This is a genomic window from Barnesiella sp. An22, from assembly GCF_963931395.1.
GTDB classification, from domain to species: Bacteria; Bacteroidota; Bacteroidia; order Bacteroidales; family Barnesiellaceae; genus Barnesiella; species Barnesiella merdigallinarum.
Genome location: NZ_OZ007014.1, coordinates 3,126,780 through 3,357,465, shown reverse-complemented (window position 1 = coordinate 3,357,465; position 230,686 = coordinate 3,126,780). Strand labels below are relative to the sequence as shown.

At 54.3% G+C, this 230,686-nt stretch carries 196 protein-coding genes, 6 tRNA genes and 1 pseudogene (2 of these 203 only partly in view); 83 read left to right on the top strand and 120 right to left on the bottom strand.

The window, feature by feature from the left end; all coding sequences use genetic code 11:
• Nucleotides 1-1,742, bottom strand: partial view of a BamA/TamA family outer membrane protein gene (locus ABGT88_RS14015; protein ID WP_346702730.1) — the 5' portion only. Its footprint begins 574 nt before the window's first position; 1,742 of the gene's 2,316 nt are visible here — the first part of the coding sequence; the start codon lies at nucleotides 1,740-1,742; its stop codon lies off the left edge, out of view.
• Entirely contained in the window at nucleotides 1,739-6,469 is a 4,731-nt protein-coding gene (locus ABGT88_RS14010) for a translocation/assembly module TamB domain-containing protein (RefSeq protein ID WP_346702728.1), read from the bottom strand. Before ABGT88_RS14010 ends, ABGT88_RS14015 begins: the two co-directional genes overlap by 4 nt.
• Nucleotides 6,470-6,601: 132 nt before the next feature.
• Between ABGT88_RS14010 and ABGT88_RS14005 the strand changes: the two genes are divergently transcribed.
• The gene (locus ABGT88_RS14005) at nucleotides 6,602-7,066 is read left to right on the top strand and encodes a PepSY-like domain-containing protein (RefSeq protein ID WP_258326780.1); all 465 of its coding nucleotides are present in this window, start codon (nucleotides 6,602-6,604) and stop codon (nucleotides 7,064-7,066) included.
• Nucleotides 7,067-7,069: 3 nt separating this feature from the next.
• Here ABGT88_RS14005 and ABGT88_RS14000 read toward each other — a convergent pair whose 3' ends face one another.
• Nucleotides 7,070-8,353, bottom strand: a complete 1,284-nt coding sequence (locus ABGT88_RS14000) for a DUF5103 domain-containing protein (protein ID WP_346702725.1) — start codon at nucleotides 8,351-8,353, stop codon at nucleotides 7,070-7,072.
• A 157-nt stretch (nucleotides 8,354-8,510) separates the two neighbouring features.
• On the opposite strand from ABGT88_RS14000, the gene ABGT88_RS13995 reads away from it, so the two are divergent.
• Nucleotides 8,511-9,713 (top strand): aminopeptidase C, encoded by a 1,203-nt coding sequence (locus tag ABGT88_RS13995; protein WP_087409091.1) that lies wholly within the window; start codon nucleotides 8,511-8,513, stop codon nucleotides 9,711-9,713.
• A 4-nt stretch (nucleotides 9,714-9,717) separates the two neighbouring features.
• The gene (locus ABGT88_RS13990; protein WP_346702723.1) at nucleotides 9,718-10,452 is read left to right on the top strand and encodes a hypothetical protein; all 735 of its coding nucleotides are present in this window, start codon (nucleotides 9,718-9,720) and stop codon (nucleotides 10,450-10,452) included.
• On the opposite strand, the gene ABGT88_RS13985 is transcribed toward ABGT88_RS13990, so the two are convergent.
• From ABGT88_RS13985 to ung, 3 genes are read right to left on the bottom strand one after another with little or no spacing between them, the layout of a single operon-like run.
• On the bottom strand, nucleotides 10,443-11,495 hold the full coding sequence (locus ABGT88_RS13985) for an acyltransferase family protein (RefSeq protein ID WP_346702721.1): 1,053 nt from the start codon (nucleotides 11,493-11,495) through the stop codon (nucleotides 10,443-10,445). The two genes, ABGT88_RS13990 and ABGT88_RS13985, sit on opposite strands and share 10 nt — an antisense overlap.
• A gap of 7 nt (nucleotides 11,496-11,502) precedes the next feature.
• A complete protein-coding gene (locus ABGT88_RS13980; protein WP_087409088.1) occupies nucleotides 11,503-11,979 on the bottom strand; it encodes a C-GCAxxG-C-C family protein in 477 nt (158 codons plus the stop codon).
• A 15-nt stretch (nucleotides 11,980-11,994) separates the two neighbouring features.
• A complete protein-coding gene (ung, locus tag ABGT88_RS13975) occupies nucleotides 11,995-12,657 on the bottom strand; it encodes a uracil-DNA glycosylase (RefSeq protein ID WP_087409087.1) in 663 nt (220 codons plus the stop codon).
• A 125-nt stretch (nucleotides 12,658-12,782) separates the two neighbouring features.
• Between ung and ABGT88_RS13970 the strand changes: the two genes are divergently transcribed.
• The 5 genes from ABGT88_RS13970 to trxA (ABGT88_RS13950) all read left to right on the top strand — a co-directional run bounded on the left by ABGT88_RS13970 (nucleotide 12,783) and on the right by trxA (ABGT88_RS13950) (nucleotide 19,265).
• Nucleotides 12,783-12,854: transfer RNA gene (locus ABGT88_RS13970), tRNA-Arg, on the top strand.
• A gap of 98 nt (nucleotides 12,855-12,952) precedes the next feature.
• The gene (locus ABGT88_RS13965; RefSeq protein ID WP_346702718.1) at nucleotides 12,953-13,609 is read left to right on the top strand and encodes an HAD family hydrolase; all 657 of its coding nucleotides are present in this window, start codon (nucleotides 12,953-12,955) and stop codon (nucleotides 13,607-13,609) included.
• Nucleotides 13,610-13,612: 3 nt separating this feature from the next.
• Nucleotides 13,613-14,785, top strand: a complete 1,173-nt coding sequence (locus tag ABGT88_RS13960; RefSeq protein WP_346702716.1) for a Xaa-Pro peptidase family protein — start codon at nucleotides 13,613-13,615, stop codon at nucleotides 14,783-14,785.
• Between the two features lie 205 nt (nucleotides 14,786-14,990).
• On the top strand, nucleotides 14,991-18,872 hold the full coding sequence (gene dnaE, locus ABGT88_RS13955) for a DNA polymerase III subunit alpha (protein WP_258326773.1): 3,882 nt from the start codon (nucleotides 14,991-14,993) through the stop codon (nucleotides 18,870-18,872).
• A gap of 78 nt (nucleotides 18,873-18,950) precedes the next feature.
• The gene (gene trxA, locus ABGT88_RS13950; protein ID WP_087409083.1) at nucleotides 18,951-19,265 is read left to right on the top strand and encodes a thioredoxin; all 315 of its coding nucleotides are present in this window, start codon (nucleotides 18,951-18,953) and stop codon (nucleotides 19,263-19,265) included.
• A 261-nt stretch (nucleotides 19,266-19,526) separates the two neighbouring features.
• Here trxA (ABGT88_RS13950) and ABGT88_RS13945 read toward each other — a convergent pair whose 3' ends face one another.
• Complete coding sequence (locus ABGT88_RS13945; RefSeq protein WP_087409082.1) at nucleotides 19,527-19,811, bottom strand: transcriptional regulator; 285 nt, start codon at nucleotides 19,809-19,811, stop codon at nucleotides 19,527-19,529.
• Complete coding sequence (locus tag ABGT88_RS13940; protein WP_289540076.1) at nucleotides 19,811-20,422, bottom strand: hypothetical protein; 612 nt, start codon at nucleotides 20,420-20,422, stop codon at nucleotides 19,811-19,813. The genes ABGT88_RS13945 and ABGT88_RS13940 overlap by 1 nt, the downstream gene beginning before the upstream one ends.
• Nucleotides 20,423-22,443: 2,021 nt before the next feature.
• On the opposite strand from ABGT88_RS13940, the gene ABGT88_RS13935 reads away from it, so the two are divergent.
• The gene (locus tag ABGT88_RS13935) at nucleotides 22,444-23,796 is read left to right on the top strand and encodes a DUF5036 family protein (RefSeq protein ID WP_346702713.1); all 1,353 of its coding nucleotides are present in this window, start codon (nucleotides 22,444-22,446) and stop codon (nucleotides 23,794-23,796) included.
• A 77-nt stretch (nucleotides 23,797-23,873) separates the two neighbouring features.
• Here the strand turns inward: ABGT88_RS13935 and ABGT88_RS13930 are convergent, their stop codons facing one another.
• From ABGT88_RS13930 to rbr, 9 genes are all read right to left on the bottom strand, one after another.
• Nucleotides 23,874-25,208 carry an NADP-specific glutamate dehydrogenase gene (locus ABGT88_RS13930; RefSeq protein WP_087423116.1) on the bottom strand — a complete coding sequence of 445 codons (1,335 nt, stop codon included), beginning with the start codon at nucleotides 25,206-25,208 and terminating at the stop codon, nucleotides 23,874-23,876.
• Between the two features lie 283 nt (nucleotides 25,209-25,491).
• Nucleotides 25,492-26,937: a CCA tRNA nucleotidyltransferase gene (locus ABGT88_RS13925; RefSeq protein WP_087409077.1), complete on the bottom strand. Its 1,446-nt coding sequence runs from the start codon at nucleotides 26,935-26,937 to the stop codon at nucleotides 25,492-25,494.
• 66 nt (nucleotides 26,938-27,003) lie between these two features.
• Entirely contained in the window at nucleotides 27,004-29,814 is a 2,811-nt protein-coding gene (locus tag ABGT88_RS13920) for a putative LPS assembly protein LptD (RefSeq protein WP_346702711.1), read from the bottom strand.
• Nucleotides 29,815-29,929: 115 nt separating this feature from the next.
• Nucleotides 29,930-30,466 carry an HD domain-containing protein gene (locus tag ABGT88_RS13915; protein ID WP_346702709.1) on the bottom strand — a complete coding sequence of 179 codons (537 nt, stop codon included), beginning with the start codon at nucleotides 30,464-30,466 and terminating at the stop codon, nucleotides 29,930-29,932.
• Between the two features lie 75 nt (nucleotides 30,467-30,541).
• Nucleotides 30,542-31,621, bottom strand: coding sequence for a branched-chain amino acid aminotransferase (locus tag ABGT88_RS13910; RefSeq protein ID WP_289540159.1), 1,080 nt, complete (start codon nucleotides 31,619-31,621; stop codon nucleotides 30,542-30,544).
• 129 nt (nucleotides 31,622-31,750) lie between these two features.
• Nucleotides 31,751-32,086, bottom strand: a complete 336-nt coding sequence (locus ABGT88_RS13905) for a T9SS type A sorting domain-containing protein (RefSeq protein ID WP_087409074.1) — start codon at nucleotides 32,084-32,086, stop codon at nucleotides 31,751-31,753.
• Nucleotides 32,087-32,168: 82 nt separating this feature from the next.
• Entirely contained in the window at nucleotides 32,169-32,480 is a 312-nt protein-coding gene (locus ABGT88_RS13900) for a DUF4491 family protein (protein WP_087409073.1), read from the bottom strand.
• 147 nt (nucleotides 32,481-32,627) lie between these two features.
• On the bottom strand, nucleotides 32,628-33,278 hold the full coding sequence (locus ABGT88_RS13895; RefSeq protein ID WP_298662894.1) for a flavin reductase: 651 nt from the start codon (nucleotides 33,276-33,278) through the stop codon (nucleotides 32,628-32,630).
• Between the two features lie 81 nt (nucleotides 33,279-33,359).
• Entirely contained in the window at nucleotides 33,360-33,935 is a 576-nt protein-coding gene (rbr, locus tag ABGT88_RS13890; RefSeq protein WP_087409072.1) for a rubrerythrin, read from the bottom strand.
• Nucleotides 33,936-34,341: 406 nt separating this feature from the next.
• Between rbr and ABGT88_RS13885 the strand changes: the two genes are divergently transcribed.
• Nucleotides 34,342-34,755, top strand: coding sequence for a chromosome partitioning protein ParB (locus ABGT88_RS13885; protein WP_346702705.1), 414 nt, complete (start codon nucleotides 34,342-34,344; stop codon nucleotides 34,753-34,755).
• A gap of 28 nt (nucleotides 34,756-34,783) precedes the next feature.
• Here ABGT88_RS13885 and ABGT88_RS13880 read toward each other — a convergent pair whose 3' ends face one another.
• The 5 genes from ABGT88_RS13880 to ABGT88_RS13860 form a co-directional block, all read right to left on the bottom strand.
• Nucleotides 34,784-35,638: an MBL fold metallo-hydrolase gene (locus tag ABGT88_RS13880; RefSeq protein WP_346702703.1), complete on the bottom strand. Its 855-nt coding sequence runs from the start codon at nucleotides 35,636-35,638 to the stop codon at nucleotides 34,784-34,786.
• A gap of 215 nt (nucleotides 35,639-35,853) precedes the next feature.
• Nucleotides 35,854-36,888: a UDP-glucose 4-epimerase GalE gene (gene galE, locus ABGT88_RS13875; protein ID WP_087409070.1), complete on the bottom strand. Its 1,035-nt coding sequence runs from the start codon at nucleotides 36,886-36,888 to the stop codon at nucleotides 35,854-35,856.
• Between the two features lie 210 nt (nucleotides 36,889-37,098).
• Nucleotides 37,099-38,631, bottom strand: a complete 1,533-nt coding sequence (locus tag ABGT88_RS13870; RefSeq protein WP_346702700.1) for an MBOAT family protein — start codon at nucleotides 38,629-38,631, stop codon at nucleotides 37,099-37,101.
• Entirely contained in the window at nucleotides 38,606-39,871 is a 1,266-nt protein-coding gene (locus tag ABGT88_RS13865) for a GDSL-type esterase/lipase family protein (protein WP_346702698.1), read from the bottom strand. Before ABGT88_RS13865 ends, ABGT88_RS13870 begins: the two co-directional genes overlap by 26 nt.
• On the bottom strand, nucleotides 39,868-41,355 hold the full coding sequence (locus tag ABGT88_RS13860) for a hypothetical protein (RefSeq protein ID WP_346702696.1): 1,488 nt from the start codon (nucleotides 41,353-41,355) through the stop codon (nucleotides 39,868-39,870). The genes ABGT88_RS13865 and ABGT88_RS13860 overlap by 4 nt, the downstream gene beginning before the upstream one ends.
• 130 nt (nucleotides 41,356-41,485) lie before the next feature.
• Between ABGT88_RS13860 and cls the strand changes: the two genes are divergently transcribed.
• Nucleotides 41,486-42,928 carry a cardiolipin synthase gene (cls, locus tag ABGT88_RS13855; RefSeq protein WP_087409069.1) on the top strand — a complete coding sequence of 481 codons (1,443 nt, stop codon included), beginning with the start codon at nucleotides 41,486-41,488 and terminating at the stop codon, nucleotides 42,926-42,928.
• Here the strand turns inward: cls and ABGT88_RS13850 are convergent.
• Nucleotides 42,923-44,347 (bottom strand): AAA family ATPase, encoded by a 1,425-nt coding sequence (locus ABGT88_RS13850; RefSeq protein ID WP_346702694.1) that lies wholly within the window; start codon nucleotides 44,345-44,347, stop codon nucleotides 42,923-42,925. The genes cls and ABGT88_RS13850 overlap by 6 nt on opposite strands.
• 164 nt (nucleotides 44,348-44,511) lie before the next feature.
• Here ABGT88_RS13850 and ABGT88_RS13845 point away from each other — a divergent pair, with 164 nt between their 5' ends.
• Nucleotides 44,512-45,324, top strand: a complete 813-nt coding sequence (locus tag ABGT88_RS13845; RefSeq protein WP_300132095.1) for a DUF3822 family protein — start codon at nucleotides 44,512-44,514, stop codon at nucleotides 45,322-45,324.
• Between the two features lie 9 nt (nucleotides 45,325-45,333).
• Here ABGT88_RS13845 and ABGT88_RS13840 read toward each other — a convergent pair whose 3' ends face one another.
• Nucleotides 45,334-46,398, bottom strand: coding sequence for an AraC family transcriptional regulator (locus tag ABGT88_RS13840; RefSeq protein ID WP_346702691.1), 1,065 nt, complete (start codon nucleotides 46,396-46,398; stop codon nucleotides 45,334-45,336).
• 228 nt (nucleotides 46,399-46,626) lie between these two features.
• On the opposite strand from ABGT88_RS13840, the gene ABGT88_RS13835 reads away from it, so the two are divergent.
• Nucleotides 46,627-47,202, top strand: a complete 576-nt coding sequence (locus tag ABGT88_RS13835) for an RsmD family RNA methyltransferase (protein ID WP_087409127.1) — start codon at nucleotides 46,627-46,629, stop codon at nucleotides 47,200-47,202.
• 125 nt (nucleotides 47,203-47,327) lie between these two features.
• Here ABGT88_RS13835 and ABGT88_RS13830 read toward each other — a convergent pair whose 3' ends face one another.
• The 15 genes from ABGT88_RS13830 to dinB form a co-directional block, all read right to left on the bottom strand.
• Nucleotides 47,328-48,293 carry a metallophosphoesterase gene (locus tag ABGT88_RS13830; protein WP_241147845.1) on the bottom strand — a complete coding sequence of 322 codons (966 nt, stop codon included), beginning with the start codon at nucleotides 48,291-48,293 and terminating at the stop codon, nucleotides 47,328-47,330.
• A gap of 67 nt (nucleotides 48,294-48,360) precedes the next feature.
• Nucleotides 48,361-51,174 (bottom strand): TonB-dependent receptor, encoded by a 2,814-nt coding sequence (locus ABGT88_RS13825; protein WP_346702689.1) that lies wholly within the window; start codon nucleotides 51,172-51,174, stop codon nucleotides 48,361-48,363.
• A 254-nt stretch (nucleotides 51,175-51,428) separates the two neighbouring features.
• Nucleotides 51,429-51,776, bottom strand: a complete 348-nt coding sequence (locus ABGT88_RS13820; RefSeq protein ID WP_087409063.1) for a MarR family winged helix-turn-helix transcriptional regulator — start codon at nucleotides 51,774-51,776, stop codon at nucleotides 51,429-51,431.
• Nucleotides 51,777-51,780: 4 nt separating this feature from the next.
• On the bottom strand, nucleotides 51,781-51,966 hold the full coding sequence (locus tag ABGT88_RS13815; RefSeq protein WP_087409062.1) for a 4Fe-4S binding protein: 186 nt from the start codon (nucleotides 51,964-51,966) through the stop codon (nucleotides 51,781-51,783).
• A 203-nt stretch (nucleotides 51,967-52,169) separates the two neighbouring features.
• A complete protein-coding gene (locus tag ABGT88_RS13810) occupies nucleotides 52,170-53,258 on the bottom strand; it encodes a T9SS-dependent choice-of-anchor J family protein (protein WP_346702686.1) in 1,089 nt (362 codons plus the stop codon).
• 20 nt (nucleotides 53,259-53,278) lie between these two features.
• Nucleotides 53,279-53,749 carry a thioredoxin gene (trxA, locus tag ABGT88_RS13805; RefSeq protein ID WP_346702684.1) on the bottom strand — a complete coding sequence of 157 codons (471 nt, stop codon included), beginning with the start codon at nucleotides 53,747-53,749 and terminating at the stop codon, nucleotides 53,279-53,281.
• Nucleotides 53,742-53,948, bottom strand: coding sequence for a DUF6132 family protein (locus ABGT88_RS13800; protein WP_162611679.1), 207 nt, complete (start codon nucleotides 53,946-53,948; stop codon nucleotides 53,742-53,744). The genes trxA (ABGT88_RS13805) and ABGT88_RS13800 overlap by 8 nt, the downstream gene beginning before the upstream one ends.
• Before the next feature lie 254 nt (nucleotides 53,949-54,202).
• A complete protein-coding gene (locus ABGT88_RS13795) occupies nucleotides 54,203-55,384 on the bottom strand; it encodes a TolC family protein (RefSeq protein ID WP_346702682.1) in 1,182 nt (393 codons plus the stop codon).
• On the bottom strand, nucleotides 55,381-58,467 hold the full coding sequence (locus ABGT88_RS13790; protein ID WP_346702680.1) for an efflux RND transporter permease subunit: 3,087 nt from the start codon (nucleotides 58,465-58,467) through the stop codon (nucleotides 55,381-55,383). Before ABGT88_RS13790 ends, ABGT88_RS13795 begins: the two co-directional genes overlap by 4 nt.
• Nucleotides 58,468-58,479: 12 nt before the next feature.
• Complete coding sequence (locus tag ABGT88_RS13785) at nucleotides 58,480-59,670, bottom strand: efflux RND transporter periplasmic adaptor subunit (RefSeq protein ID WP_300132116.1); 1,191 nt, start codon at nucleotides 59,668-59,670, stop codon at nucleotides 58,480-58,482.
• A gap of 125 nt (nucleotides 59,671-59,795) precedes the next feature.
• Nucleotides 59,796-60,200: a DUF6769 family protein gene (locus ABGT88_RS13780; RefSeq protein ID WP_087409056.1), complete on the bottom strand. Its 405-nt coding sequence runs from the start codon at nucleotides 60,198-60,200 to the stop codon at nucleotides 59,796-59,798.
• 94 nt (nucleotides 60,201-60,294) lie between these two features.
• Nucleotides 60,295-60,735, bottom strand: a complete 441-nt coding sequence (locus ABGT88_RS13775; protein WP_087409055.1) for an RNA-binding S4 domain-containing protein — start codon at nucleotides 60,733-60,735, stop codon at nucleotides 60,295-60,297.
• Between the two features lie 5 nt (nucleotides 60,736-60,740).
• Nucleotides 60,741-61,304, bottom strand: coding sequence for an aminoacyl-tRNA hydrolase (gene pth / locus ABGT88_RS13770; protein ID WP_087409054.1), 564 nt, complete (start codon nucleotides 61,302-61,304; stop codon nucleotides 60,741-60,743).
• 21 nt (nucleotides 61,305-61,325) lie between these two features.
• Nucleotides 61,326-61,976 carry a 50S ribosomal protein L25 gene (locus tag ABGT88_RS13765; RefSeq protein WP_087409053.1) on the bottom strand — a complete coding sequence of 217 codons (651 nt, stop codon included), beginning with the start codon at nucleotides 61,974-61,976 and terminating at the stop codon, nucleotides 61,326-61,328.
• A 222-nt stretch (nucleotides 61,977-62,198) separates the two neighbouring features.
• Nucleotides 62,199-63,260 (bottom strand): DNA polymerase IV, encoded by a 1,062-nt coding sequence (gene dinB / locus ABGT88_RS13760; RefSeq protein WP_346702677.1) that lies wholly within the window; start codon nucleotides 63,258-63,260, stop codon nucleotides 62,199-62,201.
• 584 nt (nucleotides 63,261-63,844) lie between these two features.
• On the opposite strand from dinB, the gene ABGT88_RS13755 reads away from it, so the two are divergent.
• The 4 genes from ABGT88_RS13755 (at nucleotide 63,845) to ABGT88_RS13740 (ending at nucleotide 67,825) form a co-directional block, all read left to right on the top strand.
• On the top strand, nucleotides 63,845-64,153 hold the full coding sequence (locus ABGT88_RS13755; RefSeq protein ID WP_087409051.1) for a cell division protein ZapA: 309 nt from the start codon (nucleotides 63,845-63,847) through the stop codon (nucleotides 64,151-64,153).
• A 96-nt stretch (nucleotides 64,154-64,249) separates the two neighbouring features.
• A complete protein-coding gene (gene rny / locus ABGT88_RS13750; protein WP_087409050.1) occupies nucleotides 64,250-65,791 on the top strand; it encodes a ribonuclease Y in 1,542 nt (513 codons plus the stop codon).
• 124 nt (nucleotides 65,792-65,915) lie between these two features.
• A complete protein-coding gene (gene ricT, locus ABGT88_RS13745) occupies nucleotides 65,916-67,340 on the top strand; it encodes a regulatory iron-sulfur-containing complex subunit RicT (protein WP_258326750.1) in 1,425 nt (474 codons plus the stop codon).
• 14 nt (nucleotides 67,341-67,354) lie between these two features.
• Nucleotides 67,355-67,825: a gliding motility lipoprotein GldH gene (locus ABGT88_RS13740; protein ID WP_087409048.1), complete on the top strand. Its 471-nt coding sequence runs from the start codon at nucleotides 67,355-67,357 to the stop codon at nucleotides 67,823-67,825.
• Nucleotides 67,826-68,033: 208 nt separating this feature from the next.
• On the opposite strand, the gene ABGT88_RS13735 is transcribed toward ABGT88_RS13740, so the two are convergent.
• Both ABGT88_RS13735 and ABGT88_RS13730 read right to left on the bottom strand, forming a co-directional pair.
• On the bottom strand, nucleotides 68,034-70,283 hold the full coding sequence (locus ABGT88_RS13735; RefSeq protein ID WP_346702673.1) for an inorganic phosphate transporter: 2,250 nt from the start codon (nucleotides 70,281-70,283) through the stop codon (nucleotides 68,034-68,036).
• A gap of 294 nt (nucleotides 70,284-70,577) precedes the next feature.
• Complete coding sequence (locus ABGT88_RS13730; protein WP_346702671.1) at nucleotides 70,578-72,719, bottom strand: alpha amylase C-terminal domain-containing protein; 2,142 nt, start codon at nucleotides 72,717-72,719, stop codon at nucleotides 70,578-70,580.
• Nucleotides 72,720-72,888: 169 nt separating this feature from the next.
• Between ABGT88_RS13730 and ABGT88_RS13725 the strand changes: the two genes are divergently transcribed.
• The 3 genes from ABGT88_RS13725 to ABGT88_RS13715 all read left to right on the top strand — a co-directional run bounded on the left by ABGT88_RS13725 (nucleotide 72,889) and on the right by ABGT88_RS13715 (nucleotide 74,658).
• The gene (locus ABGT88_RS13725) at nucleotides 72,889-73,062 is read left to right on the top strand and encodes a hypothetical protein (protein ID WP_289540019.1); all 174 of its coding nucleotides are present in this window, start codon (nucleotides 72,889-72,891) and stop codon (nucleotides 73,060-73,062) included.
• A gap of 215 nt (nucleotides 73,063-73,277) precedes the next feature.
• Complete coding sequence (locus ABGT88_RS13720) at nucleotides 73,278-74,084, top strand: thiol protease/hemagglutinin PrtT (protein WP_346702669.1); 807 nt, start codon at nucleotides 73,278-73,280, stop codon at nucleotides 74,082-74,084.
• Nucleotides 74,085-74,091: 7 nt separating this feature from the next.
• Nucleotides 74,092-74,658 (top strand): hypothetical protein, encoded by a 567-nt coding sequence (locus ABGT88_RS13715; RefSeq protein ID WP_346702667.1) that lies wholly within the window; start codon nucleotides 74,092-74,094, stop codon nucleotides 74,656-74,658.
• A 102-nt stretch (nucleotides 74,659-74,760) separates the two neighbouring features.
• On the opposite strand, the gene ABGT88_RS13710 is transcribed toward ABGT88_RS13715, so the two are convergent.
• Entirely contained in the window at nucleotides 74,761-76,182 is a 1,422-nt protein-coding gene (locus tag ABGT88_RS13710; RefSeq protein WP_346702891.1) for a methyltransferase RsmF C-terminal domain-like protein, read from the bottom strand.
• 81 nt (nucleotides 76,183-76,263) lie between these two features.
• On the opposite strand from ABGT88_RS13710, the gene ABGT88_RS13705 reads away from it, so the two are divergent.
• The 4 genes from ABGT88_RS13705 (at nucleotide 76,264) to ABGT88_RS13690 (ending at nucleotide 79,887) form a co-directional block, all read left to right on the top strand.
• Nucleotides 76,264-76,971 carry an SAM-dependent methyltransferase gene (locus tag ABGT88_RS13705; RefSeq protein ID WP_346702665.1) on the top strand — a complete coding sequence of 236 codons (708 nt, stop codon included), beginning with the start codon at nucleotides 76,264-76,266 and terminating at the stop codon, nucleotides 76,969-76,971.
• Between the two features lie 121 nt (nucleotides 76,972-77,092).
• Entirely contained in the window at nucleotides 77,093-77,914 is an 822-nt protein-coding gene (locus ABGT88_RS13700) for an MBL fold metallo-hydrolase (RefSeq protein ID WP_087409043.1), read from the top strand.
• Between the two features lie 106 nt (nucleotides 77,915-78,020).
• Nucleotides 78,021-78,093, top strand: a tRNA-Lys gene (locus ABGT88_RS13695).
• Between the two features lie 252 nt (nucleotides 78,094-78,345).
• The gene (locus ABGT88_RS13690; RefSeq protein WP_346702663.1) at nucleotides 78,346-79,887 is read left to right on the top strand and encodes a hypothetical protein; all 1,542 of its coding nucleotides are present in this window, start codon (nucleotides 78,346-78,348) and stop codon (nucleotides 79,885-79,887) included.
• Nucleotides 79,888-79,946: 59 nt separating this feature from the next.
• Here ABGT88_RS13690 and ABGT88_RS13685 read toward each other — a convergent pair.
• Together ABGT88_RS13685 and ABGT88_RS13680 are read right to left on the bottom strand one after the other, a co-directional pair.
• Nucleotides 79,947-80,024: transfer RNA gene (locus tag ABGT88_RS13685), tRNA-Val, on the bottom strand.
• A gap of 84 nt (nucleotides 80,025-80,108) precedes the next feature.
• Nucleotides 80,109-80,186 (bottom strand) — tRNA-Val (locus ABGT88_RS13680).
• Nucleotides 80,187-80,316: 130 nt separating this feature from the next.
• Between ABGT88_RS13680 and purB the strand changes: the two genes are divergently transcribed.
• From purB to asnS, 3 genes are all read left to right on the top strand, one after another.
• Nucleotides 80,317-81,660, top strand: coding sequence for an adenylosuccinate lyase (purB, locus tag ABGT88_RS13675; protein WP_087409228.1), 1,344 nt, complete (start codon nucleotides 80,317-80,319; stop codon nucleotides 81,658-81,660).
• A 338-nt stretch (nucleotides 81,661-81,998) separates the two neighbouring features.
• A complete protein-coding gene (locus tag ABGT88_RS13670; RefSeq protein WP_346702661.1) occupies nucleotides 81,999-83,273 on the top strand; it encodes a pseudouridine synthase in 1,275 nt (424 codons plus the stop codon).
• An 83-nt stretch (nucleotides 83,274-83,356) separates the two neighbouring features.
• Nucleotides 83,357-84,754 carry an asparagine--tRNA ligase gene (asnS, locus tag ABGT88_RS13665; RefSeq protein WP_087409230.1) on the top strand — a complete coding sequence of 466 codons (1,398 nt, stop codon included), beginning with the start codon at nucleotides 83,357-83,359 and terminating at the stop codon, nucleotides 84,752-84,754.
• Between the two features lie 198 nt (nucleotides 84,755-84,952).
• Here the strand turns inward: asnS and ABGT88_RS13660 are convergent, their stop codons facing one another.
• The 5 genes from ABGT88_RS13660 to ABGT88_RS13640 form a co-directional block, all read right to left on the bottom strand.
• Nucleotides 84,953-85,669, bottom strand: a complete 717-nt coding sequence (locus ABGT88_RS13660; protein ID WP_258326740.1) for a hypothetical protein — start codon at nucleotides 85,667-85,669, stop codon at nucleotides 84,953-84,955.
• Between the two features lie 125 nt (nucleotides 85,670-85,794).
• Nucleotides 85,795-86,796, bottom strand: coding sequence for a hypothetical protein (locus ABGT88_RS13655; protein WP_346702658.1), 1,002 nt, complete (start codon nucleotides 86,794-86,796; stop codon nucleotides 85,795-85,797).
• 297 nt (nucleotides 86,797-87,093) lie between these two features.
• Nucleotides 87,094-87,411, bottom strand: coding sequence for a helix-turn-helix transcriptional regulator (locus ABGT88_RS13650; protein ID WP_258326737.1), 318 nt, complete (start codon nucleotides 87,409-87,411; stop codon nucleotides 87,094-87,096).
• Between the two features lie 320 nt (nucleotides 87,412-87,731).
• Complete coding sequence (locus ABGT88_RS13645; protein ID WP_346702656.1) at nucleotides 87,732-88,364, bottom strand: DUF3256 family protein; 633 nt, start codon at nucleotides 88,362-88,364, stop codon at nucleotides 87,732-87,734.
• A gap of 127 nt (nucleotides 88,365-88,491) precedes the next feature.
• Entirely contained in the window at nucleotides 88,492-89,394 is a 903-nt protein-coding gene (locus ABGT88_RS13640; RefSeq protein ID WP_289540001.1) for a DMT family transporter, read from the bottom strand.
• Nucleotides 89,395-89,608: 214 nt separating this feature from the next.
• On the opposite strand from ABGT88_RS13640, the gene lgt reads away from it, so the two are divergent.
• Nucleotides 89,609-90,472, top strand: coding sequence for a prolipoprotein diacylglyceryl transferase (lgt, locus tag ABGT88_RS13635; protein ID WP_087409233.1), 864 nt, complete (start codon nucleotides 89,609-89,611; stop codon nucleotides 90,470-90,472).
• Nucleotides 90,473-90,475: 3 nt separating this feature from the next.
• Here lgt and ABGT88_RS13630 read toward each other — a convergent pair whose 3' ends face one another.
• From ABGT88_RS13630 to speA, 3 genes are all read right to left on the bottom strand, one after another.
• Nucleotides 90,476-90,916 carry an N-acetyltransferase gene (locus ABGT88_RS13630; RefSeq protein ID WP_300131325.1) on the bottom strand — a complete coding sequence of 147 codons (441 nt, stop codon included), beginning with the start codon at nucleotides 90,914-90,916 and terminating at the stop codon, nucleotides 90,476-90,478.
• Nucleotides 90,917-90,927: 11 nt separating this feature from the next.
• Nucleotides 90,928-91,683 (bottom strand): tRNA pseudouridine(38-40) synthase TruA, encoded by a 756-nt coding sequence (truA, locus tag ABGT88_RS13625; protein ID WP_087409235.1) that lies wholly within the window; start codon nucleotides 91,681-91,683, stop codon nucleotides 90,928-90,930.
• 114 nt (nucleotides 91,684-91,797) lie between these two features.
• Nucleotides 91,798-93,696, bottom strand: coding sequence for a biosynthetic arginine decarboxylase (gene speA / locus ABGT88_RS13620; RefSeq protein ID WP_087409236.1), 1,899 nt, complete (start codon nucleotides 93,694-93,696; stop codon nucleotides 91,798-91,800).
• 405 nt (nucleotides 93,697-94,101) lie between these two features.
• Between speA and ABGT88_RS13615 the strand changes: the two genes are divergently transcribed.
• The 9 genes from ABGT88_RS13615 (at nucleotide 94,102) to ABGT88_RS13575 (ending at nucleotide 108,674) form a co-directional block, all read left to right on the top strand.
• Nucleotides 94,102-94,713: an RNA polymerase sigma-70 factor gene (locus tag ABGT88_RS13615; RefSeq protein ID WP_298662772.1), complete on the top strand. Its 612-nt coding sequence runs from the start codon at nucleotides 94,102-94,104 to the stop codon at nucleotides 94,711-94,713.
• Nucleotides 94,714-94,715: 2 nt separating this feature from the next.
• Complete coding sequence (locus ABGT88_RS13610) at nucleotides 94,716-95,723, top strand: FecR family protein (protein ID WP_087409238.1); 1,008 nt, start codon at nucleotides 94,716-94,718, stop codon at nucleotides 95,721-95,723.
• Between the two features lie 267 nt (nucleotides 95,724-95,990).
• Nucleotides 95,991-99,164, top strand: a complete 3,174-nt coding sequence (locus ABGT88_RS13605) for a TonB-dependent receptor (RefSeq protein ID WP_346702889.1) — start codon at nucleotides 95,991-95,993, stop codon at nucleotides 99,162-99,164.
• 13 nt (nucleotides 99,165-99,177) lie between these two features.
• Complete coding sequence (locus ABGT88_RS13600) at nucleotides 99,178-100,659, top strand: RagB/SusD family nutrient uptake outer membrane protein (RefSeq protein ID WP_087409240.1); 1,482 nt, start codon at nucleotides 99,178-99,180, stop codon at nucleotides 100,657-100,659.
• Between the two features lie 33 nt (nucleotides 100,660-100,692).
• On the top strand, nucleotides 100,693-102,060 hold the full coding sequence (locus ABGT88_RS13595) for a DUF5016 domain-containing protein (RefSeq protein ID WP_087409241.1): 1,368 nt from the start codon (nucleotides 100,693-100,695) through the stop codon (nucleotides 102,058-102,060).
• A gap of 151 nt (nucleotides 102,061-102,211) precedes the next feature.
• Nucleotides 102,212-104,698, top strand: coding sequence for a family 20 glycosylhydrolase (locus ABGT88_RS13590; protein ID WP_346702651.1), 2,487 nt, complete (start codon nucleotides 102,212-102,214; stop codon nucleotides 104,696-104,698).
• A gap of 13 nt (nucleotides 104,699-104,711) precedes the next feature.
• Nucleotides 104,712-106,331: a beta-N-acetylhexosaminidase gene (locus ABGT88_RS13585; RefSeq protein ID WP_346702649.1), complete on the top strand. Its 1,620-nt coding sequence runs from the start codon at nucleotides 104,712-104,714 to the stop codon at nucleotides 106,329-106,331.
• Between the two features lie 27 nt (nucleotides 106,332-106,358).
• On the top strand, nucleotides 106,359-107,513 hold the full coding sequence (locus tag ABGT88_RS13580) for an acyltransferase family protein (protein WP_258326731.1): 1,155 nt from the start codon (nucleotides 106,359-106,361) through the stop codon (nucleotides 107,511-107,513).
• 162 nt (nucleotides 107,514-107,675) lie between these two features.
• Nucleotides 107,676-108,674, top strand: a complete 999-nt coding sequence (locus ABGT88_RS13575) for a class II fructose-bisphosphate aldolase (RefSeq protein ID WP_346702646.1) — start codon at nucleotides 107,676-107,678, stop codon at nucleotides 108,672-108,674.
• A gap of 576 nt (nucleotides 108,675-109,250) precedes the next feature.
• Here ABGT88_RS13575 and ABGT88_RS13570 read toward each other — a convergent pair.
• The 4 genes from ABGT88_RS13570 to ABGT88_RS13555 are packed head-to-tail and all read right to left on the bottom strand — an operon-like array spanning nucleotide 109,251 to nucleotide 112,925.
• Entirely contained in the window at nucleotides 109,251-110,120 is an 870-nt protein-coding gene (locus ABGT88_RS13570; RefSeq protein WP_087409246.1) for an SDR family NAD(P)-dependent oxidoreductase, read from the bottom strand.
• A complete protein-coding gene (locus ABGT88_RS13565; RefSeq protein ID WP_258326727.1) occupies nucleotides 110,113-110,910 on the bottom strand; it encodes an SDR family oxidoreductase in 798 nt (265 codons plus the stop codon). The genes ABGT88_RS13570 and ABGT88_RS13565 overlap by 8 nt, the downstream gene beginning before the upstream one ends.
• The gene (locus ABGT88_RS13560) at nucleotides 110,897-112,147 is read right to left on the bottom strand and encodes an NADH:flavin oxidoreductase (RefSeq protein ID WP_298662785.1); all 1,251 of its coding nucleotides are present in this window, start codon (nucleotides 112,145-112,147) and stop codon (nucleotides 110,897-110,899) included. The genes ABGT88_RS13565 and ABGT88_RS13560 overlap by 14 nt, the downstream gene beginning before the upstream one ends.
• A 4-nt stretch (nucleotides 112,148-112,151) precedes the next feature.
• Complete coding sequence (locus ABGT88_RS13555; RefSeq protein WP_346702643.1) at nucleotides 112,152-112,925, bottom strand: DUF1295 domain-containing protein; 774 nt, start codon at nucleotides 112,923-112,925, stop codon at nucleotides 112,152-112,154.
• A 359-nt stretch (nucleotides 112,926-113,284) separates the two neighbouring features.
• Here ABGT88_RS13555 and ABGT88_RS13550 point away from each other — a divergent pair, with 359 nt between their 5' ends.
• A complete protein-coding gene (locus tag ABGT88_RS13550) occupies nucleotides 113,285-114,247 on the top strand; it encodes a PCMD domain-containing protein (RefSeq protein ID WP_346702641.1) in 963 nt (320 codons plus the stop codon).
• 68 nt (nucleotides 114,248-114,315) lie between these two features.
• Here the strand turns inward: ABGT88_RS13550 and ABGT88_RS13545 are convergent, their stop codons facing one another.
• The 4 genes from ABGT88_RS13545 to ABGT88_RS13530 are packed head-to-tail and all read right to left on the bottom strand — an operon-like array spanning nucleotide 114,316 to nucleotide 116,977.
• A complete protein-coding gene (locus ABGT88_RS13545) occupies nucleotides 114,316-115,068 on the bottom strand; it encodes a hypothetical protein (protein WP_087409250.1) in 753 nt (250 codons plus the stop codon).
• Between the two features lie 40 nt (nucleotides 115,069-115,108).
• Nucleotides 115,109-115,525, bottom strand: a complete 417-nt coding sequence (locus ABGT88_RS13540; protein WP_087409251.1) for a biopolymer transporter ExbD — start codon at nucleotides 115,523-115,525, stop codon at nucleotides 115,109-115,111.
• An 18-nt stretch (nucleotides 115,526-115,543) separates the two neighbouring features.
• Nucleotides 115,544-116,245, bottom strand: coding sequence for a MotA/TolQ/ExbB proton channel family protein (locus ABGT88_RS13535; RefSeq protein ID WP_087409252.1), 702 nt, complete (start codon nucleotides 116,243-116,245; stop codon nucleotides 115,544-115,546).
• An 18-nt stretch (nucleotides 116,246-116,263) separates the two neighbouring features.
• Entirely contained in the window at nucleotides 116,264-116,977 is a 714-nt protein-coding gene (locus ABGT88_RS13530) for a pyridoxine 5'-phosphate synthase (protein ID WP_087409253.1), read from the bottom strand.
• A gap of 154 nt (nucleotides 116,978-117,131) precedes the next feature.
• On the opposite strand from ABGT88_RS13530, the gene ABGT88_RS13525 reads away from it, so the two are divergent.
• Both ABGT88_RS13525 and ABGT88_RS13520 read left to right on the top strand, forming a co-directional pair.
• Nucleotides 117,132-117,788 (top strand): CBS domain-containing protein, encoded by a 657-nt coding sequence (locus ABGT88_RS13525; protein WP_087409254.1) that lies wholly within the window; start codon nucleotides 117,132-117,134, stop codon nucleotides 117,786-117,788.
• An 8-nt stretch (nucleotides 117,789-117,796) separates the two neighbouring features.
• Entirely contained in the window at nucleotides 117,797-118,672 is an 876-nt protein-coding gene (locus tag ABGT88_RS13520; RefSeq protein ID WP_087409312.1) for an NAD kinase, read from the top strand.
• 101 nt (nucleotides 118,673-118,773) lie between these two features.
• Here the strand turns inward: ABGT88_RS13520 and ABGT88_RS13515 are convergent, their stop codons facing one another.
• Both ABGT88_RS13515 and ABGT88_RS13510 read right to left on the bottom strand, forming a co-directional pair.
• Complete coding sequence (locus ABGT88_RS13515; protein ID WP_346702637.1) at nucleotides 118,774-119,847, bottom strand: PspC domain-containing protein; 1,074 nt, start codon at nucleotides 119,845-119,847, stop codon at nucleotides 118,774-118,776.
• A gap of 15 nt (nucleotides 119,848-119,862) precedes the next feature.
• The gene (locus ABGT88_RS13510) at nucleotides 119,863-120,189 is read right to left on the bottom strand and encodes a PadR family transcriptional regulator (protein WP_087409256.1); all 327 of its coding nucleotides are present in this window, start codon (nucleotides 120,187-120,189) and stop codon (nucleotides 119,863-119,865) included.
• A 434-nt stretch (nucleotides 120,190-120,623) separates the two neighbouring features.
• Between ABGT88_RS13510 and ABGT88_RS13505 the strand changes: the two genes are divergently transcribed.
• The 9 genes from ABGT88_RS13505 (at nucleotide 120,624) to ABGT88_RS13465 (ending at nucleotide 131,886) form a co-directional block, all read left to right on the top strand.
• On the top strand, nucleotides 120,624-121,334 hold the full coding sequence (locus ABGT88_RS13505) for a YgjP-like metallopeptidase domain-containing protein (RefSeq protein WP_346702635.1): 711 nt from the start codon (nucleotides 120,624-120,626) through the stop codon (nucleotides 121,332-121,334).
• A gap of 175 nt (nucleotides 121,335-121,509) precedes the next feature.
• Nucleotides 121,510-121,977 carry a ribosome assembly cofactor RimP gene (gene rimP, locus ABGT88_RS13500; protein WP_087409258.1) on the top strand — a complete coding sequence of 156 codons (468 nt, stop codon included), beginning with the start codon at nucleotides 121,510-121,512 and terminating at the stop codon, nucleotides 121,975-121,977.
• Between the two features lies 1 nt (nucleotide 121,978).
• Nucleotides 121,979-123,232 (top strand): transcription termination factor NusA, encoded by a 1,254-nt coding sequence (nusA, locus tag ABGT88_RS13495; protein WP_087409259.1) that lies wholly within the window; start codon nucleotides 121,979-121,981, stop codon nucleotides 123,230-123,232.
• A 92-nt stretch (nucleotides 123,233-123,324) separates the two neighbouring features.
• A complete protein-coding gene (infB, locus tag ABGT88_RS13490) occupies nucleotides 123,325-126,249 on the top strand; it encodes a translation initiation factor IF-2 (RefSeq protein ID WP_346702633.1) in 2,925 nt (974 codons plus the stop codon).
• A gap of 173 nt (nucleotides 126,250-126,422) precedes the next feature.
• Nucleotides 126,423-126,998 carry a CvpA family protein gene (locus ABGT88_RS13485; RefSeq protein ID WP_300131358.1) on the top strand — a complete coding sequence of 192 codons (576 nt, stop codon included), beginning with the start codon at nucleotides 126,423-126,425 and terminating at the stop codon, nucleotides 126,996-126,998.
• Nucleotides 126,999-127,000: 2 nt separating this feature from the next.
• Nucleotides 127,001-128,452: a Fe-S cluster assembly protein SufB gene (sufB, locus tag ABGT88_RS13480; RefSeq protein WP_258326721.1), complete on the top strand. Its 1,452-nt coding sequence runs from the start codon at nucleotides 127,001-127,003 to the stop codon at nucleotides 128,450-128,452.
• 72 nt (nucleotides 128,453-128,524) lie between these two features.
• On the top strand, nucleotides 128,525-129,280 hold the full coding sequence (gene sufC, locus ABGT88_RS13475) for a Fe-S cluster assembly ATPase SufC (protein ID WP_346702630.1): 756 nt from the start codon (nucleotides 128,525-128,527) through the stop codon (nucleotides 129,278-129,280).
• Nucleotides 129,281-129,289: 9 nt separating this feature from the next.
• Nucleotides 129,290-130,639, top strand: a complete 1,350-nt coding sequence (sufD, locus tag ABGT88_RS13470) for a Fe-S cluster assembly protein SufD (protein ID WP_346702628.1) — start codon at nucleotides 129,290-129,292, stop codon at nucleotides 130,637-130,639.
• A 29-nt stretch (nucleotides 130,640-130,668) separates the two neighbouring features.
• On the top strand, nucleotides 130,669-131,886 hold the full coding sequence (locus tag ABGT88_RS13465) for an aminotransferase class V-fold PLP-dependent enzyme (protein ID WP_087409265.1): 1,218 nt from the start codon (nucleotides 130,669-130,671) through the stop codon (nucleotides 131,884-131,886).
• A 50-nt stretch (nucleotides 131,887-131,936) separates the two neighbouring features.
• On the opposite strand, the gene ABGT88_RS13460 is transcribed toward ABGT88_RS13465, so the two are convergent.
• The 3 genes from ABGT88_RS13460 to mtaB are packed head-to-tail and all read right to left on the bottom strand — an operon-like array spanning nucleotide 131,937 to nucleotide 135,175.
• Nucleotides 131,937-132,932, bottom strand: coding sequence for a glycosyltransferase family 2 protein (locus ABGT88_RS13460; RefSeq protein WP_346702626.1), 996 nt, complete (start codon nucleotides 132,930-132,932; stop codon nucleotides 131,937-131,939).
• A gap of 1 nt (nucleotide 132,933) precedes the next feature.
• Nucleotides 132,934-133,845: a lysophospholipid acyltransferase family protein gene (locus ABGT88_RS13455; protein ID WP_206422491.1), complete on the bottom strand. Its 912-nt coding sequence runs from the start codon at nucleotides 133,843-133,845 to the stop codon at nucleotides 132,934-132,936.
• 10 nt (nucleotides 133,846-133,855) lie between these two features.
• Entirely contained in the window at nucleotides 133,856-135,175 is a 1,320-nt protein-coding gene (mtaB, locus tag ABGT88_RS13450) for a tRNA (N(6)-L-threonylcarbamoyladenosine(37)-C(2))-methylthiotransferase MtaB (RefSeq protein WP_346702623.1), read from the bottom strand.
• Nucleotides 135,176-135,323: 148 nt separating this feature from the next.
• Here mtaB and ABGT88_RS13445 point away from each other — a divergent pair, with 148 nt between their 5' ends.
• Nucleotides 135,324-136,985, top strand: coding sequence for an AMP-binding protein (locus tag ABGT88_RS13445; protein ID WP_346702621.1), 1,662 nt, complete (start codon nucleotides 135,324-135,326; stop codon nucleotides 136,983-136,985).
• A gap of 143 nt (nucleotides 136,986-137,128) precedes the next feature.
• Entirely contained in the window at nucleotides 137,129-137,329 is a 201-nt protein-coding gene (locus ABGT88_RS13440; protein ID WP_289540150.1) for a hypothetical protein, read from the top strand.
• 187 nt (nucleotides 137,330-137,516) lie between these two features.
• Here ABGT88_RS13440 and ABGT88_RS13435 read toward each other — a convergent pair whose 3' ends face one another.
• The 8 genes from ABGT88_RS13435 to ABGT88_RS13400 form a co-directional block, all read right to left on the bottom strand.
• Complete coding sequence (locus ABGT88_RS13435; protein WP_346702619.1) at nucleotides 137,517-138,662, bottom strand: glycerate kinase; 1,146 nt, start codon at nucleotides 138,660-138,662, stop codon at nucleotides 137,517-137,519.
• 36 nt (nucleotides 138,663-138,698) lie between these two features.
• Nucleotides 138,699-140,096: an alkaline phosphatase gene (locus tag ABGT88_RS13430; protein WP_346702617.1), complete on the bottom strand. Its 1,398-nt coding sequence runs from the start codon at nucleotides 140,094-140,096 to the stop codon at nucleotides 138,699-138,701.
• 24 nt (nucleotides 140,097-140,120) lie between these two features.
• A complete protein-coding gene (locus ABGT88_RS13425) occupies nucleotides 140,121-142,106 on the bottom strand; it encodes a calcineurin-like phosphoesterase family protein (protein WP_346702615.1) in 1,986 nt (661 codons plus the stop codon).
• Between the two features lie 9 nt (nucleotides 142,107-142,115).
• Nucleotides 142,116-143,012 (bottom strand): phosphodiester glycosidase family protein, encoded by an 897-nt coding sequence (locus ABGT88_RS13420; RefSeq protein ID WP_346702613.1) that lies wholly within the window; start codon nucleotides 143,010-143,012, stop codon nucleotides 142,116-142,118.
• Nucleotides 143,013-143,144: 132 nt separating this feature from the next.
• Entirely contained in the window at nucleotides 143,145-144,515 is a 1,371-nt protein-coding gene (locus ABGT88_RS13415) for a dihydroorotase (protein ID WP_346702611.1), read from the bottom strand.
• Nucleotides 144,516-144,555: 40 nt separating this feature from the next.
• Nucleotides 144,556-145,311: a polyprenol monophosphomannose synthase gene (locus ABGT88_RS13410; RefSeq protein WP_258326709.1), complete on the bottom strand. Its 756-nt coding sequence runs from the start codon at nucleotides 145,309-145,311 to the stop codon at nucleotides 144,556-144,558.
• A gap of 211 nt (nucleotides 145,312-145,522) precedes the next feature.
• The gene (locus ABGT88_RS13405) at nucleotides 145,523-147,208 is read right to left on the bottom strand and encodes a sulfatase-like hydrolase/transferase (protein WP_346702609.1); all 1,686 of its coding nucleotides are present in this window, start codon (nucleotides 147,206-147,208) and stop codon (nucleotides 145,523-145,525) included.
• The gene (locus ABGT88_RS13400; protein WP_087409275.1) at nucleotides 147,195-148,397 is read right to left on the bottom strand and encodes a BamA/TamA family outer membrane protein; all 1,203 of its coding nucleotides are present in this window, start codon (nucleotides 148,395-148,397) and stop codon (nucleotides 147,195-147,197) included. The genes ABGT88_RS13405 and ABGT88_RS13400 overlap by 14 nt, the downstream gene beginning before the upstream one ends.
• Before the next feature lie 383 nt (nucleotides 148,398-148,780).
• Between ABGT88_RS13400 and rpiB the strand changes: the two genes are divergently transcribed.
• Nucleotides 148,781-149,233, top strand: coding sequence for a ribose 5-phosphate isomerase B (gene rpiB, locus ABGT88_RS13395; RefSeq protein WP_087409276.1), 453 nt, complete (start codon nucleotides 148,781-148,783; stop codon nucleotides 149,231-149,233).
• A 24-nt stretch (nucleotides 149,234-149,257) separates the two neighbouring features.
• Here rpiB and folB read toward each other — a convergent pair whose 3' ends face one another.
• Both folB and ABGT88_RS13385 read right to left on the bottom strand, forming a co-directional pair.
• The gene (gene folB / locus ABGT88_RS13390; protein ID WP_300131384.1) at nucleotides 149,258-149,611 is read right to left on the bottom strand and encodes a dihydroneopterin aldolase; all 354 of its coding nucleotides are present in this window, start codon (nucleotides 149,609-149,611) and stop codon (nucleotides 149,258-149,260) included.
• 108 nt (nucleotides 149,612-149,719) lie between these two features.
• The gene (locus tag ABGT88_RS13385; RefSeq protein ID WP_258326704.1) at nucleotides 149,720-151,072 is read right to left on the bottom strand and encodes an MATE family efflux transporter; all 1,353 of its coding nucleotides are present in this window, start codon (nucleotides 151,070-151,072) and stop codon (nucleotides 149,720-149,722) included.
• Nucleotides 151,073-151,360: 288 nt separating this feature from the next.
• Here ABGT88_RS13385 and ABGT88_RS13380 point away from each other — a divergent pair, with 288 nt between their 5' ends.
• From ABGT88_RS13380 to ABGT88_RS13370, 3 genes are all read left to right on the top strand, one after another.
• Nucleotides 151,361-151,726: a polymer-forming cytoskeletal protein gene (locus tag ABGT88_RS13380; RefSeq protein ID WP_087409279.1), complete on the top strand. Its 366-nt coding sequence runs from the start codon at nucleotides 151,361-151,363 to the stop codon at nucleotides 151,724-151,726.
• A 78-nt stretch (nucleotides 151,727-151,804) separates the two neighbouring features.
• Nucleotides 151,805-153,961, top strand: coding sequence for a cation-translocating P-type ATPase (locus tag ABGT88_RS13375; RefSeq protein ID WP_258326703.1), 2,157 nt, complete (start codon nucleotides 151,805-151,807; stop codon nucleotides 153,959-153,961).
• 33 nt (nucleotides 153,962-153,994) lie between these two features.
• Entirely contained in the window at nucleotides 153,995-154,195 is a 201-nt protein-coding gene (locus ABGT88_RS13370; protein WP_087409281.1) for a heavy metal-associated domain-containing protein, read from the top strand.
• Here the strand turns inward: ABGT88_RS13370 and ABGT88_RS13365 are convergent.
• The 4 genes from ABGT88_RS13365 to ssb form a co-directional block, all read right to left on the bottom strand.
• On the bottom strand, nucleotides 154,187-154,834 hold the full coding sequence (locus tag ABGT88_RS13365) for a 4'-phosphopantetheinyl transferase superfamily protein (protein WP_258326702.1): 648 nt from the start codon (nucleotides 154,832-154,834) through the stop codon (nucleotides 154,187-154,189). The two genes, ABGT88_RS13370 and ABGT88_RS13365, sit on opposite strands and share 9 nt — an antisense overlap.
• Nucleotides 154,835-154,836: 2 nt before the next feature.
• Nucleotides 154,837-155,457 carry a hypothetical protein gene (locus ABGT88_RS13360; RefSeq protein WP_258326701.1) on the bottom strand — a complete coding sequence of 207 codons (621 nt, stop codon included), beginning with the start codon at nucleotides 155,455-155,457 and terminating at the stop codon, nucleotides 154,837-154,839.
• Between the two features lie 13 nt (nucleotides 155,458-155,470).
• Nucleotides 155,471-156,793: a gliding motility-associated protein GldE gene (gene gldE / locus ABGT88_RS13355; RefSeq protein WP_087409284.1), complete on the bottom strand. Its 1,323-nt coding sequence runs from the start codon at nucleotides 156,791-156,793 to the stop codon at nucleotides 155,471-155,473.
• Between the two features lie 126 nt (nucleotides 156,794-156,919).
• On the bottom strand, nucleotides 156,920-157,384 hold the full coding sequence (gene ssb / locus ABGT88_RS13350) for a single-stranded DNA-binding protein (protein WP_346702603.1): 465 nt from the start codon (nucleotides 157,382-157,384) through the stop codon (nucleotides 156,920-156,922).
• A gap of 776 nt (nucleotides 157,385-158,160) precedes the next feature.
• Here ssb and ABGT88_RS13345 point away from each other — a divergent pair.
• Both ABGT88_RS13345 and ABGT88_RS13340 read left to right on the top strand, forming a co-directional pair.
• Complete coding sequence (locus ABGT88_RS13345) at nucleotides 158,161-160,179, top strand: histidine kinase (protein ID WP_346702601.1); 2,019 nt, start codon at nucleotides 158,161-158,163, stop codon at nucleotides 160,177-160,179.
• A gap of 1 nt (nucleotide 160,180) precedes the next feature.
• Nucleotides 160,181-160,942, top strand: coding sequence for a response regulator (locus tag ABGT88_RS13340; RefSeq protein ID WP_346702599.1), 762 nt, complete (start codon nucleotides 160,181-160,183; stop codon nucleotides 160,940-160,942).
• A 34-nt stretch (nucleotides 160,943-160,976) separates the two neighbouring features.
• On the opposite strand, the gene proC is transcribed toward ABGT88_RS13340, so the two are convergent.
• The 7 genes from proC to surE form a co-directional block, all read right to left on the bottom strand.
• Nucleotides 160,977-161,765: a pyrroline-5-carboxylate reductase gene (proC, locus tag ABGT88_RS13335; protein WP_087409289.1), complete on the bottom strand. Its 789-nt coding sequence runs from the start codon at nucleotides 161,763-161,765 to the stop codon at nucleotides 160,977-160,979.
• The gene (locus tag ABGT88_RS13330; RefSeq protein ID WP_258326698.1) at nucleotides 161,762-162,886 is read right to left on the bottom strand and encodes an aspartate aminotransferase family protein; all 1,125 of its coding nucleotides are present in this window, start codon (nucleotides 162,884-162,886) and stop codon (nucleotides 161,762-161,764) included. The genes proC and ABGT88_RS13330 overlap by 4 nt, the downstream gene beginning before the upstream one ends.
• Nucleotides 162,887-162,899: 13 nt before the next feature.
• Nucleotides 162,900-163,868 (bottom strand): N-acetyl-gamma-glutamyl-phosphate reductase, encoded by a 969-nt coding sequence (gene argC, locus ABGT88_RS13325; RefSeq protein WP_298663100.1) that lies wholly within the window; start codon nucleotides 163,866-163,868, stop codon nucleotides 162,900-162,902.
• Nucleotides 163,869-163,913: 45 nt separating this feature from the next.
• Entirely contained in the window at nucleotides 163,914-165,116 is a 1,203-nt protein-coding gene (locus ABGT88_RS13320; protein WP_346702595.1) for an argininosuccinate synthase domain-containing protein, read from the bottom strand.
• Nucleotides 165,117-165,125: 9 nt separating this feature from the next.
• Entirely contained in the window at nucleotides 165,126-165,692 is a 567-nt protein-coding gene (locus ABGT88_RS13315) for a GNAT family N-acetyltransferase (RefSeq protein WP_087409293.1), read from the bottom strand.
• 57 nt (nucleotides 165,693-165,749) lie between these two features.
• On the bottom strand, nucleotides 165,750-166,235 hold the full coding sequence (locus ABGT88_RS13310; protein ID WP_346702593.1) for an ArgR family transcriptional regulator: 486 nt from the start codon (nucleotides 166,233-166,235) through the stop codon (nucleotides 165,750-165,752).
• Nucleotides 166,236-166,572: 337 nt separating this feature from the next.
• Nucleotides 166,573-167,358: a 5'/3'-nucleotidase SurE gene (gene surE / locus ABGT88_RS13305; protein WP_346702591.1), complete on the bottom strand. Its 786-nt coding sequence runs from the start codon at nucleotides 167,356-167,358 to the stop codon at nucleotides 166,573-166,575.
• Nucleotides 167,359-167,639: 281 nt separating this feature from the next.
• On the opposite strand from surE, the gene ABGT88_RS13300 reads away from it, so the two are divergent.
• Genes ABGT88_RS13300 through ABGT88_RS13285 form a run of 4 tightly spaced genes read left to right on the top strand, consistent with a single transcriptional unit; the run spans nucleotide 167,640 to nucleotide 171,702 of the window.
• Nucleotides 167,640-168,404 carry a ParA family protein gene (locus ABGT88_RS13300; protein ID WP_087409296.1) on the top strand — a complete coding sequence of 255 codons (765 nt, stop codon included), beginning with the start codon at nucleotides 167,640-167,642 and terminating at the stop codon, nucleotides 168,402-168,404.
• Nucleotides 168,405-168,431: 27 nt separating this feature from the next.
• Nucleotides 168,432-169,310: a ParB/RepB/Spo0J family partition protein gene (locus tag ABGT88_RS13295; protein WP_087409297.1), complete on the top strand. Its 879-nt coding sequence runs from the start codon at nucleotides 168,432-168,434 to the stop codon at nucleotides 169,308-169,310.
• 22 nt (nucleotides 169,311-169,332) lie between these two features.
• A complete protein-coding gene (locus tag ABGT88_RS13290) occupies nucleotides 169,333-170,166 on the top strand; it encodes a DUF5683 domain-containing protein (RefSeq protein ID WP_087409298.1) in 834 nt (277 codons plus the stop codon).
• Between the two features lie 27 nt (nucleotides 170,167-170,193).
• Nucleotides 170,194-171,702 carry a LysM peptidoglycan-binding domain-containing protein gene (locus tag ABGT88_RS13285; protein ID WP_346702588.1) on the top strand — a complete coding sequence of 503 codons (1,509 nt, stop codon included), beginning with the start codon at nucleotides 170,194-170,196 and terminating at the stop codon, nucleotides 171,700-171,702.
• Nucleotides 171,703-171,716: 14 nt separating this feature from the next.
• Here the strand turns inward: ABGT88_RS13285 and ABGT88_RS13280 are convergent, their stop codons facing one another.
• From ABGT88_RS13280 to pyrH, 4 genes are all read right to left on the bottom strand, one after another.
• Nucleotides 171,717-172,382: a C40 family peptidase gene (locus ABGT88_RS13280; protein WP_087409300.1), complete on the bottom strand. Its 666-nt coding sequence runs from the start codon at nucleotides 172,380-172,382 to the stop codon at nucleotides 171,717-171,719.
• Between the two features lie 58 nt (nucleotides 172,383-172,440).
• Nucleotides 172,441-173,373 carry a ribosome small subunit-dependent GTPase A gene (gene rsgA, locus ABGT88_RS13275; RefSeq protein ID WP_346702585.1) on the bottom strand — a complete coding sequence of 311 codons (933 nt, stop codon included), beginning with the start codon at nucleotides 173,371-173,373 and terminating at the stop codon, nucleotides 172,441-172,443.
• Nucleotides 173,374-173,491: 118 nt separating this feature from the next.
• On the bottom strand, nucleotides 173,492-174,052 hold the full coding sequence (gene frr / locus ABGT88_RS13270) for a ribosome recycling factor (RefSeq protein WP_087409302.1): 561 nt from the start codon (nucleotides 174,050-174,052) through the stop codon (nucleotides 173,492-173,494).
• A 79-nt stretch (nucleotides 174,053-174,131) separates the two neighbouring features.
• Nucleotides 174,132-174,842 (bottom strand): UMP kinase, encoded by a 711-nt coding sequence (pyrH, locus tag ABGT88_RS13265; protein ID WP_087409316.1) that lies wholly within the window; start codon nucleotides 174,840-174,842, stop codon nucleotides 174,132-174,134.
• Nucleotides 174,843-175,030: 188 nt separating this feature from the next.
• Here pyrH and ABGT88_RS13260 point away from each other — a divergent pair, with 188 nt between their 5' ends.
• Nucleotides 175,031-175,918: a hypothetical protein gene (locus ABGT88_RS13260; RefSeq protein ID WP_346702583.1), complete on the top strand. Its 888-nt coding sequence runs from the start codon at nucleotides 175,031-175,033 to the stop codon at nucleotides 175,916-175,918.
• On the opposite strand, the gene ABGT88_RS13255 is transcribed toward ABGT88_RS13260, so the two are convergent.
• Both ABGT88_RS13255 and ABGT88_RS13250 read right to left on the bottom strand, forming a co-directional pair.
• A complete protein-coding gene (locus ABGT88_RS13255) occupies nucleotides 175,904-176,653 on the bottom strand; it encodes a biotin--[acetyl-CoA-carboxylase] ligase (protein WP_087409304.1) in 750 nt (249 codons plus the stop codon). The two genes, ABGT88_RS13260 and ABGT88_RS13255, sit on opposite strands and share 15 nt — an antisense overlap.
• A gap of 18 nt (nucleotides 176,654-176,671) precedes the next feature.
• Nucleotides 176,672-177,040, bottom strand: coding sequence for a YraN family protein (locus tag ABGT88_RS13250; RefSeq protein ID WP_087409305.1), 369 nt, complete (start codon nucleotides 177,038-177,040; stop codon nucleotides 176,672-176,674).
• Nucleotides 177,041-177,213: 173 nt separating this feature from the next.
• Between ABGT88_RS13250 and ABGT88_RS13245 the strand changes: the two genes are divergently transcribed.
• Together ABGT88_RS13245 and ABGT88_RS13240 are read left to right on the top strand one after the other, a co-directional pair.
• Complete coding sequence (locus ABGT88_RS13245) at nucleotides 177,214-177,918, top strand: SIMPL domain-containing protein (RefSeq protein WP_087409306.1); 705 nt, start codon at nucleotides 177,214-177,216, stop codon at nucleotides 177,916-177,918.
• A 91-nt stretch (nucleotides 177,919-178,009) separates the two neighbouring features.
• Nucleotides 178,010-178,453, top strand: coding sequence for a nucleoside deaminase (locus ABGT88_RS13240; RefSeq protein ID WP_298663117.1), 444 nt, complete (start codon nucleotides 178,010-178,012; stop codon nucleotides 178,451-178,453).
• A 1-nt stretch (nucleotide 178,454) separates the two neighbouring features.
• On the opposite strand, the gene ABGT88_RS13235 is transcribed toward ABGT88_RS13240, so the two are convergent.
• Nucleotides 178,455-178,688, bottom strand: a complete 234-nt coding sequence (locus ABGT88_RS13235; protein WP_346702579.1) for a hypothetical protein — start codon at nucleotides 178,686-178,688, stop codon at nucleotides 178,455-178,457.
• Nucleotides 178,689-178,908: 220 nt separating this feature from the next.
• Complete coding sequence (locus tag ABGT88_RS13230) at nucleotides 178,909-179,550, bottom strand: acyltransferase family protein (RefSeq protein ID WP_346702577.1); 642 nt, start codon at nucleotides 179,548-179,550, stop codon at nucleotides 178,909-178,911.
• Nucleotides 179,551-179,699: 149 nt separating this feature from the next.
• Between ABGT88_RS13230 and ABGT88_RS13225 the strand changes: the two genes are divergently transcribed.
• From ABGT88_RS13225 to ABGT88_RS13190, 8 genes are all read left to right on the top strand, one after another.
• Nucleotides 179,700-180,665 carry an IS30 family transposase gene (locus ABGT88_RS13225; protein ID WP_346699950.1) on the top strand — a complete coding sequence of 322 codons (966 nt, stop codon included), beginning with the start codon at nucleotides 179,700-179,702 and terminating at the stop codon, nucleotides 180,663-180,665.
• Nucleotides 180,666-180,831: 166 nt separating this feature from the next.
• Entirely contained in the window at nucleotides 180,832-182,634 is a 1,803-nt protein-coding gene (rpsA, locus tag ABGT88_RS13220; protein ID WP_087409308.1) for a 30S ribosomal protein S1, read from the top strand.
• A gap of 147 nt (nucleotides 182,635-182,781) precedes the next feature.
• Nucleotides 182,782-183,702 carry a ribonuclease Z gene (locus ABGT88_RS13215; RefSeq protein ID WP_346702575.1) on the top strand — a complete coding sequence of 307 codons (921 nt, stop codon included), beginning with the start codon at nucleotides 182,782-182,784 and terminating at the stop codon, nucleotides 183,700-183,702.
• Nucleotides 183,703-183,877: 175 nt separating this feature from the next.
• Complete coding sequence (locus ABGT88_RS13210; protein ID WP_087409310.1) at nucleotides 183,878-184,078, top strand: winged helix-turn-helix domain-containing protein; 201 nt, start codon at nucleotides 183,878-183,880, stop codon at nucleotides 184,076-184,078.
• 140 nt (nucleotides 184,079-184,218) lie between these two features.
• The gene (locus tag ABGT88_RS13205) at nucleotides 184,219-184,413 is read left to right on the top strand and encodes a CDGSH iron-sulfur domain-containing protein (protein WP_087409737.1); all 195 of its coding nucleotides are present in this window, start codon (nucleotides 184,219-184,221) and stop codon (nucleotides 184,411-184,413) included.
• Nucleotides 184,414-185,458: 1,045 nt separating this feature from the next.
• Nucleotides 185,459-186,649: a formate-dependent phosphoribosylglycinamide formyltransferase gene (gene purT / locus ABGT88_RS13200; RefSeq protein WP_346702572.1), complete on the top strand. Its 1,191-nt coding sequence runs from the start codon at nucleotides 185,459-185,461 to the stop codon at nucleotides 186,647-186,649.
• 169 nt (nucleotides 186,650-186,818) lie between these two features.
• The gene (locus ABGT88_RS13195; protein ID WP_300131439.1) at nucleotides 186,819-187,364 is read left to right on the top strand and encodes a TetR/AcrR family transcriptional regulator; all 546 of its coding nucleotides are present in this window, start codon (nucleotides 186,819-186,821) and stop codon (nucleotides 187,362-187,364) included.
• 65 nt (nucleotides 187,365-187,429) lie between these two features.
• Nucleotides 187,430-188,410 carry a ketoacyl-ACP synthase III gene (locus tag ABGT88_RS13190; RefSeq protein ID WP_346702570.1) on the top strand — a complete coding sequence of 327 codons (981 nt, stop codon included), beginning with the start codon at nucleotides 187,430-187,432 and terminating at the stop codon, nucleotides 188,408-188,410.
• 69 nt (nucleotides 188,411-188,479) lie between these two features.
• Here the strand turns inward: ABGT88_RS13190 and ABGT88_RS13185 are convergent, their stop codons facing one another.
• From ABGT88_RS13185 to ABGT88_RS13150, 8 genes are all read right to left on the bottom strand, one after another.
• Entirely contained in the window at nucleotides 188,480-191,212 is a 2,733-nt protein-coding gene (locus ABGT88_RS13185) for a glycoside hydrolase family 3 C-terminal domain-containing protein (protein ID WP_346702568.1), read from the bottom strand.
• Between the two features lie 11 nt (nucleotides 191,213-191,223).
• The gene (locus tag ABGT88_RS13180) at nucleotides 191,224-193,290 is read right to left on the bottom strand and encodes a T9SS type A sorting domain-containing protein (protein ID WP_346702566.1); all 2,067 of its coding nucleotides are present in this window, start codon (nucleotides 193,288-193,290) and stop codon (nucleotides 191,224-191,226) included.
• 19 nt (nucleotides 193,291-193,309) lie between these two features.
• Nucleotides 193,310-195,472 (bottom strand): TIM-barrel domain-containing protein, encoded by a 2,163-nt coding sequence (locus ABGT88_RS13175; protein WP_087408942.1) that lies wholly within the window; start codon nucleotides 195,470-195,472, stop codon nucleotides 193,310-193,312.
• 19 nt (nucleotides 195,473-195,491) lie between these two features.
• Nucleotides 195,492-196,694 (bottom strand): glycoside hydrolase family 76 protein, encoded by a 1,203-nt coding sequence (locus tag ABGT88_RS13170; RefSeq protein ID WP_087408941.1) that lies wholly within the window; start codon nucleotides 196,692-196,694, stop codon nucleotides 195,492-195,494.
• Between the two features lie 90 nt (nucleotides 196,695-196,784).
• On the bottom strand, nucleotides 196,785-197,885 hold the full coding sequence (locus tag ABGT88_RS13165; protein ID WP_321584316.1) for a SusF/SusE family outer membrane protein: 1,101 nt from the start codon (nucleotides 197,883-197,885) through the stop codon (nucleotides 196,785-196,787).
• Nucleotides 197,886-197,921: 36 nt separating this feature from the next.
• A complete protein-coding gene (locus ABGT88_RS13160; RefSeq protein WP_298663111.1) occupies nucleotides 197,922-199,874 on the bottom strand; it encodes a RagB/SusD family nutrient uptake outer membrane protein in 1,953 nt (650 codons plus the stop codon).
• A 31-nt stretch (nucleotides 199,875-199,905) separates the two neighbouring features.
• Complete coding sequence (locus tag ABGT88_RS13155; RefSeq protein WP_241147839.1) at nucleotides 199,906-203,106, bottom strand: TonB-dependent receptor; 3,201 nt, start codon at nucleotides 203,104-203,106, stop codon at nucleotides 199,906-199,908.
• 274 nt (nucleotides 203,107-203,380) lie between these two features.
• Nucleotides 203,381-204,406: a FecR domain-containing protein gene (locus ABGT88_RS13150; protein WP_346702562.1), complete on the bottom strand. Its 1,026-nt coding sequence runs from the start codon at nucleotides 204,404-204,406 to the stop codon at nucleotides 203,381-203,383.
• Nucleotides 204,407-204,674: 268 nt separating this feature from the next.
• Here ABGT88_RS13150 and ABGT88_RS13145 point away from each other — a divergent pair, with 268 nt between their 5' ends.
• The 4 genes from ABGT88_RS13145 to ABGT88_RS13130 all read left to right on the top strand — a co-directional run bounded on the left by ABGT88_RS13145 (nucleotide 204,675) and on the right by ABGT88_RS13130 (nucleotide 210,929).
• Nucleotides 204,675-205,223, top strand: coding sequence for an RNA polymerase sigma-70 factor (locus tag ABGT88_RS13145; protein WP_087408948.1), 549 nt, complete (start codon nucleotides 204,675-204,677; stop codon nucleotides 205,221-205,223).
• A gap of 214 nt (nucleotides 205,224-205,437) precedes the next feature.
• The gene (locus tag ABGT88_RS13140) at nucleotides 205,438-207,024 is read left to right on the top strand and encodes a DUF6383 domain-containing protein (protein WP_346702559.1); all 1,587 of its coding nucleotides are present in this window, start codon (nucleotides 205,438-205,440) and stop codon (nucleotides 207,022-207,024) included.
• Between the two features lie 13 nt (nucleotides 207,025-207,037).
• Nucleotides 207,038-209,539: a glycoside hydrolase family 97 catalytic domain-containing protein gene (locus ABGT88_RS13135; RefSeq protein WP_346702557.1), complete on the top strand. Its 2,502-nt coding sequence runs from the start codon at nucleotides 207,038-207,040 to the stop codon at nucleotides 209,537-209,539.
• A 37-nt stretch (nucleotides 209,540-209,576) separates the two neighbouring features.
• Entirely contained in the window at nucleotides 209,577-210,929 is a 1,353-nt protein-coding gene (locus ABGT88_RS13130; RefSeq protein ID WP_346702555.1) for a SusF/SusE family outer membrane protein, read from the top strand.
• A 175-nt stretch (nucleotides 210,930-211,104) separates the two neighbouring features.
• On the opposite strand, the gene ABGT88_RS13125 is transcribed toward ABGT88_RS13130, so the two are convergent.
• A complete protein-coding gene (locus ABGT88_RS13125; RefSeq protein ID WP_346699851.1) occupies nucleotides 211,105-212,490 on the bottom strand; it encodes a transposase in 1,386 nt (461 codons plus the stop codon).
• Between the two features lie 283 nt (nucleotides 212,491-212,773).
• Between ABGT88_RS13125 and ABGT88_RS13120 the strand changes: the two genes are divergently transcribed.
• Entirely contained in the window at nucleotides 212,774-213,967 is a 1,194-nt protein-coding gene (locus ABGT88_RS13120; RefSeq protein WP_346702553.1) for a glycoside hydrolase family 76 protein, read from the top strand.
• Between the two features lie 484 nt (nucleotides 213,968-214,451).
• On the opposite strand, the gene ABGT88_RS13115 is transcribed toward ABGT88_RS13120, so the two are convergent.
• From ABGT88_RS13115 to ABGT88_RS13065, 11 genes and pseudogenes are all read right to left on the bottom strand, one after another.
• On the bottom strand, nucleotides 214,452-214,790 hold the full coding sequence (locus ABGT88_RS13115) for a hypothetical protein (protein ID WP_154577738.1): 339 nt from the start codon (nucleotides 214,788-214,790) through the stop codon (nucleotides 214,452-214,454).
• Nucleotides 214,791-214,804: 14 nt separating this feature from the next.
• On the bottom strand, nucleotides 214,805-215,785 hold the full coding sequence (locus ABGT88_RS13110; protein ID WP_154577739.1) for a virulence RhuM family protein: 981 nt from the start codon (nucleotides 215,783-215,785) through the stop codon (nucleotides 214,805-214,807).
• Between the two features lie 134 nt (nucleotides 215,786-215,919).
• A pseudogene (locus tag ABGT88_RS13105) lies at nucleotides 215,920-216,095 on the bottom strand (ATP-binding protein); the annotation flags it as partial.
• Nucleotide 216,096: 1 nt separating this feature from the next.
• Entirely contained in the window at nucleotides 216,097-216,897 is an 801-nt protein-coding gene (locus tag ABGT88_RS13100; protein ID WP_346702550.1) for a hypothetical protein, read from the bottom strand.
• Nucleotides 216,894-217,883 (bottom strand): hypothetical protein, encoded by a 990-nt coding sequence (locus ABGT88_RS13095; RefSeq protein ID WP_346702548.1) that lies wholly within the window; start codon nucleotides 217,881-217,883, stop codon nucleotides 216,894-216,896. The genes ABGT88_RS13100 and ABGT88_RS13095 overlap by 4 nt, the downstream gene beginning before the upstream one ends.
• 8 nt (nucleotides 217,884-217,891) lie before the next feature.
• Nucleotides 217,892-219,001 (bottom strand): DUF262 domain-containing protein, encoded by a 1,110-nt coding sequence (locus ABGT88_RS13090; RefSeq protein ID WP_346702546.1) that lies wholly within the window; start codon nucleotides 218,999-219,001, stop codon nucleotides 217,892-217,894.
• Nucleotides 219,002-219,004: 3 nt separating this feature from the next.
• Entirely contained in the window at nucleotides 219,005-219,862 is an 858-nt protein-coding gene (dinD, locus tag ABGT88_RS13085; RefSeq protein ID WP_346702544.1) for a DNA damage-inducible protein D, read from the bottom strand.
• A 5-nt stretch (nucleotides 219,863-219,867) separates the two neighbouring features.
• A complete protein-coding gene (locus ABGT88_RS13080) occupies nucleotides 219,868-220,902 on the bottom strand; it encodes an adenine-specific methyltransferase EcoRI family protein (protein ID WP_346702542.1) in 1,035 nt (344 codons plus the stop codon).
• Nucleotides 220,903-220,906: 4 nt separating this feature from the next.
• Nucleotides 220,907-221,107: a helix-turn-helix transcriptional regulator gene (locus ABGT88_RS13075; RefSeq protein WP_075317913.1), complete on the bottom strand. Its 201-nt coding sequence runs from the start codon at nucleotides 221,105-221,107 to the stop codon at nucleotides 220,907-220,909.
• An 85-nt stretch (nucleotides 221,108-221,192) separates the two neighbouring features.
• Complete coding sequence (locus ABGT88_RS13070) at nucleotides 221,193-222,113, bottom strand: relaxase/mobilization nuclease domain-containing protein (RefSeq protein WP_346702539.1); 921 nt, start codon at nucleotides 222,111-222,113, stop codon at nucleotides 221,193-221,195.
• Nucleotides 222,110-222,475 (bottom strand): MobC family plasmid mobilization relaxosome protein, encoded by a 366-nt coding sequence (locus ABGT88_RS13065; protein ID WP_346702537.1) that lies wholly within the window; start codon nucleotides 222,473-222,475, stop codon nucleotides 222,110-222,112. The genes ABGT88_RS13070 and ABGT88_RS13065 overlap by 4 nt, the downstream gene beginning before the upstream one ends.
• A gap of 858 nt (nucleotides 222,476-223,333) precedes the next feature.
• Here ABGT88_RS13065 and ABGT88_RS13060 point away from each other — a divergent pair.
• Both ABGT88_RS13060 and ABGT88_RS13055 read left to right on the top strand, forming a co-directional pair.
• Complete coding sequence (locus ABGT88_RS13060) at nucleotides 223,334-223,645, top strand: helix-turn-helix domain-containing protein (RefSeq protein WP_117969134.1); 312 nt, start codon at nucleotides 223,334-223,336, stop codon at nucleotides 223,643-223,645.
• Between the two features lie 33 nt (nucleotides 223,646-223,678).
• The gene (locus ABGT88_RS13055) at nucleotides 223,679-223,981 is read left to right on the top strand and encodes a helix-turn-helix domain-containing protein (protein WP_289523873.1); all 303 of its coding nucleotides are present in this window, start codon (nucleotides 223,679-223,681) and stop codon (nucleotides 223,979-223,981) included.
• A 75-nt stretch (nucleotides 223,982-224,056) separates the two neighbouring features.
• On the opposite strand, the gene ABGT88_RS13050 is transcribed toward ABGT88_RS13055, so the two are convergent.
• The 4 genes from ABGT88_RS13050 to ABGT88_RS13035 all read right to left on the bottom strand — a co-directional run bounded on the left by ABGT88_RS13050 (nucleotide 224,057) and on the right by ABGT88_RS13035 (nucleotide 227,204).
• A complete protein-coding gene (locus ABGT88_RS13050; protein WP_346702534.1) occupies nucleotides 224,057-225,181 on the bottom strand; it encodes a Fic family protein in 1,125 nt (374 codons plus the stop codon).
• A 96-nt stretch (nucleotides 225,182-225,277) separates the two neighbouring features.
• Nucleotides 225,278-225,652 carry a hypothetical protein gene (locus ABGT88_RS13045; protein ID WP_346702532.1) on the bottom strand — a complete coding sequence of 125 codons (375 nt, stop codon included), beginning with the start codon at nucleotides 225,650-225,652 and terminating at the stop codon, nucleotides 225,278-225,280.
• 3 nt (nucleotides 225,653-225,655) lie between these two features.
• Nucleotides 225,656-226,888, bottom strand: coding sequence for a site-specific integrase (locus ABGT88_RS13040; RefSeq protein ID WP_346702530.1), 1,233 nt, complete (start codon nucleotides 226,886-226,888; stop codon nucleotides 225,656-225,658).
• 243 nt (nucleotides 226,889-227,131) lie between these two features.
• Nucleotides 227,132-227,204 (bottom strand) — tRNA-Phe (locus tag ABGT88_RS13035).
• A gap of 164 nt (nucleotides 227,205-227,368) precedes the next feature.
• On the opposite strand from ABGT88_RS13035, the gene ABGT88_RS13030 reads away from it, so the two are divergent.
• From ABGT88_RS13030 to rpmA, 3 genes are all read left to right on the top strand, one after another.
• Nucleotides 227,369-227,442 (top strand) — tRNA-Pro (locus tag ABGT88_RS13030).
• Nucleotides 227,443-227,667: 225 nt separating this feature from the next.
• The gene (gene rplU, locus ABGT88_RS13025) at nucleotides 227,668-228,003 is read left to right on the top strand and encodes a 50S ribosomal protein L21 (protein ID WP_087408927.1); all 336 of its coding nucleotides are present in this window, start codon (nucleotides 227,668-227,670) and stop codon (nucleotides 228,001-228,003) included.
• A 21-nt stretch (nucleotides 228,004-228,024) separates the two neighbouring features.
• Nucleotides 228,025-228,288, top strand: a complete 264-nt coding sequence (gene rpmA, locus ABGT88_RS13020; RefSeq protein WP_025278985.1) for a 50S ribosomal protein L27 — start codon at nucleotides 228,025-228,027, stop codon at nucleotides 228,286-228,288.
• 294 nt (nucleotides 228,289-228,582) lie between these two features.
• Here the strand turns inward: rpmA and ABGT88_RS13015 are convergent, their stop codons facing one another.
• The gene (locus ABGT88_RS13015; protein WP_087408926.1) at nucleotides 228,583-228,750 is read right to left on the bottom strand and encodes a DUF362 domain-containing protein; all 168 of its coding nucleotides are present in this window, start codon (nucleotides 228,748-228,750) and stop codon (nucleotides 228,583-228,585) included.
• A 161-nt stretch (nucleotides 228,751-228,911) separates the two neighbouring features.
• Here ABGT88_RS13015 and ABGT88_RS13010 point away from each other — a divergent pair, with 161 nt between their 5' ends.
• On the top strand, nucleotides 228,912-229,682 hold the full coding sequence (locus tag ABGT88_RS13010) for a porin family protein (protein ID WP_258327494.1): 771 nt from the start codon (nucleotides 228,912-228,914) through the stop codon (nucleotides 229,680-229,682).
• Here ABGT88_RS13010 and ABGT88_RS13005 read toward each other — a convergent pair.
• On the bottom strand, nucleotides 229,670-230,686 hold the 3' end of the coding sequence (locus tag ABGT88_RS13005) for a glycoside hydrolase family 3 N-terminal domain-containing protein (protein ID WP_346702527.1). 1,962 nt of this gene lie beyond the right edge of the window; only the last 1,017 of its 2,979 coding nucleotides appear in the window; its start codon lies beyond the right edge, outside the window; the stop codon is at nucleotides 229,670-229,672. The genes ABGT88_RS13010 and ABGT88_RS13005 overlap by 13 nt on opposite strands.

Here is a 230,686-nt window from a genome sequence, read left to right as displayed (position 1 = left end):
AAGCTGCTGCCGAAGATGCGTTTCTCGCCGTGTTGTCCCAGCAGCGAGGTAATGCCGCTCAGGATGTTGCCGGCCGACATGCCCATCAGTTGCCATACGAAGCGATTGTCGACTTCGCGGCCGTAGGAGGTGTCGTAGGTATAGGTGTAGCTCGACGAGGGGATGAACTGGTCGCGGAAGCTGAGGGCGATGGCGGGGTTCTCCTCCATGGTCTTGTCGAACGACTCGGTGGTATTGAGCAGTTTGGTATAGACCAGTTTGAAGGGGGTGACCGAATGGCCGGCCCGCAGCGAGGTGCGGTACTCGTAACTCATCGACCCGTTGAACGACACCATGCGGAAGTAGTGCGGCCGGTTCATCAGGTTGGCACCCAACTGGAACCGCGTGTAGGCGGGGTACCGGCGGGTGCGGGGCATCTGCGGCAGGAAACCGGGCACGATGCGGGGGAAGGAGAGCGACGAGTTCAAGCCGAATTCATAGGAGTTGAAGAGCGATGCCTTGCCGTGTTGCGAGCCGCCGCCCGTCTGCCACTCGTAGCTGCCGTTGAGTTTCACCGAGAGCTTCTCGCCGCCCCCGAAAAGGTTGTTGTGGTTGATACCGAAAATCAGTCCCGGGCCTATGTAACTGTTCGACTTGGACGAGACGTTGGCCTCGATGGTGGCCTCGAGCGGCACGTCGAAAGCCGCCTGTATCGTAACGTCGAGCGAGTCTCGTTGCGCAAGCGAGTCGAGCGGGGTCACCTCGACGGCTACCGAGCGGAATATGCCCAGCCGTCCCAGATTCGACTGGGTGGTGTTCTGCGTGGCTACCGAATAGATGGTGCCCGGTCTGAAGGTGATGTTGCGGGGCAATATCCACTGCTTCAGGTGGACAGGCTTGCGGTAGACTACCGTCAGGTGGGGATACCGGATGGTGTCGGGCGTGCCGCCGCCGTCGGCCCGTTGCAGGTTCACGTGGATGTGCCTCACGTAGTAGGGTTTGAGCGCCTGGGTAGGGATACCCTTCTTGAGGGTCATGCGCAGCGCCACTTTGCCGGGCGAGAGGGTCGTATCGGCCAGATACTCGATATACTCGGGACGGAAGTAGAAATAGCCGTTGTTGCGCAGGGCGCTGGTGATGCGGTCGCGTTCGGCCGAGAGCGAGTCGAGGCAGTAGCGGTCGCCGGGTTGCAGCAGCGTGGCACTGTTGATGCTGTCGATAAACCGGGTGAGGGGGGTGGTAGGCGCCGGCAGCTCGATGGTGTCGAGGGTGTAGGCCGGCGGCACCTCGACCTTGTACGAGATGCGGGCCTTGCGGGGGTTGCGCTTGTTGTAGATGAGTTCGTAGTCGGCCTCGGCCCCGAAGTAGCCGTTGTTTGCCAGAATGTCCTTGATTACGCTCATGCGCAGCTCGGGCTGCACGCTCGAGACGAGTACCGGCTCCTTGGCCAGTTTTTCGTAAATCCAGTGTTTCAACCCTTTGTCGCTTTTGGGTTCCAGATAGTTCCATACCCAAAGGCCCAGGGGGAAGGGGGTGCGCACGTAGGGCGAGAAGAGGGGATTGTTGGGAGCCACCGAGAGGGTGGTCTTGATTTCGGACTTCACGTTGTCGGCAATCTTCACCCCCGAGTCGGGGATAATCTCCATCTTCTTCACGCCGGTATAGAGCACCTCGTCGTCGGTGAGGCGACGGGTGGTGGAACACCCGATGAGTATCGCCGTGGCCAGCAGGGAGACAAAGAGGTAGGCAAGGGTCTGTTTCATGGTGCGGCCTCCTTTCGGCTTTTGCGGGAACGGAAGAGCTCCCAGAGGTTGACCAGCCGTTTCTTCACGACGAAGCCCACGCCGGTCTGAGTGATTTCGCCCTCGAGAATACTCTCGTAACCCGTGTGGCGGAATACCTTGATATACATGTTGTCGCGCTGGTTGAGGTAATATTCCAGCGAAATATCGTCGATAAAGTTCTCCTTGAAATTGACGTCGGCATTGTCGTCGGGGCTGAGGCTACCCCCGATGACCACCTTCACCCGGTTGTTGAAGAGGCTCTTGGCCGCCCGGTAGGAGTAGTCGGTGCGGGTGTTGATGCCCGAGGCGTCGGTGTAGGAGTCGATGCCGAACGAGAGGTCGATGCCCTTCAGCCCCTGGGCCCACTGGTTGAGCTCCTTCTCGAGGAACGAGTTGAGCGGGTTGCCCAGCAGGTCGCTCCGCGTGGTCGAGGTGCCCGGCCCGGTGTAGGTATTGTAGATGAGCAGACTCATGGCTTGCGAGGCCCGCTGCTCGGCCGTGAGCGAGGTGAGCTGGTTTTGCAGGGTGAGGTCTTCGGGGGCCGAGAGGTCGAACGAGACCGAGAGGTTTTCGAGCGAGTTCTTGATGAGGATGCTGATGTCGAAGTTGACCTGCCGCGAGTTCTTGTCGTCTTCGGTGATGGTGGTGCGCACCGTCTCGACGGCGGTAATCGACATTTGCGGGTCGGCAATGTCGCCGTTCCACGAGACGAAACTGCCGTCCTGTATCTTGAACAGCTTCTCCGAGATGATGGGCGGGTTGTAACGCACGAATCCGCCCGAGAGGTCGTAGCGGCCCGAGAACCGGCTGTCGCCCAGGGCGTTCATCGTGTAGGTGAGGTTGCCGCCGCCCTGGAGGTCGATGCGGTTTTTGCCGTCGACCGAGAGGTTTACCCCCATCTTCACGGTGGGCGATATGTTGATATTGACCAGAATATCCATGCCCGTGGCGTTGCTTCGGGAGAGGGTGTCTTCCTCGACCACCTCGGTGCTGTCGTTGAACGAGACGAAGGTGACGATGTTGTTCTCCTGTTGTTGCAGGGCAAAGGGCGAGTCCTGCATCACGTAGGTCACCTCGGTGCCGGTGAGCAACCCCACGTTGCCGGTTATCTTCAGTCCGTCGAGGGGGCCGTTTACCCGCATGTCCATATCGGCGATGACCGAGCCGTAGAGGGTGGCCTTGGTGCTGCGGCCCGACTTCACGGGCTGGAAGGCCGAGGCGAAGATGTGCAGGTCGGTGTTGATCTTCTCCAGATTCCGGAAGTCGACGTTCCCGTCGATGTGCAGCGGGTTCTTGTTGGCACCGGCAATTTCGTAGTTGTCGAACAGCAGCACGTTCCGGTCGATGCGTATGGGGTTGGGCGAGAAGCTGAGGCTGGCCCCCATCGATTTGGAGCTGGCCGAGGCCTGCTCCATCTGCAAATAGCCGTCGAGCTGGGGAGCCGAAGTGGTGCCGCCCACGGTCATCTGCCCGTTGAGGTATCCCTGCAACTGGGCCATGTCGGCCGGCAGAAAGGGGTTGGCCGTGGCCAGGGGGAGGCTGTCGACCGACAGTTGTAGCGCCACGGGCGATTCAGCCTTGTCGTCGAGCTCTCCCGACAGAGTCAGTACCTGCACGCTGTCAATTTGCAGAGAGGCCTGAGCCTCCTGTCGACCGAGCGAATCGAGCCGGTAGTCGACCTTCAGGTCGAAGTCGCCCACCCGTCGCTTGCCGTAGTAGAATTGCGATACCCCCAGGTTGCCGGCTACCTGGGTGCTGCCCTGCGGGAAATCGACCAGCAGGTTGGCCGAGACGCTGCCTGCAATCTGCGGCGAGAAGGGTGACAGTGCCAGCCAGGGGGCAATCTCCATGCCGTTGATGTCGACCTTCAGAGGCTCCTGCCGGGCCAGGTCGTGGTCGGAGGGCGAGCCGTGCAGGGTGGTGACAATGAGGTGACGGTCGCCGTGGGTGAGGGCGATGTTGGCATCGAAGTGGTGCCTGTCGTAGTGGTAAGCCAGGAAGTTGTCGGGGTTCAGGGTCCAGGTTTCGAAGCCGATGATGGGGTTCTTGGGGAAGAGCGAGACCTTCACGAGCGAGTCGAGGAAGTCGACTTGGCTACCGATGCGGAATCCCTCCTGTCCCTGCCGGTTTTTCTGCACGCAGAAGAATTTGGTGGTATTGCCCGACAGGAACCCGTTGAGGTTGACCGAGGCCAGTTGGTCCAGATTGCCAGGTTTGTTGCCCACCTGGAGCGAATAGTAGAGTCGCTCTTCGCGTTCGTGCCGTTCGAACAGCGAGAGCTGTATGGTGTCGATGACGATGCCGCTTGCCGAGAAGCGGTCGACCTGGCTCCTAGCGTTGAGCAGGGAGTCGTTGGCCGCCGTGAGGCTGAATTGCGAGAATCCCATGCCTGCTCCTTGGAGGTATTGTTGTACCAGATTGTTGCGCTTGGCGCTGGCCGTGAGTTCGAAAGGGGGCAACGCCTGGTGCAGTGCCTCCATGTCGAGCCGTTTCTTCTCCTGCACCGAAGCGACGATGGGCATCGCGTCGCTAAGTTTGGCCAGGAATGGCGTGAGCCCCGTAGCCGAGGTGAAGTTCACCGCCAGGTCGCCGCTTTGCAGCGAAGCCTGTATGCGGGTCGAGTCGGTTTGAGCCGCGAGCGACAGCTTGTCGGTCTGCAGTCGCCCGGTGGGCAGCAGGAGCGACAGCTTGCTGAGGTCCAGGGTCGCCTGGTATTGCTCCGTCTCTGGTTCTACCTGCCCCGACAGCGCTATCGAGGTCGACATCTGGCAGGTCTCGGTGGTGAGTCGCAGCGCGTGGAGGTCGGTATGGATGTCGCCCGAGAGGGCTACGAGGTACTGTTGTGGAGAGATCGAGCCCGACAGGCTGAGGCCGACGAGCAGGTTGGGGTCGGTGCAGGCGATGTGGCCCGTGGCCCTCCCGCGGTTCACGCGGGCGTCGACGGTCAGTCCCGAGTAGAGATACCCCGCATATTGGGCGGTGTCTACCTCGAGGTGGGCCGTGAGTCGGGCCAGCGAGTCGAGCGGATTGTATCGCTCCCCTTCGATTCGAGCCGAAGCCGAGAGTACACCCAGCGAATCGTGCGGCAGGAAGGCCGAGAGGGGGAAGCGGTCGATGTGCAGACGCCCCCGGTATTGCTGGCTGCGGGTATCGAGTCGGGCTCGCAGTGCGATGCTGCCGTCGCCCGTTGAGAGTCGGGCCCGCGATTGGATGGTCGGGCCGGCCAGGGTGGCCCTACCCGAGAATCGGGTAGGGGGAAGATGGAGGCGATGGCGCAGCGAGTCGGGTATGAATTGGGCGATGAGCGGCGACTCCCTGAGGGCGATGCCCCATTGCAGTTCGCCGGCCAGACGCTCGGTATCGGGCAGGTGTTGCACGCGCCCGGTGGTGCGGGCATTGAATGTGCCGGGCAGCGACAGGTCGCCCCGGGTGAGGCGCAGGTCGCCCAGCGTGCCGCCCACGGTTATGTCGGTGTGCAGCGTGCTCGAGAGGAGCACTCCCCGGGTATAGGAGTCGTATTGGGGAAAGAGTCGGATGAGGTCGCCCACGGCAATGCGGGCTTGCAGCTCGGCCTCGACGGGAGCCTGGGGCGACTGGGTGAAGATGTCGCTCCCCGCCTGCAGTTGGGCCGAAATTTCGGAAAGGGCGGTTTGCAGGAGGAAGTCGTGCAGGGCGATGCCGGTCGAGTCCATTGCAAAGACGCCTTGCGTGTGGGTGACGGCCAGCCCCGAGCGTTCGACAAAGGCAAGCTGTTTGATAGGTACCCGTATGGCACTGCCCTGGTTGTAGAGCGAGTCGATGGCAATCTCGATGCCGTTGAGCGACAGGTAACCCGGGTCGAGCCCCTTTTGTGGAATCTTCGTCGGCAGGGCATAGAGGGCGCTGTTTTGGTGCAGCCGCAGTTGTGCTATCCGCACGGTCCACGGTGGCGAGACCACCGTGTCGGCAGCCTCTTCGGAGGGAGTGGTAGTTTCGCCGGTCTCGCCGCTGCCCGGGTAGTAGCGGTAGTCGCCCCGGTCGATGGTCGCCTCGGCCACATCGACCTGCTGACGATAGAGGTCGATGTATCCCTTCCGCAGGGTCGCTGTCTCAATCGAGGCGTCGAGCTGCTGGATGGTGGGCTGCATCTGCATGGCGTAGTGTATCTGCGACAAGCCTATCTCGCCGACCGAGATGCGCCAGTCGAGCGGGGCGCTGGCGGTATCGGTGGTGTCGGTCGACTCGCCCGCGATGTCGAGGGCAATGTCGCCACCCTGGAGCTGGAGCGAGGGCAGCTCGATGAGCGAACCTTTCAGGTCGACGCGGGCCTGTCGGGTGACAAACCGTTCGACGCGAGCCGAGAAGGTGAGGGTCGAGTCGGCACTTGCAAAGCGGAAACGGGTGGCGTGCAGGGCGATTTCGGTGACATCGACCTCGCCCTTCAGCAGCCGGGCCGGGGCGATGCCTACCTGTACGTTGCCACTTTGCAGCAGGGTGTCGCCCGGAGCGGTGAGCAGCAGGATGTCGTCGATTTGCAGTTTGAAGGGGAAGCGCAGCGACAGGTCGCCGATGGTCAGTTGCATGCCGGTCGACTGGTTCACGTAGCGGCATATTTCGGTTTTCCCCCATCGTTGCACGGCCGGTATGTAGATACACAGCGGCAGGGCAAGCAGCAGCACGAAAAGCGAGGCAAGGGTGATGGCAATATATTTCAGTGCTCTTTTCATGAGGGAGGAATCTTTTTCAAGTCTCTGTATTTACACCCTATTTAACGGTTTTCCAGTGACTGGATTATAAACATTGGCTTCGAGGAATTTGTTTTGAGAATATACCGAAAACCTAAAAACCGAGGTAAATATATGAAAAATTATTTGTATCTTATCGTTTTGTTCACAACGATTGCATTAGGCATAGGGCCGAGCCGAGGCGAAAACAAAACGACCAATCGGAAAATCTCGCTGTCGGAGCTTCCACAATCGGCGCGTCAGTTGTTGCAAACCTATTTTCCAGGGGCTCGGGTATTGCAGTGTGTACACTCGCGCACGTGGGACGAATACGGGGTGAAGGTCTCGGGTGGTTACGACCTGGAGTTCGACCGCAAGGGACGTTGGGAGGAGATCGATTCGCACGACAACCCGTTGGCTCCCGAGCTGGTGAAATTGCTTCCCGCACCCGTGGGCGAATATCTCGAGCAGCATTACCCCGGTGCGAAAGTCGAGAGTATGGAGCAGCGCAAGAATCTCTATAAGCTCACACTTGTCCATCCCGAGACCCATCTCTATTTTTCGAAAGCGGGCGAGTTTGTCAAGGCCCGGAACGATTGACGATTATCGGCCCGAGTAGGTCATGCCTATCCCGATGAGCTTGTCGTAGCGTTCGCCCGGTGCGCGGTGGTATACCTTCACCAGATACTCGTTGACCGTCTGGTAATAGTTGCCCTCGACAGGAGCTGCCGTGGCCGAGCTTGCGCCGTCGGGCAGGAACAGATACTGGTAGTTGTAGGAACCCTGTTTCAGAAGCAGGGTTTTCTCGTATTGGCCCGTTTCCGGGTTATAGACCATCTCGTTGTAGGGGGTGTAGAGATGGTTGGTCATCTCGCCGTCGATATAGATTTTGCCGCCTGGTATGGGGTCGGAGTCGAGGGTGAAGTGCACCACGAAGTAGTCGGCCTCGGTGTCGCTGTCGTTGGCACCGCTCTGGCGGATGACGAAGCGTCCGTTTTGAGTCTTGTCGTAGAGGTAGCTCGTCTCGGCCCGGGGCTCCGTGGTAGTCAGAACCACGTGGTAGTAGGGGTCGAAGTGGTAAATTTTCGAGACACCCAGCCCGGCGTAGCGGGTGGCTACCATTTCGAACCGGCGGAACTCGTTGCCCGCCTCGAAGATGAGGTTGCGGTCATGGTCGAATATGACCTGGTTGCCCTGTACGCGCAACGGCCGGGTTACAATCACCTCCTGGTCGCGCCGTCCGTTGGGGGTGACGCTCACCTTCAGTTCGTTGTAGGGGTTTTGTATGCGGTAGTTGTTGGCATTGAGACTGACGCTCACCTGCTGGTGCTCGCTGTTGTAGTCGATGTCGGTACGCGAGGTGACGCTGGGGGCTACCAGAATATCGTTTTCGTAGACCGAGAAGCAGACCTGCAGCAATATCTGTTCGGGTTCGTTCTCGGGGTAGACCAGCAACACGTAGTTGCCCGATGCCTTGAACTGTACATCCTCGTTGGGGAGGGTGAGGCTGTAATGCACATAGTGAGCAAAGGTGGCGATGGAGTAGTCGAAGGTTTCGATGGGGTTGGTGTTGAAGCCGTCGAGGTATTCGAGCTCCGACAGGGCCGAGGGTCGCCAGTCGGCATTGCAGTGTATGAGACTGTATTGCAGGTACGAGGCCTCCTCGGTCATCTCGTCGAACGAGATGGTGATGTGCTCGTTGCTGTTCAACTCGATAATCGGGGGGAAGAGGTCGCGCCCCTCGACGTCGGTGCGGATGGTCTTGAAGCGGTCGCTGAAGGCGCGGGTTTCGTAGACCTCGTTCGAGAAGTTCTGGGCCGGAACGGTCAGCGGACTCCACAGGGCAATCGCGGCGAGCAGGGCGTACAGTCTGTATTTCGGTTTCATAAAGTGTCGGTTTGAAAGTTCTTAGTGGCAAATGTACGAAATTTTATGCCGGTTTCCTAATAACTGTTATACAAATGGAGCAATTATCGCGTAATATGAAAATATTGGCTATATTTGCGCGCAACTTGACATGAGAATTGAATAAGAAAGACGATATATGAATTGTAAACATTTGACTATTGCCTGCGCATTGTCCGTGGTTTCGGTGTGCGCTTGGGCCGGAGAGAACAAGAAAGATTCCGTAGGGTATCAGTTTACCGTTACGAAAGAGTTGAAAACCAATTCGGTGAAAGACCAGAGCCGCTCGGGCACGTGCTGGAGCTTCTCGACGCTGTCGTTTATCGAGGATGACCTCTTGCGCCAGGGCAAGCCGGCGGTCGACCTCTCCGAGATGTTTATCGTTCGCAACGACTATATCGAGAAGGCCATCAAGTATGTACGCATGCACGGCAGCATCTCGTTCTCGGCCGGAGGTAGCGCCTACGACGTACTCTACATTATCGATAAGTACGGTGTGGTTCCCGAGGAGGTCTATACCGGCCTGAACTACGGTACCGACAAACACCAGCACGGTGAGCTCGATGCCATTCTCAAAGGCTATGTCGATGCCGTTATCGCCAACCCCAACAAGAAGCTGTCGTCGGCCTGGCTCGACGGATTCAAGGCGGTGCTCGATACCTACCTGGGCAAGGTGCCCGAGAAGTTTACCTACAACGGGGTAGAGTACACGCCCAAGTCGTTTGCCGAGTCGCTGGGTATCAAGTCGAGCGACTACATTCCGTTGACTTCGTTTACACACCACGACTTCTACAAACCTTTTGCCATCGAGGTGCCCGACAACTGGTTGTGGTCGCAGTACTACAACATACCCCTCAACGAGCTGATGGAGACCATCGACTACTCGATTGACAAGGGGTATACGGTGATGTGGGCGTCGGACGTGAGCGAAAAGGGATTCCAATACCTCAAGGGCTTTGCCGTAGTTCCCGTCGAGAAGAAAAACGACAACCTCTCGGGTACCGAGCTGGCCCGCTGGGTGAAACTGTCGAAGGCCGAGAAAGAGGGCGAACTCTACAAATTCGAGGAGCCCGAGGAGGAGATGGTCATCGACCAGAAGGTGCGCCAGGAGGCTTTTGACAACTACGAGACAACCGACGACCACGGCATGGTGTTCGTGGGTACGGCTGTCGACCAGAACGGTACGAAGTACTACAAGGTGAAAAACTCGTGGGGGACCGAGCAGGTGTATGGCGGATTCTTCTATGCGTCGGAGGCCTTTGTCAAATACAAGACGATGGATATTCTGGTGCACAAGGATGCCGTCCCAGCCAAGATTCTGAAGAAATTGCATTTGCAGTAAAGATATGAAACGGCGCTTAGGTGCCGTTTTTCTGTTGGTGTTGTGCCTGCCGTTATTGACTATCCCCCTTTGTAACGACAAAGTGGTGGACCATTATATCGATAAGATATGGTTGCACCGGACCAATACGATAGAGAAGCTGCACGAGTTTGAAGGAGAGTATAAGAATTTCGAGTGCGATGTGCTGTTTGTACCCGAGCTGTCCGATTTCAGAACCGGGCACGACACCCCATCGTCCGAGTCGCTCGGCCTCTATCTCGATTTTCTGGGCAAGAATCTCGGTCGGGAGTTGTGGATAGACCTGAAGAATCTGAACGAAGCCAACAGCCGGCAGGCCGAGTCGCTTCTGACTGCCATGCTGGCCCGCTCGGGTGCCAGCAAGGAGCAGCTCATTGTCGAGTCGCGCGACTGGAAGGCCCTGCGCCATTTCACACAAGAGGGGTATTATACCTCGTGTTACCTCGATATACCACATCTCGACGAGATGAGCGACCGCGAGCGAGGCGAACGGCTCGACTCGATTCAGCAGATAGCCCGAAGCGGAGCCGTCGAGGCTCTGTCGTTCCCCGCATCGTATTATGGATTTTTGAGAGATCTCGATTTCTCGGTCGACCTGCTCACGTGGGAGCACCGCCGTTGGGCCTGGCAACTGCCCTTCTTCTCACGCTCGAGAGCCATCCTCAAGGATGGCCGGGTGAAGGTGGTGTTGGTCAAGGAGAAGGGGCACTATCACCAGTGAAGCCGCTTGTAGAGGGCGATCAGTACCTGGCGGTAAATCCAGGCAACAGCCAGGCACAGAGCCAGGTAGAGCAGCCCCGACCATTCGGCAGGTAGCGGCTTGGCATAGATGAGTATCTGTTGCCGCACGAAGGCGTGGGTGATGAACAGCGCGGCCGAAAGTCCGCCCAATCCCAGAGAGATTTTGTAGAGAATGCCTCTCTTGAAAAGCGGCAGAACTGCCGTGAAGGGGAAGAGCACCAGGGTCGAGCTGAATACCCACAGATAGGGGTTGAAGAGACTCAATACAAAGAGCACGCACCCCAGAGCCACCCAACCCCACGGGAGCCGCAGCGGATGCCGGGCTGCGAGCATGCCGATGCAGAATACCGGCAGCCACCCCACAAAGTTGTAACGGAGGGTAAAGACGAGGTCGTTGCAGCCCAACCCTTGAAGCACAAGCAGCAGTGCCCAGGCGACGGCCGAGGCAATCCACACCGCCCGGTCACCGGCCCGGCGCAGAAACAGCACATAGATAACATAGAGTTGAAAGGCCATGCCGAAGTACCACCACGGACCGGCAATGACGAAGCGGTCGACCAGGAAGTTGGCGGTAAAGGTAAGCATCGCCAGCAGGTCGGTCCATATCTTTTGATTCTCCAGATACTGATAGGTAATGTGGGTGTGGCCCGAGTAGCGGTCGAGCAGGAGCAACAGGGCCATGGGGACTATCCACTTCCACAGTTGCGTGGCCCGGTGCAGCAGAATGCGCCACCCCGCATCGGGGCTCTGTCCGTATCGCTTGGCCAGTCCGTAACCGCTCACGAAGACAAAAACCGATACTCCGTAATGCCCTAGAAAAGAGAAAAGCGACAGCACGATGGTGCGCAGGTTGCCCCTGCCCAGGGTGTCGACAAACCGTCCCACGTTATCGGGGATATATTCAAACTCGCACTCGGGCGGGAACTCGGGGAAGGTGTGGAAAAAGTTGTGTAGGACAATGAGTAAAATGCCTATACCCTTGAGTACCTGAGAGTCGGAGCGGTCGTATTGCAGCGTGGGCATGGCGGCATCATGCTTTGTCCAGCTCTTCGTTGAGCTTTTCGCCGATGAGGCGGGCTGCCGAGGCTACGTAGTTGGCACAGGGTCGGCGCTTGTAGTAGGCTTCGGTGCGAGGTTCGGGTGTAGGTTCGTCGCTCTTGTGGTCGAGCCCGAGCAATTCGCGGCAGATGATGGAGCCGTTGAGTGCTTTGGAGCGCGCCGCCAGATCCTGCACGGCCGTGTAGACCACTTTCCGTTTGGCCAGATCGCCCGGCTTGTCGTTTTTGTAGTAGAGTCCGGCAATCATGAACATGCCGCTCACGGCACCGCACACCTCGCGTAACCGGCCCATGCCGCCGCCCAGCGGGGCGCTTATCGAGGCTGCCAGTTGCTGGTCTACGTCAAACAGGTCGTTATAAGCCAGTACGACCGATTGGGCACAATTGTAGCCCTCGCAAAAAAGTTGGCGAGCCTTCTCGGCTCTCTGTTCTACATCTATCTTTTCCATGCTTGTTTTTATGATTTACCATTGAATAGGCTCGATGCCGTGGGCCACCAGATATTGGTTGGCCTGGCTGAAGTGATGGTTCCCGAAGAACCCCCGGTGAGCCGACAGGGGCGAGGGGTGGGGCGATTGCAGCACCAGGTGCCGGCTGCGGTCTATGAATTCGCCCTTGCGTTGGGCATAGGCTCCCCACAAGATGAAGACCAAGTGTTCGCGCTCCTCGGCCAGTTTGTGGATAACGGCATCGGTAAAGGTCTCCCACCCTTTGCCCTGGTGCGAAGCGGCCCGATGCGCCTCGACCGTGAGCGTGGCGTTGAGCAGCAATACCCCTTGGCGTGCCCAGCGGGTGAGGTTGCCGCTTTGGGGTACGGGAATACCCAGGTCGCTCTCGATCTCCTTGAAAATATTCTGGAGCGAAGGGGGGAAGGGCACGTGGTCGTTGACCGAGAAGCAGAGTCCGTGAGCCTGATTGGGTTCGTGGTAGGGGTCTTGTCCCAGAATCACCACCTTCACCCGGTCGAAGGGGCAGGCATCGAACGCCGCGAATATCTGGCTGCCGGGCGGGTAGACCGTTTTGGTGGCATACTCGTGACGAACGAAAGAGGTCAGTTGTTCGAAATAAGGCTTGTCAAATTCGGGTTGTAACCGCTGTTGCCAACTGGGTTCGATGCGAACATTCATAATCTTTTTTATATAAGATTTTAACCGTAACTGTTTGCAAAGCTACAAATATTTCTTACTTTTGCCACGCAATTAGGGGGAGATTCTCACCGACGAGGCGTACTTTTCCCTCGAATCGTTTAGCGGCACCCGTAGTTCAATGGATAGAATAAAGGATTCCGGTTCCTTCGATTGGGGTTCGACTCCCCACGGGTGTACAAGATGTTCCATCGGGCTCTTCCGGTGGAACATTTTTTAATATCTCTCCCTCAAGTTTGTATTGCGAGCTTCCCGATAAAATCCATACCTTTGCGGCATGGAAAGAAAGCATGTAGATTGGAGCCGTACCGACGCTCTTATTTTCGATATGGACGGCACGCTGTGGGATGCGGTCGACACCTATGCCCGCATCTGGAACGAGGTCTTTGCCCGGGCGGGCCGCGAGGTCCACGTTACCCGCGAGACACTCATCGGCAACATCGGGAAACCGATTCCTCGCATTATGGAAAATCTTTTCCCCGATATTACCCCCGACGAGGCGGCCCGCTTCTCGGCCGAACTGGCGCAGGAGGAGCCCGCCTTGCTGTCGCGCTACGGCGGCACGCCCTATCCCGGGGTGGTCGAGGGGCTGGAACGGCTGTCGCACAAGTACAAGCTGTTTCTGGTGAGCAACTGCGACTCGCACACCCTGCCCGTGTTTATGGTTTGCATAGGCATTACGCCCTACATTACCGAGGGGCTCGCCTTTGGCAACACGCACAAGCCGAAGGGCGACAACATGCTGCTGCTCAAAGAGAAATACGGATTGCAACAACCGCTCTACATGGGCGACATCGACGCCGACGGGCAGGAGACCCACCGCGTGGGTCTGCCCTTTGTCTATGCGCGTTACGGCTTTGGACAGACCGACGACTACGAACTGGCCTTCGACTCGTTTACCGATTTTACCGAATTCTTTTTAAATTGTAAATAAGCTATGTTCTCGAGTGAATTTCATGCCGAGATTTTGCGGCGTTGTCAAAAAATACAGGCGGGCTTGCAGGCCGTGGGGGCCGATGCCGCCTTGATTCACACCAATGCAAACCTCTATTACACGTCGGGTCGGGTGTTCAACGGTTACACCTATATCCCGGCCAAGGGTGAGCCGCACTATTTCGTACGTCGTCCCGTGGGGTTGAAAGGCGACAGCGTGCACTATATCCACAAGCCCGAGCAGATACCTGCCCTGTTGACCGAACTGGGTATGCCGCAACCCCGGCGTATCGCGCTGGAGTGGGATGCCTCACATGGCGATTATGTACGTCTGGCTGCCGTATTCCCCGAGGCCGAGGTGGCGAACGCGTCGGCTGTGATGCGTGGGGCGCGGGCCGTGAAGACCGAGTATGAACTGGCCCGGTTGCGCGAGTCGGCCGTGAAGCATGCCGAGGTGTACCACCGCATCGAGTCGATTTATCGCGACGGCATGACCGACATCGAACTCCAGATCGAAATCGAGCGTCTGTTGCGTCTGCACGGCAACCTGGGGCTCTTCCGCATCAACGGGCAGAGCATGGAGATATTCATGGGCAATGTGCTTTGCGGCGACAATGCCGACACTCCTACACCTTACGATTTTGCCATGGGCGGAGCCGGCATGAGCTGCTCGATACCGGTGGGTGCCAACGGTACCCTCATGCGTCCGGGCATGGCGGTGATGGTCGACATGTGCGGCAACTTCACCGGCTACATGACCGATATGACCCGCATCTACTCGATAGGCGAACTGCCCCAGAAAGCCCTCGACGCACACCGCTGCTCCATCGAGATACACCACCGGTTGAGCCAGATGGGCAAGCCCGGCGTGGCTGCGTCCGACCTCTACCACAAGGCGGTCGAGATAGCGCACGAGGCGGGGCTGGACGACTACTTCATGGGTCACACCCAGAAGGCGGGTTTCGTTGGTCACGGCGTGGGCATCGAGGTGAACGAGGCCCCGGTGCTGGCTCCCCGCTCGAAAGAGGTGCTGGCCGAGAACCAGGTGATTGCCATCGAGCCCAAGTTCGTGATTCCGCACGTGGGGGCCGTAGGCATCGAAGATACCTATGTGGTTACTCCAGACGGTTTGCAGGCCATCACACAGGCCCCGGTCGACATCTTCCCGCTCTTCTGATTCCTTCCCCCCCCCCTCTCTGGGGGTGAGCGAAACGATATTTTCCCTTTTGGAGATTCCTGTCCCGGCAGAGTTGTCTGCCGGGACAGCTTTTTCAGGAGCGGGCCGGTGTGTATAAGTTGTTCAAAAAACATCGGCCGGCGGCTTCGTTCTCTGCGAATATCTTTGTACCTTTAAGCCCACGAATCTAAATCTAGTCTCATATATGCAACCCTTTGTTCATCTGCACGTTCACTCCCAGTACTCTATTCTCGACGGACAGGCTTCCATACCGGCGCTGGTCGACAAGGCCATGAAAGACGGCATGAAGGGCCTGGCCCTGACCGACCACGGCAACATGTTCGGGATAAAAGAGTTTTTCAATCTGGTGAAGAAGAAAAACGGTGCGGTGAAGGATGACATCAAAAAGATACAGAAACGCATCGATGCCATCGAGAAGGGCGACGAAACGGTCGACGACAAGGAGGCCGAGCTGGCCTCGTTGCGCCAGCAGGTAGCCGACCTCGAAGCCAAGATATTCAAGCCCATCCTGGGTTGCGAGGTGTATGTGGCCCGCCGTCGGCTCACCGACAAGGAGGCCACTCCGCGCGAGGTGCGCAGTGCCGTGGTCAACGAGGTGAACGGCATCTCCATCCGCAAGGGTGCCATCGATGATGGCGGTTATCACTTGATTGTGCTGGCCAAGAACCTGAAGGGGTATCACAACCTCATCAAGCTGGTGTCGAAAGGGTGGACCGAGGGTTTCTACTCGCGTCCCCGTACCGACAAGTACGAACTCGAGAAATATCACGAAGGGCTCATCGTCTGCTCGGCCTGTTTGGGTGGCGAGATTCCCCGCAAAATACTGACGGGCGACCTGGCGGGAGCCGAGGAGGCCATCCTGTGGTTCAAGCGGATTTTCGGCGACGACTACTACCTGGAGTTGCAACGCCACAAGGCCACCGTGCCGCGGGCCAACCACGAGACCTTCGTCTTGCAAAACGAGGTGAATGCCCACCTTATCGAGATGTCGCGCAAGCACGGCATCAAACTGGTATGTACCAACGACGTCCATTTTGTCGAAGAGGAGAATGCCGAGGCGCACGACCGCCTCATCTGCCTGAGCACGGGCAAGGATCTCGACGACCCCACCCGCATGCTCTATTCCAAACAGGAGTGGCTGAAGACCCAGCAGGAGATGAACGACCTCTTTGCCGATGTGCCCGAGGCGCTCGCCAATACGCTCGAGATTCTCGACAAGGTCGAGTTCTACTCGATAGACCACGCCCCGCTTATGCCTACCTTCCCCATCCCCGAGAGCTTCGGTACCGAGGAGGAGTATCGCCGCAAGTTTACCGATGAAGATATTTTCAACGAGTTTACCCGCGACGAGAACGGCAATGTGGTGATGGACGAGGAGTCGGCCCGCAAGAAAATCGAGAAGCTGGGCGGTTATGAGAAACTCTACCGTATCAAGCTCGAGGCCGACTATCTGAAGGAGCTCACCTTCAAGGGGGCACACGAGCGCTATGGCGAGGAGCTCTCGCCCGAGGTGCTGGAGCGCATCACCTTCGAGCTGCACATTATGAAGACAATGGGTTTCCCGGGTTACTTCCTCATTGTGCAGGACTTTATCAACGCCGCCCGCACCGAGCTCGACGTGTCGGTAGGCCCCGGCCGTGGTTCGGCCGCCGGTTCGGTGGTGGCCTACTGCCTGAAGATTACCCAGATAGACCCCATGAAGTACGACCTGCTGTTCGAGCGGTTCCTCAACCCCGACCGTATTTCGTTGCCCGATATCGATGTCGACTTCGATGACGATGGTCGCGGACGGGTGCTGCAGTGGGTGACCGAGAAGTATGGGGCCGAGAAGGTGGCCCACATCATCACCTACGGCACCATGGCCACCAAGTTGGCTATCAAGGATGTGGCGCGGGTGCAGAAGCTGCCGCTCTCCGAGTCGGACCGCCTGACCCGCCTCATTCCCGACCGCCTGCCCGAGAAGAACGGCAAGGCTCAAAAAATCAATCTGAAAAACTGTATCGAAAATGTTCAGGAGTTGAAAGATGCTTGCAACTCGAGCGACCAGCTCCTGGCCGATACGATGAAATATGCCCAGATGCTCGAAGGCAACGTGCGCAATACCGGCGTGCATGCCTGCGGTGTCATTATCGGCCGTGATGCCATTACCGACTGGGTGCCTGTGAGCACGGCCGACGACAAGGAGACCGGCGAGAAGATGCTCGTGACCCAGTACGAAGGGAGCGTGATCGAGGATACCGGCCTCATCAAGATGGACTTTCTGGGGCTGAAAACCCTCTCGATTATCAAGGAGGCGGTCGAGAACATCCGGCAGACCCGACATATCGACCTCGACATCGATTCGATTCCCATCGACGACCCCAAGACCTACGAGCTGTACAGCGCCGGCCGCACGACCGGTACCTTCCAGTTCGAGTCGGCCGGTATGCAGAAGTACCTGCGCGAGCTGCATCCCACCACCTTCGAAGACCTCATCGCCATGAATGCCCTCTACCGGCCGGGACCTATGGAGTATATCCCCCAGTTCATCGCCCGTAAGCAGGGCAAGGAGCCTATCGTCTACGACATCCCCATCATGGAGAAGTATCTGAAGGATACCTACGGCATCACCGTCTATCAGGAGCAGGTGATGTTGCTCTCGCGTCTGTTGGCCAACTTCACCCGCGGTCAGTCCGACGGTCTGCGTAAGGCCATGGGTAAGAAGTTGAAAGACAAGCTCGACGCCTTGAAGCCCCTCTTCATTTCGGGCGGCGAGAAGAACGGTCACAAGAAGGAGGTGCTCGAGAAGATTTGGGCCGACTGGGAGAAGTTTGCCTCCTACGCCTTCAACAAGAGCCACGCTACCTGTTACTCGTGGGTGGCTTTCCAGACCGCCTACCTCAAGGCCAATTACCCCTCGGAGTACATGGCGGCCGTGCTCAGCCGAAACCTCAACAACATCACCGAAATCACCAAATTCATGGACGAGTGCAAGGCCATGAAGATTCAGGTGCTGGGCCCCGATGTCAACGAGAGCCAGTACAAGTTCTCGGTCAACAAGAAGGGAAACATCCGCTTCGGTCTGGGGGCCATCAAGGGGGTGGGCGACTCGGCCGTGCAGGCCATCGTGCGGGAGCGCGAGGCCAACGGTCCGTACAAGGGCATTTTCGATTTTGTCGAGCGGGTCAACCTCTCGGCCTGTGGCAAGAAGACCATCGAGTCGCTGGCCATTTCGGGGGCCTTCGATTCGTTCAAGGAGATTCACCGCGAGGACTTTTCGGCCATGACCAGCAAGGGCGAGCCCTTCCTCGATACGCTGGTACGCTACGGAGTGAAGGTACAGAGCGACAAGCTGTCGCAGGTGGCTTCGCTTTTCGGCAGCGACTCCTCTATCGTGACGACTCCGCCCGAGATACCGCGGGGTGTACCTCTCTCCGACATCGAGCGGCTCGACAAGGAGCGCGAGCTCGTGGGCATGTATCTCTCGGCTCACCCTCTCGATGCCTATAAACTGGAACTGCTCTACGGTTGCAACACCCGTATGACCGACTTGAAGAACCGCGAGGCGCTGCTCGACAAGGAGCTCACTTTCGGCGGCGTGGTGGTCGACTACCGCACCGGCATCGGCAAGCGCGGCGGGCAGTATGGATTCATCAAGATCGAAGACTATTCGGGGGCCGACGACATCCCTCTCTTCGGGCAGGATTTCATCGACTACGGCAAGTTCGGTGCCAACAACGGCACCTTCGTGTGGGTGCGGGCCCGCTGTGTCCCCTCGAAGTATACCCCCGGACGCATCGACCTGAAGATACTCGAAATGAAACTGCTCTCGGAGCTGAAGGGCACGATGCTCAACTCCATCACCATCGAGATGCCGGCCCGCCTCGTGAAGAACGGTTTCATCCAGACCCTCTCCGACTTTATGCCGCCGGCTCATCAGCACAAGGCCGAACTCAACTTCAAGATTTACGATTCGGAGCTGGGCAAGTCGGTGCGGTTGCGCTCGCGGCGTCGTCCCATGATTACCGAGGAGCTCATCGATTTCCTCAACGAGAACGAAGAGGTGACCTTCAAAATAAATGAATAATCGTTTGCGACTCAACCACAGAATACCTAATTTTGTTCCGTAATACGTGATAACGATAAATTATAAACAGATAGAACTATGGCATTGAAAATCAATGATGAAAATGCAAAGGAGCTGATTGCTTCGGGCAAACCCGTGGTAATCGATTTCTGGGCAGAATGGTGTGGCCCTTGCCGGGCTATCGCCCCCTCGGTCGACGAACTCGCCGAAGAGTATGAAGGTAAAGTGATTATCGGTAAATATAACGTCGACGACGATTCCGATATCAGCGCCGAGTATAGCATCCGCAATATCCCCACGTTGCTCTTCTTCAAGGAGGGTAAACTGGTAGATAAGCACGTAGGTTCTGCCTCGAAGGCCGACCTCGAAGCTAAGGTGAAGGCTCTGCTCTAAGCGTGGCAGAAAAAGCTAACACGGGCCGACTCGAAATCAATCGAGCCGGCCCGTGGTGTATTTGTGCGCGTCACTCCATACCCCGATGCGCATTGTGTTACCCCGCACTCGATGCGGGGTCCAGCTTTGGAGGTGGTAGTGGGTAGAGTAGGGACGCACGGCTTGTGCGTCCTGAGTTCTTACCCGGGTAATTCTGGATTCCGCGTCGTGGCGCGGAATGACACAGACGTCGCTACTTCTGGCTACCGCATGATGCCTCGCTTACAGTTTCAGATACTCCTTGAGCGCCTCGACATACTGTTCGAACGCATCGCGGCCCCGTTCGGTAATCTGGCAGGTCGTGCGGGTCTTTTTCCCTACAAACTCTTTCTTCACCCCAATGTATCCGGCCGACGCCAGTTTGTCTATCTGCACGCTCAGGTTGCCCGCCGTGGCGCCCGTCTGCTCTTTCAGGTAGACGAAGTCGGCTTCGTCTACCGAGAGGAGTATCGACACGATGGCCAGTCGCAGTTGCGAGTGTAGCAGGGGATTCAGTTCGCGCAGCATCACTTACGACATTTAGCGTTCAGGTTATGCCCGGGGATAACCATCATAATCAGAAACGAAATACCAAAGTAGAGGTGCCAGGTGGCAGGTACGTGCTGCAAGGCAGGCAGGGTCATCAGCATGTAGATGGCAAAGACCAGTCCGAAGAGCGGCAGGTAGGCCAGCACCGAGTCTTTAATCACCAGCCCCGTAATCGAGGTTCCTATGCCGCAGTAGATAAGAGCCAACGGCATCATCAGCCCGAAGTTGACACTCCCCAGGGCATAACCCAGAATCATCATCGTCAGCACGGTGATGACGAAGAGGGTGCCTATCACCTTCCACGTCTCGTCGATCATGCGGTCGGTATAGGTAATCACCGTGGGGCGGTGCTTGCGGTCATGTACCGTTGTATAGATAAAGGGGGCAAACATGAGGAACCAGGCGGCGGCCCATACCGAGCTGCCGGTTGTGCTGACCAGCGCAAAGACCACGACAGCAAGCACTACGGCCAGGTAACCGTAGAGCAGGAACCGGTTACCGCTTCCGGTCCCGATATTCTTCCGGCTCTGCCTAATCATTTGGGTGATGAGCTCCAGGCTCTCCTTTTCGTTCAGTTTTTTCTCTTCCATACGTTCAAATTTTAAGGTTTACAAATTGGTTTATTTTATAAACTATATAGCTATATGGTCTCTTCTTGGAAAGTATTGATGCTGCAAATATAAATCGGTTTATAATATAAACCAAATATTTCGGAATATTTTTTTAGTGAGTGGGTGTATTTTTTTTGAGGGAGAGGGGCGCTCTGCATTCGATGGGGGCTTTGTGTCACCCCACACGTGATGCGCACTGTGTCACCCCGCACTCGACGCGGGGTCCAGCTTCTGGGTGGCAGAGGGTGGAGTAGTGCCGCACAGTTCGTGAGTACTGAGTTATACCGTGCCCGGGTATTTCTGGATTCCGCGTCGTGGCGCGGAATGACGAGATAGGCCGGTATATCTTTGGATATCGTACTGCGAAATGTCCGGGACATTTTCTGTGTAGAGTAGCGATACCCCCGCCTTTATCGGGCCGGGAGGAGGCCAGCCGGTTGAGGAATGAGGGCGAGGACTGTTTGAGTGCAGCGAGTTCCGCAGCCCCCGAGGGCGGTGCCAGCCTCCGAGCGAGATAGCCCGATAACAGCGGCGGCGCTTCTTGGTTCGTTCTTCTCGCTGCAGAGAAGAATGAACATAACCGTGTCACCCACATTCGAAGCGGGGCCCAGCTTTGGAGATGGCAGAGGGTGGAGTAGTGCCACACAGTTCGTGAGTACTGAGTTATACCGTGCCCGGGTATTTCTGGATTCCGCGTCGTGGCGCGGAATGACGAGAGTGCCTCCCCGTCTCCGATGCGCATTGTGTCACCCCGCACTCGATGCGGGGTCCAGCTTCTGGAGGTGGCAGTGGGTGGAGTAGTGCCGCACGGTTCGTGCGTCCTGAGTTATATCGTGCCCGGGTATTTCTGGATTCCGCGTCGCAGCGCGGAATGACGAGATAGGCCGGTATATCTTTGGATATCGTACTGCGAAATGTCCGGGACATTTTCTGTGTAGAGTAGCGATACCCCCGCCTTTATCGGGCCGGGAGGAGGCCAGCCGGTTGAGGAATAAGGGCGAGGACTGTTTGAGCGCAGCGAGTTCCGCAGCCCCCGAGGGCGGTGCCAGCCTCCGAGCGAGATAGCCCGATAACAGCGGCGGCGCTTCTTGGTTCGTTCTTCTCGCTGCAGAGAAGAATGAACATAACCGTGTCACCCGCACCCGATGCGGGGTCCAGCTTCTGGAGGTGGCAGTGGGTGGAGTAGTGCCGCACGGTTCGTGCGTCCTGAGTTATGCCATGCCCGGGTATTCCTGGATTCCGCGTCGCAGCGCGGAATGACGAGATAGGCCGGTATATCTTTGGATATCGTACTGCGAAATGTCCGGGACATTTTCTGTGTAGAGTAGCGATACCCCCGCCTTTATCGGGCCGGGAGGAGGCCAGCCGACCGAGGAGTGAGGGCGAGGACTGTCTGAGCGCAGCGAGTTCCGTAGCCCCCGAGGGTGGCGCCAGCCTCCGAACGAGATAGCTCGATAACAGCAGCGGCGCTTCTTGATTCGTTCTTCTCGCTGTAGAGAAGAATGAACATATCGTGTCACCCGCATTCGATGTGGGGTCCAGCTTCTGGGTGGCAGAGGGTGGAGTAGGGACGCACGGCTCGTGCGTCCTGAGTTATGCCATGCCCGGGTATTCCTGGATTCCGCGTCGTGGCGCGGAATGACGAGAGGGTCGCAGCGCAAAATGCCACGGGGAGCACAAGTGGCGAGAGGAGTATAGGCAGAAAGGTGATGCCGATTTTGTTTTTTTAAGAAAAAGCACTACTTTTGTTTCGTTCGCCCGAGGGGCGGGCAGACATATTACGACATAAAAAGCGCATTGGCTTTTCTTTCTTACTGATGAAACTTGGCGGTTTAATTGGATAAAGAAAAAGCAAAGTTGATGCTCGCGCTGTTCATACGGCGTGGGCGTTTGCATTATCTCTTTATCCAGGTACGCCAAGACCTCATCAGTGGATATGCAAATTGTCCACGTTTTTTTGTCTGGAGTAGCACTAAGTTTAATCCTTAATATTTACTGTTATGAAGACAAAATTTTTTATGATGATGGCGCTGGTTGTCCTGCTGATAGGGGGCAATGCCTGTACGGAGGAGGATAAGGGGCTTGTTCCGGACGATGGTATCTCATTGGGGAATGGAGGTGATGCAGTTCCCGATCCAGAGGGGACAATCCTTGTTTCGGTTCGTAATGAGAACAATGGTAAAACAGTTGTCGGTCTGTTTGAGGCTGGTGGTTTTTATATAGATGGAGGAGATAATTTCGTCCCTTACCATTATGGCTATTATGTTGATGATATTGACTTTTGTTCGGTAGGAGCGGTCAATGGCTTGGGTAATGTGCGAGAGGCTCCCTCCAAAGGGTGGGCTTCTACGGTTGCTGTACAAGAGGGACATGGTTATTTTGTTCGATATAAAACGAATAACGGTTATTACGTCTATGCACGTTTGTATGTGGAGAAATATATTTTGTCGGCAGCCAACACGATATTGGGGGCCTATGTCAAATATCAGTCGCCGTATGAACCTGAAAATATAGAAGATATTCTCGTGGATATTCCTGATGCACAATTCAGGGCATATCTTGCTGCAGAGTTCGATACAAATTCCGATGGTATATTGACACCGCAGGAGGCCGCTTCGGTTACGTCTATCTGGTGTTCCAGTCGTCAAATATCTTCTTTACAGGGGATAGAGCTATTTACAAATTTGACAATATTGGATTGCTCGTTTAATGAGATAACAGAATTGCCTCAATTGCCTTCCAAGCTAACGACATTGAATTGCTCGAGTAATAATATAGCAGAGTTAACCAATTTGCCTACCACACTGACGACGTTGAAATGTGCATATAATGATTTGTCTTCTTTTGATTTTTCAAAGCTGACGACTTTGAAAAATTTGGAAGAGCTGGATTGTTCGTCTAATAACTTAATTGAGTTTAATGTACCTGATTTAGATAACTTGAAGATATTGAATCTTTCGGGTAATCAACTCACACAATTATCTGTATCTCTCTCAAATTTGGAAGAATTGAACTGTAATGATAACCAATTGACCGATTTGGATGTTTCATCTTGTAGTCGGTTGGATGATCTTAGGTGTAATAATAATCTTTTGACTCAGCTATCTCTTCAAAACAATCGGGCTCTTTCATTCCTTCATTGCGAATCGAACCGATTGACCGAATTGGATTTGAGCCAATGTGGGTTGATTTTTTACAGTAATATGGGTGTTTTGGATAAAAATCAACAGCAGATATATGCATATTGTACAGGAAATCCCGATTTGGCTGTTATCTATCTGTCGGCCAGTACGCCTCAATATTCGACGGATATGATAAAAAAAGACGATTTTACGCAGATTGCCTATAAGTAAACACACAACAGGCGGGAGACTCTCTGGAGAACCTCCCGCCTGTTTGGCTTATTCAACAATAACTAACTGTCTGTTTGTTACAAGATGCCTTGTGCCATCATGGCCTTGGCCACTTTCATGAAGCCGGCGATGTTGGCGCCCTTCACGTAGTTGGTGTAGGTATCGCTCTCTTTGCCGTAGCGGGTACACTGCTCGTGAATGTCGTGCATGATTTGTTTCAGTTTCTGGTCCACCTCTTCGGCTGTCCAGCTTATCTTCATGGAGTTTTGCGTCATCTCCAGTCCGCTCACCGATACACCGCCGGCGTTGGCTGCCTTGCCCGGAGCGTAGAGAATCTTGGCTGCGAGGAACTGCTCGATGGCCTCGGGGGTCGAGGGCATGTTGGCCCCTTCCGACACAGCGAAACAGCCGTTGGCCAGCAGGGTGCGGGCGTCGTCGCCGTCGAGTTCGTTCTGGGTGGCGCTGGGCATGGCGATGTCGCACTTTTCGCCCCAGGGACGTCCGCCCTCGACATATTTGCAGCCATACTCCTCGGCGTATTCACGGATACGGCCGCGGTAGAGGTTCTTCAATTCGAAGATGTAGGCCAGTTTCTTCTCGTCGATGCCGTCGGGGTCGTAGATGTAGCCGTCGCTGTCGGACATGGTCACTACTTTGGCACCCAACGAGATGAGTTTCTGTACGGTGTATTGGGCCACGTTGCCCGACCCCGATACCGTAACCACCTTCCCTTTGAGGTCGATGCCGCGGGTCTTGAGCATCTCGAGCAGGAAGTAGACGTTGCCGTAGCCGGTGGCTTCGGGGCGGATGAGCGAGCCGCCAAATTCGAGGCCCTTGCCCGTGAAGGTTCCCGTGTTTTCGCGGGCCAGCTTCTTGTACATGCCGTACATGTAACTTACCTCGCGGCCGCCCACGCCTATATCGCCGGCAGGCACGTCGGTATCGGGGCCGATGTAGCGCCACAACTCGGTGACGAAGGCCTGACAGAAGCGCATGATTTCCATGTCGGATTTACCCTTGGGGTTGAAGTCCGACCCTCCTTTTCCGCCACCCATGGGCAGCGTGGTGAGGGCGTTTTTGAAGGTCTGTTCGAAGGCGAGGAATTTGAGGATAGAAGGATTGACCGACGAGTGGAAACGGATACCTCCCTTGTACGGGCCGATGGCGTTGTTGTGCTGTACGCGATAGCCCATGTTGGTTTGCACGCGGCCCTGGTCGTCGACCCAGGTGACCCGGAACGAGAAGATGCGGTCGGGGATACACAGGCGTTCGATCAGGTTGTAGCGGTCGAACTCGGGGTGTTGGTTGTAGACCTCTTCGATCGTCGACAATACCTCTTCGACGGCCTGGTGGTACTCCGGCTCGTTGGGGAACCGGCGTTTCAATTCGTTCAATACTTCTGTTGTTTTCATCGATAAGTATGTTTTTTGGTTTGATGGAATGCTATTCCTGGTGTAACACGTTGCAAGCGTGATGCTTTCTTATGGTGACATCGTGTTGTGCAGTGCCTCGATTCCGTAACAAATTGTGCTGTAGAATAGCGGCTCGGCTTTATTTGTGCCGACAAAGATAGTAAAAATAAATAAAGTGAAAGCCTTTTTGGATAAAAACTTTCACTTTACAAAGAAAATTGACGGAATAATATCTTTTTGAGCGAATTATCGCTCGAAATGTGAGAAATCTCTCATAATTATACTATTTCTCGACCGGTTGCAATCCCATGGCGGCTGCGGTCTCGAGCATGAATTGGCGGGCCGGCTCGTGTTCGTTGGGAATTTTGCCGTCGAGTATGGCCTCTTTGATGGCCGAAAGCAGTTCGCCTACCGGGCGCGAGGGGGGCAGCCCGAAGGTCTCCATAATCTCTTCGCCGCGGATGGGCAGCTTCATGTTGCGGATGCTGTCCTTCTCTTCGATTTCTCGCAGTTTGGTGCGCACGAGTTCGAAGTTGTCGAGAAATCGTTTCACCTTCTCACGGTTTTTCGAGGTGATGTCCGACTCGCACAGCAGCATCAGGTCGTCTATGTCGTCGCCCGCGTCGAAGAGCAGCCGGCGCACGGCCGAGTCGGTAACCACCTCTTCGGCCAGGACGATGGGCCGCATGTGCAACCCCACGAGCTTCTGTACATACTTCATCTTGTCGTTGAGGGGCAGTTTCATACGGCGGAAGATACCGGGTATCATCTTCTCGCCCACGTAGTTGTGGTTGTGGAAGGTCCATCCCAGCCGGGCATCGTAGCGTTTGGTGCGGGGTTTGCCTATGTCGTGCAGCAGAGCGGCCCACCGCAGCCACTCGTTGCGGCTGCGCAGCGCTACGTTGTCGAGCACGGCGAGCGAGTGGTAGAAGTTGTCTTTGTGTCCGCGACCCTTGACGGTCTCTACCCCTTTGAGGGCGGCCACCTCGGGGAAGATGAGGGGCAGCAGCTTGCAGTCGTCGAGCAGGATGAATCCCTTGGAGGGGATGTCGGAGCGGATGATTTTGCCCAGTTCGTCGATGATGCGCTCTTTCGAGATGATTTCGATACGCGAGCGGTTGCGCTCGATGGCGGCGAAGGTCTCGGTCTCGATGCGGAAGTTGAGCTGCGTGGCGAACCGTATGGCCCGCATCATGCGCAGGGGGTCGTCGCTGAAGGTGATGTCGGGGTCGAGCGGGGTGCGGATAATCCCTTTTTCGAGGTCGTCCATACCGCCGAAGGGGTCGACCAGTTCGCCCCAGCGGTCGCGGTTCAGACACAGGGCCAGGGCGTTGATGGTGAAGTCGCGCCGGTTCTGGTCGTCCTGCAGGGTTCCGTCCTCGACTACCGGCTTGCGCGAGTCGTGGCTGTACGACTCCTTGCGGGCGCCGACGAACTCGATTTCGAAATTCTCGCCCCGGCGGTTATATTTCACCTGAGCCGTGCCGAAGTTGCGGAAGGTCGAGAGGTGAGCCCGTTTGCCCAGCCGGGCGGTGAGGGCCTCGGCCAGTTCGATGCCGCTGCCCAGGGTGACGATGTCGATGTCCTTGGAGGGGCGGTTCAGAAAGATGTCGCGCACATAGCCGCCGATAACGAAGCAGGGGCGGTTCATCGCGTCGGCCACCTCGCCGATGAGGTGGAATATGGGTTGATCGAGATGATCGAGAATAAGCTGATTGTCGGCTTGCATAATCGTGGGGTTGAATTGACGGTAAAAGTACGATTTTTTTGCCATTGCGGCAAGGACCCTTGACGACTAATACCAGTCGAGGCGGTCGTAGGAGTTGCCTCGCTTGTCGTATTTGAGGTCTTGCAGCAGCGACGACTTGACGCTGATGTGGAAGTTGTACGACTTGTAGGGGCCCACGGGCACGAAGCTGGCACTCATCGACCAGCAGTGCAGGTCGCGGGTGATGTTACAGTTCATGTAGGCAATCTTCTTGGCCTCGAAGTCGTAGCTGGCCGAGAAGTTGAACGACCAGTTTTTCGTGAGGTTGATGTTGCCCGAGAGGCTGAGGTTCTGGGTGAACTTGCCGTTGTACTCCATCTTCTTTTTGTTGAAGGTGCCGTAGCCGTAGTTGACCGAGTAGTTGATCGAGAGGCTCCACGGCACTTCCCAGATGGCATATCCGTCGGGGCCGAACTGGACGTCGTCGTCGCCCGACGAGCTCTCCTCCTCGTCGTTGCTCATGTTGGGGTCGGGTGGCATGTTGTTCTGTGGCAGGTTTTGCTGCGTCTTCTTGGTGTCGGAGCCCTTGTCCTTCTTCTTGAACGTATCGTTGTTGAAGGTGTAGGAGAACGAGGTACCGGTGCTCGAGAGTCGTCCCAGTCCCTTGCCTACGGTCCAGCGGGGCTTGTTCACCCGCACGGGGTTGCCGTAGCTGTCGAGCTGGTAGGTATAGGTATCCCACGTGGCGCTCATCTGCAGGTTGAAGTTCTTGGTGAGCTTGATGAGAATCGAGGTATTCAGGTTACTCCACTTCATTGAGTCGGCAGCCATGTTGTAGCTCATGTTGGCCGAGAGGTTCTCGATGAGCGATATTTTGCGCACGCCGGTCGAGTCGCGGTCCGACTTGACCTTCATCTCCAGGTTGTTCGATACGGCAAACGAAACGGTTCCCTGCTTGCCCTGCGACACGGTGCCGTAGATACCGTTCGAGAAGGGGGAGTATTTGGTGGTTACCGTTTCGCCCAGCGAGTTGACGTAGGAGTAGGAGTCCCAGAATCCGTAGCGGGGCGAACTGAAGTCGGGCGCTGCGCTGAACGATACCGAGGGGGTGAAGATGTGGCGGATGGCCTGCACCTTGTCGCCGAAGATTTTCCACGGGGTGTAGAAACCGTAGAGTTTGGTATCGGCGCTCAACGAACCGTAGTAGTTGTAGACGTTGTAGAAGCCGTAGACCGTGTCCTGCACGACGCGGGCCTGCTGGGTGTCCCACGACTGCATCACCTTGTTGGAGTACATGCGGTCGGTAAAGTTGAAGCTGGCGGTGAGGTTGAGGTACTTCAGCACGTTGAACGTGGCCGAGATAGGTATGTTGTGATACATGCCGTTGCGCCAGTCCTTGATGAGGTTCGATTTGAGTATCTGGTCCTGCTTGGTGAGAATCGAGTTCTGGAACCGGCCGCTGTACGACATCTGTATCTTTTCGTACCAGCGCTCGTTGCCTACCACGGTTTTACGCTTGAAGGGGTAGATCTGGCCCATCGAGATGGTGAGGTTGGGGAACGAGACATTCAGCGTAGAGTCCTGTGTACGCTGGGTGACGTTGGCCGTAGCCGAGAAACTCCACACCGAGTTGGGGATGCGGTAGGTCATGTTTACCGTCGAACTCTTGGTGTTCTCGGTGAAGCTGTTGGCGTTGTAGTAGCTGTTCAGGTCGTTGCGGGTGTAGCCGCTGGTGGTGTAGTTCACACTGGCCGAGAGCGACATGTTGGGGTTGTTCTTGGTGTCCTGGGTGTGGGTCCAGGCCACTTTGAAGTTCTTCATCTTGGTGTAGTCGGGCAATCCCTTGTCTCCCGTGATGGTGGTGATGAAGCTCAGGTCTACGTTACCCGAGTATTTGTATCGCTTGATATAGGCCGACTTGGCATTGACACCCCACGAGCCCTTGGTGTAGATTTCGCCCGTGAGGGCCAGGTCGACGTAGTCGTTGATGGCAAAGTAGTAACCGCCGTCGCGCAGGTAGTAACCGCGCGCCAGCTCGTCGCCGAAGGTGGGCATGATGATACCCGACGAATACTTCTCGGTGAAGGGGAAGAAGCCGAAGGGGATAGCCAGCGGCAGGGGCACGTCGGCCAGCACCATGTAGGCGGGGCCGGTGACGATGTTCTTTTTGGGGCGCACCTTGGCCTGGGTCAGTTGCAGGTAGAAGTGGGGGTGTTCGTGGTTGTCGCAGGTGGTGTATTTACCGTCCTTCATGTAGAACTCGTCGTTCTCCATTTTCTTGGTCTTGCCGCCGGTGAGGTAGCCTTCGCCCTGCTGGGTGACGATGTTGGTGATGTATCCCTTCTTGGTCTTGAAGTTGTAGTGCATGGTCTCCGACTCGTATTCGCCGCTCTTGTCCTTGAACACGGGGCGACCCACGATGTCGCCTACCGAGTCGGGGCGGCCTACGGCATAGACCAGGCTGCTGTCCATGTTCATCTCTATCTGGTCGGCGTTCAGTTCCATGCCGTCGAACTGTACCACGCCTTGGCCATACATGTACACTTCGTTGCCGTGGGTGAATACAATCGAGTCGTTGGCCTTGTAGTCGACGACCGAGGTAAGTCCGGCTTTCTTCTTTTTGGGAGCTACCGAGTCGGTGGCCAGTGAATCGGCTGCCAGCGAGTCGGTGAGCAACGAGTCGACCCCGAGAGAGTCGATGCCGAGGCTGTCGGGCAGGGCCGGCAAGGTGAGGCGGGCTGCCCCGGTGCTGTCGCCGCCGGGTGTGGTGTCGGCTGCAGCCGGTTGATTATAAGAGGGATGCCTGTCTTGCGCAATGAGCGACACAAACAGGGAAGAGAATAGCAGCGATAGAAGTATGGCGTATTTCTTGCTCACTTTCGACATCGGGGTGTCCATCTGTAATCAACGTGCAAAAATACACATTTTCTATGACTTATCGGCTTTTGGACTTTATTTAATATATTTTATTCTCTGTTGGGTAGAGCGGCCGGCGGGCTTGAACGACAGTCGGTCAGAGGAACAGGGCGGCCATCTCTTCGAACCGACGCAGTGAATCTTCGCCATACCGGGCTACGCTTTTGCGTACCTTGTCGAGTGGTTTTTCGCGATCGGGGTTCGACTTGGAGTAGAACTTGTCGGCAAAGCAGACGAGCTTCTCCTCGAGGCTCACGGGGCACATGTCGCGGTGGGGCAGCGGCAGGTTCTGGGCGATGATGTCGGCCACGGTGAGGCCCGTGCCGGTGTGGCGCTCGCACACGAGGGCGTGGCGGGGATAGCCGTCGGCCCGCATGAGTTCGGCCCCCAGCACGCCGTGGCAGATGTAGGGCTGGTCGCCCGTGCAGTAGATGGAGGGGGCGTTGGTGAGGAATACCCCGATGTCGTGAATCATGGCGGCCTCGTAGACGAAGTTGAGGTCTATCTCGAGCTCGGGATGAGCCTGGGCCAGCTGCAGGGCCTTGTCGGCCACCAGGCGGCTGTGCGACCACACGCTGTTGTATAGCGGGGTGCCGGGTTGGTAGTATTTGTTGAAAACGGCTTGAACGTCCATGGTGATGTGTGGTTATAAAAGCAGCAGCCCGAAGCGGATGCCTTCGAGCTGCCTGAATATGAAGCGGGTTTGTAATTACTCGACGATGGTTACCCAGTTGTGGGTATCGGGCTCGTCGCCATATTGGATGGCGCGCAGCTTGTGATAGAGCTTCTCGCAGATGGGGCCGGGTTTGCCGTCTTTGGAAAACACATACGACTTGTTCTCGTCGAGGTCGTCGATGCGGGCGATGGGGCTGATGACAGCAGCCGTACCGCAAGCACCGGCTTCGTCGAACGTGGCGAGTTCTTCCTCGGGTACCTGACGCACTTCGACCGTCATGCCCAGGTCTTCGGCCAGCTGCATGAGGCTCTTGTTGGTAATCGAGGGGAGAATCGAGGTCGATTTCGGCGTGATGTAGCTGTTGCCACGGATGCCGAAGAAGTTGGCCGGACCGCATTCGTCGATATATTTCTTCTCTTTGGCGTCGAGGTAGAGCACGGCCGAGTAGCCCATGGCGTGAGCCTTCTCTCCCGATACCAGACTGGCAGCGTAGTTACCGCCCACTTTGTAGCGGCCGGTGCCGAGCGGTGCGGCGCGGTCGTATTGGCGCAGGATGACCATCGGGGTGGGTTTGAATCCCTCTTTGAAGTAGGGGCCTACCGGCGAAACGAAAACGATGAAGAGGTACTCTTTGGCCGGTTTCACACCTACCTGTGCCGATGTACCGATGAGCAGCGGGCGGATGTAGAGCGAAGCGCCGCTTTCGTAGGGAGGCACGAAGCGCTCGTTTTTCTTGACAACCGTCAGGATAGCCTCGTTAAATTTTTCGGTGGGCAACTCGGGCATCATGATGCCGCGGCACGAGCTTTGCAGGCGGGCGGCATTCTCGTCCATGCGGAAGATGCGGATTTTGCCGTCTTTCCCCCGGAAGGCCTTCATACCCTCGAAAGCCTCTTGTCCATAGTGCAGACAGGTGGCTGCCATGTGTATTTCGAATGTTTGAGAGCTGGTAACCGTGATGTCGCCCCATTTTCCGTCCTTGTAGGTGCATCGTACGTTGTAGTCAGTGGGCATATAGCCGAATGACAGGTTTGACCAATCGATACTTTCCATAGTTTCGTTGTTTTTGTGTTTGACTTTATAGGGACAAAGATAACGATAAAAGCCGAAAATTAAAATTTGAGACCGATTAGTTTGGTCTGACTTTTCAGCTATTTTTCAACGAAACTCAGACTCTTCATGCCGGGCGTGGAGCTGGTTGGTGTTTACAGGGGGGCAGGGGCTGCGCAGTCGGGGGGACAATTACAAGGCCACTTTCTGGGTCTTGCCTTCGATCTTGACCAGATAGATGCCGCGGGTACCGATTTTCAGCTCCGATATGCCGGGGTTGATGGTGCGCTCGGTAACAATCTGTCCCAGAATGGTATATACCGTTACTTTTACCCGGCGAGGTGTGCGTATGTAGATATTCCCCTCTTTGCTCGAGACTTCGATTTCGGGGGCTCGGCTGGAGCCGTCGGTGCGGTCGTCGTCGCTGAGGGCCCATGCCGATTGGCTCGTCCAATCTTGAGCGAATGCCTGTGGGGCGGCCGAGCAACCGAGTGCCAATGCAATGAGAATAGCGTATAGATGTTTCATGACGACGACAATATCTTTTGCAAAGATAACCTTTTTTTGCGGAATGGTGCAGGATAAGTCGTTAAATGTGGCCCCTTTGTCCCTAAAATTTGTAGGTACGCTTGGGATTTTTGGGGAACCACCCCTTTTGCACCCGCTTCTCCTGGTCGAAGAGCTCTTTGATGGTCCAGAACGACGAGAAGGCAAACACCCCCGACAGCGACGAGAACATGACGTTTTCGAGGTACAGCGAGGCGGCGATACCGGCCAGTCCCAGCAGCAGGAATATCCACCAGCAGCGGGTGCCCCAGTGGTACTCGGCTTTGACTACAATCGGGTGAAACAGCCCGATGATGAGAAAGGTGCAGACTCCGATAACGAGTCCTTGCAGGTGGTTGTCGATGATGAAGTCCATAACGAAACGGTAAAAAAGGTTGTCTACGGTTTTTGTAGCCTCGCAAGTTGTGCCGGTCGTGCCGGGGTATTTGTTTGCGGGGTGTGCAAAAATAAAAATTCCCGTTGAAAGTAAAACTCTCGAACGGGAACTTAGTTCGCTTAAAATCTATAATTCTTTGAAACAGCTCCGGGGTGCCTGGCATACCGGGCATTTGTAGTCGTCGGGCAATTCTCCTTCGTGTATGTATCCGCACACTTCGCACACATACCGTTTGGTCGAGGTTGTGGTTTGGGGTGCTTCGGTAGCGGGGGCTTTCTCCTCCTCGACATAGGTAGGGGCGTTTTTAGGAGCCCGACCTTTAATCACCTGGTGATAGTAGGTATAGGTCATGGGGGTGCCGTCGTCGGGCAGGGTGTCGATTACGCGGGCAAAGAAGACGTCGTGTGTCTCGTTGTCGGCCACATGCAGCAGCTCGCATACGATGTGGCCCGAGAATTTACCCTTGAGGATGGGCACGTCGTGTTGCCACGTGTAGTCGCGTCCGTCGTATTTGTTGCGGTCGCGTCCGCTCTGGAACCCGAAGGTGGTGATGAGGCTCGTGTCGCTCTCTTCGGCCAGGATGGCCAGGCTGAACCGGCGGTGGCTTACGATGGCATCGTGGGTATAGTTGTTTTTGTTCATCGAGATGGCCACGATGGGATTTTCGCTGGTCACCTGAAAGCAGGTGTTGATGATGCAGCCGGTGGGCCGACCCTTGTCGCTGGTCCCCACTACGTAGAGGCCGTAAGTTATTTTTTGCAGGGGTGTTATGTTCATAGGAGGTAGCGTGGTGGTAAACAGCATCGGCCTGCCCCGACAGAGCAGGCCGATGGTAGTTTACGGGGGATTGATACTGAATTAGTAGTTGTTCTTTTTGCGTTCGAAATAGGCGCGCGGGTGTGCACAGGCGGGGCAGGCTTCGGGAGCCGTTTTGCCGCGGTACACATATCCGCAGTTGCGGCATTGCCATTCGATCTCTTCGCTGTCGGAGAATACGGTGCCGTTCTCGACATTCTCGAGCAGTTTGCGGTAACGCTTCTCGTGCTCGGCCTCTACCTTGGCCACGTTGCGGAAGGTGAGGGCAACGGCGGGGAAGCCTTCTTGTTCGGCCACGTCGGCAAAGTGAGGATAGAGGTCTACCCACTCTTCGTTTTCACCCTCGGCGGCAGCCTTCAGGTTCTCGGCCGTGGTGCCGATGACACCGGCGGGGAACGATGCGGTAATCTCGACCATACCGCCTTCGAGGTATTTGAAGAATTTCTTGGCGTGCTCCTTTTCCTGTTCGGCCGTCTCCATGAAGATGGCGCTTATCTGTTCAAAACCCTCTTTCTTGGCCACGCTGGCAAAGAAGGTGTAGCGAGTGCGGGCTTGAGATTCGCCGGCAAAAGATTTCAGCAGGTTCTGCTCGGTTTGGGTTCCTTTGATACTTTTCATGACGTTTTGTTTTTGGTTGATGTGTTATTTGTTTCTGTTGCAAATATAATTAGAATGATTCTAAAACTAAAATTATTATAGAATAAAATGGGCGAATTTAAGATAATTTCAGATTCGGGGGTAAAGATAGTCGCTTTGTGGAAAGAAAAAAATAGTTGGAACGATTTAACAAATTATTACGAATCAGGCTTCTATCCGAGGCGTCTGGCTCCCGGGCGGATAATTGCCGGAGCGGATGCGAAAATTCGCTGCAAGTGCCGGCTTCATCCGCGGAACGGATTGTCGTTTATGAAAAACTCGCATGATGAATGGCCTTGCGGTTAGTTGGTTTTGATCTATTTTGCTTACTTTTGTAAAGGATAAACAGCGTTCGTTCGGGGAATATTCGGTAGAAGTTGCGCCCGAGATGAAACTGCTCGAGCTCTCGATTTGGGAAGATGGCTATACGATGCCCTGTGTCTGCTACTATTTGCCCGAGACCGACCAGTACGAACTAGTGGACGGATTTCACCGCTACAAGGTGATGCTCACCTCGCCGCGCATCTACGAGCGGGAGAAGGGGCTGCTGCCGGTGGTAGTCATCGACAAGGATATTTCGAACCGCATGGCCTCGACCATACGCCACAACCGGGCACGGGGTACGCATTGTGTCGAACTCATGTGCAAGATTGTCTCCGAGCTGACCAAGGCGGGCATGTCGGATGGCTGGATTATGAAGAATATCGGGATGGACAAGGACGAGCTGCTGCGCTATAAACAGATTTCGGGTCTGGCCGAGCTCTTTGCCGACAAGGAGTTCAGCCTTACGAAAGAGATATAGATTCGTTGTATGTAAACCGGTTGAGGTGTCATTTCGCATGACCTGCCGGCTGGTGCATGCCGGCCAACAGCAGGTGGTTCTGGCGGGCATAGTCGAGGTAATAGCGGCGTTGCTTGATGGCCGATTGCGGGTCCATGTCGTAGGCGGCGCAAATCTCGGGGTGGGCCAACTGCAGGGCGGCGCCATGCACAAGGTCGCCCACGATGAGGAACTTGCCGGCCCGGTAGGCGGTGTGTCCCGGGGTGTGCCCCACGCAGTCGAGGGCTACCACGCCGCAGGGCAGCGTGTCGCCGTAGGCCACGAGGTGAAGCCGGTCTTTATAGGCCTCCATCGTAGCGGCTACTTGAGTCTTTTTGTCGTCGGGCATCTGCATCCAGGCGTCGTACTCCTGTTGGGCGGCATAGACTTCGGCCTTGGGGAAGACGACCGTATCGCCCTTCATCATGCCGCCGATGTGGTCGCCGTGGAAGTGGGTCAGGTAGAGGTAGTCGATGTCGGCGGGAGTGACTCCGGCGGCCGACAGGTTGGTGAGCAGACGGCTGTCGGGTGCTCCCATACCGGTGTCGAACAAGATGCGTTTACCGTCGATCTCCAGCAGGAAGGCACTCACCGAGGCGGGCACTCCCTGGCCGATGTTCAGGCTGTCGATGAGCGTTTGCGGCAGTTCGCCGAAGAGGCTCAACTGCATCAGCCGCTCCTGGGCATTGTCTCTGATTTGGGTTAGTTTCACTCCGTCACACTCGGTGGTGACGCTGTCGGTACAGGCAAATACGGCCTCCGTTTCGTCGGTAGCCGATGCCTGCTTTTGCGACGAGCTGCAACCGGCTCCGCACAGCGAAGCCACCAGCATGCTCGAAAGCAGGAATATACTTTTTCTCATCATCGTATGATTGGTTTTGTGGGTTGTCGATGAGGCAAAAATAAAACATTCCGTGCGGTTTGTTAAGAGAAATTTCTCTCGTTTTTTGTCGAGGGCAAGAGCCGTGACACAACGAAGCGGTTGGTCAGGGGGGGCGTGCCTGTCGCTATGAAACAAAAGCAAAGCGAGACCGGCCGGAGCCCGTCTCGCTTTGTATGGGATTGTCGCAAGGAGGCCGATTACATGATGCCTCTTTCGCGCAGTTTCAGTTGCCATTTCCACGCCGAAGCCAGCGTATCTTCGATGCTCTCTTGAGCCGTCCAGCCCAGCACCTTGTTGGCCTTTTCGGGGTTGGCCCACACCTGCTCGATGTCGCCTTCGCGGCGGCCTACGATCTTGTGGGGAACTTTCACACCCGTAGCCTTTTCGAAGGCAGCGATGAGTTCGAGCACCGATACGCCGCGGCCCGTGCCCAGGTTGAAGATTTCGATAGCCTCGGGCGATTTCTTTTCGAGCATGCGGTTCATGGCGATGACGTGAGCCTTGGCCAGGTCGACTACGTTGATGTAGTCGCGGATGCACGAACCGTCGGGCGTGTTGTAGTCGTCGCCGAATACACTCAACTCCTTGCGGATACCCATAGCCGTCTGGGTGAGGTAGGGGATGAGGTTTTGAGGCACGCCGTTGGGCAGTTCGCCGATTTCGGCACTGGGGTGAGCACCGATGGGGTTGAAGTAGCGGAGGATAATCGATTTGAACGGAGCGTTGGCATGAATCGTATCCTTGATAATTTCTTCGCTTATCTGTTTGGTATTGCCATAGGGCGACAGAGCCGGTTTGATAGGAGCCGTTTCGTCGACCGGCAGCACGTCGGGCTGACCGTAGACGGTGCACGACGACGAGAATACGATACCCTCTACACCATACTCGGGCATGAGTGTGAGCAGGTTGATGAGCGACAACAGGTTGTTGCGGTAGTAGAGCAGCGGTTTCTGTACCGATTCGCCCACGGCCTTGCTGGCGGCAAAGTGGATGATACCCTTGATACCCGGATTCTCCTCGAAGAGTTTACGCAACGCCGCGATGTCGGTACAGTCGGCCTGTACGAAGGTGGGGCGTACACCCGTGATGCGTTCGATACCGTCGAGAACCTCGATATTCGAGTTAGACAGATTGTCGATGATAACAACTTCGTAGCCTGCATTCTGCAGCTCTACGGTCGAGTGGGAGCCGATATAACCCGTCCCCCCGGTAACCAAAATTTTTCCCTTCATGACGATTGGTCTGTTATTAAGTTTCTTACTGAGCTACAAAGATAGTGAAAGGCGAGAGCAAAAAAATCAAGTTTGCTTGAATTTTTTTTGCCAAGCCGCATCCTCTCTTCTGGAAAGAAGTGAAAGGCGAGAGCAAAAAAATCAAGTTTGCTTGAATTTTTTCCCGGGGAGAGAAGAAAACTTCTTTTTCAGTGAACGCGTATCATCTCCTTAGAACTGCGAATAGATGAAGGGCACCAGTTCGCTCGAACGCACCTGCAACACAAAGAAGAGCACCAGGGCCAGGATGGCGGCCTTGACCACCAGCGGCGACCACGAGAGCTCGCGTTGCAGCCATTGCGACCAGCGGTGCGGGGCAAAGTGCAGCAGGTATCCGGCTACGAGGGCGACGAAGATAACGGCATATCCCGAGACGAAGGCGGGGATGGCATCGGGGCGGAAGTTGGTGAATATCTGGGTTAGTATCTGTCCGGCGATGTCGAGCGAAGGGGCGCGGAAGAATATCCACCCGGCGGCTACCACATGGAAGGTGAGCAGCACGTTGAGGAAGTGGCGGAAGAGCCCGGCCCGATAGTCCTTGGCCACGGGGAAGATACGCCGGTAGAGTTTGTGGATGATGAGCATCAGGCCGTGCCAGGCTCCCCAAATGACAAAGAGCCACGAGGCACCGTGCCACAGACCGCCCAGCACCATGGTGATGAAGAGGTTGAGATAGGTGCGCACCGTACCCCGCCGGTTGCCGCCCAGCGAGATGTAGAGGTAGTCGCGCAGCCAGCTCGACAGGGAGATGTGCCACCGCCGCCAGAACTCGGTGATGGAGCCCGACTTGTAGGGCGAGTCGAAGTTGATTTTGAACCGGTAGCCCATGAGCAGGGCGATGCCGATGGCCATATCGGAGTAGCCCGAGAAGTCGCAATAGATTTGCAGCGTGTAGCCGTAGACGCCCATCAGGTTCTCGAACCCGGTATAGAGCATGGGGTTGTCGAAGATGCGGTCAACGAAGTTGACGCTGATGTAGTCGGAGATGACTACCTTCTTAATCAATCCGCACATGACCAGGAAGAGCCCTTCGCCCAACAGCGCCGGGGTGATGTCGAGCGGCCGGTGTATCTGCGGCACGAAGTCTTTGGCCCGCACCACGGGGCCGGCGGCCAACGGCGGGAAGAACGAGAGGTAGAAGAGGTAGTCGCGGAAGCTGGTGACCGGAGCCATCTGCCGGCGATAGAGGTCGATGATGTAGCTCAGCGAACGGAATGTGAAGAACGAGATACCGATGGGCAGCACGATGTCGAGCGGTTCGAACGGCTGGTGCGTCAGGTCGGCAAAAGTCCCCAGCAGCAGATTGGTATACTTGAAGTAGCAGAGCATGCCCAGGTTCACCACCATGCTCGCCAACACGCAGAGCTGCCGCAGCCCCTTTCGCGAGAGCCGCCCCAACAGCCGCCCCAGCGAGTAGTCCGAGAGGGCCACCACGACCAGCAACAGGAAACAGAGTCCGCTCGACTTGTAGTAGAAATAGAGCGAGAAGAGGATGACAAACCCAATGCGCAGGGCCTCGCGATGGGCCAGCAGACGGTATATCCACATGAACCCGATGAAGAGAAAGAGGAAGAGACCCGTATTGAACATGAGGGGATTCTGCCCGTCGTAGACGAACAGCGAAGCCACCTTCGACCAATCGATACTCTCCGCAAAGGCGGCCACGTCGGCCACCCGATTATTGAGCCACTCCATTATCCACATAATCTTGATAAGCATTCATAAGTGTGCGATACAACATTTCGCCCTGTATGCGATAGCCGGTCTCGGTACAGTGCGTGCGGTCATAAGCCATGAGCCCCGCCTTGCGCCACGCCGTCGATGAGCCCTTGCCACCCGATACCTCGTACCAGTCCCAGCAGGCCAGATGGTGGTCGGCGGCATAAGCCTTCAGGGTCTCCCGCACCAGCATGACCCGCGAGTTGGGCGAATAGTAGACCCGGCGACGCTTCTTCACCCAGCGGGTACGCCGACGGGCACACTCGGCCGGGGTCGTGAGCAGAATCAGGGCCTGCGGGCAACTCGCTTGTAGCGGAGCCACCACGGCATCGATCTGTTTATAGAGTTCGTCGCGGGTCAGCGAAGTCGAGAACGATTCGTTCGTGCCGAGCGAAATGACGATAAGCCGCGGTGCCAGGGCGGCCACCTGCTCGGCAAAGTGAGGTATGGCGGCGTAGCTGCTGTAAAAGGCGCCGTTGTTGCCGATGGTATGGTAGAGGATACCGCTCTCGTCCGTCTCGAGACTCGCCCCGTAGATGGCCAGCCGCTCTTCGCCGGGAGCAATCTGTCCCGAGAAGTGGATGCTGCACACCGGGTCGTTCCACGAATAGCAGGTGAGGAAGGGGCTGCGAGCCTCGCCCGTGACCCGATAGGGCTCGGAGATGACTGCCGGGAACGAGTCGGTAGGCTCGTGGAAGAGGCGCACCCGTCGGAACCCCTCGCAATCGTCGGTCTTGCTGAGGGTCGAGACCGTGAGGTCTATGCGGTTGGTACGAGGCACGATGGCTATCCCCCCGATGCCCGGGGTATAGGCGCTGTATTTGCGACCCACACAGCGGGCGAAATTCCAGGCACCGTCGGCCACCACCGAGTAGTCGTGCGGCTCGTTGGTCTTGGCCAGTTTCAGTGGCACCACCAGCCCGCGTCCGGCATCGCCGAAACGCCGTTGCAGTGGCAACCGCACCGCCTCGGTGAGGTAACCCGCCTGGATGTGCGAGTCGCCTATGTGTACGATAGAGACCACGCGGGCCGTCGAGTCGGAGCCGTTTTGCAACGAATCCATCTCGGCAAAGAGCGGCGACCAGTCGGCCCCGTTGAAGTCGATGAGGTTCTTCTCCTTGTTCAGGAACGCCGGTACCGATACGGTGTCGCCTACCCATTGCGCGCGCAGCGGTGCGGCACACATCAGCAGCAGAAGAGATGCTATGAGGTGACGTATTTTCATAACCCGTTTCGGTTCAAGCTGTATTCCAGCGATTTGACAAACTCGCCCGCCAACCGTCGGCCCCCTTTGTGGTTGATGTGCGTATAATCCTTGTTGGCCTGTTTCTGGGCTACATAGTCGACCATGCCGTTGAGGCCGCCCATGGCGGCAAAGGTATCCCAGAAGACTACGCCGGCATTTTTGGCCGCCAGCCGTTGCGCCCGCGAGAGAGCCAGTACGGCCGGCATGGTGGTAAACGACCCGTTGAGCTTGCGGCTGCGGTCGCCCACACCCATCAAGATGATGTCGGTATTCGGGTAGCAGGCCTTCAGGTGGTTGATAACCGCCACCATCTTGCGGGCATACGATTCATAATGTAGTATCTCGGGGGTCATTACATTCAAGCCATATTGCAGCACGATGGCATCGTAGGGGACGATAGCCTCCATCTGCGTGCAGCGAGCGGCCGGGATAGATACCAGCGACAGACCCGAATAGCCGCGCGTCGAAATGTTGTCGACGGCAATGCCCTGCGTATCGTCGAGCCATACGCCTATGGCTGTAAAGCCGGCAATGGCGCCGGTGCGCACGTCGAAGCGGTTGGTCTTGCCCTCCACCTCGAGCGCCTGGACATCGGGCGAGCCGGTTACGGCATAGCTCTGCCAACTGCCATCGCCTGTCTTAAGGTCGACCGAACAGTCGTTGCGCGCCACGAAGAGGAATCGCGAGACGGTCCAGCTGTCGGCCCGTTCGATGCGTGTGGTTCCCCGGTATTGTGCCCGGGCCCCCTCCAGCGGCACGAAATATTGTTGTTGCAGCGGCATCAGGCTCCAGTCGGCCTCCCGGGGCTTGAGCACGCTATGCACCTCCCAGCCGTTGCCCGACTGGACTACCGAGCGGCGGAAGCCCGGGAAGTCGGAGTGCATCGACACGTAGCCGACTCCGCATCCGCCATACTGCTTTTGCAACTGGCTGCGGACATCCTGCGTGAAGATGTCGGCCTCGATAAACGAGTCGCCCAGAAAGGCAATACGGACCGGGCGCCCCAAGGTAGCGCGTTGCTCCATGGCTGTGAGCAGATGCGACAGGCCGTTCCCGTCGGGCGAGAAGTCCTCGAACAGCACCACCTCGCCATCCTTGCGGGGCGGCGCGTCGACCATCGAGGTGTCGAGCCGCGCCGGTGCCGCCACGGCCGCCCGCGGAGGCGTGAGGCTGTCGCCCGGTGTCACTGATTTCTCCACCACCGAGTCGGCCGGCTGTTCCTGAGCCGCAAAGAGCGAGTCGCTCTCGGCATCGTGCCACACGGCATCGCCCGGCAACTCGAGCATGGACTCGTCTACCCGAATATCAGAAAAGAGATCGATAGGTTTTGTCGTGAAACCGCCCCATTCCATCACAGGCAGTTTTGTCAGGAGGAATAGAAAAACTACAGCTATCACCAACAGGGCCACCACATGCCCGCTTGTATGTTTGGGGGAGTTGCTCCCCGCTTTCTTTTTCTTCACTTTGGCTTTCAATGAGAGCACAAAGATAAACAAAGCATCTCACGATAGGAGCGGTCGAGCCGAAAAAATAACGGTGCCACCGCCCCGGATTTGTTTTTTTCGGAATATTTTTATAATTTAGCTTTTACTTATGTTTACACTCGCCTTGATGCCCTTTACCGACTGGGTCTATCTCGTAGTCTATACGATATATGCCATCACCATACTGGGAACGATTGTGATTGTCATCACCGAAAATCGTAACCCGGTAAAGAGTCTGGCGTGGGTCATCGTGCTCACTTTCCTTCCCGTGGTGGGGTTGGTCTTTTATATCTTTTTCGGACAGAATTTCAAGGCCAAGCGCATGGTGTCGCGACGCATCAAGCGCAAATTGCGCAAGCGCGACTACCACTCGATTGTCAATATCGACGAGCTGCCGTTGAACGAGGAGAGCAAGCAGGAGATCAAGCTTTGTCACAGCCTGTGCAGCATGCCCTACTACTCGGGCAACCGGGTGAAGATCTTCACCACGGGGCAGAGCAAGTTCGACCAGTATCTGCAAGATCTGGAGGCCGCCCGCGAGTACATACACATACAATACTATATCTTCGAAGACGACAAGCTGGGTTCCCGCGTGAAAGAGGTGTTGCTGCGATGTGCCCGCCGGGGGGTACAGATACGGGTGCTCTACGACGACGTGGGGTGCTGGTCGGTCAAGAAGCGTTTTTTCAAGGAGATGCAGGAGGCCGGCATCGTCGTGCGTCCCTTCCTCGAGATAACCTTCCCCCAACTGGCCAGCCGCATCAACTACCGCAACCATCGCAAGATAACCATCATCGACGGCCACATCGGCTACATCGGCGGCATGAACATCGCCGACCGCTACATCGAGGGGCTCAAGTGGGGCATCTGGCGCGACACGCATCTGCGCATCGAGGGGCCGGCCGTGCAGGGACTGCAACTGCTCTTTGCCGTCGACTGGAGTTTCGAGTGCAAAGAGGTGTTGTCGGCGCCGCACTTCTTCCCGCCGATAGAAGATCGGGGAGAGAGCGGTATCCAGATTGCGCCGGGTGGACCCATAGGCGAGTGGTCCAACATTGCCATGCTCTTCCTGAAAGCCATTACCAACGCTAAAAAGGCGGTCTACATACAGACTCCCTACTTCCTGCCCACCGACAGTCTGGCTAAGGCGTTGCAGACGGCAGCGCTGGCCAAGGTCGACGTGCGGGTGATGATACCCGAGCGGTCCGACTCGCAGATACTGCGCTTCGCCTCGTTCTCCTACATCGCCGAGATGTTGAAGGCGGGAGTGAAGGTCTACTTCTACCAACCGGGACTGCTCCATGCCAAGACCGTCATTATCGACGACGAACTCTGCACGGTAGGGTCGACCAACTTCGACTTCCGCAGCTTCGAACACAACTTCGAGGCCAACGCCTTCATCTACGACCGCGAGGTCAACAGCGAGATGAAGCGCATCTTTATCGACGACCAGCAGCACTGCCGGCGCATCATCCTGCACTACTGGCGTCACCGCCCGTTGTGGCAAAAGGGACTGGAGTCGATCATGCGGCTGTTGAGCCCGGTATTATAGCGGTTGTTCCAGAAACTGTTCGCTCACATTGACGAGCCACACCTTCTCGGTAGCCCGGGTAAAGGCGGTATAGAGCCAACGGTAGAAGTCGAGCGAGAGAGCCGCCCCCTGCTGAATATACCCCATGTCGATATAGACGTGTTTCCATTGGCCGCCCTGCGCCTTGTGGCAGGTAACTCCGTAGGCATATTTCACCTGCAGAGCGTTGAACCACGGGTCGGTTTTGAGGCGTTTGAACTTCTCGCGCCGGGTGGTGAGGTCGTAGTAGTCGGCCATGACCTGCGTGAACAGCGCCTCCTGCTGTTCGCGGGTGAGCGAGGGGGAGTCGCTCGAGAGGGTATCGAGCAGAATCTTGGCATCCATCTCGATCTCGCGATCGGGGAAATAGAGCAGTACATCGGCAAAATGAAATCCGTACAGCTCGGTGCGTCGGGCCACCCGCACCACCCGGGCCACGTCGCCGTTGGCAATGAAATCGAGCTCCTTGTACTCCTTGCCCCAGAAGTAGTTGTTCTTGGCCACCAGCAGCAGGTCGCCGGCGGTGAGCTCCTCCTCGCGATAGAGAATCTGGTTGCGGATACCCTGGTTGAAGATGTTGGCCCGCTTGTTGGAGCGGGTGATGACGATGGTCTCGTCGAGCCCCACCCGGTCGTACGAGTCGGAGATACGCTCCACCAGATACTCGCCGCTGAGGGCCTCGACGTCGGGGAATCCCTTGACCCGGAGGCGGGGCATGGGCAGTGGTACCTGCTCCATCTCCTCGCGCAGACGGGTGGCGTTGCTGAGGATACCCGACTCGGCCGCCTGCCGCGCCACCTCGCGCAGCTCATATTCCCACACGGTGAGGCCATACCCCTTCAGCACCGCAGCGTCGAGGGCCGGGCTACGCTCCTGACCTACCGGCGGCAACTGGGCCGTATCGCCCAGCAGAATCAGGCGGCAATGTTCGCCCGAATAGACATACTCCACCAGGTCGTCGAGCAGTCGGCCGGTACCATACACCGCACCCTCGCCCGACGAGTTGGCAATCATCGAGGCCTCATCGACGATAAAGAGGGTGTGTTTGGCCAGATTCTCGCCCACGAGGAACCCCTCCATGTCGGGCGAATAGCTCTTCTGCCGGTAGATGCGGCGGTGTATCGTATAGGCGGGATGGCCTGCGTAGCGGGCAAAGACCTTGGCCGCCCGTCCCGTAGGGGCAAGCAGCACCACCTTGCTCTGCAACTGGGCGAGGGCCTTGACCAGCGCCCCCACCAGCGAAGTCTTGCCCGTGCCGGCATAGCCTCGCAGCAAAAAGAGCGTGTCGTTGTGCTCGTCGAGCACAAAAGTGGCCAGCATCTGCAGCAATTCGCACTGCTGCCGGTTGGGGTCGTAGGGCAGATAACTCTCTATCTGTTGAACAAGCAGGTCGGTAATCATGGACGAATGCGATAAAGTGTATCACAAAAATAGTGTTTCCCGTTTTCTTTTCTTACATTTGTACGATTTAAATGGCGAAAATGTCTGTGCCCCTCTTCGCCGGGAGTGTGCGATACCCCCGTGCCGGAACGTGGCCCAGACCTCAAAAAAACAGAATAGCAAAGATGGAACCGATAGCGGCATTGAACCAGTTGATGAAAGAGAGTCACAAGTACATCCTCACGATGTATGCCGACGGTTCGTACCTGCACATCTTGTTGCAGCACACCGAGAATCGCGACTCGATTGTGACCGAACGGCTGCCCATCGGGTCCACTCAACAGTCGCTCGAGGAGGCAGTTTTTTCCCAACCCGTCCTCACCCGGGCCTTCGAGAAGGTCTTCTTTCTGGTCGACTCGCCCCGCTATACCTTCATCCCCAACGCTTTCGCCTCGGCCGACGACAACCCGCTCTACTTCAATTTCTGTTTCCCCGACAGCGACGGCACCGCCGTAGCGGCCGAGCTGCCTCATACCGGAGCGCAGATGCTCTTTGAGGTAGATACCGAGCGGCTTTCGTTCATCCGGCGCACCTTCGACCGCCCCGTCGTGCTGCACCGGCTGGCTCCCGTGTGCGAATACTTCTACCGCAAGAGCCGGCTGGGCTACAACGCCAAACTCTACGTGCACTGGGGCAACGACTCGATCGACCTGTTTGCCTTCAACCAACAGGGATTCCTGCTGGCCAACAGCTTTGCCATACACCACGTGAACGACGGCATCTACTACATTCTGAATGCCTGGAAACAATTGGGATTCAGCCCCACCGACGACGAGCTCTCGCTCTCGGGCGACCACCAGGAGCTGCGACAGCACATCATTCCGCTCATTCGCAAGCATCTGGCTTTTATCACCCTCACGAAATTCCCCTCTCACCTGCCGGCCGGCGACGAGAGTCTACCCTTGCCGCTGCGGCTCATCACCGCTTATACTCGATAGAGTGGGGCTTCAATCCCCTCTCTGCCTGCGGTATTGCGAAGGGGTACAACCATATTTTTTCTGGAAAGAGCGGCGGAAGGTCGAGACCGAATTGAACCCGCTCAAGAGGGCTGTCTCTTCGATACTGCCCCCGAAAGCCGCATCGCCGAGAAGCGACTTGGCCCGTTCGAGCCGGAACGAGTTGATGAAGTCGTAGAAGGTCACCCCCAACTCGTTGTTCAGGCAGTTGGAGAGGTAGCTGCGGTTGGTCCCCATCTCGGTGGCCAGGTCGTTGAGCGACAGCTTGGCGTTGAGAAACAGCTCCTTTTCGCGGATATACTCCTCGAGGCGTTGACCGATGAGCGACATCCCGTTGCGCAATGGTTCCACCGGCTCGTCTTCGGGAGCGGCGTCGTTTTCAGATAAGGCCGGTATCCACTCTTGCCGCAGACTGTAGTAGAGCACTACCGACCACAGCAGGGTCGAGGTGGTATAGTAGACGAGGTCGCCCAGATGGCTGATGTGGGTACAGGTATAGAGCCAAAGCAACAGACAGAGGGCCAGAATAATCATGCTGTTGATGAGCCAGCGCACATTCACCCGCTCGGTGTAGGAGTAGTTCTCGCGCATGAACCGGTTGTAGTTTCTCACCTTGGAGACGATGAAGAGTACCACGACCAGACAGAAGAGGGCCATATAGATCACACTCCCTACGTAAAAAGCCGATGCACCCGTTGTGGCAAATCCGGCGGTGAGGAGTACCAACGGCAATTCGAACTGCACCACCCGCTTGAGGCTGAAGAAGCCGGGGTAGAGAATCTCGAGCAGGAAGAGGGCACAAAACGGTACTGCCCACATGTCGAACGACAGCAACAGGGTAGAGTAGTAGTACGACTCGCTCACCGAGTCGACGTAGAGCAACAGGTCTTTTACATTCTGTACACCCCACAGGCAAAACAGGTATCCCAGTACCTGCAATGGTCGGTTGGTGCCCCGAAAGAAGGCCAGATTGATTCCAAAGTAGATGAAAAAGGCCGATGACAAACCGTGTGCAAAATTGGACAGACTTTCGATAAACAGCGTGTTTAGAACCATTCCCCCGTGGTGTTTGATTATGATATTTTCATAGACTCAATGGAATTGCAAATATAGTGTGCCACGCTATAAAAATCAAGAGAACTTGATTTTATGCTCTCGCCTTTCGCTATCTTTTCAGAAGAGAGGATGCGGCTCGGCATAGTCAAATTTGAAAAACAAGTTTTCCCGTTTGCCTCTGCCCTCACCTTTCACTATCTTTGTATCATAAACCAAAGAGCAAACAGCATGCGAATCATCAGCGGTAAATACGGGCGTCGGCGGTTCGATGTCCCCACTAATATCAAGGCTCGGCCCACGACCGACTTTGCCCGGGAGAATATCTTCAACGTACTGGAAAACCTGATCGACTTCGAGGGCATCGAGGCGCTCGACCTCTTTGCCGGCACGGGGGCCATCAGCTTCGAGCTGCTCTCGCGCGAGTGTGCCCGGGTGGTGTGTGTCGAGATTTACCCCACGCAATACAACTTTATCCGCAAGGTGCAGCAACAGCTCGGCGACCGCAACCTCACCCCCATCAAGGGCGATGTCTTCAAGTTTGTACAAAGCTGCCGCCAGCAGTTCGACCTGGTGTTTGCCGACCCTCCCTACGACTTGCCCAAGCTGGAGACTCTGCCGCACGAGGTGCTGTCGCGCAACCTCTTGAAACCGGGCGGTATCTTTGTACTCGAGCATTCGAAGAACAACGACTTCTCGTCGCACCCGCTCTTCGACCAGCACCGCAGTTACGGCAGCGTGAACTTCTCGATTTTCCGTCAGCCCGAGGCCGAGGCCTCCGGGGCGACCGACTCCCCGGACCTCTAACCGGGAGCGAAGCGGCTCGGCCCGCATCGTTATCTCCAGCCCTTTACACGAAAACAGAAGGGCTTCGCCCGGCCCGACGGCCACAGGCAAAGCCCCTTTGAAAGAAAGAAAATAAGAAACTCGTGTTATTTGGTGCGCGTAACCGTGTGCAGCACATGGCCGGTCTTGTCGAGCATGTAGAGGCTCAACTCCTGGTCCGATACCGATACGACCGAGAATCCCGGTTCGGGGCTGCAATATTGCGTTCCCTCGATGGGGCTCACCTTGCGGCTCAGCGAGGCCGACGAGTTGACCACGTAGTCGACCGGGCTGTCGGGCATCTGTATGTGCTGGAAGTTGTGAATGTGCCCGGCGATATACATGTCGACACCATATTTCCTCAACAGCGGGTCGAGACGCTCCTGCAGGTTCTCGCGCTCGATTTCGTCCTTGGGAGTCTGAGCATAGACGGGGTGATGGCCGATGACCACCTTCCAGGTGTCGTGCGAGGCATTCAGCACCGAGTCGATCCAGTGAAGCTGGGCCTGCATGTCTTGGGCGGCCACGTCGCGATACGACTCTTCCGACTCCTTGTGGTATTTGTCGATAAGCGGTGCCGTGTCGATAAAGACCACCTTGAGCGTAGAGCTGTCGCCCACCTCGAAGGTCTTGTCGTAGTAGCGGGCCGGCATGCACCAGCGGCGGCTTACGCCCGAATAGTCGAGCACGGCCTGGGTGTTGCCCCGATATTCGTGGTTACCCAGCACGGGATACCAGTCGAGCATCAGCTCGGGGTGCGAATAGATGTATTCGTAGTTGGTATTCCACAGAGGGTCGTCGACGCTGGCCACCCCCTCGAAGTGGTGAATGTCGCCGGCGGCGGCTACAAACTCGATGCCTATCTCGCCGGCCGTCTCGCCCATCTGCTCGGCAATGGGCTTCTGGTCGTAATAGCCGTTACGTCCCATATCGTTGGCTACGATAAAGTTGAAGTTATCGTCGATCGACTCGGGGAAGGTGCTGTTTTGCGTGTCGTTGGTCTGGCGGCACGACCAGCCGCACAGGATAATCCCCACCAGCAGCAAGGCCGAAAAGGTGCGGACATGTCTCAAAAAGAATCTAACGGATTTTTTCATTTCGTTTCGTTTCGTTTATTTGTTTTTATCATTTACTTGTTTTTTAGAACTCCCATTTTACACCGATGTCGAAGGTCGACTTGTAATACTCGAGCTGTGCCATGTACTGCTTGGAGCCCTGGTAGTAGCGCAGCGGCTGGTTGGTGAGGTTGTTGGCCTCGGCAAAGATGCGCAGGCCGTCGGCAATGCGATACGAGGCGTTGGCGTCGAGGAAGAGCTGCCCGTCGTAGTAGCGGTCTTCAAAAGCCGTGCTGGCCACCTCGTCGAGATACCCGGCGGTGTAGTTCAAAGAAACACGTGCCGAGAAGCGATTGTTCTCCCAAGCCAGCGAGGCGTTGAACATGTGCGGAGCCGTGCCCGGGAAGCTCACGTCGGTACGCTCCTCGCCGTCCTCGTTGTAGATACCTTTGGTAATCGAGTGGGTATAGGTGTAGTTGAGCATCACGCTGAAGTTGCGCATGAAACTCGAGGCAAAGAAGTCGAGCTTGCGCTGGAAGGCCAGCTCCACACCGAAGAGGTGTACCTGGTCGCCGTTCAGGGGGCGCAGGAACTGCCACTGCTCACCGGCCGGGATGGGGTTGGGCAGGTTGGGAAAATCGGCGGCAAACTTCTCGGTCGTATAGTTGGCATCGAGGTAGTTGTAGATGAAGTTGTCGAGATTTTTGTAGAAGAGCCCGGCCGAAACGATACCCACCGACTGGAAGTAGTATTCGCCGATGAGGTCGGCGTTGTAGGAGTAGGTGGCCTTCAGGTCGGAGTTACCGGCCGAGATTTCGCGGTCTTCCGATTTTACATCGGCAAAGGGAATCAGGGCGTAGTAGTTGGGGCGGGCGAGTGCCGTCGAGAAGACACCGCGGAGCACCATATTCTTTCGGGGTGTGTAACAGATGGTCACGTTGGGCAGCACGTTGGTGTAGCTGTTTTTCACGTTGCGCAAGTCGGCGTTGGCATAGTCTTCGTCGAGCACATAGTTGCCCTCGTAGTCGACCCGGGTATGCTCGATGCGGGCCCCCACGATAAAGGTGAGGTCGGGGGTAATATCCTGGTCCCAACGCAGATAACCGGCGTAGATTTGCTCCTTGGCCTTGTAGTTGTTAACCAGATACTCCGACGGGTCGGCCTCTTTCTCGAAGAGTGCGGCGTTGTTGAGGTCGACATTGCCCAGCCATTTTTTGGAGACGAACGAGCCCGGTATGTAGCGGTCGCCCTGTGTCAGAGGCGAGTTGTAGGTGACCGGTTCCATGTCGCCCAGCGAGGGGAGACCGTCGATGGGGGTATATTCATAAAAGTTGTTGTTGCGCTCCTTGCTCTTGATGCGGGCTTTCAATCCGAAGTGGAGACGACCCTTTTGCGATGCGATGGCCGAGAGAGGCACCCGGGCGTTGATTTTGGCCGAGTATTCATCCTCGTCGGTATAGTCGTGTTGTTCGGTGAGCTTGTCGAAGGCAAAGAGACTCAAGTCTTGCCCGGGAGCCGAGATAAAGGGCAGTCGCGGGTTGGTCAGATCTTGTGTGAGCGAAAGACCCTCTTGCGTATACTCGATGTAGCGTTCGTGCGGACGGTCTTCCTGAGCCTTGGCATAGCTGAGGTTCCAGTCGAGGTCGAACCGGGGCGAGAGCAGGTGCGTACCCGTGAGCGAATAGGATTGCACCCGCTGGTCTTCGAGACGGGCGTTCTTGTTGCGGCAGTTGTCTATACCGCCTTTGGTCTCGCGGGTGATGTTACCCGTGTATCCGGTAATCGCCTGCGTAGCCTCGTCGTATACGGGTTCCACATCCTTGAACTGGGTGCGGAAGCGGTTCTCCCTGTCGTCGCGCCAGTTGTACATCAGGTCGGCAGCCAGCGTGTTGTTGGCATCGATTTTCCAGTCGGTATTGAGCGAGATGCTGCGGCGGATGCGTTGCACGTCGTATTTGCGAATATCCATCTCTTCGAGGAAAATATTCTGGGCGTCGTCCTTGCCCCACACCCCTTCGATATTGTCCGAACCGTAGCTCTTGTTCATGTACGAGGCGCTGAGTACCATGCCCACCTTATCGTCGGCAAAGCGGTTGGAGTAGACAAACGAGCCCGACCCGGTAGCCCCGTTGCGGATGGGGTTGAAACCGCCCAGTGCCGTGAGCGAGATGCGCTGCCGGCCCGATGCGGCGCGAGTCACCAGGTCGACCGAGCCGCCTATGGCATCGCCATCCATGTCGGGAGTAAGGGTTTTGTTTACCCGTATGGTCTGTATCATGTCCGAGGGAATCAGGTCCATCTGCACCTTGCGGTTGTCGCCCTCGGCCGAGGGGATGCGGTTCCCGTTCAGAGTCACCGAGTTCAACTCCGAAGCCAGACCCCGTACGATGATGTTGCGGGCCTCGCCCTGGTCGTTCTGCATGGTGATACCCGGTACCCGTTTCAGCGCATCGCCTATGTTCGAGTCGGGGAAACGGCCCACCTGGTCGGCCGAAATCACGTTGGTTACATTGCGGTTGGTCTTCTGCTGGTTGAATGCCTTGGCCTGTCCGCGAGCCTGGTCGCCCATGACTACCACCTCGTTCAAGACTTTCGAATCTTCCTGCAACTGAAACTCGATGACCGAGTTTCCTCCCTCTTTTACCGTGACGTCCTGATACGCCGTCGTATATCCTAAGTAAGTGACTTCGACCCGATACTCCCCGTCGGGAACATTCAGGAACTCGAAGTAACCGTTTTTGTCCGAGACTGTGTAGCGGTTAAATTTGTCCAGTCGCAGTACGGCGCCCGGCAACGTGTGGTGCTCGGTCCCCTCTTTCACCGTACCCGAAATAAGTCCTGCTGCTTGTGCAACAGTAATTTGCACGAGAATAAAAATCAATGTGAATGTCCTTTTCATACTGTTTTTTCCGTTGGTTATATGCTGCGCCAAAATTATCGGGCCCGTGCAACATTTGTGTTACAACTGTTTTAAGCCTAAGCAACATTCGTTATACATTGATGCTACAACTCGTTTATTATCAGTGAGGTTGGCTAAACGAGAGAAGGGTATGAGCCGGGGGGGACAAAAAAAATCCCCAGGCCCGAAAACAATCGGGTCTGGGGATACTATCGGTCACGACGGGCGGCCTGCCCGCCGGATACATTTTTCGGTTACAACAATTTCTGCAGAAGCTCGGGCACCTGGATGTCGCAACATTGCAACCGGGCGAGGCAATCGGCTCCCTCGGGCGAAAGCGAGAAGTACATCTGCCGCTTGTCGTCATCGCCCAGGCTGCGCTGAATGAGCCCCTTTTTCTCGGCCGAGCGAATTACCTTCGAGGCGTTCGACTGGGAGAGGTTCAACTGTCTGGCAATATCGCCCGACGACAGTTTGGGGCAATCGCTCAAGGCACACAGCAGGGAGCCCTCGTTGAGCCCGAGGCCGTAGCGCTTTTCAAACCGGGCTTCAAACTCGGTGATGGCCCGGTATACATCGCGTATCTTGCAAAACGATTCCATACGCTTACTTGATTTCATACATGGCCTGTTTGAAACACGAACGCACACACTTGCCGCACTCTATACACTTGTCGGCATCGATTTGCGGCAACCCGAACCCCACCTGGCTGATGGCCTGCCGGGGGCAAAGGTCGATGAGCGGGCAGCGATGGTTCTGCGGACAACGGTCTTTGTCTACTACGATTGGCATATCTTTTTTTCCTCCTTTCTTTACACAAAAGTCGAACCTGCTGTGGCCCTCTCTGCCCCGGTCGATACGACTTTTGTATCGGTTTACAAAATTACATTTTCTTTTCCAATGCAGAACAAGACCGGGAGTCGCTTTTGCCTGCGGGCAAAACGAAGGGGGAATCTCCCCGTGCGGGAGACTCCCCCTCGCCGATAGGTTCTGCGTTATTTGATAAACTTGGTTTGCAGCACTTGTCCGTCGGCCATGGCCCGAACCAGATAAACGCCGCTCGACAAGTGGTCGACATCGAGGGTCGATTGATTTTCACAACCGGCTACCTGACGTCCGCTGGCATCGAAGACCACGATGCGGTCTACCTGCTCGGCCGAGCATACTACCTGACCGGCACTTACCCACAAGCGGCCGTCGGCTGCAACCGACTCTACGGACGAACCGCCTTTGACTATATCGCCATAGAACCCGATGTTGTCGATCGAGAGCATGTAGCCGTCGGTCGTCGTCAGACGGATGGCTACGTAGATGTTCTGTCCCTTATAGGCGCCCAGGTCTACACCGCGGGTGCTGGGATTGGTGGCGAAGTTCTCGTCGGTAACCGTCAGAATCGAGGTGAAGCTCTCGGGCTCGGCATCGGTGGTCGATACCATAATCTCGTAGTCCTCGGCAAAATCTTCACCGGCATCGCCCGACATGGCCGACCATACCATATCGGCATTGTCGGAAGTAACCCCGATTTGGGGGAAGATGCACCAGCGGTCGGCCGGAACAACCGTCGTAAACCACGAAGCAGCGGTAAGCATCCACGAACCGAAGGTGGGGTGCTCGTTGATTTCAATCACGTTCCACGGCTCGTTGTTGGGGAATATGTCGTTCAACGACGAGTTGACCGTGGCACCGTCTTCGGCTCTCAACGTCAGCTCTTCGGGAACGGTTCCCGTTTCGAAGTCGTAGTACATGACCGGGTTCTTCACTACGGTGAACTCGACTTCGAGAGTATTGTTTTCGAGATTCTCGTCGCCCTCGTTCTCGATGGTAATCGTCAGCGTGTGACCGCCGGACGAGAGGCTGGCCAGGGCTTGCTCGCATACGTAGTTTTTAGTCTCCTGAGGTTCGATGCTCTCGATGTCGAAGGTCTCGACAACCGTACCGTCGACGGCAACTTCGACCGAGGCATTGGTAATCGTGTTGACCGAATTGTTGACTATCGAGAAGGAGATGTCTTGCGACTGTTGCGACGATACATATTCGTTGACCGGCGAGGTGAGGTTGGTCACAGCCAGGTCGTTGCCGAGCATGTCGACGTGGCTTCATGGGGTTATTTCTTCAGCAATACCTTGTCGATAGCCTCCTTGAACGAACTTTTGGGCATGGCTCCCGTAGCCATCTGCGGCTGCTCGCCCATGGGGATAAAGAGTATCGAGGGGATGCTTCGTATCCCGAACAGACCGGCCAGCTCCTGTTCCTCTTCGGTATTCACCTTATAGATATAGATTTGTCCGTCGTACTCTTCGGCCAGTTCCTCGAGTATGGGTGCTACCATTTTGCAGGGGCCGCACCACGAGGCGTAGAAGTCGATGATGGCCGGCTTGTCGCCCAGGTATTTCCACTCATTGGGATTGGTTTCATAATCCATCACTTTTTTCAAGAAATCGGCTTTGGTCAATTCAATCGTTTTCATCTTGTTCTCCTTTTTATTATTTTTATCATTGTTCGTCGCTTGGGTTTCACAGGAGGCCAGCAGAAGCGCAACCAGACTCACCGCCCAAATCATCAGTCGTTTATTCATAACTTTTCTCTTTTTTAAATGAACTCATCAATAATCCGCCTATGGCTGCTCCCCACACCGTGCTGGTCCAGGGCGATGCCGTGATGGGGCAGGTGCCGCTGGCGCAACCTACATACCGCCAGTAAAGGTATCCGCCTACGGCTCCCAATATCAAGCCCAGAGCCAACAATCCGTATCGCTTCATCCAGCTCTTCATCACTTGCTTTTTGTCCTTTATCTCTATATTTGTTTTCATAAGAAAAATATTCCATTAGAAATTACTTTGCAAAGATGTATATTGTTTTCCATATAAACAATATTCCTATGGAAAATATTTATGGATATAATATCTCTTAACACTCTCGGCTATTCCGGGACATCTGCAGGGAGGGTATCTGGGAGACTGTCGAATAAAAAAATCCTCCGCACCGGGTGAGGCGCGAAGGATTCTGTTACAAGGTTTTAGCGGTAATCTTACAATTCGAATTTGTACATGCGGGCCAACCGCAACTGGTATTCATACTCGAGCGAGAGCCGGTTGTCAAACGCCTCGTAGAGCTGGGTCGCATCTACCAGATATTCGACCATCGATATTTGTCCGGCCGTGAGGGCCTTTTGCAGCAGCCCCAGGTTGTTCTGGCGCATCAGCAGGTCGTAGCGGGCGTGGTCGCGTTGCAACGATACGGCTTCGTCGTAGGCGGTCTGCAGCTCGGCCAAAGCCTGTTGCTCGCGATTGTTCACGGCAAAGCTCCCGGCCAGAGCCTGGGCCTTGGCCATCTTCACCTTCTTGCGATTGGCAAAGAGGGGAATGGAGATACCTACCGAAAGACCGTTGAACCGCTCGCCCAACTCATAGGCATGGCGGTAGCCCAACTCAAACTTGGGCAGCCACCCGGCCCGGTTGAGGGCCACCGACTTGTCGGCGATGAGGCTCTCCTGGCGCAGCAGCTGCAGCTCGGGGTCGGCCTGCAGGGCCTGGGCTTTCAGGTCGTCGAACGAGGCGGGCATCGCTGCCTGCGGGTAGTCGGCCAACATCTCGAGGCCCCCCTCGAAGGGTTCGCCGCCGTTCAGCGCCCGCAGTTGGGCCAGACAGGCCGAACGGTCGTTGCGCAGCCGCGTGTTGGCGGTGGTGACGTTGAGCTGTTCGATTTCGATTTTGTTCACGTCGAGTATGGCGGCATCGCCCGTCGCGAGTCGTTCGCGATAGAGGGCGGCCAGCCGGTCGGCAGCCGCCTGCCGCTCCTCGCCCAACTGAATGCAGCGGTTCAGATAGACGATGCGCAGGCACAACTCCTTGGCCTGCAACAGCACCTGCTGCCGCAACAGTGCCTGCTGCCCGTCGTAGAGGCTGCGCTTGAGGTTGCCCATCTGGTTGCGCTGCACGTAGAGCGAGGGGAAATCGAATGCCTGCGACACGGTGATGTCGTATTTGCGGTCGCCGGCATTCTGGGCACCCCACAGGTGCTCCAGTTCGAAAGTTGGGTCGGCGAGCGAGTTTTGCGACGACACCTCGGCCTTCTGGCTCAGCACCATCTGGGCCCCGGCCTTCAGCTGGGGATTGTTGGTCTCGATACTCGACAGAATATCGGCCATCTTATTTTGAGCTCCCGCACCCGCAACGGCGAGTGCGCAGAGCAGGAAAAGCGTTTTTCTCATCGGTTTTCTTTTTTACGGTTCATAATCCAATAAACGACCGGCACCACAAAGGCGTTGAGGAAGGTCGAAGTAATCAATCCGCCCAGAATCACTTTGGCCATCGGGCTCTGTATCTCGTTGCCCGGCAGGTCGCCGCCCAGAGCCAGCGGGATAAGGGCCAGGGCCGAGGTGAGCGCCGTCATCAGGATGGGGTTCAACCGGTCGAGCGAGCCGTGCAATACGGTATCGTGCAGCGTATGCCCCTCGGCCAGCATGGTGTTGTAGTGCGACACGAGCAGCATGCCGTTGCGGGTGGCGATACCGAAGAGCGAGATGAAGCCGATGATGGCGGGGATACTGATTTCGCCCGTGGTGAAGCGCAGGATAAAGACGCCGCCGATGAGGGCCAGCGGCAGGTTGAGCAGGATGACGGCCGACTGCGACGCGCTGCGGAACTGGTTGTACAACAGCAGGAATACCACCAGCAGCGAGAAGAGCGACACAATCGAGAGGGTGCGCGAGGCGGCGGCTTCGCTCTCGAACTGTCCGCCATACTCGATGAAGTAACCCTCGGGCAGGGTGATGGTCTCGTCGATGCGTTCCCGGATGTCGTCGACTACGCTGCGCAGGTCGCGGTCGCTCACGTTGGCCGAGATGACGATTTTACGTTTCACATTCTCGCGGTTGATGGTGTTGGGACCGGTAGCCGACTCAATCTCGGCCAGCGTGCTCAACGGCACTTTGCCCATCTGCGTGTCGATCATCAGGTCGCCGATGCGGGAGGCGGTGGCCCGTTCGTCGTCTTTCACCTTGACCGTGAGGTCGAAGGTACGGCTACCCTCGTAGACCTGCGAGACTACCTCGCCGGCCAGGGCCACGTCGATAAACTCCGAGAACTCGGACAGCGTTACCCCGTAGCGGGCCAGCATCTCGCGCCGCGGCGTAATCTTCAGTTGCGGCCGTTCGATTTGCTGCTCGACATTCAGGTCTACCACGCCGTCGATGGTCGAGATGTTTTTCTTGATCTGGTTGCCCAACATGAACATGCGGTTGAGGTCGTCGCCGAAGAGCTTGATGGCGATGCGGGCCTGTGTACCCGAGAGCATGGCGTCGATGCGGTGCGAGATGGGCTGCCCGATTTCGATGTTGACACCGGGCAGAATCGAGAGTTTCTTGCGCACATCGGCTACCACCTCGGCATGCGAGCGGTCTTTCAGTTCGAAGGGGGCTTCGATTTCCGAGGTGTTCACACCCAGCGCGTGCTCGTCGAGCTCGGCACGTCCCGTCTTGCGGGCCACGGTCTTGATTTCGGGCACCTCGAGCAGCAGTTGCTCGGCCCGGCGGCCGATGTTGTCCGACTCCTCGAGCGAGATGCCCGGCAGGGTGCTCACGTTGATGGTGAACGACCCTTCATTGAACGACGGCAGGAAGCTGCGGCCCAGGGTAAAGAAGGTAATCAGTGCCGCTACAAAGAGCACGATGGTGCCGCCCAGTACCTCGCGGCGGTGGCGCAGCGACCACTCGAGGGCCCGCTGGTAATACTTCTTGAGGGTGCGGGCCACGATGGGTTCGCGGTTCATCTTGTCGTCGCTACCCTTACCCAACAGGTAGCTGCAGAGTACCGGCGTGAGGGTGAGGGCCACGATGGTCGAGGCAAACAGCGCCACGATGAAGGCGATACCCAGCGGTACCAGCATGCGCCCCTCCATACCGGTGAGGAAGAAGAGGGGGATGAAGGTGACGATAATGATGAGCGTCGAGTTGAGGATAGGCATACGCACCTCGCGCGAAGCCTCGAACACCACGTCGATAACCCGCTTGCGCTCGCCGGGCGGCAGCTTGCGGTTTTCGCGCAGGTGCTTGTAGACATTTTCCACGTCGACAATGGCATCGTCGACCAGCGACCCGATGGAGATGGCCATACCGCCCAGACTCATGGTGTTGATGGTGAAGCCCATGAAGTGCAGGGCCAATATCGAGAAGAGCAGCGAGAGCGGCAGGGCAACCAGCGAGATGATGGTGGTGCGCACGTTCATCAGGAAGAAGAAGAGCACGATGACCACGAAGAAGGCCCCTTCGTAGAGCGACTTCTTCACGTTGTCGATAGAGCTCTCGATGAAGTGCGACTGGCGGAAGATGTCGGTCGATACGGTCACGTCGGCCGGCATGTTCTTTTTCAGCTCGTCGACCGACTCCAGCAGCTTGTCGGTCAAGTCGAGCGTGCTGGTGTTGGGCTGCTTGGTGACGGTGAGCAGCACGGCCGGATGAGCCTCGACCGAAGCGCACCCCAGCTTGGGCGCCTTGTCGCCAATCTTCACCTCGGCGATGTCGCCCATCAGGATGGGGACACCGTCGACGCGTTTCACCACACCCTTGGCAATGGCGTCGACATCGGTCGTAGCCACGGCACCGCGTATGATGTATTCGTTGCCATATTCATAGAGGATGCCGCCGTTGGCATTGCGGTTCATCTGGCGGGCAGCGGTCAGCACCTCGTCGAGCGACACCCCGTATTGTTTCATGCGGGGCAGGTCGAGCAGAATCTGGTACTCCTTCATCTCGCCGCCGATGACGGTAACCTGTGCCACCCCACCGATGGAGAGGAGGCGGGGACGAATGGTCCAGTCGGCCAGCGTGCGCAAGTCGCGCATCGAGGTCGAGTCGGCCGTGAGGCCGATAATCATCATCTCGCCCAGAATGGACGACTGCGGGCCCAGCGTAGGGGTACCTACCCCCTGGGGCAGGCTCTCGCCCACGACGGCCAGTTTTTCGGAGGTTATCTGGCGGGCCCGATAAATATCGGTACCCCAGTCAAACTCGACCCACACGACCGAGAAGCCGGTGGTCGACGACGAGCGCACCCGACGCACGTCGGTGGCACCGTTGAGGGCCGTCTCTACCGGGAAGGTAACCAGGCGCTCCACCTCTTCGGGAGCCATGCCCGGAGCCTCGGTCATCACCACGACGGTAGGGGCGTTCAGGTCGGGGAATACGTCGACATCCATCTTGAGCGACGTATAGATGCCTGCAAACATCAACAGTATCGAAGCAACCAGCACGAGCAGCCGATTGTTCAGCGAATATCGGATAATCTTGTTCAACATGGCTGCGGCGGATTAGTGGTTGTGGGAATGACCTTCGGGAATGACACCGCTGTGTGCGGCCAGTTTCACCTGATAGACACCGCGGGTAACCACCCGGTCGCCCTCGTGCAGACCCGAGAGGATGCGCACGTTGGCCCCGTCGGTATCGCCCAGCGTGACCTCTTGCTTCTTATACCCCTCTTCGTCGAGACGCAGGTAGACGAAGTAGAGTCCCTGCTCCTCGGTGAGGGCCGAGACGGGCACCACCAGGGCATTGTCGACCGGCGTAGAGAGCAGGTAGACCTCGACACAAGCACCGGGCACTACATCGCCCCGGTTGTCGAGTTCGAAGACCACCGGCACGTAGGCACCGCCGGCCAGGGAGCCGCGGCCGTAGCTCAGCAGCTTGCCGTTCAGTTGGTCGAGGCTGTATACCTGGTCGTCATACGAGGTCTTGAAGTGGGCCGATGCGATGGTAGGCAGTGCCTTGTAGTAGCGTTGCGGCACCTCGGCCCGCAACTGCAACCGGCGGTTTTGCGAGAGGGTCATCAGCGGTTGTCCCATCTCCACGAAGTCGCCGTCGTTCACCAGAATGTTTTTCAGGTAGCCGCTCATGGGAGCCTGCACGGCACTGCCCGTCCCGTTTCCGCCGATAGCCTCGTAGGCCAGCCGGGCGGTCTCGTAATCCTTGGCTATCCGTTCGTACTCCTGGCGCGAGATAATCTGGTCTTTCACCAGTTCGCTGGCCCGGTCGTAGGCCTTGCGAGCCGTCTCGTAGTCGATATGGGCGCGTTGTGCCGGGTCGCCTGCGGCCAGCTTTTGGGCCGAGAGGCGCAGCAGCACGCTCCCTTTCGATACTTGGCTGCCGTCGGTGATATGCCGTCCGGCCAGCGAGACCACGCCCGACACGGGGGCTACGACCGTCATCTCGTCGCCCTGGGCGGCCGAGAGAGTACCCGAGCAGGGAATCACGCTGTGAAACTTCTCGGGCTTTATGGTTTTGGTGGTCAGGCCGATGGCTTCGGCCTCGGCTTTTTTCAGGATGATTTCGTCGCCATGGCCTTCGGCTTCGTGGTCGTGACCTTCGTGCTCGCTGTGCTCATGGTCGTGCTCTTCGATGTGGTCGCTGTGTTCGTGGGCTTCGCCATCGGTGTGCGACGAGCCCGAGCAGCTCCACAGAATATACGATAAGATTGTGATTGTCAATAATATGTTTCGTTTCATAGGTATTGCTTTAATATTGAATAAACAGATGTTTCAATCGTTACGGCCATGTCGGTGGCCGCACGTACGCATGGCTCGGCAGTGCATGATGCTCTGCGAGACAACACGATTTCAAAACTATATACCTATGCTACGGGAGGGGCCCTCAGAGCGAGGGTCTGGAGAAAGACGGCCGTATGCAGCCGTTCGACATAGATGCCATACGTGGGCGACTCGTCGGGGATGTCGACGACCCAGTCGGCCAATACGGCCCAGGTACCCAGCAATATCTTGACCGGGGCAAACCGAAGGGTTAGGTGCTGATGCAACGATGCCAGATCGACCGGTATCTTGTAGGCAAACCAGTTGCAGCCGGTGCAATCGTCGGTCTCTTCTTCGGCGCTTTTGGCGTGGGAGTCGTCGCTGCCGAGCAGGTTGAACTCGAGGCATATCATGCCGTTGGCGTGGTGATGATGCGGAAGTGTCGTAGAGAGCACTCCCAGGCAACCGGCCAGCAACAGACATACTATTTTCAGCTTCTTAGCCCACATAAAAGATAGATTTGCAACGGCAAAGGTAAGGCACAATCCCCGGGAACGGGATATTACCCCTGCAGTTTCAATCGAGTTTTAAATTTATTTAATATTATTCCTCGTCCAGGTCGTCGTCGAAATCGAAGTCAAAATCGAATCCGTCGTCGGCATACTGCGACTCGAGGAACTGTGCCATCTGTCGGCCGTCGCGTTTCGTGGGGCGTCCCAGCCCCTTCTGCCGGTTGACAAAGCCGCTGATGCGCACCATGTCGAGCAGTTCGTATTGCTCGGGTGGGGTGACATTCTCGAGATAGCCCGGCACCAGTTTGGCCCCCATGCGGTTCTCGGCCAGAGCCAGAATCTTGAACGAGTAGGTCACGGGCGGCTTGCGCACCTGTATCGTGTCGCCCACCTTGACCGTGCGCGAGGGCTTCACCCCTACGCCGTCGACCATCACCCGGCCCTTTTTGCAGGCCTCGGTAGCGATGGTGCGGGTTTTGAAGATGCGGGTGGCCCACATGAACTTGTCGATTCGTACCTCTTCTTTTGCCATAGTTGCTACTTGTTGTTATACTGGTTCATGGTCTGCTGTACACCGGCCAGACAGAAACTCTTGATAATTTCGCCGGCCCGTTCCAGCTTCTCGGGCAGTTGTGCCTCTTGTTCCGGGGGGAAGGCCCCCAGCACGAAATCGATCTGCCCGCCACGCGGAAAGTCGTTGCCGATGCCGAACCGCAACCGCGAATAGACCTGCGTGCCCAGTGTCTCGCAAATGTGCTTCAGTCCGTTGTGACCGGCATCGCTGCCTTTGGGTTTCAGCCGCAAGGTGCCGAAGGGGAGAGCCAAATCGTCGACCACGACGAGCAAATTTTCTACGGGGATATTCTCCTTCTGCAACCAGTAGCGCACGGCGTTCCCGCTCAGGTTCATATAGGTCGAGGGCTTGAGCAGCACGAGGGTACGTCCCTTGATGCGCAGCTCGCAGGTAGCTCCGTAACGGCCGTCGGTAAAAACGAGATTGGACGCCTTAGCCAAGGCGTCCAATACTCTGAATCCTATGTTATGCCGGGTATTCTCGTATTCGTAACCGATATTCCCCAGCCCTACAATCAGATATTTCATCTACAAAAAGATGGTGTTTGATTAGTCTTGTTTAGCTTGAGCACCACGAGCGGCACGCGTCAGGTTAACGGCGCAAACCACAGCATTCTTGGCGTTCATCAGTTCCAGACCCTCGAAGTGGAGCTCGCCTACTTGCAGCGTCTTGCCCAGACCCAGGTTGTCGATGTTGATAACCAGACGTTCGGGGATGTTGGTGTAGATGGCTTTCACTTTGAGTTTTCTCATCGAGAGGCTCAGTTTACCACCGGCACGTACACCTTCGGAGTGACCTTCGAGTTGAACGGGAACTTCCATAACCACCGGTTTCTTGTCGGTAACTTCGAGGAAGTCCATGTGCAGAATAGCGTCGGTTACGGGGTGGAATTGCAGGTCTTTCAAGATGGCCATTTTCTTCTCACCGTCGATGTTCAGTTCTACGGCAAAGATATCGGGAGTGTAAACCAGTTTGCGAACAGCGTCTTTGGTTACAGTGAAATCGGTAACGATAATACCTTTTTTACCACCCGTGAGTTCTACCAGTTTTTCGCAGGGTTTCAGGGTGCCGGTGTAAGGCAGGTCTACCAGTTCGCCACCGTTGAGAACGGCAGGAATCAGGTTTTGTTTACGCAGGCCTTTTACAGCTTTCTTGCCCAGATCGGTACGGGCCGTACCATTCAGTTGAAATGTTTTCATTGTTTTGTTGTTTTGTGTTACTCAAAATTAAGTGATTTCTCTTGCTCCTTAATTTCCCATCACACGGAATTTTCAAAAAGCGGGGCAAAGATACGATATTATTTTCTAATGTACAATAGCTTAGTCAATAATTCACACACCCGTGTGGCGGCGGTTGTCGTGGGCCATCGTGGCCATTGCGCGGGGGCAGTCGGTGGTGTGGTGACGGTCTCGGGGTGGCGGTTAAGGCAGGTCGTCGAAAGGGAGCCGCAGTTGTACGCCGTCAAGACCTGCCTCGAGCGAGTTGCCTACGCCTGCGCCGATAAGTCTGATTTTGTGTCCCCCGAAGTCGCAGGCCGCGAGCAGCTCCTGCGCCACGCGGTAGAGTGTGGCCAACGAGTCGACCGGGGTCGGTAGCGTCTTCGAGCGGGTGATCTGTTTGAAATTGTCGAATTTGAGTTTCAGCACCACCGTTTTCCCCTTGAAGCGGTGGCGTTGAAGCCGTCCCCATACCTCGTCGCACACCTCGCCCAGGTCGGCAGCCAGCCGGGCGCGGTCGTCGGTATCTTCGATAAAGGTGGTCTCGGCGCTGATCGATTTGCGTATGCGGTTGGGCACCACCTCGCGGTCGTCGATGCCGCGGGCATAGCCGTAGTAGAGAAGTCCCGCCTTGCCAAACTGGCGCATGAGCGAGGCGCGGTCCCACTGCCGCAGGTCGGCCCCGGTGAGGATACCCAGCGCGTGCATCTTCTGGGCCGTCACTTCGCCGATACCGAAGAACCGTTCGATGGGCAGGGTGGCGACAAATGCCTCGATTTGAGCAGGAGCGATGGTAAAGAGCCCGTTGGGCTTGCGGTAGTCCGAGGCGATTTTGGCCAGCATCTTGTTGACCGACACCCCGGCCGATGCCGTGAGTTGCGTCTCGGCCAGAATGCGGCGTTTGATTTCGCGGGCTACCAGCGTAGCCGACCGCTCGTGCGACACGTCGAGAAAAGCTTCGTCGAGCGACAGCGGCTCAATCAGGTCGGTATAGTCGGCAAAGATGCTGCGTATCTGCATCGACACCGCCTTGTAGACCTCGTGCCGCGGTTCCACGAAGATAAGCTGAGGGCAGAGCCTCCGGGCCTGAGCCGACGAGAGAGCCGAGTGCACGCCATAAGGACGAGCCTCGTAGCTGGCCGTAGCCACTACGCCCCGCGGGCCGCTATGCCCCACGGCGATAGGCTTGCCCCGATAGACCGGGTTGTCGCGCTGCTCGACCGAGGCATAGAAGGCATCCATGTCGATGTGTATGATTTTCCGCATAATGCAAAGATAGTGAAAGGCGAGAGCAGAGGCAAATGAAAACTCTGTTTTCAAATTTGACTAAGCCGAGCCGCCTCCTGTCTTCTACAAAAATAGTGAAAGGCGAGAGCAGAGGCAAGTCGATACGCGGGTCCGAAAATTTTTCGCGAGAAATATCAGAAGAGATGGCTTGTCAAATAAACTTAAAAATTGTGATAATTTTGAGAAAATAAGAAATATTCCCCCTGTTTTTGCCGCTTTTGTCGGGAATTATCTATATTTGTATAGAATTTGGTGAGATAATGGCCGGGAATTCGAAAGACATAATAGAATCGCTTATCGCTAAGTTTCACGCTATTAGCGATTTATGTAAGTCTCTCGAAGAGGAGAACGGGTCACTCAAAGACCGCTTGGCGCAATGCGGGCAAGATATGCAGGCATTGCAGCAACGATACGACGAGCTGGAGAAGAGGTATAACAATCTGAAACTCTCGCGATCGATTACGGCACAAGAGGGGTCGAGTGTCGCCGAAACAAAGGCCAGATTTGCCAGGTTGGTGCGGGAAATCGATAAGTGCATCTCACTCTTGAACGAATAGGATGCTATGAACGATGATAAATTAAAGATAACTCTGAGAATTGCCGACCTGAAAAACCCGTTAGCCTTGCGGGTCGATTACGGTGCGGACGAAAAATATTGGAGAGATGCCGCCGACTTGTTCAACAAGCGATGGGCTTTTTACCGGGACAAGTACAAAGACGGACTGATGGATTCGGAATCGGTAATGGCGATGGTCGCCGTCGAGATAGCTCGACTCTACTGCGAGATGGTACAAGATCGCAAGAACCTGCTGGCCGATTTGAAGAGACTCGAAGTCGAGGCGGAACAGATATTAAACGAGCATACCGTATAGAATAGCGGTATCGAAAAGAGAGATAATTCCTGCACTGCAGCAGCTCCGGAGGTGGGCGGCTGGTAGTGCTTTTTTTATAATTATAATTTAGAAACGATGAATTACATACTACTAATCTCCGCAAGCGTAGGCGGTCTCGTGATAGGCGGTCTCGTTGTATTTCTGGTGAACCGCTACCTGTTGGCGGCTCGCTCCAAGACCATCCTCGAAGAGGCCGAGAAAGAGGCCGAGGTCATCAAGAAAAACAAACTGCTCGAGGTGAAAGAGAAGTTTATCCACATGAAGGCCGAAATGGAGAAGCAGGCCAATGCCCGCAATGCCAAGATACAGTCGGCCGAGTCGAAACTCAAGCAACGCGAAATGCAGCTCTCGCAGCAACAACAGGAGTTGCAACGCAAGAAAAGCGAGACCGAGGCCGTGCGTGCCAACCTCGACAGCCAGCTCGAACTGGTAGAGAAGAGGAAACAGGAGCTCGAGAAACTCCACAAGTCGGAAGTAGAGCGTCTGGAGCACCTCTCGGGTATCTCGGCCGAAGAGGCTAAGGAGCGTCTCGTCGAGTCGCTCAAGGAGGAGGCCAAAACGCAGGCTGCCTCGTATATCAACGACATCATGGACGATGCCAAGATGACCGCCAACAAAGAGGCCAAGCGCATCGTGATACAAAGTATCCAACGGGTAGCCACCGAAACCGCTATCGAAAACTCGGTAACGGTATTCCATATCGAATCGGACGAAATCAAAGGCCGCATCATCGGTCGCGAAGGCCGCAACATCCGTGCCCTCGAGGCTGCTACCGGGGTCGAGATTATCGTCGACGATACCCCCGAGGCCATCGTGCTCTCGGCCTTCGACCCCGTGCGTCGCGAGATTGCCCGTCTGGCCCTGCACCAGCTGGTAACCGACGGCCGCATCCACCCTGCCCGTATCGAAGAGGTGGTAGCCAAGGTGCGCAAACAGATTGAAGAGGAGATAATCGAGACCGGTAAACGTACCGCCATCGACCTGGGTATACACGGTCTGCACCCCGAGCTTATCCGCCTGGTGGGCAAGATGAAATACCGCTCGTCTTACGGTCAGAACCTGCTGCAACACTCGCGCGAGACGGCCAACCTCTGTGCCGTCATGGCTTCGGAGCTGGGTCTCAATCCCAAGAAAGCCCGTCGCGCCGGTCTGCTGCACGATATAGGCAAGGTGCCCGACGAGGAGCCCGAATTGCCGCACGCCCTGCTGGGTATGAAACTGGCCGAGAAGTACAAGGAGAAACCCGATATCTGCAACGCCATCGGCGCTCACCACGACGAGACCGAAATGACCAGCCTGCTGGCTCCCATCGTACAGGTGTGCGATGCCATTTCGGGTGCACGTCCCGGCGCCCGTCGCGAAATCGTCGAGGCCTACATCAAGCGGTTGAACGACCTTGAGCAACTGGCCCTCTCGTATCCCGGCGTATTGAAGACCTACGCCATACAGGCCGGCCGCGAGTTGCGCGTGATTGTGGGTGCCGACAAGATCGACGATGCCGAAACCGAAAATCTGTCGACCGAAATCGCCAAACGTATTCAGGACGAGATGACCTATCCCGGACAGGTGAAGATTACCGTCATCCGCGAGACGCGGGCCGTAAGCTTCGCCAAATAAGCCGGGCGACGCCATACCGCTCCATTCCCCCATTTATCAACCAACGACGAGGCCGTAGGGCGTTACCCGAACTGCTGTTTCGAGTACGGTCTGGGGCCTTGTCGGTGTTAACGATTTACCCAACATGGACCATACAAACGACAATCATACTACAAACCCGTCGGAGAAGCCGCAGCTTACCTCGGCCAACTGCCGCCGCAAGGGGGCGAAGCTCGAGGTCTACGACTGGCTGGCCGACATTCCCGAGTCGCACGACGACACCGACCTGGTCGAGGTGCGGTTCAAGAATACCCGCAAAGGGTACTACCGCAACACGACTCACATCCGGCTCGTGCCGGGCGATCTGGTAGCCGTCGAGGCTTCGCCGGGGCACGACATCGGCGAGGTGACCCTTACCGGCCGGCTGGTGTTGCTGCAGATGAAGAAGAACAACGTCAAGATCGACAATCCCGAGCTCAAGCGGGTCTACCGCAAGGCCAAGCCCAACGACCTCGAGAAGTTCGAAGAGGCCAAGGCCAAGGAGCACGACACCATGATCAGGGCCCGCAAGATTGCCGAGGACCTGCACCTCGACATGAAAATCGGCGACGTCGAGTATCAGGGCGATGGCAACAAGGCCATCTTCTACTACATCGCCGACGAACGGGTCGACTTCCGCCAGCTCATCAAGGTGCTGGCCGAGGTCTTCAGGGTGCGTATCGAGATGAAGCAGATCGGTGCCCGTCAGGAGGCCGGACGCATTGGCGGTCTGGGTCCCTGCGGCCGTCAGTTGTGCTGCTCGGGCTGGATGACCAATTTCGTGTCGGTAGCCACCAGTGCCGCCCGCTATCAGGACATTGCCCTCAATCCGCAGAAACTGGCCGGGCAGTGTGCCAAACTGAAGTGCTGCCTCAATTACGAGGCCGATGCCTACGTAGAGGCGCAGAAGCGGCTCCCCTCGCGCGAGATTCCGCTCGAGACGAAACTCAACACCTACTACCATTTCAAGACCGATATTTTCAAACGCGAGATGTCCTACTCGACCGACAAGTCGATGGCGGCCAATCTGGTGACCGTGAGTGCCGAGCGGGTGTTCGAAATCATCGCCCTCAACAAGCGGGGCATCAAACCCGATACCCTCGAGGCCGAGGCCGGAGCTCGTGCTCCCGAACGCCGCGACTTCGAAGATGTGGTAGGACAGGACAGCCTTACCCGCTTCGACAAGGCCAAGAAGAAGAAAAAAGGCAACGGCGGCGGAAACAACGGCAACAATGGCGGCGGCAACAACAACGGACGTCGTCAGCAGGGTGGCGGTGAGCCGCGCAACAAGTCGGGCAACGGTAATAACAACGGCGGCAACCGCGGGCAGAACAAGCCTCCGCGCAACGGCAAGAAGGGGGGCGGAGGCAAAGAGTCCAACGCTCAGCAGCCCAACGGCCAGCAACCCCGTAAAGAGGGGGGAGAGAATGCCGCACCCAAGCAACAGGGAGCACCCAAACAGCAAGGGGCGCCCAAGCGGCCGGCACCCAAACCGGCCGCTCCCGAAAAGCGCGAAGAGAAAAAAGAGTAAGACCGAGGCAAACGATGAAACGAAACGGGTTGTATATAGGATGTGCCGCGCTGTGGCTGGCGAGCTTGCTTTCGTGTGGACAGAACGATGTCTACAACGAGTTCAATACGCTGCCCAAGAACGGTTGGTTCAAACGCGATGTACAGCGGTTCACCCCCGAGTCGCCCGACTCGACGGGGCGTTACGACCTCTTCCTCACGCTGCGCCATAATGGCGACTATGCCTACCGCAACCTGTGGCTCTTCGTTTCCTATACCGGGGCCGACGGCCGGCAGAAGACCGATACCGTCAACTGCGAACTGGCCGATGAGTTCGGCCGCTGGTCGGGTGGTGGCTGGGGCTCGTACTACCAGCAGGAGCTGTTGCTCGACAATCGTTTCCGTTTCGGTCGCGACCAGGTAGTGACTATCCAGCAGGCCATGCGCGACGACCGCATCCGCGGCATCTCCGACATAGGTATCCGCATTGCCCCGCATAAACCTTGATTGTAAACTCGAACAGCCTCGTCACCACGAGGTTGTACAAATACCACCAGAGAGGTGTGTCGACCGGTTCTCCGGCAGGCACACCTCTCTCGCATGTAGCGGCATACTCTTTTTGAACCGGATTCAAAAAGGGATAGGCCGCCCTTTGCTCTCGCAAGAGGCGGCCCGAGTTCTCAAAAATTAAAAGATGCAAATTGAGACTTGTATATTATTGATTCTCTTCCTGGAATTTTTGGTTCATCTTCAGCAGGTTGATGGTGTAGGCCACCACGTTCTGCGACTCTTGGATGACGGTGAGGTAGACGATGCCCACCTTGATGTAAGACTCCTGTTCACGCATGTTGCGAATCACCTCCCGCTTGAGCACACCCAGCTGGTTGATGAGCTGGTTGCCCCGGTTGTAGAGTGTGGAGAACTGGCTTGAGTTGTTCTCTTCGACAAGCTCCCGACTCTTCTCCAGGAAGCCGACAATCTCGGGAGCAATGGCACCGAAGTTCTCCTTCTGGCTCTTGTCAAGCGGGTTGAAGTTGTTGTCGGTGTGCTCCAGACACGGCTCACACATGCGCTTGATGGCGTGGATAATGTCGTAGGAGAAGTCGTTGCCCTGGAAGTAGTAGAGACCCTTTTCCAGACCAACCTGATCGTTCAGGTGCGATACGCCTATGGTCCCCAACCGTTTCACCTGTTTGAAGTAGCGGCGCTCGGTCTCGATGTCGCCCATGGCCTTACGCAAGGTGCGGTAGCTCTCGTGCAGAAATCCCGTAGTTACCCGGTTGTAGAGGTCGGCGCTCCACTCCAGCACTTTGGTGAACTCTTCGCGGCTGAACTGGCGCAGCAGCACCAGCGCCTCTTCCTTGTCTTTGTTGGCCACCAGCTGTTGGGCTAGCGAGCTCTTTTTCTCTTGTTTCAGTTTCTTGTTATAGGTGATTTGGCTGTGGATAAGCATGTAGGCGGCGAGGGCGCTCAGCAGGATGATGGCGATGGAACCACCGTAGTAGACAATCATCGTAACGATGAAGCAGATGAGGAAGGCTGCACCAGCCGTGATGAACCATCCGCCCACTACCGAGATGACACCCGTAATGCGGTATACGGCGCTGTCGCGTCCCCAGGCCCGGTCGGCGAGCGAGGTACCCATGGCCACCATGAAGGTAACGTAGGTGGTCGAGAGGGGCAATTTCAGCGAAGTACCCAGGGCGATGAGCAGACTGGCCAGCACCAGGTTGACCGAGGCCCGCACCAGGTCGAAGGCGGCGCCGTGCTCGAGTATCACTTCGTCCTTGTCGAACCGGCTGTTGAGCCAGGCCCGGGCTTTGGGCGGTATGCTGTTGATGATGTACGACGAGGTGTTGGTGGTCATGCGCACCAGTTTACGGGCGATAGGCGAGGTACCGAAGTTCTCTTCGCCGGTCTCCTGACGCGAGAGGTCGACCGAAGTCTTGATGACGTTCTGTGCCTTTTTCGAGGTGAACAGGGCGATAACCATGATGATACCCGAACCGATGAGGAATACCGGCGGTGTCTTGGCCGAGTCGAGCAGCGAGGTCATCAGGTATTGGTCGGGGGCTGCGCCGCCGCCATTGGCCACATAGTCGGTGTAGGCCGAGAAGCCGGCCAGAGGCACACCGATGAAGTTCACCAGGTCGTTGCCGGCGAAGGCCAGAGCCAGGGCAAAGGTACCCAGCAGCACAACCACTTTCAGCACATTCACGCGGCACCATGTGAGTATCTGCATCAGCACCGTAGTGGCCACGAAGCAGCAGCCCAGCAGCATCGTGGTGTTTTCGTGAATCCATTGCCGGGTATCGGCGGTCATCAGGGTCGACTCTTTCAACCCTTTGAAAAGGATGAAATAGATAATCGTCGTGGCTGCAAAACCGCCGAACAGCGCACCGAAATATTTAAGTTGCCGCCGATAGTTGAACTTGAAAATCAGTCGGGCAATATACTGTACGATAACACCGAAGAAGAAGGCGATGGCCACCGACACGAATATGGCGACAATCACTTGCAGCGCCTTGTCGGTGTTGATGAGGTCGCCCATCTGCAGCAGTCCGTTGCTGTTTATCGTTTTGATGATGGCCAGCGCAAAGGTACCGCCCAGCAACTCGAATACCATCGAAACCGTGGTCGAGGTGGGTAGACCCATGGTGTTGAAGACATCGAGCAGCACCACATCGGTGAGCATGACCGCCAGCGATATACACATGATTTCGTTCAGGTAGAAGTACTGTGGCTGGTATATGCCGTGTCGGGCAATATCCATCATGCCGTTCGACATGGAGGCTCCCACAAAAATACCTACGGCAGCTATGGCCATAATCATTTTGAACGAAGCGGCTTTCGACCCGATGGCCGAGTTGAGGAAGTTGACGGCATCGTTGCTCACGCCGACCGACAGGTCAAAGACGGCGATGAAGAAAATAAAGATGACGATAATCAGATAGAATGTTTCCATAATCTCCAATTTGCATGTTTTTTGGCATCGCAAAGGAACGATTTTCATGTTACAGAATCGTTACAAACGTATATCTATCTTATTTCGTTTCGGCGAAATGTAAGGTGCAACGGGGTGAGGTGTAGCCTTTTCCCGTTTTCTTAGAGAGGCAAGAAGCCCTGGTCGGTCGGGTGGGGTGATGAGTTGTGGGGAGCGAGGGGGCGGTGGAGCGTTCTTCCGGGTGAGGTATATGCAAGTCGAGGGCATCCCCGTGTGGGAAGCCCTCGATTGGATGGTGTTCGGTTGTTCTACCGATTATTGCTTTTTCGCTTTTGTGGTTTTGGTCGAGCGGGCAGTCGCTTTTCTTTCCGTCTTCGGTTTTTGGACAGTTTGGGCGGTTTTCCGGGTCGAGCTTTTTTCGGTCGCTTCGGGGGTGTTGCCTATCTCTTCGGGTCTCTTCCAGCGAAGAATTTGAGCCGAACGGGCCGGCAGGTAGAGCAGCAGCCACTCCTTCTTCTCTTTCTCGAAGAGCGGGTCGCGCCGTGTAAAGTGGGGAACGCTCTTGTCTACGAGTCCATATCCACCGAATTCGGTATCGTCGCTGCTGAGCAGGGTGGTGTATTCGCCGGCGGGGGCCAGAATGCCGTAGCCGTTGAACGACTTGCAGGGGTGGAAGTTGAAGACGAAGAGCAGGTCGTCGCGCATGAAGGCGAGCACCTGGTCGCCATCGTTTTCGCACAGTTTGACGATGGGGGTCTGCTCGAACTTCTTCTTCTGGCTTACCAGATGAATCATGGCCTGGTCGAAGGCTCCGAGGTACTGGTACTTGAGGTCTTCGCGGTCAACGAGGTCCCACTGGCGGCGGGCATATTTGTAGGACCAGCCGTTGCCCTGGCGGGGGAAATCGATCCACTCGGGGTGACCGAACTCGTTGCCCATGAAGTTGAGGTACCCGCCGTTGATGGTCGAGAGGGTAACGAGCCGTATCATCTTGTGCAGGGCCATGCCCCGGTCTACGACAAAGTTGGTGTCGCCCTTGCTCATGTGCCAGTACATCACGTCGTCGATGAGGCGGAATATGATGGTCTTGTCGCCCACGAGAGCCTGGTCGTGGCTCTCGGCATAGTTGATGGTCTTTTCGTCGGCCCGCCGGTTGGTCAGTTCCCAGAATATGGCGGTAGGTTTCCAGTCCTCGTCCTTCTTCTCCTTGATGGTCTTTATCCAGAAGTCGGGGATACCCATGGCCATGCGGTAGTCGAAGCCGATGCCACCGTCCTTGAATTTGGCTGCCAGGCCCGGCATGCCGCTCATCTCTTCGGCAATGGTGATGGCGCGCGGGTTTACCTGGTGGATGAGTTCGTTGGCCAGAGTGAGGTAGACGATGGCGTTGTCGTCCTGCCCGCCGTTGTAGTAGTCGTCGTACGAGCAGAAGGCCTGCCCCAGCCCGTGGTTGTAGTAGAGCATCGAGGTGACGCCGTCGAAGCGGAACCCGTCGAAGTGGAACTCGTCGAGCCAGTATTTGCAGTTGGAGAGCAGGAAGTGAATCACTTCGTTCTTGCCGTAGTCGAAGCAGAGCGAGTCCCACGCCGGGTGCTCCCGCCGGTTGTCGCCGTAGAAATATTGGTCGTAGGAGCCGTCGAAGCGGCCCAGACCCTCGACCTCGTTCTTCACGGCGTGCGAGTGCACGATGTCCATGATGACGGCGATGCCGCGCCGGTGAGCGTCGTCGATGAGGGCCTTCAGGTCGTCGGGGGTACCGAATCGCGACGAGGGGGCAAAGAAGCTCGACACGTGGTAGCCGAACGAGCCGTAATAGGGATGCTCCTGTATGGCCATAATCTGTATGGCGTTGTAGCCGTCGGCATCGATGCGAGGCAGAATCTTCTCGCGAAATTCGTTATAGGTGCCCACCTTCTCCTCCTGCTGGGCCATACCGATGTGGCATTCGTAGATGAGCAGGGGCGAAGTCTTGGGTTTGAAGTTGGTCTTGGTGAAGGTAAAGGGCTGTCTGGGGTCCCAGATCTGAGCCGAGAAGATATAGGTCTCGGGGTCTTGCACCACGCGGGTAGCCCAGGCGGGTATGCGTTCGCCCTGCCCGCCGTTCCAGTGGACCGACAGCTTGTAGAGGTCGAGGTGATGCAGTGTCTTGAGGGGAAGCTTGATTTCCCACACGCCGTTCCCGATAGCCAGCAGTTTGTATTGAGGTTGTTCTTTCCAGTCCGAGAAGGTACCAATCAGGTAGATGGCGTTGGCGTTGGGAGCCCATTCGCGGAATACCCAATGACCTTTTTCTTTGTGAAGGCCGAAGTAGAGGTATCCGTCGGCAAATTCCGAGAGGTTGCCGCTGCCGTTGGTCAGTTCGGCCATTTTTTCTAAGGCACGGTTATGACGGCCTTCGATTGCCTGTTTATAAGGGGCCAGCCAAGGATCGTTTTTTATCAGTTTCAGAGTTTTCATAGGGCTGTTTTTAAGGAAGAACGACATGACTGCAGGAGCGCATTGATGGCGCCTCCCTGCCGGTTGAAACAGGCCGATTGCCGGGCTTGGCAGAGAGGAATTTCCGTACCTGAATCCCAGTCGACTTTCGTCCTATTCCTACATGCAAAAGTAATAAAAAAACCGATATATGAAACTTTTGGAGCGGAAACATTGTGAAGGGAATGTGAAAAAGTTTTTGCCCGATTTTTCCCTGGGAGATAGGATGCGGTTCGGGATAAAAAATACTGAAACAAGTTTCGATATTTTATTCTTCGCTCACCTTTCACAATCTTTAGATAAGATAGGATGCGGTTCGGCATAGTCAAACTTGAAAAACAAGTTTTCCCGTTTGCTTCTGCACTCACCTTTCACTATCTTTGGATAAGATAGGATGCGGTTCGGGATAAAAAATATCTGAAACAAGTTTCGATATTTTATTCTCCGCTCACCTTTCACTATTTTTGCACCACACATATAATATTATAGTCGCCATAAGAAAGGGATATGGCGAGCCATATTACAGAAACAGTAGTAGAGATGTCTAAAATGAAAAACAATCGAGTGAAACCATTTTTTATAGTGGCTTTGTGTGTGTCGTTGGCTGCATCGCTGTATGCCCGACCGCGCACCGTGCAGCAGGCACAACAGATAGCCAGCGAATTTGCAGGCAGTGCCGGCAATCTTAAAAAGACGATGGGGACCTCGACGCGGCTCGCCTATACCCGCAGCGGGGATTCGCAGCCGTTGTTCTATGTCTTTAACCGGGGGGAGGGTTTTGTTATCGTGTCGGCCGACGACCGGGCTCCCGAGATTCTGGGGTATTCCGATGCCGGTCCGTTCGACATTGACAGCCTGCCCGACAACTTCCGGTATTTGTTGAACTCCTATGCCACCGAACTCGAGTCGCTTGCTGCTGCACCCGAGGCCGTCGCCCTCTCCGCGAAAAAGGTAGAGCGCTCCACACAGGCCACGGGCAAGTCGGTGGCTCCGTTGTTGGGCAGTATCCTGTGGGACCAGGGCGATCCCTACAATCTGCAATGCCCGGTGATGAGCGATGGCGGCAGGTCTGTGGTGGGCTGTGTGGCTACGGCCATGGCTCAGATTATGGGGTACCACCAGTGGCCCGAGAAGGGAACCGGAACGATACCGGGGTATACCACGCGAAGCCAGGGTTTGGTGATTGACGAAGAGAATATCGAGAATACCTATTACGATTGGGACCATATGACGCCCGCACCGGGCGAAGAGCTGCAGGTGCCCGTGGCCGATTTGCAGGCCGGCACCTATCTGTTGCGGGTACGCACGGCTCAAGAAGTGAAGACAACCCAATTTATCAAGAAATAGAAACCTTATGAAACCGATTATTTTTCTTTGTTCGGCCATGTTGATTCTCAGTGCAGGATGCAAAAGTTCCAAACCGGTTGCCCAGGCTCCCGAAAAGACCTCCTCGGGGCAGGTGCTCACGGGGGCGAAGCCTGCCCAGGCTCTCCCGTCGGCTATCGTGTATAAGACGACACGCGACTTCAGCGACCATGTGCCGGTGACACTCGATGCCCGGCACGAGCATATCGTGGCCTATCCGGCTCCCTCCGATCTCTATTATCAGGGCCGCCTGGCCAAGCCCACCGCACTGGCCGACGGCTATTGGCTCGACAACCGCGGCATCAACGAGCACGTGGCTTTCCTCGACTATACCTATGAGGAGTACAGTGCTCTGGAGCAGACGCCTACCGTGCAGCAGCTCGAGGCTCGTATTCTGGAGCGCTACCCGCTCACCGAACTCTACGTGTGTGGCAAGCGGGGTAGCTATGCCGATGAGGTGACAGAGCTCAATGCCTTGATAAAAGATGGTTTCCCCGGCTGCCGCAAGGTGGAGTTGCCCCGGGATATGAGCCGGGTGTCGGCTCCCAAGTTGTAGCGGGTGAATCGTGAACAGGTACAGGGCGAGGGTATGGTGAAGGCCGTACCCTCGTTTCCGTTTCGGGGGGGGTATCGGGTAGTCGAGACGAATACCTCGTGCTTATACGTGTTCGACAGGCAGGTCGGGCAGGAGGTCGGGGGTGTAGCCGCTGCGGATGCGCCACTCCTGCGGATAGAGGTTGTTGGCCCGGTTGCCCAGATTCTTGACCCACCCGAGGGGGAAACCGCGGTAGGCGACGATGAGGTATCCGCGCGGCTGGTCGGGTGGCAGCACGATGCTCTCGCGGCGCAGGTAGGCCAGAGCCGTAGCGAGGTCGGCTTCGAAGCGGGGTGTCTTTTCGGGGTCGAGAGCCGTCGAGAGAGCCAGCGAGGGGTGAGGAATGTAGTCGCGACCCTTGACGGTAGCCAGAGTGACACCGGCCTGCAGCAGGGTGAGGTGCCGGTCGAGCAACTGGTAGTCGGCCCGGTATTCGCGGGGGATGGCCAGGAAACTGTCGCCGCGCGACACAAAGTCGAAATCGTCGGGACGAGCCAGCCGTTGGCACCATTCGTCGGGCACGGGAGTCGCCGGGGTGGTCTTCTTCCCCTTCTTGTTGCGTTTGCCGGCCGGTTCGTCGAGCAGCCGGGAGTGCGAGTCGTCGGGTTCGCCGGGTTTCCGCAACACCGCCATGAAGAGCCCTTCGCCCCGTGTGAGATGCGGCATGAAGCGGTAGGCCGTCACACCCGGTACGAGAGCCGAAGCGATGCCCCAGGCCGGGTCGGTATCGACCGTGAGCGGGGTGGCTCCCAGCTCTTTCATCAGGTAGAGCACCATCTCTTCGTTCTCCTCGAGGTTGTAGGTGCAGGTGCTGTAAATGAGCACTCCGCCCGGCTTGAGGGCCGGCCACACGTCGGTGAGGATTTGCCGCTGGCGTTCGGCGCAGCGGTCCACCCCGGCAGGCGACCACTCGGCAATGGCGTCGGGGTCTTTGCGAAACATCCCCTCGCCCGAGCAGGGCACATCGGTAGCCACCATGTCGAAGTAGCTCTCGAGACGGGCAAAGTCGGCCGCCTCGTTGCGGGTCACCACCGAGAAGGGAGAGCCCCATTTCGTCAGGTTCTCGGCCAGGATATAGGTGCGGTTGGGCACCACCTCGTTGCTCACCACCAGACTGCCGGCCGGGAGCGAGGCGATGGCATCGGTCGATTTTCCGCCGGGTGCGGCGCAAAGGTCGAGGTAGCGCACCGGGGTGTGTATGTACTGGTCGATGACCCGATGCAGGAACATCGAGGCTGCCTCCTGCACATAGTAGGCCCCGGCATGGAAGCAGGGGTCGAAGGTGAAGGCCGGCCGTTCGGGCAGATAGTAGCCCTCTTGCGACCAGGGTACCGCTTCGCCCAACGGTCTGCCCGGCCAGCATTTGGCCGGGTTGAGCCGGATGCTCACCGGCGACTCGGTAGCGAGCGCCTGTTCAAAGCGGGGGTAGTCGTCGCCCAGCAGGCGGCGGGTGCGGTCGATAAACGAAGAGGGCAGTTCTGTCATAATCGGGTCGAGGAAATTTTCACGATTCGACAAAGATAGGTATTTTTGCCGATAGATTTTGTAGCCCTCAAAAAAGTCGTTATGCTCAAAGCCGCTTTATACCTCATACCCGTACCGCTGGGCGATACCCCTGTCGACCGGGTACTGCCCGCCTATAATCGCGAAGTGATAGCCGGGATCAGCCATTTCGTCGTGGAGAATGTGCGTTCGGCCCGTCGTTTTCTCAAGAAGTCGAACCCCGATATTTGCATCGATGCCCTCACCTTCTACGAGTTGAACCGCCACACCCCGGCCACCGAGGTGAGCAGCTACCTCAATCCGTTGCGTCAGGGCCAGCCCGTGGGGGTTATTTCCGAAGCGGGGTGTCCGGCCGTGGCCGACCCGGGAGCCGATGTGGCGGCGATTGCCCAGCGCGAGCATCTGCCGGTGGTGCCGTTGGTGGGCCCGTCGTCGATACTGATGTCGCTCATGGCCTCGGGCTTCAACGGCCAGAGCTTTGCCTTCCAGGGCTATCTGCCCATCGAGGCCGGCGAGCGGGCCAAGCGCATCAAGCAGCTCGAGCAGCGGGTCTATGCCGAAGACCAGACCCAGATATTCATCGAGACTCCCTACCGCAACCACAAGATGATCGAGGACCTCGTGCGCACCTGTCGCCCGCACACCCGCCTGTGTGTGGCGGCCAACATCACCTGCCCCGACGAGAACATCCGCACCCTCTCGCTGAGCGAGTGGGCCAAGACTTCGTACAACTACCAGAAGACTCCGGCCATCTTCCTGCTCTACAAATAGGGCGGAGTGCCTGCCGGGCTTCGGGAAAAAATTGTCGGAATCGCGGCAATATCTTTGTGGCCGATAATTTTCTATTGTGCGGCTAAAAAACTATCTTTGTACCCCAAGGAGAAAAAAGGATATGAGCTTGCAATTTCTGAGCTTGGCCAGCGGAAGCAGTGGCAACTGTTATTATTTGGGAACGGAAGATTATGGCATACTGATCGATGCCGGCAAAGGTGTACGCACCATCAAGAAGGTTTTGAGGGAGTATGGCATACCGTTTGAAAAAATCGTGGCCTTGTGCATCACCCACGACCACGCCGACCACATCAAGGCGGCCGGAACCTTGGGCGAGAAATTCGGAATCCCCATCTATACCACCGAGACCATCAAGAACGGCATGAACCGCAACTACTGCATGGTCGACAAGGTATACAGCGCGCACCGCGCCATCATCAAGGAGGTACCCTTCAAAATCAGAGACTTTACCATCACCGCCTTCGAGGTGCCCCACGACGGGAGCGACAACGTGGGCTTCCTTGTTACGTACGGCAATCTGCATTTTGCCTTTGCTACCGACCTGGGTACCATCACCCCGACGGCCGACAAGTATCTGCGTCAGGCCAACTACCTGGTCATCGAGTCGAACTACGACGAGGCCATGCTGCAACACGGCACCTATCCGCCTCACCTCAAGCGGCGCATCCTGGCCGACAACGGCCACATGGACAATGCCCGCACGGCCGACTATCTGGCCCGTATCTATACCCCGGCGTTGCGCAACATTTTCCTGTGCCACCTCAGCGGCGACAACAACCATCCCGAGCTGGCTTACAAGACCATCGAGAACCGGCTGTACGAGGAGGGTATCCGCGTAGGCAAGGATGTGGAGCTGGTGGCGCTTACCCGCAACCACCCCTCGGCGCTCTATACCTTCGAGGAGCCCGACGGGCAGGAGTAGATGCTGCTCTTTTTTTACGAATTTTGCACATTGCCGAAAAATTTTTTGAAGAATCCTTTGCAGGTTTCTCGAAAAGCCTTACCTTTGCACCCGTTCCTTATGGAATGACTCCGTAGCTCAGTTGGTAGAGCAAATGACTCTTAATCATTGGGTCGAGGGTTCGAGCCCCTCCGGGGTCACAGACAACGGCGCCTGCATCACGATGCAGGCGCTTTTTTTTATGCCTTTTGCGCTCGGGGCTCTCCGCGGAAAAGGGGAGCGGCAGTGGAAAATCTTGGGCGTTTTGTCGACCACGCCTCTAAGCCGGAATTTGTAAAAATAGAAAAAATGTCTATTTTTGTTCAGAGCGAAGAGGCTGAACCTCTTCCCCGACAGCATCCCTGCTTGGGGTGATAGGGCTCTTTTTAATACCGGTTGATAAAAGGGGATATATGGACAGAAGCTATTACCTGGCACAAGATAAGGCCACCGATGTGTACCGCATGGTGCGTGCGTTTGTCATCTATTTGATTTTGATTTGCATTTTGCCGTGGTGCAACTTCGGATTGTGGAACCTGATCGACTACTCGTCGATGAAGGTCGGGCAGGTGCGGGAGCGGTCGCACGAGGTGACCTTGCGCTGGAGCACCGACTTGCGGGTTGTGGATGCCGACGGCCAGGAGCAGGTGCGGCGTTTGCCGGCCGGTACGCCGGTGCGGGTGTTGGCTATCTGCTACGACCTGCCCGACGAGCGGGTGCTGCTCAGTTACAAGCCGTGGGCCGAGTATCAGATAGAGTTGCGCGACGGAACGCGGGGGCTGGCTGTGGTGCCCGAGACGGCTACCGGGCTGGAGGTGAAGGTCGAGGTCGACGGTCGGCTGGAGCCTCGCCGGGTCGTGCGGGTGGAGCGGTTGGCCGAGAATCCCATGAAGTCGGAGACGAAACGGAGCGACTATCCCTACCTCTATGTGCTCGACAGCGGCGAGAAGCTGGCTTTCGAGCCTCTCTACTGGCCCATTCGCGGGCAGATGCCTGTCTATACCTGGCGCAGTTCCGATAAGGAGTATCTCATTGTCGACCGGCTGGCGGTCTTCGACCGGGACCTGAACCGGCTGAAGGGTGACAGTCTGGCAGCTATCGAGGCGTTGTACGAACCGGCGCAGAGCGTGGTGGTGAAGGGGAGCCGCAAGTATGCCTTCCTGCCCAGTGTCGATGTGTTGCAGAACGACTCGCTGCTGTACCGTACACTGATGCTCGTCTTCGAGAATGATACGTTGGCCGATTACCATATCTCGGGGCAGTCGACCCGGTCGTTGCCCTTCTTCTCGCACCTGATCAATTCGCACATTCGCTACAACCCCAACTATGTGCGGGCCGGTTATTATGCCGCCTATCCACTGGGCGAAGGGGTGGGGAGTCGGCTGCTGCCATTGTGGGCCGCGCGGGGTGTCGTGGGGTTGGCCGATGCCGCGTTGTTGCTGCTGTTGGCCTTCGTGGTGTCGTGGGGGCTGCGTCACACGGTCATCTATCTGCGCCCGCTCTCCAACCGGTGGCTCAAGGTGGTGGGCGTGTTGTGCATTCTGGTGGTCTATCACCTCTACCTCTTCTATTTCTCGATGGTGTCGGTCAACATGTTTTTCGTTTACGTAGCCTTGATTCTCTCGGCGATGTTCTGGAGTGCCGATGTCAATGGCCGTTGTCCCTACTGCCATACGGTCAAGGGGTTGAAGTTCCTGGGGCGGGGCGATTTGAAACGGGTCGTTACGGTCGATGAGTACGACGACAGCCGGCTGCTCTCGCGCAAGGTCGAGCGGCAGGGCGACAAGCTGGTCATCTCCGATACGGTCGACGAGTTTGTGACGCGCGAGACCTCGGTTGTCGAGCACTACTACTCCTACTACCGTTGCTCGTGCTGCAACCGGTCGGTACGGTTCAAGGGCAAGCGGCTGGTGGGGAAGGAGGTGACCTATCGCGACCGGGAGGGCCGAAAATAAAAAAAACACCTGCAAGCCGATTGCTTACAAGTGCGGACTTATATGTTGTTTTTGGTGAGTGGTGGGCGTTGACGGATTCGAACCGCCGACCCTCTGCTTGTAAGGCAGATGCTCTAAACCAGCTGAGCTAAACGCCCCTGTTTTGTTGCGGCTTGCGACCGCTGTCAGGGATTTTCTCCGGCCATCAAACGATTTTTTGTCTCTCGGTTGTCCGGCCTTGGTGGTGGGCGTTGACGGATTCGAACCGCCGACCCTCTGCTTGTAAGGCAGATGCTCTAAACCAGCTGAGCTAAACGCCCGGATTATTTTCCGAAAAGCGATGCAAAGGTAATACAATTTTTTTATTTGCAAAACAAAAACGAAAATTATTCGATAAAATTACGCAGGAAATCGTATTTTTGTGCTCTGTTTCATTCAAATCACAGGATTATGGAATTATCATCACTCACGGCTATATCGCCTATCGATGGCCGCTACCGCAACAAGGTGGAAAATTTGTCGCTTTATTTTTCGGAGTGGGCTCTTATCCGGTACCGGGTACGGGTCGAAATCGAGTATTTCATCGCGTTGTGCGAGTTGCCTCTGCCTCAGCTCAAGGGGGTAGACCACAACCTCTTCCCGGCTTTGCGGGCCATCTATCAAAACTTTACCGAGGCCGATGCCGCCCGGGTAAAGTCGATTGAGTCGGTCACCAACCACGACGTGAAAGCGGTCGAATATTTCTTGAAGGAGAAGTTCGACGAGTTGCACCTCGAGGCCTACAAGGAGTTCATCCACTTCGGCCTCACCTCGCAAGATATTAACAACACGTCGGTGCCCCTGTTGATAAAAGAGGCGTTGCACGACTGCTACATGCCGGTACTCGACGAGATGCTGTCGCTCATCAACCACTATGCCGAGGAGTGGAAAGATATTCCCATGCTGGCCAAGACGCACGGTCAACCGGCATCGCCTACCCGCCTGGGCAAGGAGATACGGGTTTTCGGATACCGTCTCGAGAAACAGATCGAGCTGCTCAAGGCTGTGCCCGTGAGCGGAAAGTTCGGCGGTGCCACGGGTAACTTCAACGCCCACCACTTTGCCTACCCCGACATCGACTGGCCTGCCTTCGGCAACCGTTTCCTGAAAGAACGCCTCGGTATCGAGCGCGAAGCCTGGACCACCCAGATTTCGAACTATGACAATCTGGCCGCCCTCTTCGACGCCCTGCGCCGCATCAATACGATAGTCATCGACCTCGACCGCGACTTCTGGCAATACATCTCGATGGAGTATTTCAAACAGAAAATCAAAGAGGGCGAGGTAGGTTCGTCGGCCATGCCTCACAAGGTGAACCCCATCGACTACGAGAACTCCGAGGGTAACCTGGGCCTGGCCAATGCCATTTTCGAGCACTTGGCCAAGAAGTTGCCCATCTCGCGTCTGCAACGCGACCTCACCGACTCGACCGTGCTGCGCAACGTGGGTGTGCCCTTGGCTCATACGCTCATTGCCTTCCACAGCACCATCAAGGGGTTGAACAAGCTGTTGCTCAACGAGACGGCCATCTACCGCGACCTCGACCAGATGTGGAACGTGGTGGCCGAGGGTATCCAGACGATTCTGCGCCGCGAAGGCTATCCGCACCCCTACGAGACGTTGAAGGCCCTCACCCGCACCAACTCGGTAGTCAATGCCGAGTCGATACGCGAGTTTATCGACACCCTCAACGTGTCGGAGTCGGTCAAGGAGGAGCTGCGCCGCATCACGCCGCACACCTACACCGGGTTCTAACAGGTACCGCCGGCCGGCACTCCTTGCAGGCTTTGTCGGGACCGACTTGAAAATACCCCGAAATATTCCCGATTCTTCGGCTTCCCCGTTTATCGTTACCTGGTGAGCGGAGCCGAAGAATCGTCGTTTTGGACCGTTGGGGCAAGGGCGGGCGAACAAACGCCCCGGGCTTTTGTTTTTTTTAAGAAGAAAACGATAACTTATTTGATTGTGAAAGAGATGAAATGAAAAATCATTTGTATCTTTGCCGGCAAATAAGGTAAAAAACAATCGATAAGAAAATAGAATTTTTTTAGTTAGGCCGAGAGGCTTGTATTTTTTAATTACAAACAATTCCTATGGAAAGCGAAAAAAGAGCTAAGCGCCCTCGTATCGGGGTATCGAACCGTGAAGGCATGACCGAACGATATGAGAAAGTAGAGTACAAAAGAGGTGGAGAAGAGGGTCACACCTCGTATGGTGCCAATACCGAAAGACCTCATTACTCCCGTAACAACTATGGTGAAGGAGGCAACCGCTCCTATACCAACGACCGTCCCAACAACTATGGGAACCGTCAGGGAGGCTATGGCCAGAATCGTCAGGGCGGGTATGGAAACAACCGTCAGGGTGGATATGGCAACAATCGCCGCAATACCTACAACAACGGGCCGCGGTACAACCAGGATTACAATCGCAACAACGAAGGGGGTGAGGGCTATCAACCGCGCTCTTATGGCGACAACGAGCGCCCCTACTATCCCAAACAGAATCGTCAGGGCGGCTACAATCAGAACCGTCAGGGCGGATATGGCAACAACCGTTACAACCAGAACCGGCCGCAACAACGCCGCAACAAGAACTACAACAGCCGTCCGCAACGCATCGAGTATGAGTTGCCCGAGGTAGATCCCAACGAACCGATTCGTCTCAACAAGTACATGGCCAATGCCGGTATCTGCTCGCGTCGTGAAGCCGACGAGTATATCCAGGCCGGCGAGGTGCTGGTAAACGGTGAGCCGGTGACCGAGCTGGGTACGAAGATTACCCGCAACGACACGGTGACCTTCCGTGGCAAGGTGGTTACGCTCGAGCGCAAAATCTATGTGCTGTTGAACAAACCCAAGGACTGCGTCACCACATCGGACGACCCGCAGGGCCGCCTCACCGTGATGGACATCGTGCGCAACGCCTGCACCGAGCGCATCTATCCCGTAGGCCGTCTCGACCGCAACACCACGGGTGTGCTGCTGCTCACCAACGACGGCGACCTGGCCTCGAAGCTCACGCACCCCAAGTTCATCAAGAAGAAAATCTATCATGTGTGGCTCGACCGCGACGTGAACGAGGAGGACATGCAACGCATCGCCGACGGTATCGAACTGGAGGACGGGCCCATACAACCCGATGCCGTGAGCTATGCCAATGATACCGACAAGAACCAGGTGGGCATCGAGATACACTCGGGCCGCAACCGCATCGTGCGTCGTATATTCGAGGCGCTGGGTTACCGGGTAGTCAAACTCGACCGGGTCTATTTTGCCGGTCTCACGAAGAAGAACCTGCAACGCGGCCGCTGGCGTTACCTCACGCAACAAGAGGTGAACATGCTGCAGATGGGTTCGTTTGAATAAGTAATATAACCGAAATAGCCGCACGCCCCGCTCGGGAAAACCGTTCGGGGCGGTGGTGCTTAAAACCAATAGATTGAAAGAGTATGGAAACAATGAAAAGGACCAAAGTCGTCGATGCCTTCGACGCATCTCTTTACGGGACGAAGATCAATGTGAAAGGCTGGGTGCGTACGCGCCGGGGCAATAAGCATGTCAACTTTATTGCACTCAACGATGGTTCTACCATTAAGAATATACAGGTTGTAGTCGACCTCTCGAAGTTTACCGAGGCCGAGATGAAACCCATCACGACCGGTGCCTGCATCAGTGTGATAGGCACGTTGGTAGAGTCGCAGGGCAAAGGTCAGCAGGCCGAGATTCAGGCCGAGAGCATCGAGCTCTACGGCGGTGCCGACCCCGATGTATATCCCTTGCAGAAAAAGGGACACACCCTCGAGTTCCTGCGCGAAATCGCCCACCTGCGTCCCCGCACCAACACCTTCGGTGCCGTGTTCCGCATCCGTCACCACTTGGCCTACGCCATTCACAAATATTTCAACGACCGCGGTTTCTTCTATCTGAACACGCCGCTCATCACGGCCAGCGACTGCGAGGGAGCCGGTGCCATGTTTCAGGTAACGACGCTCGACCTCAACAACGTGCCCCGTACCGAAGATGGTGCCGTAGATTACAGCGCCGACTTCTTCGGCAAACCCACCAGCCTCACCGTGTCGGGTCAGCTCGAGGGTGAGCTCGGTGCCATGTCGCTCGGTGCCATCTACACCTTCGGTCCCACCTTCCGCGCCGAAAACTCCAACACGCCGCGTCACCTGGCCGAGTTCTGGATGGTAGAGCCCGAGGTGGCCTTCAACGAAATCGAAGAGAACATGGACCTGGCCGAGGACTTCCTCAAGTACCTTATCCGCTACGCCCTCGACAACTGCCAGGACGACCTCGAGTTCCTCAGCCAGATGTACGACTCGGAGCTGATCGAGCGTCTGAAGTTTGTCGTCGAAAACGACTTCGTGCGCCTGCCCTACACCGAGGGTGTGAAGATTCTCGAAGAGTCGGGCCACAAGTTCGAGTATCCCGTCTACTGGGGTGCCGACCTGCAGAGCGAGCACGAGCGCTTCCTCGTCGAGGAGCACTTCAAGAAACCGGTTATCCTCACCGACTATCCCAAGGAGATCAAGGCCTTCTATATGAAACTCAACGACGACGGCAAGACCGTACGCGCCATGGATGTGCTCTTCCCCCGCATCGGCGAAATCATCGGTGGTTCGCAACGTGAGGAGAACTACGAGAAACTGCTCTCGCGTATCGAAGAGCTGCATATCCCCATGAAAGATATGTGGTGGTACCTCGATACCCGTCGTTTCGGTACCGCACCCCACTCGGGCTTCGGCCTCGGGTTCGAGCGTCTGGTACTCTTCGTAACCGGCATGACCAACATCCGCGATGTGATACCCTTCCCCCGTACGCCGAAGAACGCCGAGTTCTAAGCCGGGGCCTGCACAACGCAAGACCATACAAACAAGAGAGCCGCTTCGGGGAGATTCCCGGAGCGGCTCTCTTGTTTGGTCATGTTGATAATGGTTTTCTCTATATATTGGTCTTTAGATTACTCGATAGAATATCAAGGATTGTATACACGTGACGGTGAGATGCGGTTATTCGATTTTCTCCTCCCGTGCGTGACCTTATTTGAGGTCAAATGCCAGACCTATGTAAAGATTGACAGCTCCCAAGTTGCCGTTTATGTCATCGTCCACATATTTATGGTTGAATATGTCGGTATAGGGCAATGTGTAGTTCAATCCCAAATGAATTTTGTGGAGCACGATACCGGCTTGTACGGCCCAAGAGCTGTTGAAGATATTGAAGTAGTCATCGTTTAGAGTATCTTTCAAATCTTTTTTCTCTCCATTGTATTCGATGGTACCCCAATACCCGGCGAAATCGAAATCGAAATTGATACCAGTCTGCACATACAGACTGATTTTCGGAGTAAATCGATAGGTGTATCCGATAAAAACCGGGATACGATACCCCATGGTATTGTAAGAGGTTGTTACTGTTCTCCCGTTTATTTCTACCTCTTCTTTCCATCCTTTGAAGGGGAGTTCCATGCCTAAACCTGCATAGAAGTTCTTGTTTTTCCCGAAATAGGCTCCTGCTTGACAAAGCGAAATGATGCCGGTCGTTTTTCCTGAGACGTTGCTCTGATTTTCGAAGTATGAGCCGCCGAGTGTGTTGAACGAGATGGCTCCTCCTACCCGTATGAATCCTCCGGCGGGTTTGCTACTGTTGTCGTGGGAAGGGCTGTTTCCTGTATCGTTTCCCGCGCTGCTCCATTGGGCCGATGCCGACAGTGAGCCGATGAGGAGTATCATGATAATAAGAATCGATTTTTTCATGAATGAGTGTGTTTTAGTGTTGATGTATGTATTCCAGATTATGTTCAGCCTCTATAAGTCTCTTATTTCCTCCTGACCTTGATATTGAAGTTCAGACCTAAGCTGATGTTGAATGAGCTTATTTTTTAAAGATTGAAGTTCATACGCCATACGTTGAACAGACCTTTGGCCGTGCCTCGTTGCGAGAGGAAGTAGATGCTGCGGCCGTCGGGCGACCACACGGGGCAGCCATCGTTACCGGGGTGGAAGGTCAGTTGGGTGAATTGGCTTCCATCGATGCGGATTACAAAGATGTCGAGGTTTTGGACGCGTTTGTTGTTGGGATTGAAACTGTTGCCCATACACACAATCCATTGTCCGTCGGGTGAGATACGGGGTGTGGTGAAACTCTGGTCCTGACGCGAGAGGATAAGGGTTTCGATTCCGGTCTGGTAGTTTATCTTCCAGATTTCACCTATTCCCTTGTCGTTGAATCGGGTGCAAAGGAAGGCGTCGGGTTCGTTCTTTATCGGTTCGGGAGTACAGCCGTTGGAGTAATTGGTAAAGAGGTTATTCTCGCGATTGTAGCTCCAGATGCTGGAGTGTCCGTATTCTTGTCGGGAGAAGAATACGATGTTGGGATTATTGGCCGAGGCTTTGGGCGCCGCATCATAGGTGTTGCCAAAGGTGAGTTGGTTGAGCACGCTTCCGGCTTCGGCATTGATGCTGTATATCGAACTGGTGTTGTTGCGTTGTTCCGAGAAATAGATATATTGGCCGTCGGGCGACCAGGAGAGGTCGGTCACCCAGTTGCGGAAGGTGCGTTGCGTGGCACCGCTTCCGCCTCGTTCGGTGCTGGCCACCATGATATTGGTCTGCTTGTTTTTATAGGAGAGGTAGGCCATCTTACGGCCGTCTGGCGAGATGGCTACACACGGATTGACCCACCATTCGAATTTACCGTATTCGTTGCGGGTAGATATACCGTTGACGATGTCTCGATTTTCGTCGGTAAGTTTCTCGAAACGGATACCTCCTTCTTCGGGAACTGATACGTTGGAGTAGATGATTTGAGTGGTTGTACATTGTGAAAATAGCCAGATGCACAAGAGCCCCCAGCCGAAAAGTGTCGTTTTTCTATTCATCATGAACATGGTTTAAGTGTGTTTGTATTGTCAATGTTGTTTTAGAGCTTCCTTAAAAAAGGTCATCGACCGGTCTGCTATTCTCTTGGTGTGAAGAGATGGTTACTCACAGTCTGGGTACATTGCGAGATGGGGCAATGACGAAGAGACTTGCGATGATGATTCCGATATCTTTAGGTATTGGAAATCTTGATTAAGGATTATTAGCACAAAGAAATCAAAATAGAGCGAAAATTTCTTTTGATGAATGTCGGGATAATTGTACGGATATGTCGAAATAGTTGAACATAAACAAGGCTGCTATCGCTTCTTTTTATATTGCGACAGGTGCTGGCACAGGAGTTGTGCATCGACAATGCCCTCGACTTGAAGACTGATTTGGTAGATTGGAACTGGAGGTGTATGAGTTTGTATTTCAGGGGTATAGTATTCTTGGAAGAAGTCATAATGCAGCACTTCCGAAATGGCAACGAGGAGGTCGGTATCAATACTCTTACGTGAGAATATGTCGTAGACGGTACCGCGGGTGCGGTTGATACGGGCGGCAAACTCTGCAATCGAGAGTCCGCTCTCCTTAAAGCGTTCGTGAATGATATGACCAATGTGTATGTTCCTCATGTCGTTCGGCGAAATGTAAGCATTGGCCGGCTCTCGAGAGGATAGGGTAGGAGTTAAATAAACTACGTGGTCCTGCCCAGAGTTTGTCCAATAGAGGCCTTCGCATTGCCCAAGCATACAAACACGAACAAGCCCACGTAGATATATCTACATGGACGCTCGCTACATGTTCTCGATGCTTGTGTGAAAGTTGCGAAGTTTCTATTGGCAGAGAACGAAGCTAACGCTTATGTTATTTTTGTTATTTTATGGCATTCTTTCTTTTTCTGTTTCTGTTTGTCTATTTATCTATTATGTTGGTTATAAATATATTTTTGTTGCTATTCAAACTGTCTCCCGTTCCAGCGCAGGGTAATCGACTCGCGCAGGTAGGGCTTGAGGCGGTTGTAGGTTTCGCGGTCGAGATACTTCTCCCACGACTGGCTGGCGCATATCGAGCCATCGGACTCGAAGGTATACTCTACCAGGCAGATGTCGACCGGTCGCATCAGCTCCTCGCGTTGGGTTTTCGAGAGGCTGTCGGGGAAGAGAAAGAAATCGTCGCGGGTGGGCTGCTCGATATATTTCGAGGCGGGAAGCTCACGCCAGGCGCTGTCGAAGAACCGGATGCGGCTGTCGCCGGCCGGGGCATAGACCGTGTTGACCAGAGCAACGACAGAGTCGTTGCCGGTAGTCGTGTAGAGGTACAGGGCCATTCGGCTCTGCTCCGAGAGGTCGATGACGAGGCTCTGCTCCTGCAACTGGGTCATCTGAGCCTGGCCGCCGAGTTTGGTGGTGACTTGGGCCGACTGCCCGGCGTGGAAGAGGTCGATGAGGTCTTTGCGTCGATTGACTTCGAGCGAGGGTATCAGCGAGTCGGGCATGGCCGCAAAAAGTTGTGCCGCCGGTTCAACAGCCTGCGACATCAGCGCCGTAGCCACGGCCGAGAGGAAAAACAGTCTTCTTAGTTTCATGACAATGGTTTGAACAAAGTAGTGAAAGGAGAGCGCAGAAAGTCAAGTTTACTTGAACTTTTGCCGAGCCCTATCCTCTCTTCTACAAAAGTAGCTATTTCATTTTGAAGAGCAAGAAACCCGATGGCTATTTTGTGCCCAGATAGAGGAAGAACATACCCAGCAGCACCAGTATCAGGTCGAACGACTTGCTGCGGATATTCTTCTCCCTGAACAGGAAGGCACCGGCAATGAAGCTCACCACCACGCTGCTGCGACGCACCATCGAGACGATTGAAATCATCGAGTCGGGGTAGCTGAGGGCGTAGAAGTAGACAAAGTCGGCACAGACGAGAAAGAGCGAGATGAAGAATATCGAGGGACGCCACACAAACGGGGTCGTGTGCTTGCGCTGCGGATACCACAGCACCAGCAGTACGATGGCCATCATGGCCATCTGGTAGTACGAGTACCACACCTGCACGGTCATGCGGTCGAAGCCGTGCGACATGAGGTATTTGTCGTACAGTCCGCTGGCGGCTCCCGTGATGGTGGCCAGCACGATGAAGAGTATCCACAGGTTGTGGCGGAAGTTGATGCCCTCTTTCTTTCCCGAGAAGGAGAGCATGATGAACGAGACGATGGCCAGCAGCACACCTATCCACTGGTAGAAGTTGAGCCGTTCGCCGAAGATGAGCAACGCCCCGATGAGGGTGAGTATCGGCTGCGACGCCTTGATGGGGCCGGCTATGGTGATGGGCAGGTGCTTGGTGGCAAAGTAGGCACAGGTCCACGAGGTGAGTACCAGCGCCGCCTTGCCGATGATGAAGAGGTGCTCGCGCAGGGTCGAAGGGGGCACGTAGAACATCGAGTCGCGCATCAGATCGGGAAACCCGTAGGAGAGGATGATGAGCGGGAGGAACAGCAGGCTGCAGAAAAGGGTGTTGAGAAACAACACGGGAATGACGGCGTTGCCGTTGAGCGACGTTTTTTTACATACCTCGTAGCAGCCCAACAGAAAGGCCGAGAGAAAAGCAAGCGATAACCACATCTTTTTTTACCTTTTAAGTCTATTGACGTTGGACCCTTCGATGCCTCTCCGCCTGGGCGGGGATGGTCGGGGACCGCCTTTCTGCCACCACCGGGGTGGGGCGGTTTGCGAGTGCAAAGGTAGCTATTCTTTTCTCTGTATCATCTCTGTAAACCTAGATTTGTGTTATCTTTGCATCGCGTGTGGCAACGATGCCACGATAGAGAATAGAATTATGGAGCTGCTTTACATTCATTGGAATCCCGACCCGGTGCTCTTTTCGGTAGCGGGCATCGCTATACGTTGGTACAGTATCTTCTGGCTCATCGCCATTTGGGCGGGTTGCCAGGTGGTCTACAAACTGTATAAGCTGAAGGGGCTCCCGATGGATACGTTTCAGACCCTGTTCATGTACAGTTTTCTGGGTATTTTCATCGGTGCGCGACTGGGGCATTGTCTCTTTTACGAACCCGACTATTACCTGAGTCATCCGCTCGAAATCATTCTGCCCATACGCGCTCTGCCCGATGGCGGGTGGCGCTTCACGGGCTATGCGGGGTTGGCCAGTCACGGGGGCACGCTGGGGTTGATTATCGCTCTGGCCCTCTTCTGCCGCAAGACCAAGATACACTACCTCGATATTCTCGACATGATGGGTGTAGCCGCACCGGTGGCTGCCGGCTTTATCCGGCTGGCCAACCTGATGAACTCCGAAATCATAGGCATGCCGGCCGATGTGCCCTGGGCTTTTGTCTTCGAACGGGTGGATATGTTGCCTCGTCATCCGGCACAGCTCTACGAGGCGCTGGCCTATTTCATCTTCTTCGGAGTGATGGTGTGGGTGGCCTGGCTCCGGCGCGACCGTTGCGGTCGGGGCTTCTATTTCGGGCTCTGCATCACGCTCATCTTCCTCTTCCGCTTTTTCATCGAGTTCCTCAAGGAGCGCCAGGTCGATTTCGAAAGCGCCATGCCTATCGACATGGGTCAGGTGTTGAGCATCCCGTTTGTGGTGCTGGGGCTCTACTTCGTGATTACGCGGTGGAATAATCCCGCTGGTGGCCGATTGTCGCAACCGGGACAGAGAAAATCCTCGAAATAGTCGCTAAATCTCTTTCTTCAGATAAATCATGTCGACGAGCTGTCGGCCCCCCTCGAAGATGGGGTGAGGATAGTGGTCGGTAAAGAATCCGGGTATCCGGTGCGAATAACGGAATCCGCATCGTTCGTAAAAGGGGATGGTGAGGGGTGAATCGCCTGTACCAACTTGCAAGGTCGCTCCGCTGGGATAGAGGCTTTCCACATATTCGATAAGTTTGCGGGCATAACCTCGACGCTGGAACGGGGGACAGGTAGCCAGGTTCTTGATTTCGTAAAGTCCTTGCCCCTCTTGTGTGACGACGCAGATACTCTTCAACCCCTCGTCGTACAAGGCAAACATTTCTCCCCGGTCGAGGTAGCGCTCGATCATCATTTCGCTTTCGTCGGCCAACAGCAGCAGGTCGAGAAAATCTTTCTTCCGGTTTGTTATGTGTCTGATTTCCACGAGTCGGTTCTTTATCGGGGCAGAAACAGGTTGTCGGGGTAGGTGATGTCGTGCAGGAACAGCGCCTTGCCCGGTACCGAGGTGCCGGCGGCGCAGCGGTCTTTCTGTTCGATGATGCGGCAGAACCCCTCGACGGTGAGTTTGCCGCGCCCCACGTCGAGCAGGGTGCCTACGATGGCGCGCACCATGTTACGCAGGAATCGGTCGGCCGTGATGGTGAATACCTGTTGTTCCCCCTCGCGCTCCCAGCGGGCGAAGGTCACCCGGCAGTTGTTGGTCTTCACGTCGGTGTGCAGCTTGCTGAAGCTGGTAAAATCGGTGTATCGGTAGAGTTGCTCGGCCGCCTCGTTCATCCGGTCGAAGTCGAGCGTGCCGCGGTAGCGGCAGGCAAACGCCTCGAGAAAGGGCGACTTGTGGTCGATGAGGTAGTATTTGTAGGTGCGGCTGAGGGCGTCGAAACGGCTGTGAGCCTCGTCGGTAACAGGCCGTATGTCGTACACGGCCATGTCGGGGGGGAGCACCCGGTTCAGGCGGTCGGCTGTCTCGGCGGGGTTGTCGAGCGGAGCCGGGGTGTCGAAGTGGGCCACCATGAGCCGGGCGTTGACTCCGGCATCGGTACGGCCCGCCCCGGTGACCGGCGTCTCGCGCCGCAGCAGGGTAGCCAACGCCTTTTCGAGCTCGGCCTGTACGGTGATGCCGTTGGGCTGTATCTGCCAGCCGTGGTAGCGGGCACCGTTGAACGATAGGTAGATGAAGTAGCGTGGCATGAAGGTCTAAAAAAATAGAGATGGATTATCGGGCGGGGTTCGAGAGTGACGGCATGAGGAGTGTCTCCCCTTGCTCTGTGGCCCCTCCCCGGCCGATAATCCATCGGGTTGAGTTTAATCGTTTTCGAGATAGGTGTATCCGTAGAGGCCCGAGCGGTAGTTCGAGAGGAACTCACGACCCTCTTCGGGGGTGATGACTCCCGCCTTCATCGACGAGGTAACCCATGTCTCTACGCTGCGCACCAGTTTCTTGGGCGAGAACTGTACGTAGTCGAGCACCTCGGCCACGGTCTCGCCGTCGATTACCTGATCGATTTCGTAGCGGTCCTTGTACACGCTCACATGCACGGCGTTGGTGTCGCCGAAGAGGTTGTGCATGTCGCCCAGAATCTCCTGATAGGCACCTACCAGGAATACACCTATATAATAGGGTTCCTTGTTGTTAAGGGCATGCACGGCCAGATGCGAGTTGGAGCCGTGGGGCGAGATGAAGTTGTTGATCTTGCCGTCGGAGTCGCAGGTAATATCTTGTATGGTAGCCGTGCGGTCGGGACGTTCGTCGAGCCGGCTGATGGGCATGATGGGGAACAGCTGGTCGATCGACCACGAGTCGGGCAACGACTGGAAGAGCGAGAAGTTGCAGAAGTATTTGTCGGGCAACAGCTTCGAAATCTTGCGCAACTCTTCGGGGGCATGCTTCATGTCCGAGGCGATTTCGCTTACCTCGCGGGCTACCGACCAGAAGAGCTGTTCGATTTGGGCCCGGGTGCGCAGGTCGAGCAGTCCCAGGCCGAAGAGGTCGAGTGCCTCCTCGCGAATCTGCAAGGCATCGTGCCACGACTCGAGCAGGCGCGGCTGGTTCATGTTGTCCCAGATTTTATAGAGTTCATCTACCAGTTCGTGCGGGTTTTCGCCCAGTTCCTCCTTCTCGTCCCAGATGGGGAGCGAGGTAGTCTCGAGCACCTCGAATACCAGCACCGAGTGGTGTGCGGTGAGCGAGCGGCCCGACTCGGTGATGATGTTGGGTTGCGGCAGGTCGTTCTTGACACAGGCATCGACCAGCGCCGAAACCGAGTCGTTCACATACTCCTGTATCGAGTAGTTCATGCTGCTCTCGCTCGACGAAGAGCGGGTGCCGTCGTAGTCGACCCCCAGACCGCCGCCTATGTCGACAAACTCGACGTGGAAGCCCATGTTCTGGAGCTGTACGTAGAACTGCGAAGCCTCTTTCAGGGCATTCTTGATGCGACGTATTTTGGTTATCTGGCTACCGATGTGGAAGTGGATCAGCTTGAGGCAGTCGGTCATCTTGGTTCTTTCGAGGAAATCGAGAGCGTCGAGCAGTTCGCTGGAGTTGAGGCCAAACTTGCTGCCGTCGCCGCCGCTCTCTTCCCACTTGCCGCTGCCCGAGCTGGCCAGCTTGATGCGGATGCCGATGTTGGGGCGAATCTTCAGCCGTTTCGAAATGTCGGCGATGAGTTTCAGTTCGTTCATCTTCTCGACCACGAGGAAGATGCGGCGTCCCATCTTCTGGGCCAGCAGGGCCAGCTCGATGTAGTTTTCGTCCTTGTAGCCGTTGCAGATGATGAGCGAGTTTTTGTCGGTATTGATGGCCAGCACGGCGTGGAGCTCGGGTTTCGAACCGGCCTCCAGCCCGATGTTGAATTTCTTGCCGTGGCTCACGATCTCCTCGACCACCGGTCTCATCTGGTTCACCTTGATGGGATAGATGATAAAGTTCTGGGCCGTGTAGCCATACTCGTCGGCCGCCTGTTTGAAGCATTTCGAGATTTTCTCGATACGGTTGTCGAGAATATCGGGGAAACGCAGCAGAACGGGTGCCGTTACGTCGCGCACCTGCAACTCGTCCATCAGCTCCTTCAGGTCGACCGAGGCATAACCCTCGCGGGGCGTTACAGCCACGTGACCCTTTTCGTTGATTGAAAAATATTTCAGGCCCCAACCGTTGATGTTGTACAGTTCGGCAGAGTCCTCAATACGCCATTTTCTCATTTCTTATAAACAGGTTGAATAAAAGGTATTATAAAAAACATACAGTGAGCAAAAATACGGATAATAATTGAATAGAGAAAATGGAAAAGGGCGTACATTGTTCCCGGTGATAAGGTTTTTTTGTATACTTGTCGGGAATTTCGGGTAATATGCCTGTTTTTGCATATATATAATATAAGTGGTGTGTCGGCCCCCCTCCGTCTCCTTCCGGGAGGAGTGGTCGAAAGGTTTGGAAAAAGAGAAAAGTTTCGATAGGTTCAAGACGAGACTAATGTGTTAAAATGTGTTATTTCTAAAATTTGTTGTAGTCTTTTCGGACCCCTTGAGGCTATACAACAACAAAGAAGATTCTTTATCGAGCATACACGTTTTGACCTTAGTCTTTGATTGGTAAGAGAAGGTTCTATGAAAAAGGAAGTGGATAGTGAGACTTTAAAAGGATTGAAGGAGGGTAAGATTTCCTCTTTTGAATCGATATATCAATACTATTCGGGGAGGGTGTATAATTTCATCAACTCCATAGTAAAAGATCGTATTCTCTCTAAAGATTTGACTCAAGACGTGTTTATGCAAATCTGGGATAAACGCAGAGGCATACTCTGCGACGGGAATTTCGATTCCTATATCTTCACTATTGCCCGCAATAGGGTGTATCATTACATCAAGCGGGAGATGTGGATTCAGCAATACTTCGAGGCCGAGGCCAAGGAGCAGTCGCTCGAGGAGAAAGACGATGCCGATCACGAATTGGACAATCTGTTGCTCGAAGAGTATATTTTGAAATTGATCAGTGAGTTGCCCGAGTCGCGCCGCCGCATTTTCATGATGTACTGGAAAGAGGAGCTCAACTATATGGAGATTGCCAGGCAGTTGTCGATTTCGGAGAAAACGGTGGCTACTCAGGTACAACGCTCGTTGCAGTTCTTACGGTCGAAGATGCGTTATGTAGCCTTGGGGTTGTTGCTGATGAGTGTAGTGTGTGATACGTTTTTTGAAGTGTTAGATAGAGTTTTTTAAGTATGAAGAGAATGGAAAATATGGACTCGGAGCGGTTTATCGAAATGATGGAGCGATACCTTCGCCACGAAGCGACAGACGAAGAGAAGGTCGAACTGTCGCAATGGATCGGGACGTCTCGGATGCAGCGTGCCCTGGACGGGAAGTATACCGATTTGTGGCACTCGGTTTCGCCCGAACTCGATAGCGATACCCGCAGCGAGATGTGGCAGAACCTGTCGCAACATATCCGGGAGGAGCGTGCGATAGGCCGTCGGCAGGTGATGAAAACAATTTGTAAGATTGCGTCGGTCGTATTGTTGCCCGTAGCCGTATTTCTTGCCGTGGTCGCCTATTACGAGGGCGGACAGGCCAAGAGCGATACCACACCCTTCTCGTTTGTCGTCGATTCGGGACAAAAGGCCAGCATGACTCTTCCCGACGGGACCAAAGTGTGGCTCAACTCGGCCAGCAAACTGAGCTATTATCCTTCGTACAATCGGGACGATCGGCGGGTATTCCTGACCGGCGAGGCCTACTTCGAGGTGGCCAAGAATCCCGATAAGAAATTTGTAGTCGCATGCCAGGGCGTGGAGGTCGAGGCCCTGGGTACCACTTTCGACGTGAAGGGCTATGACGATGACGCTATGGTGTCGACCTCGCTGATCGAAGGTTCGGTGCGGGTTTCGCACCAAAATCAGTCGGTATTGCTTGCTCCGAGCGAGGAGGCATCGTTTGACAAAACGAAGTTGGTGTTTGCCAAATCGAAAATCGAGGATAGCCGGCAAGTCGATTTCTGGCGCCGGAATATCCTCTACTTCCGCTCGGCTACGCTGGCCGAGATAGCCAAGACCATGGAACGACTCTACGGAGTCTCGGTAGAGTTCGAGTCGGACGAATTGAAAAACATCTCCTTCTCGGGAAGCATTCGCAACAACAGTCTCACGAATGCCTTCTACATCATCAGCCTCACCTATCCGCTCACCTACGAAATCGATCGCGATGTCGTGAAGATAGGACTGAAGCAGTGACCCTGTTCGAGCATTTATGTTACCATATAATTGTTTGACGAATAATCTTTTATACTGTTTTACCATGAATATGTATTGGAATCATTCCCCCGATTGGGGGCGATAACCGTTTGCCAGGCAGTCGGTTAAAACCATCACAAATGCTTTTTGTGGATAGAGTGTATTGTTATCCTATGTCTAATATCGAAATTTTAATTAGTAATGTTGAAACACACCAACTGGGCATTACGAATATGCTTATTGAGTTTCATTACCCTCGTATCGGTAATGAATGTAAAAGCCCAAATCACATTTAATGCCTCGAATAAGTCTATCAAAGAGGTAATCGAGATGATTGAGGAAAAAGCCGATTACAGCTTTTTCTACTCCGATGAGCTGTCGGATTTGAATCGTAAGGTCAACTTGTCGTTTCACGACGAGAATATAGAAAATGTATTGAGAACCCTGTTCAAAGGTACGAATATCGTTTATAAAATCGAAGGCGACAAACAGGTCGTGCTCTCCCTGCAGTCGACTTTGAAAAAAGCAAAATCAAACAAGTCTGTAAGCGGAAAGATTGTCGACACGGAGGGTAACCCCTTGATTGGGGTTTCGATTGCCGTCGACAACGGTACGCGTGGAACCATGTCCGATGTAGACGGAAACTGGAAACTCGAGGCCCCCGAGGGCAGCCTCTTGACCTTTTCGTACATCGGCTATAACACCCACACGTTGAGAGTCGGCAGCAAAGATGTCTATACCGTATCGATGAGCGAAGACAACCAACTGCTCGACGAAGTGGTGGTGATTGGTTACGGTTCGATGAAACGGAAAGATATTACCACGGCCGTATCGGTCGTATCGACTTCCGATATTGACGAGCGCCCCATTGTCGACGCAGCACAGGCTCTCCAGGGTAAAGCGGCCGGTATTCAGGTAGTGCAACCTTCGGGTGCTCCCGGTTCGGGCATGAGCATTCGTGTGCGTGGTGCTACGTCGGTACAGGCTTCGAACGAACCATTGTATATTGTCGACGGTATGCCCAGCGACGATATATCGGGTCTGAACCCGGGCGACATCGAGAGCATGCAGGTACTGAAAGATGCTTCGTCGGCTGCCATTTACGGAGCCCGGGCCGCCAACGGTGTCGTATTGATTACCACCAAGCGGGGCGAGATAGGCAAACCTCAGGTCAAACTCAGTGCCTATGCCGGTATCTCCCGGCTGGGGAAAAAGATCGACGCCCTCAATACCGAGGAGTATAAGGATTTGATGAAGGAGTTGAAGAAATATTCCAACGTAGCCCCTACGATTCCCGAGGATGAGCACCGCTATGTCGACTGGACCGACATGTTTTTCAAAACCGGTATCAATCAGAACTATCAATTATCGGTCTCGAACGGAACCGACAAACTGAAATATTTCATTTCGGGCGGATATACCGACGAGAAAGGTATCGTGAATAAAGCCTATTTCAAACGCTACAATTTCCGTAGCAATATCGACAGCCAACAGACCAATTGGTTGAATATCGCCCTCAACCTGGCCTACTCCAATACCGAGGGGCGCGAGGTTTACGAGAGCCGCAGCTCCATGCGTGCGGGTTCTATTCTTTCGGTCATCAATACCCCGCCGTTCATGCAGGAGTGGGACCCCGAGAATCCCGGTCAATACGACGAGTCGGCCTATGGTTCCCGCATCCTGAACCCGCTGGCTGCCAATGCTGCCGACAACGTGACTTCGACCGATTATCTGAAAGGGTCGCTGGCTCTTACTATCGACCTGTACAAAGGGTTGAAATTCAAAACTATGTTTGGTATCGACCTGACCAATACCCGTTGGGATTTTTATCTGGATCCCCACTCTACCTCCGACGGACGTTCGACCAAAGGTCGTGTCGAAGAGAGCTACTCGCGTAATTTCGAATGGCTGTTCGAAAACATTCTCACCTATGATTGCTCGATCAACAAACACAACCTCTCGTTGATGGGTGGTGCTACCCAACAACGCTCCCAATACAATGGAGCCTGGCTGGCCGGATTCGACCTTCCCGACTCTTACCCCGACCTTCATTCGATAGCTGCCGCCAACCAGATAGACAAGGATGCCACTGGCTCTTCGGCTTCGGCCTGGACGTTGGCTTCGTTTTTGGGTCGTGTTGCCTACAACTACGACAGCCGCTACCTGTTGACCATGAACTTCCGTGCCGATGGTTCTTCGCGCTTTGCTCCGGGTCATCGTTGGGGTTACTTCCCTTCGGTTTCGGCCGGATGGCGCATGTCGAGCGAATCGTTCATGGAGTCGCTTGCCGACGTGGTCGACGATTTGAAAATACGTGTGGGCTGGGGTATGAACGGTAACCAGAGCGGGATAGGCAACTACGCCTATCTGGCCGGTATGACTGCCAGCAAGGTAGCCCCCACGACCGACAATCTCTATCCGGGATTGGCCATCACGCCCTATTCGGCCGCCAATACCGAGCTTACCTGGGAGAAGACCATGCAGTGGAATGCCGGTATCGACTTCTCGGCCTTTGATTCGCGCCTGACCCTGTCGGTCGATGCCTACTACAAGCGCACGACCGACCTGCTGCTCACCGTGAGCCTGCCCGACAACGTGAACCTCCCCGGCGGTATTACCCGCAACGATGGTGAGATGACCAACAAAGGTATTGAGTTGAACCTCTCTTCTCAAAACTTCAGAGGCGAGTTTCAATGGAATACCGATTTCAATATTTCGTTCAACAAAAATAAGCTGACCAAGCTGGGCCTGAACAAGGTGTACTACTATGCCGAGATGTATGAGACCAAAGAGAATGCCATCATCTTGAAAGAGGGCTTGCCTCTGGGTACCTTCTTCGGCTATGTATCGGAGGGTGTCGACCCCGAAACGGGAAATATCATCTACAAAGACCTGAACAACAACGGTGTGTTCGACCCGGGCGACCGTACGACTATCGGTTGCGCACAACCCGATTTTATTTATGGTATGACCAATACCTTTTCGTACAAAGGGATAGGCCTCTCGATTTTCTTGCAGGGAAGCCAAGGCAACGACATCTTCAATGCCTCGCGTATCGATACCGAGGGTATGTTCGACTTCCGCAACCAGTCGAAGGCCGTGCTCGACCGCTGGAAACGTCCGGGTATGATTACCGATATACCCCGTGCCGGCTCTATCGACAACAGCCACAACTCGACTCGCTTTGTCGAAGACGGTTCGTATCTGCGGTTGAAGACTTTGACTCTGTCGTATGACTTCGACCGGAAGCTGCTGCGCAAGATGCACCTCTCCAAACTGCAGTTCTATGTAACCGGGCAAAATCTGTTGACCTTCACCAATTACAGCGGATACGACCCCGAAGTAAATGCCTATGGTGCCGATGCGGTAGCTCTGGGTGTAGACTACGGAACTTATCCTCAATCGAAAGCTGTGATCTTTGGTCTGAATGTTGAATTTTAAATGATGAACGAAAATGAAAAAGTTAATAATAAGAACGATATGCTTTACATTGCCCTGGTTGGGATTCAGTGCATGTAACGATTTTCTGGACGAAAGACCTCAGTCCGACTTTACCCAGGAGGGTAGCGAGGCCGGGGCGCTGGTATCGGAGTATCTCTCCATTTCAGATGCGCAAGCCGAGTTGCAGGGCGCTTACAACAGTTTCAAGAACGACATTTATCAGCTCGAGAACTATACGATCAACGACATTCAGTCCGACAACTGCTATGCCGGTAGCGACGGTGTGTACGATATAGAAGAAGACCTGCTCAAAATCACGGCTACCAACTACAAGGTTTCGCTGGTATGGTCGCAATATCTGGCCATGGCCGGTTCTGCTACGAATGTAATCGAGAACGTGAAGCTAATGACTCCCGAGTCGGCTACCGAAGCCGAGAAAAACAAGGTGATGGCCGAAGCCAAGTTTATCCGAGCCTGGGCCTACTTCGATATGGTGCGCCTGTGGGGCGGATTGCCTATGGTCCTGCAGTTGATACCCACCATTACGGCCGATAACCTCGACACCTGGTACCCGGTGATGTATCCGGCACGCAGTACCGAAGATGAGGTATATAAACAGATATTGGAAGACCTCGACGAAGAGGGTACCATACAGTATCTCGACAGCAAGAGCGTGGGTGCATTCCAGGCCACCAAAGGTGCTGCCTATGGTTTGTTGTCGAAGGTGTGGGCTACCATGGGTCCCAAAGAGAGCCGCGACTACAACAAGGTAGTGGAGTATGCCGACAAGACTATCGCCGAGGGGTATCAACTGGTAAGCAACTTTGACGACTTGTGGAACCCCGACAACAAGTTTACTACCGAGAGTATCTTCGAGGTTTACTATACCGCCGATTCGCCCAACTGGGCCTACTGGTGTCTGTTGAAGGAGGACGACGGCTCGGTAACCTGGCGTCGCTACTGTACCCCTACGCACGACCTGCTGGCCAAGTTCGACACCGAGAAGGATGTACGCTACACCTCGAGCATTCTGTGGAAAGAGGCTCCGTACGACACCTATTTCCCGGCCGACAACTATCCCTTCTCCTACAAGATTCGCGAGAAGAACTCCGATATTATCCTGATGCGTCTGGCCGATATTCTGTTGATGAAGGCCGAGGCTTTGGTCGAGCTGAACCAGGTTTCCGACGCTATTGTCATCGTCAATCGCATTCGCGAGCGTGCCGGTTTCGGCCCCTCGTCATTGGATGTAAACATGTCGCAGGCCGATGCCCGTCTGGCTGTGGAGAACGAGCGCCAGCTCGAGCTCTATATGGAGGCTCAGCGGTGGTACGACTTGTTGAGAAACGACCGTATGCTCGATGTCATGCGCAAGCATAAGGACGAGAAAGGTCAGTATATCTTCAGCGACCTGCAATCGTTCAGAGAGAAGTGGCCTGTGCCGCAGGAGGAAATCGACAAGAACAACAACCTTACGCAAAATGAAGGGTATTAACCTATTGTTTAATGTTTTGATAATAGTACGATTATGAAATTTAGCAATCATATATTTACATTCTTGTGCTGTGCATCTGTCCTCCTGACAGCATGCGAAGATGGCACGGGCCGTGTGGTCTATCCCTATTCCTGCCCCGAGATGTCGGAGGTCGACCTGTCGTCTACCGAATATGTCATGGCCAACGATACTCTCTATTTCTCGGTCGATATTAAGGATGAGCAGACCCCGCTTTCGACCCTCGAGGTTTCGCTGACTTCGGGCGAAGAGTCGATTTTTACCGAGTCGATACGTACCAAGGGCATGTCGGCATCGATTCAGAATCATGGAATCTTTATCCCCTTTACCGCCGGTCTGGAAGACAACAAGGAGGCCCGGCTTACCCTCACGGCTATCAACGTAGAGGGTAGCGAAGTTTCCCGGAACTTCGATCTCAAGATTCGGCGTCCCGAATTGCCCGAAACCATGTATCTGCACATCGAGGAGCAGGTGATTCCCATGAAACGTCAGGCCGATAATCCCTATTTGTATGCTACGGAGACGGGCAGCTACATCACCCAGTTTACCGGCAAAGTATCGACGAGTGAGTCGCTCGAAGATTCGGAGCTGATATGGGGCTACTCCGAAACGGCCAACTATGCCGAGTTGTCGAGTGCGACGGGGGTAGGCTTCACCTTTGACTATCAAGGCTGGGAAATCGAACAGATTACTTTCGATGTCATGACTTTCAAGGTGGGCGCTATCGGTGAGTATCAGGTGTTTACAATCGACGGCGTAGAGCTCGAAGCCAGTGCGGGCTATTATCGGGCGGCTATCCAGTTTACTCAGGGTGCCGAGGTCGAAGTAACCGGCTTTGAGGATCTCGCCAATGCCTACAACCGCGACTTCTTCGAGTACAATGCCGAGACCGGCAAACTCACCTTCTTGCGCGAGAGCGGCAAGTGGGAGGTATACTACTCGAGCAAGTATAACTACATGTGGGTAATGCGTCTCGACGATGAGGCTCCTGTAGCCTACTGGCTGGTAGGTCATGGCTTTACATCGGCTCCGGTTTGGAACGACGACTACAATACGGGCGGTTGGGATACCGAGGATGTGTCGCGTCTGGGCTATGTGGTCAAGATTGCCGATAATACCTACCAAACGACTCTCTATCTGAGCAATACCCACGAATGGGAGTCGTTCGAAATCGAGATTTACAGCGACCGGTTGTGGAACAAAACGCTGGGTATGGAGCTGAAAGAGGGCTCTATTACGGGCGATGCCACGGGATTTGCCGTCTCGATGTCCAACGGCTTTACCAACACGGCCGACTTTGTGCCGGGCTATTACCGCCTGACCTTCGATACCTCGGGCGGAGTTGGTAACGAAAAGATGAATGTAGAGCGATTGTCCGATTGAGATCGGCTCGAAAATATTACGTGCTGAATAGGTAAATTTTAGATGAGGAGAGACGAGACGAATGTATCCTTTCCCGGTGCATTCGTCTCTATCTCTCTGTTTAGCTCCTGCTCTGCCGGGCGGGTAAAAGGTTCATCAAATGCTTATGATTATGAAAAAATGGATTTTATATTCGGTCGCAACCGTTTCGCTGTGGTGTTCGTGCACTACTTCTCACAAGGGCGAGGCTCCGGTTGCACTGGTCTGGGAAAACGGGGTATACGATGCTTCGACCCAGATGTATCGTCATCGGTTTGTTGTCAGAAATAAGACCGACCGGGAACTGGCGGGCGATTGGGAAATCTTTTATTCCCAGTTGCCGGTACGTGTCGCCAACGATTCGACATCACCGGTTTGTATTACGGCCGTGAATGCCAACTATTATAAAATGGCTCCGACCGACCGGTATCGGAATATCCCGCCGCACGATTCGCTGGTGGTCGTCTATTATGCCGATAGCCGGGCTGTCAACCTGTCGCGGCAACCCGAGGGATGCTACTGGGTAGCAAAGGGGCAGGATACTCCGCTCCCGGTCGAGTTGGCAATCGTTCCGTTCTCCGATCGGGAACGTATGGGCGATCTCTCGGCTGAGGCTATTTATCGTCGCAATGCCAGTTATGCCTGCCCGTTTGATTCGACGGCTCCGGCCGTGTTGCCATCGGTCAAGCAGGCGGTTGCGAAGGGGGGCCGGGTATCGGTCCCTGCCGAGGTATCACTGCTGTATAATCAAGAGTTGGTCGATGAGGCACGTCTGTTGCAAGAGAAGCTGGAGCAGGAGTATGGAATAGCTGTCACCGAGGGTGCTTCGATGCACATCGAGCTTGACCTGGCAGCCGCTGGCCATACATGCAACCCCGAACAGTATAGGCTGGACATAGACGATCGCCAGATTGCTGTCGTGGGGGATACGCCGCACGGCGTATTCAACGGTATACAGACTCTCCTGGCCTTGCTGAGGGGAAATAGCCATACTCTCGACCGGCAAACGATTATCGATTATCCCGATTTGTCCTATCGCGGCTTCATGCTCGATGTGTCGCGCAACTTTATTCCGGCTGCCGATGTGAAACGCTGGATCGATATTCTGTCGTCTTACAAGATCGATGTGCTGCATCTGCATTTGACCGACGATGAAGGTTGGCGTATCGAGATTCCCGGTTTGGAAGAGCTGACTGCGGTCGGTGGCCATCGGGGTCATACGACCGACGAGTCGACCTGCCTATACCCGGGTTACGACGGCTCCTATTCGGTTACGGAGGGTACGGGTAACGGCTATTATACTCGCGACGAGTTTGTCGACTTGTTGCGTTATGCAGCACGCCGGCATGTGACGGTAGTCCCCGAAGTCGAGGCTCCGGGCCATGCTCGTGCAGCTATTGTGGCTATGAAAGCCCGTTATCGCAAGTATGCCGGTACCGACGAAGCGAAAGCTCGAGAATACCTGTTGAGCGAGCCGGGCGATACGTCGAAATACGTGTCGGCCCAGTCTTATACCGACAATGTTATCAACGTGGCTTTGCCGTCGACCTATGCCTTTATGGAGAAGGTGGTGACCGAAATCGCGGCCATGTATGCCGAGGCTGGTGTAGCGTTGCATACGATACACCTGGGTGGCGACGAAGTTCCCGAGGGGGCCTGGTTGGGTTCGGCAGCTTGTGCCAAACTCATGCGCGACAATCGGATGGAGGGCCCTCACGACCTGTTTGAATATTTTTACAGCCGCATGGCCGGCCTGGTAGAGGCGCAAGGCGTGAAGCTGGCGGCCTGGCAAGAGGCTGCCCTGCACAACCGGGCGACGACCGACAGTCGGTTGAAACAGGTGGCCAGCAACATCTATTGCTGGAACACGGTGCCCGAATGGGGTGGCGACGAGATTCCCTATCGGATAGCCAATAAGGGGTATCCCGTAGTGCTGTGCAACGTAAACAATTTCTATATGGACCTGGCTTATAGCTCTCACTACGAAGAGCGGGGACACTCCTGGGCCGGGTATGTCGACGAGGTGAAGTCGTTCTCGATGTTGCCTTTCTCGATATACCGTTCGGCTCGATGCGACCTGCACGACAATCCGGTCGATTTGGACCGGGCCGACGAGGGGAAAACCCGGTTGGACAGTCTGTCGAAAATCGTGGGTGTGCAGGCTCAGTTGTTCTCCGAGACGGTGCGTGGACCTCAATGGGCCGAGTACTATATCTTCCCCAAGATTCTCGGTCTGGTAGAGCGCGGGTGGAATGCGCATCCGCGTTGGGAGAGCTTACGGGGCGAGGTCGAGCAGCAAGCCTTCTGCCAAGATGTGTCTCGTTTCTACCGGCAGTTGGATATGCAGGAATATCCCTACCTGATTCATTCCGGGGTAAATGTGCGGTTGCCTCACGTAGGGTTGTGTGTAATCGACGGCCGTCTCTACGCCAACAGTCCGTTGTCGTCGGCCGTGATTCGCTATACTACCGACGGCAGCGAGCCCGGCACTCAATCGACCGTGTGGCGGGGCCCGGTAGTCTATCCTGCGGGCTGTGTGGTCAAGGCTCGGCTGTACTATTTAGGAAAAGAGAGTGTAACAACTGTTTTGTTCCCGACCGATACGAAGTCGGATAAATAAAAAAGAAAAGGTTATGAAAAGATACATAGTGTGTTTGTGTGTGATTAGTGTACTGAGTTGGGGCTCCGTGGCCTCTTCATGTTCCGAGTCGCAAAATGATCTCTCCCGGCCGGTAAACGCTGCTTCGATAGCGTTTATTCCGCAACCGCAATCGGTCATCTACGACGGGGGTGGTATGGTTGTGCCTTCGTCGGTATCGGTAAGCGACGAGTTGACCGGCGGGCCCTATGCCTTGTTGGAGTCGACCGTAACTTCGTTGGGGGGCGAATTGGTTCGGCAGTCTGGCGGCCAGGCCTTTATTCGGCTTGTGGCCAATGCTTCGCTACAAGACGAGGAGTATAAGATAAAGACAACGCTCGACGGCATTACCCTCGAGTATGCGTCGTCACGAGGACTGTTGTGGGGTGTCCAGACCCTGCGTCAAATCTTGCTCCAGAGTTCGGCTTATGAAGGTGGCGGGCGTGTGGTACCATTGCTCACGTTATCCGATAAACCCGAAAAGAGTTGGCGGGGATTCCATATCGACGTAGCTCGTCATGCTTTTACCATCGACTATCTGAAGAAGGTAATCGATATGCTTTCGTTCTACAAAATCAACAAGTTGCAGATGCACTTGACCGACGACCAGGGTTGGCGCATGGAGATTAAGCGATACCCCGAACTGATGACAATAGGCGCCTGGCGCGAGTTCGACGAGTACGACAAGCGTTGTCAGGAGCTGGCCCAGACCGACGCCTCGTTTGTAATCGACACCCGCTTCATTCGCAACAACAGCGAATATGGGGGCTATTATACCCAGGAGGAGCTGTCGCAGTTGGTCGCATACGCTTCGGAGCGCGGTATCGAGATTATTCCCGAAATCGATATGCCGGGCCATTTCTCGGCGGCTATTCGGGCGTTTCCCAGTCTCTCCTGTACCAACGAGGCCGGCTGGGGGACCGAATTTTCATATCCCATCTGTGTAGGGAAGCCCGAGACCTATGAATTTTTGAAGAATATTCTGGACGAGGTGCTGAGTGTATTCCCGAGCGAATATATCCACATCGGAGCCGACGAGGTGGAGAAAGATAACTGGAAGAGTTGCCCTTATTGCCAGCAGATGATTCGCGACAAGGGGCTGATGAATGAGACCGAGTTGCAGAACTATTTTGTAGAACAGATGTCGGATTATGTCAAGAGCAAGGGGCGCAAGGTGATGGCTTGGGACGACGCCTTTTACAAGAACAGGCCGCTGGACTTGCTCTATACCTACTGGCGCGACTGGGAGTCGCAGCAGCCGGCCGATATTACCCAGAGCGGACATCCGCTGATATTTATGGAGTGGGGCCGTTTCTATTTGAGCGGGAACTCCTCTGACGAGTCGTTGAAGTCGCTCTACGAGTTTACCTTCGAGCCTCAGTTCCCCGGCATTGTACAGTCGCAGGTCCAGGGTTTCCAGGCTTGTGTGTGGACCGAAATGATACCCAACGAGCGCAAGTTCGGACAACACGTCTTCCCGGCATGTCAGGCATTCAGCGAAGTGGCTTGGGGAAGCAAGCGCGATTGGAGCCGGTTCACGAAAAACTTGCCGTGGCACTTGCAATGGCTCACCCGAAACGGATTGCATTACAGAACTCCCGGCTTTATCAAATAGAATGAATGACCCGTTAAAAAAAGAGAGATGATGAAAACCGAACGGTTAATGTCGTTAGATGTGTTACGGGGTATCACGGTGGCCGGTATGATTCTGGTCAATAACCCCGGCGATTGGGGGCATATCTATGCCCCGCTGAAACATGCCGAGTGGAACGGGCTTACGCCCACCGACCTGGTGTTCCCGTTTTTTATGTTTGTAATGGGTGTCTCCATGTGCTTTTCGTTCCGGAAATTCGATTACCGGCCTACTCGGGAGTTTGTGGTCAAGCTGGTTAAGCGTACGGCCATTCTGTTCCTTCTGGGTGTAGCTCTTTCGTGGGTTTCGCTCGTGCTGTCGCGATGGATGTCGCCCGAGGGAACGATGTCGTGGAGCCAGATACTTTTCCCCTTCGAGCAGGTGCGCGTCTGGGGCGTATTGCAACGCCTGGCACTCTCTTACTTTTTTGCTTCCCTGCTGGTGGTTACGGTGCGTAACAGGCGGGTGCTGGGCTGTGTCGTAGCCGGTATTTTGCTGCTCTATGGGCTGGTCTTGGCCTGGGGGCATGGATTTGAATTGTCTACGGCCAATGTGATAGCCGTCGTCGACCGTACATTGGTAGGCGAGAGTCACATGTATCTCGAGTGGCTGCCCGACGGGGGGCGCATCAGGTTCGACCCCGAGGGGCTTGTCAGCACGTTGCCGGGTATTGCGCATGTGTTGATAGGATTCTTTTGCGGACGTCTTTTGTTGAGCTCGAAATCCTTGAACGAGAAGATGGCCGACCTGGCCGTGGCGTGTGCCGCACTGCTCATCGTCGGGTTCTTGCTGGGGTATGGTTGCCCGATCAACAAAAAGGTGTGGAGCCCGTCGTATGTACTGGTTACCTGTGGTTTTGCCATGCTCACCCTCATCTTGCTGATGTGGATTATCGATGTGCGCAAGATGCAACGCTGGACCTATCCGTTCCGGGCATTCGGGTGCAATCCGTTGTTTATCTATGTCTTTGCCAGTTTCCTGGCCATTGTGCTGGAGACGATTCCCTGCGGCGGCTTGTCGGTTAAGGATCAGGTGTACATGTGGATAGCCGGGTGGGCCGTCGTGCCTCAGTTGGCGTCGCTCATCTATGCACTGGTGTATGTGGCTTTCAACGGATTACTGGCCTGTGTGCTGCTGAAAAAAGAGATATTTATCAAGGTGTAACACCTGGAAGTCGAGTATCCTTTGGGTAGTTGTATTAAAATAGCGGCTAAATTTTAATAAAAAAGTGAGCCGTGTATATGTTTTTTAAGTTTGTAGATAGAGGTAGTCGCTAAAAATGTTTATCTTTGCGGTAGAATTTACTAACCAATAATTTATAATAAGATGGTAAGCTACAAAGAATTAGGATTGGTAAACACCAGAGAGATGTTTGCCAAGGCTATCAAAGGCGGATATGCTATCCCTGCTTTCAACTTCAACAACATGGAACAGATGCAGGCAATTATCCAAGCAGCCGTAGAAACGAAATCGCCTGTGATTCTGCAAGTATCGAAAGGCGCTCGTAATTATGCCAACCAGACGTTGCTCCGTTATATGGCACAAGGCGCCGTAGAATACGCCAAAGAGTTGGGTTGCGAACATCCTCAAATCGTGTTGCACCTCGACCACGGCGATTCGTTCGAATTGTGCAAATCGTGTATCGACACAGGTTTCTCTTCGGTGATGATCGACGGTTCTCACCTGCCTTACGAAGAGAATGTAGCCCTCACGAAAAAAGTAGTTGACTATGCACACCAGTTCGATGTAACCGTTGAAGGTGAGCTGGGCGTTCTCGCCGGTGTTGAGGATGAGGTTTCGGCCGAACACCACACCTACACCAACCCCGAAGAGGTTATCGACTTCGCACACCGCACGGGTTGCGACTCGCTGGCTATCTCGATCGGTACTTCGCACGGTGCCTACAAGTTCAAACCCGAGCAATGCCACGTAGACCCCGCTACGGGTCGTCTGGTACCTCCTCCCTTGGCATTCGACGTTCTCGACGCCGTTATGGAGAAACTCCCGGGCTTCCCCATCGTACTGCACGGCTCTTCGTCGGTTCCCCAAGAAGAGGTCGACACCATCAACAAATACGGAGGCAAACTCGAAGCTGCTATCGGTATCCCCGAAGAGGAGCTGCGTAAAGCTGCCAAATCGGCCGTTTGCAAAATCAACATCGACTCCGATAGCCGTTTGGCCATGACCGCTGCTATCCGCAAGGTATTCGCTACGAATCCTGCCGAGTTCGATCCTCGTAAATACCTGGGTCCGGCTCGTGAAAACATGAAGAAACTCTACATTCACAAAATCGAGAATGTATTGGGTAGCGCCGGCAAACTCTAATCGATAGTTCGAATAGGCTTTATAAAGGCCGCCGATTTCCGTCAGGGAGATCGGCGGTTTTTTTTTCACTTAGGGGCAAGAGGACAGAGTTGCGGTAGGTCTGATGACACCGGCACATGTCTCGTCCGTTGGGCAAGAATGAGAGATTGCTTGGGTCGGGGAGTGTGTGAGGATTTAAAAAAAAAGTTCTGCCGGAATCTCGATATCATAAAAAAAGGGGACTGATAGTATAACGATTCACATCGTTGTTTTTTCCGGCAGAACTGTATAGATATTCAGTAAAAAATATTTCGCATCTTTTTTCGCTCTTTCCTTTTATTGAAAGGGAGTATCGCGATTTTGAATCCGAGACAAAGGTAGTATTTTCAAATGATAAAACAAAATTATATTTGGATTCTGTGCATGAATAAAAATTTTTTCTTTCCTCGTCGGGACGGCCTTTTACGGAGGATTCACCCCAACCGGGAGAGGTGTATCTAAATAATTGTCACTCCCTTATCGCGGGCGTTATCGGCCCGATGGAATCGGTATAATCGCTTGTCTGCGTTAATAAGAAAATACAAGTGTTTTGTAATTTTATATTTTGGGAGCGCTTGTAGGCTGCTTGGCGAGGACTTCGGTGATTCTTTTCCCGGTCTCCTCGTATAGCCACAGGGCCTTGGGCAGATGAACGACCCGGGGAGGAATGGGGGTGTGTTTCCGCTTTTTGAATATTTCGCCGGTGACGCCATAGGCTTCGGGGGCGGTGGCGGCATAGAGGGCTCCTGACGCTCCCTCTTGCGGGGTGCTGATGAAGGGGCGGAAGAACCGGTTGGCCAGCGGGTCGACCCACGAGTGCATGGTGATCATGTCGGTGTCGACTACGCCCGGGTCGGCGGCATTGACCCAGATGCCCCGCGGGCGAAGCTCCTGGGCCAGGCGTGCGGTATAGAGGGTGAGGGCGAGTTTCGACTTGCTGTATGCCTCGAACCGTTTGTACTTGTGCGGCGGTGCCCCGAAGAAGGTATCGTCGATTTTGCCGATGTAGCGGGTGAGCGAGGTGGTGGTGACGATGCGGCTGCCGGGGTGCATGAGGGGGAGCAGCATGCGGGTGAGCAGTACGGTGCCTATGTAGTTGACCCCGATGGTCGACTCGAAGCCGTCGGCCGTTTGGCTGTAATGCTGGTTCATGACGCCGGCATTGTTGAGTAGCGCCTGTATCGAGATGGACTCTTGCGACAGGTGTTCGGCAAAACTGATAATCGAGGCAAACGAGGCGAGGTCGAGCGGCAGCAGGGTGATGTCGGTATTGCCCGTCTTTTCGATGATGCGCTGTTGCACGGGTTGCGATTTGGCCAGATTGCGGCAGGCCATGATTACGGGCTGCCCTTGTGCAGCGATGGCCTCGGTGAGAGCCTGCCCTATGCTGCCGTTGGCTCCGGTGATGATGTAATACTCTTTATTCATCGAGCATGCGGTGTTTGACTATGAGACGTACCCGGGTGGGCATGACGGCCGCCAGCGGGATGAGCAGGCGGTTGAACAGGCCCGGGATGAGTTGTTTTTTCCCTCGGAAGAGGGCGTTGAGAGCTTTTCGCACGAGGCGTTCGGGAGTCATGAGTACCCCGAGCCGTACCCCCAGTTTCAACAGCCGGGGCGGCAGGCCGTACAGCCCGGTGGCTACTCCGCCGGGACATACGACGGTGGCATGCACGCCATAGTCGTGCAGTTCGCAGGCCAGGGCCCGGGTGAATACCCGTATGTAGGCTTTGGTAGCCGTGTAGAGGGCGATGCCGGGATAGGGTGTCCAGCACGAGAGCGACGACATGTTGAGCAGATAGCCGCGGCGACGGGCGCACATGTCGGCGGCAAACAGTCGCGACAGCCGGGTGACGGTGCCGATGTGCAGCTGCAGCATGGTCTCGATTTTGGCCGGGTCGGTGCGGGCAACCTCGCGGAAGGAGAAGATGCCGGCGTTGTTGATGAGAATGTCGATGGTCAGCTCCTTCTCCCAGCAATAGCGATAGAGTTCGTTGGCTGCTTCGGGGCGGGCCAGGTCCATGCAGAGGGTCTCGACCGGCACCCGATAGTCGTTGGCAATGCGGGCCGCTTCGCGCTCGAGGTCGTCGCGGTCGATGCTCACCATCACGAGGGCGGCTCCCCAGGCTGCCAGTTGCCGGGCAAACTCGAGGCCGATGCCCGAGCTGGCGCCGGTCACGAGGGCCGTGCCCGGTGCAAGATCTCTATTTCGCATCATGGCGGTGTATCCTTTCTATCTCTTTGACGATGCAGGGGGGCAGCTGCCCTTCGAGGTGTTTGTGACAGGCCATCTCGATGGAGTACATGCGGGCTATGCAGTAGTTGGTGTGGTCGCATCCGCAGCGCACCTCCTCTTCGTTTTTCATGCGGTTGACAAAGTCGGGTTCGTTGATGAGGGCACGTCCCATCTGCACAAACTCGAATCCGTGGTCGAGCACCTTGTCGATGGTGGGTCGCGATACTAGACCGCCCACGTAGATGAGGGGGAGCCTGAGCGCTTCGCGGAACTTGAGGGCATCGTCGAGGAAGTAGGCTTCGCGGAAGGGAACGGTCGGAATCATGAACCGTCCGGCCAGCTTCACGCCGTATTTGAGCCACCACGTCTTCATGTAGTAGGTGAGGGTGGTGATGGGCATCTCGCCCCGCATCACATACATGGGGGCCTTGCTCACGAAACCGCCGCTCAATACCAGGGCATGGGCCCCCAGTTGCTCGAGCTCGCGGGCGATGAGGATGCCTTCGTCGATTTCGATGCCTCCTTTGAATCCGTCGCGCATGTTGGTCTTGACGATGACAGCCATGTCGTTACCGGCCGCCTTCATCACCTGCTCCATGCACATGCGCATGAAGCGCATGCGGTTGTCGAGCGAACCGCCGTACTCGTCGCGACGGTGGTTGGTATAGGGCGAGAGGAACTGGCTGATGAGGTAGCCGTGTCCGGCGTGAATCTCTACGGCATCGAATCCGGCATCGCGGGCGTTGTTGACCGCCTCGCCGAAGGCACGGGCCATCGCCTCGATTTCGTCCTTGTGCATGCCTCGTACGAAGGTGGGCGAGTAGAGGTTGAATCCGGTCGAGGCCGAGATGGGTATCTGCCCGGCCGTGCTGCGGTGCGACATGTTGCCGCAGTGTCCCAGCTGGATGGAGGCTTTGGCTCCCTCGGCATGAATGGCGTCGGTGATGCGGCGCAACGGTTTCACGATTTCGGGGCGCATCCACAACTGGTGTTTGAACGAGAGCCCGTTGCGGGTAACCGAGGCGTAGGCGAGCGTGGTCATACCTATGCCGCCGGCAGCCACGCTGCGGTGGTAGTCATACAGTTTTTGGGTAGGGGCGTTGTTGTCGCACATCCCTTCGAAGGCGGCCGACCGTATGGTGCGGTTGCGCAGGGTGACGGGCCCTATCGAGGCCGGTGTAAAGAGTATGGACTCTTTGGGAGCAGTATCGTTGTTCATGATTTCAATAGATGAAAGGGATTATCTTTTTACGTTTTTCGCGGGTAAATTCTTCGCCGAACTCCTGGGCGTAGCGTTTGTAGAGCGATGCCGAACGGGGAGCCAGGTTGGCAAAGGTCCACCAGGCAAAGACGGCACCGGCCCACGACCAGGTGAAGATGGCGAAGCCTACCCACTCGAGAAACTCGCCGAAGTAGTTGGCCGACGATACCCAGCGGAACATGCCGCCCCGCGGTATGTAGTGCTTGCGGTCGCCCGGCTTGCGCAGATGGCGTATGATGGAGTCGGACTGGATGTTGATGAACATGCCGGCCGCAAAGGCGATGACACCGATGATAAACTGAGGCGAGGTGAACCAGGCCGGGGTATAGTAGTCGAGCGGCGAGATGTAGAAAATCCAGCCGCCTTGCATGAAGGCGTTGAGCAGGTTGAAGACGATGCCCATGCTCACGATGCTGAGCGGCATGCGGCTGTTGCCCTTGATGAGGAAGGGGAAGATGAACGAGCGTTGGAAATAGTGCAACTCGAACAGCACCAGAAAGACGATGCGCACCGGGTCGTAGCGGTATTCGGCCGGAGCCAGCAGCCACAACACGAGCATGGCGACGAATACCGGTGCCTCCATCACCACCCACCCGATGCGGTTGGAGAGGGAGATTCCCCACTTGCGGTCGAAGAGCATGCCGTAGCCGGCACTTACGAAGTGGAGGGCGATGAACACGATGAGAGCCGTGACGGCCATCACGATCAGAAAGATATTGAATGTGGCGGTTTCCATGGGCGGTTGAAAAATGAATTGATTATTATATGTTTATCAATAGACAAAGATAGTAAAAGGTAAGGGCAGAGACAACTGGAAAACCAAGTTTTCAACATTTGACCATGTCGAACCCCCATCTTGTCTTTGAGTAACAAAGATAGTGAAAATCGGGGAGATACGTTTGCATTTAAATACTTTTCTTAAAAGCTCTGTATTTTTACATAAAGAAACATTTCCCCGCTTATTATAAGCGGAGAGAGAGGGTTTTGCATTCGAAACGGGTGGATAAATATTTAAAAATAGATAATTGCCCCGAATAAATCGACGGAGCGTTTAATTTTGCACCATCTGAATTTGTGAAAATGGATATGAAGAAGATGCAAAAAACAACACTGTGGATGGCTCTGTGCAGCCTGTTGTCGGTGAGCAGTGCCTATGCCCAGCGTGTAGAGCCGCTGCCTTTTGCCGATTTTGAACATTGGGTAACCCGCGAAATCAAAGAGTCGGCCCTGTTGGGAGGCAAGACCAAGACAGTCTATGCCATAGCTCCTACCCAACACATCAAGGGAAACAAAGCCTATCGGAACATGGGCGGTTCGCCCTGGGCTTCGTCGAATGTAATGGCCAACGTGATGGGGGTGGTGAAGACCAGTAATACCGTCCGCCCCGAGAAACGCGAGGGGGGAGGCACCTGTGCCCGCATGGAGACCGTGATTGAGGATTGCTGCGTGCTGGGCATGATGAATCTGCACGTGCTGGTGAGCGGCAGTATCTTCCTGGGCGAGGTCGACGAGCCTATCCGCTCGACCAACAGTCCGTACAGCAAGATGGAGATGGGTATCCCCTTTACCAAGCGACCCACCCGATTGATTTTCGATTACAAGTATCAGGCTTCGCCCGACAACTTCCGTACCCAGTCGACCGGTTTCAGCTCGCGCAAGCAGTTGCCCGGTCGCGACAATGGCGAGGTCTATATTCTGTTGCAGCACCGTTGGGAAGATGCCGACGGCAATGTGTACGCTCACCGGGTAGGTACCGGGCGTGAGCGCTACGGCAAGAGTACTGCCGGTTGGGTGAACGGCCATAGCCTTACCATTCACTATGGCGACATCACCGGCAAGCCCTTCTACAAATCGTACATGGGGCTTATTCCCGAAGAGAGTTCGTACTACTGCCGCAACAGCAAGGGCAAGATGGTGCCCGTAATCGAGGTGGGTTGGGGCAAGCCCGACGAGCCGGTTACGCACATGCTCGTGATGGCTTCGGCCACCTGCGGTACCGCCTATGTGGGCGGCTTGGGCAGTACCCTCTGGATCGACAATATCGCTCTGGGGTATTAGGCAAGCAAGTATTTATGGAAAGATAGAGGGCTCGAAGGATTGGATTCGGGCCCTTTTTTTGTGCCGGGTCAGTTCTGTTTGAAGATATAGACGATAACCCCTGTCTGGTTCGACGAGCGGTTGCTGCGTTCGAATCGCGAGCGGCGGGCGGCCGCTTCGGCCGAGGCCCGCAGTTTGGGGTTGGAGAAGGCGGTGCCTTCGCTGCCTTTGACGGTGGCGATGGCGCTGATGACCTGTCCCTGGGGGTTGACTGTAATCGAAATGGCTATGGTGCCGGCGTCGTTGCTGTTGTCGTATTGGGGATAGGGCAGGGAGCCAACCAGCCCGCGGCCGCCCAGGTTGTAGCCGCCGTAGCCGCCCACGCCGGTGAGTTCGCCGGTCGATGCGTTGCCGAAGGGGTTGCCCTGTGTGCCGCTGCCCTTGTCGCTGTCGCCGCGGCTGCCGTCGTTCGACACACCTTTGCCAAAGGCGTTCTTCACCTGATTGGCAATGCGGTCGTCCTTTTTGTTTTCCTGAACGGCCTTTTTCTTTTTATCCTCCTCTTTCTTCTTCTCGATTTGGATGCTCTCCTCGTCGGTCTGGGTTATCAGCTCGTCGTCGTTTTCGCGCGGTTGCTCGGCCTGTGGCCGCTGCGGCTCGGTGGCGTTCGACTCGAACATGCCCGAGGCTTCGTCGACCAGTCCCACTTGTACCAGCACGCCGCTGCCCGACCCCATGGGCTCGGGTCCCAGCAGGGTAAACCACAAGACGAGCAGCACTACCAGATGCACGGCAACGGTAGCGGCAATGGCTTGTATCTTATCTCTTTTCTGTGGTTCCATGGGTGGGGTGTTCGATTCTGTTTTTGAGGTGGTGTTCGGTTTACGGGTTACGCACCGGTTTGGTGGCCAGTACCATCTTCAGGTGGTTGTCGTTGGCGACATTGAGTATCTTGACAATCTCGCGATAGGGTACCGTCTCGTCGGCATAGAGGGCTATGTAGCGCTCGCTATCCTGCTGGGGCGTTTCGGCGAGCCGTTGCACCAGCTGATCGTAGGTAACGGGCTGCGGGGCCTCGTTGCCGAAAGCGATGTAGTAGTCGTTGTGCTCGTCGATTACTACCCGGGTGAGGGGCTTGGCTGCCGCCTGCTGGTTGCTTTGCGGCAGGTTCACCTTGATGGAGTTGGGAAAGACAATCGTCGAGGTAATCATAAAGAAGATGAGCAACAGAAAGATGACATCGGTCATCGATGCCATGCTGAATGTGGCCTCTATCTTGTGTCTTCGTTTCAGTGCCATGGTCGTGTCTCCCTCGGGTTATTCGGCCGGCTCGTTGAGCAGGTCCATAAATTCCATTGTCTTGGACTCGAGCTGGTTCATCACGCCGTCGACGCGCGACACCAGGTAGTTGTAGGCAAAGAGGGCGATGATGCCCACGATAAGGCCGGCTACGGTGGTGACCAGAGCCTCGTAGATACCGCCCGAGAGGGTGGAGATGTCGGCGTTGTTACCGGCCGAAGCCATGTTGTAGAAGGCTCGTACCATACCGGTTACGGTACCGAGGAATCCGATCATGGGAGCACCGGCTGCGGTGGTGGCGAGCCAGGGGAAACCCTTTTCGAGTTTGGCAATCTCGATGTTGCCCACGTTTTCGATGGCTACCAGTACGTCGTTCATGGGGCGACCCAGTCGCGAGATACCTTTGGCAATGAGGCGCGAGTAGGGGGTGTTGGTCTTCTTGCAGAGCTTCAGGGCACTGTCGATGTTCCCTTCGTGGATGTAGTCTTTGATGCGTTCCATGAACGAGTTGTCTTCACGGGCGGCACGTCGGATGACTTGCAGTCGCTCGACGAAGATATAGATCGAGAGTAGGGAGAGGAGCAACAGGGGTATCATGATGATTCCTCCCTTGCAGGCAAGGTCCCAGAGGTTCAAGTCGTTGGCGGCCTCGACCGGGGTAAGTACGGGAGGCGTCACGATTGTGTCGGTAGTTTGCAGAAGCAACGTAAGCAGATTCATGATATAGCGTTTAATCGGTTATTTCAAGCACTCTTTGTATTGTCTGATAGTCTCTTTCAACCCCAGGTAGAGGGCGTCGCAGATGAGGCAGTGGCCTATGGAGACCTCGCTCAGGAAGGGGATGCGTTCGTGAAGGAAGCGCAAGTTCTCGAGGTTGAGGTCGTGGCCGGCATTCACGCCCAGCCCCAGGCTGCGGGCATGTTCGGCTGCCTTGACAAAGGGAGCCACGGCAGCTTCGCGGTCTTGTGCGTAGTGCGCGGCATAGGGTTCGGTGTAGAGCTCTATTCGGTCGGTGCCGGTCTTGGCGGCATACTCGACCATCTCGAGGTCGGGCTCGACAAAAATCGAGGTGCGAATGTTGGCCGCCTTGCAGCGGTCGATAATCTTGGAGAGGAAGTCGAAGTGTGCCCGCGTGTCCCACCCGGCATTCGAGGTGATGACATTCTCGGCATCGGGCACCAGCGTCACCTGGTCGGGCTTCACCTTGAGTACCAGGTCGAGAAATTTTTCGGAGGGATATCCCTCGATATTGAACTCGGTGCTGACGGCCGGCCTCAGCTCGTACACGTCGGCATAGCGAATGTGCCGCTCGTCGGGGCGCGGGTGCACGGTGATGCCCTCGGCTCCAAAGGATTCGCAATCGAGCGTGACTTTCAATACATTCGGAATATTGCCGCCTCGTGCGTTGCGCAAGGTAGCTATTTTGTTGACATTAACACTTAACTTGGTCATTTTCTCTTTTTACCCTAATCGCTTTTTCCGGTGTGGCACTTTGTCGCTCGGTTTCAATGAAAAGAAACGGACTGCAGTATCAACCGAAAAAAATAGCTATCTTTGTATAACTTTCGTGCAAAAATAATACGAATTACAGAAATATGCGCAATAAATGAAAGCAAAAGATATGATATTGCCCGAAATACCCGTCTTGCTGGCCACGATGTCGGTGAACGAGGCGCGTGCGGCGCTGGAAAGCTCGGCCTGGTCGAGCCTGCCGGTGGTCGACGCGGGCGAGTATGTGGGCATTCTTCAGGCCGGGGAGTTGGCCGATGTGAACGGCGAAGAGACCGTGGGGCGGGAGAACTGGCGACGTCCGGCCGTGCGTGAGGAGACGCACCTGCTCGATGTGGTGAATCAGTTTGCCCAATACACCGACGATGTGCTCCCCGTGGTCGATCAGCATCGCCGCTACGTGGGGGCTATCCCCATCCATGCGGTTATGGTGGCTGTGGCCCGGTTGTGCCAGACGTCGTCGCCGGGAGCCATCATCGAGCTGGAGATTCCGCGGGCCGACTATTCGGCTACCGAACTTACCCGCCTGGTCGAGGACAATGATTGTCGGGTGATGAATTTGATGATACGTCCCGACGAGGAGTCGGGCATGTGGCGGGCTTGCCTGCGTATCGACCGCGAGGATGCCACGCCGGTGCTTCGCTCGCTCGAACGGTTCGACTACCGGGTGCTGAGTTGCTACCAGTTGCACAGTGCTATGGACGACCGCATCGAACAGCGTATCAAGGAGTTGATGTATTATCTGGAAATGTAGGAGGGATGATGAAGATATTGTTGTTTGGCCATAACTACCAGGGAGCCCGCCTGGCACAGGTACACCGGGTGTTGCAGGTCTTGTCGCGCACCGAGGCTTCGTTGGCGGCGCATCGCGATTTTTACGAACTTCTTTCGCGCGAGCTTCCCGACGTGTGCCGGGGTATCGAGCCGATTGACTGTTGCCGCGACTACCCGGCCGACATGGCCTTGAGTATCGGGGGTGACGGCACCTTTTTGCGGGCTGCCGAAAAGATAGGCGACCGGGGTATCCCGGTATTGGGGGTCAATATCGGTCGTCTGGGTTTTCTGGCCGATGTACCGGCCGAAGAGACCGAGCGGGTCATGAACGAGATTGTGGCCGGTCGGTACAAAATCGAGGAGCGCTCGCTGCTGCAGGTCGAGCTGTCGGGATTGCCCGAAGGCTTTTGGCCCTATGCCCTCAACGAGGTGGCGGTGCTCAAGCAGGATACTTCGTCGATGATTTCGATTCATACGACGGTGGGCGAGAGCTATCTCAATACCTATCAGGCCGACGGCCTTATCGTGGCTACCCCCACAGGCTCTACGGCCTACTCGATGAGTGTGGGCGGCCCCATTCTCATGCCGCAGGCGGCCAACTGGGTTATTTCGCCGGTAGCCCCTCACAGCCTCACCGTGCGGCCATTGGTGGTGAACGACGACGCCTGCATTACCCTGCGGGTCGACAGCCGCAACCACAGCTATCTGCTGAGTCTCGACGGCCGCTCCATCATGCTCGATACCGATACGCAGGTGGTGCTGCGCAAGGCTCCTTTCCCCATCCGGGTGGTGAAGCGGCTGGGTCACAGCTTTGCCGAGACGTTGCGGGCCAAGCTGATGTGGGGGGTCGACAAGCGCGAGTGAGTCGTTGCGCTTTATTATCTTCGACCGAATGAAATAGCGAACGCCCCAGCGGCCGGTTTGAATCCGGTTGCCGGGGCGTTCGGGTGTTTTGGAAGCTATTGTTATATGACGAGCAAAGCGTGTTCGGGGAAGGCGACGAAGGTGGCAAAGAAGAGTCCGGCCAGCGAGAGCAGCCACAGCACCAGCAGCGTGATGTTGAGGGCCGACGATTGCGGTTGCCAGTGGAAGATGGAGCCCAGTACCAGCCGCAGGATGGCGTAGAGAGGTATCCCGAAGGTGAGCAGCAGCGAGACGGTGAACAGCACCAGTTCCCAGTGGCCGTTGAGGGCTTCGATGTTTCCGGGGAAAATCGAGATGAATGGTGTGGTGATGGTTGTGGTGCCCAGAACGAAGATACCCAGCAGACTGACGATGCAGGCAACCAGTGTCGCGATAATCGAGAGGGCAATGATGCCACCGATGACGATAAAGAAAATCTTGAATATGCTGCGGAAAATCTCGCCTGCCGTGCTGCTCAGCGAGCTGCCGGTCGACTGTCCGCTCGTGTGCTCCTCTTCGACGGCACGGCGTATGTTGTCGACGGTGGGCGTCTCGCCCCGCATCTCAAGCTTCTGAGCCGTGGTGCGGGCCTCGGGAACGCAAATCCACAACAGCAGATAGATCCATATCGACGAAGCCCACAAAGGCAGCAGCAGAACCAGAATGACGCGCACGAGTACTACGTCGACCCCGATGTAGTAGGCAATACCCGAGGCTACACCGCCCAGTACGCGGTTGTCGGGGTCGCGGTAGAGCCGGCGGCTGCGCCGATTGGGTTCGGGTGTGTTGCCGCCGTTGTTCTCATCGGCGGGTGACGAGGCCGGGGCGGCCTCCCCGGAGGTTTCGCCTTCGTCGGAAGTTTCGTTCTCGAGAGGAGTCTCTATCTCGTCGGGGCGCCCCATGATGGCAATTACCTCGTTCACCTCCTGGCGGGTAATCACCTGCATGCCGAATCCCAGCCGCTCCTTGAAGAGTTCGGCAATGCGGCTTTCGATGTCGTTCAGAATCTCCTGTCCGCCCTCTTCGTGGGCAAAGTGCTCGTTGAGCGATTGCAGATAGGCTTCGAGCAGTTCGTAGGCATCGTCGTCTATGTTGAAGATGGTCTTGTCGAGATTGATGGTTACGGTCTTTTTCATATGACAGTCTGGTTTTTATTGTTCTTTGATGTGGGCGACAACCTGGTTCAGTTCGTTCCAGGCGGTGTCGAGCTCCTGGAGGAAGTGTTCCCCTTCGGGGGTAAGCTCGTAGTATTTGCGGGGAGGGCCCTGGGTCGACTCCTCCCACACGTAGGTGAGCAGCCCCGAGTTCTTGAGCCGGGTAAGCAGCGGGTAGAGGGTACCTTCGACCACGATGAGCTTCGAGGCTTTGAGCGATTGGATAATATCCGACACGTAGGCCCTCCGCTTTTGCAGGATGAGCAGCGTGCAATATTCCAGTATCCCTTTTCGCATCTGCGATTTTACATTGTCTGTATTCATGCTTAGTACCTTTTACGACACAAATATAGGTATAGTATGGTAACTTGTATTACATAGTACTTGTAAAATAATATATTTTAACACACTGAATAGTACGTATAGGGGTGTTTGCCGGCTTGGTATGGATGGATTGGGAGCGGAGTGAGGTAGGGTGGGCGGGGAAGGCCGGTGGTGGCAGTGGCTCATGTGTCGCTGGAGGTCGAATGGTCCGGGAGTAAGGGGTATGACCGGGGTGGATTTCTGTGGCGGTTTATGTGCGGTTTGGGATTGTATGTCGGTAGAAGTAGCAGGAGGGGGTGAACCTGTGCGGGGCCTTATGGCATGGTTGGGGGATGGTTTGGGGTGGAGGCGGCATTCGTATTTTTGCAACGCCCTATGTATTGTTTGGGTATAGCCGTTGCACTATCTTTGTCGGGAAAAGGAGATTTGTTCCGATGGAGACATTTGACGACGAAGAGTTCGGTACGGTACAGGTTCGGCCCGACAGCAGGGCCCGACGTCTGATATTCCGCGTGAAGGAGGGGGTGATGCAGATTACCTGTCCGACCGGATACTCGCTGGGGCGGGTGCAGACGATTGTCGACGAGAATCGGGAGCGGCTGCGGCGGCTGATGGTCCGGGGCGAGGTGGTGCAGCAACGGCGGCAGCTCACGGTGGGCGACCGCATTCCCTGCTACGGCGGTCATATCGAGCTGTTGTCCGGTCGGTTGCCCGACCGTATTCTCTTCCGATACGAGGGTACTACCTTGCAGGTGCTCTGCCCGCCGGGTACCGACCTGAACGAGCCTCGGGTGCGGCAGCAGCTCTCGCGCGGGGTTTGCCGCCTCATGTACCGGCGGGCTCAGGAGGTGTTGCCTCGTCGGTTGGCCGAGGTGGCCCGTCGGGTAGGCGCATCGCCGAGAGAGGTGACCATCGGGCGGGGCCGGCGTAAATTGGGGCACTGCACCCGCAGCAAGTCGATACAGTTGTCGTATTGTCTCATGTTCCTGCCCGAGCCGTTGATCGACTATGTCATTTGTCACGAACTGGCTCATTTACAACAGATGAATCACGGGCCACAGTTTCACGCGCTGTGTAACCGATATTGTGGCGGCGAAGAGCTTGCGCTGCGCAAACAGTTGCGGGCATTCACCTTTTTGTTCTAATAAATAAGATTATATAATGCAAAAAATATTTAAATTATAGGCGCGAAATATTCTATTTCGAGGGCTGTCAGGCCGGTAGAGTTGTGTATTATATAATATTGTACTATCTTTGTGGCGATAGGAATGGAAGAGGGGGCAATGATGTCCCCTCGTTTTTTTCACTACAATAACCGTTATGATAGACAAAAAAGAGTTAGCGACATGGGTCGAGGAGGGGTTGGCCGGTACCGACTGTTTTCTGGTCGATGTACAGGTGAGTCCCGACAACGTATTGACCGTAGAGATTGATAACGAAGAGGGGGTAGATATAGACCGCTGTGTGGCCCTGCACCGTTTTTTGGAATCGAAACTCGATCGCGATGTCGAGGATTATGAACTGGAGGTAGGCTCGGCCGGAATCACTTCGCCCTTCAAGGTCTTGGGGCAGTACAAGAAGAATATAGGCAACGAGGTCGAGGTGCTGACCAAAGACGGCCGCAAGCTGACCGGCGTATTGAAGAGCGCCGATGCCGACCGGTTTGTCGTGACGGTAACCCGGAAGGTGAAGAGCGAAACCAGCAAACGCAAAGTCGAGGTGGAGGAAGACATCGTTCTGGGATACGACGAAGTAAAATATACAAAATATCTAATCAGATTTAAATAATATGGCAAAAAAAGAGGAACCCGTAAGCATGGTCGATACCTTTGCTGAGTTCAAAGAGTTGAAGAACATCGAGATAACCACGATGATCAGTGTGCTGGAAGAATCTTTCCGGAATGTGTTGGCAAAGATGTTCGGGACCGACGAAAATTTCGATATAATCGTGAACCCCACCAAGGGCGATTTTGAGATATGGCGCAACCGCGAAATCGTGGAGGATGGTGCCGTGACCGACAGCAACCTGCAGGTATCGCTCTCGGAGGCCCGCAAGACCGACCCCGACTTCGAGGTGGGCGAGGAGATGACCGACGAGGTTCACTTCGAGAAGTTCGGCCGTCGTGCCATTCTGAACCTGCGTCAGACGCTGGCTTCGAAGATTCTCGATTTGCAGAAAGATGCCATTTACAACAAATACAAGGATAAAATCGGCGAGCTGGTAAGCGCCGAAGTTTACCAGATCTGGAAAAAAGAGATGTTGCTCATCGACGACGACAACAATGAGTTGCTGCTGCCGAAGACCGAGCAGATTCCGTCGGACTTCTACCGGAAGGGCGAGACCGTGCGGGCTGTGGTGCTCGACGTCGATAACAAGAACAACAATCCCAAGATTATCGTTTCGCGTACGTCGAACGACTTCTTGCGCCGGTTGTTCGAACTCGAGGTGCCCGAGATTCACGACGGGCTCATCATTATCCGCGCCATTGCCCGCATCCCGGGCGAGCGTGCCAAGATAGCCGTCGAGTCGTACGACGACCGCATCGACCCCGTAGGAGCCTGCGTGGGTGTGAAGGGGTCGCGTATCCACGGTATCGTGCGCGAACTGCGCAACGAGAATATCGACGTGATCAACTACACCTCCAACCCCTCGCTGTTTATCCAGCGTGCCCTGAGCCCTGCCAAAATCTCGTCCATCCGCTTGAACGAGGAGGAGAAGAAGGCCGAGGTATTCCTCAAGCCCGAGGAGGTTTCGCTGGCCATCGGTAAGGGCGGTTTGAATATCAAGCTGGCCTGCATGCTTACCGGCTACAACATCGATGTATATCGCGACATCGACGAGGATGAAGAGGAGGATATCTACCTCGACGAGTTCAGAGACGAGATCGACGACTGGGTAATCGAGGCCCTGAAGGGTATTGGTTGCGCCACGGCCAAGAGTGTGCTGGCCTTGCCGCGTGAGACCTTGATCGAAAAAGCAGACCTCGAAGAGAACACCGTAGACGAGGTGCTCTCTATCCTGAAAGCGGAGTTTGAAGAATAATCCGCTTCGGGGCCGCCATGGTGTGCGGCCTCGCGCCCCTGGGGCGAAAGGCCCCTTTTCATTCTTCCATTATTTATAAACTAAAACTGAGTATGTCGATAAGGTTAAATAAAGTAGCAAGAGATTTGAATGTGGGAATTCAGACGGCTGTCGAATTCCTTCAAAAGAAAGGTTTCACGGTAGAGGCCAACCCCAACGCCAAGATAACCGACGAACAGTATGCCCTGCTCGTTAAGGAGTTCAGTAAGGATAAAAGTCTGAAACTCGAGTCGGAAAGTATCAGCCTTGAGCGGCATAAGGAGAGAGCGAAAGCCGCGGCTTCGGCCGAACCCGAAACGGCTCCGGTCAAAGAGGAGCCGAAAGAGGTGAAAACGGTTATCCCCGAGCCGCAGCGTCCCAAAGTGGTGGGCCATGTTGATCTCGATGCCCTCAATCGACCCAAGTCGGCCGACCACAGCAAGCCTCGGGAGACGCCTGTCGAGAAGAAAGAGGAGCCCAAGCCTGCCGAGAAACCGGTCGAAGAGAAGAAGAGCGAGGCAACTCCTGCCCCCGAGGTTCCCAAGCCTCAGGTCGAGAAGCCCGCTCAGCCTGTGCAACCGGCTCAACCGGTGCAGCCTGCTGCTCCCGCCGAGCCCCAAAAGCCCGAGCCCGCACCGGCTGCCGAAGCTCCGGCCGCGCCGGCAAAACCCCAGGAATCTCCCGCTGCTCCTGCCCAGGAATCTCCCGAAACGGTCGAAAAGCGCGACGACGAAGTCTTTACGCTGGGTCGTCCTGCCTTCACCTCGAGCATCAATGTGGTAGGCCGTATCGACCTCGATGCGTTGAACCAGCAGACTCGCCCGAAGAAAAAGAGCAAGGAGGAGAAACGCAAAGAGCGTGAGAACAAGGAGAAACAGCGTCAGGAAGCTCACAAGGCTGCTACGGGCGGAAACGACGATGCCAACTCGCAAGGCGGCGAACGTCGTAAACGTCAACGCATCAACAAGGAGAAAGTCGACATCTCGAAGAGCATTTCGTCGATGGGCGGCAACCAGCCGGCCCGGGGCGGAAACGGTAAGAACAACGGTGGCGGCAACAAACCGAATAAGCAGAAACAACGTCCCATCAAAGCCGAAGTGAGCGAAGAGGACGTTCAGAAACAAATCAAGGAGACGCTGGCCCGCCTGACTACCAAGGGGCAGAAGAAGTCGGCCAAATGGCGTAAGGAGAAACGCGAGGCCTTCTCGAATCGCGAGCGCGAACTCGCCGAAATGGAAGAGGCCGAAAGCAAGGTATTGAAATTGACCGAATTTGTGACGGCTAACGACCTGGCTTCGATGATGAATGTGCCGGTGAACGAAGTAATTGCTACTTGCATGAGCATTGGCATGATGGTGTCGATCAACCAGCGCCTCGATGCCGAGACCATCAATATCGTGGCCGAGGAGTTTGGTTTCAAGACCGAGTATGTGAGTGCCGAGGTAGTCGAAGCCATTCACGAAGAGGAGGACAAGGAGGAAGACCTGCAGTCGCGTCCGCCGGTAGTTACTGTGATGGGTCACGTAGACCACGGTAAAACTTCGTTGCTCGACTACATCCGCAACTCCAACGTGATTGCTGGCGAGGCCGGTGGTATCACGCAGCACATTGGTGCCTACAATGTGAAGCTCGACGACGGCCGTCGCATCACCTTCCTCGATACGCCGGGTCACGAAGCCTTCACCGCCATGCGTGCCCGCGGTGCCCAGATGACCGATATTGCCATCATCATCGTGGCAGCCGACGATAACGTGATGCCGCAGACGGTCGAGGCCATCAACCACGCTTCGGCTGCCGGTGTGCCCATTGTCTTTGCTATCAACAAAATCGATAAACCCAATGCCAACCCCGACAAAATCAAGGAGGAGCTGGCCAATATGAACTATCTGGTCGAAGACTGGGGCGGCAAATATCAGTCGCAGGAGATTTCGGCCAAGAAGGGTACCGGAGTGCACGAACTCATGGAGAAGGTGCTGCTCGAGGCCGAACTGCTCGACCTGAAGGCCAACCCCAACCGCAAGGCCACGGGTACGATTATCGAGTCGACCCTCGACAAGGGCCGGGGCTATGTAGCCACCGTGCTGGTACAGAACGGAACCCTGCACAAGGGCGATGTGGTGCTGGCCGGTACCAACCACGGCCGTGTGAAGGCGATGTTCAACGAGCGTAATGCCCGCATCGAGTCGGCCGGTCCGTCGGCCCCGGTACAGATACTGGGCTTGAACGGTGCCCCGCAGGCCGGTGATACCTTCCACGTGATGGATACCGAGCAAGAGGCTCGCGAGATTGCCAACAAGCGTGAGCAACTGCAACGCGAGCTGGGCCTGCGTACCCACAAGCTGCTTACGCTCGACGACATAGGCCGTCGTATTGCCGTAGGCAACTTCCAGGAGTTGAACCTGGTTGTGAAGGGCGACGTAGACGGTTCGGTCGAGGCTCTGAGCGACTCGCTCATCAAACTCTCCACCCCCGAGATTCAGATCAACGTGCTGCACAAGGCCGTGGGTCAAATCTCCGAGTCGGATATTACGCTGGCCGCCGCCTCCAACGCCATCATCATCGGCTTCCAGGTGCGTCCCTCGGTAGCCGCCCGCCGGTTGGCCGAGAAAGAGGGCGTAGACATCCGTCTCTACTCGATCATCTACGATGCCATCGAAGAGGTGAAGGCTGCCATGGAGGGTATGTTGTCGCCCGAAATCAAAGAAGAGATTCTGGGTACGGCCGAGGTTCTCGAGACCTACCACATCACCAAGGTGGGCACGGTAGCCGGCTGTATCGTGAAGGAGGGCAAGATCAAACGCTCGAGCAAGATACGGTTGATTCGCGACGGTATCGTTATTTACAGCGGCGACCTGGGCTCGTTGAAACGCTTCAAGGACGATGTCAAAGAGGTGACTACCGGCTTTGAGTGTGGTTTGAACATTGCCAACTACAACGATGTGAAAGTGGGCGACCTCGTCGAAGCCTACGAAGAGGTAGAAGTGAAGAAAACCCTGTAAGCCGTCAGGCCCAGGGCAAATGAAATAGACAAGGCTGCTCCGGGAGACGGGGCGGCCTTTGTTTTCCCGCTTCATGTGTGTTATCCCTCTTTAACGGATAATAAGACCGAAAACTCTGCTATTCAAAATAAAAAAAGTAATTTTGCACCATTAACCAAACGCGAGCCGAAGCGATGAACTATATCGATTTTATCATAGTGCTGATTGTCCTTATAGGTGCCTTGTACGGACTCATCAAGGGGGTGTTCCGCCAATTGGGTTCGTTGGGGGGCTTCGTAGCGGGTGTGTTGGTCTCGCGGTTGTTCGGCGGTTCGTTTGCCTCGTTGCTGCAACAGATGTTCGACTTGCCTGCCGGTGTAAGCCGCATAGCCGCCTACTCGCTGCTCTTCCTGCTGGTCTATCTCATCTGCCTGCAGTTGATGCGGCTCATCCACCACATCTCCCAGCAGGTGGCGCTGGGGTGGCTCGACCGCTTGGCCGGAGCTCTGTTTGGTGCCCTCAAATACCTGGTTATCTTTAGTATACTGTTGAATCTCGTCCATATCATCGATCCCAAAGTGCGAATGCTACCGGCCCGCGAGGTATCCACCTCGCATCTCTACGGATATGCCTTGCGCATTGCTCCGGCTCTTTTTGCCATAGCTCAGGAGCAGCTCTCGGCCGAAAACAAACCCGCCCTCCGGTTGTTAACACCTTGTACGATATGCGACGACTCCTATCTCTGTTGTGAAAATTGTAAAGCCGATTGAAAATGAAACAGGATAATCCGAATGAAATATTAAGCGACGTTACCGCAAATGAGTATAAATACGGTTTCGTGACCGACATCGAAACCGATATTATCCCCAAAGGTTTGAGCGAGGAGATCATTCGCCACATCTCGCAGAAGAAGGGCGAACCCGAGTGGCTGCTCGACTTCCGTCTCAAGGCGTATGCCTACTGGAAAACCCTCGAGATGCCCCACTGGGCTCACCTGACGATTCCCGAAATCGACTATCAGGCCATCAGCTACTACGCTGCGCCCAAGACCAAGGCGGCTCCCAAGAGCCTCGAAGAGGTGGACCCCGAGTTGCGCAAGACCTTCGACAAGCTGGGCATCTCGCTCGAAGAGCAGATGAAGCTCTCGGGTGTGGCCGTCGATGCCGTGATGGACAGTGTGTCGGTGCGCACCACCTTCCGTGAGAAGCTGGCCGAGCTGGGTGTCATCTTCTGCTCGTTCAGCGAGGCGGTGAAAGACTACCCCGACCTGGTGAAACGCTACCTGGGGTCGGTCGTGTCGTATCGCGACAATTTCTTTGCCGCCCTCAACTCGGCCGTCTTTAGCGACGGTTCGTTTGTCTACATCCCCAAGGGGGTGCGCTGTCCCATGGAGCTTTCGACCTACTTCCGCATCAACGCGGCCAACACCGGCCAGTTCGAGCGCACGCTCATCGTGGCCGACGACGACAGCTATGTGAGCTACCTCGAAGGGTGTACCGCCCCCATGCGCGACGAGAACCAACTGCACGCCGCCATCGTCGAGATTGTGGTGCACGACCGGGCCGAGGTGAAATACTCGACCGTACAGAACTGGTATCCAGGCGACAAGGAGGGCAAAGGCGGTATCTACAATTTCGTGACCAAGCGCGGCATGTGCAAGGGCGACCACTCGAAACTGTCGTGGACCCAGGTCGAGACTGGCTCGGCCATTACCTGGAAGTACCCCAGCTGCGTGCTGGCCGGCGACCACTCGGTGGGCGAGTTCTACTCGGTGGCCGTGACCAACAACTACCAGCAGGCCGACACGGGTACCAAGATGATACACATCGGCAAGAATACCCGCAGTACCATCGTCTCGAAAGGTATCTCGGCCGGTCGCAGCCAGAACAGCTACCGCGGTCTGGTAAAGGTGCTGCCCGGTGCCGAGAACGCCCGCAACTTCACCCAGTGCGACAGCCTGCTGCTCAGCTCCGATTGCGGGGCACACACCTTCCCCTATATGGATATTCAGAACGATACGGCCATCGTCGAGCACGAGGCAACCACCTCGAAAATCAACGAAGACCAGATATTCTATTGCAACCAGCGGGGTATCCCTACTGAAGATGCCGTGGGCCTTATCGTCAACGGGTATGCCAAGGAGGTGATGAACAAGTTGCCCATGGAGTTTGCCGTAGAGGCTCAGAAACTGCTGCAGATTTCGCTCGAGGGTTCGGTAGGATAAACTGCCGTACCCCACATCGGCGACAGGCTGCGGCCGAATAGTAAAACAGAAAAAAAATAAAACCAGATATCTATGTTGAAGATTACAGACTTGCATGCCAGTATCAATGGCAAAGAGATATTGAAAGGCATCGACCTCGTGGTGAAACCGGGCGAGGTGCATGCCATTATGGGTCCCAACGGTTCGGGCAAGAGCACGCTCTCGGCCGTACTGACCGGAAATCCCGCCTATGAGGTGACTCGCGGTTCGGTCGAGTTCTACGGCAAGGACCTGTTGGCCCTCTCGCCCGAAGACCGTTCGCACGAAGGGCTCTTCCTCAGTTTCCAGTATCCGGTCGAAATCCCGGGTGTGAGCATGGTCAACTTCATGCGTACGGCGGTGAACGAGCAGCGCAAGTATCGCGGACTCGAGTCCCTCTCGGCTACCGACTTCCTGAAACTCATGCGCGAGAAACGGGCGATTGTCGAGCTCGACAACAAGCTGGCCAGCCGCTCGGTCAACGAGGGTTTCTCGGGCGGTGAGAAGAAACGCAACGAGATTTTCCAGATGGCCATGCTGGAGCCCCGCCTCTCGATTCTCGACGAGACCGACAGCGGTCTCGACATCGATGCCCTGCGCATCGTGGCCGGGGGTGTGAACAAACTCAAGAGCGAGAAGAATGCCACTATCGTCATCACCCACTACCAACGGTTGCTCGACTACATCGCTCCCGATTTCGTACACGTGCTCTACAAGGGCCGCATCGTGAAGTCGGGCGGGCCCGAACTGGCCCTGGAGCTCGAGGAGCGCGGATATGACTGGATTAAAAAAGAGTTGGGCGAAATTTAAGAGACCGTTATGAGTGCAGTACAGCAATATATAGATTTATACCATTCGCAGAAGGACTTGATTGCGGGCCATTCGTCGCCGGTGATGAATGCCTTGCGCGACGAGGCGATGGCTCTGCTCGAGAGCAAGGGGTTGCCCACGCTCAAGGACGAGGAGTATCGCCGCACCGACATCGAGTCTCTCTACGCTCCCGACTACGGGTTGAACCTGGGCCGGGTCAATATCGAAATCAATCCCTACGAGGTGTTCCGTTGCGATGTGCCCAACCTGAGCACGTTGCTCTACTTTGTCGTGAACGATACCTTCTACACCCAGGCACAGCCCGCTGCGGCCAAGTTGCCCGAGGGGGTCGTGGCCGGCAGCTTGTGCGAGATGGCCCGGCAATACCCGCAACTGGTAGCCCGCTACTACGGGAAGGCCGCCGACATGAAACGCGACGGCACGGTGGCGCTCAACACCGCCTTTGCCCAGGACGGATTCTTCCTCTATATCCCCGACGGGGTGGTGGTCGAGAAGCCCATCCAGCTGGTGAATATACTGCGGGGTAACGTCGACTTCATGGTCAACCGCCGGTTGCTCATTGTCGTAGGCAAGGGTGCCCAGGCCAAACTGCTGGTGTGCGACCACTCCGACGAGTCGTCGGTGCGTTTCCTCGCCTCGCAGGTGTGCGAGATATTTGTCGACGACGATGCCGTGTTCGACTACTACGACATGGAAGAGTCGTCGGAGAATACGGCCAAGGTGGCCTCGGTGTTTGTGCGCCAGGGGGCCCGGTCGAATGTGCTGGTCAACGGCATCGTGTTGCACAACGGGGTGACCCGCAGCAACTACTACTCGACCTTCGACGGCGAGCACGCCGAACTGTCGCTCTGCGGCATGGGCATCGTCGACAAGGAGCAGTCGGTCGACACTTATACTTATATCGACCACGCCGTTTCGCATTGCCACAGCAACGAGCTGTTCAAATATGTGCTTAACGACTCGGCCCGCGGGTCGTTCTGCGGCCGTATTCTGGTGCGCCACGGAGCCCAGAAGACCGAGGCCTATCAGGGTAACAAGAACCTGTGTGCCTCGCCGCTGGCCAAGATGTACACCAAGCCGCAACTCGAGATTTATGCCGACGACGTGAAGTGCAGCCACGGAGCCACCATCGGGCAGCTCGACCAGAACGCCCTGTTCTACATGCGGTCGCGCGGTATCACCGAGGCCGAGGCCCGCATGCTGCTGATGTTTGCCTTTACCAACGATGTCATCGAGCAGGTGCGTCTCGACGCCCTCAAGGATCGCTTGCGCCAGTTGGTCGAGAAGCGGTTCCGCGGCGAGCTGGCCAAATGTTCGGGTTGTCAGGCCTGCCGTTAACATGAAGAAAAGAAGAAAGGAGTTCCACTATGTTGGATATTGAGAAGATAAGAGCCGATTTTCCCATTCTGAAACGTGAGGTGTCGGGCCGTCCGCTCATCTATCTGGACAACGCCGCCACCTCGCAGACCCCCCGCTGCGTGGTCGACCACATTGCCGATACCTACTATCGGGTGAATGCCAACGTGCATCGTGGGGTGCATACCCTCAGCCAGGAGGCTACCGATGCCCACGAGGCGGCCCGTCGCCGGGTGCAGCAGTTTATCGGGGCCGCTTCGCCCGCCGAAATTGTCTTTACGCGGGGCACGACCGAAGCCATCAATCTGGTGGCCTCGTCGTTTGGCGACGAGTTTCTGCACGACGGCGACGAGGTGATTCTCACCGTCATGGAGCACCATGCCGATATTGTGCCGTGGCAGCTCTTGCAGCGCCGCCGCAAAATCAAGTTGCAGGTGGTCCCCATCAACGAGCGGGGCGAACTCGAACTCGAGGTCTACAAGCAGCTCTTCAACGAGCACACGCGGTTGGTGTGTGTGGCTCACGTCTCCAACGTGCTGGGCACCATCAACCCGGTGCGCGAGATGATTGCCTACGCCCATGCACAAGGGGTGCCGGTGTTGGTCGACGGGGCTCAGGCCATCCCTCACCTGCGGGTGAACGTGCAGGAGCTCGATGCCGATTTCTACGCCTTCTCGGCTCATAAGGTATATGGTCCCACGGGGATAGGTATCCTCTATGGCAAGGAGAAGTGGCTCGATGCCATACCTCCCTATCAGGGAGGTGGCGAGATGATTGCGCATGTCGACTTCTCGGGGACGACCTTCGGCGAACTGCCCTTCAAGTTCGAGGCCGGTACGCCCGACTATGTGGGTACGGCCGCTTTTGCCTCGGCGCTCGACTATGTCGACAGCATCGGGCTGGAGGCTATCGCCGCTCACGAAAACGAGTTGTTGCGCTACACCACCGCGCAGATGGAGCAAATCGAGGGGATGCGTATCTTCGGCACCTCGCCGCACAAGAGTTCGGTCATCTCGTTTCTGGTCGACGGTATCCACCACTACGACATGGGCATGTTGCTCGACAAGCTGGGTGTTGCCGTCCGCACGGGTCACCACTGTGCCCAGCCGCTGATGACCTCGCTCGGTATCGAGGGCACGGTGCGGGTGTCGTTTGCCGTGTACAATACCCAGGCCGAGGCCGACGCCTTCATCGCCGCCTTGAAACGGGTAGTACAGATGTTTCGATAACGAAAATATTCACTTGCAATAGCAGCATTCTGAGGCGGCCGACGGTTGCCTCAGAATTTTTTTTTGCCCTTCAGGAAGTACTCCATCGTGATGTTTCGCCGGGCTTCGGGGAAGGTGTTCAACAGGTTCTCCTGGGGGTGACGGGTGTATTGCTTGCGCATCTTGCGGAAGTCGTTGTGTGCTTTCAGAATGGCGCGGGCATGAGGTATCTGTCCCAGGGCAACGAACCGGGTGAAAGCCAGCGTGTCGTAGAGCCGGCGGATGAACAGCACCTTTTTCCCCTCCTGTCGGGGCAGGTTCTTGTGGAGCATGAGCAGGTTGTTGCGGAAGTTGAGGTAGGTCTTCTGCGGATTGGCCGCATCGAGCGAGGCCCCGCCCTGGTGGTGCACCCGGCTTTGCGGCACGACGGCTATGCGATAGCCCGCCAGGTGGATGCGCCAGCAGAGGTCTATCTCCTCCATGTGGGCAAAGAAACCGGGGTCGAGACCACCCACCTCGCGGTAGACGGCGGTGCGCACGAAGAGGGCGGCACCGCTGGCCCAGAAGATGTCGAGCGGGTCGTCGTACTGCCCGCAGTCGGTCTCGAGGGTCCCGAAGAGGCGCCCGCGGCAGAAGGGATAGCCGTAGCGGTCGATGAATCCGCCGGCGGCTCCGGCATATTCGAATTTCTCGGGTTCTCGTAGCGACCGTATTTTGGGCTGGCAGGCAGCCACGTCGGGGTGACTCTCGACAAACTCGAGCAGCGGCTCGAGCCAGTGGGCCGTCACCTCCACGTCGGAGTTGAGCAGCACTGCATATTCGTAGTCCAGTTCGTCGAGAGCCCGGTTGTACCCCTCGGCAAAACCGTAGTTGCGGGGGAAGGGCAGCAGGAGCACCTGGGGAAATTCGCGGGTGAGGAGTTCGACCGAGTTGTCGGTCGAGCCGTTGTCGGCCACCACGATGTCGGCCAGATGGGCCGGCGTGTGGGCACACACCGAGGGGAGGAAGCGTTGCAGCAGGGCGGCTCCGTTCCAGTTGAGTATGACGACGGCGACTTTCTTTTTCATATCAGGTATTGGGGAAATCTTCGTGTTTGTATTTCCAGCGTTTGTGGGTCCACAGCCAGGCCCAGGGGTTGCGCAGGATGGTCTTCTCCATCAGGGCGGTATAGCGGTCGGTGATTTCGAACTCGGGCAGCTCGTTGGGGTGCAGGGCCACCTCGCGGATGGTCGCTTTGTAGTACCCGCGTTTTACCACTTCGACATCGAAATAGAGCACGGCAAAGTCGGTTTTGCGGGCAATCTTTTCGTAGCCGGTGAGCACGGGCGAGTCTTGCGAAAGGAACCGGGCCCAATGGTGGATGTTGGCCGGCGACGGCGTCTGGTCCGACATGAACCCTGTAATCGAGGGGCGTCCCGAGCGCTTCATCTGCAAGATGGCCCGCAGCGACTCTTTCTTGGCGATGCAGATGGTGCCGAAACGCGAGCGTAGCTTCAGGAAGAAGCGGTCGAACCACTCGTTTTTCAGTGGCCGGTATATCTGGCCCGAGATGGCCTCGGGGTGGTGTATCCACAGCGTGACCGAGGGTACCCACTCCCAGTTGCCGAAGTGGCCCAGCAGGATGATGATGGAGCGGTTCTGGTCGAAGAGGCGGTCGATGATGTCGGTCTGTTCGAAGACCATGCGGCGGCGCATCTCCTCGTCGGAGATGTGCAGGAGCTTGATGGTCTCTACGATGTAGTCGCAGAAGTGGCGGTAGAATTTCTTCTCGAGCCGTATCAGCTCCTGCTCGCTCTTGTCGGGGAAGGCGTTGCGCATGTTCTCCAGCACCAGCCGGCGGCGGTAGTGCACCACATAGTAGAGCGGGTAGTAGAGCAGGTCGGCCAGCAGGTAGAGCACCCGCATGGGCAGCAGGGCGTGCAGCTTGAACCAGAGGTACAGCGGCGAGTAGATGATATTTTGCAAAGTCTCTTTTTTCATGTCGCTCGGTTTAAATCTCGGTGGCGATGAGGGCGTCGCCGGCCTCGTTGAAATCGCCCAGCCGCACGGGCCGGCAGGTGTTGACCCACTCCTTGCGGTAGGGCATCTCTACCCGTATGTAGTTGTCGGTGAAGCCGTGCATGGGGGCACCCTTGCGCGGTTGCTCGAACAGTACGGGGCGCGTGGTGCCCTGGAACCGGGTATAGAAATCGTGCAGTTTCCGCTCCGAAATCTCGAGCATGCGGCGGCAACGCTCGTGCCGCTCGGGTATGGGCACGACTGGCTCTATCTTCAAGGCCTGGGTACCCGGTCGCTCGGAGTAGGTGAAGACGTGCAGCTGCGAAATGTCGAGCCCCTCGACAAACCGGCGGCTCTCCTCGAACAGCTCTTCGGTCTCGCCCCGTACGCCGGTGATGAGGTCGACCCCGATGAAGGCATCGGGAATGAGACGGCGTATGGTCTCTATCTTGTGGGCGAAGAGAGCCGTGTCGTAGTGACGGTGCATCAGCTTCAGCACCGTGTCGCTGCCCGATTGCAGGGGTATGTGGAAGTGTGGGGCAAACCGCTGCGACTGGGCTACGAAGGCGATAATCTCGTCGGTGAGCAGGTTGGGCTCAATCGAGGAGATGCGGTAGTGCGCGATGCCCTCGACCTGGTCGAGCGAGCGGATGAGGTCGAGGAAGGTCTCGCCCGTCTGTTTGCCGAAGTCGCCGATGTTCACCCCCGTGATGACAATCTCCTTACCCCCGGCGGCAGCCACTTCGCGAGCCTGTGCGGTGAGCTGCTCGATGGTGCCGCTGCGGCTCCGGCCCCGGGCAAAGGGTATGGTGCAGTAGGTGCAGAAGTAGTCGCAGCCGTCCTGTACCTTGAGGAAGTAGCGGGTGCGGTCGCCCCGCGAACACGAGGGCGAGAACTTGCGGATGTCGCGGGTAGGGGTGGTAATCACCTCGCCCACCTCCTGCCGCTTGTGCAGGTCGCCCAGGTATTGCAGGATGTCGAGCTTCTGTTCGGCACCCAGAATCAGGTCCACGTCGGGGATGTGGGCAATCTCGTCGGGTTTGAGCTGCGCATAGCAGCCGGTCACCACGATAAAGGCCTGCGGGTGTTGCCGGGCGATGCGACGGATGGTCTGCCGGCATTTCTTGTCGGCCAGTTCGGTCACCGAGCAGGTGTTGATTACGCAGATGTCGGCCTTTTCGCCGGGTCGTGCCTTGCGAATGCCGTGAGCCTCGAGGGTCTTCCCGATGGTGGAAGTTTCGGCAAAGTTGAGTTTGCAGCCCAGTGTGTAGTAGGCTGCGGTCTTATTCTTGAATGTGTTGACGTCTATCATAATCGGTGGGTCGAAATGCCAATATAGGCGACAAAGTTACTCATTTCATTTAAAAATGTGTAGCCCCTCTATTCTAATAGTTGTATAAGAATGAATGATTTTACAAACAAAGTCGTATATTTGCTACCGAACTAATTAAATTCGGGATATGATTTCTGAAAATTTCATCAAGATATATGAGTCGAGCTTTCGGGAAAACTGGGACTTACCTGCGTTGACCGACTATAACGAACAGCGCACATATACCTATCAGGATATGGCGCGCGAAATCGCCAAGCTGCACATTCTTTTCCGCCATTGCCAAATCAGACGGGGCGACAAAATCGCTCTCGTGGGGAAAAACACCCCCAACTGGTGCATCGCCTTCATGGCTACGGTTACCTATGGCGCCATACTGGTACCCATTCTGCAGGAGTTCAATCCGCACGATATACACCACATTATCAACCACTCCGACTCGGTGATGCTCTTTGTGGGCGAAAACATCTGGGAGAATATCGAGATGGAGAAGTTGCCCGAGGTGCGTGCCGCCATTTCGCTGCAAGACTTCTCGTGCCTCGTACAGCGCGACGGCGAAGAGATAGCCCGGTGCCTGCGCGACATGAAGCGCCGGTTCAAAAATACCTATCCCAACGGCTTCAGCCGGTCGGACATCCGCTATGCCGACCTCGACAACGACAAGGTGATACTGATCAACTACACCTCGGGAACCACGGGTTTCAGCAAAGGGGTGATGCTCACGGGCAACAACCTGGCGGGCAATGTGATGTTCGGCGTGCGTTCGCACCTGCACTACAAGGGGAGTAAGTGCATCTCGTTCCTGCCGTTGGCCCATGCCTACGGGTGTGCCTTCGACCTGCTCACGCCGCTGGCCGTGGGTACGCACATCACGCTGCTGGGTAAGATTCCTTCGCCCAAAATCCTGTTGAAGGCGCTCGGGGAGGTGCGGCCCAATCTCATTATTTGCGTGCCGCTGATTCTCGAGAAGATTTACAAGAAACAGATACAACCCTTGCTCAACAAGACGCCCATGCGTTGGGCCTTGAATATTCCCATTCTCGACACCCGTATCTACGGGCAGGTGCGCAAGAAACTGATCGATGCCTTCGGCGGCCGCTTCGAAGAGGTGATTGTGGGTGGTGCTCCCATCAATCGTGAGGTCGAGGAGTTTCTGCACAAAATCAAATTCCCCTTTACCGTGGGTTATGGCATGACCGAGTGTGCTCCGCTGGTGAGCTACACGTCGCACCGTGAGTTCCGTCCCGGTTCGGCCGGCCGCACGCTCTTCGGCTATGTCGAGACCAAAATCGACTCGCTCGACCCCGAGAATATCCCGGGCGAAATCTGTGTGCGGGGCGAACATGTGATGAAGGGTTACTACAAAAACGAAGAGGCCACCAAAGCCGTGCTCGACGAAGAGGGTTGGCTGCACACCGGCGACATGGGAACCATGACCCCCGACGGTACCATCTACATCAAGGGGCGCAGTAAGACGATGATTCTCACCTCGAACGGCCAGAACATCTATCCCGAGGAGATTGAGGCCAAGTTGAACAACATGCCTTTCGTGATGGAGAGCCTGGTGGTCGAACGTAATGGCAAACTGGTGGCTCTCGTCTGTCCCGACTACGAGGCGATGGACAGTTACGGCGTTTCGAATCACGATTTGCCCATGACCATGGAGGAGGTGCGGTGCAACCTGAACAAGATGTTGGCTCCCTATGAGCAAATAACCCGTATCCAACTCTATCCGAATGAGTTTGAAAAGACCCCGAAGCGAAGCATAAAACGCTATTTATATGATAATTGAGTTTTTTGGGGTTGATTTTTCCCAGAAAAATCAAAATATTCTGAAAAAAAAATAAGATTAGGAGTACAACATATAAAAAGAATGTATACCTTTGTAGCGTTTTTGAAGCAAAAAAATATTGTTTTATCTTTAATTTGAAGGAAATGAAAAAGTTAGTTTTGTTCTTCGCTGTTGCATTTGCAATGTCTTTCGCTTCTTGCGGCAATAAAGCTGCTGAATCTACTGAAGCTGTTGATAGCACTGCCGTTGTAGAAGAAGTTGCAGTTGAAACTGTTGACTCTGCTGCTGTTGACTCTGCTGCTGCTGACACTGTAGTTGAAGCTGCTGCTGTTGTTGCTGAATAATTTACAGCAAAGACTAAAAGAATTGGGGCTATCCCTCGGTGAGGGTTAGCTCTTTTTTTGTTTTAAAACCAATGTAGGGTTTGTTTTGTAATCTACTGATAAACAGTTTACTATTGCTTGCTGGGTAGGCCTGTTTGTCTGGAATGGATGTGGAGGGGTGCTTCTGAAAGAGAGGGGAGAAGAGAGGTTATCCCTGTGGGTAGAGCAGGTGAATGATTTGGGCCGTTGTCTGTTTGAGGTTCTCGGCGGCAATATGTGGCTGCAGGGCTCTCTTGAGCGGCATGGCCGATGACTGTATGCAGAAGATGCCCCGGAACCCGGCCTGGAGCAGGGTATCGCGGTCTTCGACCGCTCCTCCCAAGACTACGACCGGGATACCTTTTTCGCGAGCCGGGAGCAGTACACCGTAGGGGGCTTTCCCCATGAGGGTCTGCCGGTCTATCTTTCCTTCGCCCGTAATCACCAGGTCGGCCCCGTCGATGAGGCGCGAAAATTGCAGCGTCTCCAACACGGTTTCGATGCCCGGTTTCAGGGTGGCCTGGAGGAAGGCCAGGCAGGCAGCGCCTACTCCTCCGGCCGCTCCGGCTCCTTGGGTTTGGCTGATATCCCGATGCAACATGGATTCTACACAGGTGGCAAAACGCCTTAATCCGTTGTCGAGGGTAACGACATCGTGAGGGGTAGCCCCTTTTTGTGGGGCAAATATGTAGGCGGCCCCGCTGGGACCGAAGAGGGGATTGTCGACATCGCAGATGATGGTGAAGCGGCAACCGGCCACGCGAGGGTTCATGCCGCTGGTGTCGATTGTCGCCAGGTCGTTGAGCGATTTGCCGCCCGGTTTCAGTTCTGCACCCGCCGCGTCGAGAAACCGACAGCCCAGAGCCTCGAGCATCCCTTTGCCGGCATCGTTGGTGGCACTGCCGCCAATGCCCATCACCACGTGGCGGCACCCGCGGGTGCAGGCGTCGGCAATGAGCTGGCCCGTGCCGTAGGTGGTGGTGACGAGCGGGTTGCGCTCCTCCTGCGACAGAAGGGTGAGGCCGCTGGCCGAGGCCAGATCGATAATGGCCGTCGGCTCTCCGTGAGTGTGCACGATGCCGTATGCCGCTGGAATTTGCCGCATGAGCGGGTCGTTCACCAGGCAGTTGACATACTCTCCGCCCAGGGCCTCGACCAAAGTCTCCATCGTCCCCTCGCCGCCGTCGGCAACAGGTACCTTGATGACCTGAGCCTGGGGTAGTGTGAGACGGATGCCGGCCTCGATGGCGGCTGCCACCTGAGGGGCCGACAAGGAGTCTTTGAACGAGTCGGGAGCTACGACGATTTTTCTCATGGGGAGGTATGGCAAATGAGAGATGTGTCGGTCGGGTTATTTGATTTTCATAATCTTACGTATCGTTTGGGGAATGTCGGTGTTGTCGCCCACGGTAGCAAATCGGGTGGCTTCGCAGCCGATGGCATAGAAGGGCACGAAGCCGCCGGTGTGCGAGGTGCTGCTCCAGGCTACCCCGATTTTTTTATCGAGCAGGGCGATGGCTTGAGCCACCAACGGCTCGGTTCGGGCATACAGCGTGACCTCCTGCTCCTTGCTTTTTTGAATGACGGTGCGGTAGTAGCACTGCATGAGTGCGGCCTCTTCGCCGGCGTTGACCGGAATCTTTGTCCACAAACCGGTATGGTCGGCCAAGACCTTTCGGGCTTTCTCCCAGCTATCTACCTGGCCGTTCTTTTTCAACGACCGGAACAGGTCGGAGAGCGACTCTTTGGAGAGAGTCTGGTAGTTGACATATTCCCAGTAGAAGGGTCGCATATTGGTTTCGCCCATCGTCAGGCCTCCGGTTTCGTGGTCGGCAGTGACGATGATGAGGGTCTCGTCGGGGTGCTTCTTGTAAAATTCGTAGGCGATTCGCACACTGCGGTCAAACTCGGCCGTCTCGAAGATGGCGGTCGCCAGGTCGTCGGGGTGCGAGGCGTGGTCGATGCTGGCCCCCTCGATCATCATGAAAAATCCCTTTTTCCCTTTTTCGCGATAGAGTTTGTCGATGCCGGCCTGTACCATAAATTCCAGACCCATCGCTTCGGGTTTCCGCTCGAGAGCGTAGGGCAGCCACGAGCGCGAGGCGGTATCGGTGTCGAGCAGGAGCATCTTGTCGGCCTCCCGGTTGGCGTTGTAGCCGTCGATACCCCGGCATATGGTGTAACCCTTCTGGCGGTAGTAGTCGTAGAGCGAGGGTTGCGAGGGTGCATACGGTTGCTTCAGGGCGCTGCCGGCCAGAAAATCGAACTGGCTGTCGGCCCCTTCCTTGCCGATGAGGTAGGCCTCTTTACGCATTTGCGAAGCATAGAAGGCTGCCGGAGTAGCGTCGTCGATTTGTCCGCTGGTTACGAGCCCTATGGCATACCCTTTGTCGCGCAACTGTTTGGCGATAGAGGTGAGCGGTTTTTTGTCGGGCGAGATGCCTACGTGGTCGATGTTTGTCTTGTGTCCCGTGGCCAGAGCCGTGGCGGCAGCAGCCGAGCAGGTGATGAGGCTGTTGTTGGCGTGGGTTCTGACGGCCGAGTGCACGGGAAAGTCGAGAAAGGCAATCGACTCGTTGCCGGCCTTGTAGTTGCCGTGTTCGTAGTAGAGTTGGGTAGCCAGCACGTGCGAGAAGCTCATGCCGTCGCCTATGCAGAAAAAGATGTATTTGGGTGTTTTGGCCGAGAGTGAGGTCGAGCAAAGAGCGACCACCAGGGCTACAATCCAGAGTTGAACGGTTTTTTTCATGGGGTAACGGTTGTTTATGACAGGTTATTGTATGGAACATTCGAGGGTTTTGGGGCGGGCCATCGATTCGGTATAGACGTTGCCGAATCGGTCGGTCACTCTGATTTCGACGGTCGAGGTGGCACTCGAGGCGGTTGCCTTGAACATGTGGGCCGTGGTGCAGGTGACAAAGTCGGCCGTAGGTGTAGAGCCCACGTTCAGCCGTTTGGCTTCGTAGGATATGATGTGCAGCGGGTCTTTCGTCACGACCCGGGTGACTTCCAGCGGTTTTCCGTCTTCATACATTTCGACACTCCACTGCGGGTCGTAATCCCACACGTTGACGAGTATCTCGTTGTTGCTGTTGGATTGGGCATATATGTCGCTGTAATCCTCCATTTTGGCTTCGGTCGAGTTGGGCGCGAACTTGGCCGCCGTGATATGGCACTGGTTGAGGTCGTAGCTGCGGAACTGTTTCGACTCCTCTTCGCCGATGCCCTTGTATCGCCATTTCACCAGGTTGCCGTCGACGGTGAAAATCTTGTAGCCACCGGGCGATCCGTCCTTGCAGATGTGGTTGCCGGCATATCCGTTCTTCCCGGTCCACCACCAGGTAGCGCATATGGCGGCTATGTTGTGCTCGATGAGGCGGTCGCTGGGGGTGATGGTGTAGTTGATATGGGTATGGCCGGTAATGACGTGGGCGTTGGTAAACTCCTTGAGATAGTTTACGAGGGTGGTCCCGCCGCTCATCGATATGCTGCTGACTTGCGGCAGCGAGGTGGGATTGGCGTAGAGTTGGGCGTGCATGGCGACGAATACCGGCCGGCTCTTGTCGGTAATCGTGGCCAGGTCGTTTTTGAGCCAGATGAGCTGGTTTTCGGTCAGCTTTTTGTTGTAGTTGCGTTTGCCCACGGTACCCTCGCTGGCTCCGGTGTTGATATACTGGATGTTGTCGAGTACGATGTAATGGACATTTCCCAGATTGAACGAGTAGTAGGTAGGGCCGATGATGTCCTTGAAGGCCTGTTCGGCCAGCCAGTCATCGGCACAATAGGGGTCGTTGTCGTGATTGCCCGTACTGTGGAATAGGGGAATATCTACCGACTGGATGGTCGACAGGTAGTTGGAGAGGTCGTAGTGGTTGTCGTACCAATAGAGGTCCCAGGTCATGTCGCCCAACGTGAGGCCATATACCTTCTTTCCCTCGCCCCGGTACTTTTCGATCGAGGCTTTCAGGTCGGGGAGGAATTTCCCGGAGAATTGGGAGAGGTCGTTGTTGCGGTTGGCCAGGTGCATGTCGGCCAGAGCCAGGAGCACATGGTTGGTATTGTCGGTCGCCGTGAGCTTGAAGTCGTGTTGCTCTACAGAGTCGTCGCTTTTCAGCCGGTAGAAGAATTGGGGCCGGTTGTTGGCCTTGATGTCGACTTCGTAGTTGCCCGGTACGGAGATGAATACAAAGCCGCTCTCTTTGTCCGATGCGATGTAGTACCGCCCGTTTTCGTCGGTGAGGGTCACTTGTCGGCCGTCCGATACGGCTACGTCGGGCAACGGTTTGTCGCCGCAATATACTACCCCCTTGAGGGTCATGCCTGCGATGTCGGGGATATTGAAATCGACCTTCTTGTCGACGATCAGTCTGGTCTCGCCCAGCAGGCAGGAGTCTGCCTCGCGTTTGAGCCATAGGCTGTAGGTCGACGATACGATATTCCGGGGCATGACGATTCCTGCCCGGTTGGCGGTAACGTCGACAAGCGGCAGCGTGAACCGCAGGGAGTCTGCCGCCGGGGCAGCCAGGGTAAGGCTGTCCGACTGCAGGAAGCCCTCGCCTTGCATGACTACCGTACTGTCGGGCCAGGTGTGTATCTCGGCCTCGATGGCAAAGTCTTTAATCTCTATGCCACTCTCGATTGTGTCGGTCGCGGGTGCGGCAATCTCGGGCATATCCTCTTTTTCGGTGCAGTTGTGGAACAGCAGCGGCAGACCGGCGAGGAGAACAATCGGGACAATGGGGTTGAAACGGAGTCTCATGGCAGTCGCTTATTGGGGCAGGGCGACGATGGCATTGACTACCTCGCGCTCGCCTTCGTGGTCGAACTTCTTGTTGTCGTAGGGGTGGTTGATGATGCCCGTGTGGTTGTTCCACAGCGTGGCCGAGCCGCCTCCATCGAGGTTAAGGGCGTCGGTCATGCCCAGTTGCTGGGCCAGGTACGAGAGTTCGTCGATAGACATGCCGGCGGCTTTCCCCTTGAACCGGCCGTCGACAACCACCATCATCACCTGATGATCTTTCGTGATGCCGATAAAGGCCCGCGGGTGACGTTTGTAGAAGCCCTGCGGCACGTCGGAGCTGAAGGAGTTGCCACCCTTGGCACCCTGGGTGTTGTTGGTCTCGAAGGTCGGAGCCATTTGCCGTACGCCGTCTTTCAACAGCAATGGCCCGGCGGTAAGTATGTTTTTGTATCTCTTTTTCAGTTTCTTGGCCGAGATGGAGTCGAAGGGGTGAATCTCGATTCGGTTGTGGTCGGTCGTGATGGCACCGGTGGTGCGGAAGGCATCGGCCTGCGTCGTTTCGCCATAGACCTTGCCCTCGAGTTGGACGAAAGTCGAGGGGAGCCCCGTCTTGACATTGAAGTACCCCCCGTTTACGGCCACTTCTGCACCGCTCTTGCGAGCCAGGTCGCTGGTCATGGCGATGTGCGGAGCCTGTACGATTCGGGTTTTGTATTTGCGGGCATCGTATTTGATGATGGCAATCTGTTGAGGCGAGTCGAACAGTTGCAGGTTGGCACTCAGACATACGGCTCCGTGAGCCAAAGTGTCGGTTTGCCATTGGGCATGAGCAATAGTCAGTGAGTCTTGTTGCGTTTGAGCCTTTCCGCCCAAGGCGAAAAGCAGCAGTAGCACGGTCGAGAAAATAAGCTTAATGTGTTTCATCGGTGTAAAGTAATAGTATGATTTCAGGGGATAAAAGTATAAAAACTTCTTAACAAAAAAGTTTCATCCGACCGCTAACGCAAGTATTCCGGCCGGAATTTATGAAAAATTAAGGAGCGTTTCGGCGCTGTTTCAACGGGCCGCACGGTCGGCTTCGGTGTGGTGGAACGTGAGCCGTTTGCCCCGGCTTGTACCTGTAGGTTTGCCCTCGGCAAATACCTCGTTTCCGTTGACAAAGGTACGTTCGATGGTAGCCGGGAAGGTGTGGCCTTCGAAGGGCGACCATCCGCACTTCGACAGGATGTTGTCGCGCGTGACGGTATAGGGCTTGTGCGGGTCGACCACCACGACATCGGCATAGTAGCCGGGACGCAGGTGGCCCCGGCGGTCGATGCGGTAGAGCAGGGCCGGTGCATGGCACATCTTCTCTACCACCAGTTCGAGGGGGAACTCGCCCCGTTGTGCCAACTCGAGCATCACTTGCAGCGAGTGCTGTACGAGGGGGCCTCCCGAGGCCGCTTTGAGGCACGACCCCTGCTTCTCGCTCCACAGGTGCGGAGCGTGGTCGGTCGCTACCACGTCGAGCTTGCCGCTGCGCAGGGCTTCGAGCAGGGCTTTGCGGTCGCCGCAGGTTTTGACGGCCGGGTTCCATTTGATGCGGTTGCCATATTGGGCGTAGTCGTTGTCGTCGAACCACAAGTGGTGCACACACACTTCGCCGGTGATGCGCTTTTGTGCCAGTGGTGCCGTGTCGAGCAGCGACATTTCGCGGGCGGTCGAGAGGTGCAGCAGGTGCAGCCGGGTGCCGTATTGCGAAGCCAGTTCGGCGGCACGCGACGACGAGGCATAGCAGGCTTCGGCACTGCGTATGAGCGGGTGGAAGAAGATGGGCAGGTCGTTGCCGAACCGCTCGGTATAATATTTTTTATTGGCCTGGATGATGCTCTCCTCTTCGCAGTGTACGGCAATGAGGGCCGGTATCTCGGCAAAGATGCGGCGCAGAGTCTGCTCGTTGTCGACGAGCATGTTGCCGGTCGATGAGCCCATGAAGATCTTGACTCCGCAAACCTGCGTGAAATCGGTCTGCCGGAGCACCTCGAAGTTGTCGTTGGTAGCTCCGATGTAGAACGAGTAGTTGGCCGGCGATACCTGGGCGGCCCGTTCGTATTTCCATTCGAGGGCCTCGAGGGTCGTAGTCTGGGGCAGGGTGTTGGGCATGTCCATAAACGAGGTGACGCCACCGGCCACGGCAGCCACCGACTCGGTAGCGATTTCGGCCTTGTGGGTGAGACCCGGTTCCCTGAAGTGTACCTGGTCGTCGATAGCTCCGGGCAAAACCCATTTCCCCGTGGCATCGACTATGCGTTGGGCGGTACAGGCCTCCGCTTCGGGCAGTTCGCCCCGGATAATCGATTCGATACATTCACCGTCGATGACAATCGAGCCCACGAATTGCTCGCCATCGTTTACTATTGTTCCGTTTTTGATAATTGTTTTGCCCATGGCCGATAGATGTTTAAGGCGGTTCCTTATCCCGGTGGGGTTACCGCTTGGGGTATTTGCGGAACCAACTGTCTATTTTCAGTTTGATGACACCGAACACAGCCTCGCCGAAGATGCTGCTGTTCATTTTGCTTTCGCCCAGTACCCGGTTGATAAATATGATAGGCACCTCTTTGATGGAGAATCCACATTTGTAGGTGGTGAACTTCATCTCGATCTGGAAGGCATAGCCTTTGAACCGAATCGAGTCGAGGCCGATGGTCTCGAGTACCCGGCGACGGTAGCAGACAAAACCGGCGGTGGTGTCGTGTATCTTCATGCCGGTGATGAAGCGCACATATTTCGAGGCGAAGTAAGACATCATGACCCGGCCCATCGGCCAGTTCACGACATTTACCCCCGTCACGTACCGCGAGCCGATGGCCATATCGGCGCCGCCCGTCTTGCAGGCTGCCAACAGTTTCATCAAGTCTTGCGGGTTGTGCGAAAAGTCGGCATCCATCTCGAAGATATATTCGTATTTGCGGGCGATAGCCCATTTGAATCCCGCAATGTAGGCTGTGCCCAATCCCTGTTTGCCGGCACGCTCCATCAGGTGCAGGGCTCCGGGGAATTGCTTTTGCAGCGACCGCACGATTTCGGCGGTCCCGTCGGGCGAATTGTCGTCGATTACGAGGATATGGAACTGGCGGGGCAGTTCGAATACGGCATGGATGATGGCAGCGATGTTCTCCTTCTCGTTGTAGGTAGGAATGAGAACAATATTCTCTGATCTCGAAGACGCAGTGTGGTCCATATAACTCTCTGGTTTGGGTGTTTATCACAACTCATGCAGGCAGCCCGTGAGCCTCGCCCGCATTTTATCCATACAAATATAGTGAAAGGTGAGAGCAGAGGCAAACAAAAACGAAGTTTTTCGGTTTGCCTGTGCCGAGCCGCCTCCTATATTCTGGAAATATAGTGAAAGGTGAGAGTCGGGGCTATGGTATGGCACAGGGTGAAAACCCTTATCGAGGAGCGATGCCGTGGCGTTCGAAAGCCTGTCGATCTTCGTCGTCGAAGGGGAGATACTTCACGGGTACAGGTATGTTGCGCTCGCCCAGATAGTATCGTTTGTCCAGGTGGAACGAGGGACTCACGAGCGAGAGACTGTCGATGCGATAGTCGGTCTCGATGCCGCCGATAGACAGCAAGGTGTGGAATACGACCCGTGAGTCGAAGGGCGTTTTGTGCTGCTCGCGAGCCTGTTGGGTGTCGAGTGGGAACTGGCTGACATATTGGGGCGAGAACCACAAGACAAACGGAATGTGCAACTGATAGTAGGTGGGGATGGGCGAGGCATGCAGAAAGCGGTCGCGGTCGTCGTCGAGCAAATCTTCGCCATGGTCCGATAGGTAGAGCAGGGCCGAGGTCTTCCCCGTGCGGTCGAGCCGTTCGATCAGCTGGTCGAGTAACCAGTCGGTTGCCACAATCGAGTTGTCGTAGGCATTGATCATGGCCTGCCTGTCTTTCCGGTTGATTTCGTTGATGTAGTCGGGCGTAAAGCTGCGGTTCTCGGCCGTATAGCGTTCGCAATAGTTGAAGTGAGAGCCGTAGGTATGCAGCACGATGAGTTGCTTGGTGGGGCCGCTTTGGAGCAGCGAGTCGACCACGGGCAACAGGACATTGTCGTAGAGGTGAGTCTTGTTTTTGGGAGCCAGCAGGTAGAGGGTGCAGTCGGCTTCGTCGGCAAAGAAATCGGTAAACGAGCCGTTTCGCAACTGATTCGAGATGAACGCCGTGCGGAATCCGGCCTGCTTGAAGGCCGTGATGAGACTCTTCTGCCGATAAATCTGGTTGAAGTCGAGAGCGTCGGCCGGACTGAGCATGAGAGGTACGCTCTTGTGGGTAGCGTTGATTTGGGTCAGCACGTCGTCGAAGTGGATGACGTCGTGTCGGGCACTGAGCCGTGGGGTCGTGTTGCGCTCGTAGCCATAGAGCCCCCAGTTGCCGGCACGGGCCGTTTCGCCGATGACGAATATATAGACCTCGGGCATTTGCGGGGCGCGCGACGACGAGGCCCGGTAGTCGAAGTCTCGGGAGGTACGGTGGTAGTTCTTGGCCGCCTTCCAGCTGCTCACGGCAAATCGGGCATTGTTGAAGGCGTTGATGGGGTAGAGATTGTCGAGTCGGGCCCGGTGTGGAGCTTGTCGGTGTGCCGGGGTATAGATGAGCAGTCCTGCTCCCAGCAGGAGCATGGCCAGCATGAAGGCCCGTTTTTGGAAAAGGGGCGTGAGCGAGTCGGACCGGCGTATGGAGTAGACGGCCAGAGCCAGAGCCGGCAGATAGAGGATGAATACCCCCACGACAGCCGGGGCCAGCTTGTCGAGCAGTTCGAAGGCCTCGCCGCTATTGGTGGTAAACATGTTGAGGAACATGTCGGAGGCGATGATGGAGTTGCCGAAAAGATAAAGCAATACCAGTTGGAATGCCCCGATGAAGTGGAGCGGGAACAGCGCCCAGAAGGTAATGCCCGGTTTGCGCGAGAGGTTCAGCAACAGCAGGTAGAGAGCCCCCGGTATAAGTATGTAGACCACCTTGAACAGGAACGGCAGATGCTCGGTGAAACAGAGAAACAGGTTGGGCACCAGCATCACGGCCAGGAATATCCAGAAGATGCGCCGTTGTGTGAATAGTCGATTAAAATGCTTCATTGATGTTGAATAAAAATCCCGATTGTCCTTTCTTGCCAAATCCGTAGTCGAGTCGCAGGTTGACCCGGTTCTTGAACTCCCAGCGGTAGCCTATCCCGTAGTTGGGCAGGGTATGCCCCCAGTCGAAGCGTGAGAACGAGGGGAACACGTTGCCGGCACCCACCCACACGGCTATGCCGTTGCGGTGCCAGATGTGCTGCCTCAGTTCCAGCTGGGTTTCGATGAGGCACTTGTCGCGGTAGCGCCCTTCGTAGTATCCCCGCATGCGGGTCGAGCCGCCCAGCGAGGCGAGCATGTTCCAGGGCACATCGCCGTAGTTGAATTCGCCGTGCAGGTCGAAGGCGATGATGGCTCCCTCCCACGCCCGTTGGTAGTAGTCGAAGATGAAGGCGGTGCGGGTGAAGGGATGCTTGTTGCCGAAGATTCGGGGGAAGAAGCGTTGCCGCACGTTGAAGTAGACCCCGCGGGCCGCGTTGGGAATAAAGTCGCGGCTGTCGTAGGTGAGGGCCAATCCCGCACTGGTGCTGATGACTTCGCGGGGTTCGCCGTTGAGCAGAGCCGGTTTGGTAAAGTCGGAACCTTTCACCCAGTTGAATCCGGTGGTGATACCGCCGTACAGGTTGTTACAGAGGCGGGCCAGCCAGTCGATGCGCACGATGGTTTCGAGCCGGTTGTAGCTGCTCTTGTTGTCGTTGTTGTTGCCGTTGTCGTAACCGATTCCCCAGAAGTCGCTGGGGAAGGTATAGAGGTAGAAGTCGTAGTCGATGCGGTATTTGTTTTCGGGGAATATGTTGTTGCCCTTGACCCCGATGAGCAGGAAGCCCGTGGTGGTGGCGTCGCCGTAGATCGATACGTTGGAGAGTTGTGTGAGCGAGTCGTGTCGCATGCGATAGGTGCCCGAAGCTACGATACCCAGTCCCAGCTTGGTCGTCGAGGAGTAGTGCGGGCCGCCGATAATGCCGAAGTCGAATTTTTTGTCGGGGCGCGGTTCGTTGGATTCGTTGAAGTATTTCAAGACCTTCTGAAACAGATTCAGTTTCTGGGGAGCCGGTTGTGCCAGCAGACTGTCGGTCGAAGCTATTACGGCAATACTGTCGCTCTCGGCCATATTCTGGGCCATGATGGGCGATTGGCAGCTCCAAGCAAGGCCGCCGAGGGCAAGTAACACATATCGTACAAATAGTTTCATATTCTGGTTTAGTTCGTTTTCTCTCACGAGTTGGGCTGCAAATGTATATTATCTGCGATAAACAGCCTAATCGCTTTTGGTTCAACCTGTTAAGTTTTGTATAAATTTTCTTTTTGAAAAGATTACCGATTCAGCAATGCAATTAGCCCGCAGGAGAGGCTTTTCTTGAGAATAACAAATTACGGTTCAGAAGGTTCTGTTGTTGACACTATTTATAAAAAAAGTCTTTTCATTCCTGTGAAGCGACAGGCCGGGGGTGCCGATATTTTTTGTATTTTTGTGACAATACTCGTACAATTAAGATGCTTCAACAGAAATACGAATTATTTGTTGCAACTCTCGAATTGTACTACTTTTGCTGGACGAAACAAAATCAAAAAAATATGAGCATATTGAAATCGGGAAAGCCGGTGGGATTGGCCTGCGACCACGCCGGATACGAACTGAAACAAGTAGTCATGCAGGAATTGGATGCAAAGGGTATCGCCTATAAGGATTTCGGGACTTATTCGACCGACAGTTGCGACTATCCCGACTTTGCCCACCCCCTGGCCTTGGCGGTGGAGCAGGGCGAGTGCTATCCCGGCATTGCCATCTGCGGCAGCGGCAACGGCATAAACATGACGTTGAACAAACATCAGGGCATTCGTGCTGCTTTGTGCTGGACCGAGGAGATTGCCTCTCTGGCCCGTCAGCACAACGATGCCAACGTGCTGGTGATGCCGGGTCGTTTTATCTCGGCCGAACTGGGTCGTCGTCTGGTCGACATCTTCCTGAATACCGACTTCGAAGGTGGTCGTCATCAACGCCGTATCGACAAGATACCCGTAAAATAAGAGCAGCGCAAGACCGTAGCGGCTCTACCACTCGACCACGACCGATACGTCGCGGATGTCGCCGGGGATGGGGGGCTTCTCCTTCGTCACAATCAGTTTGCCTCCCGTCACGGTGGGAAACTGGCGTGTGATGGCTGCGATGATACGGCCGGCTACATGTTCGAGCAGCCGTGAGGGACGAGCCATCTCGTCGGCAATCACGCGGCAGATTTCGGCATAGTTGATCGTGTCGGTCAGTTCGTCCGAGGTCAGAGCCCGGGAGAAGTCGGTATAGAGCGTAGCCTCTACGCGGAAGTAGTTGCCCGCCTTCTGTTCTTGCGGCAGTACGCCGTGGAAGGCGTAGAAGCGCATGGAGCCAATGTGTATCGCTGTTTTCATGTGAGAGGATTATCTACCGCAAAGGTAGTGAATATTATTTAAAGAACAGACTGTTGGAGCCGATGGGGCCGAGCCTCGTCGGCTCTTGCCGTATCAGGCTGTTCCGCTTTACCCCATGAGGCGCCCGACACGGGCCGACGACAGTTTGTAGTAGACGATGCCCACGAGGTCGGCGATGAACCACCCGATGGGTATCGACCACCAGATGCCCGTGACACCCACCGCGGGCAGGGAGGCCAGGATGTAGGAGAGGGCTACCCGGGTGCCCAGCGAAAGCACGGTGAGGATGACCGACATGCCCGGCATCCGTACCGACCGATAGTAGCCGTAGAGCAGGAAGAGGATGCCGATGAGGGCGTAGAAGGCCCCCTCGATGCGCAGGTATTGGGCCCCGATGCGCAGGATTTCCACCTCGTCGGGCTTGACGAAGATGAGCATGAGGGGCTCGGCAAAGAGGAAGATGAGCAACGATACGGCCAGGGAGAAGAGGCAGGTGATGAGCAGGGCCTGCCGGATGCCCCGGCGGATGCGCTGCCGTTTGCGGGCTCCGAAGTTTTGGGCCACGAAGGTCGAGAAGGCGTTGCCGAACTCCTGCACAGGCATGTAGGCAAAGGCATCTATCTTCACGGCGGCGGCAAAGGCGGCCATCACCACGGTGCCGAAACTGTTGACCAGCCCCTGCACCATCAGGATGCCCAGATTCATCACCGACTGCTGCACGCAGGTGAGGGTGGAAAACTCGGTAATCTCTTTCAGGGTGGCCCGGTCGAGGTAGATTTCGTTGCGCCGTATCTTCAGCTCGGGCCGTTTGCGGTAGGTGTAGATGACGATTCCCAGAGCGGCCGCTCCCTGGGCGATGACGGTAGCCGCAGCCGCCCCCTCGATGCCCCAGTCGAGGGAGAGGATAAAGAAGAGGTCGAGCCCGATGTTGAGCACCACCGAGAGCGAGAGGAACCACAGCGGGGTGACCGAGTCGCCCACAGCCCTCAGCAGGGCGGCGTAGAAGTTGTAGATAAAGGTAAAGAGGATTCCCCAGAAGATAATCCACAGGTAGTCGCGCATGAGGGGGTAGACCTCGGCCGGTACCTGCAGAAACCGCAAGATGGGGTCGAGGGCCAGGAAGGCAGCCACATTGAGCACCACCGTGATGGCGAGTATCAGAACAAACGACACCCAGGTGCTGTGCCGCAGGGCCGACAGGCTGCCTCGCCCGTATTGCTGCGAGAATACGGTACTGCTGCCCAGCGACAACCCCAGCAGGATGGAGCAGAGGAAGACCATGAGCGTGTAGGCCGACCCGACGGCCGCCAGAGCCTCGGGGCCGACAAACTGCCCCACGATGAGGGTGTCGGCTATGTTGTAGCACTGCTGCAACAGGGCTCCCGCCATCATGGGGAGGGTAAACCGGAGCAGGGTGCCGGTAATGCCTCCTTGGGTAAGGTTCAGGTGCTGGTGTGACATACGCGGGCAATCAAGTGGTGCAAAGGTATAAAGAATAGCGCAGAGCTGTTTCGCCTGTCGGTGGAAATCCTTCGGTCTCGCTTGGTACCGCGACTTCGGAGGGGATCCTTCGTGTCGGGCCGACGCAAATATTATTACCTCATTTTTAGAATGATTATCAAACCCGGAGGATATATTTCGGGAGATTCTTTCTATTTTTGCACGAGATATAAAGACAGACTCTAACCTCGGCAAGCGTAACTCAATCGGTTTGCGTAGCCCGTGTGAACATAAAAACGAGACATAGATATGGCAAAGGATAATACTTTCTCGGGAATGGCGCACAATGCGCTTACGGCAGAGACTACGGTCGTAGGCAAGATTGTTTCGCAGAAGGACATTCGCATAGACGGCACGCTCGAAGGGCGGCTGGAGTGTCAGGGTAAAGTGGTAATCGGCGAAACCGGTCAGGTAATCGGCGACATCGTGGCCGTGAATGCCGAGGTCGTGGGCCGTGTCACAGGCAATGTGATGGTGGCCGAGATGCTGGTCTTGAAGGCCACTTCGTCGCTCGAGGGCGATGTGCAGGCCCGGCGCCTGGCCATAGAGCCGGGGGCGGTGCTGAACGGCAAGTGCACCATGCAGCCGCCGCTCGACGAGGGTGGCGAGGCTTGAGTCGCGGTGGCGGCCGGGGGCTGTGGGCTGTGGGCTTGAGAGCCGCGAGGTGAAGAGCCGGTCTGTAGGAGTAAGAATATGGAAAAGCAAGTAATACCCGTTTTGGAAATGAGTTGCGCCGTGTGCGCCGCTACGGTCGAGAAGACCGTGAGAGAGATGCCGGGGGTGGCCGAGGCTACGGTCAATTTCGCGGCCAACACCTTGCAGGTGGTTTACGATCCCAAGAAAATTTCGTTGAAAGAGATGCAGGCTGCCGTGCAGGCGGCGGGTTACGACCTGGTCATTTCGGATAATGCCGAGGCCGATGCCGCCGATGCCGAGCACCGGCACTATGTCGATATGAAACGCCGCACGTTGGGGGCCTGGCTCTTCGGTGTGCCGGTCATGGTGCTGTCGATGCTGTTTCACGAACCGTCGACGATATGGGTGTGGATATTGATGCTCCTCACCCTGCCGGTCCTCTATCTGGGCAGGTCGTTCTACATCTCGGGCTGGAAGGCTGCCCGACAGGGGCGGGCCAACATGGACACGTTGGTCATGCTCAGTACCTCGGTATCGTTTCTCTTCAGCCTGTTCAGTACGATTTATCCCCAATTCTGGGTGTCGCTGGGGCTGGTGCCTCACGTCTACTACGAGGCGGTGGCGATGATTATCGCCTTTGTGCTCACGGGCAAGTTGCTCGAGGCTCGGGCCAAGCAGAGCACTTCGGCCTCGATTCGGTCGCTCATGGGGCTGCAGCCCAAGACGGCCCGGCTGGTCGACGAGAACGGCGAGGAGCGCGATGTGCCCATCGGCATGCTGCGCCCCGGCAATCGGGTGAGTGTGCGCCCCGGCGAGAAGATTCCCGTCGATGGCGTGCTGCTCGAGGGGTCGTCGTATGTCGACGAGAGCATGATCAGCGGCGAGTCGGAGGCGGTGGCCAAGCAGCCCGGCGACCGGGTGCTGGCCGGTACCCTCAACCAGCGGGGGGCTTTCGTGCTGGATGTGCAGGCCTCGGGTGCCGATACGGTGCTGTCGCGCATGGTGCGCATGGTGCGTGAGGCGCAGGGTAGCAAGGCTCCCGTGCAGGGCATTGTCGACAAGGTGGCGGCTATCTTCGTGCCGGTGGTTATCGGCATCTCGATAGTGACCTTTGTCGTCTGGATTGCCGTGGCCGGTTGGGGCATGTTCCCCTATGCCCTGTTGAGTGCCGTCTCGGTACTGGTGATTGCCTGTCCGTGTGCCCTCGGCCTGGCTACTCCCACCGCTTTGACGGTGGGGATAGGCAAGGGGGCGCAACAACATATCCTTATTAAAGATGCCTTTGCCCTCGAAAACATGTGCCGGGTAAATGCCGTGGTGCTCGACAAGACGGGGACCCTCACCGAGGGGGCTCCCCAGGTGGTGGGCGAGAAGCTCTACCCCGATTTCGACCGCTACGCCCCGGTATTGCTGGCCGCCGAAATGAAGTCGGAGCACCCGTTGGCCCTGTCGCTGGCCGAGAACCTGCGACAGCGCGGATACAAGCCGGCCGAGCAGGTAGCCGACTTCGAAAGCCTTACGGGGCGCGGTGTGGTCTGCACCTGCGAGGGTATCCCCTTCTGGGCAGGCAACCAGGCCCTGGCCGAAGAGCGGCTGAAGGGGGTGGAGTTGCCCGAAGGGTATACCATCTACTTCGGGAACGACCGGGAGTTGCTGGCTGCCTTTGAGGTGAAAGATGCCTTGAAAGCGACTTCGCGCGAGGCGGTGGAGCAGTTGAAACGGTGCGGTATCGAGGTCTACATGCTCACCGGCGACAAGGAGTCGACCGCGGCCGAGGTGGCCCGGGCGGCTGGTATCGAGCACTATCGGTGGGGCGTGCTGCCCGACGACAAGGAGCGTTTCGTGGCCGAGTTGCAAAAGGCCGGCAAGTGCGTGGCCATGGTGGGCGACGGTATCAACGACTCGCAGGCTCTGGCTCGTGCCGATGTGAGCGTGGCTATGGGCAAGGGTACCGATGTGGCCATGGATGTGGCCATGGTGACCTTGATGAACTCCGACCTGTTGCTGTTGCCGCGGGCTGTGACTCTGTCGCGCAAGACGGTGCGCATCATTCGCGAGAACCTCTTCTGGGCCTTCGGCTACAACGTGGTGTGTATCCCGGTAGCTGCCGGGGTGCTCTATCCCATAGGAATATTGCTCACCCCCATGTGGGCGAGTGCGGCGATGGCCTTCAGTTCGGTGTCGGTTATCCTCAACAGCTTGCGATTGCGATAAGAAATAGATGTTTAATCTCAAAAAGATAGAATCATGATACAGGTAAAGACTTCGGCCAAATGTGCCGGTTGTGTAGCCAAGATTGGCGAAAAGTTGAATCAGTTTCTGACTCCCGAGCAGTGGAGCCTCGATTTGTCGAATCCCGATAAATTGCTGACCGTCAATGCCGACGTGCCGGCCGAGCGGGTAGTCGAGGCCGTGCGTGCCGCCGGTTTCAAAGCCGAGTTACGCTAAGGGCGTGGCGCAGATCATCACCCACTCGGGGTGGGTGCGGTACCACAGCCGGTAACCGCGTCGCGCCGGTGTGCGGCTCTCGGTGGCGGTAAATATCCCCTCCTTTTCGATAGTGTCGGGCGGGGTGAGGTGCAGGTGTTCGCGAAAGTCGATTTCGGTTTCGGGTATCGCCTTGAACAGCGCCTCCTTGGCCGACCAGCACAGGTGCAGCCACACGGTGTGCGTCTGGGCCGGGTCGGCGTGTGCCTGCAGTTCGGCATCGCCGAATACGCGTGTGGCCACGCGCTCTACCTGCACGCCTGTCCGCTCGATGTCTATCCCCACCGGCAGGGTGGGGTGCCACGCCACGGCCACCCATTGGCGGGTGTGCGAGATGGAGAGGTGCCCCGGGCGTCCCGGCAGATAGGGTTGCCCTTCTTCCGTATGGGCCACGAGGGCTCCGCGGGTAGCCTCCATGTGCTCGAGCAGCAGACGGGTGGCCGCCTGTTCGCAGAATCGTTTGGACGATAGTCCCTCTCCCGTCAGTCGCAGACGCTCCTCTTCGGGCAGAAGAGCTGCCAGTTCCGGCTCCGTTTCGGTGAGGTGCCACAAGGCAACGGTGGCTCCGGTGGGGGTCGATATGTAGTCGTAGAGCGGCATGGCTATCGGGCAGGGGTTTCTATGCTTTCGATGAGGTGGGCGATGTGGTCGGAGAGGTATCCGACGACGGGCGCGATGGAGTCGCTTTTACCCGGTTCGTCGAAGTAGACCGAGCCTCGCAGCAGGTACCGCACGCTGTCGGTCGCGATAAATTGCAGCGGCGTGGCGCTCTCGGCCGAGAGGTCGTAGAGGGTGGCGTAGATGTGCAGACTGTCGTTCTCGTAGGTACCGGCCTGTACGGCTTCGGGGCGGATGCTCTGGCGGTAGACCAGTTCGCGGCTTTCGTCGAGCAGTCGGTCCAGATTGCCCCGCAAGGGGTGGTAGCTGCAATAGAGGGTAGCCCGGTAGCGGGGGAACCGGATGTTGAGCCACTGTACCCCACCGTGATGGCGGGTCGTATCATGGTCGAGCGTCTCGACCGTCCCCTCGGGGACCTCGAACGAGAGGGCTGGCTCCAGCAGCGTGGTGCGCCGGTAGCTATCGGGATAGGGGTCGATACGGAAGTAGCCGTCGGGTTTGGGAGTATACTGGCGGCGGCATGAGTAGCCGGCCGATCCGGCCACGAGACAGAGCAGCGCGTAGAGAGCCAGTCGATAGGGTCGTATGCGAAGGGTCGGCTTCATGGGGTCGCAGGGGTTATTCTTCGGTTTTGGCAGGGTCGATTTTTACCTTCACCTTGCCGATGCGTCGTTTGTCGAGCTCGAGTACCAGGAAGCTGCAACGGCCGTAGTCGATTTGCTCCTTCACCTTGGGGAAATCCTCCTTGATGTCGAGAATCAGCCCGGCCAGGGTTTCGGCGTCCTCGGCCTTGTCGCCGAACTCGCTCTCGTCGAGTCCCGTGATTTTGTAGAAGTCGTTCAGCAGGGTTTTCCCCTCGAAGATGTAGGTGTTGTCGTCGAGCTTGACGTAGTTCTTCTCCTCCTCGTCGTACTCGTCGCTAATGTCGCCCACAATCTCTTCGAGAATATCTTCCATCGTGACGATACCCGATGTGCCGCCGAATTCGTCGACGACGATGGCCATGTGGATTTTTTTCGTGCGGAACTCCTCCAGCAGGTCGTCGATCATCTTGGTCTCGGGCACGAAGTAGGCCCGGCGCATGAGCTTGCGCCAGTTGAACGAGGCATCCTGCCCGATGTAGGGCAAGAGGTCCTTGCTGTATATGATGCCCTTGATGTCGTCTTCGGTGGTGTCGTAGACGGGCAGCCGCGAGTAGCCGGTCTCGATGACGAGGTCGAGCAGCTCCTTGAAGTCGGTACGTATCTCTACGTCGGTAATGTCGACGCGGGCCGTCATCACCTCCTGCACGGTTTTGCCGCCGAATTTGATGATGCCCTCGAGCATCTCCTTCTCGTCATTCGCCTCGACCTGAGTCATCTCGAGAGCCTGCGAGAGTTCGTTCATCGAGATGTTGGCACTCTTCTTCACCATGTGCTTGTTGACGATGTGGGTCGTGTTGACCAGCAAGTTGGCCAGCGGAGAGAAAATCTTCTCCAGTACCGACAGCCCCCGGCAACTGCGTCGCACCCAGTTGACCGGCTTCTGATTGGCATAGAACTTGGGCATCACCTCGCCGAAGAGCAGCAGCAGGAAGGTGAGCAGAATCGTCTGGAAGATGAAATCCAGTACGTCGCTGTGGAAATGAAGAATATCTGAAAAGAAGAAGTTGCAGAGAATAACGATGGCCACATTGACCAGGTTGTTTGAGATAAGTATCGTAGCCAGCAGATACTCGGGACGGGAAAGCAGCTTTTTGACCAGGGCGTTGGTCGTAGACTCGTCGTTGTCAAACTCGTGAAGCTCTTCGGACGAGAGCGAGAAGTAGGCTATTTCGGAAGCTGAAACAAAAGCAGAGACACACAATAACAATCCTGCCAGGATGATAGCCAGAATGGCACCGCCCGAAGGGGAGGTCACTTCGATGGCAGAGAAAACCGATAAATACGAATCTGGGTCCAAGAAAAATGAGTATTAGTTAAACAATAGGCTTGCCTCTCCCGATGCCGGGTTGGCAACTCCTCGTGCCGGTTCAGACCGGCACGAGGAGCGTAGCCCGTTAATTGCCTGCAAAATTACAACAATCTATCAGAACGGCAAATCGTCGTCGGCACTATTTCCGCCAAGCGGTGCATTTCCCGGGTTGGCCGGAGCCTGGTAGCTTTGCGGTTGAGCCTGAGGCTGTGCGGCCGGAGTCGGTGCTGCGGTTGCCTGGCTGTCGCGACGGCCCAGCAGCTCCATGTTGTCGACATAGATTTCGGTGGTGTAGCGGCGAATCTTGTTCTGGTCTTCCCACGAGCGGGTACGAATCTTTCCCTCGATATAGAGTTGAGTGCCTTTGCGCACATACTTCTCGGCCACTTCGGCCAGGCCGCGCCAGGCCACGATGTTGTGCCACTCGGTTTTATCGGGTATCTGCACCCCGCTTTGGGTGGTATATCCGCGTTCGGTGGTTGCCAGGGTGAAGTTGGCCACGCACACGTTGTTTTCGATGTATCGCACGTCGGGGTCTTTCCCCACGTTACCTATCAGAATGACTTTGTTTACAGACATATTGTTGAGTTGTTGGTGGTATAATCTTTTTCAAAAATAGAGCGTTCACTTGAACTTTATGCCGAACCGCATCCTATCTTCGTGTAACAAAGATAGAGAAAAAAGCGAGCCGATGCAAGTGGCGCTTGAGTTTTCGTGCAGGAGCAATCGACAAAAAAGGACTCCCTTGATTTCAAGGAAGTCCCTCATGTAAAAAAATACAGGAATGTGTCGTTTTTAACGACGGAACGGTTCTTGTTTTGTGATGGAGATCCTCTCTGTCTTGATGTGCGTGTAAAGGCTGCTCGAGCCCCCTTGCGCTCTCACGGCTGCTTTCTGGACTTGAATTTCGATATTCCTATATCGGGCATTCGCCCGAAAACAAGCCGCATGATGTTTCATGCCTTTACAAAGAGTATTCCTGTATTTATGTCCCCTTTTTTAGTTTTGTACTTTTGTTTTTTTGAACCGTGTAACCATACAAAATACAACTCAAAGATAGGACGATAAAAGCAGCCCGGCAACTGTGCGGTAGGTGGCTTTTGAGATAAGAGGCCCGATTGTTGGATAAGAGGTGAAAAATCGGGATTAACAGGTTTGTTTTTAAAAATGGTAAACGTGTCGGAAAAAAGTAGTACCTTTGTTTCTTGCAAAATGGTTGATGCTCGATATTGTCAAAGGGGGGCCCTTTCTACTCTCGTGGATGTGGTAAAATGCTGTCTCCGATTAGGCATAGCCCGCGAATGATTTATACCTTTTGAGCCTTGACTGTTGTTTATAGAATAAGTGATTGACCCATGAAAATAATACAGTTTTGGCGATTGGCCCCTTGGTTTTTGTGCGGGATATTGGTGGGTAGTGGCTGTACCTCTCGACAGTCCGAGACCGTATCGCTCGATGCCATTAACCAGACGATAGCCGATTCGCTGAAGAGACACAATATTTCGTTTGTCGTTCAGGCCATCAACCAGGGAAAACGCGAGGCGCGCGACAGCGACGAGTATTATAACTTTGTGACACAGGATATTGTACGCCATTTCTATACGGGGCGTCCCGACTCGGTATTGCTCAATACCGACAGCGTGCTGCACTATTTGTCGGGGAAACCCTTTTCGGACTTCCGTAACCGATTGATGGTCAAATGTATGCAGGCCAAGGGTATCTATTACACCCAGTTTGTGTTCAATGCCGACTCGATGCTCTTCTATCAGAAAGAGGCCTGTCGCTATGCCGAGCAGGGTGATGAGGAGTCGGAGAAGCTGTTGTGCTATGCCAACTTGGCCGATGCCTACAAGTTTGGAGGCGATTTGTCGATGAGTGCCATGACCTACCGGCAAGCCATTGCTCTGGCCGACTCCATTCAGGCCGATACGGCCAGCTATATTCCGCTGTACAGTGGTTTGGCTGCGACCTATACGACCCTGCGCGATTTTGAGCAAAGTCGAATCTGGTGGGAGAAGTGCGGCCGGTTGTGGCCCCTGATGACGGTTTACGACCGGTTCAACTACTTGAACAGCCTGGGTAACGACTATTTCTATCAAAAGGATTATCCGCAGGCGCTGGAGACCTTTTTGCGGCTCGATACTTTTCTGCTCGACTATCCCGATATGGAGTGGGAGCGCCACTTCTGTCAAGCCAACCTGTCGGACATCTACCTGAAGCTGCATCAGCCCGAGCAGGCTCGCCCGCTCATTGCCGAGAATCTGGCGTTTTTCGGGGCAAGCGGACACAACGAGATGGTGATGTCGCACCTGCGCACCCAGCAGATGGAACTGGCTTTGCAGGACGGCGATTTCGCCCTGGCCGACGAGCTGGTGGCCCGATACCCTTATCGGGACGAACTGCGGTCGGAGCAGGGATTGCTGCGGCTCGATTTCCTGCGGCGGTTTTCAGAGGCCCGGCACGATTGGAAGCGGGCATTCGAATACAGTCAGACCTATACCTCCCTCTCCGATTCGCTGCGCAGCGAGCGGGTGCGCATGAAGATAGCCGAGAACCGCATGCGCTACGAGCGCGATGCCACCATCCTGAATCAATACCTGGTCATCAGCGACAAGGAGGCCGAACTGATGCGCACCTATGCCCTGCTGGGCGGGGTGACGGTCGTTGTGCTGGTGTTGCTTCTCTTCTATGTCTACCGGCGCAAGCGGGTGAAACAGCGGGAGGAGCAGATGATGCGACGCATCGTGACCATGAAGATGGAGAATGCCCGCAACCGCATCACGCCGCACTTCATCTACAATGCTCTCAACCACGAGTTGCTGGCCCGGCAGGAGGGGCGCCCTTCGTCGCTGGGGGTCCTGGTCGACATGCTCCGCCAGGGGCAGTCGCTGGCGAGTGCCTTCATCACGACGCTGCGCGAGGAGCTCGATTTTATCAACCTCTATGTAGCTGTCGAGGGCGAGTCGCTGGGCGAAAATTTTGATTATCAGGTAAAGGTAGCCGATGGAATTGCGCTGGATGCCGTGCAGTTGCCCTCGATGATGGTGCAGATTTTCGTGGAGAATGCCATTAAGCACGGCTTGAAGAAACTGCCCCACGATGCCGCCAAACGGTTGACGGTACAGGTCGACCGCCACGACGGAGCCATCCGCATCGAGGTGCTCAACAACGGGCCGTTGCCCGTCGTGCAGCGTAGCGGCGACAAGGTCCAAGTGGGCTTGCGGGTCGTTGCCCAGATTATTCAGTTGCTCAACACCCGCAACAAGCGGCCGATGAGTTTTGAGTTGAGCGGCTGTCACACTCCCGAGGGTGAAGAGGGGTGTCGAGCCCAGCTGATTATCCCCGACGGCTATAACTTCGATATAAACGATTGATATGGAAAACAGAATTGATACCGTAATCGTCGACGACGACAACCCGTCGATACGGCTCTTGGCCGACCGGCTGAAAGCCTACCCCGATGTGCGGGTGGTAGCTACGGCCGGTAACGGCGAGGAGGGTTGGAATACGGTCTTGAGGTATAAACCCGACCTGCTCTTTCTCGATGTGGAGCTCTCCGACACGTCGGGGCTGGAGTTCCTGTCGTCGCTCGACAGGCATATCGACTGGGATATGAAGGTGGTATTTTATACCTCGTACGAGAAATACCTGTTGCCGGCTCTGCGGTTGCCGGCTTTCGATTATTTGCTCAAGCCGGTGAGCGACAGTGAACTGTCGCTGATTATGGACCGTTACTACCTGTTGCGCGACGAGTCTCGCCGGATGGTTGTCCCGCCTTCGATACCGTCGCCGTCGCCGATGCAGTCGATACTGATTACCACCATTACCAACGACAAGCTCATTGTGCGGGCCGAGAATATCGGCTTTTTCAAATACGATTCGGAGCGCAAGTTGTGGAAGGTAATCCTGAACAATCTGCAGCACTTTATTCTGAAACACCAGACCACGGCCGATACGATTCTGAATTACGCTCCCGAGTTTATCCAGATTCACAAGTCGTATATCATCAATATCAATTACCTGTATATGATTTCGGAGAACAGCTGCACGTTGTTGCCTCCGTTCAACAAGGTGTCGGAGCTCCGGGTGAGCAAGGTCTACAAAAAGAAATTGCTGGACCGGTTTTACGATTTGTAAACCAGCCCAGCAATAGCTCTTCGGAGGGATGTGCCTATTTCGAGGCTTTCAATCCCCGAACGACGGCAGCCGAAAATCCGGCGGCCTCCATTTCGTTAAGTCCTTTGATGGTGATGCCGCCGGGTGTGGTCACGCGGTCTATCTCCACTTCGGGGTGGTTGCCGGTATCGAGCAGCAGTTCGGCGGCCCCTTTGACGGTCTGTTCTACGACCAGTTGGGCATCTTGAGGACGGAATCCCATCTCTATGCCCCCCTCGATGGCAGCCCGTATGTAGCGCATGGCAAAGGCTGTGCCGCAAGAGCAGAGCGCTGTGCCGGCCTCCATGAGGCTCTCGTCGACGAGAAGGCTCTTGCCCAGGCTGTCGAGCATCGTCTTGATGACGTCTACCTGCTCGGGTGTGGCGTTGTAGGGGGTGAAGAGGGTCATGCTCTGCCGGATAGCCACGGCCGTGTTGGGCATCACCCGGAAGATGGCGGGGATGGCATCGCCCGAAGCGAAGAGAGCGGCCAGGCGTTCGATAGTGGCGCCGGCTACAATCGAGACAATCATCTGGCGGGGCAGGTCGAGCTCCTTGCGAATGTCGATGGCCACGCTGTCGAGAACCCAAGGCTTCACGGCCAGGACGATGATGTCGGCATCCTTCACGGCGGCCTTGTTGTCGGTGGTGGTGTGAATCGAGGCAATCTCGCCCTGAATCGTTTCCAGTTTCTCTTTACCCCGGTTGCTCACTGTAATGTCGTCCGGGTTTACGAAAGTGCTTTTGGTCAGTCCGCGGGCTATGGCTCCACCCATATTCCCGCATCCTATAATCGTTATTTTCATGGAAGTATGTTTTTAAGTTTACCGATAAAACAATCGGCTTGTTCTTGCGATAGCGACAGAGGCGGCAGCAATCGTATCACGTTCGTGCCCGAGGCTCCGGTAAATACGTGCTGCTCGAACAGCAGTTTGTGGCGCAGCTCCTTGACGGGCTGGTCGAACTCGAGCCCGATCATCAACCCCTTGCCCCGCACCTCCTTGATTTGAGGAATCTCCCGGAGCCGGTCGATGAGGTATTGCCCCACGCGGGCCGCGTTGTCGACGAGGTGTTCGTCGCGCATCACGTCGAGCACGGCACAGGCAGCGGCGCAGGCCAGGTGGTTGCCGCCGAAGGTGGTGCCCAGCATCCCGTATACGGGGGTGAACTGGGGGCTGATGAGGACTCCCCCGATGGGGAATCCGTTGCCCATGCCCTTGGCCATGGTGATGAGGTCGGGGCGTATGCCGGCATGCTGGTGGGCAAAGAACTTGCCCGTGCGGCCGTAGCCTGACTGTACTTCGTCGACGATGAGCACGACTCCGTGGCGGGTGCAGGCCTCGCGCAGGTCGCGCAGGAACTGCGCGTCGGGTACCTGAATGCCGCCCACGCCCTGTATGCCCTCGATGATGACGGCGCAGACGTCGCCGGCGGCCATCTCCTGCTCGACACGAGCCATGTCGTTGAGGGGGAGGAAAGCCACCTCGAAGGTGTCGTTGATGGGGGCGACGATGCGGGGGTTGTCGGTCACCTTGACTGCGGCCGAGGTACGGCCGTGGAAGGAGTGGGCAAAGGCGATGACCTTCTTCTTGCCGGTGTGGAACGAGGCCAGTTTCAGCGCGTTTTCGTTGGCCTCGGCCCCCGAGTTGATGAGGAAGAGGGCATAGTCGTCATACCCCGACAGGGCGCCCAGCTTGTCGGCCAGTTGCTGTTGCAGGCTGTTGATAACCGAGTTGGAGTAGAAGACGAGCTTCTGGGCCTGCTCGGTAATGCGTTTCACGTAGCAGGGGTGCGAGTGGCCTATGGAGATGACGGCGTGACCCCCGTAGAGGTCGAGGTACTCGGTGCCCTGCGTGTCGTAGGTGTAGCACCCTTTCCCGGCTACGATTTCCAGGTCGAACAGCGGATATACGTCAAATAGTTTCATAACAGTTTCCAGCTTAAAAAGCCGAAGGCTTCAACTGCAGCCCCACCCGTTCGTGCAGGCCGAACAGCAGGTTCATGTTGTGTACGGCTTGTCCCGAGGCTCCTTTCAACAGGTTGTCGATGACCGAGACGATGAGCAGTTTGCCGTCGTGCTTCTCGAGATAGAGGAGGCACTTGTTGGTGTTGACCACCTGCTTCAGGTCGGGCATCCGGTCGGTGAGGAAGGTGAAGTTATGATCGTCGTAGTAGGTGTTGTACAGCTCCTTCAGCAGCTCCAGCTCGACGGGGCAGTCGAGGTAGAGCGTGGCAAAGATGCCCCGCGAGAAGTTACCCCTGACGGGGATGAAGTTGATGGGGGCCGAGAAGCTGTTCTGCAACTTCGAGAGGCTCTGCCGTATCTCGGACAGGTGCTGGTGGTTGAACGGCTTGTAGATGGAGATGTTGTCGTTGCGCCAGCTGAAGTGGCTGGTGGGCGAGGGCTTCTGCCCCGCGCCGGTCGAGCCGGTGATGGCGTGCACGTGTATCTCGCTGTTGAGCAGCAGGTTCTTGGCCAGCGGTAGCAGCGCCAGTTGAATGGCCGTGGCGAAGCAACCCGGGTTGGCCACATGCTTGGAGCGGATGATGTACTTGCGGTTCAGCTCGGGCAGCCCGTAGACGAAGTCGTTGTCGGGGGCATCGAGCCGATAGTCGGCCGAGAGGTCGATGATGCGCAGCTCGTCGGGCAGCTTGTGGCTCTCCATGAACTTGCGGGTGTCGCCGTGTGCCGTGCAGAAGAAGAGCAGGTCTATTTCGTCGAAGGGCATCTCGCGGGTAAAGACAAGGTCGGTCTCGCCGAACAGTCCGGTGTGAACGTCGGTCACTCGGTTTCCGGCGTTGCTTTCGCTGTGTATGAACACAATCTCTACATCGGGGTGGTTGATCAACAATCTTATCAATTCGCCGGCGGTATACCCTGCGCCGCCTATAATACCTACTTTAATCATAACGATGGGGTTGACAGTTTTGATTTTCGGACTCTAATCTACGATTTATTTTTTGTTTTTATTTTGTATGGAATAGAAAATTTTCATCTGGTTGCCCAAAATTTTGGTGAAGCCCTTCACATCGTCGGCACTCCAGGCCTTGTTCACCTCGCCGTATTCGCCGAAGTCCGACTTCATCAGGTCATAGTCGCTCTCGATGCCCACCAGCACGTAGCGGTAGGGGTGCAACTCGATGATTACGCGGCCGGTGACGTTGTGCTGCGAGCTGTCGAGGAAGGCCTCGATGTCGCGCATGACCGGCTCGAGGTACTGGGCCTCGTGCAGGAACATGCCGTACCACGTGGCTACCTGGTCTTTCCAGTATTGCTGCCACTTGGTGAGGGTATGCTTCTCGAGCATCTTGTGGGCGGCGATGATGAGCATGGGGGCGGCGGCTTCGAATCCCACCCGTCCCTTGATGCCGATGATGGTGTCGCCTATGTGCATGTCGCGGCCTATGGCATAGGGCGAGGCGATGGCTTCGAGGGCCTGTATGGCCTTCACCTTGTCGTCGTAGGCCTGCCCGTCGATGGCGGCAATCTCGCCCTTCACGAAGTCGAGTGTGATGGTGCGGCTCTGCGTGGCCGTCATCTGCGAGGGGTAGGCCTCCTCGGGCAACGTCTGATTGCTCTTGAGGGTCTCCTTGCCGCCGATGCTGGTGCCCCACAACCCTTTGTTTATCGAGTATTCCATCTTCTTGAAGTCGGCCGTGTAGCCGTGCTTCTTGAGGTATTCGATTTCGTATTCGCGGGTGAGGGTCATGTCGCGGGTGGGGGTGATGATGCCGATTTCGGGGGCCAGAATCTGGAACGTAAGGTCGAACCGCACCTGGTCGTTACCGGCACCGGTGCTGCCGTGGGCCACGTAGTCGGCCCCGATCTCCTTGGCATAGTTGATGATGGCGATGGCCTGGAAAGTACGTTCGGAACTTACCGAGATGGGGTAGGTGCCGTTGCGCAGCACATTCCCGAACACCATGTATTTGATGCTCTTCTGGTAATACTCCTGGGTGATGTCGAGCGTAGCGTGCTTGACGGCGCCCAGTCGGTAGGCTCGCTCTTCGATCGATTTCAACTCTTCGGGACCGAAACCGCCGGTGTTGGCAATGGCGGTATAGACGTCATACCCGCACTCCTGCGACAGGTATTTTACACAAAAGGAGGTGTCGAGACCTCCGCTAAAAGCCAATACTACTTTCTTGTTAGCCATGATATGCAGTTATTTTTGAGGTTGATTGTCGTTGTTTTCGTGTTCGTGGGGGTCGTAGAGCATGCCGGTGCAGAGGCACATGCGGCGGTTGTTGCGCTGCAGGATGTCGAAGTTGACGCAGCTCTCGCACCCTTTCCAGAAGGCGGGGTCGTCGGTGAGCGAGGCAAATGCCACGGGGCGGTAGCCCAGTTCGTTGTTGATTTTCATCACGGCCTCGCCGGTGGTGAGTCCGAATATTTTGGCTTCGGGGAATCGCTCACGCGACAGCTCGAAGGCTTTGCGTTTGATGCGTTTGGCCAGGCCGTGACCGCGATAGGCGTCGACGACGATGAGGCCCGAGTTGGCCACGAATTGCTTGTTGCTCCAGCTCTCGATGTAGCAGAAGCCGGCAAACTTGTCGCCGTCGAGCGCGATGATGGCCTTGCGCTCGAGCATCTTCTGTTTTACATATTCGGGAGACCGTTTGGCAATACCGGTTCCTCTTATCTTGGCTGCTTTCTCGATGGTGTCGAGGATGGTGTCGACGTAGGGGATATGTCTTTCGTCGGCAACGATGACTTTGATTTCTTCTTCCATAATGTGTTTGTCCTCTTCTCCTTAAGAGGGGGTTATAGCGTCGTAGAATTTGTGTGGTTACTTGTGCAGGTCGGGCATGAAGGGCGAGAGCGCCAACATGGCTTGCTGGTGGTTGATGTTCTCTTCGAGAATCACCAGCACCGTGTCGTCACCGGCGATGGTGCCCAACACTTCGGGCGGCGTGTTGCTGTCGATGTCGTAGGCCAGACTGCCGGCATATCCGGGTCGGGTCTTGATGACAGCCAGGTTGCCCGAGAAGTTGATGGAGATGAAGCTCCCCGAGACTGGGCGTTCGGAGTTGTCGGCCAGCTTCTCCTGCATGAGTTTCCCTACGTTCCCGATTTCGGGCATGATGTAGACGTAGGAGCCGTCGCTGCCGGGAACCTTGGCGATGCGCAGTTGCTTCAAGTCGCGCGAGAGGGTGGCTTGGGTCAGGTCGAAGCCCGATTCATGCAGACGTTGCAGAATTTCGTCCTGGCTTTTTACCCTCGAGTGGATGATGATTTCTCGTATTGCTTGTAGACGAGCAGCTTTATTTTTCATAATGCGAATTTTACTGTTGAATAATTATGCGACAAATATAACTAAAAAATAGAATAATGGAATAAAATTTGTATATTTTTTACAGTATAGGGCGAAATTTAAACTCTAACTGCATGCTTATGCAATAAAACAGCCTTTGAGCCTGCCGGTCGGTCGGGTGTGGCTCGGATGTGGGGAGAAGAGGAGAAATTTTTTCGACGCTATAACCCCCTCCCTTGCACCTTTGCCTCCCGTGAGTTGTCCGGGCTGTGTCATGCAAAAGGGTGCGCTCGATTGGAGAACCGGAACGCACCCTTGTATTGCCTGTTAGAGTAGGGGTTTCACCCCCTGCTGTAATTTACAGGTTCAATATCGAGGCAAACTCGGGTGCGGTGCCGACGGCCGAGCAGTCGGTCGAGCAGGGTACGATGGTGGCATAGCCGCGGTCGAGCCAATACTCGTCGGTATCGGTGGCATCGGGTTCGTTGTTTTTGAAGGTGCCGGTGAGCCAGAAGTATTCCCGGCCGTGCGGGTCGACGCGGCAGTCATACTCTTCGGTCCAGTATCCCTGGGCGGCCCGGCACAGCTTCACGCCGTTGAGTTGCGGCCGGTTGGGTATGTTCACGTTGAGCCCGATATCCTGCGGCCATTGCTTGGTGGCGAGTGCCTTCCGGCAGATGTCGACCACGAGGTTGCGGCACGGTGCAAAGTCGGCATCGGCCTTGTGGTTGCAGAGTGAGAAACCTATGGAGGGGATGTGCAGCAGCGCTCCCTCGAACACGGCACCCATGGTGCCCGAGTAGACCACGCTTACGCCCGAGTTGGAGCCGTGGTTGATGCCCGAGACGATGAGGTCGGGGCGACGGTCGAACAGAATATTCATCGACAGTTTTATGCAGTCGACGGGCGTACCGTTGGTGCTGATCTGGCAGAAGCCCTCCTGCTCGTCGATTACCTTCATGCGCAGGGGCACGGTGACCGTGATGGCCGAGCTCTGTCCCGAGCGGGGGCCGTCGGGGGCCACCACTACGATGTCGCCCAGCGGTTTCAGAAATTGGGCGACCTGCTGCAATCCCCTGGCCTGGATGCCGTCATCGTTAGTGATGAGGATGAGCGGTCGCTGAGAATGAATTATTTTTTTCATATCATGCGGAAATCTGTTTAATGATGCAAAAGTAATGAATAAAAATCTTAATCTTTTATATTTTAACGGATAATATGGAGTCCTAAAATAGGTAAAAGAGGCGGCCGTTTCTGGTGGAAGTCTCTGAAAAAAAGTGTATCTTTACGCAGAAAAACAGCGAAGTGGCTGTTGTGTTTATCAACAAAAGGGGCCACTTATCAACAATTGGACTATTTTCGAGTACACCGGAGTGCGTAATGTGGATGAAAAGATATTCCTTTGTATAGTGAAAAAATAACAGTATGGGTAAAATTATCGCTATTGCAAATCAAAAAGGGGGCGTCGGGAAGACGACGACTTCGATCAATTTGGCTACCTCTCTGGCTGTTTTGGAAAAGAAGGTTTTGCTCCTCGATGCCGATCCTCAGGCCAATGCCTCGTCGGGTCTGGGCATAGACCCGCAACAGGTGAAATCGTCGATCTACGAGTGTCTGGTAGGACAGGCCTCGATTAAGGATTCGGTGGTAGATACCTGTGTCGACGGGCTTAACCTGGTAGCTTCGCATATCGACTTGGTGGGTGCCGAGCTGGAACTGATGAATATGAGAAACCGCGAACGGGTGTTGGCGCAGGCGCTCAACGAAGTGCGCGACGACTACGACTACATATTGATCGACTGCTCGCCCTCGTTGGGACTGATTACGGTCAATGCCCTCACCGCGGCCGATTCTGTTATTATCCCCGTACAGGCCGAATATTTCGCGCTGGAGGGGATTAGCAAATTGTTGAATACGATTAAGATAATCAAATCGAAACTGAACCCGAAGCTCGAAATCGAGGGCTTTCTGCTCACGATGTACGACTCGCGTTTGAGACTGGCCAACCAGATTTACGAAGAGCTGAAAGGCCACTTCGGCAGTCTGGTGTTCAATACGGTAATCCAACGGAACATCCGTTTGAGCGAGGCCCCCAGTCACGGCCTGCCGGCGTTGCTCTACGACTGCGAGTCGCGGGGTAGCGTCAACCACATGGAGCTGGCCAAAGAGTTGATTACCAAGAATCGATAGATAGTAGAAAAGAAGGAGAACAAAGATATGTCAGCACCTAAAAGAAGTGCATTGGGTAGAGGACTGGATGCCCTGATTTCGATGGACAACATCGTTACCAGCGGTACCTCCTCGATTCATGAAGTAGAGTTGTCGCGGATTGTGCCCAACCCCGACCAGCCCCGGCGCGAGTTTGACCAGGAGGCGCTCGAGGAGTTGGCGGCTTCGATTCGCGAGTTGGGCATCATACAGCCCATTTCGCTCCGACAGTTGGAGGGCGGCGACTACCAGATAATTGCCGGTGAACGCCGTTACCGCGCTGCCCAGATGGCCGGGCTCGACACGATTCCCGCCTATGTGCGTACGGCCGAGGACGAGACCCTCATGGAGATGGCTCTCATCGAGAACATCCAGCGCGAAGACTTGAACGCGATTGAAATCGCCCTGGCCTTCCAGAAGCTCATCGAGCTCTATCAGCTCACGCAAGAGAAGCTGAGCGAGCGGGTGGGCAAGAAACGGACCACCATAGCCAACTACCTGCGGCTGTTGAAACTCCCGGCCGAGGTACAGATAGGCCTGCGCGACAAGCGCATCGACATGGGTCACGCCCGGGCTCTGCTCTCGGTCTCCGACCCGGCCCTGCAGCTCGAGCTCTACGAGCGCATCCTCTCCGACGGGTTGAGCGTGCGCAACGTCGAGGAGTTGGCCAAGACCCTTGCGGCCGGTGGCGAACGTGCCCGCAAGAAGGCACAGAAGAAGGTGATGATGCGGCAGGAGTACAACGTGCTCAAATCGCACCTCTCCGACTTCTTCCAAGCCAAAGTGCAGTTTAGCTGCGACGAGAAAGGAAAAGGAAAAATATCGATCCCGTTTAAGAACGAGGAAGACTTAGAACGAATTATCGGTTTGTTCGATAAATTGAAATAGAGTTTTGAGACTATCGGGTAACATGGGCTGGAAAAGAGCCTCGATACTGGTGTGGATAATAGGGTGGTGGAGCTTGACGTCGTTGGGCGCGGTTCCCGAATTGTCGCGGCCTGTTACCGGCGGACGGCTCGTCCCGGGTGCAGCCCGTCAGGCCCAGGGGGCCAAGAGCCTCCCGGCCGATTCGATACGGGCCGTCGAGCCGCAAGTGGTGGCCGACTCGGTGTCGGTGACCTCGGGCGACAGCATAGGCGCGCTGCTGCAAGACTCGGTACCCCTGATGATTACCGACTCGCTGGGGCAGATTGCCCTGGCCGATACCGCCCAGCTGAAATCGACACACCGCAAGTCGTGGCGTCCCGCCTCGTTCAACCCCGACCCCATGCGGGCGGTGTGGCTGTCGGCCCTCTTCCCGGGACTGGGGCAGATTTACAACCGCCGCTACTGGAAACTGCCTATCGTCGTGGGCGGTTATGTGGGGCTCTTCTATGCGACGACCTGGAACAGCAACATGTTGGCCGACTACCAGCGGGCCTATCTCGATATCATGGACAGCGACCCCACGACCAACAGCTATATGGACTTTTTCTCCTCGGCTTACAAGGAGGAGGATATAGACAAGGATTGGCTCACCAGCGTGCTGAAGCAGCGCAAGGACTACTACCGGCAGTATCGCGACCTCTGTATCATCTGCATGATCGGGCTCTATGCCATCTGTATGATCGATGCCTATGTCGATGCCCAGTTGTATCACTTCGACGTGAGCCCCGACATATCGATGCAGTGGCAGCCGGCCGTGATACCCACCGGCCGATCGGCATTGCCGGCGGTGGGTGTGCAGTGTGCGATTACGTTTTAATGAATTGGAATAAAGAGAAAGAGGATAATGAAGAGGATAGGATTTATTTTAGCAGGTTTGGGGCTTTCGTTGTGTAGCTTCGCCCAGGGGGTGGAGCTCGACGAGGAGTATATCGAGTTGGATACGACCGAGGTGGCCTTGCCCGACTCGATGGAGATATTGGTCTCTGACAGTACCGAAGTGTATCCCGAGAGTATGGAGGCCGATTTGAATACACTGCTGACCAACTGGTACATGCAGCAGTATGCCGTGGTCGACAATTCGTGCCTGGAAAACAGCGTGAATATCGATTATCCCGACTCGGTCTATATCCGCAAGCTGTCGCAACTGCCCACGGTTATCGAGATGCCCTACAACAGCGTGGTGCGTCGCTATATCGACATGTATGTGCAACGACGTCGTGCCCTGGTGGAGAACCTGCTGGGTCTGAGTACCTACTACATGCCTATCTTCGAGGAGGCTCTCGAGCGTGAAGGGCTCCCGCTCGAACTGAAATATCTGCCCATCATCGAGTCGGCACTGCGACCCGATGCCACTTCGCGTGCGGGTGCCGCCGGCTTGTGGCAGTTCATGGTGAAGACCGGCAAGAGCATGGGACTCGAGGTGAACAGCCTGGTCGACGAGCGCCGCGATCCCATCAAGTCGTCGGCCATGGCGGCCCGCTACCTCAAAGACCTCTACGGCATCTATCACGACTGGGCATTGGCTATAGCCTCGTACAACTGCGGCCCCGGCAATGTGAGCAAGGCCATCCGTCGCTCGGGCGGCAAGACCGACTATTGGGAGATTTATCCTTACCTGCCTCGCGAGACGAGGGGATACGTGCCGGCCTTCATTGCCGTCAACTATGTGATGAACTATTACAACGACCACAATATTTGTCCCGTGCTTACACGTCGGCCCCTCCTGACCGATACGGTGCAGGTGACTCGCCGGGTGCACCTCAAGCAAATATCCGATGTGCTGCAAATCCCGATCGAGGAGATTCGCAGCCTCAATCCCCAGTACCGCCGCGACATTATCCCGGGCAACATTCGCCCCTATGCACTCATCTTGCCTTCGCAGCAGGTCTATGCCTATATCGAGGCACAGGACGATATTTTTGCCCATGATGCCGAGCTGTATGCGCAGCGCACTTCGGTCGAGCCGGCCGGTATTGCCCCCGGCACGATGGTCTATCACAAGGTGCGCAAGGGTGAGACACTCTCGAAGATAGCTCAGAAGTATGGCGTATCGGTGAGCAATCTGCGGGCCTGGAACAACCTGGGCAAGAGCTCCTATCTGCGTATCGGGCAGCGATTGGCCGTGAGCAGCAAGGGGGCGAAGAAGAGCAGCAGTACGGCTGTAGCAGCTTCGTCGGCCAAAAGTAAAAGCGGTTCTTCGGCGTCGAAGTATCACACGGTGCGCAAAGGCGAAAGTCTGTGGACCATCTCCCAAAAGTATAAAGGCATTTCGGCCGAAGACATTAAGCGCGAAAACAATCTGAAAGGCAATGCCATCCGGCCGGGACAGCGGCTGAAGATTCCGGCAGCCTGATCAGGACCGATTATTCAATCTCCATCGAAAGGGGTATCGTCGTCTATCTCCTCGAGGTCGATAATGGCATCGAGGATGAGACTTTGGTCTATTTGAGCAAAGTAGATACGGCGGGCTCCCATGTACCGTTTGGCATAATAGGGCGACGAGCTCCAATCCTCGCGTATACCCTGCGAGGTAGAGGCATGTATGAACTTGAATCGCCCGTCGGGGTAGACTTCGGTTACCAGTCCTACGTGTCCCACCCTTGCCCGGCGGCTGTTACTCCCCTTGAAAAATACCAGGTCGCCCCGGCGTATCTGTTCGTCGGCTACCGAGATGCCCTGCAGAAACTGCGAAGCCGAACTGGCGTTGAGCGGGTAGGAAAAGTGGTTGAAGACATATTGCATGAATCCCGAGCAGTCGAATCGATTGGGTCCCTTTCCACCCCGGCGGTAGGGGGTGCCGGTATATTTGCGGGCATAGACGATGAGGCTGTCGATTTGTTTGTCGACCAGAGTTTGAGGCAGAGGTACCGACAGTGGCTTCATCAGCGAGTCGGGTATGTTTACGGCGGTATCGGTATCGCGAGGGATTGCAGCGGTACGGCTTTTTTTAGGAGTAGCTCCGGCCGACAGAAGACAAGCTGCGGTCAGAAATACGATGGCTGCGTGACGATAAGTAATACAAATCCTCTTCATAATCTTTCTTGTTTTTGAGCGATAGGCCGGTCGCCTGAGTCGGGATGGATGCGGGTTGTCAAAAGGCTTCTCGGTATTTCCCGTCGGAACTGTCGTCGATGATGCTCAGGTAGCTGGCGTATCTCGATTCGCTTATCTCGTGATTTTCGAGAGCCTTCAACACCGCACAGCCGGGTTCGTGCCGGTGGGTGCAGTCGCTGAAGCGGCATCCCCGCGAAATCTCGAATATCTCGGGGAAGAAGTGAGCCACCTCGCTTGGGTCGAAGTCGATGGTGCCGAACCCCTTGATGCCCGGGGTGTCGATGAGGTATCCCCCTTGAGGCAGCGGGTACATCTCGGAGAAGGTGGTCGTGTGCATGCCCTTGTGGTGGGCGGTCGATACGGCACCGATTCTGATTTCGACACCGGGCAGGATGCGGCTGATGATGGTCGATTTCCCCACCCCCGAATTACCCGATAGCAGGGTGATGCGATCTTTGAGCGAGTCGGTGATGAAGTCGAACCCCTCGCCCGTGGCGGCCGACACGCAGCGGCACTCGTAGCCGATGGAGCGGTAGAGGTAGCAGAGTGCCTCGGCATACTCCCGGTCGTCGGGGGTGAAGGTGTCGCACTTGTTGATGATGATGTGCACGGGTATGCGGTAGGCCTCGGCCGTGGCCAGAAAGCGGTCGATGAAGGTGGTCGAGGTGAGGGGCGAGTTGACGGTGACCACAAGCAGGGCCAGGTCGATGTTGGCGGCGATGATGTGCGACTCTTTCGACAGGTTGGAGGCCCGGCGTATGATGTAGTTCTTCCGCTCGTGTATGCGGGTGATGAAGGCGGTATGGTCGGGGTTCATCTCGATGTCGACCCGGTCGCCCACCGATACCGGGTTGGTACTGCGTATTCCCTTCAATCGGAAATTCCCCTTGATTTTGCACGGTATCGACTCGCCCGCATCGGTGCGCACGATATACCAGCTACCCGTATTTTTGATGACAAGCCCTTCCACGTAATCGGTTTTTAGGTTACAAATGTAGCAGAAAGTTTTGGAAATGGAAATAAAAAGGAGGTGAGCCTGTGGTTTTTCGACCCGGCTCACCTCTGGTATGACCAATTTGAAAGTGTCGTTATACGGTGAGAATCTCTTTCTCCTTCTCGGCAAAGATGTCGTCGATTTTTTTCATGTATTTGTCGTGCAGCTTTTGAGCCGAGGCTTCGCCATCTTTGGCTACATCTTCCGACATGCCCTCTTTCTGGGCCTTTTTCAAGGCGTCGATTACATCGCGGCGGGCGTTACGTACGCTCACTTTGGCATTTTCGGCCTCTTGTTTCGACTGTTTCACGAGCGCTTTGCGTCGTTCCTCGGTCAACGGGGGAATGGAGAGCCGGATAATTTCGCCGTTGTTCTCGGGGGTGATGCCCAGCTCGGAGTCGAGAATGGCTTTTTCGATAACCCGGAACATCGATTTTTCCCACGGGGTGATGACGATGGTGCGGGCGTCGGGCACCGAAATGTTGGCTACATTCGAGAGCGGGGCCTGGCTGCCGTAGTAGTCGACCCGTATGCCGTCGAGAATCCGCGGGTTTGCTTTACCGGCCCGGATGTGAGCCAGAGCCTCGTCGAGGAATTCGATAGCCATAGACATTTTTTCTTCGGCCGTGTTGAGATATGTTTTTACGTCGTCCATAATAAAGTAGGGTTGAAAAGTTTCTAATAGTTTTGTGAACAAATGTACTCTTTTTTTCGAGAATGACCAAGCGGGCCTGTTAATATACCAGGGTGCCGATGTTCTCGCCCGACAATACCTTTTTCAGGTTGCCCACGGTATCCATGTCGAATACGATGATGGGCAGGTGGTTCTCTTTGCAGAGGGTGGTGGCGGTGAGGTCCATTACCTTCAGGCCGCGGGTGTAGATTTCGTCGTAGCTGATCTTGTCGAACTTCACGGCGGTGGGGTCTTTCTCGGGGTCGGCCGTGTAGATGCCGTCGACGCGGGTACCCTTGAGCATCACGTCGGCTTCGATTTCGATGCCGCGCAGGGCCGAACCGGTGTCGGTGGTGAAGAAGGGGTTGCCCGTTCCGCACGAGATAATGGCGATTTCGCCCTTCTGCATGGCCTCGATGGCTTTCCACTTGCTGTAATGCTCGCCGATGGGGAACATGTTGATGGCCGTGAATACCCGGGCCTTTTGGCCTACCTTCTCGAGCGCCGAACTCAAGGCCAGGCTGTTGATGACAGTGGCCAACATGCCCATCTGGTCGCCTTTCACCCGGTCGACCCCTTGGGTCGTTCCGCTCAATCCGCGGAATATGTTGCCGCCGCCGATGACGATACCGATTTCGATACCCATCCCGGCAATCTCTTTGATTTGCGAGGCATACTCGGTTACCCGTTTTTCGTCGATGCCATATTGTTTTTCACCCATGAGCGACTCGCCGCTCAGTTTCAGGAGTATTCTTTTGTAACGATTGCTCATAACCACACTGTGTTTGTTGATTTTATTGGTTTTCAAAAATAGTGAATTTTTATTATTCTCTGAATTTTGGGTCGCAAATTCTGTAAGAAAAATAGCAGTTTCGTTTTTTTAGCCTCTTCTTTGCCGATATTCCGCTGCCGAATGTGTATATTTGTCCGTCTGTAATGTGATTGATTAAACGTATGAATATGAGGCGGGTAATAGGTGTGCTTCTTTTGTGTGCGACGCTCTTTGCGGCATGGGGTGAACAGCCGTATCGCACTGTATTGCGGAAGGCCGACGACTACTTTGTAAATGCCGAGTGGCGCGATGCTCTTGCCATGTACGACACGCTGCTCGAGCGTCGACCCGGTCGGGTGAAAACCTATGTCGATGCGGTGGTTGCTTCGGCCATGCTCAACGACTCGGCAGCTATCATGCAATATGTGGTGCGGTCCGAGATGCAGGGGCTCTCGCTCGATTCGCTCTTTACGGGCATCGATGTGCTCTCCCGCTCCATTGGACAGACCGGCGTGTATGAACAGGTGCTGCTGCTGGTCAAGAGCGAGCAGCCTTGGTTTACGCGGGTGGCAAACAATTACCTGTTGGGTTACTACGAGTTCCGGCGTGATGCGGTCCACACCCTGGCCATTGCCGATGAGTTGCTGGCGGTGATGCCTCGCCAGGTCAACTACCTGAAGTCGAAGGCTAATGCCCTGCTGCTGGCCGGCGACAGCGAGGCCGCTGTCGAGGTGCAGAAGTCGATTCTGCAAATCGACTCGCTCGACTTCGATGCCAATCTTTTTCTGGGTAGCTACTATGCCGTCAAGGGGCAGGAACGACTCGATTCGATAGATACCCGTTATCTCGAGGAGGTGGGGCAGCCACCGGTGCAGGCCTCGTACTATCGCGAGGCCAAGCGCGAGGTGCTCGCTTCCGATATAGCCAGTGCCCGTCGCTATTTTACGGCGGCGGTTCAGAGGCAAAGCAATCGGTATTTGACCGACCAACTGGCTCGGCTGGACCGTCTGACCGACGAGTTGCCCCAGCTCAGCGGCATTGTCAAACCGTTACTCTGGCGGTTAAAGCAGGAATGATACCTCTTTGAAGGCGAAGCGTCTCTCCTCGCCTGTATCGGTCGTGAGTATCAGATGGCCGTCGGGCTCTACCCCTGTAATCGAAGCATAAAAGGTTTTGCCCTCGCTGCAATAGGGATACTCTCCGTCGTTGCGGTAGAGGGTGGCTGCATACTCTTCGCGCAGCGCCCGGGCCGAGTCGGTAAAGGTCTGCTGGTAGCGGGTGCGGAAAGCATCGACAAACTGGTCGAGAACCGCCTCGATGTCATAGGTATGACCCGTAATCTGGAACAGCGAAACGGGGTTGGGAGCATCGCTCACGAAAGTTGCTTGGTTGATGTTGAGTCCTATGCCCACGATGGAGCGGGCAAAAGTGGTGCCGCTTAATACATTTTCGATGAGGATGCCGGCTATCTTCTTGTCCTCCCAGTAGATGTCGTTGGGCCATTTGATGGAGAAGCCTGTGGCATAGCGGCCGAGCAGGTCGGTCATGGCCAGCGAAACGGCCTGCGAGAGCAGAAACTGTTGGTTGGCCGGGATGTGTTCGGGGCGCAGCAGCAGGCTGAAGGTAAGGTTCTTGCCCGGTTCCGATTCCCACGAGTTGCCCCGTTGTCCACGTCCGGCCCGTTGGGTATCGGTGTAGACGATATGGCCCTCGGGCAAGTGCCGGTCGGTATCGAGTTGTTGCAGATAGGTGTTGGTCGAAGCGGTTTCGACCAGGTGGTCTTTGGTGAAAATTATCTCTTTGGTTTCCATTGCGTTTGCAGATGAATGTTAACAGTTAAGAGGGGCGAGAAAGGCATCTTCGATATGTTCGATTTCGAAGCTGTCGTTATTGCCCACAAGGGTGATGATGTCGAATCGCACCTCGAACGGGATGTTGAACAGGCGTATGTAAGCATCGGTAGCCCGCACGATATTCTTGATTTTGCGCAGGGTCACCGCCTCTTCGGGGCGTAGAAAGTCGAGACTGCTGCGGGTCTTCACCTCGACCACGACGAGGGTCGTGTCGCGATAGGCCACCAGGTCGAGCTCCATCTTCCCGCTGCGCCAGTTGATGTCGCGAATGATGTACCCCTTTGAGATGAGGTATTCGGCCGCCCGTTCTTCGCCGGTCTTTCCCAATTGGTTGTGTTGTGCCATAGGCTTGCGATTGGGTAGCGAATATACGAAGATTCGGCGGGAATCGGAAGCCGGAGTGCAGATAAAGTGAAAGAGAATAGGGGGAAAATGGTTTTTAAGCGTTATCTATTCAATTATTCAATAATAGTTATATATTTGTGCAGGAGTATGTAATCCGTAAAAATAGAAGAGATATGAAAAACAAGTGGATTGTACCGGCTATCATTGTAGCCTTGGGCCTGTTTTTGTTGGGCCAGCGTATCGAGAGTGGCATCGTCAAGTCGAAAGAGGCTGTGCGAACGGTCTCGGTGAAAGGCCTTTCGGAGCGGGAAGTCCCGGCCGATCGGGTCATCTGGCCACTGGTATATAAGGAGTTGGGCAACGATTTGAGCTCGATATACCGGGCGGTGAATGCCAAGAACAAAATCGTGATCGATTTCTTGAAATCGAATGGTATTGGCGAGAACGAAATTTCGGTGGCCCCTCCCAGCATCGTCGACATGCAGGCCGACCGATATAGCAACCTCAATAATCCGTATCGATACAACGTCACCTCGGTTATCACCGTTTCGTCGAATCAGGTCGACAAGGTGCGCGAGCTCATTGTGAAACAGGCCTCTCTGCTGGAGCAGGGGGTAGCCATCGTGTCGGGCGACTACCAGTACAACACGCAGTTCCTCTTTACCAAGTTGAACGAATTGAAACCCGAGATGATTGCCGAGGCCACCCAGAATGCCCGTATCGCCGCCGAGAAGTTTGCCAAGGATTCGGACAGCAAGCTGGGCAAAATCTCTTCGGCCTATCAGGGGCAGTTCTCTATCGAGGATCGCGATGCCAATACACCTTATTTAAAACACGTGCGCGTAGTGACCTCGGTGGTTTATTACCTGAAAGATTGATTGAAATTGTTTTATGCGTTAACTTTGCGGAGAGTCCTTGAGTCGGTAGCGACCGGGGATTCTCCACTTTTTTTATAAGTGCAACAGAATGATGGACGATAAAGAAAAAGACGAGCGATATATGCGGATGGCCTTGCAGGAGGCCCGGGCGGCTTTCGAGGCTGGCGAAATTCCGGTGGGGGCCGTAGTGGTGTGTAAGAACCGTGTAGTAGCCCGGGCCCATAACCTGACCGAGTGTCTGGGCGATGTGACGGCTCATGCCGAGATGCAAGCCATCACCTCGGCGGCCGCTTCGTTGGGGGGCAAGTATCTGACCGACTGTACCCTCTACGTTACCCTGGAGCCTTGTGTAATGTGTGCCGGGGCTATCGGATGGTCGCAGTTGTCGCGTGTCGTCTTCGGGGCCGGCGACGACAAGCGGGGTTACCGCCGCTTTGCTCCCGAAGCCCTGCACCCCAAAACCCGCGTCGAGTCTGGTATTCTAGCCGACGAGTGCGCCGCCTTGATGAAGAGCTTTTTCAAACGGCGGAGGTAGGTTACAGACCGAAGCAACGGTGTATGAGCGGGGATGGTATTTTCTTGATGATTTTGGCAACGAGTACCGGGAGATAGATACCTATGAGAATGCTGGCCAGATAGAGAGTCCAATAGGAGACCTCGGAATGGGGGATTTTCGTGTATACGATTCGAATGGCTATTTGCGGGAAGATACCCAGTAAAAAGATTTGGAATGTATAATCTCTGAACGAAGCAAACAGCCGAGGTGTCAAAGGTGCCAGATTAAGAGCTAAAGAGGTTGAAGCGAGTATACCCGAGAGATTTAGCAGCAGCCTGGGGCATCCCGGAATAAGCGTAAAGGCACAGAATAGAGCCAATAGCACGATGAATATCCAAGGTGTGCTCAGGTATTGGTGCAGGTGAAATTGACAAAAGAGTATCCCCAGACAAAAGAAAATCAGCATATAAGCCACATTGGAGAGGCAGAGCAACTCAATATCGGCAGGAAAAAATAGATTCAGTGCGATACACCCCAATAAGAGTATTCCAATCTTGAAGGGACTTGTAATCATATATTTCAAGAGAGGGTAGGTAAGCATGATAATAAAGAGAGTTGCGACAAACCACATTTTCGCTTAAGGGATTGCTCCCCGGATACAGGAAACTGTTGACAAACTGCGAAATTGACAACTCCACAGGGCGTTTCATAAACGGGGCAAATGCAAATTTCACTGCAAATGTGAACAGCGTGAAGAAGAGAAACGGAATACCTAATCGTTTGAGCTTATCGATAACTACATTTTTATAAGCGATATTGCGGCTTATTTTGGTATAATAGAAAAGGAAGCCCGATATAAACATGAACAGGGGCATGTGGAAACTGTAAATAATTGTTTCGATGGCTGCGCTTACCGGGGTCTCGGGATTCTCAAAGGTCCGGTGAGCGTGATGTGCCCGACGACGACCAGCAGCATGCTCCATCCTTGCAGTATCTGGAGCCATGTAATTTTTTGTTTCATGTGGGGGTAGTAATAGTCTTTCTTTATAAAAAAAGTTTATATTTATTGTATGTTTTTTCTTGATTGCCGGCAGGGTTCCGGTTTTTGTCGTTGAAGAATCCAAATCAAAACGCAACGTTTTTCGAGTAAGGAAGGAACAAGAACTATGAAAAACACTGCGGGGGAAGCCATAGCGGCGGGGGCGCAAAGCCCCTGAGAGCGTCCAACAGCAATACAAAAAAGGGAGACCGAAATCTCCCTACGATTAATTAATTTTGTATTGCCATGTCAAATCAACTAATCGAAGCCCAAAGATATGAAATATATCTTGGTCTGAAAAGGAAATGGAGCCGTTCTCGCATAGCAGAGGAAATAGGAGTATCAAAATCGACAGTCAGTCGGGAAATCAGGCGCAACTCAAAGCCGGAAGGAGAGTATATATGGAAATATGCTCAGAGGCAGTGTGATAGCCGCAAGCACGGATTTAAGGGCCATCACAGGAAACCGGAAGATCTATGGTGGCGAATTGAGCGCATGATCGAAGAGGAGGAATGGTCTCCGGCCCAGATAGCGGGAGTACTCAGGAAAGAAGGTATCCACATCGCCAAGCAGACCATCTACAACCATGTCCATGCCGATACGACCGGGAAACTGGCTCTGCATATGCCTCATGGGCTCAAATACAAAAAGCGAGGCAAAATCCTGTGTCCGACAAAAGCGACCAATATACCCAACCGCACAAGCATACACGAGCGCCCCAAGGAGGCAGACGGAACCCGATTCGGCGATTGGGAAATGGACACCATCATCGACTCCTGCGGTCATGCCATCGTCACCCTAACCGAACGTTCGACCAATTTCATACTCATGGAAAAGTTGCCTCAGGGACGGAAAGCCCTACCGACGGCCCGGGCGGTCATCCGACTGCTGTTCCCATATAGGCAAACGATACATACGATTACCACCGACAACGGTTGTGAATTTGCAGCACATCAGGAGATAACCAAACAACTCAGCCTCAAAGGTAGGCCGCCAGTTAAGGTTTATTTTACGGATGCTTATTCAGCCTGGCAGAAAGGAGCCATTGAGAATGCAAACAAGCTTATTCGGAAATATATCCCAAAAAAGGCCAACTTTCAGGATTTCTCCGACTGGAAAATCAAAGAGATACAAAAGAAATTGAATCGAAGACCTCGGGAAAAACTTAATTTTGATTCGCCCAAATACAGATTCTTCATAAACGTTTTGTAGTTTTGCATTTGCTGTTGGACTCTACCCCGGTTTTTGTCGTGAACGATTGTAAGTGATTATTATCGAAATAGTTTGCAGAGAAAAAAAGATTTCGTATCTTCGCACCGATTTTAACAGACCATATAATGTCTAACTTAGTAATCAAAAAATCAATTATTTAAACAACATGAGTGAAGAACTGAAAAATGGCCCGGTAGAAAATTTCGACTGGGACGCCTATGAAAATGGCGAAGTGTATGGCGACAAAAGCCACGACGAATTGGTAAAAACTTATGACCAATCGCTGAACACCGTTAAAGACAAAGAGGTAATCGAAGGTACGGTTATCGCCCTGAACAAGCGCGAGGTAGTCGTAAACATCGGTTACAAATCGGATGGTATCATTCCGATGAGCGAATTCCGCTACAATCCCGATTTGAAAGTGGGAGACAAAGTAGAGGTTTATATCGAAAATCAAGAAGACAAGAAAGGACAATTGGTTCTGTCGCACAAGAAAGCCCGCGCTACCCGTTCTTGGGATCGTGTTAACTCGGCTCTCGAAAACGACGAAATCATCAAGGGTTATATCAAATGTCGTACCAAGGGCGGTATGATTGTCGATGTATTTGGCATCGAAGCATTCTTGCCCGGTTCTCAAATCGACGTGAAACCCATCCGCGACTACGATGTATTCGTAGGTAAAACGATGGAATTCAAGGTGGTTAAAATCAATCAAGAATTCAAGAACGTGGTTGTTTCGCACAAGGCTCTCATCGAGGCCGAGCTCGAGCAACAGAAGAAAGAGATCATCGCCAAACTCGAAAAAGGTCAGGTTCTCGAGGGTACCGTCAAGAACATTACCTCGTATGGTGTATTCATCGACCTGGGCGGCGTAGACGGTCTGATTCACATCACCGACCTCTCTTGGGGCCGTGTTTCGCACCCCGAAGAGGTGGTTTCGCTCGACCAGAAACTCAACGTCGTTATCCTCGACTTCGACGACGAGAAGAAACGTATCGCTCTGGGCTTGAAACAACTGCAACCGCATCCCTGGGATGCTCTCGATCCCAACCTGAAAGTAGGCGACAAAGTAAAAGGCAAAGTCGTTGTGATGGCCGATTACGGTGCATTCGTCGAAATCGCTCCGGGTGTAGAGGGTCTTATCCACGTTTCGGAAATGTCGTGGTCGCAACACCTGCGTAGTGCTCAAGACTTCATGAAAGTGGGCGACGAGGTAGAGGCCGTAATCCTTACGCTCGACCGCGAAGAGCGCAAAATGTCGCTGGGTATCAAACAACTCAAACCCGATCCCTGGGAAAATATCGAAGAGAAATATGCCGTTGGTTCGCGTCACCACGCCAAAGTTCGCAACTTCACCAACTTCGGTGTATTTGTTGAACTCGAAGAGGGCGTAGACGGTCTTATCCACATTTCGGACCTCTCTTGGACGAAGAAAATCAAACACCCCTCGGAGTTCACTCAGATCGGTGCCGACATCGAAGTTCAAGTGCTCGAAATCGACAAGGAGAACCGTCGTCTCAGCCTCGGTCACAAACAACTCGAGGAGAATCCTTGGGACGTATTCGAGAACATCTTTACCGTTGATTCTATCCACGAGGGTACAATCGTCGAGATGCTCGACAAGGGTGCCGTTATCGCATTGCCTTACGGTGTAGAAGGTTTCGCTACTCCCAAACACCTGGTAAAACAAGACGGTACGCAAGCTCAACTCGAGGAGAAACTCCCCTTCAAGGTTATCGAGTTCAACAAAGACGCCAAACGTATCATCCTCTCGCACAGCCGTATCTTCGAAGATGAGGCTAAGGCTGAGGCCAAGAAAGAATCGGCTGCCAAGAAAGCTGCCAAGAAAGCTGCTAAGGCCGAGGATACGATTGTAACTCCGCAAGTTGAGAAGACGACGCTGGGCGACATCGACGCTCTGGCTGCTCTGAAAGAGAAACTCGAAGCCGAGGACAAAAACAACAAATAATCGTTGTGAAGTAATCGACAAATGACTCTATACCGATAGGCCGGCAATTTTGCCGGCCTATCTTTTTATCGGGGTATCGTATTGTCTGAAGTAACGTATCTGCTCGAAAAGGGTTATCTTTGTAGATATTGTATACCGTCAGAAGTTATGGGAAAATTTGAAATCAATGTTTTGGGATGCGGCTCGGCCTTGCCTACCTTGCGTCACTACCCGAGTACTCAGGTGCTCAATCTGCGTGACAATCTGTTTATGATCGATTGCGGCGAGGGGGCGCAAATCCAGTTTCGCCGCATGCACCTGAAGTTTACCCGGCTGGGGCACATCTTCCTGAGTCATCTGCACGGCGACCACTGTTTCGGGCTTATCGGCCTGATTTCGACCCTGTCGTTGCTGGGGCGCACGGGCGAGCTGGTGATTCATGCCCACCCGCAGGCCGAGGCGGTTTTCCGTCCGCAACTCGACTTCTTTTGCCGGGAATTGCCCTTTGCCGTGCGGTTCGAACCCGTCGTGCCCAATTGTTCGGAGGTAATCTACGAAGATCGTTCGATACGGGTACGCTCCTTGCCGTTGATTCACCGGGTGCCCTGCTCGGGCTTCCTTTTCGAGGAGAAGCCGGGGCAGCTTCATCTGCGGGGCGATATGGTGAAGTTCTACGACATACCCGTCTACCGGAGAGCCGAAATCAAGGCCGGTGCCGACTACACGACCTCCGACGGGCAGACCATACCCAATGACCGACTCACCACCCCGGCCGACCCGCCGCTACGCTATGCCTATTGTTCCGACACGGCCTACAACGAAGCCCTCATTCCTTTGATTGAAGGGGCCGATTGCCTCTATCACGAAGCTACGTTTGGCGACGATGCCGAGGAGTTGGCTCGCCTTACCTGCCATTCGACGGCTCGTCAGGCCGCTCGTATTGCCCGGGCTGCATCGGTCAAACAGTTGGTGCTGGGCCATTTTTCGGCTCGGTACGAAGATGAGCAGCCCCTTTGCGACGAAGCCAGCCAGGAGTTTACCCCCTGCACCCTGGCCCGGGAAGGAATGAAGATTGTTTTGGGCCGATGAGCCGCATAAACAAAAGTGAGGATGAAATTGTTATTCCAATATCGATTTTCTTGGAGAATTGGCAAGAAAAGCATAAAAAATACATTGAGTATTAAAAATAAAGAAAAAATGTATTAACTTTGCATCGGATTAAAACAATGTGTTTTCAAGTTGTTTAATTTAAACGTAAAAAAGAATGAACGTAGAAGTTATTGGAACATGGGCAGGCCAAGTTTGGAATGCTTTGCATGAGTCGGGTAAACTGACTGTAAAAGGTCTGAAGAAAGCGACTAAACTGAAAGAAAAAGAAATTTATGCCGCCCTGGGCTGGTTGGCTCGCGAAGGTAAAGTGAGCATCAGCGAAACAGAAGCTGACGTAGAAGTTGTATTGCTCTAATAGAAGACGCAGTACGGAAGTTATAAATCGAGGGCACGGGATTTTTCCCGTGCCCTCGATTGTTGTTGACCGGGGCGGTAGAATAAACAAAAGGGCGTCATCGGCTGTTTAGTAAGCAAGAAACTAAAAAACGAACAGCTATGAAAGAAGCCCTTGTACCGATAAAACCCGAGGTGGTCGTGAGAGTAATCGAGTGTGGCCCGCTGCGTATTGGCGGGCATGTGCGCATCCAGTTTTCCGATGGCAGTATGGTCGTAAAGCAGCGAGCCTTCATGTGCCGTTGCGGCAAGTCGGCCAACCAGCCGTTTTGCGACGGTTCCCACGCCAAGAAATAGCCGTTGCCGGTTCTTCCGGCCGAGGCCGACCTCATCCTTCATCAGGGAGAGGCCGGCATTTTTTATGGATAGTGCAGAGGGGTAGACCGGGTTCGACCCGAGCCCAAATGAAAACCCGTGGTTTTCCTTTGTCTCTGCGCTCACCTTTCACTATCTTTGAAGAAGATAGGGGGCGGCTCGGTATAGCCAAACCTTGAAAACTGTGTTTTCGGTTTGTCTCTACTCTCACCTTTCACTATCTTTGAAGAAGATAGGGGGCGGCTTGGTATAGCCAAACCTTGAAAACTGTGTTTTCGGTTTGTCTCTACTCTCACCTTTCACTATCTTTGAAGAAGATAGGGAGCGGCTCGGTATAGCCAAACCTCGAAAACTGTGTTTTCGGTTTGTCACTACTCTCACCTTTCGCTATCTTTGAAGAAGATAGGGGGCGGCTCGGTATAGCCAAACCTCGAAAACTGTGTTTTCGGTTTGTCACTACTCTCACCTTTCGCTATCTTTGAAGAAGATAGGGGGCGGCTCGGTATAGCCAAACCTTGAAAACTGTGTTTTCGGTTTGTCTCTACTCTCACCTTTCACTATCTTTGAAGAAGATAGGGAGCGGCTCGGTATAGCCAAACCTCGAAAACTGTGTTTTCGGTTTGTCACTACTCTCACCTTTCGCTATCTTTGAAGAAGATAGGGGGCGGCTCGGTATAGCCAAACCTTGAAAACTGTGTTTTCGGTTTGTCTCTACTCTCACCTTTCACTATCTTTGAAGAAGATAGGGGGCGGCTTGGTATAGCCAAACCTCGAAAACTGTGTTTTCGGTTTGTCTCTACTCTCACCTTTCGCTATCTTTGAAGAAGATAGGGGGCGGCTCGGTATAGCCAAACCTTGAAAACTGTGTTTCCGGTTTGTCTCTACTCTCACCTTTCTCTATCTTTGTTACACGAAGATAGGAGTCGGTTCGGCATAGCCAAATTTGAAAACCCGTGGTTTTCCTTTGTCTCTGCGCTCACCTTTCACTATCTTTGTACAAGAAAAACATACAACAGCATAATAGATTATGGTAGAAATTGGAACGGTACTGACCCCTGTCGGTAAAAAAGCATTGCTCTGTGGTAGCGGAGAGTTAGGAAAAGAGGTTGCAATCGAGTTGCAACGCTATGGTGTAGAGGTGGTTGCGTTGGATAAATATGCCAATGCTCCGGCCATGCAGATAGCTCATCGCAGCCACGTGCTGTCGATGCTCGACGGTAAGAAACTGCGCGAAGTGATTGAGGAGGAACGCCCCGATTACATTATTCCCGAGGTAGAGGCTATTGCTACCGATACGTTGGTGGCTCTCGAGAAAGAGGGCTACTCGGTTACCCCTACGGCTACGGCCGCTTACCTGACGATGAACCGTGAAGGCATACGCCGTCTGGCCGCCGAGCAACTGGGTTTGCCCACCTCGCCCTATCGGTTTGCCTCGACCCGCGAGGAGTTCGAAGCTGCCGTGAAAGAGATAGGCATGCCTTGCGTGGTGAAGCCCATTATGAGCTCGTCGGGTCACGGACAGAGTGTCGTACGTACCGCCGATGATATAGACCACGCCTGGCACTATGCCCAGGAGGGTGGCCGTGCCGGAGCCGGTCGGGTGATTGTCGAAGGTTTCGTGAAGTTCGACTACGAGATTACCCAGCTCACCGTGCGCCACTCGGCCGGGACTACCTTCCTCAAACCCGTCGGTCACATACAGGTCGATGGCGACTATCGAGAGTCGTGGCAGCCGCAAGCCATGTCGCCGAAGGCCTTGGAGCGCGCTCAGGAGATTGCCCGCAAGATTACCGACGCTCTGGGCGGTTACGGCATCTTCGGGGTCGAGTTGTTTATCAAGGGCGACGACGTGCTCTTCAGCGAGGTTTCACCTCGTCCGCACGACACCGGTATGGTGACGATGATTTCGCAAGACCTCTCGCAGTTTGCCCTGCATGCTCGCGCCGTGTTGGGCCTGCCCGTTCCCGGCATTCGCTTCTACGGTCCCTCGGCCTCGCGTGCCATTGTGGTCGAAGGCGATACCGACAAGGTGGTATTCGGCAATCTCGACCAGGTACTCGCCGAAGAGGGTGTGCAGATACGTATCTTCGGTAAACCCGAAGTGGTGGGCCACCGCCGTCTGGGTGTGATTCTGGCTATCGCCGATACCGTAGAGGAGGCTCGCGCCAAAGCCGACCGTGCCTACAAGAAACTGCAGATAAAAATTCTGCCCCGATAAAACTCTGCTATTTATACCGAGAGCGTTTTATGCCTGTGGTTAGAGTTGGGTAAGTTTTTAGGTTCTGAATATACTTTCTGTATATTTGGAACCTGTTTTTTTATCATGGAGAGAATTTTTTTTGAGGAATATATACTTACTACTAAGTAGAATTTTTTATCTTTGTGCCATGACCACGACAAAAGATGCGATAGTACGTTTGGGAAGTGAGTTTATACGCTCTATGGGGTATAATGCGTTCAGCTATTCCGACATATCCAAGACCTTGGGTATAAAGAATGCGGCCATACACTACTATTTCCCTTCCAAAGGCGATTTGGGCGAAGAGATTATTCGACGTAATATTTCGGCATTCAGGCAGTTGGTGGCTGGTTGGGGAGGCTTGACCTATCGGGAGCAATATTACAATTATATCCATATGCACGATGGTTTCGTGTCCAATCATTGGGTTTGTATTGTAGGGGCTTTGGCTCCATCTTTCGATACGCTGCCCGAGAAGATGCAGCAAAAGTTGCAGGAGTTGGTAGAGTTGATACTAGATTGGCTTACTCGGTTGTTGGAAGCCGGGCAGCAAGCGGGAGAGTTTTCTTTTCAAGAGCCTCCAGCCATTAAGGCCTGTATGGTTCACTCGACCATGTTGTCGGCTTTGCAAATGAGCAAAGTGCTCGGTCATCGGGTGTATGAGTCGATACAAGAGGGTATGCTGAATCTGTGAGAAAAATCGGAATTTGTGAATAGAATTTTTTTACGTTGTAAACTTACTTACTAATAAGTATAAATATGAATGCCATAATTGAATCGATAGGGATTTATCACCCTGTACAGAAAGTGTATAATGATTTTTTTGAAAAGCGGCTGGAGACTTCTGACCAGTGGATTCGCGAACGAACGGGAATAGAGAGCCGCTTTTTCTGTTCTCCCGATGAGTACACAAGCGATATGTGTGCCCAGGCAGCAAAGAACCTGTCGGAAACTTACCATAAGGATTTAAGCGATGTCGACTTTATTATCGTGGCTACAACGACCCCCGATCAGGTGGTTCCCAATGTAGCCAGTCAGATTCAGGATCGGCTGAATATTTCACAGGCCGGAGCCGTCGATTTATCTTCGGCATGTGCCGGTTTTTGCAACGGATTGATTTTGGCCAAGGGCCTGATTGCAGCGGGGACACATCGGAAGATTTTGGTCTTTGGAGCCGATGCGTTATCGAAAGTAACAGATTTTGCCGACCGCACTACCTGTATTTTGTTTGGCGATGCCGCCGGGGTTGTATTGGTTGAGCGTTCTGAAGAGAATACTCTGTTGGAACCCTTGACGGGAACCCACGGTGAATTTGGGAAAGACTTGTATTTGAGCAGCCAAAAAAGCTTCATTAACGGCGAGGCTGTGGTGGCAAATAACAAGTTGCATCAGAACGGTCGTGTGGTCTATAAGTGGGCGATACAGACCTTGTCGAGCGGGTTGAAATCTTTGGCCGAGAAGAATGGACTCTCCTTGGACAAGGTCGATTTTTTCGTTCCTCATAGTGCCAATTACCGAATGTTGGAAGTGGTGTTCCAGCAGTTGAATATTCCCATGGAGCGCTGCCTGGACAGTGTGAGACGGTATGGAAATACCTCGGCGGCGTCTATCCCTTTGGCCTGGTACGAAGGGATTGTGAGCCGTAAGGTGCGAGTAGATGATACACTGTTGCTGATGGGGTTTGGGGGAGGCTTTACGTATAGCGGAATAGGAATTAAGAACAAGATAAAGCGAGTGTAGTATGAGTAAACAAGACAAGCCCCGGGAGCATTGCTCTCGGGGCTCGTCATATATAAAGAGAGGTAAGGATTACTCGACGATGAATTTACCGGTGTGCATCCTCTCGTCAACCTTGTAGAGGGCGAGGTAGGCTCCCTTCTTCAGGTACGAGGTGTCGATGGTGCATTGGTCGATTTGCTTCATGAGCATCTGACCGGTGAGGTCGTAGATGTTCAGCTCCGAGGCACAGCCTTGAGCCAGGCGTATCTTTTCGCCCTGCTTCACCACCGAGGGGATGAGGTTGCCGGTCTCGGTGTGGCTCTCGACCGGGACGATGGCCGACTCGACCTGAATTTGGGCCTGGCCTTTCAGTTTGATGTCGCGCGACGAGAATCCCAGTTCGATGTTGTAATCTCCGTTGTCGACTACGAAATTCTTGCGGTTCACGTCGTAGTACGAGAAGGCGTCTTTCGTCAGGTAGAGGGTGATGGTCTGCTCTTCATCGGGTTCGAGGTAGACCTTGCGGTAGTTCTTCAGCTCCCGGATGGGACGCTCCACAGGGCTGCTTCCGTTTTTGCCCACATAGAGTTGAACCACCTGGGCTCCGGCCCGCGAGCCGGTATTCTTGAGGGTGCACGATACTTCGAGCAGATGGTCGTCGTCGGCCGACTCTGCAATCTGCATGTCAGAGAGTTCGAAGGTGGTGTAGGAGAGACCGAACCCGAAGGGGTATTGCACTTCGGTGCCCGCCTTGTCGTAACCGCGGTAGCCCATCATAACGCCCTCGGTAAAGTTTACCTGCTTCGTGCCGTTGTCGTAGTAGCTGTTGTAGCAGGGGTTGTCCTCCCACCGTTTTTCGAAGGTGACAGGCAGTTTGCCCGAGGGGTTGCACAGACCGAACAGTACCTCGGCCATGGCCGTGCCGGCCTCCTGACCGCCGTACCAGCCCCACACGAGGCCCTTCATGCCGGGTTCCCACTCTTGCATCTCCACGTTACCGCCGGCGTTGACCACGCCAATCATTGGCTTGCTGCTTTTCTGGGCAGCCAGCACGAGGTCTTTCACATCCTGAGGCAGCCCGAAGGAGCGGTCGCCCGCCTCGGCTTCGCTGCTCGAGTTGTGGCCGATGAAGGCTACGATTACGTCGGCCTTGTCCAGCTCTTCGCGGAACCGGTCTTCGTCGCCCGCCTTCAACCAGGCCAGGTCGATGCAGGCACCGCCGCCCTGCTGGAAGTAGTCGAGTTGTATGGCATAGCTCTTGCCCGCCTCGAAGTGCATGGTGTAGCGGCTTTCGCGGGTGGAGCCGGCCTGAAATTCGTCGATGACGGTAGCGCCGTTGAGCATCAGCCGATAGCCGTCGTCACCCTTCACGATGATGGTATAGTCGCCGGTCTCTATGGGACGGATCTCGCCGGTCCATTTTACCGAGAAGTAGTTCTTGTTCACCTCGGTGAGGTCGGTCCCGGCCGTCCACTCAAACCCGATGCGCGGGTCTACGCGGGTAGCTACGGGTGTACCCTCGAGCTTCTCGTTGTTGTAGTATTGTCCGGTAAGGCCGTGTTCGCTTGAGCCGGGAGCGGCATAGAGCACATCCTCCATGTGGTCGTAGAGGTCGACGAGGTTCACCTCGATGCCCTGCTTGGCGGCCAGTGTCTTGAGACCGTCGAAATAGGATACGTAGTGGAAGGGACGCACCAGACCGCTACCGCCGCCGGCCGCATAGATGGTGGCGTTGTTGCCGATGACGGCAATGCGTTTGACGGTGGCGGGGTTCAGGGGCAGGATGTCCGACTCGTTCTTGAGCAGGACGATACCCTCGCGGGCAATCTCGAGAGCAGTCTGTGCCGTCTCGGGGTTGTCGAGGGGGATGCTGGGGTCGAGCTGTTCGCGGTCGAAGAAGCCGAAGCCGATCATTGTTTGCAGAATATGTTTCACCTTGAGGTCGATTTCGCTCATCTCTATCTCGCCCGTAGCGAGGTATTTGCGCAGGTCCTCTTCGTTTTCGATTTCATTGCCGGCCATCTCCAGGTCGAGCCCGTTTTTCACGGCTGGGATGCAGTTGTGGGTCGAGCCCCAGTCCGACATGACGAGACCGTTGAAGCCCCATTGCTGGCGCAGCACCTCTTTGAGCAACCACGGGTTTTCGGTGGTCCAGGTCCCGTTGAGCAGGTTGTAGCTGCTCATTACGGCACCCACCTCGGCATTCTGCACGGCCGATTTGAAGGCCGGGAAATAGATTTCGTGGAGCGTGCGCTCGTCGATGTTGGAGCTCACGTAGTTGCGGTCATACTCCTGAAAGTTGGCGGCAAAGTGCTTGATGACACCCATTACCCCGTTGGCCTGTAATCCTTTGATATAGTCGGTCGAGGTGTTGGCCGCCAGCAGGGGGTCTTCGCCCATGTATTCGAAGTTTCGGCCCGAGTAGGGAGCTCTGATGATGTTCACGGCAGGTCCCAGCAGAATGTTCACTCCGCGGGCCTTGCAGTCCTGGGCCAGAGCGGCCCCGTAGGCATAGGCCATGTCGGGGTTCCAGGTAGCGGCCAGCAGCAGGGCGCAGGGATAGGCGGTCGAGGGGCCCCAGGTGCCTACGCCTTGCGGGCCGTCGGACATTTTGATGGCCGGAACGTCCAGCCGGGGAATGGCCCGGGTGTACATCCAGTCTACACCGCCTATGTAGGTGAGGCGTTCTTTGACGGTCATGTTTTTCAATATCTCTTCGGCCCGTTTCTCAACCTCGGGAGTGAACCACGATTGGGCGAAAGAGGGGGTGGCCAGCGAGAGCAGCAAGGCTGCCAGCGACCATTTGTATTTCGATAGTTTCATGGTGTTGCTGTTTATTTGACGATTAGTTTTTGAGTTTGAGTGGTGGCGTCGTCGCCTGCCGATATGATGTAGGCTCCGGCAGGAAGGGCAATTTCGTGGTACGAGTCGGCCGTCGTTCCCTGAGCGGCGAGGGTGCCCGACAGGGTGTACACGCTATATTTTACGGGGTGGGGTTGGGCCTGGCGTATGGCGATGGAACCTTGCCCCGAGACGATAGTTACCGTTTCTCCTTCGATACTCTCGATACCCGACCCGTCGGATTCCCGGCCGAAAATCTGGAATTTGAGCAGCTGAATGTCGCCGGCACCGTTGTTGGCCTCCACGTCGAGCAAGATGCGGGTGAAGGTCAGCGGCGAGGATACCTCGTATTTGAGGGTCGAGTAGCGGGTGGGGAAGTAGGCGTCGGTCTGGCGGTCGAGCTCTACCCAGCCCAGCTCTTCGTTATAGCCGTTGAGAATCCATTTGCGGGGGTCGCGGTCGGGGTGGTCGTAGGAGCTCGAGAGAGCATACGAGTCGATGGTGCAGGGCTTGTCGAGCTCGATCTCCACGTAGAAGCTGGTGGCTCCGTGGGCATAGTATTTGGTGCTCATGTTGCGGTCGAAGAGGCGGTAGAACTCCTCGCTGAAGTTGTCGCCCGATTCGCCGGTGGGGTATCCCGTCACATGTGTTTCGATGTCGAGGCCTTCGGTCAGGTCGGCCGGGAAGTTCTGTTCGCCGGTAGCCGTGTAGGGCAGACCGAAGAGCTGCCATTCGGCCATCTGCAGGCCCTCGGCCTGAGCCTCGAGTTTGTAGTATTGTGCGGCATTTGTGGTGGCACTGCCCGGGGTTTGGGTAATCTCGTAGAGAGTAGCTCCGTCGAGGTCGGTCGCCGTGTTGTAGGAGAGTTCCTTCCACGAGGAGCCGTCGGTCGAGCTGTACAGTTTCCAGCTGTCGGTGTCGATTTCGCTGTCGATGCCGGCCGAGAGCAGGAATCCCGTGAGCAGTACCGGAACCTCGCACTTGGCCACTACCTCGACACTCGACGACTCGGGTACGAAACTCGTATACTCGTCGTTGTCGGTGAGCAGGGCGAGGGTGGCGTTGCTCTGGGGCGATGTAATGGTAGCCCCGTCGGTGAAGTCGAAGGGATAGGCTATCCGCTCTACCTCGGGACGTTCGATGGTCTCGGTCGTGGTGCATATCTCGAACTTGTCGAGGTTGGGCCCGTTGTCCTCATGCAGCCCGAAGGTGATGGTGTTCTTTCCCTTGTCGAGGTAGACGAGGGTCGAAACCATCGAGGTGGGAGCGTTGTCCCAGTTGGGCGAGTCGATGGTGCGGATAATGCTTTTCTCGTAGTGGTTGACCTTGATGGTGAGAGCCCGGCTCGACCCCATCGAATAGACTTTCAGTTCGTAGGTCCCCTCCTCGGGTATCTCCACGTCGTTGAATCGCAGGTATGAGTTGGCCGCCAGGTCGAAGTCGCCGATGTATTTGCCGCCCGAGAGGCCTGCTATGGAGCTGCCGTCGACGGGCTTCACCTTCAGGTTGCCGAAGAGCTGGGCCGTTTCGGCTTCGAGCAGGATGGGAAATTCGCCGGGGGTAGGCAGTTCGACGTCGGTGGTAATGATTTCGAATTTGTCGAGGTTGGGACCTCCGCTACCTTGCGGAGTGATGGTAATGGTGTTCATCCCCTTGTCCATGTAGATATAGGTGCTCATGGTGTTGGTGGGAGGATTGTCCCACCCGGGGGTGGTGTTGGTTACAGTCGAGATGAACTCGGAGTAGTTGTTGACCTTGATGGCAATCGAGCGGTTCTGCATGCTCATGTAGTAGGTCTTGAACTCGTAGGTGCCGGTTTCGGGGACTTCGACGTTGGTAAATACAATCGAGCTGCCGGGGTCGTTGTCGCCTACATACTTCCCGCCCGACAGGCCTTCGATGGTACTGCCGTTGGTGGGTTTCACTTTTGCTGGTAATGTGATGATACCATCTTCCGCCTCGAGGGATACAAGCACCTCCTGTGCCTGTACCCACGAAGCCGACAAGATGGTAAATCCCAGCGACATCAGTCGCAGGGATTTACAAATTCTGTCTTTCATGATAAGTTAAAAATATGTGTTAGAGCTTTACAGTTACGCCTTTTTTCAAAGAGCCCGAGCCTTTGTAAACTTTCCCGTTCATCATGAGTTCTACGTTTACGGCTTTGATCTCTTTTTCGATTTTGCGTTTACCCTCTTTCGAGGCCAGTTTTACATCGACGGTATTGCCTTTCTTCTCGGCCGAGAAGGTCATGAGGCTGTAATCGCCGCACTGGAAGTCCCAGCCGTCGCCGGCATCCCAGTAGAGTTGGCCTTGAGCCTTGCCGTTCTCGTCGAGGCAAACGAGCAGGGTGAGGGGTTCGAACGAGTTTTCGGTCGTGCTTTGTACCACCCGGCCGGCCGGAATGATGCTGCCACCCTTGATTTTCAGCTCGGCCTGGTATTTGTCGCTGTATTCACCCTCGATGAGCGTCACACGCTCCCAGATGCCGTAGGGCAGCACGGGGTTCTCGGCAAAGGCCGGAACAACCAGCAGGTTGTCGCCCAGCAGGAAGGCCTGTTGCTCGCTGCGCAGGCGCAGGTCTTGCGGGTCGGCAAAGAAGACGGGAGCCATTACGGGCAGGCCCGTTTGGTGTGCCTCGTAGAAGAGGGTGTAGAGGTAGGGCAGCAGGCGGTAGCGGCGCTCGATGGCGATGCGCGAGGTATTCTCTACGGCCTCGCCGAAGGCCCAGGGCTCCTTGTCGTTGGTACCGGCGCAGGCGTGACCGCGGGCGAAGGGCAGGAAGGTGCCGAACCCAATCCAGCTGGCGAAGAGGTCGGCGTCGGTGTTATTGAGGAAACCGCCTATATCGGGACCGCTGAAGGGTTGACCCGAAAGGCCCAGGGTGAGCGACATGGGCACCGAGAGTTTCAGGTGGTCCCAGCCGGCCCAGTTGTCGCCCGTCCAGGTTGCTGCATAGCGTTGGTAACCCAGCAGGCCGGCACGAGAGAGAAGGAAGGGACGTTTCTCGGGGTTCACCCGCATGATACCCTCGTACGAGGCCTCGACCATCAGTCGGCCGTAGGCGTTGTGGTAGAGCAGGTGAGGACCGGCAGGCAGATTGCCGCCGCCCCGGTGAGGCGTGTCGTAGGGCATGGTCCCGATGCGTTCGGCCTCGGGGATGTCGTCGTCGGTCACGGCCGGTTCGTTCATGTCGTTCCATACGCCGTCGATACCCTTGGCCAGGAAGTCCTTGTAGAGGTCGGCCCACCAGTCGCGAGCCTCGGGCATGGTGAAGTCGGGGAAGGCGCAGTAGCCGGGCCATACCTTACCCTGGTAGGTTTCGCCGTTGGGGCGTTTCACCCACACGTCGTTGGCCGTACCCGACTGATAGACGTGGTAGTTCTCGTCGACCTTGGCTCCCGGGTCTATCATGTAGACCGCCTTGAAACCCTTTTGGTGCAACTCTTCGTTGAGCGCCTTGGGGTCGGGGAAGTTGGTCTCGTTGAAGGTGAAGATGCGGTAGCCGTCCATGTAGTCGATGTCCATCCAGATGACGTCGCAGGGTATGTGGCGGTTGCGGAAGTTATCGGCAATCTCGCGTACCTTCTGCTCGCTGCCGTAGGAGAAACGGCATTGGTGGTATCCCAGAGTCCAGCGGGCCGGCATGGTGATGGTACCGGTCAGTTCGGCCAGACCCTTGAGTACGGCCTTGGGCGACTCGCGGTCGATGATGAAGATGCGGAAGAGGGCACCCTCGGTGTTGAATTCGATTTTGTCGGAGTTGGTGGTGAGTTCGGCTTTCCACGAGGTATCGAAGAGGATACCGAATGCGGTACCGTCGCGGCGTACGCCCATCACCCAGGGGTGCGACTGGTAGAGGCGTTTGCCGCCGTCTACACCGTAGGCCCCGGTATCGGTGTTCCACAACTTGATGTATTGTCCGTTACGCAACAGCGGGCCGGTGACTTCGCCGCCGCCGTAGAGACTGATTTCGCCCGTGAGGCTGAGCGAGGCGCAGGCTTTGCCGTCGACCAGGGTAAACTGGGGCACCAGTTCCCAATCGGCCGGGGTGGCCCCTTGAGTCGTGGGTTCCTCTTTGAGGATGAGCGACGGAGTCTTGGTCTGGTCGAAGCCTTGCGGAATAAATTCGACGATGTTTTCGCCCACAAGCGACGATTGCGCGATGGCCACATTTTCGGCTCGAGCACCCAGTACTCCGGCCGCGCACAGGGCTCCTATGAGCAGTTTGTTCAGATTCATGGATAAAAGTTTTTAGTTATTAGTTTACTGCGAGTTTGGCATAAAGTTCGACAATGGCACCCTGGTCGAGAATGTCGCCGGGGTTATCGGTAATCTCGTTTCCGCTGAATTGCTTGAAGAAGAGCCCCGTCTCGGCATCGCGGGTGTACTTCCAGGCGTGGTCGAGCGATTTGCGGATGGCCAGCATGTAGGTGCCGTTGCTCTCGACCTTGTTCAGTTCGAGGAATCCGCGCACCATGATGGCGTTGAACCAGCGCTTGCCATCCTTGAGGATGCGGAACTGTTCGCCCGAGTAGTTGGATACGAAATTCTCGAAGAAGTAGTTGTAGCAAGCCTCGGCCAGCAGTTTGGCATCGGTGAGGTATTGGGCGTCGCCGGTGGCGTTGTAGAGCAGTACGGCGGCCTGGAGCATCTGCCCCGAGTTGTAGGAGAACTTGCTGGTCTCTACGGTACCGTCGATTTTGATACAGTCCCAGTAGAGGTAGTCGGCGGGGTCTTGCAGTTTCGATTTCACCCATTTGTAGACCTCTTTACCGGTCTCGAGATACGAGGGGTCGTTGGTCACCTGGTAGAGCTTGAGAGCCAACACGACGGCCGGGGCGTTCGAGCAGGTGTTTTTCGAATCGCGGGGCGACTCTTTCCAGTAGATACCGCCGCCCAGGGCATCGTCTTTGCCGGTGAGCACAAAGTTCCACACGCTCTTGGCATAGTCGAGGTACCAGTTGTCTTTGGTCTTGGAGTAGAGGTCGGTGAGGTCGATGCCTACCCAGATGGCATCGTCGTAGAGCCGCTCGTCGTGGTCGTTGACGAAGCAGCCGAAGCACATGGGCTCTTTCGTGGTGTTGTAGTATTCGAGCAGGGTGCGCTTGAGCTGGCTCTCGTAGGTGGTGCGGAAGTCGACGTTGTCGGTGTTTTGCACAATGGCGTTGAAGCCCGAGAGTACGCCGCCCAGACCCCACAGATAGGCGTGGCTGTTGTAGTCGGGGCTGTTGGGCTCGTCGTGCGTACCCAGCGTGTTGGGGTAGGTACCGAACATCAATCCAACCCGTTCGCTCCAGTAGTATTTGAAGATATTGGCAAAGGTCGTTTCGGCCCGGCTCATGTACTCTTCGTTGATACTACCCGGCTCGTTGGGCTTGATGGCTTTGATGGGAGCATCTTCGCTTTTGCAGCAGGTGAGCAGCACTAAAAGGAAGATGAGAAGTAACGAATTTCTTTTCATGATGTGTGTTGAAGATTTAATAGTTGGGAAACAAATGCACCGACCCGGCGAGAGTGCTTCTCTCCCCCCAAGCCGGTGCGTTTGCCGGATTTATTGCTTTTCAAACTTGATTTCCATCTTCTCGGTGTCGAGGGTAATCTTGTAGAGACCGGCCTGCTCGGCGGTAATCTTCCACTTGTAGTCGGGTTGTTCGCCCGGAGTTACCTGCACGTCGGTGCTCTCGATCGAACCGTCGGCTACGAGCGGTTTGAAGGTGGTGCCGTTGAATTCGCGTTGAGCCAGAATCTTCAGTTCTCCCTCCTGCAAAGCCCCTTGATAGGTAAAGATGTTGGGGTTGAGGTTGTCGGGGGTCATGGCAACGAGTTTTTCCAAATCCCATTGAGCGGCGGTGGCGCTACCTACGAGGTAGAGGTTTTCGTAGAGCAGTTTCTTGTACGAGATGCTCATCTCTTTGAGCGAGATGTAGATGTAGTACAATCCGGGATCGCTTATCTGGAAGTACTCGTCGGGGTCGCTCTCGGTCGTGCGTTTCACGAGCGTGCTGTTGTCGGCCCCCTTGTTGTACGAGGGCAGAGCTACGCCCGGCGTGGTGATAAACTTGAATCCGCCGGCGGTGAGTTGTCCCTTCCAGTTGTAGAGACGTCCGTTGGAGAGCTCGGTCATCTTGTCGGCATTGTTGAGGTCGGTGCCGCCAGGGGTAGCCGAGCCGGTGATGTAGAGCGCTTGCGAGCGGGGTATGTAGGTAGTTACCCGCACGGTGGTATAGGCAATCTCGGGATATTGGAATTTGGGACCGTTGACACGGGCAGCTACACGGGCTTCGACCGATACCGGTTCGCCGGCCGTCTTACCCCACTTCTCGACGATGAGGTCGTAGAGTTGCGACGAGGTGTAGCTCACCGATTCGTTGGCACCGAGGGTTACCACGTCGGTAGCCGACTGGAATTCGTTGTCGGCGATGTCGATCTGGAACAGATAGTCGAAGGTGTATTCCGGGCCCAGGCTGGTAGCCTCGTTCCAGGAGAAAGAGAGGATGACGTCGTCGGGGGCGTCCTGGTTGAGCGTGACCGATTGGGCCGAGGCTTCCAGTTTCAGTTGGGTTCTCTCGATGGCCTTGTCGTCGTCCTTGTCGCAAGCGACAAAGGCGAAGACAAAGAGCAGAGAGAATAATAGATGATATATTGTTTTCATATCGGTATTATACATTTAGAGTTCGGAAAAAAGAGTTTACCATTTGGGCAATTGTCTGAGGTTGGGGTTCTTGTCGAGCTGGTTCTGGTGAATGGGGAACCAGTAGTTTTTCTCGCTGAAGGCGCGGGTAATCTCGACGCGACGTTTGAAGTAGGCGTTCTCGTTGTTCTTGTCGCAGCTCTTCTCGGTACCGAACTTGTTCATGCCGTAGTAGTCGCCCCGCAGAATGTCGATCTGTTTCCAGCGGCGGATGTCGTCGAAGCGGATGGCATACTCGCAGTTGAACTCGACGCGGCGTTCGCGGTGGATAGCCTCACGCATGGCAGCCTGGTCGCTCGGTGCGGGAATCTTGTCGAACCCGTTGCTGTCCTTGCCCGTACCGTATTGGGGAATGCCGGCACGCTCTCTCACGAGGTTTACGTATTTGAGAATCTCGTCTTTCTGGGAGGGATCCCACTCGTTCAGCGCCTCGGCATAGTTCAGGTAAGCCTCGGCCAGACGGCAGATGATACCGGGACGATAGGGAATCGTGTAGTTGAGGATGTTGGTCTCGGGGTGTACCCGTTTTCTCAGCAGGTAACCGGTCTGGGGAGCATCCCAGAGCGAGCCCGATGCGGGACGTCCGTCCTCGCCCATGTAGTAGAAGTCGACGTAGCGGTTGTCCTGACGATACCAGGCACCGTTGTAGAGTACCGATACATAGAAACGGGGTTCGCGGTTGACATACATGTTGAAGGTACCGGCCGGAGCTACCGTGTTTTCGGTATTGGAGCTCTTGGCATCCTTGTCACCTTCGATCCATTTGGTTTTCCGCACGTCGGGTTCGGTAGAGAAACCGCTCTCGTTGTAGCCCGAAGCCTGGTTGATGATGGGCTCGCCGTTGGGCTCATAACCGGTAATGGCGGGCAGACCGTTGCTCATGAAGAAGGCATCGACCAGCTCCTGGGTAACACCCAGACCGCCCTGGCCACGCGAGCCACGGGGTACGGCGTGTTGCGAGTAGAGGTCGGCACTCACGTCGGGACGGGGGAAGAGAATCTCCTTGTTGCCCTGGTTGAACTCTTTGTAGCACATGTTCGAGTAGCTCATGAAGGGGTCGATCGAACCGTCTTCGTTATACTCGTAGTAGAGGTGGTATCCGTTGGCTTCGGCCTCGTCGATGAGCTCTTTGCAGGCTTTCACGGCTCTTTCCCACTTGGTGGGGTCGTAGGTCGAGTTGAAGATGTTCTGGCCTTTGTTGTTCTGGTAGGCGGCATAGTCGGGGTCGTCGTTGCCGTTTACCAGCGGGCTGGCGGCAAAGAGCAGCATGCGGGCGCGGATGGCCAGAGCCATAATCGAGGTGGCGTGACCGTAGTTACGATCTTCGGTATAGACGGCCGGCAGTTGCTTGGCTACCTCCTGAAACTCGGTATCGAGCCAGTTGATGACATCGTCGTAGGGAGTCTGGCCGATGAGAATATCTTCGGTAGGAGCATTCACGTCGGTAAGCCAGGTTTGCAGAGGTATGGCACCGTAGGTGTTTACCAGCAGGTAATAGTAGTAGGCGATGAGGAAACGGGCCTCGGCCTTCATGTTGTCGACATCTTCCTGATATACCTGTTGCTCGGGCAGAGCCTTCACGTTGTTGATGAAGATATAGGCACTGCGGATGCGCACGGGGAAGTCGCCCCAGAAGTTACCTTTCCATTCGCTTTGGGGAGTCCAGTTGCCCAGAATCTTGTCGATACAGTCCCAGTCGGCAAAAGCACGCCAGTCTTGCGATGGCGAGAAGTCGTCGGCATAGGCATCGTAGTTACGCATCATGGGGGTATAGGGGTCGGGTATACCGTCGTAAATACCGGCGAGCCACTCCTCGGTACGGTTTTTACTGTTGAATACCATTTCCAAGGTCAAAATATCGTCGGGCGCATTGTCCAGGTAGTCGGTACAAGAGGTAACCGAGAAGAGCCCGATGATAGCCAATGTATATTTAACAATCGTATGTTTCATGATTTTTTGTTTCCTTTTCTGTTTTATGGGTTTAGAATCTTACTTGCAGACCGATAGAGTAGGTGGCCATGATAGGATATTTCAGACCGTTGCTGGTGCTCAGCTCGGGATCCCACAGGTCGAATTTGGAGAATTGCAGCAGGTTCGTACCGCGGATGAATATGCGGGCATATTCCATGGCGGCTTTCTTGATGAGGTTCTTGGAGAAGGAGTAACCCAGCTCTATGTTTTTGAGTCGCAGCATGCTCATGTCTTTCAACCACCAGTCGGATGATTGAGCGTTGTTGGCATTGTAACCCATGTGGAGGCGGGGATAGAAGACATCCTGGCTGGGATTCTCGACGGTCCAGGCATCGGAGGCGTTGGTAAAGATGTTACCCTCGGCACCGATGGTCGAGCCGGGCAAGAAGTTCGTCTGGTTTTCGCCGATGATGCGGTAGGTGCGGCCGTTGCCTTGGAAGAAGGCACCGAAGTCTACGTTTTTGTAGCTGAGGTTCACGCCGAAACCATAAACGAGTTCGGGGTTCACGGTTCCGCCGATGGCCGTCTTGTCGGTTTCGGTGATTTCGCCGTCGCCGTTCATGTCGACATACTTGATGTCACCGGGATATACGCGGTCCGAGAACTTGGGAACGGGGATACCGGGTTTCAGTTCGCCGGTCGTTACGTCGGCAAAGTCCTCTTCGGTGAAGAGTCCGTCGCTTACCAGACCGAAGATTTGGCCCACGGGTTTGCCCGTGCTCGAACGGTAGGTACCCAGCACACCCAGGTCTTCGTCTTGTTCGATAATCTTGTTGCGGGCATACGATACGCTGGCGCGAGCCGAGATGAACCAGTCTTTATTGATTTGCTTGTTGAGATCGAGCGAGAAGTCGAAACCTTTGTTGGTCACGATACCGTAGTTGGCCCAGGGCAGCGAGGGGAAACCGGCTGAGCTGGGGTAGTTCTTGCGTTGCATGAAGATGTTTTCACGACGTTCGTGGAAGAAGTCCAGTTGGATTTCGGCCATCTTGAACAGGCCCAGTTCGATACCGACGTTGGCCTTCTTGACCGTCTCCCAGGTAAGGTTTTCTACACCGGGGTCACCCTCGCGCAGACCGCCTTTTTCGTAGAAGGCGTTGGAGTTACCCCACTTGTAGCCGTCGGTCGAGCCGATGGTGGTGATGTAGGCGAAACGCTTTTGCGAGCCGTCGTCGTTGTAGAAACGGTCGTTACCGGCCAAACCATACGATGCTCTCAGTTTCAACTTGTTGATGTAGTTTTGTACGGGGCGCATGAACTCCTCTTCCGACACAATCCAGCCGGCGGCAATCGAGGGGAAGAAACCGAAGCGGTGACCCTTGGCAAAGTTTTCGGAACCGTTGTAACCGAAGTTAAACTCGGCAATGTAGCGGTCGGCATAGGTATAGGCGGCACGGCCGGCAAAACCTTGTGTACGGTAGGGCACCTGGTCGCCATCGTCGTAGTTGCGCTGGTTGTACAGCAACAGGGCGCTTACCGAGTGGTCGCCGAAGCGTTGGTCGTAGGTGATGTTACCTTCGAGGTAGGTACTGTAGTTACCGTACTCTTCCCAGCGGCTGTAACCCAGGAACTCGTCGCCCTCGTTCAATACCATGAGGATGAGCTCGCCGGTAACCGGGTCGCGTTGGGTAGCGGGCGAGTAGTAGCGGGGCGATTTGCCACGGTCTACACCGTTGCGCGAATAGTAGTCGTACGAGAAGATACCCTTTACCTTCAAACCGGGGAGGATACCTTTCAGGTCTTGCTCTACGGCGAAGAGGGTTTCGAGCTTACTCTCGGCCTCGCGTTTGAAACCCGATTGCGTCAGTTTGGCCCAGGGGTTTTCGTTCTCACGCGGTTTGGGTATGCAGCCGTTGTTGTAGATAAGCGGAACCATGTAGGGGGTAGCCTTGAAGGCGGCGCTGAAGATGTCGTCGATACCGTCTTTCGGGGCGTTGCGTTGTTGCAGGTAACCACCGATGTTGAAGGTCAACAGGGTGGTCGAGGTCACGTTCATGTCGACGTTGGTACGCAGGTTGAAGCGGTTTACCGAGATGCCCGAGTCCCAGGCCTGGGTCTTGTCGGTCTCGGTGATACCTTGCTCGTTGTAGTAGGCACCTACGAACGAGTAGCGCAGTTTCTCGTTACCGCCCGAGAGGTCGAACGAGGCGCGCGTGTTGTTGGCAAAGTCTTTGGTGATGGCATCGATCCAGTCGATGTCGGGGTAGAGCTCGGGGTCGTAGCCGGTGCGATATTTGTCAATCAGTTCGGGCGAGTAGAGCTCGGTACCGGTTTCCTGGATGTTGATGTTGTTCAGGAGCGTCAGGTAATCGGCGGCATTGAGGAACGAGGGGAGCTTGGCCGGGCGGGTGATGGAGTGCTCGACCGATACGTTGATGGTCGTCTTGCCCGAGTGACCGCGTTTGGTGGTAATCAGGATGACACCGTTGGCACCCCGCACACCGTATACGGCACTGGCCGAAGCGTCTTTCAAGACCGAGAACGACTCGATTTCGGAGATGTCGATGTTGTTGAGCGAACGCTCTACACCGTCGACGAGCACGAGCGGCGAGTTGCTGCCCTTGAACGAGCTCATACCGCGGATCCAGAACTCGGAGTTGTCGTAGCCCGGTTCGCCCGACCGCTGTACACCGATGATACCGGCAATGTTACCGGCCAGGTCGTTACTGAGCGAACGGGTGGTACCGACTTGCAGCTGTTGGGGTTTCACGCTGGTGATGGCGGCAACGACCGAAGCCTTCTTTTGCACACCGTAACCAACCACTACCACATCCTCGAGTTGGGTCGAGGCGTCTTGCAGTACCACGTTGATGATCTTGCGGCTGTTCACGGCCTCTTCGCGCGAGGCGAAACCAATGTATTTGAATTGCAGGATGGCGCTTTTGTCGGGTACGTTGATGTCGTAGATACCGTCGACGTTGGTAATGGTTACAATCGAGGGGTCGTCTTTTACCGACACGGTTACACCGATCAGGGGCTCGCCGTTGACGTCGGTGACGTTACCGTGGATGGCAATCTTTGTCTGGTTCTTCCCTGAAGCGTTATTCTTGTTGTATAAAATAATCTGCGACTGTTTGATCTCAAACTTGATGTTTGATTTTGCGAGCATTTGCGATATGGCTTGCCGCACAGGTGTGTTGTTGGCTTTCAACGATACTTTTTGGTTGACATCCAGTTTCAAGGCATCGTAGAAGAAGGTGTATTTGCTCACGCTTTCTATTTTTTTAATAGCCTCGGATAGCGGAATGTTTTGGAAAGAAATAGTCAATGATTCTCCCGGGGCCTGAGCAAACAAGTTCAAGGAGAATAAAATGGCCAGGAATAGGACCAATTTTTTCTTTAGATTCATATCATGGGTATATTAAAGTTAACTCAATAGGTTCTCTTTCTTTTTCTTTTTGTGTGTATTTAGTGTTTTAAAAAAGTCTATGAATGTTTTTTGCGGTAGTTTTTTCGTTCAGTATTTTATCATAGGCAATAGTTTTTTAAGGGGTTATTATTAAAGTGTTGTTTTCGTCGAAGTGATAATGAATCGAAGAGATGCTGGCCATGATGCGCACAATATCTTCGAGGCTTTGGTCATATAGGGTAAACGTGTAGGACTGGTCGTCGGAGAGAGCCGGATCGATTTCGATTTTCACGTTATACCATTTGGAGAGGTATCGGCATACCTCGTGCAGATTCTTGTTTTCGAGTTTCACCCGGTCTTTGGTCCACATCATGGCAAACTCTACATCGCCTTCTTCCACGCTTATGGTCTTGCTCTTCTTGTCGAGCGAACCCTCTTCACCGGGTTTCAGGTAGTGGTCGGGCTTGTCGTCGCCCAGTACGTGCATCGAGACCGAACCCTCGTAGAGGCTCACGACCGATTTGTCGTCATCGTCATAGGCGCTTACGTTGAACTGGGTACCGTGTACCTTGACCGCAATGTCGTTGGTTTTGACGATAAACGGTTTTCGGTCGTGCTGTACATGGAAGAAAGCTTCGCCTTTGAGGGTTACCTCACGTACGTCGGCATGCAGGTTGGTATATTCGAGTTCCGAGTTGGCGTTGAGCCATACCTCGCTGCCGTCGGGGAGGATAAACTTCGATTTGCCGGTGATGGTCGAGTAGGTTTGGGCAATGGCTTCGTGTTTGGCGTGGTGATTGCTCTCGAAGAAAAGATAACCGGTACCCGATACGACCAGCAGTAAACCTATTGCAGCGGCAAAGCGACGGAGCACTCGGCCCGACGCCCACCGCGGCACAATCTTCTTTACCTTCTCAGGTTTGGTTTGAATGGAATCTTGGTGTATATAAGTCTGGAATTTTTTCCAATAGGAATCGACGTCTGGATTGTATCCGGCTGCCTTGGTTTGAATTTGGTTCCACAAATTTTGCAATTCGTTGAAAAACTGTTGGTTCGCAACGTCTTGATTCAGCCACTCTTGCAGCTGTGTTTGCTCGTCTTCTGATAGCGAGATGCCTTTGAATCGAGCTATGATAATGTCCCAAGGGAGCTTCTTGTTCATAATTATCAGACTTTTTTAGATGAAAAAATATTTTACCGCATTATTTTGATTTCATTAGTTAGACACAAAAAAAGAGATAAACCCTTATACCGGATACCGTAAAAAAGGAAAAACAATTGGGAATAACTTGCGATTATTTGATAAATTGTTGTTAATCAGTATGTAAAAAAGAGAGGGGAAAGAGCTTTTTTTCTGCTTTGTGGGTGAGATAATTTTTTTTTGTAGAATAATATTCTTTTCTTTGCACAGTATTCCTATATATAAAACGGTGGCCAACATAGCAAACGACATATTATTGCTCAGGCAAATACGGGAGGGAAATGAAGAGGCATTCAAAAGTTTGTTCGAAACCTACTTTACTCCGTTGTGCCGTTTTATATACCTTTATCTGGACGACAAGGCTGTGGCCGAAGAGCTGGCCATGGATATTTTTATCTATCTGTGGGAGAACCGCGACACCTTCCACATACAACTTTCGTTGAAAGCCTATCTGTTTCAGGCTGCACGAAACAAGTGCTTGAATGAATTGCGTAAAAAGAAAGAGATGGTGAGTATCGACGACGCCGAGTTGTCGGGACTCAATACCGACGTGTCGTCGCTCGAGACCGAAGAGCTGTATCGGCTTATCCACGAGGCCATACTGGCTCTGCCCGAAAAGTGTCGCCATATTTTCGTTCTCAGCCGGCAGGAGAGCCTCACCAATCAGGAGATTGCCCAGAAGTTGAATCTCTCGGTCAAGACGGTCGAGGGGCAAATAACCATTGCTCTAAAGAAAATCAGAAAATTTCTGGGCGACCAGTACAGCTATTTGTGGTAAAAAAAATTTTTTTCATTCGGTATAAGGGTATATGATGCTTTTTGTGTCATAGTATGTGAAACCCTGGAATATTACCGACATGAAAAACTCTTTTAAGTGCACATACTCTTTTTGTTACGGTCCATTTCCTACTCCGTTGACCGGGAGATACCCCTATTAGAGCTTTTTGTACAGGCAAAGATTCTATCGTTTTTCTTAGACTTGAGTGAGAGATATGTACAAGAAAATTACAAGTTTGTGTTTTGCCCTGCTGGCAGCCTGCAGCCTGTATGCTCAGGAGCCGTTGCTGGTTCTGGAGGCCGAGGATGCCCGGCTCACCCCGCCGGTGAAGGTCAAATATGTCGACGGCTATTCGGGAAACGCCTACGTGGGCGATAACGATAGCGGGTCGGAAATCGTGTTTGAAAATGTTTATGTCGAGAAGGCGGGAACCTATGAGTTTCGCACCTACTATACCAGCATGTTCATCCGCTCCATCGCCGTGCAGTCGGGGTTCTATACCCCGGTAATCCTCACGATGACCGAGACGACCGAGGACTGGAACCGTCCGCCGGTGGGCATGATGCTGTCGTATATCTATCTCGACGAGGGGTACAACACCTTGCGCATTACCCCCTATAATGGCGGGGGGCCCAATATCGACAAATTCGAACTCTGGGAGACCGGGGTGAACATGCCCAAGCCCGAGAAGGAGAGCGCCGCTTTCGGTTACGACCTCACCGACGAGGCCTCGGTGACCGTCGACGGTGCCGACTATTCGGCTTCGGCCATGAACGACAACAACGAGTATACCTCGTGCGAGATGCCCGCCTCGTCGAACTACATCTATGTAACCTGTCCCGAACCTTACCTGATTACCGGCTACCTCTTCTCCGACGGTACGGCCATAGCGGCCGGTGTCGATGCCTGGAGCCTGGAGTATTCGGTCGACGGACAAAACTACAATCGCTTGTCGCCCAATTCGTCTACCCGGTACAGCGCGGCGACACTCTATACCATCGATCGTCAGCCTCATGCCGACGCTGCCCGGGCTGCCCGTTATTACCGCATTGTCACGCAAGGTGGCCGTGTGGGCGAGATACAACTCTTCGGGATACCCTATTATGAGAATACCGACGGAAAGAATTTCCCGACCGATATAACGGCCGGCGTCGATGCCTATGCCTCGGCGCTGGGCTCTCCGCTGGGTGCCTTTACCGTGGCCGACGAGCGCTACTTCAACCTCTTCGACCGCAACATGCAGCGCAAGTATTACAGCGACGAGGGTCCCCTCTTCCAGGTAGAGATAGAACTCGACAAGCCTTATCGCCTCGAGAGCTACACGCTCACCTCGTGTCAGGATTACCCCGACCGTGACCCGAAGAGCTGGGTGGTCGAGGGCTTCGATCGTGATTGGGAGGTGGTGAGCGAAGTCGAAGGCTTTGAGTTTCCCAGTAGGTATGCGACCATGAAATTTGCCGTAAATGGTACGAAACTATACAAGGGCTATCGCTTGAGAACCCTCGAGAATAACGGGGCCGATGCCTTCCAGTTGCTCAAGTGGCAACTCTTTGGCAGCGACCAGCCGGCAGCCCTCTCTTCGGCTCGGGTTGACGAGGTGCGGGTAACGGCCGGCGACCGGGCCATTGTGGTCTCGACAGCCGACGAAGCAGCTTGCCGCGTGTTGACCCTCTCGGGCCAGACTCTCTACGAAGGGCGGTTGCGCGGTGACGATTGCCGCATTGCGGTGCCTGCCGGCATCTATCTCGTGGGGGTGACCGTGCAGCACGAGCAGACGGTACACAAAGTAGTGGTAAAATGAAGATTTATTGAAGATGAAAACCAGATTGACATACGGACTCCTGATTGTGGCAGGAGTGATGAGCGGTATCGCTCCGGCTTGGGGCGAACAGGTCCTGGGCGAGTCGACCTCGCCCAACGACTCGATTAAACTCGTCGTGCTCGACGACAACGATGCGTTGTATTACAAGGTCGTGAAGGGTACCGCTACCCTGATAGAGAAGTCGGCCCTGGGAATCGTCACCTCGGTGGGCGATTTTTCGAGCGGGGTAGGCGACCTCGCCTTTACCGACCGCCTGGTCGAAGACCCTTATGAATTGCCGTCGGGCAAACGCAGCCGCTACGAAAATACCTACAAGGAGGCCACGGTGACCGGCAGCAAGGAGGGGCACGAAGTGAAGTTTGTCTTCCGCGTCTACGACGACGGTGTGGCCTACCGCTACGAGCTTCCCGGCAGCGGCGAGGTTTCGGTCTATGCCGAACAGAGCGAATGTCTGCCCGCCGCCTGCGAAACCATCTATTCCCAACAGTATTCCAAAGACAGCCAGTCGCTTTTCAGCGAGACCGCTACCGAGTTCGTGGCCTGTGCCACCTATACCCCCTTCCCCATACTGGTCGACATGGGGGGCAACTATATGTTGATGACCGAGGCGAGAGTCAACGGCTCGTATTGCGGGAGCACACTCACGGTCGACGACGAGACCGGTGCCTTCTGTTTCCAGCCTCGTGAATCGGTATCGACTACCCTCCCGTTGGCTACCCCGTGGCGGGTGCTGCTGGTGGGTTCGCTCGAGTCGGTGGTCGAGACGGTGATGCTCGAGAATCTTAACGATGCGACGGCCGTCAACTCCCTCTCGTGGATTACCCCGGGACGGGCTACCTGGAACATTGCCGGCGAGGATTTCACCGCCGACTACCTGAATATGAGCAACATCAAACACTATATCGACTGGGCCCAGGAACAGGGGTGGGAGTACTTCACCCTCGACAAGTGCTGGGAACAGAACGGCATCTCGCTGAAAGAGGTGGTCGATTATGCCTCTTCGAAGAAGGTGGGCGTGCTGATATGGGTGAACCAGAATGACCTCCCCTCCGACGAGTCTGCCCTGAACGCGATGGTACAGAGCTGGAAATCGCAGGGTGTGAAGGGGTTGAAGATCGACTTCTGGGAGAGCGAGTCGCAGGCTACGATGCAGAAGGTAGACCTGCTGCTGCGGGTGACGGCGCAGAACCAGCTCTTGCTCGACCTTTACGCTTGCCCCAAACCCACGGGTTTGCGACGCACCTGGCCTCACCTGCTCACCTCGGAGGCTGTGCTGCCCAACACCGTATTTACCGACTTTCCCGATATTCACAACATCAACTCGGCCATAATTCGCGGCGCTATCGGTTCCACCGATTATGCCCCCGTCGACTTTGCCGACCGCAACGGCTGCATCCACTCCGGCACCACCTGGGCTCACCAGTTGGCCCTGTCGGTGGTATTCGAGTCGGGCATACAGCATCTGGCCGATGCTCCCGAGAATTTCGAGTATCACATGGCCCGCGAGTTCTTGAAACGGCTGCCCGTGGCCTGGGACAATACCCGCTGTGTGGAGGCTCGCCCCGACGAATATGTGAGCCTTGTGCGCCAGAAGGGCGACGAGTGGTATTGGGCCACGCTCACGCACGAAGCCCGCACGGCACGGGTGCCTCTGTCGTTCTTGCCCGAGGGCGAGAACTACTGTGCCTATGTGTATGGCGATGGCGATTGCCCGTCGGAGGTCCGGTTTGAGTACCGCGACAACCTGTCGTCCCGCGATACCCTGTCGGTCGACCTGCTGAAGCGGGGTGGGGCCGTAGTGCTCTTCTCCACCTCGTCGCAACTGCCGCGACCCATACAGATGAAATACGAGGCCGAAGCCGCCGAGAACACCATACCCTTCGGGGTGCCGGTGAAGAGCGACGTCGACAGCCTCTGTTCGGGTGGGGAGTATGTGGCCTCGATAGGCAACGGCCGCGCCCTGGTCTTCAACGGGGTGACCGTGCCCGAGTCGGGTACCTATGCCATGACCCTCTACTACATGAGCGATGCTCCCTGTTCGGCCTATGTGAAGCTGAACGGCGACATCAACTCGTGGCAGGAGGTTTCGTTCGAGAATACCGGCGGTCCCACAGGTAGTTACATGGCTCACCGCACGGTACTGGTTACGCTCGACCACACGGTGAGCAACACGATTGAGGTAGGCAACAACTCCGATTACGGTCCCAATCTCGACCGTATCGTCCTGTCGAAGTATGCCGACGGGACGACCGACGTGGAGGCTCCGCAGGAGAGCGAGTCGGTAGGGTTGGTCTACGTGCTCGACCGCGACATCATCATCGAGCAGGCATCGGCTACCGACTATGCCGTCTACAATTCGCTGGGCCAACTCTTGCGCACCGGCCACTTCGAGGGCGGCCGCCTGTCGGTCTCCGTTCCCGATCGGGGCGTCTACTTCGTGAAGCTCCACACCACCGGGCTCGACTTTACCCAAAAAGTATTGATAGGACGATGAAAATGAGAACCTTTTGTTAAACTTAATAATAAAACTTATGAAAAAGATTACCTTTTTAATGGTCTGTTTGTTGTCTGTGCTCGGACTCTCTGCAGCCAGTTATGATCACCTGTATGTAATCGGCGATGCCACATCGGCCGGTTGGAACACCAATAGCAACCTGGAGATGACCAATCTCGGGGATGGAAAATTTACCTGGACCGGCGAATTGCTCGACCATGGCGACAATTCGCGTCGATTCAAATTCATTGTTAGCCGTAGCTGGTATCCCTGCTTGACGACTACCGCAGCCGCTCACGAGACCGTGACTCCCGGTGTGAAAGTCGCTCTGCTCGACAAACACGAAGAGGTTCAACCCGATGCTGCCTTCATCGTAGACAAGACGGGAACCTACAAGATCGATATCGACCTGAACGAGATGACCATGTTACTGACCGAGACTACGCAGGAGCTCCCCGACGTAGCCGAGTTCGGTCAAGTATACCTGGCCGGTAGCGCCTTTACCGACAAGGTAGCCATGGAGAAGGTTTCGGATGGTGTCTACACCTGGTCGGGCGTAATCGAAGAGGCCGACCCCATGGTAGGTTTCTACTTTGTAAACGGCGACGAAACCATGTCGTTCAACCCCGCCAATACCGGCAGCATCAAATCGGGTTCGTACAGTATGGTATATAGCGCCGACGGCGTAGGTACTACCGAGTTCCAAATCCCCGCCACCTCGACCTACACGATTACGGTCAATGTAGCCGAGATGAAGATGGAAGTTCTCAAAATCGACTACGAGCACCTCTATATCGTAGGTAGCGCCTTGACGGCTCGTCCCGGTAGCTGGCTGACCGAAGATGGTGTGGAGATGGAAAAGATCGAATCGGGCAAATTCACCTGGTCGGGTCAACTCTATGCTCAGACGACCGACGGTAGCGGCACGGAGTTCAAGTTCCTCAACCAACTCATCCCCGGTGTATGGGAAAACGACTTCGTATTCGATACGACTCAAAGCGCCAACCAACCCATCGAGATCGGCGGAAGCTACACGATTTCGTATCGCGGTTCGGGCCACGACAACAAGTTCACGGTGCCCGAGGATGGTAACTACAAACTCACGGTCGACCTCCATGCCATGACCCTCACGGTCGAGGAGGGTACCTCCAGCGCTGTAAGCGAAGTGCTGGCTGCTGCTCCGGTTGTAGTAACCGACGGTGCCACCATCCGCGTATTGGCCAACGGCCTCGACCTCGACGGTGTGATGGTATTCGACTTGCTGGGCAACTGCGTAGCCTCGACGGGTGCCGTAAGCGACTATGCTTTCGACATGGCACAGAGCGGCGTATATGTAGTGCGCGTAGCTTGTGGCAACCAGGTATATTCTCATAAAGTAATAGTTAAATAGGGACAGTCGTTTAATTCCGTCATTATGAGTCAATCGGCAGACTGTCCCGGTAATTTTTCCGATCGAACTCATCTTTTTATATTTTCGGCTCCGTTTCGGAGCCCCTTTTTTCATTTTTGGACCCAACTGGAGCCAATACTCCAGTGAAAGGGCCGTTTCTCACTCACCTCGAACATCAGGCAGCCTGAGCAATTTCGTTGACTTCCCGCCGGACGAGCTGTACTGCATTCGCCGTGTGGATGCCAAAGAAGATGTACAGGATTTCGGTCAACTTCGTCCTTGCCTTGATGCGTTTCAGGCCATAGTGTTCCTTCTGCGTTCCGAACGAGCCTTCCATCCTCGTTGCCCTCACCCTCGCCAGCTCGTTGCGGATGATGTCGTTCTCTTTCTTTTCCAAGGACGGACGGCCACGCTTGACGAATGACGTCTGTATTCCTCTATCCTTGCAGTACCCCCTGTTGGCGCTGCCGGCATAGCCTGCATCTCCTCCAACCTTCTTCGCGTCCACACCGAAGAGCTTTCGGTGCATCTTCAGGCAGTGCGTAAGCCTGGTTCCCTCGTTGAAGGCATTGAATGACAGCTTCTCGATGAATGAGAGTCCGTCAACCTGGATGTTGTTGCACTTCGCACCGAACTCTACGCTCTTCACTTCCTTGCCTCTCACGATTGGCCTCACATACGGCTTGCTGATGCTCACTATCCTGTCCTTGACACTCTCGCGAGGATTGTTGTTCTCGAAGTGGGCCTTCTGCTGGCGGTACACTCTTGTGATGATTTCAATATCGCTCTTCTGTCTGGCTGTCAGCAATTTCTCCGCGCCTGCATTCTCCCTCTCCAGTGTGCGGGTCTCCTTCAGTATCTTCCCCAAAAGGTTGAGCAGGCGTCTGGTCAGTTTCCTGGTCTGGACTTTCGTATGCCTGCGCCGCTTCCTGTACGACAGGTTGGCCTTCTCTACGTCTACGTACTTCGTCCTCGGACGGTGCACATTCAGCTTGGCACTCAGAGTGCACATTATCTCATATGACTTCTCTATTCCTTCCCACAGAAGCTTCGCATCCGTAGGATAGCGCATCTCGCTCTCGTAGCAGGTCGCATCCGTATACATCGTATCCAGGTCCTTCATGTACGGTTTCCAGGCTCTTGCCAGTATCTCCTGCTGCTGTTGGATCTTCAGCCCGCGGGCCAGCTCCGAAAACACGTCGTCCAGAAGTTTGTAGTTCGTCAGAGGATGCATCGGGTCTATTCTCACATCGCAGAAGAGCTGATAGTGGACGTTGCCGTTAAGATGCTCCATCAACTTCGGGCTGCTCAGACCTGTGTACATCTTCAGGAACATCAGCGCAACCTTGCCCTCCGGGGTGAAGTATGTTTTTCGCCCTTTCTTCGCTCTCATGCTCTTGCTTATCAGTCCAAAGTTCTCTGCCATCTCACCAAGCGGCAGCCTCTTCCTGATTTTTCCCAGCTCGCTAGTCTCGAACGTCCGCCTATACAATTCATAAAAATCGAACTCCGTGAAAGGAAGATCGGGTGATATTTCAGAGAAATTTTGTACCTTAGCCATGCAGATTAATTTTTGCGATACCTCCAAATTTGGCTTTTCTAGGGCAATTGGAGGTATTCTTTTTATCTTTAGCTAAGATACAAATTTTATATTACATTGGCAATCAATTCGTTATAAAGTTTTATTCTTTTTACGACAGTCCCTAAATAAGATCTTAAGATTTTGAGCCGAGTCGGGGAGCCGACCTCCCCGACTCGGTATTTTTTTGCTTGTTTTTTAGTGCGGAACATCGGGAATACCCGAGACCTTTTGGGGTGAAACCCGCCGACAAACTGTAAATCGTATGCAGAACACATGTCTCATGATAGCTCGCTGCCTGGCCCTTGCCACCGTAAGTCTCGCACCTGCGGTGTGCCAGGCCGGGAGCGACAACTACAATCGGGCCGTCGCCACGTTCGATGCCGTGATGGAATGCTATGGCGACGAACGTCTCCCCCTCTTTCGGGAGACTTACCCCTTTGACGACCAACTGAAAGTGACCTACCTCTCGAACGAAGAGCAGGCCGACCAGCAGAAACGCTTCTCCTACCTGTGGCCCTTCTCGGGCAGTCTCTCGGCCGTGGCAGCCATTTGGGATGCCCGCCTCGACCCCCGCTTCGGGCAGGTGCTGGAGCAGCAAGTCCGTCCCGGTCTGGAAATGTATTTCGACTCGGTGCGCACACCGGCCGCCTACTCCTCTTACCTGAATACGGCCCCCGCCTCCGACCGCTTCTACGACGACAACATCTGGATAGGTCTCGACTTTACCGACCTCTATCGCCTCACGCGCGACCCCCGATACCTGGAGCAGGCAAAACTCGTGTGGCGATTTATCGAGAGCGGCATCGACAACCAGCTGGGCTATGGCATATACTGGTGCGAACAGAAGAAGAACGGGAAAAACACCTGTTCCAATGCCCCGGGCTCGGTCTATGCCGCCAAGCTCTACCTCGTTACCGGCGACAGCAGCTACCTGCGCACCGCCGTGCGCCTCTATGAGTGGACCCGCACCAACCTGCAAGACCCCACCGACGGCCTCTACTTCGACAACAAGAGCCTCGACGGCACCATAGGCCGGGCCAAGTTTGCCTACAACAGCGGGCAGATGATGCAGGCCTCGGCCCTTCTCTACCGCCTCACGGGCGAGGAGCACTATCTGCGCGAAGCCCGGCGACTGGCAGCCGCCTGCTACGAACACTTCTTTGCCGCCCCGTCGCAACCCGGGCGTCGGTACCGCGTGTTCACCCCCGGCAACATCTGGTTCACGGCCATCATGGTGCGGGGCTTTGTCGAGCTGTACGGCATCGATTACGACCGTCGTTACATCGATGCCATACAAGAGAATCTGGACCAGGCCTGGACCAACGGCATGCGCGAAGAGAACGGCCTCTTCAACGACAACTGGACCGGGCAGACCCGCAACGAATCGAAGTGGCTCCTCACCCAGTTTGCCATGGCCGAGATGTATGCCCGCCTCGCCCTGATCGACGGAGAATAGTAGTGTGTTTTAGTGAAATATGAACCTCAACTCCCGGAGCAACCCATCCGTTGCCTCGGGAGTTTTTTATGCCTATGCACGAGACTATGGCCCAGCACGGTATCGGCCGGGAAAGTATCCTTGGTTTGTGAATTACGGCTGTATGGTTATGGGTCGTCTCGCCCTTGACGAAATGCAGAAGAGTAGGCCGGTATCCTATGAGAGGGGAAGGTAGAAACGAAAAAACCGAAACAGCAAATATTGCTATCTCGGTTTTCGGTGGTGCCACCAGGAATCGTAATCTAACGATAAGTGGCTGAATATCTTTGATGTATCTTTTAGCTAAAGAAGTAATCTCCCGCTATTGCTCCACCGGATTCTTGCAATATTTTGCAGTGTCTTGCGGAGTCGATTTCCTATTACTCTACAAAGGTAACGCTTTATTTTGAAATACAAGCAGATGCCTTGTATTTTTGCTCCACTTCGGTGTGGAATTCCAACCGATTTATTTTTTATTCAAATTACCAAGCATATCAATAAGCAAAGATATACCATCTACCATAGTCATTGTTTCATGTTTGGCTATTTGTTTGTTGCATTCTTCAATTTGCCGTTGGCACTCCAAAGCTAAATCATATTCTCCTTGTGTGCATTCTCCTATGATTCTAGCTTTGTACACAATATAGTTGCATATTTGTGATAACTCCACAATCATAGATCGGAAACGAGCAACTTGAGTTATGTTATATGCTAAAGAAGCACCTTCAACAATCATTTTTGCTTTCTCATCTTTTAATGTAGCTACTTTTGCCGTAAGAAAGGCTAAATCAATTGCATTATTCATATTATAATATCACTTTATTTCTTGTTTAATCTTTTAACCTCTTTGTCGAAATCACTTTCAAGCATATCCATTTCTCGCTTGCGGTATATCTCAAATTCCTTTTCAGCTTTTTCTATGGCTTGTTTATGTGAAATATTGCCTTTGCCAATCAGGATTTTTCGTTTGTGAGCTATAATCTGATTGTCAAGAGCTTCTATCCAATCCTTCATAGACATAGGGTTCATCTCCAATGCCTGGAATTCTGCAAAATCAAGAAATCCTGAAACTAACAGATTCAGTCGTTGCAGTTCTATTTCAGATAAATAGTTTTTCGCAATTTTTACATCATCTTTGGTTACGTAATTACCTTTGAAATTAGTCATTCCGACAAACGGTTTTTCATTGTCCACACGGTTGTATATTATTTCTGCAGCTGTATTCTCATGAACCGCATAATGCAGTTTGTTTTGCACGGTGGCGAAAAAAGTTTTAGTCATTTCACTACGAGGATCATAGTCCGTAGCTGTAGCATATATGTCCGTAACCTGCTGGTAAAAATTTCGTTCGCTACTGCGAATATCCCTGATACGCTGCAATAACTCTCGGAAATAGCGGTTTCCTCCCTGTTTCAGCCGTTCATCGTCCATCGCAAAACCTTTCTGAATATATTCATGTAAACGTTGTGTCGCCCAACGCCGGAAGCGTGTTGCTATTTGAGACTGGACACGATATCCCAAAGCTATGACCATATCGAGATTATAATGGTCTATATTACGCCTTACTTGACGATTGCCTTCCTGACGAACTAACAAGAATTTCTTGTTAGTTGCTTCTGCTATAAGTTCTCCATCCTTGTAGATATTGTCTATATGCTGACTAATATTCTGTTGTGATGTGTCATATATCTCTGCTAACTGACTCTGTGTCAACCATAAGTCTTCATCGGCAAAGCGTACCGATACACGAGTTATTTCGTTATCGTCCTGATATAGGATTATTTTATTTTCTTCGTTCATGTTTATTATCTAAATTATTGCCATTTGCTATTCCTCAAACTTACTTTCAATGCTGAACCTTTTGCCGTAAGGCGATATTATTGCAACCAACTTTGCTTGTCGTTAGGAAAAATAAACTCTATGTAGCTCACGTATTTGTTAGGAAAACCTTCCATTATTTTCTTGTTATCTGGATACCATATATTTCACCATTGTCTTTTATACCAATGTAAAGTACACCGCCTTGTGTGTTAGCAAAACCGCATATCCATTTTAGATATTCGTTGCGCCAAGATTCTTTGAACTCTATGTTTGGGGATTCAGTTTGCATATTATAGATTCATATTGTAAAAAAAGTTCCAAATAACAAGACTTATTATTAAGCATATAAAAAATATGATTATTCCTTTTACAATAGAAAGATTAAATCCGCATTCACGTTTAAATGTTTCTGAAATCTTTTCTTCATTATAAATCTGAATATCAGGTCTTCTTTTTAAAAAGTCCAATCTAATATACTGATACATATGGCAAATTGCATAAAAACATATGATAAAGAAATCTATTAAAAAATAGACAATACAAAATCTTATTAGAAATACCAATACCAAATTTAAAGTTGTAATAAGAGTTTCATTATTCCACTGTTTATAAGGGATAATATGGTATTGCGAAAAATCTACTTTTACGTTAAAACTTAATGTAAGAAGTATTAATATAATAACAAAGACAGATAGTAAGATTGCATAAGATGTTAATGCATTAAATTGATAAAAAAAATTCCATAAATGGAAATCTGTTACAGAGGCTTCTGTTTTATTGGAAGTCTCATCTTCTCGCTTTTTTATATTTAAAGACTCAATATGTTTGGATTTATCAAAGACGACAATTATTAAACTTAAAAATAGAGCAACCATGATGGATAGACAAGTCAAAATATGATCTGTTGCATCTGTCGTTAATCCTTGAGGAACAGAGATACAGAATAAAACGCTGATACATAATGCAATAATTTGCAAAAATGAAAAATATAATTTAGGCTTGCTCCCTTTTCCGTTAATATTTTTATATTGCCATTCATGTCCATCTTTAATGAGCTTAAATAAATAATATATAAGAATGTTACTATTCATTTGTGTTCAAAACCATATATTTCTAATTTTATTTTCTCTAAAAAGTTATCGCATAGTGATTTTAAATCATTTCTCTTAAAATCTCCATTTTCATCAGCAGAGATATACTCATCAATTGGTATGATAGGATGAATTTCATCTTCCTTATCTATTATAAAGGGTAATGATTTTTTTAAATCTTCATTTCTCATTACTCCTTTCTTTTTGCTAAAAGATGAAAGTGAATGTGTATTTCCCCCAATTCTTATACCAAAAAAATTTCCTATTTTATTTATTACAGTATCAGAATTGGACATATTCTCTCTACCTGTTTTGGGAATAATAGTTACTTTAATATCAAATTCTTCTGATTTTATCAAAGTTTCTTGTTCAGTCTGAATTTGTGTAACAAATTCTTGCTCATACGACAAACTACATAAATTTGCACCATCTATAAAATGCTCTTTTAACCATTTGGGATAGTATGTATTGACTCTGCATCCTTTTATAGTGTCAATTTTAAATAAATTCTCCATAAATGGTTTTATAGCTCTACGAATAGATGAATTTTCTTTAGATTGAACCATTAATATACCAATACTCGAATCCCAAGGAAAATATAAATAGAAGTAATATCTGTCTGTTATAATATCACTTTTATTAATTGTACGTCTTTTTGATAAATCTGATAACTTAGCAAGTTTACGAATAGAATTATAAGGACCGGCATCTATAAACCCTTCAATAACAAAAGATGAAGAATGAGATGTTAAGATTGTATTTATTTTCTCACCCTTCCCTTTGAATATTGTTAGTCCCATTTTTTTAGAATCAATACAAAAGACACTACTCCCTATTAATTCTAATAAGTTCCTATAAAAGAGATTAAATATCTTTGCTTTTGTTATAGATGAATCTGTAATTTTATTTTTCTTAATTATAACATTTTTGAGTGTCCCTGAACGTTTGGGAAGACATATCTGATATATATCGAGTTTATTAGCCATAATAAATATTATTTCCCTCCTTTTATTCTATTACAATTCTTACAAAGCATCTGGCAATTCTCAGCCACAGTAGTACCACCTTCTTTCCATGGTGTGATATGATCAGCTTCCATTTCCTCCAGCTCAAAGTGTTTTCCACAATGTACACAAATACCTTTCTGGCGTTCGTAGGCTTCACGTTTCTGTTTTTTATCAAAAGTACGGAAACTTAAATCACGTAAATCACCGCTCAGGACATAACGGTAAATACCGGATTTTTTCATGATTTCATCATCTTCCATCAAATCATGAATTTGTTTTTCCAACGCAGCGGTATCATAGACACCATCACCATATTTGTCGAACATTTCGCCCCAGTCCAAACCTTTCATTTCACGGCGGTACTTAACAAATGTAGAACGTATCCATGTGATGATTGATACGAAATAAGCCCAAAGTTTATTGGCATTTGGATCAAACTGATGCAAAGCCATATACTTGTCAATACTCTCTACACCGTCATGACGAGCTGCCCATTTTAAGATTGTGGATAAATATGCTTGTTCTATTGCATTTCCGTTCAGAAAATCTGCCCCCATTTTATATGCCGGGCAACCGTTCTTTGAGAAGTGTCTACGTGCGTCAGTTACAAAAGGTCCAGAATAAACTGCATTTAATAATTCTTGGTCAAGAAGTTTTTCTCCAGCAATGTTGATTACACGAAACCAATCCAACTTTTCCTTATCAGTTCCTTCACAAAAATAGACTGTTAATTCATAATTGAGGAATTTCTCTTTTTCCTCAGCTGTAAGTGTTGAATAATAAAGTGTACCTCGGTTAGGGTCAACTATATTGAAGTCATGGGTATAGAATCCGCAGATTGAAAGAGTACGTTGCTGTCCGTCGATCATTTCAAAATTGCCATTATCATCCACACTCCAATACATGATATTGAGAGGAAACCCTTTAAGTATAGTATCTATTACAGCCTGTTGTTGCTTTTCATCATAACGGAACTCACGCTGATAAGGTGGGCGTATATCCAACTTTCCATGGTAGCCTTTAACACCTGTATCCGGATCATTGACATAACCATCAATAAGATCTGCAATTTTTATTGATTTCAATTCTATCTGCATATCTTACTCCTTTCCTTTTTTTGAAGTTTTGCTTGTGCTTTGTTTCTTGGTCAAGGATTTTTCCTCAGATTTTAATCGCCGTTCTACCTTTTTTACATCCTCTCCCGGTGGCAACTGTTCCGGAACAATTCCACGTTGAAGCAGCATATTCCTTACAGCAGCATTGTTGTCTACATGCTCACGGGTTATTTGTTCTTGGCCATGCAAATCTTTCTGTTGTACATTCACTGAAGTCATTTCTGCAGCGAAATCTTTTGCTTTGATACTGATTGTTGGGAGAAAGTCTGCTAAAGGTCGATTGTCAGGAGCGCCTAATCTACGCTTTAATAATGCTGTGTCTAAATGAAATAATGCCTTGTCGCCTTTAGAACGGATAATGCCGAATCCTTTGTTATCCACGCCACGCTCATAAAGAATGCCAGACAGGCGGTTTTCCGTTTCAGCTAATTTGTTGCGTGCCACAACACGCTCATGTTCCAATATCCTCTTTTGTACCAATTCTGCTCGGCGTGTCTGTACAGCAAAGTAGTTTTGTGCAAATGCTACTTGTGCTTTGCGGGGGTCTCCATTTTGTGCTATAAGATAGCAGGCATATCGCGTCAGCATGTAGTCATTTACCTCACGTACAGAGCCAGAACCAAGCGTGACCATTTTGCTGACGTCAGCAAAATGGTATGTTGTTTCTTGACCTGCATTTTCACATGCTGTTTTTGCTTTCTTTATGATATTCCCAAAGTTACGCCATTGAGCATAACCCAATAAGGTAGATAGTTCTCTTGCACTCCAGCATTCCACACCTTCGTATTCATTGGCGATGGATTCAAATTGCTGGAATAGTTCTATTATTTCTTCGGCTTTCATAGTTCTTATTTTTTTCTTTGAATAAGGATTCTACTATATGGAACAACAACTTCCTCTCCATTCATCATATACAAATCTCCATCAACAGCACCTCGTTTTTGAATTTCTTTACGGTATTTTTTATGTTCAGGCTTATATGGTTTGACACCAGCAGCCAATCCTAGTCCTGCTATACCTACCCCAAGAATCTCAAATTGTTCTGGGTTATATTTATCCATAAATGTAATAGGAACCCCCATGACACCATTATAGTCACAAGGAATATCTTCTGTACGATTTATATTAATGGCATCAAAATTCTCAAATTTAGGATATTCCTCAGGAGTATAGTGCTTATAAAGGATTAAGTTTTCGTGCCGTTTCTTTATTTCAAGATTTGTAAACCAAGTAACACCAGACACGCGAATCATTCCTTCACGATGATCTCCAGCAGTAGCAGTATCTTCGTAATGTGAAATGAAATGTCCTGCACCACCCTTAAATCCGTAACCAAGCCATAACTTGTTTTGTTGGATTAGTGGAAATATCTCTTTATATTTAATTGCATTTTGATGTCCTATAATCAAAAACTTCTTGTCATATTCAATCAGTTGAGCAACATATTCTCTAAATAATGAGAATGGAGGGTTGGTAACTACAATGTCTGCTTCTTTGAGTAATTCTATACACTCTTTACTTCTAAAGTCGCCGTCTCCTTTCAGTGGCATTACTCCTATTTCATTTGCATCCGGAGTATGATTTCCATTCTTGTCTCCTTCATAAATTAGATATACAGCCTGTTCACTTTGGTTTTGGCTGAATAAATCCATATTCTGGTTCTTGTAGCATGTAGTAATCAGCTTTTTCAAACCAAGGAACTCAAAATTATATGCAAAATAGGTAAAGAAGTTACTTACTCGTGGATCATCACAGTTACATAATACAGTTTTACCACGAAAATGTTCGCGATAATGTTTTAGCTCATTATTGATATCATCAAGCTGAGTATAAAACTCATCTTTCTTTGCTTCCTTTGCCTTATTTAGATTTTTATTTGCCATACTTTTACATGCTTTTATTTAATAGCTCTCTAATATCCACATTTAGCAATCCTGCAATTTTAGACAAGGTCGCTAAATCAGGTTGAATCTTATTGGAGCACCATTTAGAAACGGTGGAACGATCTTTTCCAAGTTGTTCAGCCAACCACTTTCCCGTTTTGTTTTGTTCTACTAATACGACTTTTATTCTATTCAAATTTTCCATTATAGACCGCATTGTTGGTATATAATACAAATATAGTGTTTATATATGAAACAAACATATATAGCGGAAATATTTTTTTCATACTTTACCATCTTATTTTACGTTGTTTTTTCTTTTTCTTCTTTCTCAAATAATCGTCCGGATAACCTTCAGGTTGTTTCGGTTGCGGGTTAGGTGTGAACAGACCTAAAGAACCGCTGTATAATTCATAGCCATGCGGTTCCTGTTGATATGCTGGTTCACTCTGAACAGCTATCTGTCTTTCTGTTTCCGAATATGACGGTGTCTTTAACGCGGCATCTATCTTGGAATAGCTGAACTGTCTGTCAATCTTGGAACCGCTGAAGGAATAGCCGTTCATGATGAACACGACACCCTGTACTTCATCGGATTTTCCCTTGTATTTGAACCGTACATCCACTCCCTTTTCGCTTAATCCGGCAATCAGTTCCTTCCAGTTTCCTGCTTTTCTGACTTCCGTTTTAAGCAGACTGTAAAGTTCATATTTTGTCTTGTCCGGTTCCCTTAAGCGTTCAGTCTTGACATGATCCTTGCCTTTGGCCATGTGAAGACCATATTTCAAGGTCAGTTCCTTGCAGATGCGTGCACTCCGCAACCGCTCGTTTTTGTCGGATATGGTCCTGCCGTCATTATCTATCCGGTTGTAGGCAATATGTATATGGGGATGCTCCTTGTCGAAATGTCTGGCTATAAAGAACTGTGTGTTCCTTATGCCCATCCGTCCCATGTATTCCAAAGCTATTTCTGCCATAATCCGGCTGGTCAGCCTGCTTTCATCCTCTCTGGAAAATCCCAGTGCAATGTGTCCGACCGGTCTGGATACTTTCGGATTCATGCCGGCCTGTGCTTCGAAAGCCTTTGTTATTGTAGCAACATCCTCAATGAACAAACCGGCATGTGCAATAATCCTGGCATCCTTTTTACTGTCAATGATATAACCGGTAACCTCACGGAATCCGCTGCCCTTTACAATCTTCGCAATCATAGCAGGATGTGGTTCAGCAGTTCTTCGATTCTTGCCACCTGTACACGGCATTCCAGCCTTGCCGTATCGAATCCTCCGGCATTTGCCTTATGAGCCAGCTGGTTCAGATTGTTCGCCATACCGCATAGCTTACGGATATAGTCGGAATGTTCCGCTGTAAGTCTTTGCCGTACATATCCCTTACGGAAACATTCCCTCAGGTATTCGCTTGCCGATATGCCTGCGCTTCTTGCCCTGCTTTTCAGTGTATAGTAATCCGGTGTCGCCAGTTTCACGGTAACACGGTATTTCAGTTTGTCGGTCGTACTCTTGGGAGGACGACCGCCCTTGTTATTTCTTTCTGTATTCTGTCTCTTTTCCATCTGTTGACTATTGTATAAAATGAATGTACTGATTAGACCAGCGGGATGAACCTCTCACTGCGTCCAGTAGTGAAAGCAAGCGGTTTCGGTCTGCCCGAAACACAAACTTGCTCCACTAAAGATCAGAGTCCCGCTATTTTGAGCGTCTCTGAATATGCTTCCTATAAATTGGGGAGAAATAATACCGTTGTCTGTATCATCTTATGGAGGGGACAGGCCTGTTTTTCCGTTTCTGTTCATCATTTGTTTTCTCATTTTGTTTGCCATGTTCCGATATATCTCGGAATGAATTGTCTGGCAAAAAAAGAATATAAGTTTCCAATAGTCAAACAGTTGGTCGGGATGTGGCAACAATGTGGCCTATTGCACTTTGCATATAGGGCAATCGGTGTGGAATGCAGTACTTTTCCTGTTTGATGAAACAATGAACTGGGGATTCAAACAGTTACTGATTTATTGACTTGAATATTTACTGACTTAATGTCGTATTGTCGTACTGTAGTAAATATTCATGTCTGTGAATTATTGAAGGAACACTTCTTTGCTTCCTTATCTAATCAATGGTTTGGAAAAGTGATGAAGTAAGGTTACATGGAAATAACCCATTCCTTATCCATTGCTATGGACATTTATTGAATCAGGTTCATAGATCTTTTATTCTGTAATTCATTATTGGATGGAGTCCCTGAATGTAGGAATATTTGCAGAAAAATGATATGAATGTGACCTCATAACTAGGATGATCAGCGCCACATGCTGCCAGTTAAGCGGAAACCATTGCCTTTCAGAATATATGGCTTTTCTTTGTCGCAAACAACGAAAAAAGAATAAACATCAATCAACAAAAAAGGAAACGATATGGAATTTGTAGGAATAGAAAAACAACTGTTTGAGGAATTGGTGCGTAAGTTTGAATACTTTGAGCATCGTGTCATGGAAATTTGCAACCGGGAGAACGACAGGACGCTGCACAAGTGGATGGACAATCAGGACGTGTGCCGGTATCTGAACATCTCGCCCCGCACCCTGCAGACACTCCGTGATAACGGTACCCTGCCTTTTTCTCAAATCAATCACAAGATATTCTATAAGCCGGAAGATGTGCAGGGTATCGTCAAGAAAGTTGAGGACAGAAGAAAAGAAGCTCATTACAGAGGTCGCAACATATAACAGTTAAGCAATAACCACTAAATCCATAATAAAATGAGTGAACTGAGAACAGACAGCAGAGAATGGGTACACCGTATCATGAGAAGTCTTGACCGTATGCTGGTCGGGATTGAGAATCTGGCGGTCGGGAACCGTCCCGTACTGGGCGGCGAACGCTACCTGACCGACAAGGAAGTGTCGGCACAATTGAAACTGAGCAGACGCACGCTTCAGGATTATCGTAATGAAGGGAGAATATCCTATTACCAGTTGGGAGGTAAAATCCTTTACCGGGAGAGTGATATTGAGAAAATGCTTCAGGAGAATTATCGGGAAGCATATATGAGTGGTAAATAAAAGATAGGCATAAAGGCTGTGTGCCGGTTTTGATGAACCGATGTCACACAGCCTTTATGCTTGTATGATGAACAATTATAAATCTTCAGGCATGGGGATGACAAGGATAGAGTCACTGCACCGGATTCCGTAGAATACGTCACGAACCCGCCCCTGCTGAGGAACCAGCACACCTTTTTCCACCAAATCTTTTATATCGCGTGCTGCTGTATCCGGTGATACCTTTACACGTTTTGCCCAGTTCTTAGCCGTCAGTTTGCCGGGATAACCGTCCAAATATAAATTCAAGACTTCACGTTGTCGTTCGGACAGGGCTGTTTCGGCATGGGTTTGCCAGAATATGGCCTTGTTAAGAACCTTCGACAATGTTTCGTCGGATTGCTCGACAGAACGGAGCAGACAGTCAAGATACCAGATGATCCATTCAGTAATCTCGCTATTTCCCTTCTGTGTTTTCTCCAATATGTCGTAATACTGTTTTTTATCCTTGTTTATCTGATGTGAGATACTGAAAAAACGCATCTTTGAGTTTTCGGCCTGTGAAAGTGCCATATCAGCAATGGCTCGTCCGATTCGTCCGTTTCCGTCATCGAAAGGATGGATGCAGACAAACCACAAATGGGCTATCGCCGATTTTACATAGCCGTTATGTGAATCTGAATTGAACCAGTCCAAAAACCGATTCATTTCTTCGTCTATTCTTTCAGGAGCAGGAGCTACATAATGTACCTTTTCCCGGCCGAACATTCCAGAAATAACTTTCATATCTCCACTGCGGTATCGGGCTACATCTATTTTCGTCGGACCGCTCCATCCGGTAGGAAACAGGCAGTTGTGCCAGCCGAAGAGTCTTTCATGGGTAAGCGGACTGTTGAAATTGACGGTTGCATCAAGTGCCATTTCCACTACTCCGTCTATATATCGTGAGGATTCGGTCGGATTCGGTAGTTGTACTCCGAGTTTGCGGGCTACAGATGAACGTACCTGTTCATTGTTCAATTCCACTCCTTCAATTTCTGATGATGCAATGATGTCATGAGAGATGGATTCAACTACGGCAGACATCTTGTCGTTAAAACCGATTACACTAAGGCGTCCCATCAGATAACCGACAGCTTTGTTTACCTTGTTCAGCTTCTCACCGACAAGTTCCTTGTTCCACGAAAAGGAAGGCCATTCTTTATGTTCATGTATATACATAGGCATCACTGTTTTTTGCAAATATACGGTTTTGCGGATAATTAACCGCAAATTTTGCGGCTTATTATCCGCATGAAATAGTGAAATCAATATTTATCAGCATTTTAGATATGACTTATGATTACCATTCATCATGCAGATAATCATTGACTTTTCAGATTGAAACAGTCTGCTGATTATATACTCACGTAATTGTTGGGCCGGATAAGTATTAATCTGAAAGGCAAGCGCAAATATCATTTCCAAGTTATAGACTACCTGATACCCCTCTTTTAACGGAATACGTTGTTCTGCGGTGAATGGTTGCAATATCCCAAGTTTATATATTCTTCTTTTCGCAGCCCTTAAAGTCGGTGCAACTACATTGAACAAGCCGACAAATTCGGCTTCGTCCATACGAATCTTATCAGGATGGACAGCAGGAATAACAATCCTGCCGTCCTCCATTATATGGATAATGTCTCTTTTCATAAGCTATAGGCAATTTGAAAGTATATCCCTTACATTATTCATATCTTTCAGAATGGAACTGTCGAGTACCCTTGCATAGTGTTGCGTCATCTTGATATTGGAGTGACCGAGCATTTTGGCTACATTCTCAATGCTGACTCCATTGGCCAAACAGACAGATGTAGCATACGAGTGACGGGCAGTGTGTGTGGTCAGGTTCTTCTTTATCTGGCACAAGTCGGCAATCTCTTTCAGGTAGCTGTTCATCTTCTGATTGCAGGGAACAGGCAGCAATACTCCTTTCTTTTTGCAGGTAGGATAATCTGCATATTTTCTCAGGATTTCCAAAGGAATATCCAACAGCGGAATGTTACACATGTTCTTTGTTTTCTGACGTGGCTTCCTGATCCACAGGTTTCCGTTGTTGTCTTTTACGATATGCTCAGGGGAAAGCTGTTGCACATCAATGAAAGCCAGACCGGTAAAGGCGGCGAAGATAAAAACATCACGGACTACGGTGATTCGCTCCAGAGGAAATTCCTTGTGGTAGATGGTCAGTAGCTCATCCATAGTAAGAAACTCACGGATTACTTCTTTTTCGTGGAACTTGATACCGATAAACGGGTCTTTGGCTATCCATTCATTGGCCAGTGCCAAATTGGTAATTTTCTTCAGACATTTCATATAACGGATAACAGTATTCTGCTGACATTCCTTTTCAGTCTTCAAATAAAATTCAAAGGCACGTACCAGCTCACCGTTGACTTCCGCCAGCGGCAGATCATCCTTTCCGTATTTCTGTCTGATAAGTTCGGCAAGATAGCGCTTGCAGCTTTCATAACGGCGAACGGTAATCAGGGCGTAGTCTTTACCGACCAAGGCACGGCATTGGTCATTGTGCTCCTGCATGGTACCGATAAGGGTGCGTACCGCTTCCGGTTCTTTGTCCTGTCCGAAAAATATTTCCTGTAACAGACGTGCCGTTATAGGCTGGTTCTGTTCTTCCAGCTCACAAAAAATCTGATGTAATTTGATTCTCGCATTTTCGATATAGGCATTCAGATCACATGACTTGCGGCTTTTGCCTCTGGCGGATTCCTTAGCCTGACTCCAGAGAGACGGGTCAATGCTTTTGCGGATGTTGTTTTCAACTCGCGTACCATCTACAGTGATACGCATACAAACGGATGCTTCTCCGTTTTTCAGCAGCTTGGTCTTCTTCAAGAAGAAAAGCACATTGAATGAACTTCTTTTCATTTTCCTACAGTTTTTAGTTTGGACAAAAGTAGGAAACCGACCACGTTTTCTTGATACGCAAAACATTGAAAATCAGTGAGAAAGGTTCTAATTCGGTGGAGATTTTTGCTCCACCTTTTATCTCCACCTTTTGCTCCACCTCAAACGGTAATATTTTGCCGTTTTTTGCGTGCTTGGGGAAAACAAAAAATCCCGATTTCGCTTGGAAATCAGGATTTTACCGTCTTTTGCTTTTCTTCAAAGTGGTGCCACCAGGAATCGAACCGGGGACACAAGGATTTTCAGTCCTTTGCTCTACCATCTGAGCTATGGCACCTTGGTTTTGCGTGTGCAAAGATAGAACTATTTTTTATTATCCTCCTAATTTTTTGCCACAAAAATGAAAATGGTGGAGATTTTGGTAAGAAAAACGCGAAAATTTAGGGAATCATTTTTGCTTTTCTCAAACTTTATGTATCTTTGTCCCCGCAAAACAAAGTGCGGGGTGTAGCACAGTTGGTTAGCGCGCCACGTTCGGGACGTGGAGGTCGGACGTTCGAGTCGTCTCACCCCGACTTGCAATCGCAATCGCTTGAAATCGAAGTGGTTGCGATTGTTGTTTTAAACCCGGTTGGCGGGGAGGGGCGGCTGTTGCATTTCTTTTCGGAGAAAATGGGCCGAATGCTTGTGAGAGCCAAATATTTGTTGTAATTTTGTGGGCTGATTCTGATATGGGCTCAAAAAGAGGTGCTACGGTTGGCCCCGCCCGGCAGAGATAAACGTAAAAATAAAAAGTAAAAATGTACGTTATTGTTGAGATTCAAGGACAACAATTCAAAGTAGAAAACGGAAAGAAGTTGTTTGTCCACTATTTGGGAGCAGAGCATGGCGCCGTTCTCGAATTTGACAGAGTATTGCTCGTTGACAAAGACGGAGCAGTAACCGTAGGCACTCCCACCGTAGAAGGTGCGAAGGTCGTATGTGAGGTTGTTTCGAACGACGGATACGGTAAGAAAGGCCTCGTAAAAGGTGAAAGAATTCTTGTTTTCAAGAAGAAAAGAAGAAAAGGTTATCGTCGCTTGAACGGTCACCGTCAGTATTTCACCGAAGTGTTAGTTAAAGAAATTGTTGCTTAACCCTATTAAACTTCTAAGAAAATGGCACATAAGAAAGGTGTTGGTAGTTCTAAGAACGGTCGTGAATCGGAAAGCAAACGATTGGGTATCAAAATTTTCGGTGGTCAATATGCCAAAGCCGGAAACATTTTGGTACGTCAAAGAGGTACAGTACATCACCCGGGTGAGAACGTAGGTATGGGTAAAGACCACACGTTGTTCGCTTTGGTAAACGGTACGGTAGTATTCCGCAAACGTCAAGAGAACCGTTCGTATGTATCGGTTGTACCGGCAGACAATAACTAATAAAGAGTTATAACCTATGTATAGAAAGCGTGACCGCTCGCAAGAGCAGTCACGTTTTTTATTTTTGTACGGGAGGGAATGCAGAGCGCGGGTTTCGTGGATGGAGTGTGGTATGGCAGTGGTGCTGTGCGTGTCGGTGATGTGCCTATGCCGGCGGTGGTGGCTGCTCTCGTATGTGGGGGGGGGACGGGGAATGCAATGGTTGCTCCCTCTCCGATGCCGGCGGTGGATAAAACGAAAGGGCCCGCATCGGTGTGATGCAGACCCTTTTTTAATCTTTCACGTGTGTGCTTCTTATGCTTCGTGGATAGCGTCGTTAGGACAAACCTCGGCGCAAGTTCCGCAGCTCAAGCATTTTTCGGGATCGATTTTGTAGATATCGCCTTCCGAGATAGCTTCTACCGGGCACTCGCTAATGCAAGAACCGCAAGCAACACAGTTGTCATTAATTACGTAAGCCATTGTTTTTTAGTTTTTAGTTTGAAATAATTAGATCTAATTGCACCACAAATGTAGTACTTTTATTGCGATTGCAAAAAAAATGAGGAGAGATTTTCTGGCGTAAATAGAATTCTTGCGAAACAATAACCCCGTTGTTTTTCCGTTTGATAATTAGTTACCCGATGATGGAACGATGGTTACATAGAGGCTCTGTGGGGCGGCCGATATTTCGTGGGCGAAAGTCGGTCGTGCGTTGGTGCGTGGGGGTGGTAGCGCTCTTGTCGCTGGCTGGCGGCACGGTGTGGGCCCAACCTCGCAAGGTGCAGAATTTGCCCTATGCCGACTACAAGCTGCTGCATCTGGGCTTCTCCATCGGTACGCATGTGCAGGATATGACTTTTGTGCATTCGGGCTTCGTGACCGAGGGGGGAGAGAGTTGGTATATGGATATTCCCGATTTTTCGCCGGGTTTCAACGTGAACCTCATGGCCGACCTCTATCTGTGCCAATACCTCAACCTGCGGGTGTCGCCGGGCATATTCTTTGGCAACAAGGTGGTGAAATACCGCGAGTCGAACTCGCAGGCGACTCAGACGCAGGACTTGAAGTCGAACTATATCGTGCTGCCCGTCGAGCTGAAATTCAGTGCCGAACGGTGCAACAACTACCGGCCCTACCTGATTGGCGGGGTGATGGCTACGGCCGACGTGTCGAAGAAGCGGAACGATTTCCTCAAGCTGAACACCTTCGACGGCTATCTGACCATCGGTATCGGGTGTGACCTCTATCTTCCCTATTTCAAACTGATTCCCGAGCTGAAGTTCTGCTTCGGGCTGACCGATGTTATCAACCGGAAACGCAACGACCTGCGCGATCCGGCCGACATCAAGTATACTCAATCGCTGAAGAAGGCGACCTCAAACATGGTGGTCTTGTCGTTTTATTTCGAATAATCCTCGATAGAGTTGTAGATAACCGAGAAGAGTTCGGGCCGTATGTTGAGCTCGGACAGGGCGTTGTGCAACCGCGAGGGATAGACTCGGTTGCAGAGGAATATGTAGATGAGCTGTTGCTCGGGATCTATCCAGAAGCAGGTGCCGGTAAAGCCCAGGTGGCCGACGGTGGCAGGCGATGCCTCGAGTGCGGTGGGGCTTTTGTCGGGCTCTTTCGTGTCGGGTTTGTCAAATCCCAGTCCGCGGCGGCTGGTGGCGCTCTTTTCGGTCATGAAGCGGTGCACGGTCTCGGGCGACAATATCTGCTCGCCGCCGTAGCTGCCGTGGTTGAGCCACATCTGGCACAGCTTGGCCAGGTCGTTGGCCGAGGAGAAGAGTCCGGCATTGCCCTGCACACCGCCGAAGAAGGCGGCCGTCTCGTCGTGCACATAGCCGTCGAGCTGCTGGTGGCGGTAGAAGAGGTCGTTTTCGGTGGGGGCAATCCGCTCGATGGGGAATCGGGTGGCCGGGCAGTATCCTGTGGTGCCCATGCCCAGCGGTCCGTAGATATGCTTTTGCAGGTAGCGGTCCATGGCTATCCCGGTGGCACTCTCGACCGTCTCTTTCAACAGGATGAAGTTGAGGCAACTGTACAGATAGCGTTTCGTGGGACGTAGCTTGGTGTCGATGATGCGGGCGATGAGGGTATCGGGGAGCGATGCGGAACCGTAGAGGTCGCGGGCTATCTGGATGGGATATTGGGCCGACTGCCGGGTCGAGAGCAGGTCGGAACGCAACCGGGCGTTGCGGTTGCCGAAGGTGCAGCCGTCGATGGGTATCGAGTAGGTGGCATCTTTCCGGCGGTTGAACAGGGGCGGGGTGAAGCTCTGCGGATCGATGAGTACTGCCGAAACCTGCAGTGAGGGGCGCATGCCGGTCTCGTGGAGCAGGGCCTGGCGCAGGGTAAGGTCCTTTTTGTCGCTGTTTCGCAGCGGTGCGAAGTAGTGGCTCATGGGCTTTTCGAG

Bases quoted from the DNA above. Each gene is read 5' to 3' on its own strand.
- ABGT88_RS14010 (WP_346702728.1), bottom strand. From the start codon at position 6,469: ATGAAAAGAGCACTGAAATATATTGCCATCACCCTTGCCTCGCTTTTC.
- ABGT88_RS14005 (WP_258326780.1), top strand. From the start codon at position 6,602: ATGAAAAATTATTTGTATCTTATCGTTTTGTTCACAACGATTGCATTA.
- ABGT88_RS14000 (WP_346702725.1), bottom strand. From the start codon at position 8,353: ATGAAACCGAAATACAGACTGTACGCCCTGCTCGCCGCGATTGCCCTG.
- ABGT88_RS13995 (WP_087409091.1), top strand. From the start codon at position 8,511: ATGAATTGTAAACATTTGACTATTGCCTGCGCATTGTCCGTGGTTTCG.
- ABGT88_RS13990 (WP_346702723.1), top strand. From the start codon at position 9,718: ATGAAACGGCGCTTAGGTGCCGTTTTTCTGTTGGTGTTGTGCCTGCCG.
- ABGT88_RS13985 (WP_346702721.1), bottom strand. From the start codon at position 11,495: ATGCCCACGCTGCAATACGACCGCTCCGACTCTCAGGTACTCAAGGGT.
- ABGT88_RS13980 (WP_087409088.1), bottom strand. From the start codon at position 11,979: ATGGAAAAGATAGATGTAGAACAGAGAGCCGAGAAGGCTCGCCAACTT.
- ung (WP_087409087.1), bottom strand. From the start codon at position 12,657: ATGAATGTTCGCATCGAACCCAGTTGGCAACAGCGGTTACAACCCGAA.
- ABGT88_RS13965 (WP_346702718.1), top strand. From the start codon at position 12,953: ATGGAAAGAAAGCATGTAGATTGGAGCCGTACCGACGCTCTTATTTTC.
- ABGT88_RS13960 (WP_346702716.1), top strand. From the start codon at position 13,613: ATGTTCTCGAGTGAATTTCATGCCGAGATTTTGCGGCGTTGTCAAAAA.
- dnaE (WP_258326773.1), top strand. From the start codon at position 14,991: ATGCAACCCTTTGTTCATCTGCACGTTCACTCCCAGTACTCTATTCTC.
- trxA (WP_087409083.1), top strand. From the start codon at position 18,951: ATGGCATTGAAAATCAATGATGAAAATGCAAAGGAGCTGATTGCTTCG.
- ABGT88_RS13945 (WP_087409082.1), bottom strand. From the start codon at position 19,811: ATGCTGCGCGAACTGAATCCCCTGCTACACTCGCAACTGCGACTGGCC.
- ABGT88_RS13940 (WP_289540076.1), bottom strand. From the start codon at position 20,422: ATGGAAGAGAAAAAACTGAACGAAAAGGAGAGCCTGGAGCTCATCACC.
- ABGT88_RS13935 (WP_346702713.1), top strand. From the start codon at position 22,444: ATGAAGACAAAATTTTTTATGATGATGGCGCTGGTTGTCCTGCTGATA.
- ABGT88_RS13930 (WP_087423116.1), bottom strand. From the start codon at position 25,208: ATGAAAACAACAGAAGTATTGAACGAATTGAAACGCCGGTTCCCCAAC.
- ABGT88_RS13925 (WP_087409077.1), bottom strand. From the start codon at position 26,937: ATGCAAGCCGACAATCAGCTTATTCTCGATCATCTCGATCAACCCATA.
- ABGT88_RS13920 (WP_346702711.1), bottom strand. From the start codon at position 29,814: ATGGACACCCCGATGTCGAAAGTGAGCAAGAAATACGCCATACTTCTA.
- ABGT88_RS13915 (WP_346702709.1), bottom strand. From the start codon at position 30,466: ATGGACGTTCAAGCCGTTTTCAACAAATACTACCAACCCGGCACCCCG.
- ABGT88_RS13905 (WP_087409074.1), bottom strand. From the start codon at position 32,086: ATGAAACATCTATACGCTATTCTCATTGCATTGGCACTCGGTTGCTCG.
- ABGT88_RS13900 (WP_087409073.1), bottom strand. From the start codon at position 32,480: ATGGACTTCATCATCGACAACCACCTGCAAGGACTCGTTATCGGAGTC.
- ABGT88_RS13895 (WP_298662894.1), bottom strand. From the start codon at position 33,278: ATGAACATAACACCCCTGCAAAAAATAACTTACGGCCTCTACGTAGTG.
- rbr (WP_087409072.1), bottom strand. From the start codon at position 33,935: ATGAAAAGTATCAAAGGAACCCAAACCGAGCAGAACCTGCTGAAATCT.
- ABGT88_RS13885 (WP_346702705.1), top strand. From the start codon at position 34,342: ATGAAACTGCTCGAGCTCTCGATTTGGGAAGATGGCTATACGATGCCC.
- ABGT88_RS13880 (WP_346702703.1), bottom strand. From the start codon at position 35,638: ATGATGAGAAAAAGTATATTCCTGCTTTCGAGCATGCTGGTGGCTTCG.
- galE (WP_087409070.1), bottom strand. From the start codon at position 36,888: ATGAAGGGAAAAATTTTGGTTACCGGGGGGACGGGTTATATCGGCTCC.
- ABGT88_RS13870 (WP_346702700.1), bottom strand. From the start codon at position 38,631: ATGTGGATAATGGAGTGGCTCAATAATCGGGTGGCCGACGTGGCCGCC.
- ABGT88_RS13865 (WP_346702698.1), bottom strand. From the start codon at position 39,871: ATGAAAATACGTCACCTCATAGCATCTCTTCTGCTGCTGATGTGTGCC.
- cls (WP_087409069.1), top strand. From the start codon at position 41,486: ATGTTTACACTCGCCTTGATGCCCTTTACCGACTGGGTCTATCTCGTA.
- ABGT88_RS13850 (WP_346702694.1), bottom strand. From the start codon at position 44,347: ATGATTACCGACCTGCTTGTTCAACAGATAGAGAGTTATCTGCCCTAC.
- ABGT88_RS13845 (WP_300132095.1), top strand. From the start codon at position 44,512: ATGGAACCGATAGCGGCATTGAACCAGTTGATGAAAGAGAGTCACAAG.
- ABGT88_RS13840 (WP_346702691.1), bottom strand. From the start codon at position 46,398: ATGGTTCTAAACACGCTGTTTATCGAAAGTCTGTCCAATTTTGCACAC.
- ABGT88_RS13835 (WP_087409127.1), top strand. From the start codon at position 46,627: ATGCGAATCATCAGCGGTAAATACGGGCGTCGGCGGTTCGATGTCCCC.
- ABGT88_RS13825 (WP_346702689.1), bottom strand. From the start codon at position 51,174: ATGAAAAGGACATTCACATTGATTTTTATTCTCGTGCAAATTACTGTT.
- ABGT88_RS13820 (WP_087409063.1), bottom strand. From the start codon at position 51,776: ATGGAATCGTTTTGCAAGATACGCGATGTATACCGGGCCATCACCGAG.
- ABGT88_RS13815 (WP_087409062.1), bottom strand. From the start codon at position 51,966: ATGCCAATCGTAGTAGACAAAGACCGTTGTCCGCAGAACCATCGCTGC.
- ABGT88_RS13810 (WP_346702686.1), bottom strand. From the start codon at position 53,258: ATGCTCGGCAACGACCTGGCTGTGACCAACCTCACCTCGCCGGTCAAC.
- trxA (WP_346702684.1), bottom strand. From the start codon at position 53,749: ATGAATAAACGACTGATGATTTGGGCGGTGAGTCTGGTTGCGCTTCTG.
- ABGT88_RS13795 (WP_346702682.1), bottom strand. From the start codon at position 55,384: ATGAGAAAAACGCTTTTCCTGCTCTGCGCACTCGCCGTTGCGGGTGCG.
- ABGT88_RS13790 (WP_346702680.1), bottom strand. From the start codon at position 58,467: ATGTTGAACAAGATTATCCGATATTCGCTGAACAATCGGCTGCTCGTG.
- ABGT88_RS13785 (WP_300132116.1), bottom strand. From the start codon at position 59,670: ATGAAACGAAACATATTATTGACAATCACAATCTTATCGTATATTCTG.
- ABGT88_RS13780 (WP_087409056.1), bottom strand. From the start codon at position 60,200: ATGTGGGCTAAGAAGCTGAAAATAGTATGTCTGTTGCTGGCCGGTTGC.
- ABGT88_RS13775 (WP_087409055.1), bottom strand. From the start codon at position 60,735: ATGGCAAAAGAAGAGGTACGAATCGACAAGTTCATGTGGGCCACCCGC.
- pth (WP_087409054.1), bottom strand. From the start codon at position 61,304: ATGAAATATCTGATTGTAGGGCTGGGGAATATCGGTTACGAATACGAG.
- ABGT88_RS13765 (WP_087409053.1), bottom strand. From the start codon at position 61,976: ATGAAAACATTTCAACTGAATGGTACGGCCCGTACCGATCTGGGCAAG.
- dinB (WP_346702677.1), bottom strand. From the start codon at position 63,260: ATGCGGAAAATCATACACATCGACATGGATGCCTTCTATGCCTCGGTC.
- ABGT88_RS13755 (WP_087409051.1), top strand. From the start codon at position 63,845: ATGAACGATGATAAATTAAAGATAACTCTGAGAATTGCCGACCTGAAA.
- rny (WP_087409050.1), top strand. From the start codon at position 64,250: ATGAATTACATACTACTAATCTCCGCAAGCGTAGGCGGTCTCGTGATA.
- ricT (WP_258326750.1), top strand. From the start codon at position 65,916: ATGGACCATACAAACGACAATCATACTACAAACCCGTCGGAGAAGCCG.
- ABGT88_RS13740 (WP_087409048.1), top strand. From the start codon at position 67,355: ATGAAACGAAACGGGTTGTATATAGGATGTGCCGCGCTGTGGCTGGCG.
- ABGT88_RS13735 (WP_346702673.1), bottom strand. From the start codon at position 70,283: ATGGAAACATTCTATCTGATTATCGTCATCTTTATTTTCTTCATCGCC.
- ABGT88_RS13730 (WP_346702671.1), bottom strand. From the start codon at position 72,719: ATGAAAACTCTGAAACTGATAAAAAACGATCCTTGGCTGGCCCCTTAT.
- ABGT88_RS13725 (WP_289540019.1), top strand. From the start codon at position 72,889: ATGAAACTTTTGGAGCGGAAACATTGTGAAGGGAATGTGAAAAAGTTT.
- ABGT88_RS13720 (WP_346702669.1), top strand. From the start codon at position 73,278: ATGTCTAAAATGAAAAACAATCGAGTGAAACCATTTTTTATAGTGGCT.
- ABGT88_RS13715 (WP_346702667.1), top strand. From the start codon at position 74,092: ATGAAACCGATTATTTTTCTTTGTTCGGCCATGTTGATTCTCAGTGCA.
- ABGT88_RS13710 (WP_346702891.1), bottom strand. From the start codon at position 76,182: ATGACAGAACTGCCCTCTTCGTTTATCGACCGCACCCGCCGCCTGCTG.
- ABGT88_RS13705 (WP_346702665.1), top strand. From the start codon at position 76,264: ATGCTCAAAGCCGCTTTATACCTCATACCCGTACCGCTGGGCGATACC.
- ABGT88_RS13700 (WP_087409043.1), top strand. From the start codon at position 77,093: ATGAGCTTGCAATTTCTGAGCTTGGCCAGCGGAAGCAGTGGCAACTGT.
- ABGT88_RS13690 (WP_346702663.1), top strand. From the start codon at position 78,346: ATGGACAGAAGCTATTACCTGGCACAAGATAAGGCCACCGATGTGTAC.
- purB (WP_087409228.1), top strand. From the start codon at position 80,317: ATGGAATTATCATCACTCACGGCTATATCGCCTATCGATGGCCGCTAC.
- ABGT88_RS13670 (WP_346702661.1), top strand. From the start codon at position 81,999: ATGGAAAGCGAAAAAAGAGCTAAGCGCCCTCGTATCGGGGTATCGAAC.
- asnS (WP_087409230.1), top strand. From the start codon at position 83,357: ATGGAAACAATGAAAAGGACCAAAGTCGTCGATGCCTTCGACGCATCT.
- ABGT88_RS13660 (WP_258326740.1), bottom strand. From the start codon at position 85,669: ATGAAAAAATCGATTCTTATTATCATGATACTCCTCATCGGCTCACTG.
- ABGT88_RS13655 (WP_346702658.1), bottom strand. From the start codon at position 86,796: ATGATGAATAGAAAAACGACACTTTTCGGCTGGGGGCTCTTGTGCATC.
- ABGT88_RS13650 (WP_258326737.1), bottom strand. From the start codon at position 87,411: ATGAGGAACATACACATTGGTCATATCATTCACGAACGCTTTAAGGAG.
- ABGT88_RS13645 (WP_346702656.1), bottom strand. From the start codon at position 88,364: ATGAAACTAAGAAGACTGTTTTTCCTCTCGGCCGTGGCTACGGCGCTG.
- ABGT88_RS13640 (WP_289540001.1), bottom strand. From the start codon at position 89,394: ATGTGGTTATCGCTTGCTTTTCTCTCGGCCTTTCTGTTGGGCTGCTAC.
- lgt (WP_087409233.1), top strand. From the start codon at position 89,609: ATGGAGCTGCTTTACATTCATTGGAATCCCGACCCGGTGCTCTTTTCG.
- truA (WP_087409235.1), bottom strand. From the start codon at position 91,683: ATGCCACGCTACTTCATCTACCTATCGTTCAACGGTGCCCGCTACCAC.
- speA (WP_087409236.1), bottom strand. From the start codon at position 93,696: ATGAGAAAATGGCGTATTGAGGACTCTGCCGAACTGTACAACATCAAC.
- ABGT88_RS13615 (WP_298662772.1), top strand. From the start codon at position 94,102: ATGAAAAAGGAAGTGGATAGTGAGACTTTAAAAGGATTGAAGGAGGGT.
- ABGT88_RS13610 (WP_087409238.1), top strand. From the start codon at position 94,716: ATGAAGAGAATGGAAAATATGGACTCGGAGCGGTTTATCGAAATGATG.
- ABGT88_RS13605 (WP_346702889.1), top strand. From the start codon at position 95,991: ATGAATGTAAAAGCCCAAATCACATTTAATGCCTCGAATAAGTCTATC.
- ABGT88_RS13600 (WP_087409240.1), top strand. From the start codon at position 99,178: ATGAAAAAGTTAATAATAAGAACGATATGCTTTACATTGCCCTGGTTG.
- ABGT88_RS13595 (WP_087409241.1), top strand. From the start codon at position 100,693: ATGAAATTTAGCAATCATATATTTACATTCTTGTGCTGTGCATCTGTC.
- ABGT88_RS13590 (WP_346702651.1), top strand. From the start codon at position 102,212: ATGAAAAAATGGATTTTATATTCGGTCGCAACCGTTTCGCTGTGGTGT.
- ABGT88_RS13585 (WP_346702649.1), top strand. From the start codon at position 104,712: ATGAAAAGATACATAGTGTGTTTGTGTGTGATTAGTGTACTGAGTTGG.
- ABGT88_RS13580 (WP_258326731.1), top strand. From the start codon at position 106,359: ATGATGAAAACCGAACGGTTAATGTCGTTAGATGTGTTACGGGGTATC.
- ABGT88_RS13575 (WP_346702646.1), top strand. From the start codon at position 107,676: ATGGTAAGCTACAAAGAATTAGGATTGGTAAACACCAGAGAGATGTTT.
- ABGT88_RS13570 (WP_087409246.1), bottom strand. From the start codon at position 110,120: ATGAATAAAGAGTATTACATCATCACCGGAGCCAACGGCAGCATAGGG.
- ABGT88_RS13565 (WP_258326727.1), bottom strand. From the start codon at position 110,910: ATGATGCGAAATAGAGATCTTGCACCGGGCACGGCCCTCGTGACCGGC.
- ABGT88_RS13560 (WP_298662785.1), bottom strand. From the start codon at position 112,147: ATGAACAACGATACTGCTCCCAAAGAGTCCATACTCTTTACACCGGCC.
- ABGT88_RS13555 (WP_346702643.1), bottom strand. From the start codon at position 112,925: ATGGAAACCGCCACATTCAATATCTTTCTGATCGTGATGGCCGTCACG.
- ABGT88_RS13550 (WP_346702641.1), top strand. From the start codon at position 113,285: ATGCAAAAAACAACACTGTGGATGGCTCTGTGCAGCCTGTTGTCGGTG.
- ABGT88_RS13545 (WP_087409250.1), bottom strand. From the start codon at position 115,068: ATGGAACCACAGAAAAGAGATAAGATACAAGCCATTGCCGCTACCGTT.
- ABGT88_RS13540 (WP_087409251.1), bottom strand. From the start codon at position 115,525: ATGGCACTGAAACGAAGACACAAGATAGAGGCCACATTCAGCATGGCA.
- ABGT88_RS13535 (WP_087409252.1), bottom strand. From the start codon at position 116,245: ATGAATCTGCTTACGTTGCTTCTGCAAACTACCGACACAATCGTGACG.
- ABGT88_RS13530 (WP_087409253.1), bottom strand. From the start codon at position 116,977: ATGACCAAGTTAAGTGTTAATGTCAACAAAATAGCTACCTTGCGCAAC.
- ABGT88_RS13525 (WP_087409254.1), top strand. From the start codon at position 117,132: ATGAAAGCAAAAGATATGATATTGCCCGAAATACCCGTCTTGCTGGCC.
- ABGT88_RS13520 (WP_087409312.1), top strand. From the start codon at position 117,797: ATGAAGATATTGTTGTTTGGCCATAACTACCAGGGAGCCCGCCTGGCA.
- ABGT88_RS13515 (WP_346702637.1), bottom strand. From the start codon at position 119,847: ATGAAAAAGACCGTAACCATCAATCTCGACAAGACCATCTTCAACATA.
- ABGT88_RS13510 (WP_087409256.1), bottom strand. From the start codon at position 120,189: ATGAATACAGACAATGTAAAATCGCAGATGCGAAAAGGGATACTGGAA.
- ABGT88_RS13505 (WP_346702635.1), top strand. From the start codon at position 120,624: ATGGAGACATTTGACGACGAAGAGTTCGGTACGGTACAGGTTCGGCCC.
- rimP (WP_087409258.1), top strand. From the start codon at position 121,510: ATGATAGACAAAAAAGAGTTAGCGACATGGGTCGAGGAGGGGTTGGCC.
- nusA (WP_087409259.1), top strand. From the start codon at position 121,979: ATGGCAAAAAAAGAGGAACCCGTAAGCATGGTCGATACCTTTGCTGAG.
- infB (WP_346702633.1), top strand. From the start codon at position 123,325: ATGTCGATAAGGTTAAATAAAGTAGCAAGAGATTTGAATGTGGGAATT.
- ABGT88_RS13485 (WP_300131358.1), top strand. From the start codon at position 126,423: ATGAACTATATCGATTTTATCATAGTGCTGATTGTCCTTATAGGTGCC.
- sufB (WP_258326721.1), top strand. From the start codon at position 127,001: ATGAAACAGGATAATCCGAATGAAATATTAAGCGACGTTACCGCAAAT.
- sufC (WP_346702630.1), top strand. From the start codon at position 128,525: ATGTTGAAGATTACAGACTTGCATGCCAGTATCAATGGCAAAGAGATA.
- sufD (WP_346702628.1), top strand. From the start codon at position 129,290: ATGAGTGCAGTACAGCAATATATAGATTTATACCATTCGCAGAAGGAC.
- ABGT88_RS13465 (WP_087409265.1), top strand. From the start codon at position 130,669: ATGTTGGATATTGAGAAGATAAGAGCCGATTTTCCCATTCTGAAACGT.
- ABGT88_RS13460 (WP_346702626.1), bottom strand. From the start codon at position 132,932: ATGAAAAAGAAAGTCGCCGTCGTCATACTCAACTGGAACGGAGCCGCC.
- ABGT88_RS13455 (WP_206422491.1), bottom strand. From the start codon at position 133,845: ATGAAAAAAGAGACTTTGCAAAATATCATCTACTCGCCGCTGTACCTC.
- mtaB (WP_346702623.1), bottom strand. From the start codon at position 135,175: ATGATAGACGTCAACACATTCAAGAATAAGACCGCAGCCTACTACACA.
- ABGT88_RS13445 (WP_346702621.1), top strand. From the start codon at position 135,324: ATGATTTCTGAAAATTTCATCAAGATATATGAGTCGAGCTTTCGGGAA.
- ABGT88_RS13440 (WP_289540150.1), top strand. From the start codon at position 137,129: ATGAAAAAGTTAGTTTTGTTCTTCGCTGTTGCATTTGCAATGTCTTTC.
- ABGT88_RS13435 (WP_346702619.1), bottom strand. From the start codon at position 138,662: ATGAGAAAAATCGTCGTAGCTCCCGACTCGTTCAAAGACTCCTTGTCG.
- ABGT88_RS13430 (WP_346702617.1), bottom strand. From the start codon at position 140,096: ATGAAAAAAACCGTTCAACTCTGGATTGTAGCCCTGGTGGTCGCTCTT.
- ABGT88_RS13425 (WP_346702615.1), bottom strand. From the start codon at position 142,106: ATGAGACTCCGTTTCAACCCCATTGTCCCGATTGTTCTCCTCGCCGGT.
- ABGT88_RS13420 (WP_346702613.1), bottom strand. From the start codon at position 143,012: ATGAAACACATTAAGCTTATTTTCTCGACCGTGCTACTGCTGCTTTTC.
- ABGT88_RS13415 (WP_346702611.1), bottom strand. From the start codon at position 144,515: ATGGGCAAAACAATTATCAAAAACGGAACAATAGTAAACGATGGCGAG.
- ABGT88_RS13410 (WP_258326709.1), bottom strand. From the start codon at position 145,311: ATGGACCACACTGCGTCTTCGAGATCAGAGAATATTGTTCTCATTCCT.
- ABGT88_RS13405 (WP_346702609.1), bottom strand. From the start codon at position 147,208: ATGAAGCATTTTAATCGACTATTCACACAACGGCGCATCTTCTGGATA.
- ABGT88_RS13400 (WP_087409275.1), bottom strand. From the start codon at position 148,397: ATGAAACTATTTGTACGATATGTGTTACTTGCCCTCGGCGGCCTTGCT.
- rpiB (WP_087409276.1), top strand. From the start codon at position 148,781: ATGAGCATATTGAAATCGGGAAAGCCGGTGGGATTGGCCTGCGACCAC.
- folB (WP_300131384.1), bottom strand. From the start codon at position 149,611: ATGAAAACAGCGATACACATTGGCTCCATGCGCTTCTACGCCTTCCAC.
- ABGT88_RS13385 (WP_258326704.1), bottom strand. From the start codon at position 151,072: ATGTCACACCAGCACCTGAACCTTACCCAAGGAGGCATTACCGGCACC.
- ABGT88_RS13380 (WP_087409279.1), top strand. From the start codon at position 151,361: ATGGCAAAGGATAATACTTTCTCGGGAATGGCGCACAATGCGCTTACG.
- ABGT88_RS13375 (WP_258326703.1), top strand. From the start codon at position 151,805: ATGGAAAAGCAAGTAATACCCGTTTTGGAAATGAGTTGCGCCGTGTGC.
- ABGT88_RS13370 (WP_087409281.1), top strand. From the start codon at position 153,995: ATGATACAGGTAAAGACTTCGGCCAAATGTGCCGGTTGTGTAGCCAAG.
- ABGT88_RS13365 (WP_258326702.1), bottom strand. From the start codon at position 154,834: ATGCCGCTCTACGACTACATATCGACCCCCACCGGAGCCACCGTTGCC.
- ABGT88_RS13360 (WP_258326701.1), bottom strand. From the start codon at position 155,457: ATGAAGCCGACCCTTCGCATACGACCCTATCGACTGGCTCTCTACGCG.
- ssb (WP_346702603.1), bottom strand. From the start codon at position 157,384: ATGTCTGTAAACAAAGTCATTCTGATAGGTAACGTGGGGAAAGACCCC.
- ABGT88_RS13345 (WP_346702601.1), top strand. From the start codon at position 158,161: ATGAAAATAATACAGTTTTGGCGATTGGCCCCTTGGTTTTTGTGCGGG.
- ABGT88_RS13340 (WP_346702599.1), top strand. From the start codon at position 160,181: ATGGAAAACAGAATTGATACCGTAATCGTCGACGACGACAACCCGTCG.
- proC (WP_087409289.1), bottom strand. From the start codon at position 161,765: ATGAAAATAACGATTATAGGATGCGGGAATATGGGTGGAGCCATAGCC.
- ABGT88_RS13330 (WP_258326698.1), bottom strand. From the start codon at position 162,886: ATGAAACTATTTGACGTATATCCGCTGTTCGACCTGGAAATCGTAGCC.
- argC (WP_298663100.1), bottom strand. From the start codon at position 163,868: ATGATTAAAGTAGGTATTATAGGCGGCGCAGGGTATACCGCCGGCGAA.
- ABGT88_RS13320 (WP_346702595.1), bottom strand. From the start codon at position 165,116: ATGGCTAACAAGAAAGTAGTATTGGCTTTTAGCGGAGGTCTCGACACC.
- ABGT88_RS13315 (WP_087409293.1), bottom strand. From the start codon at position 165,692: ATGGAAGAAGAAATCAAAGTCATCGTTGCCGACGAAAGACATATCCCC.
- ABGT88_RS13310 (WP_346702593.1), bottom strand. From the start codon at position 166,235: ATGAAAAATAAAGCTGCTCGTCTACAAGCAATACGAGAAATCATCATC.
- surE (WP_346702591.1), bottom strand. From the start codon at position 167,358: ATGAAAAAAATAATTCATTCTCAGCGACCGCTCATCCTCATCACTAAC.
- ABGT88_RS13300 (WP_087409296.1), top strand. From the start codon at position 167,640: ATGGGTAAAATTATCGCTATTGCAAATCAAAAAGGGGGCGTCGGGAAG.
- ABGT88_RS13295 (WP_087409297.1), top strand. From the start codon at position 168,432: ATGTCAGCACCTAAAAGAAGTGCATTGGGTAGAGGACTGGATGCCCTG.
- ABGT88_RS13290 (WP_087409298.1), top strand. From the start codon at position 169,333: ATGGGCTGGAAAAGAGCCTCGATACTGGTGTGGATAATAGGGTGGTGG.
- ABGT88_RS13285 (WP_346702588.1), top strand. From the start codon at position 170,194: ATGAAGAGGATAGGATTTATTTTAGCAGGTTTGGGGCTTTCGTTGTGT.
- ABGT88_RS13280 (WP_087409300.1), bottom strand. From the start codon at position 172,382: ATGAAGAGGATTTGTATTACTTATCGTCACGCAGCCATCGTATTTCTG.
- frr (WP_087409302.1), bottom strand. From the start codon at position 174,052: ATGGACGACGTAAAAACATATCTCAACACGGCCGAAGAAAAAATGTCT.
- pyrH (WP_087409316.1), bottom strand. From the start codon at position 174,842: ATGAGCAATCGTTACAAAAGAATACTCCTGAAACTGAGCGGCGAGTCG.
- ABGT88_RS13260 (WP_346702583.1), top strand. From the start codon at position 175,031: ATGAGGCGGGTAATAGGTGTGCTTCTTTTGTGTGCGACGCTCTTTGCG.
- ABGT88_RS13255 (WP_087409304.1), bottom strand. From the start codon at position 176,653: ATGGAAACCAAAGAGATAATTTTCACCAAAGACCACCTGGTCGAAACC.
- ABGT88_RS13250 (WP_087409305.1), bottom strand. From the start codon at position 177,040: ATGGCACAACACAACCAATTGGGAAAGACCGGCGAAGAACGGGCGGCC.
- ABGT88_RS13245 (WP_087409306.1), top strand. From the start codon at position 177,214: ATGAAAAACAAGTGGATTGTACCGGCTATCATTGTAGCCTTGGGCCTG.
- ABGT88_RS13240 (WP_298663117.1), top strand. From the start codon at position 178,010: ATGGACGATAAAGAAAAAGACGAGCGATATATGCGGATGGCCTTGCAG.
- ABGT88_RS13225 (WP_346699950.1), top strand. From the start codon at position 179,700: ATGTCAAATCAACTAATCGAAGCCCAAAGATATGAAATATATCTTGGT.
- rpsA (WP_087409308.1), top strand. From the start codon at position 180,832: ATGAGTGAAGAACTGAAAAATGGCCCGGTAGAAAATTTCGACTGGGAC.
- ABGT88_RS13215 (WP_346702575.1), top strand. From the start codon at position 182,782: ATGGGAAAATTTGAAATCAATGTTTTGGGATGCGGCTCGGCCTTGCCT.
- ABGT88_RS13210 (WP_087409310.1), top strand. From the start codon at position 183,878: ATGAACGTAGAAGTTATTGGAACATGGGCAGGCCAAGTTTGGAATGCT.
- ABGT88_RS13205 (WP_087409737.1), top strand. From the start codon at position 184,219: ATGAAAGAAGCCCTTGTACCGATAAAACCCGAGGTGGTCGTGAGAGTA.
- purT (WP_346702572.1), top strand. From the start codon at position 185,459: ATGGTAGAAATTGGAACGGTACTGACCCCTGTCGGTAAAAAAGCATTG.
- ABGT88_RS13195 (WP_300131439.1), top strand. From the start codon at position 186,819: ATGACCACGACAAAAGATGCGATAGTACGTTTGGGAAGTGAGTTTATA.
- ABGT88_RS13190 (WP_346702570.1), top strand. From the start codon at position 187,430: ATGAATGCCATAATTGAATCGATAGGGATTTATCACCCTGTACAGAAA.
- ABGT88_RS13185 (WP_346702568.1), bottom strand. From the start codon at position 191,212: ATGAAACTATCGAAATACAAATGGTCGCTGGCAGCCTTGCTGCTCTCG.
- ABGT88_RS13180 (WP_346702566.1), bottom strand. From the start codon at position 193,290: ATGAAAGACAGAATTTGTAAATCCCTGCGACTGATGTCGCTGGGATTT.
- ABGT88_RS13175 (WP_087408942.1), bottom strand. From the start codon at position 195,472: ATGAATCTGAACAAACTGCTCATAGGAGCCCTGTGCGCGGCCGGAGTA.
- ABGT88_RS13170 (WP_087408941.1), bottom strand. From the start codon at position 196,694: ATGAAAAGAAATTCGTTACTTCTCATCTTCCTTTTAGTGCTGCTCACC.
- ABGT88_RS13165 (WP_321584316.1), bottom strand. From the start codon at position 197,885: ATGAAAACAATATATCATCTATTATTCTCTCTGCTCTTTGTCTTCGCC.
- ABGT88_RS13160 (WP_298663111.1), bottom strand. From the start codon at position 199,874: ATGAAACATACGATTGTTAAATATACATTGGCTATCATCGGGCTCTTC.
- ABGT88_RS13150 (WP_346702562.1), bottom strand. From the start codon at position 204,406: ATGAACAAGAAGCTCCCTTGGGACATTATCATAGCTCGATTCAAAGGC.
- ABGT88_RS13140 (WP_346702559.1), top strand. From the start codon at position 205,438: ATGTACAAGAAAATTACAAGTTTGTGTTTTGCCCTGCTGGCAGCCTGC.
- ABGT88_RS13135 (WP_346702557.1), top strand. From the start codon at position 207,038: ATGAAAACCAGATTGACATACGGACTCCTGATTGTGGCAGGAGTGATG.
- ABGT88_RS13130 (WP_346702555.1), top strand. From the start codon at position 209,577: ATGAAAAAGATTACCTTTTTAATGGTCTGTTTGTTGTCTGTGCTCGGA.
- ABGT88_RS13125 (WP_346699851.1), bottom strand. From the start codon at position 212,490: ATGGCTAAGGTACAAAATTTCTCTGAAATATCACCCGATCTTCCTTTC.
- ABGT88_RS13120 (WP_346702553.1), top strand. From the start codon at position 212,774: ATGCAGAACACATGTCTCATGATAGCTCGCTGCCTGGCCCTTGCCACC.
- ABGT88_RS13115 (WP_154577738.1), bottom strand. From the start codon at position 214,790: ATGAATAATGCAATTGATTTAGCCTTTCTTACGGCAAAAGTAGCTACA.
- ABGT88_RS13110 (WP_154577739.1), bottom strand. From the start codon at position 215,785: ATGAACGAAGAAAATAAAATAATCCTATATCAGGACGATAACGAAATA.
- ABGT88_RS13100 (WP_346702550.1), bottom strand. From the start codon at position 216,897: ATGAATAGTAACATTCTTATATATTATTTATTTAAGCTCATTAAAGAT.
- ABGT88_RS13095 (WP_346702548.1), bottom strand. From the start codon at position 217,883: ATGGCTAATAAACTCGATATATATCAGATATGTCTTCCCAAACGTTCA.
- ABGT88_RS13090 (WP_346702546.1), bottom strand. From the start codon at position 219,001: ATGCAGATAGAATTGAAATCAATAAAAATTGCAGATCTTATTGATGGT.
- dinD (WP_346702544.1), bottom strand. From the start codon at position 219,862: ATGAAAGCCGAAGAAATAATAGAACTATTCCAGCAATTTGAATCCATC.
- ABGT88_RS13080 (WP_346702542.1), bottom strand. From the start codon at position 220,902: ATGGCAAATAAAAATCTAAATAAGGCAAAGGAAGCAAAGAAAGATGAG.
- ABGT88_RS13075 (WP_075317913.1), bottom strand. From the start codon at position 221,107: ATGGAAAATTTGAATAGAATAAAAGTCGTATTAGTAGAACAAAACAAA.
- ABGT88_RS13070 (WP_346702539.1), bottom strand. From the start codon at position 222,113: ATGATTGCGAAGATTGTAAAGGGCAGCGGATTCCGTGAGGTTACCGGT.
- ABGT88_RS13065 (WP_346702537.1), bottom strand. From the start codon at position 222,475: ATGGAAAAGAGACAGAATACAGAAAGAAATAACAAGGGCGGTCGTCCT.
- ABGT88_RS13060 (WP_117969134.1), top strand. From the start codon at position 223,334: ATGGAATTTGTAGGAATAGAAAAACAACTGTTTGAGGAATTGGTGCGT.
- ABGT88_RS13055 (WP_289523873.1), top strand. From the start codon at position 223,679: ATGAGTGAACTGAGAACAGACAGCAGAGAATGGGTACACCGTATCATG.
- ABGT88_RS13050 (WP_346702534.1), bottom strand. From the start codon at position 225,181: ATGTATATACATGAACATAAAGAATGGCCTTCCTTTTCGTGGAACAAG.
- ABGT88_RS13045 (WP_346702532.1), bottom strand. From the start codon at position 225,652: ATGAAAAGAGACATTATCCATATAATGGAGGACGGCAGGATTGTTATT.
- ABGT88_RS13040 (WP_346702530.1), bottom strand. From the start codon at position 226,888: ATGAAAAGAAGTTCATTCAATGTGCTTTTCTTCTTGAAGAAGACCAAG.
- rplU (WP_087408927.1), top strand. From the start codon at position 227,668: ATGTACGTTATTGTTGAGATTCAAGGACAACAATTCAAAGTAGAAAAC.
- rpmA (WP_025278985.1), top strand. From the start codon at position 228,025: ATGGCACATAAGAAAGGTGTTGGTAGTTCTAAGAACGGTCGTGAATCG.
- ABGT88_RS13015 (WP_087408926.1), bottom strand. From the start codon at position 228,750: ATGGCTTACGTAATTAATGACAACTGTGTTGCTTGCGGTTCTTGCATT.
- ABGT88_RS13010 (WP_258327494.1), top strand. From the start codon at position 228,912: ATGATGGAACGATGGTTACATAGAGGCTCTGTGGGGCGGCCGATATTT.